We start from the raw sequence: 230686 nt of genomic DNA, 5'->3' as shown, positions 1-230686 counted from the left end.
GGAGGGCGCCGCGGAGAACCCGGAGGAGGCCCGTCGCAAGGCCGAGGAGAAGGAAGCCCGCAGCCGGCTCCAGCTGCTCTACGGCCGGGTGCTGCGCTTCGCGACCCGGCGCCGTATCACCAGCATCGTCATCGCCGTCGCCGTGCTCCTCGGCACCTTCGGCATGGCCCCGCTGCTGAAGACCAACTTCTTCGACCAGGGCGAGCAGGAAGTCCTCTCCATCAAGCAGGAGCTGGCCCCCGGCACCAGCCTGGCGGCCGCCGACGAGGCGTCCAAGAAGGTCGAGAAGGTCCTCGCCGACGACAAGGGCGTCAAGGACTACCAGGTCACCGTCGGCTCGTCCGGCTTCATGGCGGCCTTCGGCGGCGGCACCGGCTCCAACCAGGCCTCGTACCAGGTCACCCTGAAGGACTCGGGCGACTTCGACGCCACGCAGAAGCGCATCGACGCGGCGCTCGGCAAGCTCGACGGCATCGGTGACACCACCATCTCCGCGGGCGACGGCTTCGGCAGCCAGGACCTCAGCGTCGTGGTCAAGGCCGCCGACGCGGACGTGCTGAGGAAGGCGTCCGAAGAGGTACGGGCCGAGGTCGCCAAGCTCAAGGACGTCACCGACGTCCAGAGCGACCTCGCGCAGAGCATCCCGCGGATCTCGGTCACGGCCAACGCCAAGGCCGCGGAGGCCGGCTACAACCAGACCACGCTCGGCGCGGCCGTCGCCGGAGCGGTGCGCGGCACCCCGTCCGGCAAGGCGATCATGGACGACACCGAGCGGGACGTCGTCATCAGGTCCGCCCACCCGGCCACCACGATGGCCGAGCTGAAGAACCTCCCCCTCGGCCCGGTGAAGCTCGGACAGATCGCCGACGTCGAACTGGTCCCCGGACCGGTCTCGATGACCCGGATCGACGGCCAGCGCGCCGCGACCATCACCGCCAAGCCCACCGGTGACAACACCGGTGCGGTCAGCACCGCGCTGCAGACGAAGATCAACGAACTGAAGCTCCCGGACGGCGCCACCGCCACCATCGGCGGTGTCTCCCAGGACCAGGACGACGCGTTCGTGAAGCTGGGCCTGGCCATGCTCGCGGCCATCGCGATCGTCTTCATGCTGCTGGTCGCGACCTTCCGGTCGCTCATCCAGCCGCTGATCCTGCTGGTCTCCATCCCGTTCGCGGCAACCGGCGCGATCGGCCTGCTCGTCATCACCGGCACCCCGATGGGTGTCCCGGCGATGATCGGCATGCTGATGCTGATCGGCATCGTGGTCACCAACGCGATCGTGCTGATCGACCTGATCAACCAGTACCGGACCCAGGGCATGGGCGTCGTCGAAGCGGTCATCGAGGGCGGCCGCCACCGGCTCCGCCCGATCCTGATGACCGCACTCGCGACGATCTTCGCCCTGCTCCCGATGGCACTCGGCGTCACCGGCGAGGGCGGCTTCATCTCGCAGCCGCTCGCGGTGGTCGTGATCGGCGGCCTGGTCACCTCGACGCTGCTGACGCTGCTCCTGGTGCCGACGCTCTACGCGATGGTGGAGCTCCGCAAGGAGCGCCGCGCGAAGAAGAAGGCCGTCAAGCGCGCCAAGAAGGCCGGCCTGCCGGCCCCGGCCGAGCCGGAGGAGACCTCCTCCGAGGAGCCGGAGCCCGCGAAGGCCTGATCCGCCCGGCATGACGAGGGGCCTGTCCCACACGAGCGTGTGGGACAGGCCCCTTCGGGTATCCGCTTGCTGCTTGAGCGCTGCTACTTGAGGGAGGAGACGAACGCGCCCCAGGCCGCGGCCCGGACGACGAGCGCCGGACCGGCGGGGTTCTTGCTGTCGCGTACGGGGACGACGCCGGGGAAGTCGTCGCTGATCTCGACGCATTCGCCCCCATTGGAATTGCTGTAGCTGCTGCTGCGCCAGTGGGCGGTGCTCAGCTCGGGGGAGTGGGTCATGGTCGGTAGCCCTCCATCGCGGTCCGGATCAGTTCCGCCGACTCGGCCAGGGGGAGGGAGTTGGCGCGCAGTACCTCGTACTGCCGCCGCCACTTCTTCACCGCGGCCGGATCCTCGTAGAGATGACCGGCCTGAATGCCCTCCTCGTACGCCACCGAAGTGCCGTCGGGCAGGGCCAGCAGAGTCAGCGCGCCACCCAGGAGCGAGTGGAGTCCCGCACCGAACGGCATCACCTGAACTTTACTGTTCGGAGTATCCACCTGCTCCAGCAGCGAAGCCAGTTGCTCACGCATGCAGGCCGGACTGCCCATCTGCCGTCGCAGCACGGCCTCGTCGACGATCGCCCACCGGAACGGCGGATTCTCCGAACGCTGCCGCTCCTGCCTCGACATGCGCGCGGTGACGCGTTCCTCGACCTGTTCGGCGCTCAGGTCCTCCTGGCAACGGAGAAACGTGCGCGCGTACTCCTCGGTCTGCAACAGCCCCGGCAGCGCTTGCGCGCCGTACTGCTCTATCACCTCGGACCGGAACTCGAAGTCCATGTACCGCTGGTACTGGTCGGGGTGGATCTCGCGCCGGGCGAGCTCGTAGAGCCCGTGGAAGTGGTCATCCGTCCCGAAGGCCATGTCCAGTCGGCTGGGAATGTCCGGCGGCGGCATCAGGTCGGCCGTCTCGATCCGGGCCAGCGTGCTCTTGCTGGAGTTCACGATGCCCGCGAGCTGCACGAGCGACAGGCCCGCCCGCTCGCGGTGGCGGCGCTGCTCGGAGCCGAAGTAGTGGCGGGCGGACAGATAAGGGGTGAGCGGCTGGGGCTTGAACGTCACGGTGCGTGCCTTTCGTGTGTCCCGTTCCCAAGGCCGGGACAGCGGCGCCCTGTTGGGGCGACGTTCCCCAGGGCGACGATTGCGGCACACACCGTAACCACCCTCTCGTGCGGTGCGCCAGAGGGCCTGCTCCGGAGGTAGCGACCGACATGATGTTCGACGGGCAGGGCCGGGCCCTGCGACTGCTCCCGTGGACCAACGAGCGCGGCGGCCCGTGCTGGCTGAGCGCGGCGGACCCGGACAGCCGCCTCTCCCGGATGGCCGACGAACTGGAGGCCGACATGATCGCCTCGGCCGAGTACGTACTGGAGCAGGCCCGGGAGTTGTTGGCGGAGACCGTGGTGGGAGAGCGGGAGCTACGGTTCGCGGGCACCCGGCTCGCCGAGTCGCTGGGGGACACCCTGCGGATCGCGGAGAGCCGGGGCAGGCGGCTGGAGAGCGGCGGGACCGCCGGCTGACGGCGGGGCGGTGAGCCTCAGGCGGCCCCGCTGAGAGCCTGGACGATCCGGAGCCACGCCTCGCCGTGCGGGTGGGCGTGCCACGGAGAGGGCTGTTCGAGTGCCATATGGAGGAAAACGGCCCTTGGGGGCGTTTCGTGCCCGTACGCGAGCGGAAGGCCCCGGCACCGAGGTAACCGGGGCCTTCCTGTACGCCGGGGTCCCTACGGCAGCGCCAGCATCCGCTCCAGCGCGAGCTTGGCGTACTTCTCCGTCTCCGGGTCGACCTCGATCCGGTTGACCAGGTTGCCCTCGGCCAGCGACTCCAGCGCCCACACCAGATGCGGCAGGTCGATGCGGTTCATCGTCGAGCAGAAGCAGACCGTCTTGTCGAGGAAGACGATCTCCTTGTCCTCGGCCGCGAACCGGTTCGCCAGGCGGCGCACCAGGTTCAGCTCGGTGCCGATCGCCCACTTCGAGCCGGCCGGGGCCGCCTCCAGGGCCTTGATGATGTACTCCGTCGAGCCGACGTAGTCCGCCGCCGCCACGACCTCGTGCTTGCACTCGGGGTGCACCAGGACGTTGACGCCCGGTATCCGCTCGCGGACGTCATTGACGGACTCGACCGAGAAACGGCCGTGCACCGAGCAGTGCCCGCGCCACAGGATCATCTTCGCGTCGCGCAGCTCCTCGGCGGTCAGGCCGCCGCCCGGCTTGTGCGGGTTGTAGAGGACGCAGTCCTCCAGCGACATCCCCATGTCCCGGACCGCGGTGTTCCGGCCCAGGTGCTGGTCGGGCAGGAAGAGGACCTTCTCGCCCTGCTCGAAGGCCCACTCCAGCGCCCGCTTCGCATTGGACGAGGTACAGATCGTGCCGCCGTGCCGCCCGGTGAAGGCCTTGATGTCGGCGGAGGAGTTCATGTACGAGACGGGTACGACCTGCTCGGCGACCCCGGCCTCGGTCAGCACGTCCCAGCACTCGGCGACCTGCTCGGCGGTGGCCATGTCGGCCATGGAGCAGCCCGCCGCCAGGTCCGGCAGCACGACCTTCTGGTCCTCGGTGGTCAGGATGTCCGCGGACTCGGCCATGAAGTGCACGCCGCAGAAGACGATGTACTCGGCCTCCGGCCGCGCGGCCGCGTCCCGGGCGAGCTTGAACGAGTCGCCGGTGACATCGGCGAACTGGATGACCTCGTCGCGCTGGTAGTGGTGGCCGAGGACGAACACCTTGTCCCCGAGCTTCGCCTTGGCCGCACGGGCACGCTCCACCAGGTCCGGGTCGGACGGGGATGGCAGGTCGCCGGGGCATTCGACGCCGCGCTCGCTCCTCGGGTCGGCCTCACGGCCGAGCAGGAGCAGGGCGAGGGGCGTCGGCTGGACGTCGAGATCCTGGACGGGGTGGGCCGTGGTCACGTCACGCACCCTTTCTTCTCTGCTGAAAGCTTCTGCGAAAGCCTTTTCGTCTAATTGACGCTATCTATCATATCCGGTTCACGTCACTTTGACGATGGCCATAGTGTCGATGTGACGCATCCCCCCGGCCGACCGGTGTGCGAGCATGATTGGAACAGGCAAGCGCTCGGCCCGGAATGAATCCGCGGTCCCGACGGTTGCAACGTCGGCAAGCAGTCTCCGTACAACCCGGGAGAGAAGCAGATGTCCGTATCGGACGAGACCACCACCGTGAGCGACGGCATCCTCCTGTCCGACGCCGCCGCAGCCAAGGTCAAGGGCCTGCTGGAGCAGGAAGGCCGTGACGACCTGGCGCTGCGCGTCGCCGTCCAGCCCGGCGGCTGCTCGGGCCTGCGCTACCAGCTCTTCTTCGACGAGCGTTCGCTCGACGGTGACGTCGTGAAGGACTTCGACGGCGTCAAGGTCGTCACCGACCGGATGAGCGCTCCGTACCTGGGCGGCGCCTCCATCGACTTCGTCGACACCATCGAGAAGCAGGGCTTCACGATCGACAACCCCAACGCCACGGGCTCCTGCGCCTGCGGCGACTCCTTCAGCTGAGTCCTGAAGGCGGCGCGCACGCCCGAGGGCGGCGCGCGGAACGACACAACGGCGGCGGCCCCGGATTCCGGGACCGCCGTCGTCGTATCCGAGGGTCCGGCTCTCAGCCGCGGGGTACGTCGGCGCCCGACGCCGCGTCGACCACCCTCCGGTCGCCGAGCGGCGCGTCGAGCGTCACCTTCCGGGTCAGCTCCTTGGCGATCATGATGCAGACCTTCTTCCCGGGCTGCTTCGACTCCGTCACCCTCACGGTCACCCGGTCCGCGCCCTCGGTCGCGCTCGCGGTGTACGCACTGCACACCCCGCCCCAGAACGTCACCGACAGGGTCCGCCCGTCGGCGCTGTACGACAGCGACTGGCGGGACTTCTCCGCGTTCCCCGGGGAAGGCGTCGGGGCCGGTACGGGGGCGGTCGTCGAGGGTGCGTTCTTCGCCAGGTACGACGGGGCCACGGCGACCTGCGACACCGTGGTGCCCAGGCCGCCGGCGGCCGGCCGCACCGAGAAGAGCCAGGACGGTACGAGCGTCTGCTTGCCCGCCACGTACTGCACCGCCAGTCCGAACACCGCCTTCTCGACCGTCACGGTCGTCGTCGGCCGCTCCGCCCCGGTCCGCGCCCCGCAGTGGGCCTTCGGCGTCTTTCGGCCTTCGTCCAGTGGTACGGGGGCGGCGCATCCGCCGATGTCCGCGCGCGTACCCGTGCCGGGCGCCGAACCGTTCAGCTGCTCCAGTGCCCCGGCCGCGCCGATCACCGGATAGCTGTCGCCCTTCGCCAGGCCCTTCAACTGCCCGCTGCCGCCGACCACTTCACCGTCCGGGCCCACCTGGATCCCGGTCGACCAGCCGTACGTGGGAAGGCCGTCCACCTTCGGGTCGGCGTTCACCACCCGTACCGAACCCATGAGTTGGCGGGTGTCCAGCGCGGCGTCGTCCTGGCCCGCCGCCTTCAGCACCGGTGTCGCGGCAGCCCTGGCGGCGCTCTCGCTCACCGGGGAGCCGCCGCCCGGAGCCGGCTGCTCGCCCGAACAGACCGTCGCTTTTTGGCAGTTGTCCGTACCGCCGGAGCCGTACCGGGTGAAGCTCCAGGTGCCCGGAGCCTGCTTCTCCACCCGCAGGACCGGGCCCGAACCGTCCCCGTCGGACCCCACCTTCCAGTACGTCTCCTCCGCCTGCGGCGTGCCCGCCAGCCCCAGCGCCTTCGCCAGCCGGGCCACCTCGGCCGCGGAGACGGTCCCCTCCGCGCGCTGCACGGCAGCCGTGCGCGGCCCCTCGGGCAGCTTGCCGGACGCGCGGTAGACCACCCGGCCGCCGTTCGGATCGGGCTCGCCCGGCGCGATGCCCCGTGGGGGGCCTCCGGGACTCTCGGGCGCCGTCGGAGTGCCCGCGTGCCCGCCCAGGGCCAGCGGGGGCGGGGTACGCCGCCCGTCGGCGTCCGCGCTGCCGCCGGACCTGCCGTCGCCGTCGGCCGCGGTCGCCGCCCAGTACGCGCCACCGCCACCGGCCAGCAGTACGGCTGCCGCCACCGAGGCCACGGCGAGCGGCGAACGCCGCCGGGGGCCGGTCACGTCGTTGTCGGGTCGCTCGGTGCTCACCGGATCGCTCCTTCGCCTGCATTGCCGTCACATGCCGTCGCCCGGCCTGTCGTCCGCCCCCGGATCGGGGACAACGATGGGACGGGGCAGCGGCGCGCACGGTTCCCGCAGGTTTCCCGCGCGGGGCGTCAGGCGCGATCGGTACCGGTCTTCGGCGCCTCTCAGTCGCCGTAGTCGGACATGGCGTCGATCAGCCGGGCGGAGGCGGCGGGCACGGTGACCCCGTGAATCCGGGACGGCGCGACCGGAACGGGGGCAGACTTCGGGTGGGCCACCCAGTGCGGAGCCATCCGCGCGCAGTCACCGCGCAGCTCGGCCAGGCTGATCTCGGACTCGCGCGTGGCGATGTGGTTCGACATAACCGCACCGTAGGCACCGCAGGCCACAGGAAGAAAGCCCTACTATCGGGTAGTTTTTCCCCCTTCAGGGCGGGTCCGGGGAACCGGTAGCGTGAACTGTCACGCCGCCCCGGGAACACAGTCACCCGTTCCCCCCGATCTCCGCAGGAGCAGTCTCCCCGTGCGAATCGCAGTCACCGGCTCCATCGCCACCGATCACCTCATGACCTTCCCCGGCCGTTTCGCCGACCAGCTGGTCGCGGATCAGCTGCACACGGTCTCGCTCTCCTTCCTGGTCGACAACCTCGACGTGCGCCGGGGCGGTGTCGCCGCCAACATCTGCTTCGGCATGGGCCTGCTGGGCACGGAGCCGATCCTGGTCGGCGCAGCCGGCTCCGACTTCGACGAGTACCGCGCCTGGCTCGACCGCCACGGCGTCGACACCGGGTCGGTCCGGATCTCCGAGGTCCTGCACACCGCCCGCTTCGTCTGCACGACGGATGCCGACCACAACCAGATCGGTTCCTTCTACACCGGTGCGATGAGCGAGGCCCGGCTCATCGAGCTGAAGGCCGTCGCCGACCGGGTCGGCGGCCTCGACCTGGTCTCGATCGGCGCCGACGACCCCGAGGGGATGCTCCGCCACACCGAGGAGTGCCGCTCCCGCGGCATCCCGTTCGCCGCGGACTTCTCGCAGCAGATCGCGCGGATGGACGGCGACGAGATCCGGATCCTCCTGGACGGCGCCACGTACCTCTTCTCCAACGAGTACGAGAAGGGGCTCATCGAGTCCAAGACCGGCTGGACCGACGAGGAGATCCTGGCCAAGGTCGGCCACCGGGTCACCACCCTCGGCGCCCGTGGCGTGCGCATCGAGTGCGCCGGCCAGGAGCCGATCGAGGTCGGCTGCCCGGAGGAGGAGATCAAGGCCGACCCGACCGGCGTCGGCGACGCCTTCCGGGCCGGTTTCCTCTCCGGTCTCGCCTGGGGCGTCGGCCTGGAGCGCGCCGCCCAGGTCGGCTGCATGCTGGCCACCCTGGTCATCGAGACGGTCGGCACCCAGGAGTACACCCTGCGCCGCACCCACTTCATGGACCGCTTCACCAAGGCGTACGGCGACGAGGCCGCCGCCGAGGTCCGCACGCACCTGGGCTGATCCGGCGGACGGGCTCAGACGAGCCGGCGGACCACATAGGCCGAGCCGCGGTCCGCCGGCTCCTCGCCCACGTACTCCTGCTCGCGCATGGCGCACCAGGCCGGGATGTCCAGGCGTGCCGCCTCGTCGTCGGAGAGCACGGTCACCGTCCCGCCCGGCGGCACCTCCCCGATCACCTTTGCGAGCTCGATCACCGGGATCGGGCACCGCTTCCCGAGCGCGTCGACCACCAGGGACGCGGCCGGGGCGGGGGAGGGGGGCACCGCAGCGGGCGCGCCCAGCCTCTGCCGTACCTCCGCCACCACCCGGGGCAGCACGTCCAGGAAGCGGTCGACGTCCTCCTCGGCGGTGCCGTTCGGCAGCGACACCCGTACGTTCCCCTCCGACAGCACTCCCATGGCCCTGAGCACATGGCTCGGCGTCAGCGTGCTGCTGGTGCAGGACGAGCCGGACGACACGGAGAACCCGGCCCGGTCCAGCTCGTGCAGCAGTGTCTCCCCGTCGACATAGAGACAGGAGAAGGTCACCAGGTGCGGCAGTCGCCGCACCGGGTCGCCGACCACCTCCACATCGGGCACCGTCTCCGCCACCGTGGCCCTGATGCGGTCCACCAGGGCCCGCAGCCGTACGGACTCGGCCGCGGCCTCGGCCCGCACGGCGCGCAGCGACGCCGCCGCGGCGACGATCGCCGGAATGTTCTCGAAACCCGCCGCCCGTCCCGACTCCCGCTCGTCGGCCGGTCCTTGAGCGGCGAACCGCACCCCCTTGCGCACCGCCAGCAGCCCGACGCCGGAGGGCCCGCCCCATTTGTGCGCGCTGCCCACCAGCAGCGACCAGCCGTCCGGCACCGGCTCCCGGCCCAGCGACTGCGCGGCGTCCACCAGCAGCGGCACCCCCGCCGCCCGGCAGACCTCCGCGACCCCGGCCACCGGCTGCTCGGTGCCGACCTCGTGATTGGCGGACTGCAGACAGGCCAGCGCGGTGTCCTCGCGCAGCGCGTCCGCGAACGCCGCCGTGCTCACCGCCCCCGACCGGTCCACCGGGACCTCGGAGACCGATCCGCCCTGGGCCTCATGGGCGGCCGCCGAATGGAGCACCGACGAGTGTTCGACCGAGGAGACGACCAGATGGCGGCCGACACGCCGACGTCCCGCGAGAGCCCCGGACATCCCCGAGTGCACCGCCCGGGTCCCCGAAGGGGTGAATGTGAGCTCGTCCGGACGGCATCCGACGGCCTCGGCGGCGGCCTCCCGGGCGGCGTCCAGCAGCAGCCGGGCCCGCCGTCCCTCGCGGTAGAGCCTGGCCGGGTCGGCCCAGCCCTCGTCCAGCGCGGCAAGCAGCGCCTGACGTGCGACGGGGTGCAGGGGAGCGGAGGATGCGGTGTCGAAGTAGGGCACGCGGCCACGCTAGCCCGAGCCGGGCCCGGACCCGGGGACGGGCCGCCCACGAGGGGGCGTCAGATGGTGCTCGGAGGCCCGTATTCCACCCCTTCGGGGAGTCGGACGGCGCGTTGGGCACCCTCCCCGCGCGACCCCAAATAGCGTCCAGTAGGGTTTGGTCCGCATAAACATCCAAACCCCTGCCCGCGTCAGGGCGGCGACCGACCAGAAAGACGGCCGCGCCGACCGCGCGGGCGAGACTCTCGGGAAGGCGCTACGTGAGTCCCAACGGCTCCGACCGCTCGTCGCGGCGCCCGATGCGGCGGAAGCTGCCGCAGGTGCTGACTGCGGGCCTGATCCTGGCGACCGCCACCGGTTGCACATACAAGGACTTCCCCCGCCTTGGTATGCCCACGCCGGTAACAGAAGAGGCACCACGGATCCTTTCCCTCTGGCAGGGCTCGTGGGCGGCAGCGCTCGCCACGGGCGTGCTGGTCTGGGGCCTGATCCTGTGGAGCGTCATCTTCCACCGGCGCAGCCGCACCAAGGTCGAGGTTCCTCCGCAGACCAGGTACAACATGCCCATCGAGGCGCTGTACACCGTGGTCCCTCTGATCATCGTCTCGGTGTTGTTCTACTTCACCGCGCGCGATGAATCGAAGATCCTTTCGCTCTCTCCGAAGCCGGCCCACACCATCAACGTGGTCGGCTATCAGTGGAGCTGGGGCTTCAACTACATCGAGAACGTGGACGGCTCGACCGCCACGGGCAACGTGATCCCCAAGGAGCTCGATGCCATCCCCAACCGGTTCCAGAAGGACTTCCCCAAGGGTGCGGAAGGCGTCTACGACTTCGGCATCCCGGGAACGCGGAACCCGCAGAACGGCAACCCGGGTCCGACCCTGTGGCTGCCGAAGGGCGAGAAGGTCCGCTTCGTTCTGACTTCGCGGGACGTCATCCACTCCTTCTGGGTGGTGCCGTTCCTCATGAAGCAGGACGTCTTTCCGGGCCACACCAACGCCTTCGAGGTGACTCCCAACCAGGAGGGCACCTTCATGGGCAAGTGCGCCGAGCTCTGCGGCGCCGACCACTCCCGGATGCTCTTCAACGTCAAGGTCGTCTCCCCGGAGCGCTACCAGGCGCACCTCAAGGAGCTGGCGAAGAAGGGCCAGACGGGCTACGTGCCGGCCGGCATCGAGCAGACTGACCCGGCCAGGAATGCGGAGACGAACAAACTGTGAGCATCCTCAACGAACCTCAGGGTGCCGCGGCAGCAGACGACTCGTACGAGGACGAGCTGCCGGTCCGGCGGAAGCAGCCGGGAAACGTCGTCATCAAGTGGCTGACCACCACTGACCACAAGACGATCGGCACGATGTACCTGGTCACATCGTTCGCGTTCTTCTGCATCGGCGGTCTGATGGCGCTCTTCATGCGCGCCGAACTGGCCCGTCCCGGCACGCAGATCATGTCGAACGAGCAGTTCAACCAGGCGTTCACGATGCACGGCACGATCATGCTGCTGATGTTCGCGACGCCGCTGTTCGCCGGATTCGCGAACTGGATCATGCCGCTGCAGATCGGCGCGCCCGACGTGGCGTTCCCGCGGCTGAACATGTTCGCGTACTGGCTGTACCTCTTCGGTTCGATCATCGCGGTGGCCGGCTTCCTCACCCCGCAGGGTGCGGCGGACTTCGGCTGGTTCGCCTACTCCCCGCTCTCGGACGCGGTCCGGTCGCCGGGTGTCGGCGCCGACATGTGGATCATGGGTCTGGCCTTCTCCGGCTTCGGCACGATCCTCGGTTCGGTCAACTTCATCACCACGATCATCTGCATGCGCGCTCCCGGCATGACGATGTTCCGCATGCCGATCTTCGTCTGGAACGTCCTGCTGACCGGTGTGCTGGTCCTGCTGGCCTTCCCGGTCCTCGCCGCCGCGCTCTTCGCGCTGGAGGCGGACCGTAAATTCGGGGCGCATGTCTTCGACGCGGCCAATGGCGGCGCATTGCTCTGGCAACACCTCTTCTGGTTCTTCGGCCATCCAGAGGTGTACATCATCGCCTTGCCATTCTTCGGAATCATTTCCGAAGTGATTCCGGTGTTCAGCCGGAAGCCGATGTTCGGCTACATCGGCCTGATCAGCGCGACGATCGCCATCGCGGGCCTCTCCGTGACCGTGTGGGCGCACCACATGTACGTCACGGGCGGTGTGCTGCTGCCGTTCTTCTCGTTCATGACCTTCCTCATCGCGGTACCGACCGGTGTGAAGTTCTTCAACTGGATCGGCACGATGTGGAAGGGGTCGTTGTCCTTCGAGACACCGATGCTCTGGGCCGTCGGCTTCCTGATCACCTTCACCTTCGGTGGTCTGACCGGCGTGATCCTGGCATCGCCCCCGATGGACTTCCACGTGTCGGACTCGTACTTCGTCGTCGCGCACTTCCACTACGTCATCTTCGGCACCGTGGTCTTCGCGATGTTCTCCGGATTCCACTTCTGGTGGCCGAAGTTCACCGGCAAGATGCTGGACGAGCGGCTCGGCAAGATCACGTTCTGGACGCTGTTCGTGGGCTTCCACGGCACGTTCCTGGTGCAGCACTGGCTCGGTGCCGAGGGAATGCCGCGTCGTTACGCGGACTACCTCGCCGCGGACGGCTTCACCGCGCTGAACACGATCTCGACGATCTCCTCGTTCCTGCTCGGCCTGTCGATGCTGCCGTTCTTCTACAACGTGTGGAAGACCGCCAAGTACGGCAAGAAGATCGAGGTCGACGACCCGTGGGGCTACGGCCGTTCGCTGGAGTGGGCGACCTCCTGCCCGCCGCCGCGGCACAACTTCCTCACCCTGCCGCGGATCCGTTCCGAATCCCCGGCGTTCGACCTGCATCACCCGGAGATCGCGGCGCTCGAGCAGCTGGAGCACCACTCCGAGGATGACAAGGCCCTCGCTGGTGGCAAGGAGGCCGGCAAGTGAAGATCCAGGGCAAGATGTTCATCTGGCTGAGCGTCTTCATCCTCGCCATGGCCGTCACGTACGGCGTGTGGTCGAAGGAGCCGGCCGGTACCACCGCACTCGTCCTGGCCTTCGGGCTGAGCGTCATGATCGGCTTCTACCTGGCCTTCACGGCCCGGCGGGTCGACGCCCTGGCGCAGGACAACAAGGAAGCCGACGTCGCGGACGAGGCCGGCGAGGTGGGGTTCTTCTCCCCGCACAGCTGGCAGCCGCTCTCGCTGGCGGTCGGCGGTGCCCTCGCCTTCATGGGAATCATCTTCGGCTGGTGGCTGCTCTACTTCTCGGCCCCGGTCATCCTGATCGGTCTCTTCGGCTGGGTCTTCGAGTACTACCGCGGTGAGAACCGCACCCAGTGACCTCGCGTCACCGCTCCACCTGACGGGGGGCCCGCACTTCTCCACCGAGAGGAGTGCGGGTCCCCCGTTTGCAGTCACACCGCGCGCTGATACGGATGAACTTTCATAGCGTGGGTCCATGAACCACACGCCGCGCATCCGCCCCGCAGTGGGCTGCACCTTGCTGGTCGTGACCCTGGCCGCAGGCATGACCGCCTGTGGCGGGTCCGGCGGCCATCCGCTCGCGGAGAAGCCGTACGACGCTGTGGACGAGATCTCCTCCAACGCGTCGGACGGCGACGGGAAGGTCGACCCCGGCAAGCCGCTGGAGGTCACGGTCAACGGCGACGACGGCCGGATCACGGACGTGTCGGCCGTCGACACGACGGGCCGCCACCTCGCGGGCGAACTCGACGCCGACGGGAAGCGGTGGCACTCCACCCTCCCGCTCGCCGCCGGCGCCCGGTACACCGTGCGGGTCAGCACGGAGGACGACGACGGCGCTCCGGGCGGCCGTACGCTCTCTTTCGGAACCACCTCCGCCAAGAAGTTCCTGAAGGTCGCCTTCGGCCCCCAGGCGGGCACCTACGGCGTCGGACAGCCCATCACGGCGGAACTCAGCGCTCCGATCAAGGACAAGGCGTCCAGGGCCAACGTCGAGCGCGCCCTCAGGGTCCGCTCGACACCCGCCGTGACCGGTTCCTGGTACTGGGTCGACGACAAGACCCTGCACTACCGCCCCAAGGACTACTGGCCCGCCAGGGCCACCATCGACGTCACCAGCGGCCTGGCCGGGGTCAAGGTCACCGACGCCCTCTACGGCGCCCCCACGAAGGCGCTGAGGCTCACCACGGGCGACCGCATCGAGGCCGTGACGGACGCCGCGGCGCACTCGATGACGGTCAAGCGCAACGGGAAAGTGATCAACACCATTCCGGTCACGACCGGCAAGCCCGGCTTCTCCACCCGAAACGGCGTCAAGGTCGTGCTGGGCAAGGAGTACAACGTACGTATGCGCGGGGAGACGATCGGTATCGCGGAGGGCTCCTCCGACTCGTACGACCTGCTGGTCTACTACGCGACGCGCGTCACCTGGAGCGGCGAGTACGTGCACGCGGCCCCCTGGTCCACCGGCTCGCAGGGGTACGCGAACGTCAGCCACGGCTGTACGGGCATGAGCACCAGCCAGGCCGAGTGGTTCTACAACACCGTGCGCCAGGGCGACATCGTCACGGTCGTGGGCAGCCAGGGCGAGACGATGACGCCGTTCGACAACGGCTACGGGGACTGGAACCTGTCCTGGGCCAAATGGCTGAAGGGCAGCGCCCTGCAGAAGAACACCACGCCGGACCGTACGGACACGATCCAGGCGGCGCGACTGCGCCCCGAGGTCTGACCGGACCGGGGAGTGCGCTGCCCCTCCATGGGGCCACGGACGAAACCGCGGCGGGACTCAGGCGTTCACGCAGTCCCTGCTGCGCAGCAGGGCGGCCAGGGCGTCCGCGAACTCGACCGGTTCGACCGGCAGGGTCACCGCGGCGTCCGCACGGCTCCAGGTGGCCAGCCAGGCGTCCTGGGGGCGCCCGATCAGCAGCAGTACCGGCGGGCAGTGGAAGATCTCGTCCTTGATCTGCCGGCAGACGCCCATGCCGCCCGCGGGCGCCGTCTCGCCGTCCAGCACGCAGACGTCGATGCCGCCGCGGTCCAGCGCCTCCAGCACGGCGGGCAGCGTGGCGCATTCCAGGAATTCCACCGGTGGCACATCGGCCGCGGGCCTGTGCCCGGCTGCCAGCCTCACCTGCTCACGGGTGTTGGCGTCGTCGCTGTAGACCAGGACCGTGGCGGTCGGCTGCATTGTTCCTCCGTGACATCTGTGTCTTCGGGGCTTTCCGGGCATGAACCGATGCGCGGATCGTACTCCGCCCGACGTCCTGTCAGCACCGCCCGGGACAGCGGATCCATGGGCCGTTCGGGGAGGACACACCCGCCTGACACACCGAACGGCACCCCCCGGGGTGAGGGCGGGATAAGCGACCGACATAATGTCGGTCGTGGCGACAGCAACGACAGTAGAAACCGGGCACGCGCACCCGTCGGTCAATCGACCGAACCTCACCAGCGTCGGAACCATCATCTGGTTGAGTTCCGAGCTGATGTTCTTCGCGGCCCTCTTCGCGATGTACTTCACCCTGCGATCGGTGATGGGACCGGACCACTGGAAGGAAATGGCTTCGGCCCTGAACTTCCCGTTCTCGGCGACGAACACCACGATCCTGGTGCTCTCCTCACTCACCTGCCAGCTCGGCGTCTTCGCCGCGGAGCGGGGCGATGTGAAGAAGCTCCGTGCCTGGTTCGTGATCACTTTCGTGATGGGTGCGATCTTCATCGGAGGCCAGGTCTTCGAGTACACCGAGCTGGTGAAGAAGGACGGCCTCTCGCTGTCCTCCGACCCGTACGGCTCGGTGTTCTACCTGACCACCGGCTTCCACGGTCTGCATGTGACAGGCGGTCTCATCGCCTTCCTGCTCGTTCTGGGCAGGACATACGCAGCCAAGAGGTTCACCCACGAACAGGCGACCGCCGCCATCGTCGTGTCCTATTACTGGCACTTCGTCGATGTCGTATGGATCGGCCTCTTCGCCACGATCTACATGATCAAGTAACCGGGCTCGAACCCGAACCACATCCAGCATCGACGCAGAAGATCCTGACACCGGGGTAATCCGTGAAAAAGCTCTCCGCACGACGACGCCATCCGTTGGCGGCGGTCGTCGTACTACTCCTCGCGCTGGCGGCCACTGGGGGGCTGTACGCCGCGTTTGCGCCCGCGAGTAAGGCGCAGGCCGACGAAACCGCCCAGTCCCTCGCCATCGACGAGGGCAAGAAGCTGTACTCCGTCGGTTGCGCCAGCTGCCACGGAACCGGCGGTCAGGGCACCACCGACGGGCCGAGCCTGGTCGGCGTGGGCTCCGCCGCCGTTGACTTCCAGGTCGGTACGGGCCGTATGCCGGCGCAGCAGCCCGGCGCCCAGGTGCCGAAGAAGAAGGTCATCTACAACCAGGCGCAGATCGATCAGCTCGCGGCGTACGTCGCGTCGCTCGGCGCCGGTCCGATCATTCCGACCAAGGACATGGTCAGCCCTGAAGGTGCGGACATCGCCAAGGGTGGCGACCTGTTCCGTACCAACTGCGCGCAGTGCCACAACTTCACCGGTGAGGGCGGCGCGCTGACGAACGGCAAGTACGCGCCCAGCCTTGAAGGCGTGGACCCGAAGCACATCTACGAGGCCATGCAGACCGGCCCGCAGAGCATGCCGTCCTTCCCGGACACGACGATGCCCGAGCAGCAGAAGCGGGACATCATCGCGTACATCCAGACCGTCAACAGCGCCCAGTCGGAGAACCCGGGTGGTCTGAAGCTGGGCGGCCTGGGGCCGGTCAGCGAGGGGCTGTTCGCCTGGATCTTCGGGCTCGGCGCACTGATCGCAGTTGCCATTTGGGTCGCGGCCCACACCGCTAAGGCCAAGAAGTCATGAGTAGCCAAGAGATTCCAGACGAGAACCTGCCCGCTGAGCAGGACACCGCGCACGGCGCGGTAGAGGTCGCGGACGACCCGTTCGCCGACCCGGGGCTGCCGGCCCACAAGCCGCGCATCCAGGACATCGACGAACGGGCCGCGAAGCGCTCCGAGCGCGCCGTCGCGTTCATGTTCACGCTGTCCATGCTGGCGACGATCGGCTTCATCGCCTCGTACGTCATCTTCCCGGTCGACAAGATCGTGTACATCTGGCCCTTCGGCCATGTGAGCGCGCTCAACTTCTCCCTGGGTCTGACCCTGGGCGTGGCCCTCTTCGCGATCGGCGCCGGCGCCGTCCACTGGGCGCGCACGCTGATGTCCGACGTGGAGGTCGCCGACGACCGGCACGCCATCGAGGCCGAGCCCGAGGTCAAGGCGAAGGTCCTGGCGGACTTCGCGGCAGGTGCCGAGGAGTCCGCGTTCGGTCGGCGCAAGCTGATCCGCAACACCATGTTCGGCGCGCTGGCCCTGGTGCCGCTCTCCGGTGTGGTGCTGCTGCGCGACCTCGGTCCGCTGCCGGAGAAGAAGCTCCGCAACACCCTGTGGGCCAAGGGCAAGCAGCTCATCAACATGAACACGATGGAGCCGCTGCGTCCCGAGGACGTCGCCGTCGGTTCGCTGACCTTCGCCATGCCCGAGGGCCTGAAGGAGGACGCGGAGGACTTCCAGAACCAGATCGCCAAGGCCGCGCTGATGATCATCCGTATCCAGCCGGAGAACATCAAGGACAAGCGCGAGCGCGAGTGGGCCCACGAGGGAATCGTGGCCTTCTCCAAGATCTGCACGCACGTCGGCTGCCCGATCAGCCTGTACGAGCAGCAGACGCACCACGTGCTCTGCCCGTGCCACCAGTCCACCTTCGACCTCTCCGACGGCGCCCGCGTCATCTTCGGTCCGGCCGGTCACGCCCTTCCGCAGCTGCGGATCGGTGTGAACAGTGAGGGCAACCTCGAGGCGCTCGGTGACTTCGAAGAGCCCGTCGGTCCTGCATTCTGGGAGCGCGGATGAGTACTGCGACCGACACACAGCGCAAGGCGCCCGCCGGTGAGCGGGTGGCCGACTGGGCGGACGGCCGGCTCGGGATCTACTCCCTGGCCAAGGCCAACATGCGCAAGATCTTCCCGGACCACTGGTCCTTCATGCTCGGTGAGATCGCCCTCTACAGCTTCATCATCATCATCCTCACGGGTGTGTACCTGACGCTGTTCTTCCACCCGAGCATGAACGAGGTCGTGTACCACGGCTCGTACGAGCCGATGCAGGGCATCCGGATGTCCGAGGCCTACGCCTCGACGCTGGACATCAGCTTCGACGTCCGCGGTGGTCTGCTGGTCCGGCAGATCCACCACTGGGCCGCGCTGATCTTCCTGGCCGGCATGTTCGTGCACATGATGCGCGTCTTCTTCACGGGTGCGTTCCGCAAGCCGCGTGAGATCAACTGGCTGTTCGGCTTCCTGCTGTTCGTGCTGGGCATGTTCACCGGCTTCACCGGCTACTCGCTCCCGGACGACCTGCTGTCCGGTACGGGTGTCCGCTTCACCCAGGGCGCGATCCTGTCGATGCCGATCGTCGGCACGTACATCTCGATGTTCCTGTTCGGCGGAGAGTTCCCCGGTCACGACTTCGTCGCCCGGTTCTACTCGATCCACATCCTGCTGCTGCCGGGCATCATGCTCGGTCTGCTGGTGGCGCACCTGATCCTGGTCTTCTACCACAAGCACACGCAGTTCGCGGGTCCCGGCCGCACCAACAAGAACGTCGTCGGCATGCCGCTGCTGCCGGTGTACATGGCGAAGGCCGGCGGTTTCTTCTTCCTGGTCTTCGGCATCATCGCCGTCATCGCGGCCATCGCCTCGATCAACCCGATCTGGGCCATCGGCCCGTACCGCCCGGACCAGGTGTCCACCGGCGCCCAGCCCGACTGGTACATGGGCTTCGCCGAGGGTCTGATCCGAGTGATGCCGGGCTGGGAGATCAACCTCTGGGGTCACACGCTCGTACTGGGTGTGTTCATCCCGCTGATGGCCTTCGGACTGGTGCTCGCGATCATCGCGGTCTACCCGTTCGTCGAGTCCTGGGTCACCGGCGACAAGCGCGAGCACCACATCCTGGACCGCCCGCGCAACGCCCCGACCCGGACGGCCTTCGGCGTCGCCTGGATCACCGAGTACGTCATCGTCTTCATCGGCGGTGGCAACGACCTGTGGGCCACGCACTTCCACCTGTCGCTGAACGCCATCTCCTGGTTCGTCCGGATCTTCATCTTCGTCGGCCCGGTCCTCGCGTTCATCGCCACCCGGCGGATCTGCCTCGGCCTCCAGCGCCGCGACAAGGAGAAGGTGCTGCACGGGCGCGAGTCCGGCATCATCAAGCGCCTGCCGCACGGTGAGTTCGTCGAGATCCACGAGCCGCTCAGCCCCGGGCAGCTGCACACGCTCACCGCGCACGAGCAGTACAAGCCGGTCGAGATCGGCCCGACGGTCGACGAGAACGGTGTCGAGCGCAAGGTGTCGGCCCTGCAGAAGCTGCGGGCCCGGCTCAGCAAGGGCTACTTCGGCGAGGACAACCAGATCGCCAAGCCCACCGCCGAGGAGTACAAGGAGATCACCAGCGGCCACGGTCACCACTGATCGCTTGAACTGATCGCCACAGCAGGAGCCCCGTCCATTCGATGGACGGGGCTCTTTGCCGTCCCCGGCGCTCGATAGGGTGGAGGCATCCCTTTTACCGGCTGTGGACCCAGGAGCGGACCATGAACGTTGTGACCCCGATCGGCGGCGACAGCGTGGCGGACCGTTCCTGGCCCGGCATGCTGAACCCCCTGCTGCGCGGTGAGAACCTCACCGCCGACGACACCGCGTGGGCGATGGACCGCATCATGAGCGGCGAGGCGACCGATGTGCAGATCGCCGGGTTCGCGGTGGCGCTGCGGGCCAAGGGCGAGACGATCGACGAGGTGTCCGGCCTGGTACGGGCGATGTACGAGCACGCCAAGACCATCCACGTACCCGGTCGTACGGTCGACATCGTCGGCACCGGCGGCGACCTCGCCAAGACGGTCAACATCTCCACCATGTCGGCGATCGTCATCGCCGGCACCGGCGCCAAGGTCGTCAAGCACGGCAACCGCGCCTCCTCGTCGGCGAGCGGTTCCTCCGATGTGCTGGAGAAGCTCGGCGTCAACCTGGACCTCTCCGCGCAGCGGGTCGTCGAGGTCGCCGAGGAGGCGGGCATCACCTTCTGCTTCGCGGTGAAGTTCCACCCCGCCCTGCGCCACGTCTCCAGGGCCCGCAAGGAGCTCGGCGCGCCGACGACGTTCAACATCCTCGGGCCGCTCACCAACCCGGCCCGGGTGCGTGCGCAGGCCGTCGGCGTGGCCGACCTGAAGATGGCGCCCATCGTCGCCGGGGTGCTGGCCGGGCGGGGCAATTCGGCGCTGGTCTTCCGCGGCGACGACGGTCTGGACGAGCTGACGACGACCGCGACCTCGCGGGTCTGGGTGGTCCGGGACGGAGCGGTGCGCGAGGAGGCGTTCGACCCGCGCGACGTCGGTCTGGAACTGGTGCCCGTGCAGGCCCTGCGCGGTGCGGACGCCTCGTACAACGCCGATGTGGCCCGCCGGGTGCTGGGCGGCGAGCGGGGACCGGCGCGCGATGCCGTGCTGCTCAACTCGGCGGCGGCGCTGGTGGCGCTGGACGCGGCGGACGGCACGCTGAACGAGCAGCTCGCGGCCGGGATGGCGAAGGCCGCCGAGTCCATCGACTCCGGGGCGGCGGCACGGGTGCTGGAGCGCTGGGTGGCGGCCAGCAACGCCTGAAACAGGCGGAAATGTGGCGCAGGGCGCAGTCCGGATCCTGGACTGCGCCTTGCGCGTCTTTGTGCGTATGGCAAGATGCTGGTCAGGTCATGAGTGACAGCGACTACGGCCCCGGCCCGCTGTCCGGCAACCCTCCGTCCGTGGCGGGGTGCCCCGGGTGAAGACCAGGCCGTAGGCAGCGAGGTCTGCGGCAAGCGCGGGCCCCTCGGCATCTGTGAATGCCAACCCCCGGGGTCCTGGTCCCTAGGGAGTCTCTTGTGAGCACGCGAATGCGATAGGGCCGTCGGCCCTCCTCCGCACACCCCTTTTCTCTCCGCTGCGCTGCCGCGTATCCGCCGGCGCATGCAATTCGCCTGCCTCTTACGGGAGTTCGCCATGTCTGTCTTCACCGCTGCCGCCGACCAGTCGCTTTGTGCCCCTCTGCCGGTTCTGGGTAAGGATGTGACGGTTCCGCTGGTCACGGGTGGTGAGGTCACCTACGCCGCTCTCGACTACGCCGCCAGCGCCCCCGCCCTCCAGCGCGTCTGGGACGATGTCGCCGCGTACGCCCCGTACTACGGCAGCGTCCACCGAGGGGCCGGTTACCTCTCGCAGCTCTCCACGGACCTCTTCGAGAACAGCCGCGCGACGGTCGCGGAGTTCCTCGGCTGCCGCGCCGACGACCAGGTGATCTTCACCCGCTCGACCACCGACTCGCTGAACCTGCTGGCCGCGGTCGTCCCGGCCGACTGCCAGGTCTTCGTGTACGAGACCGAGCACCACGCCTCGCTGCTGCCGTGGCGCGACGCCCGGGTGACCTACCTGAACGCCCCGCGCACCCCCGCCCAGGCCGTCGAGACGCTGGAGCGGGCCCTCGCCGACCGCGACCCCTACGGCCCCGCGCTGGTCTGCGTCACCGGTGCCTCCAACGTCACCGGCGAGCTGTGGCCGGTGAAGGAGCTGGCCGCCGCCGCGCACGCGCACGGTGCCCGGATCGTGCTGGACGCCGCGCAGCTCGCCCCGCACCACCCCGTCGACATCGCCGAGCTGGACGTCGACTGGGTCGCCTTCTCCGGACACAAGCTGTACGCGCCCTTCGGCTCGGGCGTCCTCGCCGGCCGGTCCGACTGGCTGCAGCAGGCCGAGCCCTACCTCGCGGGCGGCGGCGCCTCGCGCAAGGTCGCCCGTCGCACCGACGGCGGCGTGGACGTCGAATGGCACTCCACCGCCGCCCGCCACGAGGCCGGTTCCCCCAACGTCATCGGGGTGTACTCCATCGCCTCCGCCTGCAAGGCGCTCACCGAGGCGGGCTTCGACAACCTGGTCGCCCGGGAGCAGCACCTCGTGGGCGCGGTCCGGACCGGCCTGGCCGAGGTCCCCGAGGTCAAGGTGCTCTCGCTGTTCGGCGACGAGGCCCCGCGGGTCGGCGTCATCTCCTTCGTGGTGGAGGGCTGGAACAGCTCGCACTTCGCCGCCGCCCTTTCCGCCGAGTACGGCATCGGGGTCCGCGACGGACTCTTCTGCGCCCACCCGCTGGTCCGCACCCTGCTGGGCAGCGACCCGCAGGAGGTCGGGGAGTGCGGCGCGCCGGAGGCCGGGCCGGGCGAGCTCTCGCTCAACGCGATCCGGGTGAGCTTCGGCGCCGGTACGCCGGACGAGCACATCGAGCGTTTCGTCCGCGCGGTCAAGGAACTGGTGAGCAAGGGCGCCCAGTGGAAGTACCGCACCGAGGACGGCCGCTGCGTCCCGGACCGGGGTGCGGCGCAGCTCTGACGGGCACACAGCACTTCGGCGGGGGACGGGCAGCCGAGCCCGTCCCCCGCCGAAGTGTCACGCCGTGGGGGTGTGCCTACGCGTCGAGGCCGATGGCGAAGGCGGCCTCCAGGTCGTGCTGCGAGTAGGTACGGAACGCCACATGCGTGTCGGTGGCCTCGACGCCGGGGATCTTGCTGATCCGGCCGGGGATGACGTCGGCCAGATCGTCGTGCTTGGCCACCCGGACCATGGCGATCAGGTCGTACGTACCGGTGACCGAGAAGACCTCGCTGACGCTGTCCAGCGCGGCGATGGCCTCGGCGATCTCGGGAATCCGGTCCACGCTGGTTTTGATGAGCACGATCGCGGTGATCACGGCTGGCTTTCTCCCTCGGTGGCCGTGGCTGGTGCCTTCACTCTATCCGTACGCCGGTAACGCCCCCAGGCGTAGAGAAAGCCCAGGGCGAAGCCCACCACATGGGCCAGATAGGCCACGCCCGGCCCCCCGCTGCCCGCGCCCCGGAACGCCAGCCACTGCAGGACGAACCAGAAGACCAGCACGATCCAGGCGGGGAAGCGCAGCGGCAGGAAGAAGAGGAACGGGAACAGGCTGGTGACCCGGGCCCTGGGGAAGAGGTACAGGAACGCCCCGAGCACCGCCGAGATCGCCCCCGAGGCGCCCACCAGCGTCTGGTCGGACGTGGCGTGGGCGGCCGCGTAGGCGACCAGGGCGAGATAGCCGCTGATGACGTAGAAGAAGGTGAACCCGATCCGGCCCATGCGCTCCTCGGTCATCGCCCCGAACACGTACAGGAAGAGCACGTTGCCGAGCAGGTGCAGCCAGCTGCCGTGCACGAAGAGGGCGGTGAGCGGGGCGAGCAGGGCGTGTGCCGAGCCGTCCCACAGCTCGCTCGGGATCACGCCCCACCGTTCGAAGTACCCCGCCTGGGCGGCCAGCAGGGCGTCGGCGGTTCCGGGGACCGGGTTGAAGCCGGACAGCGGGCTGATCACGAAGACCAGGGCGCAGACCGCGATCAGGGCATGGGTCACCAGTGGTCCACCGGTGACCGTCCGTAGCAGTCCGCCGGACAGTCTGCCGGCCACAGCTCGCCGATCGATCATGAACAGAGCATGACGCAACCGGAGGGAACGGGACAGACCGCCTCGCCGTGTCGGGGGGACGCGGTGAGGCCGTAGGGTTACGGCAGGACATCCGCAGTTCGACGGCGCACCGCGAGATCCTTGAAGCAAGGCAGCAAGAGGCTCGACGAAAGAGGACGCAACGATGACGACGGTTCCCCAGCCGACCGACGGGACTCGCTGGCGCTGCACGCTCTGCGGAAATCTCACGCGCTTCGACGTGACGCGCTCCTCGAAGGTCGTCGAATATGTCCATCTCGACCTGGCCGGTGAGTCCAGCGTCGAGGAACGCGAGGTGGTCAGTGAGACCATCGAGTCGGTGCGCTGTCGTTGGTGCAATGCGGTGGACCAGATCGAACTGGTGGACAGGCCGGGTGCCGACTCCTGACGGAGCCGCGCCCACAGACATTTGGGGTGACGGATGGTGGAGCAGCCCGATAGCGGCGCCGAGTCGGCCGAGGCGGCCGACGACGCCGTCGAGGCGCTCGACCGCCCGCTGCCCGAAGGCGTACGGCGGCGGGTCGTCGCACTGGTCTCGGACGCGTTCGGCGGCCTGACGGTCACCGAACTCCCGGCCCAGCTGCGGCAGTACGCCCGTTTCACCCCGACCCGGCGGGCCAAGTTCGCCGGGAACGCGATGGCGGCCGCCCTGGAGAACGACGCGCTGTTCCGGCAGCGCATCGGCGAGCGGCTCAAGGAGGGGCAGCCCGAGCTGACCGCTGCCCTGGAGGCCGGTGCGCCGCCTGCCGCCGCCGACCCCGTCGATGTGGCCGCGGCGGCCTATGTGCTGCGTCCGTCGGGCTGGGTGAAGCTGGTCGCCGCCGCCGGCGAGGAGGCCCAGCGCGCGGACGCCGAGCGCGCCGACGAGGAGAGCCGCCGCGAACTGGAGCGGCTGCGCGAGGAGCTCGTCCGGGCCCGCTCGCAGACGAAGAGCGAGACGGAGCGGCTGCGCGCCGAGCTGGACGCGGCCCGCAAGGAGGCCGAATCCCTCCAGCGCAAGCTGCGCAGCGCCGTCAACGAGGTCAGGCGCGGCGAGGCCGCGCTGCGCCGCAGCCGTGCCGAGACCGACGCCGTACGGTCCGAGACGGCCGCCCAGGTCTCCGCGGCCGAGAGCGAGAGCCGTCGGCTCAAGGCGCGGCTCGGTGAGGCCGAGGCGTCCGTGGAGGCGGGCCGCCGGGCCGCCAGGGAGGGCCGCTCGGTCGAGGACATGCGGCTGCGGCTGCTGCTGGACACGGTGCTCGACGCGGCGAGCGGGCTCCGGCGCGAACTGGCCCTGCCGCCCTCCTCGATCCGTCCCGCCGACAGTGTCGACGCCGTCGAGCCGGGCCGGATGTCGCCCAAGGACATTGCCGCCAGGGCCCTTTCGGAGACCGACCCGGCCCTGCTCGACCAGCTGCTCGCGCTGCCTCAGGCGCATCTGATCGTCGACGGCTACAACGTCACCAAGACCGGCTATCCGCAGCTGCCGCTGGAGAAGCAGCGGCTGCGGCTGCTGGGCGGCCTCGCGGTGCTCGCGGCGCAGACCGGCGCCGAGATGACCTGTGTCTTCGACGGGGCCGAGCTGGCGGCCCCGGTGCTGCTCGCACCGCCGCGCGGGGTCCGGGTGCTGTTCAGCAAGCCCGGCGTGACCGCCGATGAACTCATCCGTCAGCTGGCGCGCGCCGAACCTCCGGGCAGGCCCGTCGTGGTGGTCTCCACCGACCGCGAAGTCGCCGACGGAGTGGCGAAGGCGGGCGCCAGGCCCGTTGCGTCCGTCTTGCTCCTCAAGCGCCTTTCGCGCGTCTAGCGGCACTTGCCGGGTCTCGGTGGAATTGAGGGAACGGACCGTCAGGTCGCCGCTACACCCCGTGCGTCAAGGGTAAAGAAGTGCGGTCTGTGACGAGATTTTTCTGGTGAGGATTTGAACTGATCACAAGTTGGTCACTAGGGTCGGGCCTCGAACCTTCGCACGGTTGATCACCCATCCGGGGTGACGGCGAAGACACCGCCGAGTCCGTGACGTGCACGGAGCCGGGGATTCGAATCCCCCACAGCCCGGTAGGCGGCTCGAGGAAGAAGGAGCTCGCCTTCGTGGCGTCCCACCGTCGTCCCAAGCAGCCGAGCCGCGCCCGTGTGACCGTGCTCACCGCGACCGCCGCCGCGGCCGTGGCCCTGACCTCCCAGGCGGCCCACGCCGACCCGAAGCCCTCCAAGGGCGAGGTCAAGGCGAAGGTCGAGAAGCTCAACCACGAGGCCGGCGCCGCCAATGAGCAGTACTACGGCGCCAAGGAGAAGCAGCAGAAGCTGGAGAAGGAAGTCGGCGCGCTGCAGGACAAGGTGGCCCGCGGTCAGCAGGAGATCAACAACCTGCGCAACGGCCTCGGTTCGCTCGCCGCCGCGCAGTACCGCTCCGGTGGCATCGACCCGTCGGTGCAGCTCTTCCTCTCCTCCAACCCGGACAGCTTCCTCGACGAGGCCTCGGCCCTCGACCAGTTGACGGCCAAGCAGACCGAGGCCCTGGGGAAGATCCAGGAGAAGCAGCGGGTCCTCGCGCAGGAGCGCAAGGAGGCCCAGGACAAGCTCGGCGACCTCGCGGACGTGCGCAAGACACTCGGCGCGAAGAAGAAGAAGCTCCAGGACAAGCTGGCCGAGGCGCAGCGCCTGCTCAACACGATGACCCAGGCCGAGCGCACGAAGATGCGCAACGACGAACAGCGCGCCAGCCGCGCCGCGAGCGACCGGGTCGACCTGGGCAAGGAGGTCCCCGCCTCCGCCTGGGGTGCCGCCGCCCTGAACGCCGCCGCCACCCAGGTGGGCAAGCCGTACGGCCGCGGCGGCACCGGCCCCGGGTCCTTCGACTGCTCCGGGCTGACCCAGTGGGCCTACGCCCAGGCCAACGTCCAGATCTCCCGGGTCACGTACACCCAGGTCAACGACGGCGTCCACATCGGGCGCAGCGCGCTGAAGCCGGGCGACCTGGTCTTCTTCAACAACACCGAGCACGTGGGCCTCTACGCGGGCAACAACACCGTCCTGCACGCCCCGTACCCGGGCACGTTCGTCCGCTACGAGTCGATGAACACCATCGGCAGCTTCCAGTTCGGCGTGCGCGTCGGCTGACGACGCCCGAACGGGCGAATTCCCGCGCCCGCGCAGACAGCCCGCCCCGCCGGAGACCACAGGTCACCGGCGGGGCGTCGCCTTTTCCGCCGCCCTTCCGTACGGCGCGGTCGTTGGTCGCTCCGTGATCGTCCGACTACTGTCTGCCTGCCGTGCAGCTCCCGGTCGTCGGTCCGCCCGCCCCGGGCGGCAGGGGCTGCGCGCGTCTGCGTACCGCGGAAGGGAGTGCGGCGTCCTGTGGTGTCCCATCGCCGTTCCACACAGCCCGGCCTCAACCTCGGGGTCCGGGCCACCGTTCTGTCGGCCGCGGCGGCGACCGCGGCCGCCACTCTCGGGGCGGCCACCGCGAACGCCGATCCGCAGGACACCCCCCGGGCCGCCAAGGCCCGCGTCGGCCGGCTGTACACCGAGGCCGAGCGGGCCACCGAGCAGTACAACAAGGCCGGTGAGAACGCCGGCCGGCTGCGCGGCGAGGTCGGCCGGGCCCAGGACCGGGCGGCCCGCGGCCAGGAACGGCTCAACCGGATGCGTACGGCGCTCGGTTCGGCGGCGAGCGCGCAGTACCGTTCCGGCGGCATCGACCCCTCGCTCGCCCTGCTGCTCTCCTCCGACCCGGACAGCTACCTCGACCGGGCGGCCGTACTGGAGCGGCTGACCGACCTTCAGGCCGCCGAGCTGCGGGAACTCCAGCAGATCCAGCGCGGGCTCGTGCAGACCCGCGCGGAGGCGGCCCGCGCGCTGGCCGAGCTGGAGCGCAACCGGGCGGACGCCACCCGTCACAAACGCACCGTCGAGCGCAAGCTCGCCGAGGCCAGGAAGCTGCTGAACGCGCTGCCCGGCGCCGACCGGGCGGAGTTCCAGCGGGCCTCGCGCTCCGGCCGCGACGGCGCGTACCCGGCGATGGCCGATCTGCCGGCCGGCTCCGCGCGCGCGGCGGTCGCCGTCATGGCGGTCCGGCAGGCACTGGGCCGCCCGTACATCTGGGGGGCCAACGGGCCGGCCGGATTCGACTGCTCCGGGCTGATGCAGTGGGCGTACGCCCAGGCCGGGGTCAGCCTGCCGCGGACCTCGCAGGCCCAGCGGTACGCGGGACACATGGTGCCGCTCTCCGAGGCCCGCCCCGGCGACCTGGTCGCCTACCGCGCGGACGCCGGCCACATCGCGATGTACGTCGGCAACGGCCAGGTGATCCACGCCCCGTACCCCGGGGCCCCGGTGCGCTACGACCCCGTCGGCATGATGCCCGTCTCGTCGGTCACCCGCGTCTGACCGTACCCTCGATCGGGTGAACGAGCGACGGGGACGGAACGGCGGGCGGCGCGCGGCGGGAACGCTGCTCGCCGGACTGCTGCTCGCCTCCGGCTGCGCGGCCCCCGACGACGGCGCCGCCCCGGACGAGACCGCCCGCGCCGTCCGCGCCACGCTGGACCGCCGGGCGGCCGCCGTGCTGGACCACGACACGGATGCCTACCTGGCCACGACGGACCCCGAAGCCACCGGGCTGCGCACGGCCCAGCGCCGGGAGCTCGCCAACCTCGCGGACATACCGCTGAGCTCGTGGACGTACCGGCTGCGCGACGTGACCGCGCGGGGCACCGACCGGGCCACCGCGGACGTCGAGCTGCGCTACCGGATCAAGGACTACGACGCCGCCCCGGTCGCCGCGGACCGGGTGTTCGACCTGAGACGGGACCGGGCGGACGGCCGCTGGTACGTCGTCGGGGACCGGGCGGACGGGGACGGCGTCCGGCAGCTCTGGCAGCAGGGCGATGTCCGGGTGGTGCCCGGGAAGCACAGCCTCGTGCTCGGCGTCGGCCGCACGGAGCAGGAGCTGCGTGCCATCGCCCGGACCGCGGACCGCGCGGTGCCCGCCGTGTCCGACGCCTGGCCGGAACGCTGGGCGGGCCGCGTGGTGGTGCTCGTACCGCGCACGGTTCAGGACATGGCGGGGCTGCTGGGGTCGGCGGCGGCGGACTACCGGGGCATCGCCGCCGTCACCACCGGGCAGACCGGCGGCGCGGGCCGGACCCCCGCGGACCGGGTGATCGTCAACCCGCAGGCGTACGGCACCCTCGGCACCTTCGGGCAGCGGATCGTTCTCACCCACGAGACCACCCACGTCGCCACCCGCACCCGCACCTCCGCCGCGACCCCGACCTGGCTCTCCGAGGGCTTCGCGGACTGGGCGGCCTACCGCTCCGAGGACCGCACCGCCGGACAGATCGCGCCCGAACTCGCGGACGCCGTCCGGCGCGGCGACCCGCCCGCCGAGCTCCCCACGGACGAGGACTTCGGCTTCGCGGGCGACCCGGCGCGCCTGGCGAGGGCGTACGAGGGCGGCTGGGCGGCCTGCGAGCTGATCGCCGACCACTGGGGCGAGAAGAAGCTGTTCGCCTTCTACCGGGCCGTCGGAGGGCACCGGGGACGGGACGGAGCGGTGGAGCAGGCCATGCACGAGGTGCTCGACACGACCCCGCAGGACTTCACCGCGCTCTGGCGGGGAGAACTGCGCACCCGGCTCGGCTGAGCGCGGCGCACGGCTCAGGAGCCGACCGGCTCCGCCTCCCGGCCGAGGCCGGACCGGTCGGCCGAGCCGTCGCCGTCGCGCGCCGCCTTGGGCACCGTCCGCCGCCACAGCCGGCGGCAGGCGATCAGCGTCGCCGCGACCAGCAGGCCGTTGCGCAGGAACATCAGCGTGACGCCGGTCGCGTCGCTGGTCACCACATGCGTGAACCCGAACGGGAACTCCCACTGGGTGAAGCCCGTCGCCAGCAGCACCAGGCCGGCCGGCAGCACCATCCGGCTGTCGCGGAACACCAGGCAGACCGCCGCCAGGCCGACCAGCCACAGCATGTACTGCGGGCTGATCACCCGGCTCGTCGTCGTGAACAGCAGCACCGCCGCGAACGCCGCGTCCGCCGGGGTGCTCACGCCGAACTCACGGGCCCGCAGCCGCCACACCACCAGCCAGCCGAACGCGAGGACGGACAGACCGAGGGCCAGCGTGCTCACCAGCGGCACGTACGGACCCAGAAACTCCATCGAGCCGTAGTGGAACTCCACCCGGCCCTGCCAGCCGAACTGCCGCGCCACGTGGAAGACCAGCGCGCCCAGCGACTCGACCTCCGTGCCCCGGTCGCGCTGGGAGCCGATGAAGGCCAGCGCACCGGGCATCGCCACGGCGCACCCCACCAGCAGCCCGGCCGCCGTCACCGCCGCGGCCGTCCACGCCGACCGCGTCCGCCGGCCGCGCGCCGTACCGGCCAGGATCAGCGCCGGCCACACCTTCAGCAGCGCACCGACGGCGGCCAGCACCCCCAGCACCCGCGGATGCCGCAGCCCCGCCAGGAGCGCCGCCACCGCCACCGCCGTGACCATCACGTCGTAACGGGCGTACGCGGTCGTGCCGAGCAGCGGCACCCCCGCCACCCACACCCAGGCGCCCGCCACCGACCGGCCGCCGCCCCGGCCCGCGTAGAGCAGCAGCCCCAGCACCAGCAGGTCGCACACGAACGCGAGGACGAAGAAGGCCGAGGCGTAGTCCAGGAACGGCAGCAGCGCGGGGGAGAGGATGGCGAGCGCGGCCAGCGGCGGGTACTGCCAGGTGACGTCGGACTGCGGATACGTACCGGTCTTCAGGACCTCGGACCAGCCGTGGTAGATCACCGAGACATCACTGGTCACGTCCGGTCCGGACAGTGTGATCACCTTGGTGACGCAGAGCAGCAGCGCGACCCTGGTCAGGGCCCACACCGCGACAGCGAGCCGCGCGCCGGTCGATCCCCTCATGACCGCCTCATCCGTTCTCATCAGTGGGCACCCGGTGGGTACTCGGTGGGTACGAGGAGACATGATGCCCGCGCGGCCGGTGCCGGAGCCATTGGGCCCGGACCGCCCGGTACTGTCGGCCGGGATGGACAAGACCCTGATCGTGACCAACGACTTCCCGCCCCGCCCCGGCGGCATCCAGGCGTTTCTGCACAACATGGCACTGCGCCTGGACCCCGGACAGATCGTCGTGTACGCCTCGACCTGGAAGCGGACCTCCGAAGGCGTCGCGGCCACCGCCGCCTTCGACGCCGAGCAGCCGTTCACCGTCGTGCGCGACCCGACGACGATGCTGCTGCCGACCCCGCGGGTCACCCGGCGCGCGGTACGGCTGCTGCGCGAACACGGCTGCAGCTCCGTCTGGTTCGGCGCCGCGGCCCCGCTCGGGCTGATGGCACCGGCGCTGCGCAGGGCCGGCGCCCGCCGCCTGATCGCCACCACACACGGGCACGAGGCGGGCTGGGCCCAGCTGCCCGCGGCCCGGCAGCTGCTGCGACGGATCGGCGAGGGCACGGACACGATCACCTACCTGGGGGAGTACACCCGCTCCCGGATCGCCCCCGCGCTCACGCCCGGGGCCGCGGCGCGCATGGCCCGACTGCCGCCAGGCGTCGACGAGAAGACCTTCCACCCGGGGTCGGGCGGGGACCGGGTCAGGGCCGGGCTCGGCCTCGCGGACCGGCCCGTCGTCGTCTGCGTGTCACGGCTCGTGCCGCGCAAGGGCCAGGACACGCTGATCCTCGCGATGCCCGCGATCCTGGCGCAGGTGCCGGACGCGGTGCTCCTGATCGTCGGCGGCGGACCGTACGCCGAGGAGCTGAAGCGGCTGGCCGGGGAGACCGGGGTCGAGGAGTCCGTGCGGTTCACCGGACCGGTGCCGTGGGAGGAGCTGCCCGCCCACTACGGCGCGGGCGACGTCTTCGCCATGCCGTGCCGCACCCGTCGCGGCGGCCTGGACGTGGAGGGCCTCGGCATCGTCTTCCTGGAGGCGTCCGCGACCGGTCTGCCGGTGGTGGCGGGCGACTCGGGCGGCGCACCCGACGCGGTGCTCGACGGCGAGACCGGGTGGGTGGTGCGCGGCGGCAGCGTGGAGGAGTCGGCCGACCGGATCGTCACGCTGCTGCGTGACCCGGAGCTGCGGCAGCGGATGGGGGAGCGGGGGCGGGCCTGGGTCGAGGAGAAGTGGCGCTGGGACCTGCTGGCCGAGCGGCTCCGGGCGCTGCTCTGACGACCGGGACGTACGCATGAGAGGGGCCCGCACATGCCGTGCGGGCCCCTCTCTCGCGTGTACGTCCCGGTCGTCAGCCCCGGTAGATCGCCTCGATCTCGTCCGCGTAGTCCTTCGCCACCACGTTCCGCTTCAGCTTCAGCGACGGCGTGATGTGGCCCGCCTCCTCGGTGAACTGCGAGTCCAGGATGCGGAACTTGCGTACCGACTCCGCCTTGGACACGGCCGCGTTCCCGTCGTCCACCGCCCGCTGCACCTCGGCCAGCAGCTCCGGGTCCTCGCGCAGCGAGCGGGCCGTCGAGCCGGCCGGCTTGCCGTGCTCCTCGGCCCAGCGGCCCAGGAACTCCTCGTCCAGGGTGACCAGCGCGCCCACGAACGGCCGTCCGTCGCCGACCACCATGCACTCGGCGACCAGGGCGTGCCCGCGGATCCGGTCCTCGATCACCGCGGGAGCCACGTTCTTGCCGCCCGCCGTGACGATGATCTCCTTCTTGCGGCCGGTGATCGCGAGATAGCCGTCCTCGTCGAGGGTGCCGATGTCGCCCGTGTGGAACCAGCCGTCGGCCAGCGCGTCGGCCGTCGCCGCCTCGTTGTTCCAGTAGCCGGTGAACAGGTGCTCGCCGTGCAGCAGCACCTCGCCGTCGTCCGCGATCCGCACGACCGAACCGGGCAGCGGCTGGCCGACCGTACCGATCTTCTGCCGGTCCCACGGGTTGAAGGCGGTGGCCGCGCAGGTCTCGGTCAGGCCGTAGCCCTCCAGGACCGTGAAGCCGATCCCGCGGTAGAAGTGGCCGAGCCGTTCGCCCAGCGGCGCGCCGCCGGAGATCGCGTACTCGCCGCGCCCGCCGAGCACCGCCCGCAGCTTGCCGTAGACCAGCCGGTCGAAGACCTTGTGCTTCAACTTCAGGCCCAGGGGCGGGCCCTGGGGGGTGCCCAGCGCGCGGCTGTAGGAGATCGCCGTGTCGGCGGCCTTGTCGAAGATCTTTCCCTTGCCGTCGGCCTGCGCCTTGGCGCGCGCCGCGTTGTACACCTTCTCGAAGACCCGCGGCACGCCGAGGATCAACGTCGGCCGGAACGAGGCCAGTTCGTCGGTGAGGTGCTTGATGTCCGGTACGCAGCCGAGCTTGATCGGGGCCATCACCGAGGCCACCTCGACCAGCCGTCCGAAGACATGCGCGGCGGGCAGGAAGAGCAGCACGGAGCACTCGCCGGTACGGAAGAGCGGCTTCAGCCGTTCCACCACGTTGCCGCACTCGGCGAAGAAGCTGCGGTGCGTGAGCACACAGCCCTTGGGGCGGCCGGTGGTGCCCGAGGTGTAGACGATGGTGGCCGGGTCGTCCGCCTTGGCGCTCACCATCCGCAGGTCCAGCGTCTCGTCCGAGACGTCCTCCCCGAGCGCCGTCAGCCGGCGGATCGCGTCGTCCTCGATCTGCCAGATGCCCTTCAGGGCCGGCAGGTCCGCCTGGACGGAGACCACGGAGGCCCGGTGCGCGCCGGATTCCACGAGGCACAGGGCGGCGCCGGAGTCCCCGAGGATCCACTGGATCTGCTCGGGCGAACTGGTCTCGTACACCGGGACGGTGACCGCGCCCGCGCTCCAGATCGCGAAGTCGAGCAGTACCCACTCGTAGCGGGTGCGCGAGAGCAGGGCCACCCGGTCACCGGCGTCGACGCCCGCGGCGATCAGGCCCTTGGCGACGCCTCTGACCTCGGCCAGGAACTGCGTGGCGTCGACGTCGGTCCACGTACCCCCCACCTTGCGGCTCATCACCGCGGCATCGGGATGCTGAGCGGCATTGCGGCGGATGAGATCCGTCAGGTTGCCGTCCGAGGGGACCTCGTACAGGGCCGGAAGGCTGAACTCGCGCAAGACTGCTGCTCCTCATCGGGCTCCGGTGCCACGGCTCTGTGTGACGCACCGGCTGCGGTCCAAGATTGGCAGGTGCTCAGTGGGGTGAGCACGACTGGACTGCCCGGACGTTACCCACGAGTACTCGGTTCCCGATAGGGGGTTCCGGCCAGATGTCTTATGCGTCACACACCACGCTGATCCTTGGGCGCACAGTAGTCCACCCGTGTGACCGGGCGGCGATATTCGCAGGTCCGACGGCCTCTACCGAGGTGACCGGCAGAGTTCTAAGGTGATCGTCATGCGAGCCGGACCGGACAGCCCAGGCACATCGACCCGACAGCGCACCCGCATCCACGTCGTCAGCGACGTGCACGGCAACACCGAGGCGCTGGCCCGTGCCGGGAACGGCGCCGACGCACTGGTCTGCCTCGGTGACCTGGTGCTCTTCCTCGACTACGCCGACCACTCGCGCGGCATCTTCCCCGACCTCTTCGGGGTGGAGAACGCAGACCGGATCGTCGCACTGCGCACCGCGCGCCGCTTCGAGGAGGCCCGCGAGTTCGGCCGCGGCCTGTGGGCGGGCATGGACCGCAACGCCGCGATCGTCTCGGCGGTGCGCAAGCAGTACGCCGCACTCTTCGCGGCCTTCCCCACACCGACGTACGCCACCTACGGCAACGTCGACATCCCCGGCCTGTGGTCCGAGTACGCACACCCCGGCACCACCGTCCTGGACGGCGAACGGGTCGAGATCGGCGGCCGCGTCTTCGGCTTCGTCGGCGGCGGCCTGAAGACCCCGATGAACACCCCGTACGAGATCGGCGACGAGGAGTACGCGGCGAAGATCGAGGCGATCGGCCCGGTCGACGTGCTCTGTACCCACATCCCGCCCGAGGTCCCGGAGCTGACGTACGACACGGTGGCGCGCCGCTTCGAGCGCGGCAGCCGGGCCCTGCTGGACGCCATCCGCCGCACCCGCCCGCGGTACGCGCTGTTCGGCCACGTCCACCAGCCGCTGGTCCGCCGGATGCGGATCGGCGCCACCGAATGCGTGAACGTCGGCCACTTCGCGTCCACCGGCAGGCCCTGGGCCCTGGAGTGGTGACAACACCGGCACGGACCCTGGAACGAGGCGCCGCGCGCACGCGATAGCCTTCTGACGGCAGGCCTCTGCCGACGCACCGGTACACCGCACTGGAGGAGCCACGGCGATGGCTGAACACACCAGCTCGAGCATCACGATCGAGGCGGCACCGGCCGACGTCATGGGAGTGATCGCCGACTTCGCCCGCTACCCGGAGTGGACCGGCGAGGTCAAGGAGGCCGAGGTCCTCTCCACCGACGACCACGGCCGCGCCGAGAAGGTCCGCCTCGTCCTCGACGCCGGAGCGATCAAGGACGACCACACGCTCGCCTACACCTGGATCGGCGACTACGAGGTCAGCTGGACCCTCGTCAAGTCCCAGATGCTGCGCGCCATCGACGGCTCCTACGCGCTGGCCCCGCTCGGCGACGGCGACCGCACCGAGGTCACCTACCGGCTGACCGTCGACGTCAAGATCCCGATGCTCGGCATGATCAAGCGCAAGGCGGAGAAGGTCATCATCGACCGGGCACTGGCCGGTCTGAAGAAGCGCGTCGAGTCCGTCCCGAAGGCCTGACCGGATGCGTACGGTCCTCGTCACCGGCCCCGGCGGCGCCGGCCGTACCACCGTCGCGGCGGCGACCGCGCTGGCCGCCGCCCGCCGCGGCAGGCGCACCCTGCTGCTGACGGCCGACGGCATACCCGGCTTTCCCGACAGCACCGAACCCACCGAGGTCACCGACGGGCTGTGGTCCGCCCGCATCGACTCCGGCGAGCACTTCCGCGGCGAACTCCTCGCCCTCCAGGACCAGGCCTCCGCCGTACTCGACCTGCTCGGCGGGAACCGGCTGGACGGCGAGGAACTGACCGAGCTGCCCGGCAGCTCCGAGCTCGCCCTCCTGCACACCCTGCGCCGAGCCGCCGAGGGCGACTGGTCGCGCCGCGGCCACGACCTCCTCGTCGTCGACCTGCCACCACTGCGCGAAGCCCTCGCCCTGCTCGCCCTCCCCGAGCAGCTGCGCCGCTATCTGCGCCGGCTGCTTCCCCCGGAACGCCAGGCCGCCCGCGCCCTGCGCCCGATGCTCGCCCAGCTCGCCGGCGTGCCCATGCCCGCCCAGTGGCTGTACGAGGCAGCCGCCCGCAGGGACGCCGAGCTGGCCGCCGTCCAGGCCCTGATCGAGGACCGCAACACCACGCTCCGGCTGGTCGCGGAGCCCGGCCCCGCCGCCGAGGAAGCCCTGCGCACCGCCCGCACCGGCCTCGCCCTGCACGGACTGCGGGTCGACACCCTGGCGGTGAACCGGGTGCTGCCCAGGCACTCGGCCGACCCCTGGTTCGCGGAGCTCGCCGCGCAGCAGGAGAAGACCGTCGACCGCTGGTACGAGGAATGGGTGCCCGGGGCCGCGCTGTGCGAGGTGCCCCACCTCGGCCGCGACCCGCGGGGCCTCGACGACCTCGCCCGCCTCGACACCACGGCCGCCTGCACCGTCTTCGAGACGGCCGGTACCGGTGGCGGCCTCTTCGAGGGCGACGGACTGGCCTCGGAACTGGACGGGCGGAGCCCCGGCCGGGCCGACGACCCCTGGTGGATCGAGAGCCCCGACGTCCCGGACGGCCTCGACGGACTGCTGCCCGGCGGCCGGATCGTGACCGCCCCGCCGTCCGGCGACGGCGACCCGGTCCTCGTCTGGTGCCTGCCGCTGCCCGGCGCCGTCAAGAAGGACCTCCAGCTGGTCCGCCGCGGCGACGAGCTGCTGCTCACGGTCGGCCCGTTCCACCGGATCGTCCCGCTGGAATCAGGACTGCGCCGCTGCACCGTCTCCGGCGCCGCCCTCACCGACGGGGTGCTCCGGGTCCGGTTCACCCCGGACCCCGGACTGTGGCCGAGGACGGGCTGAACGGCGCCCCACGGTTCGGGTAACGTCGGTAGTACGTGCCCCGTATGCCGGGCCGCCGGCACACCACGTCGCAGGAGTCCGCCATGAGCGATGCCACCGATCGTCCCGTCGACGACGACGCGTGGGCGAAGGCCTGCGCCGAGGACCTCGAAGCGGAGAAGGCCCGCCGCCGAGCCCAGTACGGCCCGCCGCCCGGCTCCGCCGCCGAGGAACTGCGCAAGCTGGTCGACGCCGTGGCCGACAAGGTCTCGTCCCTCCAGTCGCCGCTGTTCGGCGCGGCGGCCCAGGGCACCGTGCAGCAGATCATCAAGCAGGCGAAGTCCGCGGTCGAGCCCGTCATCGAGCGCAATCCGGACGTCTTCGAGCACATCGCCGCGGCCGGCAGTGAACTCCTCGCCGCCTACCGCTCCGCCGTCGAAGGCCAGGAACGCCGCTGGACCCAGGGCGCCGGGGACCCAGCAGGCAACGAAAAGAAGGCGGACGACCCCTCCGACCCCCGTGACGAGGGCCCCGCCGCGGGCGAACACATCGACCTGGACTGAACGGCCCCGAAGGACCGGTCCCCCGGCTCGGGTACGGTTGGCCCCAGCGGGGCTCGACCGGAACTGAGGGATTCATGGGACTCACCATCGGCGTCGATATCGGCGGCACGAAGATCGCGGCGGGAGTGGTCGACGAAGAGGGCCGGATCCTCTCGACGTTCAAGGTGCCGACCCCGCCGACGGCTGAAGGCATCGTGGACGCCATCGCGTCGGCCGTGTCCGGCGCGAGCGAGGGCCACCAGATCGATGCCGTCGGCATCGGTGCGGCCGGATACGTCGACGACAAGCGCGCCACGGTGCTGTTCGCGCCGAACATCAACTGGCGGCACGAGCCGCTGAAGGACAAGGTCGAACAGCGCGTCGGCCTTCCAGTCGTCGTCGAGAACGACGCCAACGCCGCCGCCTGGGGCGAATACCGCTTCGGCGCCGGACAGGGCCACGACGACGTCATCTGCATCACGCTCGGCACCGGCCTCGGTGGCGGGATCATCATCGGCAACAAGCTGCGCCGCGGACGCTTCGGCGTGGCCGCCGAGTTCGGCCACATCCGGGTCGTCCCGGACGGTCTGCTCTGCGGCTGCGGCAGTCAGGGCTGCTGGGAGCAGTACGCGTCCGGGCGCGCGCTCGTCCGGTACGCCAAGCAGCGCGCCAACGCCACCCCGGAGAACGCCACGATCCTGCTGTCGCTCGGCGACGGCACGGTGGACGGCATCGAGGGCAAGCACATCAGCCAGGCCGCCCGGCAGGGCGACCCGGTGGCGGTCGACTCGTTCCGCGAGCTGGCCCGCTGGGCCGGCGCCGGACTCGCCGACCTCGCCTCGCTCTTCGACCCGTCCGCGTTCATCGTCGGCGGCGGCGTGTCGGACGAGGGCGAGCTGGTGCTCGACCCGATCCGCAAGTCGTTCCGGCGCTGGCTGATCGGCGGCGAATGGCGCCCGCACGCCCAGGTGCTCGCGGCCCAACTGGGCGGCAAGGCCGGGCTGGTGGGCGCGGCGGACCTGGCCCGCCAGGGCTAGGGTCGTTCGTTTGGGCCGAGCCGGATCAGCGCGCGTGCCAGACCTCGCGAGCCCGGCATGATCCGAACGAGAGGCCTTGGGGCCGGTCCGGGCCGACCATGATCGGACCGAGCCGGACGCCCGTCGCGCCCCTGTGGGAGCGGCGGGCGTCCGTCGTATCGTGAGACACATGGTCCTGACGCCACTGCCCGACTCCCGTACCGAGCCGGATGGTTCGGCCGTCATCCGAGTGCTCAGCTACAACATCCGGTCGATGCGCGACGACCGCGAGGCACTGGCCCGCGTCATCAGCGCCTGCGCCCCCGACCTGGTCTTCGTCCAGGAAGCCCCGCGCTTCTTCCGCTGGCGCAAGCGCGCGGCCTGGCTCGCGGCCCGTACCGACCTGGTCCTCCTCAGCGGCGGTGCCACGGCGGCCGGGCCGCTGCTGCTCTGCTCGCTGCGGGCCACCGTGGAGCGGACGGAGGACGTACTGCTGCCGCTCACCCCCGGACTGCACCGCAGGGGCTTCGCCACGTCGGTGGTGCGGATCGCGGGCACCCGGATCGGTCTGCTGAGCTTCCATCTGAGCCTGCAGCGCGACGAACGTCTGGCCCAGTCGGAGCTGATGCTGGAGCGGCTGGAAGCGATGGGCGTCGAGCACGCCATCGCGGCCGGTGACCTCAACGACGTGCCGACCGGGAGTGCCTTCCGGCGGCTGGCCGAGCGGCTCCAGGACTGCTGGGCGGTCCGGCCGTGGGGCGAGGAGAACACCTACGCGCCGGACCACCCGCGACGGCGCATCGACGCGGTCTTCGCGACGGACGGGATCGAGGTGCTCGGCTGCGGTGTCCCCGCCGGGCTGCCCGGTGTCACCGACGCGGACCTGCGGGCGGCCACCGACCATCTGCCGGTGCTGGCGGCGCTGCGGGTGCCCGCGATCAGGCCCTGAGCGGGCGGCGGCCCGCCCGCCGCGGCGCCCCGGCCTCAGAGGCTGTCAGGTGACCTCCGACCGGGCGGCCACGCGCTGGTGCGCACGCACCGGACCGGGTCCGCGCCCCGGTCCGAGGTCACCCGACAGCCTCTCAGACCACCGCCCCGCTCCCGGGGTCGTCGCCGTCCTCGTCGTCGTCGTTCATCCGCGCCACCAGGGTGACGAAACCGCCCAGGAAGCCGCCGATGCAGATCGTCGTGAGCCACCAGGTCATGTCCCACCGCAGCAGCACCGCGAGCAGCATCAGCACCGGACCGCCGACGACCGCGAGCCAGGCGAACTTCGCCGTGACATCGGCCTCCGGCAGCGGCGGCGGCTCCGGGGGGACGAAATGCCCCTCGTCGCTCCCGTCGAGATCGTCGTCCTTCGGCTCCGCGACCTCGTAGTCGCGCGGGCCCCCGACGCCGGGGGCGAACACGATCGAGCTGCCGAGCGGCTTCTCCGGCGGCTTCGCGGACTTCTTCCCGAGCCCCTTGTCCGGATCCAGGACGTCGGGCTGGTCGTCCTCCGGCAGCGCGAGATCCTCGATCGACCTGAACGGCTTGGCGCCCGGCGGGTCCGGCGGCTCCTCGCCGTACCCCGCGATGATCGCCTGCCACGCGGCGTCCTCGTCGACCGACGGCTCGGACCGGCTGCCGTCGGCGCCCGCCGCCTCCCGGGCAGCGGCGTCCTGCGGACCCGTGCCGTCGTCGGGCACGGCCGCTCCCTCCGCGGGAAGGGGCTCGCGCTCCTCCTCGCTGCCCGCGCGCTCCGCGTCGTGCTCAGCCACCTGACGTGCTCCCCTTCTTTCCGACGCTCGGGGCGAGGCGGCCGATGAACCGGTAGCTCTCGTCGAAGATCCGCTCCGCATCGTGGTCCAACGTCGCGACGTGGTAGCTCTGTTCCAGCAGGATCTCCTCGACGTCCGTCGAGGACACCCGGCTGAGGATGCGGGCCGAGTCGGCGGGCGGCACCACATGGTCCTGCGGGCTGTGCAGCAGCACGATCGGCTGGGTGACCTGGGGCAGCTCGGCGTCGACCAGGCGGAAGAACTTCCGCAGCGAATGCGCCGCGTGCAACGGCACCCGGTCGTACCCCACCTCGTCGGAGCCCGGCAGGGCGATGTCGCTCGCCAGCCCCTTCGTCGTCCGCACCAGATGGCGGGCGACCGGCAGCGCGTACGCCGACAGGCCGTGCACCTTGTTCGCCGGGTTGACCAGCACCAGACCGCTGATCGCGTCCCCGTGCTTCGCCGCCAGCCGCAGCGTCAGCGCGCCTCCCATGGACAGTCCGAAGACGAAGACCTGGCCGCACCGCTCCAGAAGGGCGCGCAGCTCCCGGTCCACCTCCGCGTACCAGTCCTGCCAGCCCGTGAGCTGCATGTCCTCCCAGCGGGTGCCGTGCCCCGGCAGCAGGGGCAGCGAGACGGTGAGCCCGCGCTCCGCCAGGTATTCCGCCCAGGGGCGCAGCGACTGGGGGGAACCGGTGAATCCGTGGCAGAGGAGGACGCCGACCTCTCCGCCCTCGTGGCGGAACGGCTCGGCTCCAGGAAGGACCGGCACCGGGGTCTCCTGTTCGTGAGGCTCGAAGGGGAGCGAAAGGGGGGAGTGCAGAAGGATTACTTCACCGTACGCGACCGGGCTGACACCGACCAGGGCCGTCACCTCCTCCGGCCGCCGCATCGGCTCCCTGCCGGGCGGGAGCGGGGGGCGGCCCACGGGTTAAGGTCTGTCGGACAGCACACAGGAGGCACCCGAGTTGATCTACGGCGCAATGAAGTTCTCCATCGGCGGCTCGCTGAAGCTTGCCTTCCGGCCCTGGGTGGAGGGCCTGGAGAACATTCCCGCGCAGGGACCGGCGATCCTCGCGAGCAATCACCTGTCGTTCTCGGACTCCTTCTTCCTGCCGGCCGTCCTGGACCGCAAGGTCACCTTCATCGCCAAGTCGGAGTACTTCACCGCACCCGGCGTGAAGGGCAAGCTGACCGCGGCCTTCTTCAAGGGCGTCGGCCAGCTCCCGGTGGACCGCTCGGGCGCCCGCGGCGCCGGTGAGGCGGCCATCAAGGCGGGCATCGAGGTCATCGAGAGCGGCGGCCTCTTCGGCATCTACCCGGAGGGCACCCGTTCGCCCGACGGCCGTCTCTACCGGGGCAAGCCCGGCGGGCTCGCCAGGGTGGCGCTGGCCACCGGAGCGCCCGTCATCCCCGTCGCGATGATCGACACGGAGAAGATCCAGCCGCCCGGCCAGGTGATGCCCAAGCTGATGCGCCCGGGGATCAGGATCGGCAAGCCGCTCGACTTCAGCCGCTACCACGGCATGGACGGGGACCGCTTCATCCTGCGCTCGGTCACCGACGAGGTGATGTACGAGATCATGAAGCTCTCCGGCCAGGAGTACGTCGACATCTACGCGACGGCGGCCAAGCGGCAGATCGCGGACGAGGCGAAGCGCCGCGCCGAGGCGGAGAAGCACAAGGGCGACGAGTCCGGAACGCAAGGCTGAAGGAACGGTACGGCGCGCGCGAGCGTGCCGGTGCCGTCCGGGGGGTGGGGGACATGGCCAGGCGCGAGCGCGTCGTACGGATGTCGGTCGAGGAGCCGCTGTGGAGTGCGCTGACGGCGTACCGCATCCTGACGATGCTGTACGCGGTCCTGCTCTCCGTCTTCGGCCGGGAGAAGTACGACCGGCCGTGGGTGGCCATCGCCTTCCTGGCGGTGATGGTGGTCTGGACGCTCGCCACCCTTCCGAAGGTCTCGGGCGCCGCCGCCTGCACCAAGCGTTTCCTCGGCGCCGATCTGACCATCGCCCTGGCCGGGATACTCCTCACCCCGCTCGCCGACTTCGAGGCCCAGCAGGTCGACGGCCCGACGCTGCCGTCGATCTGGACCGCGGGTTCCGTGCTGGCCTTCGCGATCAAGGGCGGCTGGCGCTGGGCGGCCTTCGCCTCCACCTTCGTCGCCGTCGTCAACATCATCGAGCGCGGCAACCCCAGCCGGGACACCTTCCACAACGTGCTGCTGGTCTGGGTCGCCTCCATGGCGATCGGGTACGTCGTCGAGGTCGCCAGGGCCAGTGAGCGGACCCTCGCCCGCGCCCTGGAGATCGAGGCCGCCACCCGGGAGCGGGAACGGCTGGCCCGGGACATCCACGACAGCGTGCTCCAGGTCCTCGCGATGGTGCAGCGCCGCGGCACCGCGCTCGGCGGGGAGGCGGCCGAGCTGGGCCGGATGGCCGGGGAACAGGAGGTCGCCCTGCGCACCCTGGTCTCCAGCGGCCTCGTTCCCACCACCCGGGTCTCCGAGGACGCCGCCGAGGGCGCCGTGGTCCGCAGCGTGGAGGTCGACGACGAACCGTCCGGCCGGGCCGACTGCGATCTGCGCTCCCTGCTCGCCCCGCACGTCGGCTCCCGGGTCAGCTTCGCGGAGCCGGGCGCCCCGGTGCTGCTCGCTCCCGCGGCCGCGATGGAGCTGGCGGCCGCCGTCAGTGCCGCCCTGGACAATGTCAGGGTCCACGCGGGGGAGAATGCCCAGGCCTGGATCCTCGTCGAGGACTGGCCGGACGAGGTGATCGTGACGGTCCGGGACGACGGCCCGGGAATCCCGGAGGGGCGGCTCGCCCAGGCCGAGGGGGAGGGACGGATGGGGGTGGCCCTGTCCATCCGGGGGAGGCTGCGCGACCTGGGCGGTACGGCGGAGTTGATCTCCGTGCCCGGCCAGGGCACCGAGGTCGAGTTGAAGGTTCCGAAGGTTTCACGGGGGAAGGCAGGATCAGCGAGATGAGCACGGAGAACACCCAGGGCGCCGAGGAGCGGGCCATCAGGGTGATGGTGGTGGACGACCATCCGATGTGGCGCGACGCCGTCGCCCGTGACCTTTCCGAGTCGGGCTTCGACGTGGTGGCGACCGCCGGTGACGGACCGCAGGCGGTCCGCAGGGCGAAGGCCGTCACCCCCGACGTCCTCGTGCTCGACCTCAACCTGCCCGGTATGCCCGGCGTCCAGGTCTGCAAGGAGCTCGTCGGCTCCCACCCCGGGCTGCGGGTGCTGGTGCTCTCCGCGAGCGGTGAGCACGCCGACGTACTGGAAGCGGTCAAGTCCGGCGCCACCGGCTATCTGCTCAAGTCGGCCAGTACGCAGGAGCTGACCGAGGCCGTGCGGTCCACCGCCGTCGGCGACCCCGTCTTCACACCGGGCCTGGCCGGACTGGTCCTCGGCGAATACCGCAGGCTCGCCTCCGACCCCACGCCGGCCGCCTCCGACGAACCCAAGGCCCCGCAGCTCACCGAGCGCGAGACCGAGGTGCTGCGGCTGGTCGCCAAGGGGCTCTCGTACAAGCAGATCGCCGAGCGGCTGGTCATCTCGCACCGCACCGTGCAGAACCACGTGCAGAACACCCTGGGCAAGCTCCAGCTGCACAACCGGGTGGAGCTCGTGCGGTACGCGATCGAGCGCGGCCTCGACGACGCCTGAGCACCGCGGCCCCGGTCGCCGGCCGGCCCGTTCGGCCGAGCGGCGCGGCAGGGGCAGGGGCCGTATATTCGCGAGGACCGGCCCCTGCCCCTGATCCGCTGATCCGTGCGACGAACGGGAGAAGTCGTGGAAATCCTGGCATTCGGCGTGCAGTCCGACGAGAAGCCGCTGATCGAGAAGGCCTTCGCCGGGCAGCACGAGGTCCGTTGCCTGGACGTCTTCCTGAACAAGGACACCGCCCCCATCGCGGCGGGCTACGAGATCATCTCCACCAGCGTCAACGCCGACCTGGGCACCGGCGTCCTGCAGACCCTGGCGGCGGGCGGCACGCAGATGATCGCCCAGCGCTCCACCGGCTTCAACAACATCGACCTCGACGTCGCCGAACGCCTCGCCCTGCGGGTCGCCCGGGTCTCGTACTACTCGCCGTACTCGGTCGCCGAATTCGCCTGGACCCTCGCGATGGCCGTCAACCGCCGGATCATCCGGGCCGCGAGCCGCACCCGCGACTTCGACTTCCGGCTCGACGGACTGCTCGGCCGGGACATGCGCGGCCGTACGGCGGGCGTGATCGGCACCGGCAAGATCGGCGAGGCCTTCACCCGTATCGCCCACGGCTTCGGCATGGAACTGCTCGGCTGGGACGTCGCCGAGAACCCCGCCTGCCTCGCGCTCGGCATGAAGTACGTGGAGAAGGAGCGACTGCTCGCCGAGTCCGACCTGATCAGCCTGCACGTCCCGCTGCTGCCCGCGACCCACCACATCATCGGCGAGGACGCCCTGGCCCGGATGAAGGACGACGCGATCCTGATCAACTCCAGCCGCGGCGGACTCATCGACACCACGGCGCTGGTCACCGAACTGCGCGCGGGCCGCTTCCTGGGCGTCGGACTCGATGTGTACGAGGCGGAGGCCGGGCTCTTCTTCCTCGACAAGTCGCTGGAGGGCGTCGACGACGACACCCTGGCCCGGCTCGTCACCTTCCCGAACGTCATCGTCACCTCGCACCAGGCGTACTACACCGAGGACGCCGTGGGGCAGATCATCGACGCCACCGTGCAGAACGTCGCCGACTACCTGGCCGGCCGGCGCAGCGACAACGTCCTGGTCCCGGCGCTCCCGGCGAGCTGAGACCCCGGATCGCCCCGGGGTCCCGTCCGCCCCTTCAGCCGGCCACCGGCAGCCCCGCCAGCAGCTCCGCGACGATCGTCGCGCCGCGCAGCGTCAGCACCGACTCCGGGTGGAACTGCACCGAGGCGAAGCCCGGCCCGCGCAGCGCGTGCAGCTCACCGGTGGCCGCGTCCACGCTCGCCCCGACACCGTGCGCCGCGAGCTCGGTGACCACCGCCTCGTCGCAGCGCGCGGTGAAGCTGTTGTAGAAGCCGACCGTCTCCGGCCGCCCGAACAGCTCGATCCGGGTCTGCGCGCCCTGGTGCGGCACGGTCTTGCGGACGATCTCCAGACCCAGCTCCGCCGCGATCAGCTCATGGCCGAGGCAGACCCCCAGCAGGCCGTGCCGGTGATCACGGACCAGCTCCGCGGCGAGCCCGCGCAGCAGCCGCATCTTCGGATCGGCGGTGTCGCCCGGATTCCCCGGCCCGGGACCCAGCACGACCGGCCCCTCGTGCGCCCGCACCCGTTCGCGCAGCCCCGGCTCGTCGTAGCGGTGCACCGACACATCGAGGCCCGAGGAACGGAGCAGATGCGCCAGCATCGCGGTGAAGGTGTCCTCCCCGTCGATCACCAGCGCCCGCCCGGACAGCTCGTGCGTACGCTCCTGCATCCGCAGCCAGAACGGCGCGAGACCGTCCCGCCGGGCGTCCAGCGCGGCCTGCACGCGCGGGTCGCCCGCCAGCCGCGGCCGGGCCGCCTCGTCCCGCGGACGGCCGGGCCGCACCCCCAGTGCGGCGAGCACGCCGGCCGCCTTCGCATGGGTCTCGGCGACCTCGCCGTCCGGATCGGAGTGCCGTACGAGCGTCGCCCCGACCGGCACCCGCAGCTGCCCGCCGGCCGAGATGTCGGCGGTACGGATCAGGATCGGCGAGTCCAGGGTCTGCGCCCCGCCCGGCTCCTGCCGCAACAGCGCCAGGGCCCCCGCGTAGTAGCCGCGCCCGCCGGGCTCGTACCGCTCGATGACCCGGCAGGCGTTCTGCACCGGGGAGCCGGTGACCGTCGCCGCGAACATGGTCTCCTTCAGCACCTCCCGCACATCCAGCGAGGAGCGCCCGCGCAGCTCGTACTCCGTATGGGCGAGATGGGCCATCTCCTTGAGCCGCGGCCCGATCACCACCCCGCCCATGTCGCCGACGGTGCACATCATCTTGAGCTCCTCGTCGACCACCATGGAGAGCTCCTCGGTCTCCTTGCGGTCGGCGAGGAAGGCCAGCAGACCCTCCGCGGTCGGGCCCTCGGCGGGGTAGCGGTACGTCCCGCTGATCGGGTTCATCACGACCGTCCCGCCGGACATCCGCACATGCACCTCGGGACTGGCGCCGACCAGCGTCCGCCCGCCCGTCGCCCGCCGTCCCGACGGGGATGGCCCTTCGGGTCCGCTGTCACCCGTGTGCACGACGAAGGTCCAGTACGCGCCGCGCTCACCGGCCAGCAGCCGCCGGAAGAGGGCCAGCGCGTCGGCCCGGCCGAAGCCGGGGATCTCCCCCCGGAAGGTCCGCCGGATGACGAAGTTCGCGCCCTCGCCCTGCCCGATCTCGTCCTCGACGACCCGCCGGACGATCCCCGCGTACTCCTCGTCCCCGACGTCGAACGCACCGCCCTCGACCCGCACGTCCCGGACCGGCAGACGGTCCAGCACCTCGGCGAGCGGCAGCTCGTACGTCTCGTCCGCGACCAGCACGGACAGCGGTGTCCCGTCGTCGCGCACATCGAAACCGCGCTCGGCGATCTGCCGGAACGGCACCAGGGCGAGCGAGGGCAGTTCACCTACCGGGAGATCGGCGAGCCGGTCCACTTCCCGCACCCGGCCGATCAGCACCTCGACGGTGTCCTGGTCGCGGCCGGGGGTGCGCCTGCGCAGCAGCGCGAACGGCGGGCAGTCGTCACTCAGGAGCCTGTGGACGACGGCGTCGGTGCGGTGAGGCATGGGGGTGTTCCTTCCGGATGGAGGAACGGCTCCCGAAAACGCGGAAAAGGCCGCCCCTCGGGCGGCCTTCGCGTGGTCTGTCGCGCGCGATTGTCAGTGGGCCGCCGGATGAGCGGTCCACCACCAGTTCTGGTTTGTCTGCGCGAACATGCCCTGAACCCTAGCGGACGCCGATGACGTCCGAGCGCGCGTCTCATCTATTGAGCTCGCGGATGGACGCACCGCCGGAACCCGTAGTGTTGAGGTTGTGACCGTGAACGCCAATACCTCCGTCGCCGGTGGCAACACCTGGCGAGACCTTCCCGCGGCGCAGCAGCCCGAGTACCCCGATGCCGAGGCTCTGCGCGATGTACTCGCGGACCTCGCGTCGTATCCGCCCCTCGTCTTCGCGGGCGAGTGCGACCAGCTGCGCGCCCGCATGGGAGCCGTCGCCAAGGGCGAGGCGTTCCTGCTGCAGGGCGGTGACTGCGCCGAGGCCTTCGACGCCGTGTCGGCCGACCACATCCGGGCCAAGCTGAAGACGCTGCTCCAGATGAGCGCCGTCCTGACGTACGCGGCCTCCGTGCCCGTCGTCAAGGTGGGCCGGATCGCCGGGCAGTACTCCAAGCCGCGCTCCAAGCCGACCGAGACCCGCGACGGCGTCACCCTGCCGACCTACCGCGGCGACTCCGTCAACGGCTTCGCCTTCACCGAGAAGGACCGCGTCCCGGACCCGGACCGGCTGAAGCAGATGTACCACGCATCCGCTTCCACGCTGAACCTGGTCCGCGCCTTCACCACCGGCGGTTACGCCGACCTGCGCCAGGTGCACGCCTGGAACCAGGACTTCGTGAAGTCGTCCCCGTCCGGCCAGCGCTACGAGGCGCTCGCCCGCGAGATCGACAACGCGCTGAACTTCATGAAGGCGTGCGGCACGGACCCGGCCGAGTTCAAGGCGGTCGAGTTCTACTCCTCGCACGAGGGCCTGCTGCTGGACTACGAGTCGGCGCTGACCCGCACCGACTCGCGCACCGGCGAGCTGTACGACACCTCCGGCCACATGGTCTGGATCGGTGAGCGCACCCGCCAGATGGACGGCGCGCACATCGAGTTCGCCTCGAAGATCCGCAACCCCATCGGGATCAAGCTCGGCCCGACGACCACGGTCGACGAGGCGCTCGGCTACATCGATCGCCTCGACCCCGAGCGCGAGCCCGGCCGGCTGACCTTCATCGTCCGGATGGGCGCCGACAAGGTCCGCGACAAGCTCCCGGCCCTGGTCGAGAAGGTCACCGCATCCGGCGCCACCGTGGCGTGGGTGACCGACCCGATGCACGGCAACACCTTCGAGGCCGCCTCCGGCCACAAGACCCGCCGCTTCGACGACGTCCTGGACGAGGTCAAGGGCTTCTTCGAGGTGCACAAGGGCCTCGGCACGCACCCGGGCGGCATCCATGTCGAGCTCACCGGTGACGACGTCACCGAGTGCGTCGGTGGCGGACACGAGATCTTCGTGGACGATCTGCACCAGCGCTACGAGACGGCCTGCGACCCGCGGCTCAACCGCAGCCAGTCCCTCGACCTGGCGTTCCTGGTCGCCGAGATGTACCGGGACCAGTAGGCGTCACCGCAGGTGGCGCGCGTACGACTGTGGGGCACGGATCGATGTGATCCGTGCCCCACAGGGCGTTCGGGGGCTTTCAACGCCTTCCGGCGCCGGGTAAGGTTAGGTTAGCCTCACCGATAGACGGGGTGGCAGCCAACGACGACCGATCCCGCCGGGAGGTGAACCGCGTGTACGTCTGCTCGTGCTTCGGCATCACGGAGAAGCAGGTCAAGGAGCATGCGGACGCCGGGGCGTGTACACCCCGGCAGATAGCCTCGGCCTGCAAGGCGGGTACCGACTGCGGCGGCTGTGTCCGGGCCATCCAGGCCGTGCTCGGCCGTGGCGCCTGCCCGCGCCGCGAACTGCTCGACCGGAAGCGGACCCCCGGCACCGCCGACGAGACCACCACGGGCGCCGGATCCGGGACGGAGCCGGGCATCGCTCCCGGCATCGCCCCGGGCGTGGCGCCGGGAATCCCGCTCCCCGACGCGGCCTGATCCAAACGAGAAATCCTAGCTGTCCGGCTGCTCGATCAGCTGGGCGATGTACAGCGGCTCGCCGAGCTTCTCGACCAGTTCCAGCTGGGTGTCGAGGTAGTCGATGTGGTGCTCCTCGTCCGCCAGGATCGACTCGAAGATGTTCGCGGACGTGATGTCGCCCTTGCCGCGCATCAGCTCGATCCCGCGCTTGAGGCGGTCGATCGCCTCCACCTCGACCTGGCGGTCGGCCTGGAACATCTCGGTGACGGTCTGGCCCACCCGTACATGGAACAGCCGCTGGTAGTTGGGCAGTCCGTCGAGGAAGAGGATGCGGTCCGTGAGGATCTCGGCGTGCTTCATCTCGTCGAACGACTCGGAGCGGGTGTACTTCGCGAGCTTCGTCCAGCCGAAGTTGTCCTGCATCTTCGCGTGCAGGAAGTACTGATTGATGGCAGTCAATTCTGCGGTCAGCTGCTCGTTCAGGAACTCAAGGACCTCGGGGTCGCCCTGCATCGCAGAGGCTCCTTCCAACCGGTGAACTGGGCAAGTTGGCCGCATCCTGTCATCGCACCCGATGGCCGTCCAGTAAGTACAGACTTACTGCGAGTTGTCCGGATTGCCCCCTGCCCTGGTCAGGACCACCCCTGCCTGTCTGTCACCATGGAGTCATGGGTCAGCCGGAAAGCCGGGAACAGCGCGCGTCAGAGCAGTCCGAGCTTCCGCCGGGACAGCGACTCCAGCGTGGTTGGCCGGTTACCCACTACGGGCCCGTGCCCAAGTTCAAGCCGGACCGCTGGGAGTTCCGGGTCTTCGGGGCCACCGCCGACGGCGAGAAGCACTGCTGGAACCACCAGGAGTTCTCGGTGCTGCCGTTCGCCTCGGTCGTCGCCGACCTGCACTGCGTCACGAAATTCAGCATGATCGGTGCCGAATGGGGCGGAGTCCTGGCCCGCACGGTGCTGGAACTCGCGCCGCCCGCGCCGAACGTCACCCATGTGATGGTCTGGGCCGAGTACGGATTCAGCTCCAACCTGAGGCTCTCCGACTTCGCCTCGGACCGAACACTTTTCGCCACTCACAAGGGCGGTGAACTGCTCACCGCCGAGCACGGATTTCCGCTCCGCCTCGTCGTGCCGCATCTCTACGCCTGGAAGGGGCCCAAGTGGGTCCGGGGCGTCGAGTACATGACGGCCGACCGCCGCGGCTTCTGGGAGGAGCGCGGCTATCACAACATCGGTGACCCGTGGAGCGAGCAGCGGTACTCCTACCAGGAGGAGCCCGGGGACGGCCCCGAGCTCTGACCTGATGGCTCCGGGCCGGCCCGGCCCGTTCCTCAGTGGTGGTACTGGTGCACCACCGCGTGCCCCTTGCCCCGGCCGATCATCCACTTGTTGACCGGTGTGGTGACGACGAAGGCGACGGCGAGCGAGAGCGCGAGCGCGCCCCAGAACAGCGCGTCGGAGAGGGTGGCGTCCATGGCGCCCGGCCACAGCGCGATCACGCCGTTGTCGATCAGCTCCATCACCGCGATGGACAGGGTGTCGGCGGCGAAGGCGACCCGCAGGGCGGTGCGGAAGTCGACGCCCGCCTTCAGGATCGAGCGCAGGGTGAGCGTGTAGCCGAAGAGGAACGCCAGGACGATGGCGAGCACCATCGTCGCCATGTTGCCCCAGCCGAGCGCCGTGCCGATCACCATGCCGAGGATCTCGCCGACGGCGCAGCCGGTGAGGCAGTGCAGCGTGGCCCGAGCGGCCATGGCCCAGTCCACCTTGCCGGGGTGATGGCCGGCGTGCCCGGCGTGGTCGCCGTGGCCTGAGTGACCGGCATGATCCGAGTGACCCGCGTGATCTGCATGGCCCGAGTGGGCCGTGTGGTCCGCGTGGCCTGAATGGGTTGCATGGTCCGCGTGGTGGCTGTGCTGCCCCTGGTGTGTGTCGTGCTGCATGGCGATCCCCCGATGCCGAGTAGCGGTTCCTGCCGACAGCAAGAACCGTATACCCCCATGGGGTATTCCTCAATGGGGAATCAGGTGTCGCGCAGCCCCTTCAGCCGGGCCACGTCCGCCGCGTGGCCTTCCTTGCCGCCCGGCGTCTCGATGATCAGCGGCACGCCCGCGGTCGCCGGATGCGAGAACAGCTCACGGAACGGTTCCTCGCCGATGTGCCCGGCGCCGATGTTCTCGTGCCGGTCCTTGTGGGCTCCCACCACGTCCTTGGAGTCATTGGCGTGGATCAGTTTCAGCCGGCCCTCGCCGACCGTCGCCACCAGCAGATCCAGCGTCTGCCGCATGCCCGCCGGGCCGGTCAGATCGTGGCCCGCCGCGTAGATGTGGCAGGTGTCGAGGCAGATGCCGAGCTTGGGGTGGGCGTCGAGGGCGTCGAAGTACGGGCCGAAGTCCCACGTGCGCGAGCAGAGCGAGAACCCCTGCCCGGCGGTCGACTCCAGCAACAGATACGGGTCGTCGTCATGCGTCAGCTCGTCCAGGAGCGGCCGCATGTGCGTGCGTACCTGCGCGAGGGCCTGCTCGCGCGGCCGGCCGCCGGTCGCCGATCCGGTGTGCACCACGACGCCCAGGGCGCCGATCTCGCGGGCGCGGCGCAGCGAGTGGCGCAGCGAATCCACGGACTTCTCGACGGTCGCCTCGGTGTGCGATCCGAAGTTGATCAGGTACGGGGCGTGGACGTACGCCGGTATGGATTCGGCGGCGCACTCGGCACGGAACCGCTCGTCCTGGGCCGGGTTGCCGGCGGGGGTCGCCCAGCCGCGCGGGTTGGCGACGAAGACCTGGACGGCCTCCGCCCCCATCCCGCGGGCGTAGGGGAGGCCGACCTTGGCGAGGCCGCCGGCCACCGGAACATGGCCGCCGACTGGGTTGCGCATGTGGATCTAGAGTCCCTTGGTCTTGATGGTGATGGTGCTGCCTTCGGGGGCCTGCTTGCCGCCGTCGACGGACTGACTCGCGACGGTGTCGCTGAAGGACAGGAACGGGCGGTCGACCTTGACCTCGAAGCCCGCGTCCTTCAGTGCGCTCGTGGCTTCGTCGACATCCTTGCCGGTGACGTCGGGGACGTCGATCATGCGCGGCCCGTCGGAGACCGTGAGCTCGACGGTGTCGCCCTCGGCGGCCTCGGTGCCCTCGCCCGGCGACTGCCGGGCGACGTCGCCCGCGTCCTCGGCGGAATCGACCCGGTCGGGCAGCACCTTTGCCTTCAGCCCCTCGTCCTCCAGCGCGGCGGTGGCGTCCTCGACGGACAGCCCGGTGACATCGGGGACGTCCACCGGAGCGCCCTTGCTGACGAAGAGGGCGACCGCCGAGTCCGGGTGGCGCTCGGTGTCCACCACGGGGTCCGTACGGATCACGTCGCCCTGTGCCGTCTCCTCGCTGAACTCCTTGGTGACCATGCCGGGCACCAGACCGGCCTTCTTCAGCTCACGCCTGGCGTCGGCGAGCGAGAGGTCCTGGACATCGGGCACCTTCACGATCTCGGGACCGCGCGAGACGACGAGCGTCACCGCGTCATTGCCCCTGACACGGGCGCCGGAATCCGGGTCGCTGCTGATGACCTTGCCGCGCTGCACCGTGTCGCTGTAGGCCCGCTTGACGCCCTTGAGGTCCAGACCGGCGTCCGAGAGCCGCTGCTCGGCGTTCTTCTCGGTCTGGCCGAGCAGCGGGGGCACCCGGGTGAACTGCCCGGAGTTGATGTACCAGACACCGGTACCGATCCCCAGCGCCAGCAGTACGGCGACGACCGCGGCTATGACGGAGCGCCGCGGTGCGGGGCGGCGCCGGCCCTGCGACGCGGTCCGCGGCGGCTCCGGCGGGGGCATTTCCAGCCGGCTGGTGTGGTGCGAGACGCCCTGGTCGGCCGGGAGCAGTCGCGGGATCACGCTGGTGCGGTCCTCGGCGGCGTCGTGCACCTCGGCGGTGGCCTGCGGCGGTACGGCGTCCAGCTGGGCGTCGGTGAGGCCGGAGCGGGCCTCACGGGTCTCGGCGAGCAGCGCCACCGCGTCGAACGGGCGGACCTCGGGGTCGCGGGCGGTGGCGCTCGCCACCAGGCCGTCGAGCTCCGCCGGAAGCCCCGGGACGGCGGCCGACGGCGGTGGGACGGCCTCGTTGAGGTGCTGGTAGATGACCTGGGCGGGGGTGTCGCCGCCGTGCGGCTTGGACCCGGTCAGCATTTCGTACAGGACGACGCCGCAGGCGTACACATCGGTGCGGGTGTCCGCCGTGCCGTTCTCTATCTGCTCGGGGGCGAGGTAGGAGACCGTGCCCAGGACGGACCCGGTGGTGTTGGTGACGGTGCCCACCGCCCGTACGAGTCCGAAGTCGGCGACCTTGACCCGGCCGTCGTCCCCTATCAGGACGTTCTCCGGCTTCATGTCGCGGTGCACGAAGCCCGCCCGGTGCGCCGCGCCGAGGGCGGCGAGGACCGGCTCCAGGATGTCCAGTGCGGCCCTCGGCTGAAGCGCGCCGCGATCACGCAGCACGTCGCGCAGGGTGCAGCCCGCGACGTACTCCATGGCCAGGTAGACGTACTGCCCCTGGGCGCCCTGGTCGAAGACCGCGACCACGTTGGGGTGCGCGAGCCGGGCCACGGACTTGGCCTCGCGGATGAAGCGCTCGACGAACGAGACGTCGGTCGCCAGCGCCGGGTGCATCACCTTGAGGGCGAGCACCCGGTCGAGCCGGGTGTCCACGGCCCGGTAGACCGTGGCCATGCCGCCCACGGCGATGCGGGCATCGACGCGGTAGCGGCCGTCGAGCAGCTGCCCGACAAGAGGGTCCTGGAGGGTCGTATCCACGCAGGTGAGTCTACGAGCCGCCACGGACACGGCCCACGGGCCGGGGCACTCCCGGGGCCGTACTGCAGCCGAGCCGTGACAGGAACATGCGCTGTCCGCCGTACCGGCGGCTCAGAAGGCCGGGCGCTCCGGGTCCAGCACCGCGCGCCCCTCCACCGGCGACGAGGCCTCGGCGAAGTGGCGGCGCGGAATCCGGCCGGCCCGGTACGCCAGCCGCCCGCCCGCCACCGCGTGCCGCATCGCCGTGGCCATCAGCTCGGGTTCCTGGGCCCGGGTCACCGCGGACGCCAGCATCACCGCCGCGCACCCCAGCTCCATCGCGAGCGCCGCGTCGGAGGCCGTCCCGGCGCCCGCGTCGAGGATCACCGGCACCCGGGCCTGCTCGACGATCAGCTGGAAGTTGTGCGGATTGCGGATGCCGAGCCCGGAGCCGATGGGGGAGCCGAGCGGCATGACCGCCGCGCACCCCACGTCCTGGAGCCTGCGGGCCAGCACCGGGTCGTCATTGGTGTACGGCAGCACGGTGAAGCCGTCGTCCACCAGGATCTCCGCGGCGTCCAGCAGCTCGATCGGGTCGGGCAGCAGGGTCCGCTCGTCGGCCACCACCTCCAGCTTGATCCAGTCGGTGCCGAGCGCCTCGCGGGCCAGCCGGGCGGTCAGCACGGCCTCGCCCGCGGTGAAGCAGCCCGCCGTGTTGGGCAGGACGCGGATGGAGAGCCGTCGCAGGACGGAGAGCACCGAGCCCTGCACGGTCGGGTCGAGGCGGCGCATCGCGACGGTGGTCAGCTCGGTGCCGGACGCGGTCAGGGAGCGCTCCAGCACATCGAGGCTCGGCGCCCCGCCCGTGCCCATGATCAGCCGGGAGCCGAACGTGGTGTCGCCGAGGGTGAAGAGGTCGTCCGGCATGGTCAGCCTCCCTGGACCGCGGTCAGGACCTCGACGCGGTCCCCGTCGCGGAGTGCGGCGGCGGACCACTGGCCGCGCGGTACGACGGTCTCGTTGACGGCGGCCGCGACGCCGGAGCGCGCGGCGGTCAGGGTGGCGACCAGGGTGTCCAGGGTGGTGCCCGCGGCGAGGAGCCGCACCTCGCCGTTCACGGACACGGACACGGCGGGGGGTACGGGCTCGGCGGTCATGCGGGCTGCTCCTGACGTACGGGGGCGGCGGCGGACGGGAAACGGCGCGGGGTGAAGGGGCGGGCCGGCTCGGGCGGCTCGCCGCCGGTGAGGAGCTCCGCCATGACGTCACCGGTGATGGGGGTGAGCAGCACCCCGTTGCGGTGGTGGCCGGTGGCGAGGTGGAGGCCGGGCAGGGCGGTGGGGCCGAGCAGCGGGGCGTTGTCGGGGGAGGCGGGGCGCAGGCCGGCCAGGGTCTCGGTGAGCGGCAGCTCGGTGATGCCGGGTACCAGCTCGTGGGCGTCCCGCAGCAGCTCATAGACGCCGCCCGCGGTGACGGTGGTGTCCCAGCCCAGCTCCTCGCTGGTGGCGCCGACGACCAGTTCGCCGTTCTCGCGCGGCACCAGATAGACATGGCTGCCCCGGACCACGGCCCGTACCGTCCGGCTCAGGAACGGTGCGTACGGGGCCGGCACGGTCAGCCGCAGCACCTGGCCCTTCACCGGCCGGACCGGCGGCACGACCTCGTCCGGCAGCCCCGGCAGCCGGCCGCTGAGGCTGCCCGCGGCGAGCACGACCTGGTCGGCCGCGAGCTCCGTGCCCGCGGCGAGCACCGCTCCGGCGGCCCGGTCGCCCACCACGCTCAGGCGCTCCACCCAGCCGCGGTGGAAGACCACCCCGGCCCGCTCGCAGGCGGTCAGCAGGGCGGCGGCCAGCCGGCGGGGATCGATCTGGTGGTCGCCGTCGACCCGCAGACCGCCGCGGACGCCCGGCGCGAGCATAGGCTCCAGCCGGCGGCACTCACGGCCGGTGAGCCACTCCGACTCCAGGCCCGAACGCCGCTGCAGGGCGTGCAGGTCCCGCAGATGGGCGCGGTCGTCGGAGTCCAGCGCGACGGCCAGGGTGCCGCAGGCGCGGAAGCCGGTTTCCTGCCCGCTCGCCGCCTCCAGCTCGGCCGCGAAGGCCGGATAGCGGGCGGCGGAGGCGACGTTGAGGCCCAGCAGGAGCTGTTCGCCGTAGTGGAGTTCGGTGACGGCGGCCAGCATGCCGGCCGCCACCCGGGCGGCCCCGCCACCCGGTTCGGGGTCGGCGACCGCGGTGCGCAGTCCGCGTTGCGCGGCCCGCCAGGCGATCACCAGGCCGATGATCCCGCCCCCGATGACCAGGACATCGGATCCGTTTCCGTTCCGAGAAGAACGCATGGGCTTCCAGCCCCTCCCTTCGCCGGCATGACCCGGATCAGGTTCGTACGGTCGGAGGCCGCCCAGCCTCCCTCTCAGCCCGGTGCGTCCGGGCTCCCGCGAGTGCTTTACGTCGGCCACCCTAAACCCCGTCCCCCCCCGGCCCGGTAAGGGAGCGGCCGCCGTGGCCCGTTCGCCCGGCGGATTCGCCCTGTCACCGGTGGCCGGCCGGGTCGGCACCCGGACCGGCGGCACCCCCGACCTCCTCCCCGTGGGAGTCGCAGGAGGGCGGTGGGACGAGCGCGGTCGGAGAACGCACCCTTTCCTGACGATCTATCAGGTGCTTAAGGTGTACAGGTGAGCGAGCAGCAGCAGTCGGAGCAGCCGGAACGGCGGGCGGGACGCCGCGTCGTCATCGTCGGTGCGGGCATGGCCGGGGTGCAGACCGCGGTGGCCCTACGGGAGCAGGGCTTCACCGGCCCCGTCACCCTGATCGGCGCCGAACCGCATCAGCCCTACGACCGGCCTCCGCTGTCCAAGGCGGTGCTCCTCGGCAAGGCCGAGGACTCCGCCTTCGACATCGACTTCGAGGCGCTGGAGATCGATCTGCGACTGGGCCGCGACGTCACCGGTGTGCGGCCCGCGGCGCATGAGCTGGACACCCTGTCGGGACCCGTTCCCTACGACGTCCTGGTGATCGCGACCGGTGCCGAACCGGTCGTCCTGCCCGGGTCCGAGGGCGTCCCCGGCGTCCATCTGCTGCGCACCCTCGACGACGCGGCACGCCTGCGGCCGGTCCTCGACGAGCAGCACGGCGTCGTGGTCGTCGGCGCGGGCTGGATCGGTGCCGAGTTCGCCACCGCGGCCCGTGCCGCGGGCTGCGCGGTCACCGTCGTCGAGGCCGCCGACCGCCCCCTCGCGGGCGCGCTGCCCGCGGAGGTCGCGGCCCCGATGGCCGCCTGGTACGCGGAGAGCGGCGCCGAACTCCTCACCGGAGCCCGGGTCGCCCGCATCGAGCCGGGCCGGGTGGTCCTCGCGGACGGCCGTACGGTCCCGGCCGGAGCGGTCGTCGTCGGAATCGGCGCCCGGCCCGCCACCGGCTGGCTGGCCGGCTCCGGCATCGCGCTCGGCCCCGACGGATCGGTGACCGCCGACGGGGCGCTGCGCACCTCGCTGCCCGATGTGTACGCGGTCGGCGACTGCGCCTCGTTCCCCTCCGCCCGGTACGGCGAACGCCTGCTCGTCCACCACTGGGACAACGCGCTCCAGGGCCCGCGCACCGCCGCCGCCAACATCATCGGGGCAGCCGCCGCCGACGGCCCGGCGCCGATGACCTACGACCCCGTGCCGTACTTCTGGTCCGAGCAGTTCGACCGGTTCGTGCAGTACGCGGGCCACCACGGGAGCGCCGACACCCTGCTGTGGCGCGGCGATCCGGCCGAAGCCGCCTGGTCGGTGTGCTGGCTGCGCGAGGGCGTGCTGGTCGCGGTTCTCGCCGTCGGCCGGCCGCGCGATCTGGCGCAGGGGCGCAAGCTCATCGAGGCGGGGGCGCGGCTCGATCCGGCGCGGGCCGCCGACCCCTCCGTACCGCTGAAGTCGACGATCCGTCAGTAGCGGGGCCCGCGGGGCGTGCGGAGTGTCCGGTATGCGGGCGGCCCCTTGGACGGCGGCCGAAATTGGTGCACTGTACATCTTTTGGATCACCGATTCCGGATCACTGAATCGGGATCACCGACTCGTTTCCCGAAGGAAGTACATGTCCCGACACAGATGGGTCCGCGTCCTGCGCAGGATCTCCGTGGCCTCGGCCTCGATCGCCCTGGCCGGCGGCGCGCTCGTCGCCCCGGCGAACGCGGGCACCGCCCCGAAGCCAGGATCCAATCCGGCCGTCGACTACCAGGACCCGGTCGACGCGCTGCCGCCGGTCTCCCGTCCCGACACCGGGCACTGCGCGGTGACGGCCGTCGAGCACGACTTCGGCAACACCCTCGGCGGGCCGCCGTACACCACCACGCTCACCCCGCCCGACAAGTGCAAGGGCCCCTGGAACAAGGTCGTCCTCGACTGGTCGGCCAGCGTGAAGGGGCGTCAGTACGACCGTCTCGCCGCGGTGTTCGTCGGCGGCGCGGAGATCTTCCGCACCAGCACCGCCGAGCCCGACGAGGACGGCATCGCCTGGCACGTCGCCAAGGACATCACCGACTTCGCGCCGCTCCTCAAGGACCCGCAGAAGCTCCAGCTGGACCTCGGTAACGTGGTCAACGACACGTACACCGGTGTGTACAAGGTCAAGCTGACGATCACGTACTACCGGGCCGACAAGCGCCACCCGGCCGCACCGACGGCCGACCGGATCGTCCCCCTCGGCGACACCGGGTCCACCGGCGCCCCCTGGATGAGCGTCGGCAAGGGCGGTTCCACCAGCACCGACGTCACCTTCCCGCGCAATCTGACCGCCGCGCGCCTTCAGGTGTACGCCCGCGGCGGCGGCTGCGACGAGCAGTGGTTCGACGCGGTCCCCAGCGACCTCGCCGCCACCGCCCCGGACTACCTCTGCGGCGGCGGCCCCTACCGCGAGGTGCAGATCACCGTGGACGGGCGGCCCGCGGGTCTCGCCCAGCCGTACCCGGTGGTCTACTCCGGCGGCATCGTGCCGACCCTGTGGCGGCCCGTCCCGGCCATCGACCAGTTCAGGACCGAGGCGTACGACATCGACCTCACCCCCTTCGCCGGTGAACTGGCCGACGGCGAACCGCACGCCATCGGCATCACCCCGTACGGCGCGGCCGACAGCTGGATCGTCGACGGTTCGCTCTTCCTCCGCACGGACGCGCACGCGGCCCGTACGAGCGGCAGGGTCACCGTCGACACGCTCACCGACGAGCCCGTGGTGAAGACCGTCCAGACCCCGCGCGGCGACGGCTCCACCCATGTCGCCGTGTCGACCGGGCGCTCCTGGAAGATCTCGGGCTACGTCCGGACCTCGAAGGGCCGGGTCACCACCACCGTCGAGCAGAACTTCTCGTACACCAACGAGGACACGGTCTCCAGGACCGGCCAGCAGCAGACGATGCACCAGCGCGACCACGGCGCGACCACGGTGACGACCAGGACCGGCGGGCACACCGAGGCCCGGCGGCACGCCTGGTCCTACCCCATCGACGTCGACATGGACACCCCGCTCTACGGCGACTACAACAACTACGAGCTGAACGCCGCCGTCACCCAGCGCCGCGTGCTCCTCGACACGTCCAGGACGGGCTCCGCGCACCACTGGCGCACGGACGCGGTCACGGACGACACCGTGGACTCGACCGGAAGCCTCGCCCGCGAGAACGGCGCCGTCCGGGCCGCCGACGGCGCGTCGTCCGAGACGTACCGGGGCACCACCGACACCGGGGCCTGCTACGCGCGCTCCCTGACGACCGCGCACGGCTGGGTCACCGGTGACCGGCAGAGCCGCTGCCGGGTCGCCGACGTGGTCCGCGAGGCCCTGAAGGGCTGACTCCGGGTATCGGCTGTCGGTCCGGGATGGCAGGCTTGTCCCTGTGACCGAGATTGACGCAAAGATCGATGCTCTCGTCCCCGCCTGGCTCCACCTGCCCGACATCGCCGAAATGCTCGATGTCGAGGTGACGCGCGTGCGGCAGCTGGTCAAGGAGAGCCAGCTGATCGCCGTACGACGTGGTGAGAACCGGACACTTCAGGTGCCTGCTGCCTTCATCGACGGCAACAAGGTGGTCAAGGGCCTCTCCGGCACCCTGACGCTCCTGAGGGACGACGGCTACAACGACGAAGAGATGCTGGAGTGGCTCTTCACCCCCGACCCGAGCCTGCCGGGCACCCCCGCCCAGGCACTGAGCGAGAATCGTGGCACGGAGGTGAAGCGCCGCGCCCAGGCGCTCGCCGTCTGACCGCCGGCCGTATGTGAGGGGCGGGCCGCGCGACACCGCGCGGCCCGCGCCCCCGCACCGCCCGGCGACAACCGCTCCACGTTGCTCTCCCAGGGGGGAACCGCACCATGCCCACGCCTCGCGCGCTGCTGTCCGATGCCCGGCTCTATCTGTGCACGGACGCCCGCAGGCGCCAGGGCGACCTCCCCGAGTTCCTCGACGCCGTCCTCGCCTCCGGGGTGGACATCGTCCAGCTCCGCGACAAGGGCATGGAGGCGGCCGAGGAGCTCGACCACCTGGCCGTCCTCGCCGAGGCCTGCCGGCGCCACGGCAAGCTCCTCGCGGTGAACGACCGGGCCGATGTCGCCCATGCCATCGGCTCCCACGTGCTGCACCTCGGCCAGGGCGACCTGCCGGTGCCCGCAGCCCGAGCCGTACTCGGCGAGGACGTGCTGATCGGCCGCTCCACGCACGCCGGGTCCGAGGTCGACGCGGCCGTCGCCGAGCCCGGCGTGGACTACTTCTGCACCGGCCCCTGCTGGCCCACCCCGACCAAGCCCGGCCGGCACGCCCCGGGCCTGGACCTGGTGCGGTACGCCGCCTCGCTCGACCAGCCGCGCCCCTGGTTCGCCATCGGCGGGATCGACGCCGGCAATCTCGACGAGGTGCTGGACGCCGGAGCCCGCCGGGTCGTCGTCGTAAGGGCGATCACCGAGGCCACCGACCCGGCCGCCGCCACCGCCGAGCTGGCCGGGAGGATCCGGGCGCGCGCCACGGCGTGATCAGGCCAAGTGTCCGAAGGATGGACAAACAACCAGTCAATTCGGGCAATTCGCGCTGGTCCGGTCCTTCGGTCGTCGTGCTCTGGTTAACCTGCCCATATGGCCCTTGGCACACCATCCACCAGGACAGATCACGCACGCACGGTGCGTGAGCTCCTCGCGACCGGCAAGACCTCGTACTCGTTCGAGTTCTGGGCGCCCAAGACCGAGAAGGGCGAGCGGAACCTCTGGAACGCGCTGCGCCGGGTCGAGGCGGTGCGGCCGAGTTTCGTCTCCGTGACCTACGGGGCCGGTGGCTCCACCCGGACCGGGACGGTGAAGGCCACCGAGCAGATCGCGGCCGATTCCACCCTCACTCCGGTCGCCCACCTCACGGCGGTCAACCACTCCGTCGCCGAGCTGCGCAACATGATCGGGCAGTACGCGGACGCCGGGATCCGGAACATCCTCGCCGTGCGCGGAGACCCGCCGGGCGACCCGATGGGCGAGTGGATCGAGCATCCGCAGGGCGTGCGGTACGCGGCCGATCTCGTCCGGCTCATCAAGGAATCCGGCGATTTCTGCGTCGGCGTCGCGGCATTTCCCCAGATGCACCCGCGCTCGACCGACTGGGACACCGACATCCGGCATTTCGTGGACAAGTGCCGCGCCGGTGCCGACTATGCGATCACCCAGATGTTCTTCAATCCGGAGGACTATTTGCGTATGCGTGACCGTGTGGTCGCTGCGGGTTGCGAAACCCCGATCATTCCCGAGGTCATGCCGCTGACCAGCGTCAAACAGCTGGACAGGTTTGCGCAGCTCAGCAACGCGTCTTTCCCCTCGTCCCTGAAAGAACGCATCCTCGCCGCCAAGGACGATCCCGCCGCTGTACGCTCCATTGGCATCGACTTCGCAACGCAGTTCTGCGCGAGGCTGCGATCCGAGGGTGTGCCCGGATTGCACTTCATTACGCTCAACAACTCGACGGCGACGCTCGAAATCTACGAGAATCTCGGACTGCACAAGCAGTCGTGACCGGCCGTACCCGCCGCGATCCGGGGCGGTGGCCGTAGAAGGGGGCGGGCATGGGCTGGACGGTCCTCTACATCGCGTTCGGAATCGTCGCGCTGTGGCTGCTCGGCGAGGTGCTCCTGCAGTACAAGGCGCGCCTTCGCTGGAGACTGCTCGCCTTCGGGGGCTTCGGCTGCGTGGTCGTCGGCGTGCTGATCCCGTCGGTGTTCGTCATCGTCCTCGGCACGATCGCCTTCGCGACCGGCCAGACATACGTCACGCTCTCCTTCCGGCGCGGCTTCTCCACAGGCTGGGCCATAGGTGGCAGGCCCGGCGCGAGCCGTCGTCGCCGGGGCGGCGGCGACCGGGAGGGCCGCGGGCCCACGCTCCAGGTGTCGGACGTGGAGACGGCGTACGACGGGCAGGCCCCGCAGCGCGCGGACGCCGAGGCTCCGGCGACCGCGGTCTACGAACCCGAGCCGCTGCCGGACGACACCGGGCAGTACGGCGTCTACTCCGACCACCACCGGTCGCAGCAGGGGCCGGGCCAGGAGGGGCAGCCCCAGCCGCAGTACGCCGCGTACGACCCGTACACCACCCCCGCCCCTGCCTCCGCCGCGTACGGGGCGGAGGGCCAGGACCCGTACGCCGGTCAGGACCCGCTCGCCGGGCAGTACGACTACGGCACCGAGCGGCAGCAGTACGCCGCGTACTCCGACCCGTACATCGGGACCGGCACCAACGGCGGTCCCGCGCAGTACGAGGCGTACGACAGCTACGGCAACGGCTACGACAGCTTCGGTGGCCGGCAGCAGTACGACCCCGACCCGTACGCCCAGCAGCACGCTCCCGAGACCCCGCCCGGCGGCGTCTGGGTGCCTCAGCAGCGCGAGGGAGAGCAGTACCCGGTCACACCGCCGGAACAGCCCGCGCAGCCCGCCCCGTTCCCGAACGGCTACAACAACGGCAACGGCTACGACGAGCAGCAGTACCGCTACTGACGACGGGGCGGGCGGCCCGATCGCCGACGGGCCCGGCAGACGGCTCTCCCGGTCACTGGGAGCCGCGGAAGCCGTCACCCTCCACGATCAGCCCGGCGACCAGCGCTCCCGACATGCCCGCGTGGGCGAGCCCGCCGCCCGGGTGCGCCCAGCCGCCCGCGGCGTAGAGCCCCGGCAGCCGGGTGCGATTGCCCGGGTGAAGATACGCGCCGCCCGCCCCGGCCAGCGCGGGCGCGGGCACCGAACCGCCCTCGGCGCCGGTGTCGGCAGCGGTCTCGGCCGGCGTCCGCACCTCGGCATGGAGCAGCCGCTCCCGTATCCCGGGCACGGCCGCGGCCGCCGCCTCGATCAGCGCATCGGCGCACCGCTCGCGCGCCGCAGGGTCCGTCCAGTCCACCGCGCCGTGCGGGGCGACCGTCGCCATCAGCGTCACCGCCTCGTGCGCGTCGTCGGGGCGGGTCGACGGGTCGTCCGGGCGCAGCACCGTCACCGTGGGGCGCTCGGCGAGCCTTCCGCCGAACACCGCCGCGCGCTCCGCCGCGCCGTCCTCGGGATGCACCAGCGTCCGGTGCACGGCATCCGCGGGCCGGGCGCCGCGCAACGAGAGCAGAACCAGGAACCGGCCCGGCACCACCCCTTCTCCGGGCCGGGGCCGCACCGCCACGTCGCCGTCCTGCCACAGCTCCTGACCGGGCACCAGCCCCGGCCACGGCCGGGCCCCCAGCACCACATGGCCGGCCTCGGCGACCGTACCGTCCATCAGCTCGACGCCCGCCGCCCGGCCGTCCTTCTCGACGACCCGGGCCACCTCGGCGCCGAAGACGAACTCCACCTTCCGGGCCAGGCACCGCTCGTACACCGCCTGCGCCAGGGCCCGCATCCCACCGGCGACGTACCAGCTGCCGAACGTCTCCTCCATGTACGGCAGCAGGGCGGCTGCCGCCGGGGCGCGCAGCGGATCGAGCCCGTACGACAGGGCGTACCCGTCGAGGAGCGCGGCCAGCCGGGGGTCCGCCAGCTCCCACGCGCCGACCTCCGCGACCGTGCCCGCCTGTCGGTCGGAGCGCAGCAGGCGGCGCCGGCGGAGCGCCGGATACGGATCACGGCCGAGCACCTGCCGGTCGGGACGCAACGGCTCCTCCAGGAGCGGACGCCGGGACCGGTCCCAGGCGTCGCGCGCCCGGTCCAGGAACTCGCCCCAGGCCGCGCCGGCGCCGCCACCGAGTGCACCGTCCAGCGCGGAGACGACCCCGGCCCGTGAGGCGTTCGGCAGCGAGACCGCCGTGCCGTCGGCGAACAGATGACGGCTCGCCGGATCGACCTGGGTCATGGTGACGCACCGCTCCAGCGGCTCCTTGCCGGTCTTCACGAACAAGTCGCGGTAGACGGCGGGCAGATGCAGCAGCGTCGGGCCGGTGTCGAAGGCGAAGCCCTCATGGGCATGCCGGCCGACCGAACCGCCGAAGGTCTCCGACCGCTCGTACACCGTCACCCGGTGGCCTGCCACGGCAAGCCGGGCGGCCGCCGCCATCGCGCCCATCCCGGCGCCGATCACCGCAATACGTGCCATGTCAGTGACCTTAACGGCCGCCACCGACAGTCAGTCCGGCGGCCAGTGCGAACCCTTCCCGGCCAGGCGTTTCTCCTCCCGCCGCTGAGCCCTGCGGCGCAGATACCGACGGATTCTGGAGGCCAGGAAGGCCAGTATCACGATGCCCAGCAGCAGCAGCGTCCCCGCGATGACCGCGGCCACCACCGGATGGAATATCGCGAAGGTGACGATCCCGGCGACGCCCAGGTCCTCCGCGATGCTCACGGCGACATTGCTGAACGGCTCGGGGGAGGAGTTGACGGCCATTCTGGTGCCCGCCTTCACCAGATGGCTCATCAGCGCGGTGGAACCGCCCACCGCCGCGGCGGCGAGCTGCGGCAGCGAACCGCTCTCGCCGGCCAGCAGCGCGGCCACGACGGCACCGGCGACCGGTCTGATGACGGTGTGCACCGAGTCCCAGACCGAGTCCATGTACGGGATCTTGTCGGCCACCACCTCGCACAGGAAGAGAACGCCGGCCACCACGAGGACGTCGGTGCGTTGCAGCGACGCTGGCACCTCGTCGGTCAGACCGGTCGCGCCGAAGACACCGAGCAGCAGGACCACCGCGTAGGCGTTGATCCCGCTCGCCCAGCCGCTCGTGAACACCAGGGGAAGTACGGACACGGACGAGATCGTAGGCCAGATGGCGCAACGCCCGGGGTGGGTTCGGCACGCAGCTCTGAGTATCCGTACCTAGGCGACGAGATGAGTAGATGCGCGGATGGGCTCCCACCTGTGCGGACGGGAGAGTGGAACGCACGGAGAGGGCGCGGCTCCGGCACCGCCGACACGGGGCGGCGGAACGGTCGCGGCGTTCCTTCCAAAACGGGGGAGCACGAAGGAGAGCCCGGGGACCACGGGGGAACGAAGGTCACGGGGGAAGGCTCTCCGGCAGTACGGAAGACGCCGGTCCGGCGCAGGCTCGGGGGGATCGAGCCTCACCGGACCGGCGTCTTTTCCGTGCGGCCACGCACCCGGCCGGGCGGATCAGCGCCCGCTGACCCGCCCGTGCAGGAGCAGCGACAGCGCCGAGTGCACATCGTCGATCGAACGCTCCGGCTGGAACGCCTGCCAGTCCAGGGCCGCCACCAGCACCATGCCGACCAGCGCGGCGGCCGTCAGCGGGATGTCGATCTCCTCGCTCAGCTCACCGTTGCCCACACCCCCGCGCAGCACCTCCTCCACCACCGCGACGGCTTCCTGACGTACCACCAGGAGGGTCCCCTGCCAGGCACGGTTGGTGCGCCACAGCTCCGCGACGTACAGCTGGGTGAAGGCCGGATAGCGGTCGATGAAGACCAGACCGGCCCGGATCATCGCGTCCAGGGCCTCGACCCGGGTGCCGCCGCGCTCCTCGGTCTCCTCGGCCGCGGAGCGCAGCGAGGCCGTGAGCAGTCCGACGCCGTGGCGCAGCAGCTCCTCGAAGAGCTCGGTCTTGCTCTTGAAGTTGTAGTAGACCGTGCCCTTGGCGACCCCGGCGCGCTCGGCGATCTCGTCCACCGTGGTCGCCGAGAAGCCCTTCTCGGCGATGAGGGTCACGGCCGCTTCGTAGAGCTTCTGCCGGGTGGCCCGGCGACGCGTGGTGCTACTGCTTTCCATGCCCCCGATTCTCACAGGTTCCGGCGTGCTCACAGGCTCAGCTCCGGGTGGAGCCGGTCCAGGGTCCACACCTGCTTGCGGCGTGCGGCGACCGCGGTCAGGGCGAGTGCCCCCGCCGTGAAGGCCAGCAGCACCGCGCTGCCCTGCCAGACCGGGCCCAGGCCGCCGCCCGTGATCAGCCGGCGCAGCCCCTCGACGATGTAGCTCATCGGCAGGTAGGGGTGGATCGCGTTGAAGAATCCGGGGCTGGTCTGGACGGGATAGGTTCCCCCGGCCGAGGTCAGCTGGAGCATCAGCACAGCCAGTACAAGGATCCGTCCCGCGGCTCCGAACCGGGCGTTCAGCCACTGCACGATCGCCGCGAAGCAGCAGGTAACCAGCGCCAGGAAGCCGACCGTTCCGGCGGCGCGGGCCATCTGCAGACCGAGCCCCCAGTGCAGTACGGACATCAGGGCGGCCACCTGGAGCAGACCGATCGCGGCCACCGGCAGCCAGCCCGCGAAGGCGATCCGCCAGGCGGAGGCCCCGGCGGCGAGCGCGCGCCGGTTGAGCGGCTGGATCAGCATGTAGGCCACCATCGCGCCGACCCAGAGGGAGAGCGGGATGAAGTAGGGCGCGAAACCGGTGCCGTAGTTGGGGGCCGCGTGCAGCGACTGGGAGGCCAGCTGCACCGGGTCGGCCATGACTCCCGTGCGGGCGTCGCGGTCCTTCTTGTCGTAGTCGGGGATCTGGCCGACGCCTTCGTTGAGCCCCTGGGCGAGGGTGGTCGAGCCGTCGCCGAGCCGGATCAGCCCGCTGTCCAGGTTGGTCGCGCCCTTCTTGAGATCGCTCACGCCGGTGTCCAGGTCGGCGGAGCCGGTCCTGGCGGTGGCCAGGCCGGTGTGCAGATCGTCGGCTCCCTTCGCGACCTTGTGGGCACCGGTGTTGAGCGCGTTGACCTTCTTGACGGCGGACTCCAGGTCCTCGTCCAGATGCGGCGCGTGCTCGGCCAGGTCATCGGCCTGCCGCTGAAGCGTGGTCAGCTGGGTGCGCAGCTTCTTCAGATCACCGTTCTGGTTCGTGACCAGCACGTTCACATCGTCGGCGACAGCGGCGACGTCGGCCGCCGCGGTCTTGGCGCGCTTCAGCGGCGGGCAGACGGTGGAGTCGGGCACCGGCTCGTCCGTGCAACTGGTGCGGTAGATCTCGGCCAGGTCGTCGGAGGCCGTGTGGGCGGCGGTGGCCGCGGTGGGCGCCGCCTTCACCAGCAGGTCGAGGTTGTCCCGCACGGTCTTCGAGGAGTCGGAGACCAGCCGGGCGGTGTCGCCGATCGACTTGCCGTTGTCCTTCAGGAACGGACGGACATCGGCTGCCACCCCGTTCACCTTGTCGGCGAGCTGCTGAGTGCCGTCGGCCACCTGCCGGGAACCGGTTTCGAGGTCGCCCGCGCCCTTGTCCAGCTTGACGATCCCGCCGGCCAGCCTGCCGCTGCCGTCCTTGGCGTTCTTCAGGCCGTCCGCGAGATCCTGCGACCCCTTCTTGGCCTTGCCGATGCCGCCCTTGAGATCGTCGGCCCCCTTGGCGGCCTTCGCCGTCGCGTCGTGGAGGTCGGAGAAGTTGATGAAGATCCGGTCGTAGAAGCCGCGCGAGGCGTTGGTCGACGCGGCGGTGCGCACCTCGGAGAACACCGTCCGGGAGATCTGCCCGACGATGTAGTTGTTGGCGTCGTTGGTCCGCACCTGGAGGGCGCCGGTCTCGGGGGAGTCGCCCGAACTGGACGCGATCCGCTTGCTGAAGTCCGACGGCATGGTGAGCGAGAGGTAGTACGTCCCGTCCTCGACACCCTTGTCGGCCTCGGCGGAACTCACCTCGTGCCAGTCGAAGACCTTGGAGTCGAGGAGCTTGCCGGTGATCTCGTCGCCGGCCGCGATGCGCTTGCCCGACGCGGTGGCGCCCTTGTCGTTGTTGACCAGCGCGACGGGGATCTTGTCGAGGCGGCCGTACGGGTCCCAGAAGGACCACAGGTACAGGGCGCCGTACAGCAGCGGCAGGAGCAGCAGCGCGACCAGTGCGGCGCGCGGCAGCTTTCCCCTGCCGAAACGCTTGAGCTCAAGCGCGGCCAGTCTCGGCGAACGCATCGGCCGTTCCTTCCTCGGTCGTGGATTCCCCGGTCGTGGTCTCTGCGGTCTCCGCGGTCTCCGCGGTCTCCGCGGTCTCCGCGGTCTCTGCGGTCTCTGCGGTCGCGCCGTCCGTGCCGTCCGTGTCGTCCGTGCTGTCCGTACGCAGGGTGATCGCCTCCTCGGGCGCCTGACTGCAGACGGCCAGCACGGTCGTGCCGTTGTCCGCGATGGACCGCAACAGCTCCCAGGCCTCGGCACGTTCGGCGTCGGAGAGCTTGAGATCGGTGTCGTCCACCGCGAGCAGTCGGGGGCTGCCGATCAGCGCGAGGGCGATGGAGAGCCGCAGTGCCTCCAGCCGCTCCAGATCCCGTACGGAGGTCCGCCCGGCCTTGGGCAGGGTGTCCGGGTCGAGTCCGGCGGCGTCCAGCGCCGCGTCGATCCGTTCCTGGGCGGTGGCGACCCGCTCGGCGCGCGGGCGCAGCAGGGCGCGCAGCGAACCGTCGAAGCGGCGCTGCAGCAGGGCCCGCTCGCGCAGGTGCTCGGCGACGGTGAAGGCCGGGTCGAGCTCGCTGACCCCGGGGACCGGGCCCAGTGCGGCGATGCGGCGTACGGCGGCCATCTTGCGCGGCAGACGCAGCCCGCCGACCTTCGCGTGGCCCTCGGTGGGGCGCATCCGGCCGGTGAGAGCGAGCAGCAGGCAGGTGCGGCCCGAGCCGGACGGGCCCTCGATCGCCACCAGCGAACCGGGTCCGGCATCGACGCCCAGGCCTCGGAAGGCCCAGCCGCGCGGCCCCTTGAGGCCGAAATTCTCGGCGGTGACGGATGCCCCGTGCGGGCTGTCCACAGGCCCTCCCCCTTGTTTTGAACTGACCGGTCAGTTCAAAAAGGTAGCCCGAACTTGCGAACGAAGCAAAAGCGCAGGTCGGAGAGGGGTTCGGGTCGATTGTCAGTGGTGCCCCTCACGATGGATACATACGGCCACGGAGCCGTTACACGAGACAGGAGGTTTCGTCATGGCCCACTCGTCCGCAGCAGCCGCACCCCGGCGCCGCGCAGACGGCCCTGCCCCCTCACTGACCGGCCCGGCAAGCGATGTCCACCCCGTTCTGCGCCGCACCACGGCGCCGCCCGCCGCCCTCGATCTGCTCGCCCAGGCCCGCACCGGCCTCGACGAGGCCGCCGTTCTCGATGTGCCGAACGAGCGGTATGCCACCGCCCACCTCGCAGCGCTGCGCACCGCGGCCGCGGTGCTCGCCGCACGGGGCCGCCCGGAGACGTCCAGGCGGCGCCGGGAGCGCATCCGCAGCGCCTGGGAGGTCCTGCCCGAAATAGCCCCCGAGCTGACCGAATGGAGCGCGCTGTTCGCCTCCGGCGCCCGCCGCAGGGCCCGCGCGGAAGCCGGGATACCAGGTGCGGCCAGTCGGCGGGACGCCGACGACCTGCTGCGTGACGCGGCGATGTTCCTGCGCCTGGTCGAGCGGCTGCTGGTCCTCCAGCCGGTGCTCCCGCAGGCCAGGAGGGAGCGGCCCGACGCGGGATGAGGGCGGCGGCGGCGCGAGGCAATAGGGTGGGCATCGCTCGTACCACCTGCACCGTTCACGCTCCGCCGTCAGAGGCGGCACCGTGCCGAGGAGTCATCTGCCGTGTCGGACCAGCTGCGCCCCCGCGCCTCCCTCCGTACCGCCGTGGTCTGGGAGGTCCTCAAGGACGCCCTCGACCGCCGGGTGAAGGCGACCGGCAGGGACGCCCTGGACGTCCTGGACACCGGCGGCGGCACCGGCAACTTCGCGGTGCCGGTCGCCCGTCTCGGCCACCGCGTCACCGTCGTCGACCCCAGCCCCAACGCGCTCTTCGCGCTGGAGCGCCGCGCGGCCGAGGCCGGGGTCGCCGACCGGGTCCGCGGTGTCCAGGGCGACATCCACGGCCTGTTCGAGGTGGTCGAGCGCGGGGGGTACGACGCGGTGCTGTGCCACGGCGTCCTGGAGTACGTCGACGACCCCGCCGAGGGCGTGCGCAACGCAGTGGAGGCGCTCCGGCCGTCCGGTGCGCTCAGCCTGCTCGCCGCCGGGCTCGGCGGTGCCGTCCTGGCGCGGGCGCTCGCCGGTCACTTCACCGAGGCCCGGCAGGCGCTCAGCGACCCGGCGGGCCGCTGGGGAGAGGGCGACCCGGTGCCCCGGCGCTACACCGCGGAGCAGCTCACCGAGCTGGTCTCCGGGGCCGACGTCGAGGTCGGGGCGGTCCACGGTGTACGGGTCTTCGCCGACCTCGTGCCGGGCGTCCTGGTGGACACGGAGCCCGGTGCCATGGAGGCCCTGCTCAAGCTGGAGTCCGCCGCGGCCGAACTGCCCGCCTTCCACTCGGTCGCGACGCAGCTGCACGTTCTGGGCACGAAGCGCGCCTGAGCGCGGTCCGGTCCTGCGGTTGCTCGGCCGTAGCGCGGCTGATCAGCGACGCAGCGGCAGACGGAGTACGCACCGGGCCCCCCGATCGGGGGCTCCGCCCCGTATGATCGGGGGACACCATCCGGCATGACGGATCGGAGGTTGGGGAATCAACGCCTCAGCAGCTGAGCCGTTGTGGCGGCCCGGACTGGCTGATGGGCAAGAAGGCGGGTTTCACGGGGGCGATTCCCTGCCTATCCTGGAAGGGCCGCATACCGGCCGCCCCCCGCGGCCGACGACGAGGAGGACTCCGTGCCGCTCTCGGAGCACGAGCAGCGAATGCTCGAGCAAATGGAGCGAGCGCTGTACGCCGAAGATCCCAAGTTCGCGACAGCGCTCGAGGGAAGCGGGCTGCGTACGTACACCCGGCGACGGGTCTACCAGGCGGTCGCAGGCTTCCTGGTGGGTATCGCGCTCCTCATGGCCGGAATGGTCGCCCAGCAGATCTGGATCAGCGTGGTGGGTTTTCTCGTCATGCTGGGCTGCGCGGTCCTTGCGGTCACTGGTTGGCGCAAGGCGCCCAAACCGGGCGAGCATCCGGCAGCCGGAGGCGGCGGCGAGCGCAGCCGGCCCAGGCAACGCCGGACCGTGATGAACCGCATCGAGCAGCGGTGGCAGCGCCGCCGCGACGAGCAGGGTCAGTAGACCCTCGGACACACTTGGGTGAGGGGCGGCCGCGTCTTCGCGGCCGCCCCTCACGTGTGCCGGGGACGGGCCACCGCAGGTGGCCGTCGGCCTGACTTCTTCAGGGCGGGCCTTCCGCGAGGGCGTTCATGCGGGTCTTCGCGCGGGCCTTCGCGTGGGCCTTCGCGCGGACAGACCCGAGGGAGCCCCGGGTCCGCCCGCATGAACGCCCGCTGCGGGGCGAAGGCGGCCGGTCGGCCGGGCCGGCACAGCTACCGGAGCCGTCCCGCGCCCGCGACCGGTAGCGGGACGCAGACCGCACCCACGCCCACGACTGCGACCGGTGGCGGGAGGCAGACCATGCCCGCGACCGCGCCCGGTGGCGGGCCGTGGCGGACCACGGCCCCGGTCACCCCTGCTGGCGCGACGGCCGTCGTGGCCATCCCGCCCACCGGTCCCGGCTCCACAGCGCCGTCCACCGGCCGGTGATCGCCGCCCAGCGGTCCGAGGCCGCCCAGATCACCCGAACGGCCGAGCGCGGAGCCACGACCGCTCTGATCCGGGTGAGCCGGTCGGCAGACGCCCGCAGACCGGCTCGTACCGCCTCCACGTCCTCGGCCAGCCCGGTGCTCGCCCGGGGCTCCGGGGCGTAGAGGACCTGCTCCACCGCCCCGGCCACCCGGTGCACCGCGGCCGCCGCATCGGGGTCGAGCCGACCCAGCCGCACCACCCGGGCCGCCGCCTTGCGCGGGGTCCGGGAGTCGTCCGGCTCGATGCCGTGGTCCCAGGCCGTGTCGGTGATCTCCTGCCAGGCCGCGAGCGTTCCGGTCGTCGCGTACACCGGTGTGCGGCCCGATGCGATGCCGTGGTCCAGGTCGGTGGCGGTGGCGCCCTGCCCCGTGGGTGGCGTGCGCCCGGTGGAGAGACTCAGCCTGCGCCGGCGTGCCCGGAGTCGCCAGAGCAGCGGCAGGAGAGGCAGCGCAAGGATCACCACGGCGAGCAGGACCAGACCGGCGACGGTGCTCGTCGGTGTCCCGGAATCCGTCGGCGCCGCCGCCCCCGGTGCCGCCGTGCTGCCGCACTCGCCCTGCTTGCGCATCTGCGCCGGGCAGCTGTCCGGGACGGACGGCGCGACCGAGGGAGCCGCCGAGGAGCCCTTCTCCGGCTGGGCCGGGACGTTCGTGTCACCCGCGGGGATGTCCTGCTGGGTGTACGCCGGAGTGCTGCCCCGCGTCGGGGTCGGCTCGAAACGGGTCCACCCGACGCCCTGGAAATAGAGCTCGGGCCAGGCATGCGCATCGCGCAGCCCCACCGAGACCGAACCGTCCGACTGCTCGGTGCCGGGAGTGAAGCCCACCGCGACCCGGGCCGGAATGCCCAGCGTCCGTGCCATCGCGGCCATCGCGAAGGAGAAGTGGACGCAGAAGCCCTGCCTGTCCTTCAGGAACCGGGTGATCGCCGCGCTTCCGGTGCCCGAGTTCACCGAGGTGTTGTAGCTGAAGCCGCCGTCCGAGGCGAAGTAGTCCTGCAGCTTCACCGCCCGCTCGTAGTCGTTGGCGGCGCCCTTGGTCACCCTGTTCGCGGTCTCCTCGACCACCTTCGGCAGGGTGCCGGGGACGCGGGTGTATTCGCGCCGCAGAGCGGCCGGAGCCGGGCCCGCCGCGGCGAGCTGTTCGGCGGTCGGCTCGACCACCAGACTGGTGACCTGGTACTGCGCACCGCGGGTCGTCTCCCCGCGGTCACCGACGAGCGTCCGTCCCACCGGTTCGTACCGCCAGCGCCCGTCGATCCTGACCTCGGTCGCCGGGTAGGGGAGCGGTAGATAGGTCTGCTGGTAGGAGCGGGACGCGGAGATGTTCGACCTGATCTCCGTGACCGCCACGTCCGGGCCGAGGCCCGCCGGATCCGGGAGCCGCTTCGGCACGTCCTTCAGACGGCGCGTGGAGGGCCGCCACTCGCTCCCGTTGAACTGGTCCAGGGCCAGAATGCGCAGATAGAAGCCCTGTGGGGCGCCGGCATTGGTGCGGTAGGACATCACCTGCCGGTTCTCCGGCTGGTTCAGGTTGTCCTGCAGCGAGACCAGCGGGTTCACCGCGGAGATGGTGCCGCCGCCACCCTTGCCGCTCCCGCTGCCGCCCGTACCGATCAGCATTCCGCCGTCGAGCGCCGGCAGGGCCGCCGGGACGAGCAGCGAGACACCCAGCGCCAGCGCGCCGATGCGGCGCCCGGTACGGACCGGGGCCGTCGGCCGGCTGCTCGAAAACACCGCACCGACCGCCGGACCTCCCGGGGACCTGGCGGCCCCGCCGCTGAAGACCCGCCCCCACTGGGAGAGCCGGTCCCGGCCCTCGGCCAGCAGAAGCAGCAGATAGCCACCGGCCGCCAGCAGGAACCAGAGCCAGTCCGCCCCGCCCTCGGACAGCCCCGCGGCCACCGAGTAGAGCGCGAGGAGCGGCAGCCCGGCCGGGGCCGCGCTGCGGAACGTCACAGCGAGTGCGTCCACGGCCAGCCCGACCAGCAGCACACCGCCGATCAGCATCAGCCGGATGCCGTCCGTCACGGGAGCCGGAGCGGCATACCTGCCGACGTCCTCGGCGCCCGACGTCAGCAGGTGCGCGAGCCGCTGGACGGCCTCCGGGCCGGGCAGCAGACCGGCCAGCGCCTGCTCCCTGGCGAACACCACCGTCAGCAGGACCAGCGTGACCAGCGCCTGCGCAGCGACGACCAGCGCACGGGGTACGGGCGCCCGGCGGACGAGCGCACCCGTCCCGCTCTGGACCGCCAGCACGAACGCGGCCTGCAGGATCCACCCGGCCGGCTCGACCAGCGGCAGCATCGAGGCCGCCGCCATCAGCGTCGCCGCAAAGGCGCACAGCGTCAGCCGACCACGACTGCTCATGACCATCCCCCGGAGAAACCTGTCGTGCCGGCCGCGCCACCGACGGCGGACTGCGCCGCCACGTCCTGGTGCCCCGCCTGCTGCCAGTAGCGGGCGAGACCGGTCCCGGGCGCCACCGCCACAGCCGTCCAGCCCGATTCCCGCAGCAGCCGCAGCCGCCGCTCGGCCGCCGCCTTTGCCCCCGCGGGCAGGACATCGCCCTGTGCCCAGGCCGTGCTGTCCAGGACGAACGCTACGGCGCCACCGCTGCGCTGCCGCATCCGCGCCGCCACCGCAGCCTGCTCATCGTCCAGATCACCGAAGAACGCGATCAGCAGACCCTCGTTGCCGCCGCGCAGCACCTCGTACGCGCGCGACAGACCGCTGCCGTCGGAGTGGTCGACCACCGCCAGGGTGTCCAGCATCAGACCCGCCGAATCGGCGGACTCCTGCGTCGACCCGGTGAAACCGCCCGCGCCCTCGCCCGGAACCGCGTTCCCGTCGTCGGTCAGCAGCCGGACGGCGAAGCCGCGCTCCAGCATGTGCATCAGCGCGGACGCGGCCCCGGACACCGCCCACTCGAAGGCGGAATCGGGCCCCGTCCCCTGGTAGGCGATCAGCCGGGTGTCCAGCAGCACCGTGCACCTGGCCCGCTGCGGCTGCTCCTCGCGGCGCACCATCAGCTCGCCGTAGCGCGCGGTCGAGCGCCAGTGGACCCGGCGCAGGTCGTCGCCGTGCCGGTAGCCGCGCGGAATCACGTCGTCGTCACCGGCCAGTGCCAGTGAACGCTGCCGTCCCTCGCCGTACCCCGAGGCCTCGCCGGCCAGCCGCACCGGCGGCAACGGCTCGGTCCGCGGAATGACGACGAGGGTGTCGTACGCGCTGAACGAACGGGTCAGCTCGCACATCCCGAACGGATCGCTCAGCCGCAGCTGCAACGGCCCGAGCGGATAGCGCCCGCGCAGATCCGACCGCACCCGGTAGGACACCTCGCGACGGCCGTCGGCCTCCACCCGGTCCAGTACGAACCGGGGCCGCGGCCCGAGCACATAGGGCACCCGGTCCTGGAGCATCAGCAGCCCGGTGGGCATCCGCGACACGTTCTCCATCCGCAGATGGACCCGCGCCTCCGTGCCCGCAGGGACCCGGGACGGCGCGAGCCGCCGGGTGCCCGCGACGCGGTAGCGGGTGCGGACGAGCACCACCACACAGACCAGCGGCAGTGCGGCGAGCAACAGCCCGACCCGCAGCAGATCCGCCTGTCCGAGCACATAGGCGCAGATCGCCGCGGCGATACCGGCAGCCAGAAAGGACCGCCCACGGGTGGTCAGCCCGCTCAGAGCGGTCCGCAGACCGCCCTTCTCGTCGCCGTCGTCCATCGCGGCCGGCCCCCCGGCGGCCATCACACCCGCCGTGCGCCGGGCTGCTGCCGGCCGTACGCCGCACGGCCCGGCTGGTGCTGGGGACGGACCTGGGTGACGCCACCGCTCGCGGTCGGAACCGGTGTCTGCTGGAGGATCTCCAGCACGACCTGCTCGGCGGTACGGCGGTTCAGCTGGGCCTGTGCCGTCGGCAGCAGCCGGTGCGCGAGCACCGCGACCGCCAGTGCCTGCACATCGTCCGGCAGGCAGTAGTCCCGGCCGCTCAGCGCCGCGGAGGCCTTCGCCGCGCGCAGCAGATGCAGGGTGGCCCGGGGCGAGGCGCCGAGCCGGAGATCGGGATGGCTGCGGGTGGCCCCGACGAGCTCCACCGCGTACCGCCGTACGGCGTCGGCCACATGGACCGTCCGCACCGCGTCGATCAGCTTGACGATGTCGTGCGCGTGCGCCACCGGCTGGAGGTCGTCGAGCGGTGGGAGACCGCCGTGCACGTCGAGCATCCGCAGCTCGGCGTCGGCACTCGGATAGCCGATCGACACCCGCGCCATGAACCGGTCGCGCTGGGCCTCGGGCAGCGGATAGGTGCCCTCCATCTCCACCGGGTTCTGGGTGGCCACCACCATGAACGGGTCGGGCAGCTCGTAGCTGTGCCCGTCGATGGTGACCTGGCGCTCCTCCATGGACTCCAGCAGCGCCGACTGGGTCTTCGGCGAGGCGCGGTTGATCTCGTCGCCGATCACGATCTGGGCGAAGATCGCGCCCGGTTTGAATTCGAAGTCACGCCGCTGCTGATCGAATATGGACACGCCGGTGATGTCCGAAGGCAGCAGGTCCGGCGTGAACTGAATGCGCCGTACCGAGCAGTCGATGGACCGCGCCAGCGCCTTGGCCAGCATCGTCTTGCCGACTCCGGGGACGTCCTCGATGAGCAGATGCCCCTCGGCCAGCAGTACGGTCAGCGAAAGCCGTACGACCTCAGGCTTGCCCTCGATCACACTCTCCACCGACCTGCGCACCCGCTCCGCAGTCGTGGTCAGATCTGTGAGGCTCGCTCGATCGTCATAGGTCGTCACCCGGCCCTCCTCGGCCCTGCCCCACGCTCACGAGGAGCAGGGGATACCCCATTCACGGGCCGACTCGCGCGCAGCGGTCCGGCCCACCCCGAAACACGGACACCCCATCCGGAAACGTCCGGCGGGATGTCACATGCGCATTCTTGTTGCCGTTACCGCTTCGTGTCACTCGCCTGTGGACAAGTGGGGGCGATATGCCGGTTTCGGTGGGGTTTTCGGTTCCGGAAGGGCGGCGTCCGGCCGGTCAGGCGGCGGGAAGGATCTCCCGCAGCAGGCCGGTGGTCACGTCGAAGACGAAGCCGCGGACGTCGTCGGTGTGCAGCAGGAACGGCGAGGTGCGCACGCGCTGCATCGACTGGCGTACGTCCTGGTCGGCGTCCTTGTACGCCTCGACCGCCCAGACCGGACGCTGGCCGACCTCCACCTCCAGCTCCTGGCGGAACTCCTCGGTGATCGACTCCAGGCCGCAATTGGTGTGATGAATGAGTATGACGCTGCGCGTGCCGAGGGCCCGCTGGCTGATGGTCAGTGAACGGATCACGTCGTCGGTGACCACGCCGCCCGCGTTGCGGATGGTGTGGCAGTCGCCGAGCGCCAGGCCGAGCGCGTCGTGCAGGTCGAGCCGGGCGTCCATGCAGGCGACCACGGCGACGCGCAGCACCGGCTTGGCGTCCATGCCCGGGTCTTCGAATTCGGCGGCGTACCGGACGTTCGCCTCGACGAGACGATCGGTGACCGTGTCTCCGGTGCGGGCCCGGTCGGCTGTGGGCGCGGAAGGCCCGGCGGTGGAGTGCGCGGAAGTCGACATGGATATGACGTTAGCTCCCGCACCTGCTCCCGTCGTGCTGTGGGAAGGGACAAAGAACGTCAACGAGACTTGTTGTGAGGTAACCCACAAGCCTCACGATCGTTCGTCCGGGCGGGTGAACGGAGGGCGGGGCGACGCGCAACCGGGTTGATTGATCGGGAATCGATCGACTGGCAGGGTGGACTAAAGTGACGGGAAGTTACCGACACCCTGCACATTCCGTAGATTTCCCCTGTGTGTGCGGCGTACGTACGGGCCCGGCCCTCTCCCGCTCGCCGGTCGGCCGGTGCCCCTTCCCCGGCGCCGCCGACCTCCCCTTCTGAGCGGGTGGGGACCAGGCCGTACGTGCGGCCACACGGGACCTGAGCCTGAGAGGGCGCATGAGCCAGACCCGACACGTCCCGGTGATGCTCCAGCGGTGCCTGGACCTGTTGGCCCCGGCTCTGGAGGCGCCGGGCCCGCAGGCGCCCGTGGTCGTCGACTGCACCCTCGGCCTCGGCGGGCACAGCGAGGCGCTGCTCTCCGCCTTCCCGTCCGCACGGCTGATCGGGCTGGACCGGGACAAGGAGGCGCTGCGGCTCTCCGGCGAGCGGCTCGCCCCGTACGGCGACCGCGCCACCCTGGTGCACGCCGTCTACGACGAACTGCCCGAGGTGCTCGACCGGCTCGGCATCCCGAAGGTCCAGGGCGTCCTGTTCGACCTCGGCGTCTCCTCCATGCAACTGGACGAGGCCGACCGCGGATTCGCGTACGCCCAGGACGCCCCGCTCGACATGCGCATGGACCAGACGACCGGCATCGGCGCGGCCGAGGTGCTCAACACCTATCCGCCTGGCGAACTGGTCCGGATCCTGCGGGCGTACGGCGAGGAGAAGCAGGCCAAGCGGATCGTCTCCGCGATCGTGCGCGAGCGCGAGAAGGAGCCGTTCAGCAACAGCGCCCGGCTCGTCGAGCTGATCCGTGACTCGCTGCCCCAGGCCGCCAAGCGCACCGGCGGCAACCCCGCCAAGCGGACCTTCCAGGCGCTGCGCATCGAGGTCAACGGCGAACTCACCGTCCTGGAGCGGGCCATTCCGGCTGCCGTGCAGAGCCTCGCGGTCGGCGGCCGTATCGCCGTCCTCTCGTACCACTCGCTGGAGGACCGGCTGGTCAAGCAGGTGTTCGCGGCGGGCGCCGCCACCACGGCGCCGCCCGGACTGCCGGTCGTCCCCGAGCGCTACCAGCCCCGGCTGAAGCTGCTGACCCGCGGCGCGGAGCTGCCCACGGAGGAGGAGGTCGCCGAGAACCGGCGCGCCGCCCCCGCCCGGCTGCGCGGCGCCCAGCGGATCCGCGAGGAGGAGCGGTGAGCGCCCGGCATCCGGGAACCCGGAAACCGGTGAGGCGCGGGGCGGCGCGGTGAGCAGACCGGCCGGGCAGTTGAAAGGGCGCGCCGCGCGGCTCGCCCGGCTGATGCCGTCCGGGCCGGGCAACGCGGCCCGCACCCCCTTCGTCCTGCTGGTCGTGGTGCTTCTCGGCGGCGGCCTGATCACGCTCCTGGTGCTCAACTCGGCCCTCAACGAAGGATCGTTCAGGCTGAGCGAGCTCAAGAAACGGACCACGGAGCTCACCGACGAGCAGCAGGCCCTCCAGCACGACGTCGACAACTACTCCAAGCCGGACGCCCTCGAACGGCGCGCCCGCGAGCTGGGCATGGTGCCCGGCGGCAGCCCCGCCTTCCTGAACCCGGACGGCACGGTCCGCGGCGTTCCCGCCGAGACCACCGCCGAGCCCGGCCCCGTACCGGCGCAGCCGAGGAGCAGTCCGCCGGCGCCCCCCGCGACCACGCCCGCCACCGGCGCCCCGCCCCGGACCACCGCCCCGGCCTCGCCCGCTCCGCCGGTATCGGCCGGCCCTCCGGGCGCCGCCGCGCCGCCCAGCACCTCCGCGACCCAGCCCGCCGGGCCGCGTACCCCGGCAGACCAGCCCTCGACGAGCCTCGGCAGGTGACGCAGTGCCGCCCAAGGAACCACCGCGCCGGCGGGTCCCCGGTCCCGCACGCCCGCGCAGCGCCGCAGGCGGCCAGGGGCGCCCCCGGCCCGCGGCCCGCCGCCCGTCCGCCCCGGCACGACGCCCCCACCCGCCCCGCGGACGGACCGCGCGCCCCCTGCGGCTCGGCAACCCGCGCCCCCGGCTCCGTCTGGTCAGCCTCGCCCTGACGCTCGTCATGCTGGCGTTCGTCGTCCGGCTGCTCCAGGTCCAGGCCGTCGATGCCAACGCGTACGCGGCCAAGGCCAAGGAGAACCGCTACCTCAGCTACACGATCTCCGCCGAGCGCGGCGAGATCACCGACCGCAGCGGGATCGCCCTGGCCACCAGCGTCGACGCGTACAACATCACCGCCGACCCCTCGATGTTCACGCCCGAGTTCAGCAAGGCCCCCGACGCGCCCCAGCAGGCGGCGGCGCTCCTCGCCCCGATCCTCGGCACCGACGCCACCGAGCTGACCCGGAAGCTGTCCGGGAAGGGCCGCTACGTCGTCCTGGCCCGCCGCCAGACCCCGCAGGTCTGGAACCAGATCAAGGACCTCAAGTCCGTCTTCGCCGAGAAGGCGGGCAAGGACAGGGCGAGCGGCGGCGCGGGAGCCAATGTGCTGACCGGGGTCTTCCAGGAGACGACCACCAGACGGGTCTACCCCAACGGGGGGCTCGCCGCCGGGATACTGGGATACGTCAACGCCGACGGCAAGGGCGCGGGCGGCCTCGAATCTCAGCTGGACAAGGAGCTCACGGGCGAGGACGGCAAGATCAGGTACGCCCAGGCCGGCGGCCGGCGGGTGCCCACCGCGGGCACCCAGGAGGTCCCGGCCGTCCCCGGGGCCGACATCGAGCTGACCATCGACCGCGACATCCAGTGGGCCGCCCAGCAGGCCATCACCGACCAGGTGAAGAAGTCCAAGGCCGACCGCGGCTACGTGGTCGTCCAGAACACCAGGACCGGCGAGGTCCTCGCCATGGCCAACGCGCCCGGCTTCGACCCCAACGACCTCTCGCAGGCCGACGCGGCCTCGCTGGGCAACGCCGCCCTCCAGGACGTCTACGAGCCCGGTTCCACCAGCAAGCTCATGTCCATGGCCGCCGTGCTGGAGGAGGGCGCCGCCACCCCGGGCACCCATGTCACCGTCCCCAACCGGCTGCACCGCGGCGACCGGCTCTTCAAGGACGACATCGACCACCCCACCTGGTACCTGACGCTCAACGGCGTACTCGCCAAGTCCAGCAACATCGGCACCATCCTGGCCACCGGCGAACTGGGCAAGACACAGGCCCAGGCCAACAAGGTCCTCTACTCCTACCTGCGCAAGTTCGGGATCGGCTCACCGACCGGTCTCGACTACCCGGGCGAGACCCCCGGCATCCTCGCCAAGCCCAAGGACTGGTCGACCTCGCAGCAGTACACGATCCCGTTCGGCCAGGGCCTCTCGCTCAACGCCATGCAGGCCGCCTCCATCTACTCGACGATCGCCAACGACGGGGTCCGCGTCGCGCCCACGCTGGTACGCGGCACCAAGGGCGCCGACGGCCACTTCGAGGCCGCCGCTCCACCCGAGCGGACCAGGGTGGTCAGCGCGAAGACCGCCAAGTCGCTCGCCACCATGCTGGAGTCGGTGGTCGGCGACGAGGAGGGCACCGGATCGAAGGCCAAGATCCCGGGGTACCGGGTGGCGGGCAAGACCGGTACGGCCAACCGGGTCGATCCGGTACGCGGCGGCTACCACGGCTACACCGCCTCCTTCGCGGGCTTCGCGCCCGCCGACAACCCGCAGGTCACCGTCTACTGCGCGATCCAGAACCCGACCAAGGGCAGCTATTTCGGCGGCCAGATCTGCGGACCGATCTACAAGCAGGTCATGGAGTTCGCACTCAAGACCCTCCAGACCCCACCGTCCGGCAGCGAGCCAGCCCGGCTGCCGGTGTCCTTCCAGCCCGGCGAGTGAACTCGGGGAAACCATCCAGTGACAACCATCACGCCCGATCCCGGGAACCGGAACGGGAACCACCGGAACCCCGGCCCCTCGCTTCGCGAGAGGCCGGGTGCGCCGGGTACGCTCACCGCCGTGCCCCACGCTGATCAGTCCCAAACCACCCAGAAGGCCGCCCCTGTGAACTACCCGGGAGCGCCCCGCCCGGACCGGATCGGGCCGACCGCGCTCGGCGAACTGGCAGCCCGGCTGGGAGTCGAGCCGCCGGGAACCGGCGAGGTCACCGGCATCACCCACGACTCCAGGGCGGTACGCCCCGGCGACCTCTACGCGGCCCTGCCGGGCGCCCGTCTGCACGGCGCCGACTTCGCGGCCCAGGCGGCCGACCTCGGCGCGGCGGCGATCCTCACCGACCCGGCGGGCGCCGAGCGCGCCGCCGCCACCGGACTTCCGGTGCTGGTCACCGAGGACCCGCGCGGCCGGATGGGCGAGCTCGCCGCCGAGATCTACGGACGGCCCGGCGCCGACCTCCTCCAGATCGGCATCACCGGAACGTCCGGCAAGACCACCACCGCCTATCTGATCGAGGGCGGCTTCCGCGGCGCCGGGCGCGCCACCGGGCTCATCGGCACCGTGGAGACGCGGATCGGCGACGAGCGCATCAAGTCCGAGCGCACCACCCCCGAAGCCACCGATCTGCAGGCCCTGTTCGCCGTCATGCGCGAGCGCGGCGTCGACTCGGTGACCATGGAGGTCTCCAGCCACGCCCTGGTGCTCGGCCGGGTCGACGGCTGCGTCTTCGACGTCGCGGTCTTCAACAACCTCAGCCCGGAACACATGGAGTTCCACTCCGGGATGGAGGACTACTTCCAGGCCAAGGCACAGCTCTTCACCCCGCGGCGCAGCCGGCAGGGCGTCGTCAACTTCGACGACGCGTACGGCCGCAGGCTGATCACCGAGGCGTCCGTCCCGGTCGTCACCTTCTCCGCCGAGGGCCACCCGGACGCCGACTGGCGCGCCGAGGACGTCGAAGTCGGGCCGCTCGGCTCCGCGTTCACCGTCGTCGGCCCCAAGGGCGAGCGGATCGCCGCCAGGGCCCCGCTGCCCGGCCCGTTCAACGTCGCCAACACCCTCGCCGCGATCGTCACGCTCGCCGTCGCGGGCATCGACCCGCAGACCGGGGCCGACGGGGTCGCGGCCGTCCCGGGCGTGCCCGGCCGGCTGGAGCGGGTCGACGCCGGACAGCCGTATCTCGCGGTCGTCGACTACGCGCACAAGACCGACGCCGTCGAATCCGTGCTGCGTGCCCTGCGGAAGGTCACCAAGGGCAGGCTGCACATCGTCCTCGGCTGCGGCGGCGACCGCGACACGACCAAACGCGGCCCGATGGGCGCCGCCGCGGCCCGCCTCGCCGACACCGCCGTACTGACCTCCGACAACCCCCGTTCCGAGGACCCCCTCGGAATCCTCGCCGCAATGCTCGCGGGCGCCGCCGAGGTGCCCGTCCACGAGCGGGGCGACGTCCTGGTCGACGCCGACCGGGCCGCCGCCATCGCCTCCGCGGTCGCCCGCGCCGAGCCCGGTGACACGGTGCTGATCGCCGGCAAGGGCCACGAGCAGGGCCAGGACATCCACGGCGTGGTACGCCCCTTCGACGACCGCGTGGTCCTGCGCGCGGCCATCGAGCAGTCCCTGGGGCACCGGCGCGCCGAGAGCGCCGACCACCGCGCCCACACCCACGAGAACAACAGTCAGGGATGACCAAGTGATCACCCTTTCCCTCGCCGAGATCGCCGAAATCGTCGGCGGGCAGTCGCACGACATACCCGATCCGGCAGTAACCGTCAGCGGGCCGGTCGTCATCGACTCCCGGGAGGTGAAGCACGGCAGCCTGTTCGTCGCCTTCGCCGGCGAGCGGGTCGACGGCCACGACTATGCGCAGCGCGCCGTCGAGGCGGGCGCGGCAGCCGTGCTGGCCGCCCGCCCCGTCGGCGTTCCGGCGATCGTCGTCGACGACGTCGTGGCCGCTCTCGGGGCGCTCGCCCGCGCCGTCGTGGGCCGCCTCGGCACCACCGTCGTCGCGCTCACCGGCTCCGCGGGCAAGACCTCCACCAAGGACCTCATCGCCCAGCTCCTCGAACGCAAGGGGCCCACCGTCTACCCGGCGGGCAACCTCAACAACGAGATCGGCCTGCCGCTCACCGCGCTGCGCGCCACCGAGGACACCCGCCACCTCGTCCTCGAAATGGGTGCACGCTACATCGGCGACATCCGCTACCTCACCGGTCTCGTCCCGCCCCGCGTCGGCCTGGTCCTCAACGTCGGCACCGCCCACATCGGCGAGTTCGGCGGTCGCGAGCAGATCGCACAGGCCAAGGGCGAGATGGTCGAGTCGCTGCCCGAGGACGGCGTCGCCGTACTCAACGCCGACGACCCGCTCGTACGCGCCATGTCCTCCCGCACCAAGGCCCGCGTGCTGCTCTTCGGTGAAGCCGCGGAAGCGGACGTACGGGGCGAGAAGGTCCGTCTCACCGACGACGGACGCCCCGCTTTCCAGCTCCACACACCCACCGGGTGCAGCGACGTGACCATGCGCCTGTACGGTGAGCACCACGTGTCGAACGCGCTCGCCGCGGCCGCCGTCGCCCATGAGTTGGGCCTGTCCGCAGACGAGATCGCCGAAGGGCTCTCCGAGGCGGGCACCCTCTCCCGCTGGCGCATGGAGGTCACCGAGCGTCCGGACGGCGTGACGTTCGTCAATGACGCCTACAACGCGAACCCCGAATCCATGAAAGCCGCGCTGCGCGCGCTGGCCGCCATGGGGAAGGGCCGGCGTACGTGGGCGGTGCTCGGCCAGATGGCCGAGCTCGGCGACGCCTCGCTCGCCGAGCACGACGCGGTCGGACGGCTCGCCGTCCGGCTCAACGTCAGCAAGCTCGTCGCGGTCGGGGGCAGAGAGGCCTCCTGGCTGCAACTGGGCGCATACAACGAGGGTTCGTGGGGTGAGGAGTCGGTGCATGTGTCCGACGCACAGGCCGCGGTCGACCTGTTGCGCAGTGAACTGCGCCCGGGAGACGTCGTGCTGGTGAAGGCGTCCCGGTCGGTCGGCCTGGAGCAGGTCGCCATGGCACTGCTGGGGAACGCGTCCGAGGGCGAGGTCTCCGGCCGATGAGGCAGATCCTCTTCGCGGGGGCCATCGGGCTCTTTCTGACCCTGGTCGGAACTCCGCTGCTGATCAAGCTGCTGGCCCGCAAGGGATACGGGCAGTTCATCCGGGACGACGGCCCGCGTACCCACGGGTCCAAGAAGGGCACGCCCACCATGGGCGGTATTGCCTTCATCCTGGCGACGATCATCGCGTACATCGCGGCGAAGCTGATCACCGGCGAGGAGATGCGATTCTCCGGCGTGCTGGTGCTCTTCCTGATGGCGGGCATGGGCCTGGTCGGCTTCCTCGACGACTACATCAAGATCGTCAAGCAGCGTTCGCTGGGTCTGCGGGCCAAGGCGAAGATGGCCGGCCAGCTGATCGTGGGTATCGCCTTCGCGGTGCTCTCGCTCCAGTTCGCCGACGCCCGCGGCAACACCCCGGCCTCCGACAAGCTGTCGTTCGTCGCGGACTTCGGCTGGTCGATCGGCCCGGTGCTGTTCGTCGTCTGGGCGCTGTTCATGATCCTCGCCATGTCCAACGGCGTGAACCTGACGGACGGTCTGGACGGCCTGGCCACCGGTGCCTCGGTGATGGTCTTCGGCGCGTACACCTTCATCGGGCTGTGGCAGTTCCAGGAGTCCTGCGCCAACGCGGACACCCTGACCAACCCCAACGCCTGTTTCGAGGTGCGCGATCCGCTCGACCTCGCGGTCGTCGCCTCCGCGTTGATGGGCGCCTGCTTCGGCTTCCTGTGGTGGAACACCTCGCCCGCCAAGATCTTCATGGGCGACACCGGCTCGCTCGCCCTCGGCGGCGCGCTCGCCGGTCTGGCGATCTGCTCCCGCACCGAGTTCCTGATGGCGGTCCTCGGCGGCCTGTTCGTGATGATCACCATGTCCGTGGTCATCCAGGTCGGTTCCTTCAAGATGACCGGCAAGCGAGTCTTCCGCATGGCGCCGCTCCAGCACCACTTCGAACTCAAGGGGTGGTCCGAAGTCCTTGTCGTGGTCCGCTTCTGGATCATCCAGGGCATGTGCGTGATCGTCGGACTCGGACTCTTCTACGCGGGATGGGCAGCCGAGAAGTGAGCAACCAGGACTGGCAGGGCAAGCGCGTCACCGTCGCGGGACTCGGGGTCTCCGGAATCCCGGCGGCCAAGGTGCTGCACGGCCTCGGGGCCGTCGTCACGGTGGTCAACGACGGGGACGACGAGCGTTCCCGTGCGCAGGCCGCGGAGCTGGAGGCGCAGGGCATCACCGTGCGCCTCGGCGACGGGGCGACCCTGCCCGAGTCCACCGGGCTCATCGTCACCACCCCGGGCTGGAAGCCCGACAAGCCGCTCTTCACCGCAGCCGCCGAGGCGGGCGTCCCCATCTGGGGCGACGTCGAACTCGCCTGGCGGCTGCGGGGCCCCGGCGCGGCCCCCTGGCTCGCGGTCACCGGCACCAACGGCAAGACCACGACCGTACGGATGCTCGCCTCGATCCTTCAGGCGGCCGGGCTGCGCACCGCGGCCGTCGGCAACATCGGCGTCTCCCTCCTGGACGCCGTCCTCGGCGACGAGGAGTACGACGTACTCGCCGTCGAGCTGTCCAGCTACCAGCTGCACTGGGCGCCCTCGCTGCGCGCCCACTCCGCCGCCGTCCTCAACCTGGCCCCGGACCACCTCGACTGGCACGGTTCCATGGCGGCGTACGTGGCGGACAAGGGCCGGATCTACGAGGGGAACCGGGTCGCCTGCGTCTACAACGCGGCCGACCCGGCGACCGAGGACCTGGTCCGCGAGGCCGACGTCGAGGAGGGCTGCCGGGCCATCGGCTTCACCCTGAACACCCCGGGCCCGTCCCAACTGGGCGTCGTCGACGGCATCCTCGTCGACCGCGCCTTCGTGGCGAACCGGCAGAAGCAGGCCCAGGAGCTCGCCGAGGTCGAGGACGTCGACCCGCCCGCCCCGCACAACATCGCCAACGCCCTCGCGGCGGCGGCCCTGGCCCGCGCCTTCGGCGTCGAGCCCGCGGCCGTACGCGACGGACTGCGGGCCTTCCGCCCCGACCCGCACCGCATCGAGCACATCGCGGACGTCGCCGGGGTCGCGTACGTCGACGACTCCAAGGCCACCAACACCCATGCCGCCGAGGCCTCCTTGGCGGCCTACGACCCGATCGTCTGGATCGCCGGCGGCCTCGCGAAGGGCGCCACCTTCGACGAGCTGGTGACCGGGGCCAAGGGAAGGCTGCGGGGCGTCGTACTGATCGGCCGGGACCGGGAGCTGATCCGCGAAGCCCTCACGCGACACGCCCCCGAGGTCCCGGTGGTCGACCTCGACCGGACCGACACTGGGGCGATGTCCGAGGCGGTCCGCGAGGCGGCACGGCTCGCCCGGCCGGGAGACACCGTACTGATGGCCCCGGCCTGCGCCTCGATGGACATGTTCGTCAATTACAACAAGCGGGGCGAGGCGTTCGCGGACGCGGTCCGCGCACTCGCCGCCGAGAGCGCCTGACGGGCCCGGCCCCCGCGCCGTACCGTCACGGCCGTCGGCCCTCGGCGGCGGCGCCGGGCACGAGCAGTGGAGGGGACAGCGACAATGCCGGCCGAAGAGAGCTCAGCCGGGCCCCGTGGGGGCCGCTCACGGGCCACCGCGGCGATCAGCCGGGCACTCACCCCGCCACTGCTCGCGGGAGCGGCTGCGGGCGTCCCGGCGCCGCTCGGCCCCGCCCTCAGGGTCCGGTCGGCCACCGGCTCCCGGCGCCCCTCGGTGCCGCGCTCCAAGGGACGCTCCACCGGCAGCCCCCGCGCCCCCCGCACTCCCCGAGGCGGTGTGCGGGGGATGTACGAGCAGGCGCGCCGGGCCTGGGACCGCCCTCTGACCGCGTACTACCTGATCCTGGGCGCCGGCCTGCTGATCACCGTGCTCGGCCTGGTGATGGTCTACTCCGCCTCGATGATCAAGGCCCTGGAACTGGACAAGCCGGGCACCTACTTCTTCCGTAAACAGTTCCTCGCCGCCGTCATCGGCGCCGGACTGATGGCGCTCGCCGCCCGGATGCCCGCCAAACTCCACCGGGCGCTCGCCTACCCGCTGCTCATGGGAACCGTCTTCCTGATGGTGCTGGTCCAGGTGCCGGGGATAGGGATGTCGGTCAACGGCAACCGGAACTGGCTCTACCTGGGTGGCCCCTTCCAGCTCCAGCCCAGCGAATTCGGCAAGCTCGCCCTGGTCCTGTGGGGCGCGGACCTGCTCGCCCGCAAACAGGACAAGCGGCTGCTGACGCAGTGGAAGCACCTGCTCGTCCCGCTCGTCCCGGTGGCCTTCATGCTCCTCGGGCTGATCATGCTCGGCGGCGACATGGGAACTGCGATCATTCTCACCGCGATCCTGTTCGGACTGCTCTGGCTGGCCGGGGCACCCACCCGGCTCTTCGGCGGAGTGCTCGGCTTCGCCGCGCTGATCGCCTTCGTGCTGATCAAGACCAGCCCGAACCGGATGTCCAGGCTCGCCTGCATCGGCGCCAGCGAGCCCGGACCGGGGGACTCCTGCTGGCAGGCGGTGCACGGCATCTATGCTCTGGCGTCCGGCGGATGGTTCGGTTCCGGGCTCGGTGCGAGTGTGGAAAAATGGGGCCAACTACCTGAACCGCACACCGACTTCATCTTCGCCATCACCGGGGAGGAACTGGGGTTGGCGGGGACGCTGTCGGTACTCGCCCTCTTCGCGGCTCTAGGCTATGCGGGTATCCGCGTGGCCGGACGCACGGAGGACCCCTTCGTGAGGTACGCCGCGGGAGGTGTGACCACCTGGATCACGGTGCAGGCCGTGATCAACATCGGTGCGGTGCTCGGCCTGCTGCCGATCGCCGGTGTCCCGCTCCCGCTGTTCTCCTACGGAGGATCGGCCCTGCTGCCGACCATGTTCGCCGTCGGGCTGCTGATCGCGTTCGCGCGAGAGGATCCCGCAGCGAAGGCGGCCCTGGCCATGCGGAGGCCCGGGGTGAGATGGAAGACGATGAGACGGCGCGTCAAGAAGCGTCCGTCCGGAGAGCGGTGAATTTCGGTGCATGTCGTACTCGCCGGTGGGGGGACCGCCGGCCACATCGAGCCCGCGCTTGCCCTCGCGGACGCCCTGCGCAGGCAGGACCCGACCGTGGGAATCACTGCCCTCGGCACGGAGCGCGGACTCGAGACCAGGCTCGTACCCGAGCGGGGGTACGAACTCGCCCTGATCCCGGCCGTGCCGCTGCCGCGCAAACCCACCCCGGAACTGATCACCGTCCCGGGACGGCTGCGCGGCACCATCAAGGCCGCCGAGCAGATCCTGGAGCGCACCAAGGCGGACTGCGTCGTCGGCTTCGGCGGCTACGTCGCCCTGCCCGGCTACCTCGCCGCCAAGCGGGCCGGGGTGCCGATCGTCGTCCATGAGGCCAACGCCCGTCCCGGCCTGGCCAACAAGATCGGTTCGCGGTACGCCCACGGCGTCGCCGTCTCCACCCCCGACAGCAAGCTGCGCGGTGCCCGCTACATCGGCATCCCGCTGCGCCGCACCATCGCCACCCTGGACCGGGCCCGGGTCCGCCCCGAGGCACGTGCCGCCTTCGGCCTCGACCCCAACCTGCCGACGCTGCTGGTCTCCGGCGGCTCGCAGGGCGCCCGCCACCTCAACGAGGTGGTCCAGCGGGTCGCCCCGCTGCTGCAGCGCTCCGGGATCCAGATCCTGCACGTGGTCGGACCGAAGAACGAATTGCCGCGCGTCGACAACATGCCCGGGATGCCGCCCTACATCCCGGTACCGTACGTGGACCGGATGGATCTCGCGTACGCCGCGGCCGACATGATGCTCTGCCGTGCCGGTGCGATGACCGTCGCCGAACTCTCCGCCGTCGGGCTCCCCGCCGCCTACGTCCCGCTGCCCATCGGCAACGGCGAACAGCGGCTCAACGCCCAGCCGGTGGTCAACGCCGGCGGCGGACTGCTGGTGGACGACGCGGCGCTCACCCCCGAGTGGGTGCAGGGCAACGTCCTCCCGGTGCTCGCGGATCCGCACCGGCTGTACGAGATGTCCCGCGCCGCCGCCGAGTTCGGCCGCCGGGACGCCGACGACCTGCTCGTCGGCATGGTGTACGAGGCGATTGCCGCACGCCGAGGCGCGTGAGGCGGACGGGTCCGGGGGCGCCGCCCCCGGACCCGGCATAAGGAGCGAGCGTGGCCGGACCGACGACCGCCCAGCGCGGAGCACGGCAGCGGGAGGACTCCCCGGCCCGCCCGCCGCGCCCCGAAGGGCGCAGACTGCCCGGCCGCGTGAGGCTGGTCCTGATCGGCGTGCTCGTTCTGCTGCTCGCCGCCGGCGCCGTCTGGGTGCTCTACGGCTCCTCCTGGCTCCGGGCCGAAGAGGTCAGGACCACCGGTGTCGACGTACTGACACCGTCCGAGGTGGAGGCCGTCGCGGCGGTACCGATCGGGGCCCCGCTGATCTCCGTGGACACCGATGCCATCGCCGACCGGTTGCGCCAGAAGTTGCCTCGTATCGATTCCGTGGATGTCGTACGGTCATGGCCGCACGGAATCGGACTTAAGGTGACGGAACGACAGCCGGTCCTGCTGGTCAAAAAGGGTGCAAAGTTCATTGAAGTGGACGCGAAAGGCGTGCGTTTCGCAACGGTGGACAAATCGCCTGGGCGTGTACCTCTGCTGGAACTGACACCTGATCAGTCCGCGAGTCTGCGCCGCTTCGGCAGTGCCCGGCTGGTGCGGGAAGCGGTCCGGGTCGCGGGCGAACTCCCGGGCGACGTCGCCAAGGACACCAAGGTCGTACGGGTCACCTCGTACGACTCGATCTCCCTGGAACTCACCCGGGGGCGCAGGGTGATCTGGGGCAGCGGTGAAGGAGGTCCGGTGAAGGCGAGAGTTCTCACCGCTCTCATGAAATCCGCCCCCAAAGCGGGACACTTCGACGTGAGTGCACCCACCGCCCCTGCCGCGTCGGGCAGTTGACGCACATTTGGCCTGGCCAGCACCCTGGTTGGTCAGCGCTACGGGTGATCACATAGGGTGAAAAGAAAAACGGGAGGTTCGGCGTGTTCGTTGAACGTGCGCCACTTGTCGACTTAGTGTCCTGTTCGGAAGAGTCCATGAAGCAGACACACTGGTAACCCTAAACTTCAACGTTAGGGTTTGGGTCGGCGTTTCGGACCGCCCCAATCGGCATCCGTCGTCGCGGCGGGACTACCGCGAAGCGACGACACGTAACTCGAGGCGAGAGGCCTTCGACGTGGCAGCACCGCAGAACTACCTCGCAGTCATCAAGGTCATCGGTGTCGGCGGCGGTGGTGTCAATGCCATCAACCGAATGATCGAGGTCGGTCTCAAGGGCGTCGAGTTCATCGCGATCAACACTGATGCGCAAGCCCTGTTGATGAGCGACGCCGACGTCAAGCTCGACGTCGGCCGCGAACTCACCCGCGGCCTTGGCGCCGGCGCCAACCCGGCAGTCGGTCGCAAGGCGGCAGAGGACCACCGTGAGGAGATCGAGGAGGTCCTCAAGGGGGCCGACATGGTCTTCGTCACCGCCGGAGAAGGCGGCGGCACCGGCACCGGCGGCGCACCCGTCGTCGCCAACATCGCGCGCTCGCTCGGCGCCCTGACGATCGGCGTGGTCACCCGCCCGTTCACCTTCGAGGGCCGGCGACGCGCGAACCAGGCGGAGGACGGCATCGCCGAACTCCGCGAAGAGGTCGACACCCTCATCGTCATTCCCAACGACCGGCTGCTGTCCATCTCGGACCGCCAGGTCAGCGTGCTCGACGCGTTCAAGTCGGCCGACCAGGTACTGCTCTCGGGTGTCCAGGGCATCACCGACCTCATCACGACCCCGGGTCTGATCAACCTCGACTTCGCCGACGTCAAGTCGGTCATGTCCGAGGCCGGATCGGCACTCATGGGCATCGGTTCGGCCCGCGGCGACGACCGCGCGGTGGCCGCCGCGGAGATGGCGATCTCCTCGCCGCTCCTGGAGGCGTCCATCGACGGCGCCCGCGGTGTCCTGCTCTCCATCTCCGGCGGCAGCGACCTCGGTCTCTTCGAGATCAACGAGGCCGCCCAGCTGGTGAGCGAGGCGGCGCACCCCGAGGCGAACATCATCTTCGGTGCGGTCATCGACGACGCGCTGGGCGACGAGGTACGCGTCACCGTGATCGCCGCGGGCTTCGACGGCGGACAGCCGCCAGCCCGTCGCGAGAACGTCCTGGGCGCGAACTCCGCCAAGCGCGACGAGCCCGCCGCGCCGGTCCGGACCCCCGAGCCCGTGCGTCAGAGCAGCGGGCTGGGTTCCGTGCCCACCCGCGAGGAGCCGCCGGTCCAGGCGGAGCCCGTACCGGTGGTGAGCGAGAGCCACCTGCCGCCGGTCGCTTCGCCGCACGTCCCGCCGGCCCGTCCTTCCTACCAGGACTCCCAGGCCGAAGAGCTGGATGTTCCGGACTTCTTGAAGTGATAGCTCAGCTCCACGCACGGTCCTCGGCGGGCGGCGCCCACTTCTCCTTCACCGACAGGTGGGGCGGAGTGAGCGCCGCTCCGTACGAGGAGCTCAACCTCGGCGGCGCGGTCGGAGACGACCCCGCCGCCGTTCTGGCCAATCGCGAACGCGCCGCCCGGGACCTCGGTCTGGACCCCGCGCGGGTCGTCTGGATGAACCAGGTGCACGGGCGGGACGTCGCGGTCGTCGACGGGCCGTGGGGAGACGCTTCGGAGATCCCCGCGGTGGACGCGGTGGTGACCGCGCGGCGCGGGCTCCCGCTCGCCGTGCTCACCGCCGACTGCACCCCCGTACTGCTCGCCGACCCGGTCGCCGGGATCGCGGCCGCGGCGCACGCGGGCCGTCCGGGTCTGCTCGCCGGGGTCGTCCCCGCGGTGGTCGAGGCCATGGTCGGGCTCGGCGCCGACACCTCCCGGATCGTCGCCCGCACCGGACCGGCGGTCTGCGGACGGTGCTACGAGGTCCCGGCCGACATGCGCGCCGAAGTCGCCCGGAGCGTCCCGGCCGCCTGGTCCGAGACCAGCTGGGGCACTCCGGCCGTGGACGTCACCGCCGGGGTCCATGCCCAGCTCGAAGCGCTCGGCGTCGAGGACCGGCAGGCCTCGTCGGTCTGCACCCTCGAATCGAGTGACCACTTCTCCTACCGCCGCGACCGCACCACCGGGCGGCTCGCCGGATATGTCTGGTTGGACTGATAGGGCATGACGGACCGTAAGGCTCAACTCGCCGCAAATCTGGCGCGGGTGGAGGAACGCATTGTTTCCGCCTGTGTCGCCGCCGGTCGCGAGCGGGAAGAAGTGACCCTCATCGTGGTCACCAAGACCTACCCCGCGAGCGATGTGCGGATTCTGCATGAACTGGGTGTGCGTCATGTCGCGGAGAATCGTGACCAGGACGCGGCTCCCAAGGCAGCCGAATGTGCGGATCTGTCGCTCACATGGCATTTCGTCGGTCAGTTGCAGACGAATAAGGTTCGTTCTGTGGCGAGTTATGCCGATGTCGTGCAGTCGGTGGATCGGACCAGGCTGGTCACCTCCCTCTCGGCGGCCGCCGTGCGCGAGGGGCGCGAACTCGGCTGTCTCATCCAGGTCGCACTCGACGCCGAGAGCGGCGAGCGGGGCGACCGGGGCGGCGTCGCGCCGGACGGGGTCGAGGAGTTGGCCGCCGCGGTGGATTCCGCGCCGGGGCTGCGGCTCGGCGGTCTGATGACCGTCGCACCGCTCGCCGGACCGTACGCGGGACGGCAACGGGCCGCCTTCGACCGGCTGATGGAATTCTCATCCCGCCTGCGCGGGAACCATCCGGCTGCGAACATGGTCTCTGCGGGGATGAGCGCGGACCTCGAAGACGCCGTCGCGGCCGGAGCGACACATGTGCGCGTCGGTACGGCGGTACTCGGAGTCCGACCCGGGCTCGGGTAACGTCGCCAAGCAGGTCGGACCACAGCAGAAAATATGGTCATTCCCGCCTATGGCGGGCAGGCCTCAGTGGATCGCGGGGCACTTGGTGACAGATGCCGATCCACCACAGAGCGGAGGACTCAGAGCATGGCCGGCGCGATGCGCAAGATGGCGGTCTACCTCGGCCTCGTGGAGGACGATGGGTACGACGGTCCGGGGTTCGACCCCGACGACGAATTCGAACCCGAGCCGGAGCCCGAGCGCGACCGGCGGCGGCACCAGCCCGCGCATCAGGTGGAGCGGGACCGGGAGCGGGACGAACCGGTACGAGTGGTGCAGCCTCCCGCGCAGCGGGAGCCGGTTCAGATCCCGGCGGAAAGAGAGCGACCCGCCCGAATCGCCCCCGTGGCATCCATCACACCTGAACGTCCGAACATGGAGAAGAACGCACCGGTGATCATGCCCAAGGTCGTGTCCGAGCGGGAGCCCTACCGCATCACCACACTGCACCCCAGGACCTACAACGAGGCCCGTACCATCGGGGAACACTTCCGTGAGGGCACTCCGGTGATCATGAATCTCACGGAGATGGACGATACGGACGCAAAGCGACTTGTCGACTTTGCTGCAGGACTCGTCTTCGGTCTCCATGGCAGCATTGAGCGCGTGACGCAGAAGGTGTTCCTGTTGTCGCCTGCTAACGTCGATGTCACGGCGGAGGACAAGGCCCGTATCGCTGAGGGCGGATTCTTCAACCAGAGCTGAGAACACGACACCAGGAACAACCCGGCCGCGAGGCCGGAGCTACGAGAGCCAGGGGAGAGGGAAGCGCGAAATGGGCGTCGCACTGCAGGTTGTCTATATCGCGCTGATGTGTTTCCTCATCGTGCTGATCTTCCGGCTGGTCATGGACTACGTCTTCCAGTTCGCGCGTTCATGGCAGCCCGGCAAGCCGATGGTGGTCATACTTGAGGCCACCTACACTGTCACCGATCCACCGCTCAAGCTTCTGCGGCGATTCATCCCGCCGCTGCGTCTCGGGGGCGTGGCACTCGACCTGTCCTTCTTCGTTCTGATGATCATCGTCTACATCCTGATCTACATCGTGATCAGGCTGTGAGCGATACGGTCTTGCCGACTGCCGACGACTACGTAGAGGTGAAGAAGAGATGCCGCTGACTCCTGAGGACGTGCGGAACAAGCAGTTCACGACCGTCCGCCTCCGAGAAGGCTATGACGAGGACGAGGTCGATGCCTTCCTCGACGAGGTCGAGTCCGAGCTGACCCGCCTGCTCCGTGAGAACGAGGACCTGCGCGCGAAGCTGGCCGCTGCCACGCGTGCCGCCGCGCAGAACCAGCAGCAGGGCATGCGCAAGCCGGAGCCGCAGGACCGGCCCGGGGCACCTGTGCCCGCCGCCATATCGGGTCCGCCGGTCCAGCAGCAGCCCCCGCAGATGGGTCCGCCCCAGCTGCCCGGTGGTGCTCCGCAGCTGCCCGCCGGTCCCAGCGGTCACGGTCCTGGTCCCCAGGGCCCGCACGGCCCCGGCCCGCAGGGCCCGCACGGCCCCGGTCCGATGCAGGGCGGTCCCATGGGCGGCCCGATGGGCGGCCCCATGGGTGGTCACGCCCCGCAGCAGCAGATGCAGCAGATGCAGCCGCCGCCGCAGATGCAGCAGCCCGGTCAGGGTCCCGGTGGCGACAGCGCCGCCCGTGTCCTCTCGCTCGCGCAGCAGACCGCCGACCAGGCGATCGCGGAGGCCCGTTCCGAGGCCAACAAGATCGTCGGCGAGGCGCGCAGCCGCGCCGAGGGCCTGGAGCGGGACGCACGCGCCAAGGCGGACGCCCTGGAGCGGGACGCGCAGGAGAAGCACCGCGTGGCGATGGGCTCGCTGGAGTCGGCCCGCGCGACGCTGGAGCGCAAGGTCGAGGACCTGCGTGGCTTCGAGCGCGAGTACCGGACCCGCCTGAAGTCCTACCTGGAGAGCCAGCTGCGTCAGCTGGAGACCCAGGCGGACGACTCGCTGGCCCCGCCGCGGACTCCCGCGACCGCTTCGCTGCCGCCGTCGCCCTCGCTGGCCCCGGCCGGTGCGGGTGCCATGGGTCACGCCATGGGCGGCAACCACGGCAACCAGCAGATGGGCGGCAACCCGTCCATGGGCGGTGGTCCCTCGTACGGCGGCCAGCAGCAGATGTCGCCGGCGATGACCCAGCCGATGGCGCCGGTGCGGCCGCAGGCGCCGCAGCCGATGCAGCAGGCTCCTTCGCCGATGCGTGGGTTCCTGATCGACGAGGACGACAACTGAGCCGGGTGCGCGCGTTGAGCGCGTAGCCGTCGGCAGGCTGAGGGCCGGGCCCCGGGGATTCCCCGGGGCCCGGCCCTTTTGTCGTGCGTGCTGGGCGGGGCCGGTGCGGGGGCCGCTGGGCGGGGCCGTTCCCCTACCCGCCCCTTCCCGAACCTGGGGCTCTGCCCCAGACCCCGCTCCTCAATCGCCGGAGGGGCTGAAAGGCGGGGGCGGGAGGCTGGGGAGCAGCGAGAAGGGCCCGGTCGGACTGGTGTCCGGCCGGGCCCCTCTTCTTGTTGTGGGTTACTGCTCCGTCTTGCGGAGGCGGAACGTCAGGGACAGGCCCTCGTCCTCGAACGGGGTGCCGTACGCCGGGTCCGCCTCGCCCTGGGCGTAGTCCAGTGCCAGGACCTCGTCCGCGATCAGGGCCGCGTGCTCGGTCAGGGCTTCCACCGTGGCGGGGGAGGCCGACGTCCAGCGGACGGCGATGCGGTCGGCGACGTCCAGGCCGCTGTTCTTGCGGGCCTCCTGGATGAGGCGGATCGCGTCACGGGCGAGGCCCGCGCGCCGGAGCTCCGGGGTGATCTCCAGGTCCAGGGCGACCGTCGCGCCCGAGTCGGACGCGACGGACCAGCCCTCGCGCGGGGTCTCGGTGATGATCACCTCGTCGGGGGAGAGGGTGACCGTCTCGCCGTCCACCTCGACCGACGCCGTGCCCTCGCGCAGGGCCAGCGAGAGGGCCGCCGCGTCGGCGTTCGCGACCGCCTTGGCCACCGCCTGGACGCCCTTGCCGAACCGCTTGCCGAGCGCCCGGAAGTTCGCCTTCGCGGTCGTGTCGACCAGCGAGCCGCCGACCTCGGACAGTGAGGCCAGCGAGGAGACGTTCAGCTCCTCCGTGATCTGGGCGTGCAGTTCGGGGGAGAGCGCCTCGAAGCCCGCCGCCGCGACCAGTGCCCGGGAGAGCGGCTGGCGGGTCTTCACACCGGACTCGGCGCGGGTGGCCCGGCCCAGCTCGACCAGGCGGCGCACCAGCGCCATCCGGGTGGAGAGCGCCGGGTCGATCGCCGCCGGGTCCGCCTTCGGCCAGGTGGAGAGGTGGACCGACTCGGGGGCGTCCGGCGTGACGGGGACGACCAGGTCCTGCCAGACCCGCTCGGTGATGAACGGGGTGAGCGGCGCCATCAGCCGGGTCACCGTCTCGACGACCTCGTGCAGGGTGCGCAGCGCCGCCTTGTCGCCCTGCCAGAAGCGGCGGCGCGAGCGGCGTACGTACCAGTTGGACAGGTCGTCGACGAAGGCGGACAGCAGCTTGCCGGCGCGCTGGGTGTCGTAACCCTCCAGGGCCTGCGTGACCTGGTCCACCAGCGCGTTCAGCTCGCTCAGCAGCCAGCGGTCCAGGACCGTGCGGTCCGCCGGTGCCGGGTCGGCCTCGGAAGGGGCCCAGCTGGACGTACGGGCGTACAGGGCCTGGAAGGCGACCGTGTTCCAGTACGTCAGGAGGGTCTTGCGGACGACTTCCTGGATCGTGTTGTGGCCGACGCGGCGCGCCGCCCACGGGGAGCCGCCCGCCGCCATGAACCAGCGCACCGCGTCCGCGCCGTGCTGGTCCATGAGGGGGATGGGCTGAAGGATGTTGCCCAGGTGCTTGGACATCTTGCGGCCGTCCTCGGCGAGGATGTGGCCCAGGCAGACCACGTTCTCGTAGGACGACTTGTCGAAGACCAGGGTGCCGACCGCCATCAGCGTGTAGAACCAGCCGCGGGTCTGGTCGATGGCCTCCGAGATGAACTGCGCCGGGTAACGGCTCTCGAAGAGCTCCTTGTTCTTGTACGGGTAGCCCCACTGCGCGAACGGCATCGAACCCGAGTCGTACCAGGCGTCGATGACCTCGGGGACGCGGTACGCCTCCAGCTGGCAGTTCTCGTGCGAGCAGGTGAACGTGATCTCGTCGATGAACGGGCGGTGCGGGTCGAGGCCCGAGAGGTCGGTGCCGGTGAGCTCGCTCAGCTCTGCGCGCGAGCCGACGCAGGTGAGGTGGCTGTCCTCGCAGCGCCAGATCGGCAGCGGGGTGCCCCAGTAGCGGTTGCGGGACAGCGCCCAGTCGACGTTGTTGTTCAGCCAGTCACCGAAGCGGCCGTTCTTGACCGAGTCCGGGAACCAGTTGGTCTTCTCGTTCTCCTGGAGGAGCCGGTCCTTGATGGCGGTCGTGCGGATGTACCAGGACGGCTGCGCGTAGTAGAGCAGCGCGGTGTGGCAGCGCCAGCAGTGCGGGTAGCTGTGCTCGTACGGGACGTGCCGGAAGAGCCTGCCGCGGGCGGCCAGGTCCTCGGTGAGTGCCTCGTCGGCCTTCTTGAAGAAGACACCGCCGACCAGCGGCAGGTTCTCCTCGAAGGTGCCGTCGGGGCGGACCGGGTTCACGACCGGCAGGCCGTACGCCTTGCAGACCAGGAGGTCGTCGGCGCCGAAGGCAGGGGACTGGTGGACCAGACCCGTACCGTCCTCGGTCGTCACGTACTCGGCGTTGACCACGTAGTGCGCCTCGGCGGGGAAGTCCACCAGGGCGAAGGGACGCTCGTAGGTCCAGCGCTCCATCTCGCGGCCGGTGAAGGTCTCGCCGGTGGTCTCCCAGCCCTCGCCCAGCGCCTTCTCGACGAGCGGCTGCGCGACGACGAGCTTCTCCTCGCCATCGGTCGCGACGACGTAGGTGACGTCGGGGTGCGCGGCCACGGCGGTGTTGGAGACCAGGGTCCAGGGGGTGGTCGTCCAGATGAGGAGGGACGCCTCGCCGGCCAGCGGGCCGGACGTGAGGGGGAAGCGGACGAAGACCGACGGGTCGACGACCGTCTCGTAACCCTGTGCCAGCTCGTGGTCGGAGAGCCCCGTGCCGCAGCGGGGGCACCAGGGGGCGACGCGGTGGTCCTGGACCAGGAGGTCCTTGTTGAAGATCTCCTTCAGCGACCACCACACCGACTCGACGTACTCGGGGTCCATCGTGCGGTACGCGTCGTCGAGGTCGACCCAGTAGCCCATGCGGGTCGTGAGCTCGGTGAACGCGTCCGTGTGGCGGGTCACGGACTCACGGCACTTGGCGTTGAACTCGGCGATGCCGTACGCCTCGATGTCCTTCTTGCCGTTGAAGCCCAGCTCCTTCTCGACCGCGAGCTCGACCGGCAGTCCGTGGCAGTCCCAGCCGGCCTTGCGGCCGACGTGGTAGCCCTGCATGGTCCGGAAGCGGGGGAAGACGTCCTTGAAGACGCGGGCTTCGATGTGGTGGGCGCCGGGCATGCCGTTGGCGGTGGGCGGGCCCTCGTAGAAGACCCACTCGGGGCGGCCCTCGGACTGTTCGAGGCTCTTGGCGAAGACCTTGCTGTCGCGCCAGAAATCGAGCACGGCGTGCTCCAGCGCGGGCAGGTCGACCTGGGCGGGTACCTGGCGGTACTGCGGCGATGTCATGGGCGGACTTCCTCCGGCGGACGTTTTCCACTTCCGTCGGAGGGACGAGGGCCTCATCGGCTCCCGCGGTACCACCCTCCTTGGCCCCGGGCGTGCGCCCGTGGCCCCCTCATTGGGGTCGCGATGCCGGTTCTACTTGCCTTGCGGCGTTCTTCCGACGGCTCCGGGTGATCTTCACGACGCGCTCGCCCCCGGGCTTCCACCGTCCCCGGGTCGCTCCTGGCTGCGTACGACGCTACTCGTCCCATCCACGCCTCTCGCTGGGCCCAGTGTACGGGCCCGTACGGGCGACGGCCGACCGGTTTAACCCGAGGGGCGGGGCGTGACCCGAATGGGCAGACGGAGGAGTACGGAGTCCGGGCGGGGTGCCGGGAGGCGGATTACCCGGCGGTGAGCTGGGCACAACGGATGCAGGCAGGTCGGTGTCCGGGCGCGGGGAGGGGCGATTCGGCGGCGTGCCCCGTTGCCGCGGCGCTGGGGTCGATTTATCGTCCCAGCACGATTCGCGTGCAAGATCACAATATGTGAAGGGGCCGCGGCCATGGTGGCGAAGAAGACCACCGCGAAGAAGACGGCGTCGGCCGGATCCACGGGCGCGGCGGCCGGGGAGACGGGCGGCGACGCAGGCATGGAGACTGTCCCGGAGGCCGAGGCCGGTGCGACGGAGACCGCCGTGAAGAAGGTCGCCGTGAAGAGGACGGCGGCGAAGAGATCCGCGGCCGGGAAGACAGCGGCCGGAACGAAGGTGGCGTCCGCCGGGTACGAGGATGCCGGGCACGAGGACGCCGGGCTCGCGGCGCCGCCCAAGAGAGCGCCTGCGAAGAAGAGCGCGGCCAAGAAGGCTTCGAAGAGGGCCGCGTCCGCGGCCAAGGGGGCGGCCGAGGCCGCCGGGAAGACGGGAGCCCACACGGTGGTAGCCAAGAAGAGCGCGGCCCGGACCCGCACGGCCGGCACGGGCGCGGTGCCCGTGCCCCCGGCGGGTGGGGTCGTCACGACAGCCCCCGGCGAGCTGGCGGTCCGGCCGGGCGAGGACCCCTGGACCCCGGAGGAGGTCGCCGAGGCACGGGCCGTGCTGAGCAGCGAGACCATGCGGCTGCGCAGTGAGCTGGAGGCCGCGAGTGCCGCGCTCGCCGGACTGATGCGTGACTCCGGTGACGGCGCGGGTGACGACGAGGCGGACACCGGCACCAAGAACATCACCCGCGAGCACGAGATGTCGCTCGCCGCCAACGCCCAGGAGATGCTGGAGCAGACCGAGCGGGCCCTGGCCCGGCTCGACGCCGGGACGTACGGGCTGTGCGAGGTCTGCGGCAATCCGATCGGCAAGGCGCGGATGCAGGCGTTCCCGCGCGCCACGCTCTGTGTCGAGGACAAACAGAAGCAGGAGCGGCGCGGTTGATCCCCGGCGGTGTGTCGTACCCTCGTCCTCAGTCAGGAACCTAGGTTGAGGGATTCACGTGGCAGAGGCGGAGCGCATCATCGGTACGCCGGACATCCCCGATGCTGAGGGGACCGAAGGGGGCGAGGCCGCGGACCGGGCCGATGACCGGGGCGGGGAGACCGTCCCGGGCAGGGGCAAGCGGAGGATCGTGGTGCTCTTCGCCGTGGCCGTGTTCGCCTACCTCATCGACCTGATCAGCAAGATGCTCGTGGTCGCGAAGCTGGAGCACCACGAGCCGGTCGAGCTGATCGGTGACTGGCTGCAGCTCAGCGCCATCCGCAACGCCGGTGCCGCGTTCGGTATCGGTGAGGCGTACACCGTCATCTTCACGTTCATCGCGGCGACCGTCATCGTCGTGATCGCCCGGCTCGCGCGCAAGCTCTACAGCCTGCCGTGGGCCATCGCGCTCGGCCTGCTGCTCGGCGGTGCGCTCGGCAATCTCACCGACCGCATCTTCCGCGCCCCGGGCACCTTCCAGGGCGCGGTGGTGGACTTCATCGCCCCGGCGCACTTCGCCGTCTTCAACCTCGCCGACTCCGCGATCGTCTGCGGCGGCATCCTGATCGTGATCCTTTCCTTCAAGGGCCTGGACCCCGACGGCACCGTGCACAAGGACTAGTGGCCGCAAGGCATACTCGACAGGTGAGTACGTATCCCGAGGTCCGCACCCTGCCCGTACCCGACGGTCTGGAAGGCGAGCGTGTCGACGCCGCCATTTCCCGGATGTTCGGTTTCTCCCGCACCAAGGCCGCCGAGCTGGCAGCCGCCGGGAAGGTGCAGGTGGACGGCTCGGCGGTCGGGAAGTCCGAGCGGGTCCGGGGCGGTGCCTGGCTGGAAGTGGAGATGCCGCAGGCGCCCGCTCCGGTGCAGATCGTCGCCGAGCCCGTCGAGGGCATGGAGATCGTGCACGACGACGACGACATCGTCGTGATCGCGAAGCCGGTCGGGGTCGCCGCCCACCCGAGCCCCGGCTGGACCGGCACGACCGTCATCGGGGGTCTCGCCGCCGCCGGGTACCGGATCTCGACGTCCGGTGCCGCCGAGCGCCAGGGCATCGTCCACCGTCTCGATGTCGGCACCTCCGGCCTGATGGTCGTCGCCAAGTCCGAGCGGGCCTACACCCTGCTGAAGGCGCAGTTCCGCGACCGGGTCGTCGAGAAGAAGTACAACGCGCTGGTGCAGGGCCACCCGGACCCGATGAGCGGCACCATCGACGCCCCCATCGGGCGCCACCCCAACCACGACTACAAGTGGGCCGTCACGGCCGAGGGAAAGCCCTCCGTGACGCATTACGACCTCATCGAGGCCTACCGCTCCGCCAGCCTCCTGGACATCAAGCTGGAGACGGGCCGTACGCACCAGATCCGGGTGCACATGTCCGCCCACCGCCACCCCTGCGTCGGTGACCTCACCTACGGCGCCGACCCGACGATGGCCAAGCGCCTCGGCCTGACCCGGCAGTGGCTGCACGCCGTCCGGCTCGGCTTCGAGCACCCGTCCGACGGCAGCTGGGTGGAGTTCACCAGCAGCTACCCGGACGATCTCCAGCAGGCCCTGGACAAGATCGCGGCGGAGAGCGAATGACCGGGACGCCCGCCCCGTACACCACGCGCACGGTCGTCGACGAGCAGGACCTCGCGGCCTGCTTCCTGGTCCGCAAGGACGTCTTCGTCGGTGAACAGGGCGTGTCCGAGGAGATCGAGTACGACGCGTACGACGCGGTCGCGCTGCATGTCGTCGCCGTCGCGGCGGACGGCTCGGCGCTGGGCACCGGGCGGCTGCTGCACGGCCCGGCCGCCGCCGCGAAGACGGGCGGCGACCCGGCCGTCGGCTCGCTCGGCAGGCTCGCGGTGACCAGGGAGGCACGCGGCCTCGGCGTCGGCGCCGCGCTGGTGCGGGCCATCGAGGACGCGGCCCGTGAGCTCGGTCTGGCCGCCGTCGACCTGCACGCCCAGACCCATGCGACGGGCTTCTACGAGCGCCTCGGCTATGTGGCGTACGGCCCCGAGTTCCCGGACGCGGGCATCCCCCACCGGGCGATGCGCCGCACCCTGCGGGACTGAGGGCCTCCGGCCCGGCGGGTTCAGCCGGGCAGGCCCCAGCGGGTCCACGTACCGTTCGACGGCACATCGCGCGGGGCCGTCCGCGGGCGGTGCGAACCCCGCGGGGTGACCACCGCCGTGGCGCCGCGCGCCAGGGCGACCGTGATCCGGCCCGGTGAGGTCTCCCGCCAGTGCAGCGGGCGCCCGTGCGCGTCCCGTACCTCGATCCGGCCCTTGATCGAGTGGTCCAGGGTCAGCGGGGCGCCCGCCTCGCTGTGCACCCGTACCCAGCGCGTCGCGCCGCCCGAACGGTCCGCGTCCACCAGGAAGGCGCCCTGGGTGCGCAGTGACGCGATCGACGCGTCCGCCCAGCGGTCCGAGACGGACGGGAAGACCTTCACCACCCCCTCGTGGCCCTGCACCACCATGTCGAGCATCGACTGGGCGGCGGACAGCGGGCTCTCCAGGGCGAGGTTCTTGCCCTCCCGGTACATCGTGTTGACCGTCATCCGGCAGTCCGCGACCACGTTGAGGTCGGTGAAGAAGGTCAGGAAGTCGAGGGCCTTCTCCGGCTCGCCCATCACCGCGTACATGGACGAGGCGGTGGCGTAGCTGTAGCCGTGCCACAGCTGCTGCATGGAGACCCAGTGGTCCATGGAGCGCCGCATCACCTCGCGGTCCCCGGGCCGGTCCCAGTTCCGTTCGCGCAGCGGGTACAGCCACAGCAGGTGCGAGTGGTGCCGGTGCGAGTCGGCGAGCGGGACGTCCTTGCCGATCATGACGCCGGCCGCCGGGTCCTCGGCGTACGGGGTGAGGCGCCGTTCGATGTCCTGCCAGCGCTTCAGCCGCGGATCGTCGTTCCGCAGCAGCTTCGCCGACGCGATCAGGGTGCGCACGGCCCAGCGGATCAGCGAGAGGTCGTAGGTGCAGTCGACGGCGTTGGCGTACTCGGGGGAGCGGGTCTCCGGCAGGTGCAGACGGCCGTCCGGGCCCTCGTGCAGGAAGTGCGCGTAGAAGTTGACGGCCTTCGCGAGGATCGGGTACACCACGTCGCGCAGGACCGACAGGTCCATCGAGTGCCGGTAGGACTGCCAGACGTTGTGCAGCGCCCAGGTGAGATTGCCGAAGTTGTCGGAGACATGGGCCGAGCCGGGGGCGCCGACGTCGTAGGTGTCGCCCGCCCGCAGCTGCCAGTCGGAGGGGTGGCCCAGCGCGTAGCTCTCGCCGTCGCGGTAGTCGGCCGGGACCGAGGCCGGGAGGTTGTGCTCGAAGCGGCGGAAGGCGCCGGTCACCGAGTCGAGTTCGGGGTGGTTGGAGCCGTGGACGGGGGCCATGCCGATCTGGACGTTGAGGTTCCACCAGACCGCGGTCCAGTTGTTGCCGACCTCGGGGAACCACGGGCCCCATTCGGAGATCGTCGGGCCGTCGGCCCTGGTCGACGCGGCGAGTTTGTAGAGCTGGATGAGATAGAAGCTCTGCAGCCGCTTGTCCGGTACGGAGAGGAAGCTGCGCCGGTAGTACGCGTGCCACCAGTGGCGGTGCCGGTCCACCAGCCGGTCGGGGTCGGCCGCCAGGGTGCGGTCCACGGCCCGCAGCGCGTCGGCCGTCGCCCCGGACACCTGGCCGGGGAAGCGGTACACGAGGTGCGCGGCGAGCAGGCGGCCGGTGCCCTCGCGCCGCTCGCGCCAGGCGGTGGTCCAGCCGCCGCCCGCGAGCAGCGGCTGCTCGACGAAGCCGTCGCCGGTCCGGGGGTCCGGGTTGGGCGTGTAGTCCTCGGGTCTGCCGCTGGTGCGGGTGGTGGCGGCCCGCAGCCACTGGAAGGACCAGGCCGCGGACTCCTCGCCGGGGCTGGGGCGGGTGGCGACCAGCAGGGCGCCGGTGTCGTTCTGGACGAGGGCGGAGAAGGCCAGGGAGCCACGGGTCGTGGTGACGGTGCCGCGCAGTTCGGCGTCGTACAGGTCCAGGGTCCAGTCGACGGCGGTGATCTCCCCGGCGAGGGTCAGGGTGAAGTACCCGATGGGGAGGCGGGAGAAGCCGATGCCGCCGCGCCACTGGCCGCGCTGGTCCTGCACCTGGCTGTGACTGATCATCAGCTTCAGCGTGTCGGCGGTCCTTCCGGCGTACAGCTGGGCGCCGAGACGGCCGTTGGCGAGGAACGGGGCCTGCTGCCAGTCGGCGGGGAGCGTGCGCCAGGTCATGGCGGCGTCGCGGACGGTCTTCTCGTGGATGTCGATGTCCGGGTGCTCCGTCGGTACGGGGCCGACCGCCGCCCATGAGGTACGGGAGCCGGCCAGCCAGAGTGCGGATGTGCCGGCGGCGGCGGTGGAGACGAAATGCCTTCGGGAGAACGCGGTCACGTGGTCTCTCCTGACAGTCATGTATGTGGTGGCAGTTCCTGTCCCTGAATCACGCACGCCGCATACTGCCCGCCCCGAGGAAGCAGCGGAAGGGGCCGACGGTATAGACATCGGAGGAATGTCGGTCTAGGAGGTGGGAATGAGGGGGTGTTGTCTGGATTGCGGGCCTCGCGTGGCAGGCTTTGACCCCAGATCCGCCGATCACGGAGATCGGCGCCCCGCGTTCCGGAAGGCACCTCGTGGACCAAATGGCACTGCTCCTCCTGCTGTTGCTCGGGGCTGTGGTCACGGTCCCGCTGGGAGAGCGTCTCGGGCTGCCCGCGCCGGTGCTGATGACGCTCGCCGGGGTCGGCATGGCGTTCCTCAGCTTCGTACCGAATGTGGACATCCCGCCCGAGATCATCCTTCCGGCGCTGCTGCCGCCGCTGCTCTACGCCTCCGTGCAGCGGACTTCCTGGCGGCAGTTCGCCGCCAATAAACGACCGATCTTTCTGCTGGCCGTGGCGCTGGTCTTCGTCACGACGGCCGCCGTCGCCGCGGTCGCCAATGCGATCGTCCCCGGGCTGCCCATCGCCGCGGCCGTGGCGCTCGGCGCGCTCGTCGCCCCGCCCGACCCGGTCGCGGCGACGGCCGTCGCCGGCTCGGTCGGGCTGCCGCGCAGGCTCGTCTCCATCCTGGAGGGCGAGGGGCTGTTCAACGACGTGACCGCGATCGTGCTGTACCACGTGGCGATCGCCGCCGCGGTGAGCGGGAGCTTCTCGCTGCCGGAGGCGTTCGGGCTGCTGATCCTCTCGGCGGTGGTGGCCGTGGTCGTGGGTCTGGTGCTGGGCTGGCTCACCATCAAGCTCATGGGTCTGCTCGGCGACGCCACGCTCCAGGTCGGCCTCACCCTGCTGGTGCCGTTCGTGAGTTACGTGCTCGCGGAGGAGCTGATGGGGTCGGGTGTTCTCGCCGTCCTCACCACCGCGCTCTTCCTCGCCGAGCACACCGCCGACGCCGACGACGTCCTCGGGCGGCTCACCGGCCGTACCTTCTGGGAGATCGTCGACACGCTCGTCACCGGGGTCGCCTTCGGGCTGATCGGTCTCGAACTGCACAACGTCTTCGGGACGGCGGACGGGCGCGAACTCCGGATGCTGGGCTGGGGACTCGCCGTGGTCGTGGTCGTCGTCGGCGTGCGGCTGCTCTATCTGCTGCCCGCCACCTGGCTCGCCAAGCGGCTGCACACCCGGCGCGACGTCAGCGAGGAGATCCCCACCAGCTGGCGGGAGACCGTCGTCATGTGGTGGGCGGGGATGCGCGGAGTGGCCTCGGTCGCGCTGGCGCTCGCGATCCCGCTGAAGACGGACGACGGAAAGCCGTTCCCGGGCCGCGACGAGATCGTCTTCATCGCCTTCGCCGTGATCATGGCCACGCTCGTCGTCCAGGGGCTCACCCTGCCGTGGCTGGTCCGCAAGCTCCGGGTCAAGGCGGACACGGACGCCGAGGAGGCACTGGAGAAGGACCTCGCGATCCGCGCCGCGAAGGCCGCGAAGGAGCGCCTCAAGGAGATCCAGGAGGTCGAGGAGTTCCCGGACGAGGTCGCCGAGCGGCTGCACCGGCTGGCGTACGACGTGGGGGCGCGGATCAGTCCCGACATGGTCGACGACGAGCGCCGCGAGGCGTACGCGAAGCGGGCCGAGCGCTTCAAGGCGGTCAGCCGCGTCCAGCGCGAGATGATGTCGGCCGCACGCCACGCGGTGCTGTCGGCCCGCAACGAGGCGGGGGCGGACCCGGAGATCGTCGACCGGGTGCTGCGCCAGCTGGACGTTCGCAGCCTGCGGTGAGGCGGGAGGGCCGAGCGGCCCGGGGCCCGGCCGGGCCGCTGTCCGCCGTCCCGGTCAGCCGCGTCCCGTGCGGGGGGACCTGACCCGGTCCGCGGGCTTCTCGTCCGTCGGGCGGGGCGGATGCGGCCACTCGTCGGCCACAAGCGCCGCGGGCGCCGTCGCGATCCTCGGCAGCGCGTACGGATGGTGGTCGCGCAGCCAGCCGATGAGCTGCTCCCGTACGGCACACCGCACTGTCCAGATGTCGCCCGGGTCCTTCGCCGTGACCACCGCGCGGACCAGGATCGTCGACGGCGTGGTGTCGGTGACGGCGAGGGACCAGTCACGGCCGTCCCAGGCGGCGCACTCGCCCAGGACGTCCCGCAGCCGCTCGCGCATCGCGGCGACCGGGGCGGAGTGGTCGAGGTGGAAGAAGACCGAGCCGGTCATCTGCGCGCTGCCGCGCGACCAGTTCTCGAACGGCTTGCCGGTGAAGTACGAGACGGGCATCGTGATCCGCCGTTCGTCCCAGGTCCGTACCGTGAGGAAGGTCAGCGTGATCTCCTCGATCGTGCCCCACTCGCCGTCCACCACCACCGTGTCACCGATGCGCACCATGTCGCCGAACGCGATCTGCAGCCCCGCGAAGAGATTGCCGAGCGTCGACTGGGCGGCCACACCCGCGACGATGCCGAGCACACCGGCCGAGGCCAGCATCGAGGTGCCGAAGGTCCGCATCGCCGGGAAGGTCAGGAGCATCGCGCCGACGGCGACCGTCGCCACGATCGCGGTGACCACCCGCTGGATCAGCGTCACCTGGGTACGGACCCGCCGCACCCGCGCCGGATCGGTGGTGTTCGCGGCGTACCTCGCGTAGAGGGAATCGACGACGGCCGTCGCGATCCGCACCACCAGCCAGGCCGAGGCCCCGATCAGCACCAGCGTCAGGACCTGGCCGATCCCCGTTTGGTGATCCTTGATCACTTCGAGCCGGGTGTGGGTGTACGAGCCGCGCAGCAGCGCCGTGCACAGCGTCAGCTGGAGCGGAATCCGGCAGCGGCGCAGCAGCCCCCACAGCGGGGTGTCGTGGTGCCGGCCGTCGGCCCGTCTGAGCAGCAGATCCACCAGCCCGCCGACCAGCAGCGTGATCACGACCGAGCCGCCGACGACGATCAGCGGGCGCAGTATGTTCTCCATCCCGTCGCTCTCCATGCTCCTGACCGTAGCTGGCACCATGGGATTCATGAACATCATGCTTTTCCACTCGACGTACGGTCTGCGCCCCGCGGTGCACGCGGCGGCCGACCGGCTTCGTGCCGCCGGGCACGAGGTACAGGTGCCCGATCTCTTTGAGGGGCACACGTTCGAAACCGTCGAGGAAGGCATGGCCTTCAAGGAAGAGGTGGGCAAGGACGAACTGCTCCGGCGGGCCGTGCTGGCCGCCGCCCCCTACTCGGACCGGGGCCTCGTGTACGCGGGTTTCTCGTTCGGCGCCGCCACCGCGCAGACCCTGGCGCTCGGCGACGAGAAGGCCCGCGGTCTGCTGCTGTTCCACGGCACCTCGGACATCGCCGAGAACGCGTCCGTGGACGAGCTGCCGGTACAGCTGCACGTCGCCGACCCGGACCCGTTCGAGACGCACGACTGGCTGAACTCCTGGTATCTGCAGATGCAGCGGACCGGCGCCGATGTCGAGGTCTACCGCTACCCGGGCGCGGGCCATCTCTTCACCGACGCCGGACTGCCCGACTTCGACCAGGCGTCGGCCGAGCTGGCCTGGAAGGTCGCGCTCGGCTTCCTCGCCACGCTGTGACGGAGCGAGGGGCCCCGCATCGCGAGGGGCCCCTCGGACGGGTCAGCCCCGGTAGGCGGTCCAGCTGTCGCTCATCCGCTGCACCTGGCCCGCGGTGAACTGGGTCATGCACGAGTCGTACGTGTAGTCCATGAAGTTGTGGATCGGGTCGACCCCGGTCTTGTTGGTGCAGGTGTCACGTCCGGTCGGGCACTCGTACGCGGCGCTCTTCTCGGCCGGGGTGTCGGCCACGTAGTCGCCGTTGCCGTTGCAGCCGCCCTGGAAGGTGTGGTAGAGCCCCATCCAGTGGCCGACCTCGTGGGTGGCGGTGTCGCCCTCGTTGTAGTTGGTGGCGGAGCCACCGGGCAGCGAGGCGTCGAGAATGACGACGCCGTCGTCCGAGGGGTTGGACTTGTACGAGCTGGGGAAGGTGGCCCAGCCCAGCAGGCCGCCGCCGAGGTTGGCGGTGTAGATGTTGAGGGCGTTCGCGCCGCCCTTGCGCAGCGAGGACTTCATGGCCGTCTCGGCGGCGGAGCCGGGGGAGACGCCGTTGTACCAGGAGCTGTTGTCCGTGTAGTCCGTGCCGGCCAGCGTGTACTGGAAGCCGGAGTTCGTGTTGCCCGAGCCCTGTCCGCTGTAGGCGGCGTTCAGGACACTCATCTGGCTGCTGATCGCGGACGCGCTGAGCTTGCCGGTCGTCCCGGAGTGCACGACGTGGAAGTACACCGGGATCGTCGCGCCCGCGGTGAGCGAGGAGCCGCTGAGCCGGCGGTCCGCGAGTCTCTGCTTCAACTGCGCGTCCATGGCCTTGGCCTGGGTCGCGGTCAGCTCGTTGGGGTCGTCGGTGTGGGCGGCGCCCGAGGGGCGGGCCTCGCGCGCCGTGGCGCCTGCGCCGGATCCGTCCCCGCACTTCTGGGCGGACGACGCGGAGACCTTGGAGGCGGCGGAGGCGGCGGAGCCGGAGGGGGCGGAGAGCGGTGCCAGGGCCAGAGTTCCGGCCAGAACGGCGGTGCCGATCGCACGGTTACGCATACGCGGCGATATACGGGCAAGAGTGCGCACGGGGACTCCTCGCGGATGTGTGGGAGAGGTGTTTCCTCACCCGCCGCCGGGAGATTACGTGGGCATGTCAGCTCCCGAGGAGGAATGATCAGGCCCAATCAGGCATGCGCCAAAGGGTGGAAACCGGAATAAATCTTTCTTCGTGTTCCAGAGTTTGAGACGGCGACGTAACCGTGGGCGTTACCCCGGCGGGTGGTGTGTCCCCATTCGGGCCTTGGGGCACGCCACCCGCCGTAGCGATGCAATGCACCGTCAACATATGAGGGAGTGGCCGAAAATGAACCCTCAGCGCACCGGGTGGTCCACCCGCTCGACCTTCTGCGTCCCGCTGAGCGTCCGGTACGAACGCGTCCAGGCGGAGGTCGCGTCCCGCTTCGTCCGGTCGGAGACCGCGTAGTAGTCCATCTGCGAGCGCTCGGCGGTCACATCGAGGACGCCGTAGCCGTGCGAGTCCATGTCCACCCACTTCACATGGCGGTTGGCGGCCTTGACCGCGGCGGCCGCGACCACCGAGACCGTCTGCGGCGCCACATGCAGGATGTCGTCGATGTTGTCCGAGGTCACCGATGTCACCACGAACTCGGTGGCGGCCGAGGCGGAGAGCGGATACGTCGCCGCCTTCACCGGTACGTCGTTGGCCCACGCCATGTGGATGTCGCCGGTCAGGAAGACCGTGTTGGTGATCGACCGGTCCCGCAGGTGCGAGATCAGCTCCTTGCGGTCGTCCGTGTAGCCGTCCCACTGGTCGACGTTGACGGCGAGGCCCTCCTTGGGCAGCCCCAGCAACTCGGCCAGCGGCTCCAGCAGATGGGCGGGCACGGAGCCGAACGCGACCGGCGAGATCATCACCGACGTGCCGACCAGCTTCCAGGTGGCGTCCGAGTCGGCCAGCCCCGACTTCAGCCAGTCCAGCTGCGCCCGGCCGGTGATGGTGCGCTCCGGGTCGTCGACCGCGCCGCTGCCGATGGACGCCTGCTGGGAGCGGAAGGTGCGCAGGTCGAGGAGATGGAGATCGGCCAGGTTGCCGAAGCGCAGCCGCCGGTAGACGGTGCCCTCGGTGGAGGCGCGGACCGGCATCCACTCGAAGTACGCCTGCTTGGCGCCCGCCGCCCGGTCCGCCCAGGAACCCTCCGTGCCCGGCGTGTGGTTCTCGGCCCCGCCCGACCAGGCGTCGTTGGCGAACTCGTGGTCGTCCCAGATCGCGATCACCGGGTGGGTGGCGTGCAGGGTCTGGAGGTCGGCGTCCGTCTTGTACGTGGCGTGCCGGGTGCGGTAGTCGGCGAGGCTGAGGATCTCGTGCTTCGGCTCGTGCGGCCGTACGACGTACTTCGCGTCCGGGTAACTGCCCGACGCGTACTCGTAGATGTAGTCGCCGAGATGAAGGACCGCGTCGAGGTCGGCGCGGGCGGCGAGGTGGCGGTACGGGGAGAAGTACCCGGCCTCCCAGTTGGCGCACGACACCACCCCGAACCGCACGCCGGGTATGGCGGCCCCGGCCGCAGGGGCTGTCCGGGTGCGGCCGGCCGGTGAGACGGTCTGTGCACCGTCGCCCGCCGAGAAGCGGAACCAGTACGCGGTGGCGGGGGACAGGCCCCGCACATCGGCCTTGACGGTGTGGTCGGACGCGGCCTTCGCGACGGTCGTGCCCCGGGCGACGACCCGGGCGAAGTCCTTGTCCTCGGCGACCTCCCAGTGCACCGCCGTATCGGCGCCGCGGCCCGAACCGGGCACCGCGTCGGGGGTCGGGGTGACACGGGTCCAGAGCAGGATGCCGTCGGGGAGGGGGTCGCCGGAGGCGACGCCGTGCAGGAAGGCGGGGCCGTCCGCGGCGCGGGCGGCGGTGGCGGAGCCCAGCACCGGGGCCGCGACGGCGGTGGCGGCAGCGGCCTTGACGACCGTGCGGCGGCTGGGGGCGGAGAGCGGCGAGGAAAGGTGTCGACTGGTCACGGGGCAGCACCCTACTGACCGGTAAGCCGAACGGGCAGGCGAACGAAGGAAGTTCGCCTGCCCGTCGGGGAGCCGCTGCCGGGATGTCGTCGGCCGGTCAGCCCTTCAGCGCGGCCGTGATCGCGGTGTTGAAGGCCTCCACCGTCATCGGAGCGTTCTCGCTCTGGCCGTCGGTGAGCTTCTTGCCGTCCATCTTCAGCGTCGGGGTGCCCTTCACGCCGCTGTCCTCGAACGCCGCCGACATCTTCATCGCCCAGCTGTCGAACGTGCCGTCCTTGACGTTCTTCTGGAAGGCGGCGTTGCCCTTCAGCGCGTCCACCGAGTCGGCGACCTTGATCAGGTAGGAGTCGTCCTTGAACTTGTCGTCGGTCTCCTCCGGGTGGTACTTCGCGGAGTAGAGCGCGTACTTGTAGTCGAGGAAGGCCTCCGGGCTGACGTCCAGTGCGGCGCCGAGCGCGCTCAGCGCGTTCTTCGAGCCCTCGCCGCCGCTCATGTCGTCGATGAACGTGGCACCGATGTACTTGATCTTGTACTTTCCGGCGTCGACGTCCTTGTGCACCGTCTCGCCGACGGACTGCTCGAACGTTCCGCAGATCGGGCAGCGCGAGTCCTCGTACAGCTCCAGGGTCTTCTTGGCGCTCGACTTGCCTATGACGACCGTGGTGCCGTTGTCGCCCGAGGTGTTCTTGGGCGCGGTCACGTTCTTCGCGTCCTTGGCCGCCTCCCAGTGGGACGGCTTGTTCAGCTGCATGATGCCCCAGGCGCCGGCCCCCACGACGGCCAGGACGCCGACGATCGAGACGCCGACGATGATCTGCCGGCGGGCCTTGTCCTTCTTGGCCTGGCGCTCGCGCTCGGCACGCAGCCGCTCGCGGGCCGCCGACTTGTTGGCCTGGCTGTTGCGCTTGCTCATGTCTGTGTCTCCATGGTGTGAGTGGTACGTCGTCGGGGATGTGCGGGCTCAGGCGATGGCGCAGGCCGAGCGCGGCGGTCCCCTCCGTCCCACGGAGTGCACGAGCAGACGGGCATGTACGAGCAGGTGCGGGCCGTGTCCGGCGGGCCGCACCCGGCGGCGTACCGGGCGGCGGGCCGTACCGACCACGGCGACCGCGACCAGCAGCGGCCGGAACGCCAGGACGGCGACCGCCTCCAGCAGACCGGCCAGCGCGGACTCGCCCCGCCGGAGCCAGGCCGCGGCGAGCAGGCCGACGGTCACATGGGCGGCGAGCAGCAGCCACGGCACCGCGGGGCCGGGCGAGGCCAGCAGCGCGGCCGTCGTGTGTCCGGCACCGGTCACCGGGGCGAGCGGGGTGACCTCGGCGCCGGCCCGTGCCGCACCGGCGCCGAACTGGCCGCCGCAGAGCACGTCGACGCCGACCGAACGCAGCGGCCCCGCGATCGGGCCGCCGGCCGCGCCGTAACAGACGTGCTGACCGGTGGTGAAGACGGTGTCGGCGGCCAGCTCCAGCGGGACCAGCAGCCCGGCAATCGCTCCGAAGCCGCGCTCCCGGCCGGCCAGCGCGTACGCCACGGCGAAGACCGCGCCGGCCAGCAGGGCGACGGCGGTCAGCGGCAGCGGGACCCGGGAGAGCAGCACATGGGACGCAGCGGAGAGCGTCACGACGAGCGCCGTGAAAAGCGCCGCGCGAACGACTCTGAGCTGCGTCCCGGATATGTCCATCGCCGAGGAGTGTCGCATGCGAACCTGTAAGTGACCCCTAAAGGGACGGGCCGCGGGGAATCACAGCCCCGGAATGCGGCCGTTGCGGAAGAGATCCACGAAGATCTGGTGGTCGGCGCGGGCGCGGGCGCCGTAGCTGTGGGCGAAGTCCACCAGCAGACCGGCGAAGCCCTCCTCGTCGGCCGCGATGGCCGCGTCGATCGCCCGCTCGGTGGAGAACGGCACCAGCGAGTGGCCGCTCTCGTCGTCCGCCGCGGAGTGCATCGTCGCCGTCGCCCGGCCCAGATCGGCGACGACCGCCGCGATCTCCTCCGGCTCGTCGATGTCGGACCAGTCCAGATCGACCGCGTACGGCGAGACCTCGGCGACCAGCTGCCCGGAGCCGTCCAGCTCGGTCCAGCCGAGCCACGGGTCGGCGTGGGCCTGCAGGGCGCGCTGCGAGATGACCGTGCGGTGCCCCTCGTGCTGGAAGTAGTCGCGCACGGCCGCGTCGGTGATGTGCCGGGAGACCGCCGGGGTCTGCGCCTGCTTGATGTAGATCACCACATCGTTCTCCAGGGCGTCGCTGTTGCCCTCCAGAAGGATGTTGTACGAGGGCAGGCCGGCCGAGCCGATGCCGATGCCGCGACGCCCGACGACGTCCTTCACCCGGTACGAGTCGGGGCGGGTCAGGCTCGACTCGGGCAGCGTCTCCAGATAGCCATCGAAGGCGGCCAGCACCTTGTAGCGCGTCGCCGCGTCCAGATCGATCGCGCCGCCGCCCGCCGCGAACCGGCGCTCGAAGTCCCGGATCTCCGTCATCGAGTCGAGCAGCGAGAACCGGGTCAGCGACCGGGCGTCGCGCAGCGCTCCCAGCAGCGGGCCCTCGGCGGTGTCCAGCGTGAACGGGGGCACCTCGTCGTTCTTCGCGCCGGTCGCCAGCGCGTGGATCCGCTCGCGGTAGGCCGCCGCGTAGATCCGGACCAGTTCGGTGATCTGGTCGTCGCCGAGCGCCTTCGCGTAACCGATCAGGGCGACTGAGGCGGCGAACCGCTTGAGGTCCCAGGTGAACGGGCCGACGTACGCCTCGTCGAAGTCGTTCACGTTGAAGATCAGCCGGCCGTTGGCGTCCATGTACGTGCCGAAATTCTCCGCGTGCAGATCGCCGTGGATCCACACCCGGCCGGTCCGCTCGTCCAGGTACGGGCCGCCGTGCCGCTCCCGCTCCAGGTCGTTGTAGAACAGGCACGCCGTGCCCCGGTAGAAGGCGAACGCCGAGCCCGCCATCTTGCGGAACTTGACCCGGAAGGCAGCCGGATCGGCGGCCAGCAGCTCCCCGAACGCGGTGTCGAAGACCTCAAGAATCTGCTCCCCGCGCTGCGCCGCGCCGGTCTGCGCTTCCGACATCTCTGGGTGCCTCCTGGTACCTGACGTGCGTGACGACGTGCATGACAAAAGGGACGGGTGTCCTCGCCCTTCCAACGCGCGACCGTATCCCGGAGTGCCCGTCGTCCGTCACCTCGAAGACGTAGACTTCCACGCTGTCCCCCCAGCCCGTCATCGTCCGTTTCCCGGAGGCACAGCGCCGTGACCAAGCCGCCTTTCACGCACCTTCACGTCCACACCCAGTACTCGCTGCTGGACGGTGCCGCGCGGCTCAAGGACATGTTCGATGCCTGCAACGAGATGGGCATGTCGCACATCGCGATGACGGACCACGGCAACCTGCACGGGGCCTACGACTTCTTCCACTCGGCGCAGAAGGCGAACGTCACGCCGATCATCGGCATCGAGGCGTACGTCGCGCCGGAGTCGCGCAAGCACAAGCGGAAGATCCAGTGGGGTCAGCCGCACCAGAAGCGCGACGACGTGTCGGGTTCGGGTGGTTACACCCACAAGACGATCTGGGCGTCGAACGCGAAGGGCCTGCACAACCTCTTCAAGCTGTCCTCGGACGCGTACGCCGAGGGCTGGCTGCAGAAGTGGCCGCGCATGGACAAGGAGACCATCGCCCAGTGGTCCGAGGGCCTGATCGCGTCCACCGGCTGCCCCTCGGGCGAGGTGCAGACCCGGCTGCGGCTCGGCCAGTTCGACGAGGCCGTCCAGGCCGCCTCCGACTACAAGGACATCTTCGGCGCGGACAAGTACTTCCTGGAGCTGATGGACCACGGCATCGAGATCGAGCGCCGGGTCCGTGACGGGCTCCTCGAAATCGGCAAGAAGCTGAACATCCCGCCGCTGGTGACCAACGACTCGCACTACACCTACGCGCACGAGGCCACCGCCCACGACGCCCTGCTCTGCATCCAGACCGGCAAGAACCTCTCCGACCCGGACCGCTTCCGCTTCGACGGCACCGGCTACTACCTCAAGACGACCGACGAGATGTACGCCGTCGACTCCTCCGACGCCTGGCAGGAGGGCTGCGCCAACACCCTGCTGGTCGCGCAGCAGATCGACACCACCGGCATGTTCGAGAAGCGCGACCTGATGCCGAAGTTCGACATCCCGGACGGCTACACGGAGATCACCTGGTTCCAGGAAGAGGTCCGCGTCGGCATGAACCGGCGCTTCCCGGGCGGCGTCCCCGAGGACCGGCAGAAGCAGGTCGAGTACGAGATGGACATCATCATCCAGATGGGGTTCCCGGGGTACTTCCTGGTCGTCGCCGACTTCATCATGTGGGCGAAGAACAACGGCATCGCGGTCGGCCCCGGCCGAGGCTCCGCCGCCGGTTCGATCGTGGCGTACGCGATGGGCATCACCGACCTCGACCCGATCGAGCACGGACTGATCTTCGAGCGGTTCCTCAACCCCGAGCGCGTCTCCATGCCCGATGTCGACATCGACTTCGACGAGCGTCGGCGCGTCGAAGTGATCAGGTACGTGACGGAGAAGTACGGCGCCGACAAGGTCGCCATGATCGGCACGTACGGAAAGATCAAGGCGAAGAACGCCATCAAGGACTCCGCCCGGGTCCTCGGCTACCCGTACGCGATGGGCGACCGGCTCACCAAGGCCATGCCCGCCGACGTCCTCGGCAAGGGCATCGACCTCAACGGCATCACCGACCCCAAGCACCCGCGCTACAGCGAGGCGGGCGAGATCCGGGGGATGTACGAGAACGAGCCGGACGTCAAGAAGGTCATCGACACCGCGAAGGGCGTCGAGGGCCTGGTCCGGCAGATGGGCGTGCACGCCGCAGGCGTCATCATGTCCAGCGAGCCGATCGTCGACCACGCCCCGATCTGGGTGCGGCACACCGACGGCGTCACCATCACGCAGTGGGACTACCCGCAGTGCGAGTCGCTCGGCCTGCTGAAGATGGACTTCCTGGGCCTGCGCAACCTCACCATCATGGACGACGCCGTGAAGATGGTGGAGTCCAACAAGGGCGTCAAGCTGGACCTGCTCGGCCTCCCGCTGGACGACCCCAAGACGTACGAGATGCTCTGCCGCGGTGACACGCTCGGCGTGTTCCAGTTCGACGGCGGCCCGATGCGCTCCCTGCTGCGCCAGATGCAGCCCGACAACTTCGAGGACATTTCCGCCGTCTCGGCCCTGTACCGGCCGGGCCCGATGGGCATGAACTCGCACACGAACTACGCCGAGCGCAAGAACGGCCGCCAGGAGATCACCCCGATCCACCCGGAGCTGGAGGAGCCCCTCAAGGAGGTCCTCGGCCTCACCTACGGCCTGATCGTGTACCAGGAGCAGGTGCAGAAGGCCGCCCAGATCGTCGCCGGCTACTCGCTCGGCGAGGCCGACATCCTGCGCCGCGTGATGGGCAAGAAGAAGCCCGAGGAGCTGGCGAAGAACTTCGTCCTCTTCGAGGCGGGGGCCAAGGAGAAGGACTTCTCCGACGCCGCGATCAAGGCCCTGTGGGACGTGCTGGTCCCGTTCGCCGGATACGCGTTCAACAAGGCGCACTCCTCCGCGTACGGCCTGGTCACCTACTGGACCGCGTACCTCAAGGCGAACTACCCCGCCGAGTACATGGCGGCGCTGCTGACCTCGGTCAAGGACGACAAGGACAAGTCGGCCGTCTACCTCAACGAGTGCCGTCGCATGGGCATCAAGGTGCTGCCGCCCAATGTGAACGAGTCCCTGTCGAACTTCGCCGCCCAGGGCGACGACGTGATCCTCTTCGGCCTCACCGCCGTGCGCAACGTCGGCCAGAACGTCGTCGACTCGATCATCCGGTGCCGCAAGGCGAAGGGGAAGTACAGCACCTTCCCCGACTTCCTCGACAAGGTCGAAGCGGTCGTCTGCAACAAGCGCACCGTCGAATCGCTGATCAAGGCCGGCGCCTTCGACGAGATGGGCCACACCCGCAAGGGCCTGGTGGCCCACCACGAACCGATGATCGACAACGTGGTGCAGGTCAAGCGCAAGGAGGCCGAGGGCCAGTTCGACCTCTTCGGCGGCATGGGCGAGGAGGAGAGCGACGAGCCGGGCTTCGGGCTCGACGTGGAGTTCTCCGACATCGAGTGGGAGAAGTCCTACCTGCTGGCCCAGGAGCGCGAGATGCTCGGCCTGTACGTCTCCGACCACCCGCTCTTCGGTCTGGAACACGTGCTGTCCGACAAGGCCGACTCCTCGATCTCCCAGCTGACCGGCGGCGAGCACGCCGACGGCGCCATCGTCACCGTCGGCGGCATCATCTCCGGCCTCCAGCGCAAGATGACCAAGCAGGGCAACGCCTGGGCCATCGCCACCGTCGAGGACCTGGCCGGTTCCATCGAGTGCATGTTCTTCCCGGCCACCTATCAGCTGGTCTCCACCCAGCTCGTCGAGGACACCGTCGTCTTCGTCAAGGGACGCCTCGACAAGCGGGAGGACGTGCCCCGGCTGGTCGCCATGGAGATGCAGGTCCCCGACATCTCGTCGGCCGGCACCAACGCCCCCGTGGTCCTGACCATCCCCACCGTCAAGATCACCCCGCCGATGGTCAGCCGCCTCGGCGAGGTCCTCAGCAGCCACCGGGGCGACACCGAGGTACGGATCAGGCTCCAGGGCCCCCGCAAGACCACGGTGCTCCGGCTCGACCGGCACCGGGTCAAGCCCGACCCGGCGCTCTTCGGTGACCTGAAGGTGCTGCTCGGCCCGTCCTGCCTGGCCGGCTGAGCCGGGCTTCTCCGCAGACGTACGAGAGGGGCGCCCCGCGAAAGCGGGAGCGCCCCTCTCGGCTACCCGGCCTGCGGCCGGACCGGATACATCTCCGGTCAGTTGTGGCCGAAGCGCCGCTGGTGCTTACGGGCAACATCAGCAGGACTGCCCTGGGCCTGCGACTGAGGCTGTATCTGCGACTCGTACGCGGTCGTCTTGGCCTCTTCCGCGCCGCGCTCCGGAGTGGACGCGCGGTTCTGCTGGCTGCCCTGCTTGCGGTTCTTGTTCTTGGCCATGGTGTTCCTCCTATGGGGACTCTCGGGGCCAGGACCGCGTTCAGATTCACATAGCGGTGTAAACCGTGCATGTTGGATCATTACCGTGCGTAGCGGGGGTGGGGGATGCGTCGTTTTCCCGATCCGCCACGCCGATGATCGAGTTCCGGACGTCAACCCCTGCGCGGTCGGGCAGACTCGAAGGAAACCCTTGGCAAAGACCGCACCCGAACTTCTGGAAGAGGGTGGATCGCGTGGACCGTTGCGTCGTCCTGGTGGACGCCGGCTACTTGCTGGGCGCAGCCGCGAGCCTGCTGGCCGGGGAGCCCGCCCGTTCCCGCATCACGGTCGACCACGCGGCCCTCATCCGGGGCCTGCGCGAGCGGGCCGAGGGCGATACGCAGCAGCCGCTGCTGCGGATCTACTGGTTCGACGGCGCCCCCGACCGCGTGCCGCAGCCCGAACACCGCAGACTGCGTGTGATGCCCCGGGTGACCGTACGGCTCGGTGCCCTCACCCGCAGTGACGGGCGCTGGGCGCAGAAGGGCGTCGACGCCGCGATGCACGCCGAGCTCACCGAACTCGCCAGGAACCGGGCCTGTTCCGACGTGGTGCTGGTGACCGGCGACGGCGATCTGCTGCCCGGTCTGATGTCCGCCAAGGAACACGGCGTCGCCGTCCATCTGTGGGCCGTCCAGGCCGCCGACGGCGACTACAACCAGTCCGAGGACCTGGTGGCCGAGGCCGACGAACGCAGGGTGCTCGACCGGGCCTGGATCACCCAGGCCGTACGGCCCAAGGAGACCGGCGGCGTCTGCGCCCCACCGCCCGTGCCCGGTCCGGAGATCGCCGCGATCCTCTCCGCGCCGCTGCCCGAGGCCGCCCTCGCCGCCTCCGCCGAGCGGGCCTCGGAGGCCCAGGCGGCAGCCGCCGCCAACGGTGCCGCGGCACCGCCCGAGGAGGGCGCCGCCACCGACCGGCCCGTGCACGGCGGCAAGGGCGTCCCCACCCCCAAGGACCTGGCGGGCAGCCTGCGCGGCCACGGCGCCCAGCCCGACCGGCACCTCCCCCAGCCCTCGCCCGCCAGCGCGACTCTGCGCTGGTCCTCCGACAAGAGCTGGACGGAGCGCGGCGGACCGCTGGGCGAGCCCGCCGAAACCGCCTCCCTGCCCACGCTGGCCCAGCTCACCAGTGCCGAGCAGCGCTGGGCGGACCGCGAGGAGGACATCACCACCGTCGGCGGCGACCCCTTCGAGGTGGGCCAGGTCTTCGCCCGTCGCTGGATGGAGCGACTGCCGGAGACCGTCCATCTGCAGAAACTCTCGACCATGTATCCGCGCATTCCGCACCGCATCGACGGCGAGCTGCTGCGCTACGCGGCACGGTTCGGCCTGCTCGCCCACAAGGACGACCAGATCGACGAGCACGACCGCTACGCGATCCGGGCGGGATTCTGGCGGGAGATCGATGTACGGGCCGCGGCCGAGCACACCCCCGCGGCGGAGCGGACGACCCCGCCCGCCGGCTGACGGCCGAGCGGGACCACGGGCGGGCGACCCGGTCGCCGATCACCGCGTCGACGCCCGGCCGGTGTGGCCCCGGACGCAATACGGGGCATCCGACCCCGTACTCTCGTACCTCGTGAGTACGGGCACAGCACAGGCGCAGCCGGCGACCGGGACCGTGTGCGCGGTGTGTGATCTGGTCAAGACCTATCCCGCCGTCCGCGGCCGTCGCGGTACCCCCGCCACACCCGAGGTGCGCGCCACCGACGGGATCGGCCTGGACGTGCGGCGCGGCGAGATCTTCGGACTCCTCGGCCCCAACGGCGCCGGCAAGTCCACGCTGGTACGGCAGCTCACCGGGCTGATGCGCCCCGACTCCGGCAGCGTCACCGTGCTGGGCCACGATCTCGTACGCCATCCGGAGCGGGCCTCCCGGCTGATCGGCTACCTCGGGCAGGAGTCCACCGCCCTCGACGAGCTGACCGTGTCGCTCGCCGCCGAGACCACCGGACGGCTGCGCGGCCTCGCGGCGGCGGACGCCCGCGCCGAGCGCGACGCCGTACTCGACGAACTGGGCCTCACCGAGATCGCGGGACGCCCCCTGAAGAAGCTCTCCGGGGGACAGCGGCGGCTCGCCTGTTTCGCGGCCGCGCTGGTCGGCGAGCGGCCGGTGCTGGTGCTGGACGAGCCGACGACCGGCATGGACCCCGTCGCGCGGCGCGCCGTCTGGGCCGCCGTGGACCGGCGCCGGGCCGAGCGCGGCACGACGGTGCTGCTCGTCACCCACAACGTCATCGAGGCCGAGACGGTCCTCGACCGGGTCGCCGTGATCGAACGCGGCAGGGTCATCGCCTGCGACACGCCGACCGGGCTCAAGGAACGCGTCGCGGGCGAGGTCCGGGTCGAGCTGGTGTGGCGCGAACGGGCGCCTCTGGACGTCCCCGAAGTGGCCGCGCTGCGTGCCTCGGCCCAGGAGTCCGGGCGGCGCTGGGTGCTGCGGCTCGGTCCCGACGAGGCACGGGCGGCAGTCGCCGCGGTGACCGGCGGCGCGGCCTTCGCCGCACTCGACGACTTCACGCTGGCGACGCCCAGCCTGGAGGACGTCTATCTCGCGCTCGGCGGGGACGTGACCAAGGGGCTGGTGAAGTCATGACCGGGGTGGGCGGGACGACCGGGGCGGGCGGGACGGCCGGGTTGCGGGTGCGCGGCCGGGCAGGGAGCGAACAGGAGCAGCGCCAGGTGACGAGCATCGTTCCCGCGCACGCGGTGACCGGACCCGTCCGGGCCGCGGAGGACGGCCGGCCCGGTCCCCCCGGCGACGGCTTCGCCGAGGTGGGGGCACCGCCCGCGCCGCTCGCACCGCGGGCCCGGTTGTTCCCCTCGCTCGCGGCCGTCTACCGCGCCCAGCTGTCCAGGGCCAGGGTCGCCCGTATCCCGCTGCTCTTCGTCGCCACGTTCCAGTCCGTCGGGATCATGGTGCTGATGCGCGGGGTCGTCGACGGCGGCTCCGAGGCGCGGGCCGTCGTCGCCGGCTCCAGCGTCCTGGTCGTGGCCTTCGTGGCGCTCAATCTCCTCGCCCAGTACTTCGGGCAGCTGCGGGCCGGCGGCGGACTCGACCACTACGCCACCCTGCCGGTGCCGCCCGCCGCGGTGGTGCTCGGCGCGGCGGGGGCGTACGCCTCCTTCACCGTGCCCGGCACGATCGTCACGGCCGTGGCCGGCAGCATGCTGTTCGGGCTGCCGCTGACGCATCTGTGGGTGCTCGTCGCCGTCATCCCGCTCTCCGGGGCGGCGCTCTCCGGGCTGGGCGCGGCGCTGGGGCTGCTCGCGCCCCGGCAGGAGCTGGCCACGCTGCTCGGCCAGCTGGGCATGTCGGCGGCGCTGCTGCTCGGTGTGCTCCCGGCCGACCGGCTGCCCGCGCCGGTCGGCTGGGCACGTGATCTGCTGCCCTCGACCTACGGTGTCGAGGCGCTCTCGCGGTCCTTCGACGCCCACCCGGACTGGACGGTCGTCGCGCTGGACCTCGCCGTCTGTGCCGTTGTCGGCGTCCTCTCGCTGGCCGTGGCGACCTGGGCGTACCGCAGGGCAGCGGTCCGGTGAGGCGCGGCGCGGGGGCGCCTGGCACGATGGCACGGTGACCGCACCTCTGACGCCGCCTCACCAGCCCTCGTCCAACGATCCCTGGCAGACCCCGCCCCACTGGGGCGGTCCGGGAGGATCCGGTGGACCCGGGGGTTCCCGCGGGACCGGTGGGTACTACCCGGGCACCCCGCTGGAGTCGAAGGAGGACAAGGACCTCCGGTCGGATCTGCGGCGGGCCGCGGTCGTCACCGTTCTCGTGACCGTCTCGGGCATCGCCCTCGGGCTCCTCTGGCTGTGGCTGGCGCCGAGGGTTCCGCTGATCTCCGACAGCACGGCCGTCTTCCTGAACGACAGCGAGGGCGAGGAGGCGATCGGCGCCGACGGCACGTTCGTGCTGCTGGGCCTGGCCTTCGGGGCGGTCTCCGCGGCGCTGGCCTTCTGGTTCCAGCGGCGCGGCGGGATCGCGCTGGTGGTGGGGCTCGCGCTGGGCGGGCTGCTCGGTTCGCTGCTGGCGTGGCGGCTGGGGGTGTGGCTCGGGCCTACCCAGGACGTGGTCGCGCACGCGCGGGCGGTCGGCAAGGGCGTGGTCTTCGACGCGCCGCTCCAGCTGCGGGCGAAGGGGGCGCTGCTGGCGTGGCCGCTGGGGGCGATGGCGGTCCATCTCGGGCTGACCGCGCTGTTCGGGCCGCGGGATCCGGAACCGGAGTGGGGGGTGTTTCCGGGTGGGCCCGTGCCGGGGGCGCCTGCGGCGCCCGGGTCCGGGGCGCCTGCGGGTGGGGGTGTGCCGCCGGTGCCGCCGGCGCAGTCGTAGGTCTGCGGGTGCGGGTGCGGGTGCGGGTGCCGGTGCGGTGCGGGGGCTGGTGGGCTTGGGCGGGTGGGCCGCTGCGCGGGGCTTGTCCCCTACCCGCCCCTTCCCGAAACCGGGGCTCTGCCCCGGACCCCGGTCCTCAATCGCCGGACGGGCTGAAAGGGTGCCCGGACGGGCTGAGAGGTGCCCCGGACGGGCTGAAAGGCGCCCGGACGGGCAGGGAGGCGCCCCGGGCAGGCTGAGAGGGGCCCCGAACAGGCTGAAAGGCGCCCGGACGGGCCGGAAGGCGCCCTGAAAAGGTGCCCGGGGACAGCCGGGAGCGATGCCCGGCTATCCCCGGCCGATCTCCGCGAACACCGCTCCCGTCAGTGACGCCAGGTCCGTGGGTGAGAGTTCGACCTCCAGGCCGCGGCGGCCCGCCGAGACGCAGATCGTGTCGTGGGCACGTGCCGAGGCGTCCAGCACCGTACGCAGACGCTTCCGCTGGCCCAGTGGGGAGATGCCGCCGCGTACGTAGCCGGTGGTGCGTTCCGCGGCTGCCGGGTCGGCCATGGTGGCCCGTTTGCCGCCCACCGCGGAGGCCAGGGCCTTGAGGTCCAGGGTGCCGGCCACCGGGACGACCGCCACCGTCAGGGTGCCGTCGACGTCCGCCACCAGGGTCTTGAAGACCCGGTCGGGGGAGACGCCCAGCGCCTGGGCCGCCTCCTCGCCGTAGGAGGCCGACGCCGGGTCGTGGTCGTAGGAGTGGACGGTGAACGCCGTGCCGGACGCGGTCAGGGCGACCGTTGCCGGAGTGCCGCCGGACTGTTGCTGCTTCTTCGGCTTCTTCGCCACGGGGAGACGGTCCTCGGTCGATCGGTCGGTCGGATCAGGTCCGGATCAGTTGGGGTGGGTCGGGGCGCGGGTCAGGTCCACCGCGGGCAGGGACGGCAGATGGCGGATGACGGCGGTCTCGGAGCGCAGCAGCGTCAGTTCCTCGCGCAGCCGGGTCGCGGTGTCGGGGGCCTGGAGCAGCCGTTGTCTGGTCGGTGCGTCGAGTACGGCCGCCGCCGCGACCAGGTAGGAGACGACGGCGGGGTCGTCGGGCAGGTCCGCGCCGGTCGTGAGGGACCGTTCGCTCGCCCCGGCCAGCCGCTTCTGGTAGCTGCGGAAGGCCCGCAGTACGCCTTCGGCGAGCGCCCCCGCCTCCTCGCCGGTCTCCTCGTCCAGCTCTTCGAGTTCGGCCGTCAGGAAGGGGCCGCTCGCGTCGACGGAGAGCAGTTTGACCCGGGTGGTGCCGGTCGCCAGGACCTCGAAGCTGCCGTCCGGCCGTTCCCGGATCTTCGCCGCGTCGGCGATGCAGCCGACCCGGTGGAAGGTCTGGACCGGGTCGGGGCCGAAGCCGTCCGCGGGGCCGCGTTCGGCGGGGACGTTCACCGCGTCCGGCATTCCGGAGCCCGTCGGGGCGGTCTCGCGGCCGTCGCGGATGGCGACCACGGCGAAGCGGCGGGGTTCGTCCTCGTCGGTCTTCAGGAGCTCGCGCATCATGGCGCGATATCGCTCCTCGAAGACGTTCAGCGGCAGCACGAGGCCGGGGAACAGCACCGCGTTCAGCGGGAACAGAGGCAGGCGAGCGGTGGTCACAACGGTCAAGCGTAATGGCCGCCGGGCCGGGCCCGGTCGGCCCGTCCCGGGAACGACGTCGCGCGGGCCGCCCGGAGCCGCGTGTCGTCCCGCGCCTCCAGGAACCGGCCGAGCGGATCCTCGGAGACCGAGGACCACGGGAACGACGCCGCGTGGGGTCCGATCTGCCGGAACTGTTCCAGTGCCTCGTCCCAGCGGCCCCGGGTGACCAGCACGAACGCCAGCAGGTTGCGGACCTCGGCGGGCCAGGGGTCGCCCGGCGTGAACGCGGCGGACAGCGCGATGGCCAGATCCGCCGCCGCGTCGATCCGTTCCAACTGCACCGAGGTGGTCCGTGCGCCGGCTCCCTCTATCAGCAGGGCGAAGGCGGCCCGCAGCGGCAGCGCCTGGACCAGCGAGCTGGGCAGCGAGTCCTCGGCCGCCCGCTCGGCGAAGTCGAAGCACTCGCGGTGCGAGCCGTACCAGGCGGCGGAGAGGTACCGCAGCGCCGCGACATGGCAGCCGTAGTGGTGCGAGGAACGCCGTATCGCCTGCTCCCACAACGCCTCGAACATGGTGTGCGTGGCGTGGGTGCCGCGCGCGTGGTCGAGCGCGAGGCGCCAGGGCACCGGGTCGCGCGGATCGCTCTCGGCCGCCGCCGTGATCAGCGGTCCCACCTCGCGCAGCTGCTCGGCCCGAGCGGGCGACTCCCAGGCCCGGCGGACCGCCAGCTCGGCCTTGACGAGCAGCGCGTCCGGGTCGTGCGGGGCGGCGGCGAGCCAGTCGGTCAGCCAGCCGTCGCGGTTGCGGGCGAAGGCGACGAGCCGGCCGAGGTAGCGGTCGCGGTTCTCCCACTCGGCGCCGTCCCGGGTGGTGGCGAGGAGTTTCGCGGCCGGTCCGTACTCCCCGAGCGCGGCGGCGACGAGAGCCGGGGAGAGCCGCTCGTCGGGGGCGTCGAGCAGCACCTCGTCGTCCGCCGGCAGTCCGGCAGGGCCCTGCGAGGGGCGCCGGACCGTGCACGCGGCACGGAGCAGAGCACGAAGGATTGGCATGGTGCAGACCATTGAAAAGCGCTGGTCGGGACGGCGCCAGAGGCACGCTGTGAAGCTTTGGTGCCGAGTGAATGGGTTGTATTGGACCGGGTCAAGAAGAAGTAAAGGAAAATGTGGAATCTGGCTTGTTCTTGCTGTTCCGGCCGATGACTTGCGGTAGTTCGACCGCAGCTCGGGCAGCCGTTCGACCACGGGCCACGGGCACCGTGCGGACCGTTCGGCAGAGGCGATTGCGAACGGTCCGACGGCCCGTGGTCGGGTCGGCCGTGGCCGGATTCCGGTCAGCCCCGGCGCAGCAGCCGTGAGGCGCCCGCCGCGACGGTCGTGGCGAGTATCCAGCCCAGCAGGACGAGCACCGCCGCCGCCCACTGCCAGCCGCCCTCCATCCGCCAGTAGCCGTCCTGGCCCAGATTGATCACCGGGATCAGCAGATCCAGCGCGTACAGCGCCGGGTTCCACTGCGGATGCTCGTCCTGTTTGATCGCCGCCGGGACGTGCTGGGCGAAGGCCATCGCCCCCGCCGCCCACAGCAAGGCCATCCACACCGCGGCCCGCCCGGGTCGGTAGCCGTACGCCACCGTCCAGTCCTGGAGGAAGCCCCAGAGCTTCGCGGCGAGCGGCAGCGTCTCGCGCCGCCGCCGCTGCTTGGCCAGCAGCACCTCCCGGGCGTCCGCGTCCTCCCCGCAGTTGCGCAGCACCGTCGCGAGCCGTTCGTACGGCTCCGGTACGTACTCCGGGGTCGCCGCCGCCACCCACTCCAGGCGCCGGGAGAGCGGGAAGTGCCCGTACGGGACGAGGTTCTCGTACACGAAACCGCCCATCGCCAGCCCGCCGGGCCCCGGCCAGCTGGTCGACACGTCGATCAGCGTGACGACCTTCGCGCCGTTCAGCACGACCCGGCCCTCCTCCGGCCGTTCCGCGTTGAACCGCAGCTCCGGGGTGACGATCCGGCGCAGCGACAGCTCCTCGTGCCGGCCCAGCACGAACCGCGCCTTGTGCAGATCGACCGCGTCGCCGAACCGCCCGTCGTCCAGGCGCACCCCGCCGCGGCACTCGAAGATCTGCGAACGCGTGCCGTTCGCGGGGGTCGACGCCAGGACGATGCCGTACGGGGGAGTGGTGCCCTGGATCCCGGTGTCGACGCTCACCCAGGCCTCGCTCATGTACAGCGTCCGCTCCACGGTCAGCTGCGGGGCGTTCAGCGCACGCCGTCCCTCCCTGCCCCGCAGCCGGCTGCCGCGCAGGCTCAGCGAACCGCCGACCTTCGCCCCGCGCAGACTCAGCTCGCCGCGCGCCTCGATCAGCTCCGCCTGCAGATCCTGGGCGACCGCCAGACCGTCACCGGCCAGCGCCCGCCCGCCCCGGTCCGGGCCGATCTCGATCTGGTTGATCAGCAGATCGGTGCCGATCTGGGCGTCGGTGAGCCGGATCCCGCGCGGGATCCGACAGCGCGGCAGATGCAGATCGCCCTCGGTGCGCAGCCGGGCCGCCTCCAGCCGGGGCATTGCGCAGCCGACGATCCGTAACGTCGTGAAATGGCATTCCGGCAGCACCACCTCGCTCTCGAAGCGGCAGCCGGTCATCTCGACGTACGGCGCGACGCGCCCGCCCGCGAGATCGAGTGTTCCGGTGATCCGCACACCCCGGAGCTTCAGCGCCGCGACCCGGCCGGGCCGCGGCGGCGGACCCGAGAGCAGCAGGCGGGCGACGACGCGCCCGTCCACACTGCGCTCCGGCCCCCAGACGCGCGGCGCGAACGGATCGTCCTGCGCCGGGTCGCGGGCGCGCAGATCGTAGGTGCTGCCGTTTCGGAAGGCCTGCCACATGCCCAGCTCGGCTGCGCTCAGTCCGTCCGGAAAATCACCGTCGTGCGGCTCGGTCACGGGTGCCCCTTCCGCTCGGAGCTGTTCTTCCCGCTGAGTGACGACGTGAAAGCTATTGGTCAGCAGTGACGTCCGGGACATGTATCAGCCAGTGATACGGGCGACCGGACGCCGGAGGCGGTCTGCGAGAATTGCGGTGTGATCTCTCGAATCGATCTGCGCGGCAATGCCCTCCCCGAGGGTGGAGCCCTGCGCGACCTGCTGCCCCGTGCCGAGTTCGACGTGGAAGCCGCCCTGGAGACGGTGCGGCCCATCTGCGAGGACGTACGCCATCGTGGCTCCGCGGCAGTGATCGAGTGGGGGGAGAAATTCGACGGCGTACGGATCGACTCGATCCGGGTCCCCGCCGCGGCGATCACCGAGGCCGTCGAACAGCTGGATCCGGCCGTGCGGGCCGCCCTGGAGGAGTCGATCCGGCGCGCCCGCCTCGTCCACCGCGAGCAGCGCCGCACCACGCACACCACCCAGGTCGTCCCCGGCGGCACCGTCACCGAGAAGTGGGTGCCGGTCGAGCGCGTCGGGCTCTACGTCCCCGGCGGGCGCTCCGTCTACCCGTCGTCCGTGGTCATGAACGTCGTGCCGGCCCAGGAGGCGGGCGTCGAGGGCATCGCCGTCGCCTCCCCGCCGCAGAAGGACTTCGGCGGTCTGCCGCACCCCACCATCCTCGCCGCCTGCGCCCTGCTCGGCGTCGACGAGGTGTACGCGGCCGGCGGCGCCCAGGCCGTCGCGATGTTCGCGTACGGAACGGCCGAATGTCTTCCGGTGAACCTCGTCACCGGCCCCGGCAACATCTTCGTCGCCGCCGCCAAGCGCCTCCTCAAGGGCCGCATCGGCATCGACGCGGAGGCGGGCCCCACCGAGATCGCGATCCTCGCGGACTCCACCGCCGACCCGGTGCACGTCGCCGCCGACCTGATCAGCCAGGCCGAGCACGACCCGATGGCCGCGGCGGTCCTCGTCACCGACTCCGCGGAACTGGCCGCGGCCACCGAGGCCGAGCTGAAGCCGCAGATCGCCGCGACCAAGCACGTCACCGACCGGATCGAGCCCGCGCTGGCCGGCCGCCAGTCCGCGATCGTCCTGGTCAACGACCTGGAGGACGGCCTCAAGGTCGTCGACGCGTACGCCGCCGAGCACCTGGAGATCCAGACCGCCGACGCCGCCGCCGTCGCCGACCGGGTCCGCAACGCCGGCGCGATCTTCGTCGGCCCCTGGGCCCCGGTCTCGCTCGGCGACTACTGCGCCGGCTCCAACCACGTGCTGCCCACCGGCGGCTGCGCCTGCCACTCCTCGGGCCTCTCCGTGCAGTCCTTCCTGCGCGGCATCCACATCGTCGACTACACGCGCGACGCGCTCGCCGAGGTCACCCACCACGTCGTGACCCTCGCCGAGGCGGAGGACCTCCCCGCCCACGGCGCCGCGCTCAAGGCCAGGTTCGGCTGGAAGGTCCCGCAGCAGTGACGAACAGCGACACCCCTCGCAAGACCACCCGCATCGACGATCTCCCGATCCGCGACGAACTGCGCGGCAAGTCCCCCTACGGTGCGCCGCAGCTCGACGTACCCGTGCGGCTGAACACCAACGAGAACCCCTACCCGCTGCCCGAGGCGCTCGTCGACCGGATCGCCGAGCGGGTCCGCGAGGCCGCCCGCGACCTCAACCGCTACCCCGACCGGGACGCCGTCGAGCTCCGCACCGAACTGGCCCGCTACCTCACCCGCACCGCCGGGCACGAGGTCGCCCTCGCCAACGTCTGGGCGGCCAACGGCTCCAACGAGGTGCTCCAGCAGCTGCTCCAGACCTTCGGCGGCCCCGGCCGCACCGCGATCGGCTTCGAGCCCTCGTACTCCATGCACGCCCTCATCGCCCGCGGCACCGGAACCGCCTGGATCTCCGGACCGCGCAACGAGGACTTCACCATCGACGTCGAGGCCGCCCGCGAGGCCATCGCCGAGCACCGGCCCGACGTCGTCTTCATCACCTCCCCCAACAACCCCACCGGCACGGCCGTCGACGCCGAGACCGTGCTCGCGCTCTACGACGCGGCCCAGGCGGCCGGCCCGTCGATGGTCGTCGTCGACGAGGCGTACGGCGAGTTCAGTCACCACGCCTCGCTGCTCCCGCTGATCGAGGGCCGGCCGAACATGGTGCTCTCGCGCACCATGTCGAAGGCGTTCGGCGCGGCCGGACTGCGCCTGGGCTACCTCGCCGCCGACCCGGCCGTGGTGGACGCGGTCCAGCTGGTGCGGCTGCCGTACCACCTGTCCTCCGTCACCCAGGCCACCGCGCTCGCCGCCCTGGAGCACACCGATACGCTGCTCGGGTACGTCGCGCAGCTCAAGAGCGAGCGCGACCGGATCGTCACCGAGCTGCGCGCTCTCGGCTACGACGTCACCGACTCGGACGCCAACTTCGTCCAGTTCGGCCGCTTCGCCGACAGCCACACCGCCTGGCAGCGGATCCTCGACCGGGGCGTCCTGGTCCGGGACAACGGCGTACCGGGATGGCTGCGGGTCTCCGCGGGCACCCCGGCAGAGAACGACGCGTTCCTCGACGCGGTGCGCGAACTGAAGAAGGAGCACGACGCATGAGCCCCCGCGCAGGCCGCGTACTGCATCTCCCGGGGGACGACCCCCGGACCCCCAGCCGGCACGGGGCCGATCGCGATCCGGCCCGGCGAGGCGAGCACAACCAAGGAGCAAGCGCATGAGCCCCCGCGTAGGCCACGTACTGCATCTCCCGGGGGACGACCCCCGGACCTCCAGCCGGCACGGGGCCGATCGCGATCCGGCCCGGCGAGGCGAGCACAACCAAGGAGCAAGCGCATGAGCCCCCGCGTAGGCCACGTGGAACGCACCACCAAGGAAACCTCGGTGCTCGTCGAGATAAATCTCGACGGCACCGGCAAGGTCGATGTGTCGACCGGAGTCGGCTTCTACGACCACATGCTCGACCAGCTCGGCCGGCACGGGCTCTTCGACCTCACGGTCAAGACCGACGGCGATCTGCACATCGACTCGCACCACACCATCGAGGACACCGCCCTCGCCCTCGGCGCCGCGTTCAAGCAGGCCCTCGGCGACAAGGTCGGCATCTACCGCTTCGGCAACTGCACCGTCCCGCTGGACGAGTCGCTCGCCCAGGTCACCGTCGACCTGTCCGGCCGCCCCTACCTGGTGCACACCGAGCCGGAGAACATGGCGCCGATGATCGGCGCGTACGACACGACGATGACCCGGCACATCCTGGAGTCCTTCGTCGCGCAGGCGCAGATCGCCCTGCACGTCCACGTGCCGTACGGGCGCAACGCCCACCACATCGTGGAGTGCCAGTTCAAGGCGCTCGCCCGCGCCCTGCGCTACGCCAGCGAGCACGACCCGCGCGCCGCCGGGATCCTTCCCTCCACGAAGGGCGCGCTGTGACCGGCCTCAACACCATCCTGATCGTCCTCGGCCTCTTCCTGGCCGGCGGCGTCTACTCCTTCTCGAAGCAGGGCATGCCCAAGGGCGTCATCGTCCTGCTCTCGATCGCCTCCGTGATGTGCCTGGTGGCAGGCATTCTGCGGATCCAGGGACTCTGGGACTGAGGAACGAGCTGTGAGCGACAACAAGAAGGTCGTCGTCTTCGACTACGGCTTCGGCAACGTCCGCTCCGCCGAACGGGCCCTCGCCCACGTCGGCGCGGACGTCGAGATCACCCGCGACTTCGAGAAGGCGATGAACGCCGACGGGCTGCTGGTGCCCGGCGTCGGCGCGTTCTCCGCGTGCATGGACGGGCTGAAGAAGGCCCGCGGCGAATGGATCATCGGCCGCAGGCTCTCCGGCGGCCGCCCCGTCATGGGCATCTGCGTCGGTATGCAGATCCTCTTCGAGCGCGGCATCGAGCACGGTGTGGAGACGGAGGGCCTGGACGAATGGCCCGGCACCGTCGCCCCGCTGAAGGCCCCGGTCGTCCCGCACATGGGCTGGAACACCGTGCGGGCCCCCGAGGACTCCCAGCTCTTCGCCGGTCTCGACCCCGAGGCCCGGTTCTACTTCGTGCACTCCTACGCGGTGCACGACTGGAGCCTGGAAGTCACCAACCCCAAGATCCGTGCCCCCCGGGTCACCTGGGCCACCCACGGCGAGCCGTTCGTCGCCGCCGTGGAGAACGGCGCCCTGTGGGCCACCCAGTTCCACCCCGAGAAGTCCGGCGATGCCGGCGCCCAGCTGCTGACCAACTGGATCGAGACGCTGTAATGCCGAAGCTTGAACTGCTCCCCGCCGTCGACGTCCGCGACGGCCAGGCCGTCCGCCTCGTCCACGGCGAGTCCGGCTCCGAGACCTCCTACGGTTCCCCGCTGGAGGCCGCCCTCGCCTGGCAGCGTGCCGGGGCCGAGTGGCTGCACCTCGTCGACCTGGACGCCGCCTTCGGCACCGGGGACAACCGCGCGCTGATCGCCGAGGTGGCCGGCGCCATGGACATCAAGGTCGAGCTCTCCGGCGGCATCCGCGACGACGCCTCGCTCGCCGCCGCCCTCGCCACCGGCTGCCGCCGGGTCAACCTCGGCACCGCCGCCCTGGAGACCCCTCAGTGGGTCGCCAAGGTCATCGCCGAGCACGGCGACCAGATCGCCGTCGGCCTGGACGTCCGCGGCACGACGCTGCGCGGCCGCGGCTGGACCCGCGACGGCGGCGACCTCTACGAGACGCTCGCCCGCCTCGACTCCGAGGGCTGCGCCCGCTACGTCGTCACCGACATCGCTAAGGACGGCACGCTCCAGGGCCCCAACCTGGAGCTCCTGAAGAACGTCTGCGCCGCCACCGACAAGCCCGTCGTCGCCTCCGGCGGCGTCTCCTCGCTGGACGACCTGCGGGCCATCGCCTCGCTCGTCCCGGACGGCGTCGAGGGCGCGATCGTCGGAAAGGCGCTCTACGCGAAGGCGTTCACCCTCGAAGAAGCACTTCAGGCGGTCTCCGGATGAGCGACTCCGTCAACCGTGTCTCCTCCGGTGCCCCGTGGGAGGAGAAGTTCGGCTACTCCCGCGCGGTGGAGCTGCCGAACGGCCTCGTCCTGGTGGCCGGCTGCACCTCGGTGGAGAACGGACAGATCTCCGCCGGCGGCCCGTACGAGCAGACCGTCACCTCCTTCAAGGTCGCCTTCGACGCGCTGAAGCAGCTCGGTATGGGCCGCGAGGACGTCGTCCGTACCCGGATGTACCTCACGCACGCCCGGGACGTGGACGAGGTCGGCCGCGCCCACAAGGAGCTCTTCGACGACGTCCGCCCCGCCGCCTCGATGATCATCGTGTCCGGTTTCGTGGACCCGAGCCTGGTCGTCGAGGTCGAGGTCGAGGCCTACCGGGCAGGTGCGCGATGAGCCTCGCGGTACGCGTCATCCCGTGCCTGGACGTCGACAACGGCCGGGTCGTCAAGGGCGTCAACTTCCAGAACCTGCGCGACGCGGGCGACCCCGTCGAGATGGCGAAGCTGTACGACGCCGAGGGCGCCGACGAGCTGACCTTCCTGGACATCACCGCGTCCAGCGGTGACCGGGAGACCACCTACGACGTGGTGCGCCGCACCGCCGAGCAGGTCTTCATCCCGCTCACGGTCGGCGGCGGCGTCCGTACCGCCGACGACGTCGACAAGCTGCTGCGGGCCGGTGCGGACAAGGTCGGCGTCAACACCGCCGCCATCGCCCGCCCCGACCTCATCCGGGAGATCGCCGAGCGCTTCGGCCGCCAGGTCCTGGTGCTCTCCGTGGACGCCCGGCGCACCCCCGCCGGCACCTTCGAGGTCACCACGCATGGCGGCCGCAAGGGCACCGGCATCGACGCCGTCGAATGGGCGCACCGGGCCGCCGAGCTGGGCGCGGGCGAGATCCTGCTCAACTCGATGGACGCGGACGGCACCAAGGACGGCTACGACACCGAGATGATCACGGCGGTACGGAAGCACGTGACCGTCCCCGTCATCGCCTCCGGCGGCGCCGGCCGGCTCGCGCACTTCGCACCCGCCATCGCGGCGGGCGCCGACGCGGTGCTCGCCGCGTCCGTCTTCCACTTCGGCGATCTGCGGATCTCCGAGGTCAAGAACGCGCTCAGGGAGGCCGGACACCCGGTCCGCTGACCCGCGGTACCCATCGAGCCCATCGCCGGGCGGAGCCGATTCGTCGGCCCCGCCCGGCGATGGGCTTTTCCGCCGTCCAGGAACCCACAGCTTTTATTGCGCAATAAAAATTGCGCAAGTTTCCTTTCCTGTTTACGGTGGGGGGCATGGCAAGCAAGGAATCGCGCCGGGTCTCGGACCTGGAGACCCTGAAAGCGTTCGGACACCCCCTGCGGATGAAGCTCTACCGGGCGCTCTACATCGCCCGTGAGGCCACCGCGTCCCAGCTGGCCGAACAGGTCGACGAGGCGGTCTCACTGGTCAGTTACCACCTGCGCAAGCTCGCCGACCACGGCCTGATCGAGGAGGCCGAGCAGCAGGGCAGGGACGGCCGCGAGCGCTGGTGGCAGCTCGCCTCGAAGGGGCTGAACTTCCACGACGAGGACTTCAGCGACGCGCCCGAGAAGGCCGCCACGCACGCCGCCGTCGGCCGGCTCTCCTTCGACCAGCACATCGAGCTGTACCGCCGCTACCTCGACTCCACCCAGTCCTGGGCCCCCGAGTGGCGCAGCGCCTCCTTCGCCTCCGAGTACCTGCCCCGGCTCACCGCCGGGGAGCTCGCCGCGCTCGCCCGCGAGATGCACGAGCTGATCGACCGCTACCAGGACACCGCCCGCGCCCGCGAGGAGGCCGGTGACCCGGACGGCCGTGAGCAAGTCGCGCTGCACGTGTACGGATTCCCGTTCCGGACCTGAGCCGGCCACCCGAAAAGGACGATCCATGACCGTCACCGTCACGCCCGCGCAAGCCGCCGAACGCCCCGCCCACCGCGACGCCAACGTCCTGCGCTGGCTCGGTGCCCACACCGCCTCGATGATCGGCGACAGCGTCTACTACATGGCGCTCGCCTGGGCCGCCGCCCGCACCGGCAGCGACGCCCAGACCGGAATGGTCCTCGCCGTCGGCTCCATACCCCGGGCCGTGCTGATGCTCGGCGGAGGAGTGCTCGCCGACCGGATCGGACCGCGCCGCGTCGTCATCGGCAGCGACGCCGCCCGCTGCCTGGTCGCCCTCGGCCTGGCCGGCGCCCTGCTGCTCACCTCGCCCGCCCTGTGGATGCTGATCGCCGTCGCGCTGGTCTTCGGTGTGGTCGACGCCCTCTTCCTGCCCGCTGTCGGCGCCCTGTCGCCCCGGATCACCACCGCCGGGCAGCTGGCCCGCGTCCAGGGCCTGCGCGGGCTCGCCACCCGTATCGCCAATGTCGTGGGTGCGCCGCTCGGCGGTCTCGCGGTGGCCCTCGGCGGACCGACGCTCGCCTTCGCCGCGGCCGGGGTGCTCTTCGCCGTGTCGCTGCCGCTGCTCCTGTCCCTGCGGATCCGTCCGCTGCCCGATCAGGACAGTGCCGAACCGTCCGGCACCGCCTGGCGCGAACTGGCCGACGGGCTGCGTCACATCCGCCGCCACCCGCTGCTCGGGCCGCTGGTGCTCGTCGTCGCCGTCAGCGAGCTGGGCTTCGTCGGACCGCTCAACCTCGGACTGGTCCTGCTGGTCCGCGAGCGCGGCTGGGGGGCGTCCGGCATGGGCTGGATCGTCGCCGCGTTCGGCGTCGGCGCCGGTGCGACGGCGCTGCTGCTCGCCGTGCGCGGCCGGTTGCCGCGCGCGGGGCTGGTGATGTGTCTGACGGTGCTGACCGGCGCGGTCGCCATCGGCGCCCTGGCGTACGCGCCCTCGGTGGCCCTCGCCGCCGCCACGGCGGTCTGCGTCGGGCTCTTCGCGGGCCTCGGCGGCTCCCTGTGCGGCGCCCTGATCCAGACCGTCACCGAACCCGCCTACCTCGGCCGGGTCACCTCGGTCTCGACGCTCTTCACCCACGCCGTCGCCCCGCTCAGCTACCCGGTCACGGGAGCGGCCGTCGCGGTCTGGGGGACCGGCCCGGTCTTCGTGACCAGTGCCGCGGTGTGCGCCGCGGGGGCGGCGGCGGGTCTGGCCTTCACCCGGCTGCGCCGCGCGGAGCTCCCGGGCTGAGGCCCTACATCCCCAGCTCCGCCGTGTGCAGCCGGTCCACCGCCTCCTTGTCGCCCTCCAGGCCCACCGTCGCCGCGTCCTGCCGCCCGAACGCGAAGAGCAGCAGCTCGCCCGGCTCGCCGGTGACCGTCACCACCGGGGTGCCCTTGTGCGCCACCGCCGTCTGGCCGTCCGGGCGGCGCAGCACCAGACCCACCGGGGACCGGCGGCCCAGCAGCCGGGCCGTCCTCTCGGCGCGCGACCACAGCAGATCGGCGAACACCGGGTCCAGCTCGCGCCGCGACCAGTCCGGCTGGGCCCGGCGGACATCCTCCGTGTGGATGTAGAACTCCACGGTGTTGGCGGCCTCGTCCAGCTGCTTCACGGCGTACGGGGAGAACCTCGGCGGTCCCGTACGGATCAGCTGGATCAGCTCCTCGTACGGCTTCGCGGCGAATTCGGCCTGCACCCGTTCGAGCCGGTTCCGCAGCGCGCCCAGCAGAATCCCGCCCGCCGCGTCCGGCCGCCGTTCCCGGACCACCACATGGGCGGCCAGGTCCCGGGTCGTCCAGCCGTGGCACAGGGTCGGGGCCTCCGGTCCCGCCGCCTCCAACAGGTCGGCGAGCAGAAGTCGTTCGCGCTTCGCATGGGTCGACATGCTCGCCAGCGTACGACCGCCGCACGCGGTCCGCCCAGTGGACGCCGCACGGAGACGCCCCCACGGCCACGGCACAATGGGCGCATGACCAGCGCGCCCACGCCCAGCACTCCGCCGCCGTCCGGCAACCTCGACCCGGCCATCGCGGCCCGCCTCAAGCGCGGTGCCGACGGACTCGTCCCGGCCATCGCCCAGCAGTACGACACCGGCGAGGTACTGATGCTCGGCTGGATGGACGACGAGGCCCTGCACCGCACCCTCACCACCGGCCGCTGCACCTACTGGTCCCGCAGCCGCCAGGAGTACTGGGTCAAGGGAGACACCTCGGGCCACATCCAGCAGGTCAAGTCCGTCGCCCTCGACTGTGACGCCGACACCGTCCTCGTCAGGGTCGACCAGACGGGTGCCGCCTGCCACACTGGCGACCGCACCTGCTTCGACGCCGACGTCCTCCCGCTCGCGCAGTAAAGGGCCAGCCGCCATGGATCTCGACACCTTCCGCGAACTCGCCGTCGACCGGCGCGTCATCCCCGTCAGCCGCAGGCTCCTCGCGGACGGCGACACCCCGGTGGGGCTCTACCGCAAACTCGCGGGCGAGCGCAGCGGCACCTTCCTCCTGGAGTCCGCGGAGAACGGCCGCACCTGGTCCCGCTACTCCTTCATCGGGGTACGCAGCGCCGCCACCCTCACCGCACGCGACGGACAGGCCCACTGGCTGGGCGTGCCGCCCGTCGGCGTCCCCGTCGACGGCGACCCGCTGGAGGCCCTGCGCGCCACCATCGAGACCCTGCACACCCCGCGCGACCTGGTCGTCGACGACGGGCTGCCCCCGTTCACCGGCGGCATGGTCGGCTACCTCGGCTACGACATCGTGCGCCGCCTGGAGCGGATCGGCGACAGCGGCGAGGACGACCTGCACGTCCCCGAGCTGACGATGCTGCTCACCTCGGACCTGGCCGTGCTCGACCACTGGGACGGCAGCGTCCTGCTGATCGCCAACGCGATCAACCACAACGACCTCTCGACCGGCGTCGACGAGGCGTACGCGGACGCCGTCGCCCGCCTCGACGCCATGGAACGGGACCTCTCCCGCCCCGTCCAGAACGCCCCCGCCGCCCTCCCGCCGTCCGGGCTGCCCCCGTACGCCGCGCTGTGGGGCGGCACGGCGTACCAGGACGCCGTCGAGGACGTGAAGGAACGCATCAGGGCCGGCGAGGCCTTCCAGGTCGTCCCCTCCCAGCGCTTCGAGACCCCGTGCACGGCAAGCGCGTTGGACGTCTACCGGGTGCTGCGGGCCACCAATCCGTCGCCGTACATGTACCTCTTCCGGTTCGACGGCTTCGATGTCGCGGGCTCCAGCCCGGAGGCCCTCGTCAAGGTCGAGGACGGACACGCCATGGTCCACCCGATCGCCGGGACCCGGCACCGCGGCGCCACCCCGCAGGAGGACCAGGCGCTCGCCGACGAGCTCATCGCCGACCCGAAGGAACGCGCCGAGCACCTGATGCTGGTCGACCTCGGCCGCAACGACCTGGGACGGGTCTGCGCACCCGGCACCGTCGAGGTCGTCGACTTCATGTCGATCGAGCGGTACTCGCACGTGATGCACATCGTCTCCACCGTCACCGGCCGCGTCGCCGAGGGCCGCACCGCCTTCGACGTCCTCACCGCCTGCTTCCCCGCGGGCACCCTCTCCGGCGCCCCCAAGCCCCGCGCGATGCAGATCATCGAGGAACTCGAACCGACCCGCCGCGGACTGTACGGAGGCTGCGTCGGCTATCTCGACTTCGCCGGGGACTCCGACACCGCCATCGCCATCCGCACCGCCCTGCTCCGCGACGGCACGGCATACGTCCAGGCCGGAGCGGGCGTCGTCGCCGACTCCGACCCGGTCGCCGAGGACACCGAATGCCGCAACAAGGCCGCGGCGGTCCTCCGCGCGGTGCATACGGCCAACCGGCTCCACGGCGCGTGAGACCGGCCGGCAATCGCGGTGCCGCCCCCCGATTGCCGGTCGGTCCGAAGCGGTAGGGGATAGTGGAGTACGTGAGTGCTGTCCCCGTACCCCAGCCCCGTGCCCGAGCCGCCACCGCGCCCGACACCTCGGGAAGCCGCCGCAGCCTGGCCGCCGGTCTGCTCCTCGGGGCGGCCGGCGCCACCGTCGTCCTGCTCGCCTCCGGCCAGACCTGGGCCGAGGGCGAGGCGTCCGTCGGCGGCGGCTCACTGCCCCTGACCGCCGACGGCCAGGACGTCACCGGTCTCCCGGCGGCCCTCGCCATAGTCGGCCTGGCCGCCCTCGTCGCCGTCTTCGCGGTCCGCGGGGCCTCCCGGCTGCTCGTCGCCGGGCTCCTCGCCCTCAGCGGCCTCGGTGCCGGACTGAGCGCCTGCCTCGGCGCCTCCGACAGCGCGGCGCTCGACGAGAAGGCCGCCCAGTCCACCGGCGACGCCTCGGCGACCATCGACGCGCTCGCCCACACCGCGTGGCCCTACGTCACCGCGGCCGGCGGCCTGCTGATCCTGCTCGCCGGGCTGCTCGCCCTGCGGTACGGGAAGCTCTGGCCCACCATGTCGGGACGGTACGAACGGGACGGCACCCCCCGCCCCCGCAAGGCCGCCCGCACCGCCCCGGACCCGGACCGGCCCGAGGACCTCTGGAAGGCCCTGGACCGCGGCGAGGACCCGACGGGCTAGAAGACCCCCAGCTCACGTCCTACCCGTACGTACGGGACAATGAAGCTGAGCTCTCAGCACAGCAGCACCAGCTTTGCGTACAGCGATACCCACAGCGCAACACCAACAAGGAGCAACTCATGGCGGGCAGCAGCCACGGACACACCCCGGCCGCCTGGACCGGTGTCATCATCTCCTTCATCGGCTTCTGCGTCGCAGGCGTCTTCATGGTCGCGGCCAACCCCGTCGGCTTCTGGGCCGGAATCGCCGTCGTCCTCCTCGGCGGGGTCGTCGGCCTCGCGATGAAGGCCGCGGGCCTCGGCATGCCGAAGGAGTCCGCGGAGATGGCCCAGGCACGGGCCCGCGCCGCACAGGCCCAGGTCTCCTGACGCCACGCGGCACCCGTACGCATACGAGGCGCAGCCCGCTCCGGGCTGCGCCTTTCCGCGTCAGCGGGGACAATCACCGGGTGGACGCATCGCCTACCCCCGCCGCAGCACCGGCCCCGGTCCCCGGGCCCGGCCTGCCGATGACCGGACAGCCGCCCATGTCCGGCCGTCCGTCCCCGCCGGTCTTCCCCCCGGCCCCCGTACCCGTCTCGCGCGTCCGGCGGCTGGCCACGCCGGTGGGCGTCATGGCCGTCGTCGTCGGTGCGTTCGGCTACGTCGGTGCCGTCGACCCCAACCAGCCCGGCCACTACCCGCTCTGCCCACTGCTCCGGTTCACCGGGCTCTACTGTCCGGGCTGCGGGGGCCTGCGCAGCGCCCACGCCGTCGCGCACGGCGACATCGCCGCCGCCCTCGGCTCCAACGCGCTCGCCGTCGTCGGCTACGCGGTCTTCGCCGTCCTGTGGGCGGTCTGGACGGTCCGCGCCGCCCGGGGCAGACCCATGAGCCTCGCGGCGAAACCCGTGGTCTGGTGGGGGATCGGGGCCGTACTGCTGATCTTCTCGGTCGTCCGGAATCTGCCGATCGGCTCCGTTCTGGCCCCTTGAATGCCCAGGTAGTGGGACATTCGCCCACCGGATTCGGGCCCTTCGCCCTCCTGCGGATAGCATTGACATGGCTGATCCTGTTCCCTCATCACCGTCCCGGAAGGGGGCCGCTCGCGTGAGTGTGCTCGACGAGATCATCGACGGCGTACGCGCCGACCTCGCAGAGCGGCAGGCGCGTGTCAGCCTCGACGAGCTGAAGGAACGCGCCGCGCGCGCTCCCGGAGCCAAGGACGGAGTCGCCGCCCTGCGGGGCGAGGGCGTGACCGTCATCTGCGAGGTCAAGCGTTCCAGCCCCTCCAAGGGGGCCCTGGCCGCCATCGCCGACCCGGCCGCGCTCGCCGCGGACTACGAGGCGGGCGGCGCGTCCGTCATCTCGGTCCTCACCGAGGAGCGCCGCTTCGGCGGTTCGCTCGCCGACCTGGAGGCCGTCCGCGCCAAGGTCGACATCCCGGTCCTGCGCAAGGACTTCATCGTCACCTCGTACCAGCTCTGGGAGGCCCGCGCCTACGGCGCCGACCTCGCCCTGCTGATCGTCGCCGCCCTCGACCAGGAGGCCCTGGTCTCCCTGATCGAGCGCGCCGAGTCCATCGGCCTGACGCCGCTGGTCGAGGTGCACGACGAGGAGGAGGCGGAGCGTGCCGTGGACGCCGGGGCGAAGGTCATCGGTGTCAACGCGCGCAACCTGAAGGACCTCAAGGTCGACCGCTCCGTCTTCGAGCGCGTCGCCCCCGAGATCCCGGCCCACATCGTCAGGGTCGCCGAGTCCGGTGTCCGCGGCCCGCACGACCTGATCGCGTACGCCAACGCGGGCGCCGACGCGGTGCTCGTGGGCGAGTCGCTGGTCACCGGCCGCGACCCGCGGGCCGCCGTCGCCGATCTGGTCGCCGCCGGCGCCCACCCGGCGCTCCGGCACGGACGGGGCTGACCCGACCCGTGTCCGCCGAACGCCCCGTGTTCCGTCCCCGGCGGGGCCTGCGCCCCACCGGAGCGACGGCCCGGGTGCCGCACGCCCCGCTGGCACGCGGCTGCCGCCCCCGCGGCTGCCGCGCCCCGGCGCGCCGTGTGCACGGCCGGCGGGTGCGGTACGTGATCGGCGACGAGCCCGGCCAGGTCAACGGCATGCGATGGCGCACGGGGTCCGCGCTGTAGCGAGCCCCGGCCGACGTACCCGCACCACTCCCGTCGTACGTACGACCGCACCGCCCGACTGATCGCCGGTCGCGGTGGCGCTCCGCTCACGGCGCATACGGTGAACCCACCCATTGCGATGTCGAGGAGCACGTCGGATGTCATCTGACTTCTTCATTCCGGACCCGGAGGGTCTGATCCCCAGCGCCGAGGGGTACTTCGGTGCGTTCGGCGGCAAGTTCATCCCGGAGGCGCTCGTCGCCGCCGTGGACGAGGTCGCCGTCGAGTACGACAAGGCCAAGGCCGACCCGGCCTTCGCCGCCGAGCTCAACGAGCTCATGGTCAACTACACCGGCCGGCCCAGCGCGCTGACCGAGGTCCCGCGCTTCGCGGAGCACGCGGGCGGCGCCCGGATCTTCCTCAAGCGCGAGGACCTCAACCACACCGGCTCACACAAGATCAACAACGTGCTGGGCCAGGCACTGCTCACCAAGCGCATGGGCAAGACCCGGGTCATCGCCGAGACCGGCGCCGGCCAGCACGGCGTCGCCACCGCGACCGCCTGCGCGCTCTTCGGCCTCGAATGCACCATCTACATGGGTGAGATCGACACCGAGCGGCAGGCGCTGAACGTGGCGCGGATGCGGATGCTCGGCGCCGAGGTCATCGCCGTGAAGTCCGGCTCCAGGACCCTGAAGGACGCCATCAACGAGGCGTTCCGCGACTGGGTCGCCAATGTGGACCGCACGCACTACCTCTTCGGCACCGTCGCGGGACCGCACCCCTTCCCGGCCATGGTCCGTGACTTCCACCGGGTCATCGGCGTCGAGGCCCGCCGCCAGATCCTGGAGCGGACCGGCCGGCTGCCGGACGCCGCCATCGCCTGCGTCGGCGGCGGCTCCAACGCCATCGGGCTCTTCCACGCCTTCATCCCGGACGCCCGCGTCCGGCTGATCGGCTGCGAGCCCGCTGGACACGGCGTGGAGACCGGCGAGCACGCGGCGACCCTGACCGCGGGCGAGCCGGGCATCCTGCACGGCTCGCGCAGTTACGTCCTTCAGGACGACGAGGGCCAGATCACCGAGCCGTACTCCATCTCGGCCGGTCTCGACTACCCGGGCATCGGCCCGGAGCACTCGTACCTCAAGGACATCGGCCGCGGCGAGTACCGCGCGGTCACGGACGACGCCGCCATGCAGTCGCTGCTCCTCCTCTCCCGCACCGAAGGGATCATTCCGGCCATCGAGAGCGCCCATGCGCTGGCCGGGGCCCTGGAGGTCGGCAAGGAGCTCGGCAAGGACGGGCTGATCGTGGTCAATCTGTCCGGCCGCGGCGACAAGGACATGGACACCGCAGCCCGCTACTTCGGGCTGTACGACGGGACCGACGGGGTCGTCGAGGCCGATGTGGCCGACGGGGAAGAGGAGGTCACCAAGTGAGCGGCAATGTGGAGCTGTTGAGTGCCTCCCTCGCGAAGGCGAAGGCGGAGGACCGGGCCGCGCTCATCGCGTACCTCCCGGCCGGGTTCCCGACCGTCGACGGCGGGATCGAGGCCGTGAAGGCGGTCGTGGCGGGCGGCGCGGACATCGTCGAGGTGGGGCTGCCGCACAGCGACCCGGTGCTCGATGGACCGGTCATCCAGACCGCCGACGACATCGCCCTGCGCGGCGGTGTACGGATCGCCGACGTGATGCGCACGGTCCGTGAGGCGTACGCGGCGACCGGTGTCCCGATCCTCGTCATGACGTACTGGAACCCGATCGACCGGTACGGCGTCGAGCGCTTCACCGCCGAGCTCGCCGAGGCGGGCGGCGCCGGGTGCATCCTGCCCGACCTGCCGGTCCAGGAGTCCGCGCTGTGGCGCGAGCACGCCGACAAACACGGTCTCGCGACCGTCTTCGTCGTCGCGCCGAGCAGCAAGGACGAGCGCCTCGCCACCATCACCGCGGCCGGCTCCGGCTTCGTCTACGCGGCCTCGCTGATGGGCGTCACCGGCACCCGCGAGTCGGTCGGTGACCAGGCCCAGGACCTGGTCCGGCGCACCCGCGCGACGACGGCCCTGCCGGTCTGCGTCGGCCTGGGCGTCTCCAACGCCCGGCAGGCCGCCGAGGTGGCGGGCTTCGCCGACGGGGTGATCGTCGGCTCCGCCTTCGTCAAGGCGATGCTGGACGCCCCCGACGAGGCGGCCGGCCTGGCCGCCGTCCGCTCCCTGGCGGGCGAACTCGCCGAAGGCGTTCGAAAGCGCTGAATCGGGTGTAACCCAAACGGGTGGACCTGGACCGGGGAGGCACGCACGTGCCTCCCCGGTTCGTTGCTGCGGGTGTGAGCGAGAAGAACGAACAGGGAAAAAGGGCCGCGCGAGACCGGCTCGTCCAGCAGCGCGAGCGCCAGAAGGCGGGCGAGCGCCGCAGGCGCACGCTGATCGTCACCAGTGCGGTGGTGGGTGTGCTGGCACTGGCCGCCGTCGTCGGCGTGATCGCCGCGAATTCGGGCGGCAAGGGCGACAAGAGCGAGGCGGGCCCGGCCGTCGCACCGTCCGGCGCGATCGGGAAGGACAGCCTGGCCATCGGGGTCGGCGCGGACAACGCCCCGTCCACGCTCACCATCTGGGAGGACTTCCGCTGCCCGGTCTGCGCCCAGTTCGAGAACGCGTTCCGCGACACGATCCACCAGCTGGAGAACACCGGACAGGTCAAGGTCGAGTACCACCTCGCCACGATCATCGACGGCAATCTCGGCGGCAGCGGCTCGCTGCGGGCGGCCAACGCGGCGGCCTGCGCCCAGGACGCCGGCAAGTTCCCCGCGTACCACGACGTGCTCTACAGCAACCAGCCGCAGGAGACCGACGACGCCTTCGGCGACAACGCCAAGCTGATCGAGCTCTCGGGGAAGGTCCCGGGACTCGACACTCCCGGTTTCCGCAGCTGTGTGGACGACGGCAAGCACGACAGCTGGGTCAAGAAGTCCAACACGGCGTTCCAGAACGGCGGATTCCAGGGCACGCCGACCGCGCTGCTCAACGGGGAATCGATCTTCCCGAAGAAGGGGAACGAGCCGATCACCGCGGCGAATCTGAAGAAGTGGGTGGCCGAGGCCAACAAGGGCAAGAAGCCGGGCACGGTCACCCCGGCCCCGTCGGGCTCCTGACCGCTCCCCGGGCGGAGTCCGGCAAGGGGAATCGATGACCTGCCCGTTACCCATACGTTGTCGGGTGGGTTGCCGTACGCCCCACCCGGCAGGGTAGCGTCGACCTTGCCATGGACCTTGCCTTCATTCCCAGCCCGTCGACCGGCGTGATCGATCTCGGCCCGATCCCGCTCCGCGGCTACGCGTTCTGCATCATCATCGGTGTCTTCGTCGCCGTCTGGTTCGGCAACAAGCGCTGGGTCGCCCGGGGAGGCAGATCCGGCACGGTTGCCGACATCGCCGTCTGGGCCGTGCCCTTCGGCCTCGTCGGTGGCCGGCTCTACCACGTCATCACCGACTACCAGCTGTACTTCAGCGACGGTCAGAACTGGGTCGACGCCTTCAAGATCTGGCAGGGCGGCCTCGGCATCTGGGGCGCCATCGCGCTCGGTGCCGTCGGCGCCTGGATCGGCTGCCGCCGCCGCGGGATCCCGCTGCCCGCCTGGGCCGACGCGCTCGCCCCCGGCATCGCCCTGGCCCAGGCCTGCGGCCGCTGGGGCAACTGGTTCAACCAGGAGCTGTACGGCAAGCCGACCGATCTGCCGTGGGCGTTGAAGATCAGTGAGGGCCCCAACCGGGTCGCCGGCACCTACCACCCGACGTTCCTCTACGAGTCGCTGTGGTGCATCGGCGTCGCCCTCCTGGTGATCTGGGCGGACCGCCGCTTCAAGCTCGGGCACGGCCGGGCGTTCGCCCTGTACGTCGCCGCGTACTGCGCGGGACGGGGCTGGATCGAGTACATGCGGGTCGACGAGGCCCACCACATCCTGGGTCTGCGCCTGAACGTGTGGACCGCGCTGATCGTGTTCGTGCTGGCCGTCGTGTACATCGTGATCTCGGCGAAGGTGCGGCCGGGGCGCGAGGAGGTCGTGGAGCCGGGGGCCGCCGAGGACGCGGCGGACGCCGCCGATGCCGAGGGCGTCGAGGCCGCCAAGGACACCGAGGACACCAAGGCCGACGTGGACAAGGGTCCGAAGGCCGACGGTGATGCCGAGCGCGCGGATGCCGCCAGGACACCGGAGAAGGACGGCACCGCGGAGGCGGCCAAGAACGGCTGAGCCGTGTGAACCCATGCGAAGGGGCCCCGGACCGACTGGTCCGGGGCCCCTTCGCATGGGTCCTCAACCCCCGGACGGGCTCGATTCACCGGCCAGCGCCAGCGTCCTGCGGGCCGAGGCCACCACCGCCGCGTCGACGAACCGGCCGTCCGGCAGGGCCAGCGCACCCTCGTCCGCCACGGCCGCCGCCACGATCTCCGCCGCCACCTCGACCTCCTGCGGCGTCGGCCGGAACGCCCGCTCGATGACCGGGAGCTGGCGGGGGTGGATCGCCGCCCGGCCCAGGAAGCCCAGCGCACGGCCGTGCGCGCAGGACGTCCACAGACCGTCCAGGTCCCGGACGTCCGGGAACACCGACTGGGTGGGCGGGGCGAGTCCGGCCGCGCGGGCGGCGACCACCACCCGGCTGCGCGACCAGTCGAGCCCGGCGTCGTCCCGTACCCCCAGATCGGCCCGGAGGTCCGCCTCGCCGAGGGCGATGGAGCGCACCTGGGGATGGGAGGCGGCGACCGAGTACGCGTGCTCGATGGCGAGAGCCGACTCCAGCAGCGGACAGAGCGCGACCCCCGGCGCCACGGCCGCGATGTGATGGACGGACGCCGCATGCGTGATCTTGGGCAGCCGCAGCTCGGTGAGTCCCGGCAGCCCGGCCAGGGCGAGGATGTCCGCCTCGGTGTGGACCCGGACATGGATCGGCACGGCGGCGTCCCCGGGCGCCTCGGACAGCAGCTCGGCGGTGGCCGAGCGCGCGTACCCCTTGCGGTCCGGCGCCACGGCGTCCTCCAGATCCACGATCACCACGTCCGCGCCCGAGTCCCGCGCCTTGCGCACCACCTCCGGCCGGTCCCCGGGGACGTACAGCCAGGTGAGCGGGACCGTCGTCGTCACAGGACCCGCTCCGCCCGCAGCGCGGCGATCTCCGGGGCCGACAGACCCAGTCCGGTGAGGATCTCCTCGGTGTCCGCGCCGTGCGGCCGGCCCGCCCAGCGGATCGCGCCCGGCGTCGCCGAGAGCCGGAACAGCACGTTCTGCATCCTCAGCGGACCCAGCTCCGGGTCGTCGACCTCGGTGACCGAGTCCAGCGCCCGGTACTGCGGGTCCTCCATCACGTCCTGGATGTCGTGGATGGGCGCGATGGCCGCCTCCGCCTTCTCGAAGGCCGAGACCGCCTCCTCCCGGGTGTGCCGGGCGATCCAGTTGCCGACCGCCTCGTCGAGCTCGTCGGCGTGCTCGGCGCGGGTGGTGCCGGAGGCGAACCAGGGTTCCTCGATCAGCTCGGCCCGGCCGACCAGGTGCATCACCCGCTCGGCGATCGACTGCGCGGAGGTGGAGACCGCGACCCAGTGCCCGTCCGAGGTGCGGTACGTGTTGCGCGGGGCGTTGTTCCGGGAGCGGTTGCCGGTGCGCGGCTGTACGTAGCCGAGCTGGTCGTACCAGATGGGCTGCGGGCCGAGCACGGTCAGGATCGGCTCGATGATCGCCATGTCGACGACCTGCCCCTCCCCGGTGCGCTCGCGCCCGGCCAGCGCGGCCATCACGGCGTACGCGGTGGCCAGCGCCGCGATCGAGTCGGCGAGCCCGAACGGCGGCAGCGTGGGCGGCCCGTCCGGCTCCCCGGTGATCGCGGCGAACCCGCTCATCGCCTCGGCCAGGGTGCCGAAGCCGGGGCGGTGCGCGTACGGGCCGAACTGCCCGAAACCGGTGACCCGGACCAGGACCAGCCGCGGGTTGACCGCGTGCAGCTCCGCCCAGCCGAGACCCCAGCGCTCCAGCGTCCCGGGCCGGAAGTTCTCGATGATCACATCGGTCCCGGCGGCCAGCCGGAGCAGGATGTCACGGCCGCCGGGACTGGACAGATCGAGGGTCAGATTGCGCTTGTTGCGGCCGAGCAGCTTCCACCACAGGCCGACGCCGTCCTTCGTGGGGCCGTGCCCGCGCGAGGGGTCGGGCCTGCGCGGATGCTCGACCTTGATCACCTCGGCGCCGAAGTCGCCGAGCAGGGTGGCGGAGAGCGGACCGGCGAAGAGCGTGGCGAGGTCGACGACCCGCAGCCCGGTCAGGGGGGCCTGCGCGGGCGCGTTCACGCGGCGTCGATCTCGGTGCGGTACGGCATGGAGGTCGAGGCGCCCGGCCGCTGCACGCAGAGCGCGGCGGCCGACGACGCCCAGGCCAGCGACTCCGGTACGGACCGTCGCTCGCCGAGCGCGACGGCGAGCGTGCCGACGAAGGTGTCGCCCGCCGCCGTGGTGTCGACGGCGGTGACCTCGGGGGCGGGGAAGAGGACGGGCTCGCCGCCCCGGGCCGCGTACAGACAGCCCTTCGCACCGAGCGTGATGACGACCGCCGGGACCTGACTGAGCAGGTGCTGCGCCGCCGCATGGGGGTCGGTGAAGCCGGAGAGCGCCGCCGCCTCGTGCTCGTTGGGGATCAACAGATCGACGCAGTCGATGAGTTCGGACGGCAGGGGCTGTACGGGGGACGGGGCGAGGATGGTCCGTACGCCCTGGGCGTGGGCCACCCGCGCGCCTTCGATCACCGCGGACAGCGGCAGCTCCAGCTGGAGGAGCAGCAGATCGGCGCCCGCGATGGCGGCCATCTCACCGGGGCCGAGGGCGGTGATGGTGCCGTTGGCGCCGGGGACCACCACGATGGAGTTGGCACCCGTGTCGTCGACGACGATGTGCGCGGTACCGCTGGGACCCTCGGCGGTGTGCAGCAGATCGGTGTCGACGCCCGCGTGCTCCAGGTTCGACCGCAGCCGGGTGCCGTACTCGTCGTCGCCCACCGCGCCGATCATCAGCACGTCGCCGCCCGCGCGGGCCGCGGCGACGGCCTGGTTGGCGCCCTTGCCGCCCGGGACGGTGCGGAACTCCCGTCCGGTGACGGTCTCTCCGCGCTCCGGAGCCCGTGCGACGTAGGCGACGAGGTCCATATTGGTGCTGCCGAGCACCGCGATGCCGGTCATGGGCACAGTGCCTCCTTCTGGGTGAGCCGGTGGGTCTGTTCGGCGAGTGCGTCGAAGCCGATGGAGTCGAAACCGGGTACGGACGAGGCGAGGCGGTTCTTCAGCGGGGTGGTCCAGTGGTCGGGCAGCCGCTCCGGGGCCCCGGCCAGCAGCCCGGCGAGCGAACCGGCGGTCGCACCGTTGGAGTCGGTGTCCCAGCCGCCCGACACCGCGCGGCAGATGGAGCGCGAGAAGTCGCCGCCGGCATGGGTGAGGGCGGCGGCGAGCAGTGCGGCGTTGGGCAGTACGTGGACCCAGTGGTACCCGCCGTACTCGGCGTGCAGCCGGTCCGCCACCGCGTCGAAATCGGCGCTGCCGCGGGCTGCCGCGACACCGAAGAGCACGGCCTGCGCGAACCGCGAACGCGGCGGTACGACCCGCAGCCCGGCGGCCAGGCACCTGTGCACATCGCTCTCGCCCCCGGCCGCCTCGGCGAGTGCCGCGGCGGTGAACATCGCCCCGTACACCCCGTTGGCGGTGTGGCTGAGCACGGCGTCCCGGTGCGCCTGCTCCGCCGCGGCCGACGGGTCGCCCGGGTGGGTCCAGCCATGCACATCGGCCCGGATCTGCGCGCCGATCCACTCCCGGAACGGATTGCGGTACCGGCCGGTGTGCGGGGGCTCGATGCCGTCCAGCAGATTGCGGTACGCGACCCGCTCGGCGGTGAACGTCCGGCCGGCCGGGAGCTCGTCGAGCCAGAGCCTCGCGAGATCGCCGGTGGTGAAGGACGGACCGTACCGCTGGAGCAACAGCACGGTCAGCAAGGGGTAGTTGAGGTCGTCGTCCTCGGGCATGCCGTCGATGTTCTCGGCCAGCGAGTTGGGTGCGGAGCGGCGGTTCCAGGGGTAGGTGGCGGCCATTGGGGCGGGCAGTCCCTCGGCGGTGAACCAGGTGGTGAGCGGCCAGTTGCCGGTGGCGCGGGCCAGGGCGCGGATGCCGTCCAGCGGCAGCTTCTCGACGGGCTTGCCGAGCAGACAGCCGGCCGCCCGGCCCAGCCAGGCGGCGTGCAGCCGGTCCCGGCTCACCGGCATCGGGGCGGGGCGGGGCGCCGGCCAGTCCGGGCACGCGGCCCGGATCGCGGCCAGCTCCGTCGGTTCGTCGATCTCCAACGGCGATTCCAGCAGGGCGAGTTCATCGAGCAGCCGTTCGGCGAGCGCGCGCAGCTCCGGTGCCGGAGGGGTGGAGGCGCCCGCGCGCTCCGGGGCGGGGGTGCCGCCCGCCTCGTACCACCGGCGCGCGACGGCCTGTGCGTCCCGCCCGTCCTCGGCCGCCTGGCGCAGCTCGTGCCCGACGAGGTCCTCCGGCTGCACCCATGTCACCCGTACGGTCATGGCGTACCCGCCAGCGCGGCGAACGCCGACTCGTGTGCGCGGCGCCGGGCCGTGTCCCGTACGAACATCTCGCGGGCGACGTCCGCCAGGGTCCGCGCGGGTGCGTGCAGATCGAGGCGGCTGGCCTCGGCGACCGTTCTCACCCAGGTGGCGGGGATCGTCCGCTCGCCGTGGAGCGCCCCCGCGACGGCGCCGCCCATGGTGGCGATGGAGTCGCAGTCCCGGCCGTAGTTGACCGAGCCGAGGACCGTGTGCCGGTAGTCGCCGTCCGCGACGAGCAGCATGCCGAGCGCGATCGGGAGCTCCTCGATGGCATGCAGCCGGGAGGGTCTGCGGGCGCCGAGGGACGGGGCGCGGTAGTCGGGGCCGACCGTGTCGAAGGGGGCGACGGCGGTGCGCAGCGGGGTCAGCGCCGACTCGAAGTCGCTGTGCCGGGCGGCCACTTCGCACACCGCTTCGATCGCCGACCGGGTGCCGTCCTTGGCGAGCGACAGGCAGGTGTCGACGACGCGGGCGGGTGTCGCGTCCGGGGCACAGGCGGCGGCGACGGCCGCCGCGAAGACCCCGGCCGCCTCCCTTCCGTAACTCGACTGGTGGGCACCGGCGACATCCAGTGCCTCGGCGTACGCGGCCTCCGGGTGGGCGGCGTTGACCAGGCCGACCGGGGCCATGTACATCGCCGCACCGCAGTTGACGATGTTTCCGTTGCCCGCCTCGCGCGGATCGACATGGCCGTAGTGCAGCCGGGCGACGATCCACTTCTCGGCGAGGAAGATCCGCTGGAGCGGCAGCGCCTCGGCCTCCAGCTCCGGGATCCAGCGGGGGCCCGAGATCAGCTCGGGCACCAGATGCCCGGCGACCGCGTAGGCGTCGAGATGGTCGCGCACGGCGCCGTACACCCGCACCAGCGCATGGGTCATCAAGGTGTCGTCGGTGACGTGCCCGTCGCCCTTGTGGTACGGGGCGATGGGGCGCGCGGTACGCCAGTTCTCGCCGTCCCACGGGCCCACGATGCCGTTGATCCGCCCGCCGTGACGGGCCACGATCTGCTCGGGGGACCGGCCCTCCACCGGGCCGCCGAGCGCGTCGCCGACGGCGGCGCCGACGAGTGCGCCGGTGATCCGTTCATCGAGTGTGAGTGTTCTGGGTCCGGCCTCGTACCGCGTGGGCATCGTGGATGTCATGTCCGAATTGTCCACCTGGGGGCTTCGGTTCCGTGTCTGCCAGCAGCCCGGCGAGTTCGATGAGATCGGTCCCCGCCAGACGGGGCAGCGCACAGCCCGCGAGGGTGCGACAGGCCTCGCGCCAGCCGTCCGGGACGGCGCCGATACCGCCGAGCGCACCGGTCAGCGCGCCTGCCAGGGCGGGCGCCGAGTCGGCCACCCGCGACAGGCACGCCGCCGCGGGAACGGCCTGGGCGATCTGACCGCGGGCCGCGGTGGCCAGGGCGAGGGCGACCGGGACGGTCTCGGCGGCGGCGATCCCGTAGCTGTAGACGTGGTCGACGATCTGATGCTCCAGCACCGGTACGAGGGCGAAGGCGCCCGCCGCCTCCCCGACGAAGTCACGGGCGATCCGGACGGCGTGGGCGGCGTTGCGGGCGATCTCCGTGCCGTCGGGCAGCTGGGCGAGCGCGGCGTTCACCGCGGCGTCCACGTCCGCACCGCCCAGCGCCACGGCGATTGCCGCCGCCATAGCGCGGGCCCCGTGCACCCCGTCGCCGTCCTGGGTGTAGCGCGCGTCGAACTCGGCGAGGTCGGCGGCGGCGGCGGGGTCCGCGGGGTGGGCGACGGCGAGCACGGCGGCCCGTACGCAGGCCGCGTCGTCGAAGTAGTGCGGGTTGTCGTGGCCGGTGGCGGGCGGTCGCAGCCCGGCGGCGAGATTGCCGAGCCCGGCCCGGACCGAGATCCGGGCACGCAGCGGGAGCACCGCGGATTCGACTTCGGGGGCACGGGCGGCAGCCGCGGCGACCTCGGCCGCCAGGGCGTTCCAGGCGACATCGACGGCGGCCCGCATCCGGCGTCCGGGGGAGAGCCCGTGCAGCGGACCGGCTGCCGAAGTGAGCAGGGTTCCGGCGGCGAAGGCCGCCCATTCGGCGTCGTCGGAGGGCCCGAGCCGCAGCGGTTCGGGCGGCTGGTTGAGCGCGATGGGGACGGGCAGCGTGGTCGTGGCGTTCTGTTCGGCGAAGGTGTCGAGCTCGCGGGTGAGCCGCCGGGTCCACTCGGGCATCCGGGCCGCCCGGTGCCGTGCGGCGGGCCATCCTGCCGCGTCCCCGGAGGCGAGCCCGAGCAGCAGCCCCTCGATCCGGGCCCGGTGCCCGGCGTCGGGACGGGTACGGGGACGGGCGGCCGGGGAGGCGGGGGTGCGGGGGGCGTCGTGCGGGGGTGTGCCGGTGCTCGTGGGCGGGCGGTGCCGGGTCCCGGGCGCGTCGGCGTCCGCGGGCCGCGGGTGCGGTGATCCCGCGTCCGTACGCGCACGGTGCCGGGCCGGGCCCTCGTCGTCGGTGCCGTCGCCCGCGCGCGGCGTGGCGTTCTCGCTCGCCCCGCCCGGAGCGCCCGCGCCGTCCGTCTCGTCCGGGGTGAGCAGCTCCGCGATGTCCAGGACGTGGTGCCCCCGCATGGCCGGCAGACAGCTGCCCCGGACCGGGCCGATCGCGTCCCCCCAGTGCCGCGGAATCGCGGACGCCCCGTGCAGGGCGCCGGCCAGGGCCCCCGCCACCGCCGCCGTGGTGTCCGCGTCGCGGCCCATGTTGACCGCCGTCAGCACCGCCGTACGGAAGTCGCCGCGGGCCGCCGCGAACGCCCCGAAGGCCAGGCCCACCGCCTCGGGCGCCAGGTCCGTCCACGGGTAGCCGCCGACCACCACCGCGGAGCGCACCGCGCGTTCCATGGTGAGCCGGTCGGGGTAGCTGCGCTGCGCGGCGGCCACCGCGCGCCGCAGCGAACGCGCCGTCCAGGAGTCCATGGGGACGACCGACAGAGCGGCGGCGATCACCGACGTGACCCCGGCACCCACCATCGCGGCGGCCACCCCGGCCGCCACCGCCTGGCCGCCGTAGATGCCCTCCCCGTCATGGCTGACCCGACCGTCCACCGCGACCAGCCGCGCCGCCTCGTCCGGCCGGCCGGCCGCGAAGACCCCGAACGGCGCCGCCCGCATCGCCAGGCCATCGCTCCAGGCGTGCCGGTGCTGGGCGGAGATCGGGGCGGCGAGCCCCCGGCGCAGATTCTCCAGCGTTCCCCGCTCGCTGAACCCGGCACCGCGGAACTGCCCCTCGTCGAGATCGGCGATCCACAGATGCCAGGCCCGCTCCACGTGGGTGACGGTCAGCGCGGAACCGTGCCGGGCGAGCAGCAGCCCCGAGAAGATCGCGTACTCCGTGTCGTCCGTGCCCGCGGGGTCGTCGCTCACGAAGCCCTCGATCCGGCCCCAGCGGCGACGGATCTCCGACGGCCGCAGATTCTCCGCCGGCGCGCCCAGCGCGTCCCCGACCGCGAGACCGAGCAGGGAGCCGCGGGCCCGGTCGCCGAGGTTCCCCCGGAGCGCCTCACCCCGGCCCGCGCCGTCCGTCCGCGGATCCGCCGGACTTCCTGTGATCAACTCCATCGCGTCGACCCTTCGCTCGCACCGAGCCAGTTCTCGTACTTCCTTCTCGATCTGTCCCACGCGGAGCCCCGGCAGAGGCCGACAATCACAACAAAAGGGCCAGTCGGATGACGGTTCGGAAGCAGCAAGGCAGGCCGTACTTACCTGCTCACGGAGGGTGGTAAGTACGGCCTGCCTTGCTGGCGGGGGCCGATTTTCGTGCGTACTTTCGATGGTGTCGAGCGGGGGCGGGGCGAGTGGATTCCGCCGCCGGAGAAGGGGAGAGCTGTGTCCATCATCGAGACCGACGCCGTACTGCACGAGGCACACCGCGACAACCACACCCACCGTGACGTGAACGGCGGCTGGCTGCGTCCGGCGGTGTTCGGTGCCATGGACGGGCTGGTCTCCAACCTCGCACTGATGACCGGCGTCGCGGGAGGTTCCGTCTCCCAGCAGACGATCGTGATCACCGGTCTGGCGGGCCTGGCCGCCGGTGCGTTCTCCATGGCGGCCGGCGAATACACCTCCGTGGCCTCGCAGCGCGAGCTCGTCGAGGCCGAACTCGACGTCGAGCGGCGGGAGTTGCGCAAGCACCCCAAGGACGAGGAGCGGGAGCTCGCCGAGCTCTACGAGTCCCGCGGCGTCGAGCCCGGCCTGGCCCGTGAGGTCGCGCGGCAGCTGTCGCGCGACCCGGAGCAGGCCCTGGAGATACACGCCCGCGAGGAGCTGGGCATCGATCCGGGTGATCTGCCCTCGCCGCTCGTCGCCGCGGTGTCGTCGTTCGGCGCGTTCGCGCTGGGGGCCCTGCTGCCCGTGCTGCCGTATCTGCTCGGTGCGAGCGCGCTGTGGCCGGCCGTGCTGCTCGCGCTGGTCGGACTGTTTGCCTGCGGCGCGGTGGTGGCCAGGGTGACGGCCCGCAGCTGGCTGTACAGCGGGCTGCGTCAGCTGGTGCTGGGCGGGGCCGCGGCGGCCATCACCTACGGTCTGGGCACGCTGTTCGGTGTGGCCGTCGGCAGCTGACCCCTCGAAGATCCGGGCAGGCACACCCGCGCGGCGGGTGTGCCTGCCCGTGACGTGTCCGCCATCCGTGTGATGTACGTCTTGGTGGTCGCCACTGGGCGGAAGGCTCCTGCCAGCGTAAAATGAGTCCTTATGCGGCGCTACACATAAGTAGCCGTTACCTGGCGGTTTCATTTCCTTCGCCGCCGGGCATGAGCCGTAGACACCGTGGGCAACGACGCCTGCTCTCTGCGGCCCCCCGGGCGCCGATCCTCCGACTGCGACTCACCCCCACTGCCTCAGGCGGTGTCCGTATGTTGGAACGAACTATCCGCTTCTTGAGAAGCGCCCCATTATGTAATCTGCACGAAATTTCGCAGAGGGCCAACGTCGTCCCTCGGCACTGCATATGCCACGACGACGACGGGAGAGCCGATGCGTTCCGACGCCTGGTCGCCCATGGACGGTCGCCCCGCCCAGCAGGGGATGTACGACCCCCGCAACGAGCACGACGCCTGTGGTGTCGGGTTCGTGGCCACTCTGACCGGTGTGGCCAGCCATGAGCTGGTCGAGCAGGCGCTGACCGTACTGCGCAATCTCGAACACCGCGGCGCCACCGGGTCCGAGCCCGACTCCGGCGACGGCGCCGGGATCCTCCTCCAGGTCCCGGACGCCTTCCTGCGCGAGGAGGTCGCCTTCGACCTCCCCGAGGCCGGTGCCTACGCCGTCGGAATCGCCTTCCTGCCCGCCGACGACTCCACCGAGGCCGTCCGCAAGCTGGAGAAGATCTCCGCCGAGGAGGGCCTCAAGGTCCTCGGCTGGCGCCAGGTCCCCGTCACCCCCGACATCCTCGGCAGCGGCGCCCGCGCCACCATGCCCGAGTTCCGTCAGCTCTTCGTCGCCGACGGCGAGAACACCGGCATCGCCCTCGACCGCAAGGCCTTCGTGCTGCGCAAGCGCGCCGAGCGGGAGACCGGGGTGTACTTCCCCTCGCTCTCCGCCCGCACGATCGTCTACAAGGGCATGCTCACCACCGGGCAGCTGGAGCCGTTCTTCCCGGACCTCTCCGACCGCCGCTTCGCCACCGCGGTCGCCCTGGTCCACTCACGGTTCTCCACCAACACCTTCCCGAGCTGGCCGCTCGCCCACCCGTACCGCTTCGTCGCGCACAACGGCGAGATCAACACGGTCAAGGGCAACCGCAACTGGATGAAGGCCCGCGAGTCCCAGCTCGCCTCCGGCCTGTTCGGCTCCGCCGACAACGGACACAGCGGTGAGGCCCAGCTCGACCGGATCTTCCCCGTCTGCACCCCCGACGCCTCCGACTCCGCCTCCTTCGACGAGGTCCTGGAGCTGCTCCACCTCGGCGGCCGCTCGCTGCCGCACTCGGTGCTGATGATGGTTCCCGAGGCGTGGGAGAACCATGACTCGATGGACCCGACCCGCCGCGCCTTCTACCAGTACCACTCCACGATGATGGAGCCCTGGGACGGCCCGGCCTGCGTCACCTTCACCGACGGCACCCAGGTCGGCGCGGTCCTGGACCGCAACGGTCTGCGCCCCGGCCGCTACTGGGTCACCGACGACGGCCTCGTCGTGCTCTCCTCCGAGGTCGGCGTCCTGGACATCGACCCCGCGAAGGTCGTCCGCAAGGGCCGCCTCCAGCCCGGGAAGATGTTCCTCGTCGACACGGCCGAGGGCCGCATCATCGAGGACGACGAGATCAAGGCCGCCCTCGCCGCCGAGCAGCCGTACGAGGAGTGGCTGGAGACCGGCGAGATCGAGCTGGAGGACCTCCCCGAGCGGGAGCACATCGTGCACACGCACGCCTCCGTCACCCGCCGCCAGCAGACCTTCGGCTACACCGAGGAAGAGCTCCGCGTCATCCTCGCGCCGATGGCCCGCACCGCCGGCGAGCCGCTCGGCTCCATGGGCACGGACTCGCCGATCGCCGCGCTGTCCGAGCGCCCCCGGCTGCTCTTCGACTACTTCACCCAGCTGTTCGCGCAGGTCACCAACCCGCCGCTGGACGCCATCCGCGAGGAGCTCGTCACCTCGCTGCGCTCCACGCTCGGCCCGCAGGGCAACCTGCTGGAGCCGACCGCCGCGTCGTGCCGCAGCGTCACGCTGCCGTTCCCGGTGATCGACAACGACGAGCTGGCCAAGCTGATACACATCAACGCCGACGGCGACATGCCGGGCATGAAGGCCGCCACGCTCTCCGGCCTCTACCGGGTCGGCGGCGGCGGCGAAGCCCTCGCCGCGCGGATCGAGCAGATCTGCGCCGAGGTCGACGCCGCCATAGAGGACGGCGCCCGCCTGGTCGTCCTCTCCGACCGGCACTCCGACGCCGAGCACGCCCCGATCCCGTCGCTGCTGCTCACCTCGTCCGTCCACCACCACCTCATCCGCACCAAGCAGCGCACCCAGGTGGGTCTGCTGGTCGAGGCCGGGGACGTCCGCGAGGTCCACCACGTCGCGCTGCTGATCGGCTACGGCGCCGCCGCGGTCAACCCGTACCTCGCGATGGAGTCCGTCGAGGACCTGGTGCGCGCCGGTACGTTCATCGAGGGCATCGAGCCCGAGAAGGCCATCCGGAACCTGATCTACGCGCTCGGCAAGGGCGTTCTGAAGGTCATGTCCAAGATGGGCATCTCGACGGTCGCCTCCTACCGGGGCGCCCAGGTCTTCGAGGCCGTCGGCCTGGACGAGGAATTCGTCGCGAAGTACTTCAACGGCACCGCCACCAAGATCGGCGGCGCCGGCCTCGACGTCATCGCCAAGGAGGTCGCCGCCCGGCACGCCAAGGGCTACCCCGCCTCCGGCATCTCCGCCTCGCACCGCGCGCTGGAGATCGGCGGCGAGTACCAGTGGCGCCGCGAGGGCGAGCCGCACCTGTTCGACCCGGAGACGGTCTTCCGCCTCCAGCACGCCACGCGCAACAAGCGCTACGACATCTTCAAGAAGTACACGGACCGGGTGAACGAGCAGTCCGAGCGCCTGATGACGCTCCGTGGTCTGTTCGGCTTCAGGCCGGACCGCGAGGCCATCGACATCGACGAGGTCGAGTCCGTCTCCGACATCGTCAAGCGCTTCTCCACCGGCGCCATGTCGTACGGCTCGATCTCCCGCGAGGCGCACGAGACCCTCGCCATCGCCATGAACCAGCTGGGCGGCAAGTCCAACACCGGTGAGGGCGGCGAGGACGCCGACCGGCTCTACGACCCGGCGCGCCGCTCGGCCATCAAGCAGGTCGCCTCCGGCCGCTTCGGTGTGACCAGCGAGTACCTGGTCAACGCGGACGACATCCAGATCAAGATGGCGCAGGGCGCCAAGCCCGGCGAGGGCGGTCAACTGCCCGGCCACAAGGTCTACCCGTGGGTCGCCAGGACCCGGCACTCCACCCCGGGCGTCGGTCTGATCTCGCCGCCGCCGCACCACGACATCTACTCCATCGAGGATCTGGCCCAGCTGATCCACGACCTCAAGAACGCCAACCCGGCGGCCCGCATCCACGTGAAGCTGGTCTCCGAGGTCGGTGTCGGCACGGTCGCCGCCGGTGTCTCCAAGGCGCACGCGGACGTCGTCCTGATCTCGGGCCACGACGGCGGCACCGGTGCTTCTCCTCTGACGAGCCTGAAGCACGCGGGCGGCCCCTGGGAGCTCGGCCTCGCCGAGACCCAGCAGACGCTGCTGCTCAACGGCCTGCGCGACCGCATCGTCGTACAGACCGACGGCCAGCTGAAGACCGGCCGGGACGTGGTCGTCGCCGCGCTGCTGGGCGCCGAGGAGTTCGGTTTCGCGACCGCGCCGCTCGTCGTCTCCGGCTGCGTCATGATGCGCGTCTGCCACCTGGACACCTGCCCGGTCGGCATCGCCACGCAGAACCCGGTCCTGCGGGACCGCTTCTCCGGCAAGGCCGAGTACGTCGTCAACTTCTTCGAGTTCATCGCCCAGGAGGTCCGCGAGATCCTCGCCGAGCTGGGCTTCCGTACGATCGAAGAGGCCGTCGGCCACGCCGAGCTGCTCGACACCGACCGTGCGATCACGCACTGGAAGGCACAGGGCCTCGACCTGAAGCCGCTGTTCCACGTCCCCGAGCTGCCCGAGGGCGCGGTCCGCCACGCGCGGATCGAGCAGGATCACGGTCTGGCCAAGGCCCTCGACAACGAGCTGATCAGGCTCGCCGCCGACGCCCTGAACGCGGACAGCGCCGAGACCGCCCAGCCGGTCCGGGCCCAGATCGCGATCCGCAACATCAACCGCACCGTCGGCACCATGCTCGGCCACGAGGTGACGAAGAAGTTCGGCGGCGCCGGTCTGCCGCAGGACACCATCGACATCACCTTCACCGGCTCCGCAGGCCAGTCCTTCGGCGCGTTCGTGCCGAGCGGTGTGACGCTGCGACTGGAGGGCGACGCCAACGACTACGTCGGCAAGGGCCTCTCCGGCGGCCGGGTCGTCGTCCGCCCGGACCGCGGCGCCGACCACCTCGCCGAGTACTCCACCATCGCGGGCAACACCATCGCCTACGGCGCCACCGGCGGCGAGCTGTTCCTGCGCGGCCGCACCGGTGAGCGGTTCTGCGTCCGCAACTCCGGCGCGACGGTCGTCTCGGAAGGCGTGGGCGACCACGGCTGCGAGTACATGACCGGCGGTCACGCCGTCGTGCTCGGCGAGACCGGACGCAACTTCGCGGCCGGCATGTCGGGCGGTGTCGCGTACGTCATCGACCTCAACCGCGACAACGTCAACGCCGGGAACCTCGGCGCGGTCGAGGAGCTCTCCGACTCCGACAAGCAGTGGCTGCACGACGTGGTGCGCCGCCACCAGGAGGAGACCGGTTCCACGGTCGCCGAGAAGCTGCTTGCCGGGTGGGACACCGCGGTGGCCCGCTTCAGCAAGATCATCCCGTCCACCTACAAGGCAGTGCTCGCCGCCAAGGACGCCGCTGAGCTCGCCGGTCTCTCCGAGCAGGAGACCACCGAGAAGATGATGGAGGCGGCGACCAATGGCTGACCCCAAGGGCTTCCTGACCACCGGGCGCGAGGTCGCCGAGACCCGCCCCGTGGGCGAGCGCGTCAAGGACTGGAACGAGGTCTACGTTCCGGGCTCGCTGCTCCCGATCATCAGCAAGCAGGCCGGCCGCTGCATGGACTGCGGCATCCCGTTCTGCCACAACGGCTGCCCGCTCGGAAACCTCATCCCCGAGTGGAACGACTACGCCTACCGCGAGGACTGGTCGGCCGCGTCCGAGCGCCTGCACGCCACGAACAACTTCCCGGAGTTCACCGGGCGGCTCTGCCCGGCCCCGTGCGAGTCGGCGTGCGTGCTCGGCATCAACCAGCCGGCCGTCACCATCAAGAACGTCGAAGTCTCCATCATCGACAAGGCGTGGGACAGCGGCGACGTCACCCCGCAGCCGCCCGAGCGGCTCTCCGGCAAGACCGTCGCCGTGATCGGCTCGGGCCCGGCCGGTCTCGCCGCGGCCCAGCAGCTGACCCGGGCCGGCCACACGGTCGCCGTCTACGAGCGCGCGGACCGCATCGGAGGCCTTCTCCGGTACGGCATCCCCGAGTTCAAGATGGAGAAGGCGCACATCAACCGCCGCATCGAGCAGATGCGCGCGGAAGGCACCAAGTTCCGCACCGAGACGGAGATCGGCAAGGACATCGACGCCGCCAAGCTCCGCCGCCGGTACGACGCGGTCGTCATCGCCGCGGGTGCCACCGTCTCGCGCGATCTGCCCGTCCCGGGCCGTGAGCTGAACGGCGTGCACTTCGCCATGGAGTACCTGCCGCTGGCCAACAAGGTGCAGGAGGGCGACCTGACGGTCTCCCCGATCACCGCCGAGGGCAAGCACGTCGTCGTGATCGGCGGCGGCGACACCGGAGCCGACTGCGTCGGCACCGCCCACCGCCAGGGCGCGCTCTCCGTCACCCAGCTGGAGATCATGCCGAGGCCCGGCGAGGACCGGAACGCCAACCAGCCCTGGCCGACGTTCCCGATGCTCTACAAGGTCACCTCCGCGCACGAGGAGGGCGGCGAGAGGGTCTACTCCGTCTCCACCACCCACTTCGAGGGCTCCGCCCCCGAAGAGGGACAGACTGTCGGCAACGTCCAGGCGCTGCACCTGGTCGAGGTGGAGTTCAAGGACGGCAAGCTGGAGCAGAAGCCCGGCACCGAGCGGAGCATCCCCGCACAGCTGGTCACCCTCGCCATGGGCTTCACCGGCACCGACCAGGCCAACGGACTGGTCCAGCAGTTCGGCCTGGAGCTCGACGAGCGCGGCAATGTCGCGCGCGACGCGGACTACGCCACCAACGTCGGCGGCGTCTTCGTGGCCGGTGATGCCGGCCGCGGCCAGTCACTCATCGTGTGGGCCATCGCCGAGGGCCGCTCCGCGGCACGCGGGGTGGACCGCTACCTGACCGGAGCCAGCGCCCTGCCGGCCCCGATCCGCCCGACGGACCGTTCACTGGCGGTCTGATCACGGCACACAAGGACGTCCCGTACAACGGCGTGCGGAACTGAACGCGGCGCCTGCCCGTCCCCGACCGGACGATTCGGCAGGCGCCGTGGCGCGTCCGGAGCCGGTCCGGCCTGCCCCGGTCCGGCCTGCCCGGCTCAGCCCGTCAGTGCGGACGTCTTGAGCACCACCAGCAGCACCAGCACGGCGAGCACCACCACAGTCGCGGCGGCCTGAACCGTCGTACGGCGCTTCGCCGGGGCGTAGGCGTACGCGACGGTGACGATGCCGCCCGTCAGGAGCCCGCCCAAGTGGCCCTGCCACGAGGCGAATCCGGCCGAGATCAGCATCCAGATCAGAAAGCCGGCCATGAACCGGTTCACGGCCCGCATGTCGCGGCCCAGCCGCCGGTTGATGACGTAGAACGCCGCCCCGAGACCGAAGATCGCACCCGAGGCGCCCACCGTGCCGTCGGACGGCGCGATGAGATAGACCAGGACCGAACCGCCCAGCGCGGACAGCAGGTACAGCGCGAGGTAGCGGGCCCGGCCCAGCTGGTCCTCCACGACCCGGCCCAGGTTCCACAGCGCGTACATGTTGAAGAGGATGTGCAGCACCCCGAACGGCAGCGGACCCAGGGACGATCCGCCCGGTGGGAGATGCAGGAAGGCCCCGGTCAGCAGCCGGTACCACTCGCCGCCCACCACGCCGATCACATCGAAGCCGGGGAAGTCCCCGGCCTCGTAGACGTAGTGTCCGCCGTCCGGGCCGTTCAGCCCCGCACCGAGCATCGCGAACCGGTCGACGATCCCCGGTCGGACCAACTCGCCCAGATACGCCGCGATGTTGAGGCCCATCAGCACATACGTGACGAGCGGCACCGCGGACCGCGGGACCGCACCGCCGAACACCGTGCGCGCCTGCCGGACCGAACGCTGCCCCTCCTTCACGCACTCCACGCAGTGGTGGCCGACCGCGGCCTCACGCATGCAGTCGGGGCAGATGAAGCGTTCGCAGCGGGTGCAGCTCACATACGTCTCGTACGACGGATGGCGGTAACAGGTGGTGACCGCGGCGTCCACGGCAGGCTCCTTCACGGGTGGGCGGACACGAGCGGCCGGTGGGGCGGCGGCAGATCAAGATAGCGAACGCCGCCCGACAGGGGCATACCTGAGTGGCTTAGGCTCAGGGTTCTGACATGCCCGACACGTCGAGGATCGGAGAATCCGCATGGCCGGCTCGTCCGTCGCCGCACCAGGTCCGGCCATCAGCCTCCGCAAGCTGGAGGAGAGCGCGCCCGCGCTGGTCAGCCTCTACAAGAGCGCCGCCGTCTCGCTGACCAAGCACCGCATGAGCGGCGAGCGCGCCGCGGTCTATCTGGTGCTCGACTACTCCGGTTCCATGCGGGAGTACTACCAGGACGGCAGCGTCCAGGCCCTGGCGGACCGGGTGCTGGGGCTCTCCGCCCATCTGGACGACGACGGCCGCGTCCCCCTCGTCCTCTTCTCCACGGATGTCGACGCCGTCACCGACATAGCCCTGGACAACCACCGCGGCCGGATCGACGCCGTCGTGGCGGGCCTCGGGCACATGGGGAAGACCAGCTACCACCTGGCCATGGACGCCGTCATCGACCACTACATCGACAGCGGCTCCACCGCGCCCGCGCTCGTCGTCTTCCAGACGGACGGCGGCCCGATCAGCAAGCACGCGGCGGAACGCTATCTCTGCAAGGCGGCGAAACTGCCCCTGTTCTGGCAGTTCATCGGCTTCGGCAACAAGCGGAGCAACCAGTTCGACTTCCTGCGCAAGCTCGACGAGCTGGCCGTACCCGCCAAGCGCGCCGTCGACAACGCCGGCTTCTTCCACGCCGGACCCGACCCGAGACAGGTCCCGGACGCCGAGCTGTACGACCGGCTCGTCGCCGAATTCCCGCAGTGGCTGGCCGCGGCCAGGGCCCAGGGGATCGTCAAGTGAGGGCGCGGGTGCTCCGGGCGGCCGACCGCACGGCCACGCCCTGGAAGAACGGCGGGGGAGTCACCCGGGAGATCGCGGCACACCCCGAGGGCGCGCCGATGGACACCTTCGACTGGCGGGTCAGCCTCGCCGATGTGGCCGAGGACGGGCCGTTCTCCTCGTTCCCGGGCGTCGACCGGACCCTGACCGTGGTCGAGGGCGCCGGGATGGACCTCTTGGTGGGCGGCGAGCACCACATCGTCGACGAGCCGTACTGGCCGCACGACTTCCCCGGTGACCTGGAGACCGACGGCAGGCTCCTCGGCGGCCCGGTCGTGAACGTCAACGTCATGTGCCGCAGGGGGCGGACGAGCGCGGCGGTCGCGGTGGTGCGCGGCACCGTCCGGCTCGCGGCGCCCCCGGGCGGGGCGGCCCTGGCCATCGCGCTGGAGGACGGTGCGGTGCTCGACGGCTCGGGCATCGAACTCGACCGCTACGACGCGCTGTTGACGCGGGAGGAGGCGCCGGGCGTGCTGCGGACCCACGGCTGGGCCCTGCTGATCACCCTGTCGGCCGGATGACGGCGGGCACCCGGCGGCCGCGCCGCCGATCGGGTGCGGCCCGGAAAAGCAGACAGAAGATGTCGGGATTCCAGGGTTCCATGGACGCATGACATCGAGTTCCTGGGAAGAGTTCCGCTCGGCGGAGCCGGCCTTCGCCGACACCGTCCGGACCCGCTTCGAGCAGTACAAGCACCACGTCCTGGCGACCCTGCGCAAGGACGGATCCCCGCGCGTGACCGGCCTCGAAGTGGATTTCCGGCTGGGTGAGGCCTTTCTCGGCATGATGCCGAACTCGCGCAAGGCGCTGGACCTGCTGCGCGATCCACGGTTCGCGGTGCACGCCAACCCCGGACCGGACGCCGAGATGACCGACGGGGACGTCCGGATCTCCGGCCGCGCGGTGGAGGTGACCGACCCCGCCGTGCTGGCCCGCTTCATCGAGGAGGTGAAGCCACCGGAACCCTTTCACCTCTTCCGCATGGAGCTGACCGAGGTGGTGCGCATCGGACTCGAAGGCGGCGACACCCTGGCCATCCAGGCATGGCGCCCCGGCCGCCCGCTGCGCACCTTCCGGAGGGGCAACGACGACGGCTCAATGGGCGAGGTCTCCTGACGCGGCCGGCCCGTCGGCCAGCACCCGCGCCCGGCACGCCCCCGGCGTCCCCCACGCATCGCGCAGGGGGCGCGCCTTGAGCAGCCACAGCGACAGGTCCAGCTCCCTCGTGTACCCCACCGCCCCGTGCAACTGCAGCGCGGTCCGCGCCGCCGCGTACCCCGCCTCGCCCGCCGTCACCTTGGCCGCCGCCACCGCCGCCCCGGCGTCCGGTGCGCCCCCGGCGAGCGCGAGTGCCGCCCCGTACAGCAGCGGGCGGGCGAACTCCAGCCCGATCAGGGTGTCCGCCAGCCGGTGCTTGACCGCCTGGAAGGAACCGATGGCCGTTCCGAACTGGGTGCGCTGTCCGACGTACGCGACCGTGGTCCGCAGCAGCGCCTCGCCCGTGCCGAGCGCCTGGGCGGCCGTCGCGAACGCCGCCCACCGGGCGGCCCGCACCGCCGCCTTTGCCACCCCGGCCCCCGACGCGAGCAGCTCCCCGCCCGGCTCGGGGCGCAGCAACCGACGGGCCGGGTCGGACGACAGGCTCAGCTCCCCGGGACCCGGCGCGAGCCGCAACTCGTCGCCGGTCACCGTGAACACGGCGTCCACCGCGTCCGCGTCCAGCGCGTACGGCCCGTACCCCGGCACCCGCAGCGTCGCCGATGCCGCGCCGGACGCCAGCCGGGGCAGCCACTCCTCGGCCGCCGGGCCGCCCACGTCCGCCAGCAGCACCGCGGCCGCGACCGTCTCCACCACCGGACCGGGCACCACATGCCGCCCCAACTCGGTGAAGGCGACCGCGAGTTCCACCGGCAGCGGGCCGACGCCCTCGTGCGCCTCCGGCACCGCGAGCGCGAACACCCCCGCTTTTGCCAGCCGCGCCCACAGGGCCGTGCCGGGGCCGTGGTCCCCGGCGGCCCAGGCACGTACCACCGAAGGAGTGTCCGAGGCGGTCAGCATCGCGTCCAGCGAGCGGGCGAACTCCCGCTGCTCGTCGTCGAGCAGGAAACGCATCAGCGCCGTCCCTTCGGCAGGCCGAGCAGCCGCTCGGCGATGATGTCGCGCTGGATCTCGTTCGTGCCGGCGTAGATGGGGCCCGCGAGGGAGAAGACATGGCCCTCGGCCCACTCGGATGCGGCGAGTTCCGCCTCCGGGCCGAGCAGATCGAGTGCGGTCTCGTGCAGCGCGATGTCGTACTCGGACCAGAACACCTTGTTCAGGCTGGACTCCGCGCCGATGGACGCCCCGGCGGCGAAGCGGGACGCGTTGGCGCCGGTGAAGAGCTGATACGCCCGCGCCCCGATCACCGCGTCCGCCACCCGGTCCCGCATCGCCGTGTCCGACGGATCGCCCTGGGCGCGCCACAGCGCGGCCAGCCGGTCGGCGGCGGCCAGGAAGCGGCCGGGGGAGCGGAGCGTCAGCCCACGCTCGTTGCCCGTTGTCGACATGGCGATACGCCAGCCCTGTCCGGGCTCCCCGATGACGTCCTCGTCCGGTACGAACACCTCGTCCAGGAACAGCTCGGCGAAGGCCGGCTTGCCGTCGAGCCGCCCGATGGGCCGGACCGAAACGCCCGGCGCCGACAGGTCGAACATCAGATACGTCAGCCCGTGGTGCGGCTCGGGGCCTCTCGTTCGGACCATGCCGGGCTCGCGGGGTCCGGGCTGATCCTGACGAGAGACCCCGGCCGCCCCGGGGCCCGTACGGAAGATGCCGAACGCCCGGTCCGCGAACGCGGCCCGGGAGGACCAGGTCTTCTGCCCCGAGAGCAGCCAGCCGCCGTCCGTGCGCACCGCCCGTGAACGCAGCGACGCCAGGTCCGATCCCGCCTCCGGCTCGGACCAGGCCTGCGCCCAGATCACCTCACCGCTCGCCATCGACGGCAGGACCCGGGCTCGCTGCTCCTTGGTGGCGTGGTCGAAGAGCGTCGGGGCGAGGAGGTTGATGCCGTTCTGCGACACCCGCCCGGGGCCGCCCGCCGCGTAGTACTCCTCCTCGAAGATCAGCCACCGGAAGATGTCGACGCCCCGGCCGCCGTACTCGGCCGGCCAGGAGACGACCGACCAGCGGTCCGCGTACAGCCTCGCCTCCCACTCCCGGTGCGCGGCGAAGCCCTCGGCGGTCTCCAGCGACGGCAGCGGCCCGGCGGGCACATTGGCCCGCAGCCATCGGCGCGCCTCGGCCCGGAAGGCCGCCTCCTGCTCCGTGCAGGACAGATCCATCAGCCGTCCGCCTTCTTCTTCATCGAGGCGATGTCCATGCCGCCGAGCGGGTCCGCCGCCGTCTCCGCGTTGTGCGCATGGGCGAGGTGGTGCAGCCCGAAGACGGAGTCCATCCCGGTGTGCATTCCCTGGAGGTCCTCGGCCTGATTGACGGCGCGCTTGGCCAGCGCCAGTCCGAGGCGCGGCATCCCGGCGATCCGCAGTGCCAACTCATGTGTGGTATCGGCTAGTTCCGCCCGCTCCACCACCTTGTTCACCATGCCGACCTCGTACGCCCGGCGGGCGCCCATCCGGTCGCCGGTGTACAGGAACTCCTTCGCGATCCGGGGCGGCATCACCCACGGGTGCGCGAAGTACTCGACACCGGGGATGCCCATCCGCACCACCGGATCGGCGAAGAAGGCGTCCTCGCTCGCCACGATCAGGTCGCAGACCCAGGCGAGCATCAGCCCGCCGGCCACGCACGCGCCCTGGACGGAGGCGATGACCGGCTTCGGCAGCTCGCGCCAACGCCGGCACATGCCCAGATAGACCTCCGACTCGCGGGCGAAGCGGCTCTCCGCCCCGGTCTTGTCGGAGTGGTCCCACCACAGGCCCGCCCTGCGCTCGAAGGGCAGATGCGCGTCGCGCTCGGGCGTGCCGATGTCATGGCCCGCCGAGAAGTGCTCCCCGGCGCCCGCCAGCACGGCCACCTTGACCTCCGAGTCCTCGGCGGCCCGGTAGAAGGCGTCGTCCAGGGCGTAGGTCATGGCCGAGTTCTGGGCGTTGCGGTAGCGCGGGCGGTTCAGCGTGATGTACGCGACCGGGCCGCGGCGCTCGTACAGCACCGGGCCGGGCCGGTGGCCGTCGGCGGAGGCGTCGTGGCCGGAGGTGTCATGGGCAGAGGGCATCGGCTCATCCTTCCCTAACAAGTGTTTGGTAGGTTAACGTACGGGCACGAGCACCGTCGAGGATCCGCGGGCCGGACCGAGGAGGCACAGGCGTGAGCGCACCGCAGTACGTATCCGGACACGGGCTGCTGGCCGGCCGCACCGCCGTCATCACCGCCGCCGCGGGCGCCGGCATCGGCGGCGCCACCGCCCGCAGATTCCTGGAGGAGGGCGCCCGCATCGTCATCGGCGACGCGCACGCCCGCCGGCTCAAGGAGACCGAGCAGGTGTTCGCCGAGGAGTTCGGCGCGGACCGCGTCGCCGCACTGCCCTGCGACGTCACCGACGAGAGCCAGGTCCAGGCGCTGTTCGCGCTCGCCGAACAGGTCCACGACGGCCTCGACATCGTCGTCAACAACGCCGGGCTCGGCGGCACCGCCGAACTCACCGAGATGACCGACGAACAGTGGACCAAGGTCCTCGATGTCACCCTGAACGGCACCTTCCGCTGCACCCGGGCCGCCCTGCGCTCCCTGCGGGCGGCGGGCCGCGGCGGCATCGTCGTCAACAACGCCTCCGTCGTCGGCTGGCGCGCCCAGAGCGGCCAGGCCCACTACGCCGCCGCGAAGGCGGGCGTCATGGCCCTCACCCGGTGCGCCGCGATCGAGGCCGCCGAGTACGGCGTACGCGTCAACGCCGTCGCACCCAGCCTCGCCATGCACCCGCACCTGGTGAAGGTCACCTCCGCCGAACTCCTCGACGAACTGACCGCGAAGGAGGCCTTCGGCCGGTACGCCGAGCCGTGGGAGGTCGCCAACGTCATCGTCTTCCTCGCCAGCGACTACTCCTCGTACCTGACCGGCGAGGTCGTCTCCGTCAGCAGTCAGCGTGCCTGACCGTGCGACGGCCGGGACGCCCTCGACGGCGGCCGCCGGGCGGAGAATGGTCGGGTGCCTACCAAGAAGAAGCCCCAGGTGACCCCCTCGCCCGAGCGGCGCCGCGAACTGCTCGCCACCGCGGCCGAGGTCTTCGCCGCCCAGGGATACAACGCCACCACCGTCCGCAAGATCGCGGACGCGGCCGGGATGCTCGCGGGCAGCCTCTACTACCACTTCGATTCCAAGGAATCGATGATCGACGAGATCCTCTCGACCTTCCTCACCGAACTCTGGGAGGGGTACGACACGGTGCTCGCCGCCGGACTGGCCCCCAGGGAGACCATCGAGGCACTCGTCACCGAGTCCTTCCGGGAGATCGACCGCCACCGCGCCGCGGTCGCCATCTACCAGAAGGAGTCCAGGCATCTGGCCGCCCAGCCGCGGTTCCAGTACCTCGTCGACTCCCAGCAGAAGTTCGAGAAGGCCTGGCTCGGCACCCTGGAACGCGGCGTCGCCGACCACAGCTTCCGCGCCGACCTCGACATCCGCCTCACCTACCGCTTCGTCCGCGACACCGTCTGGGTCGCAGCGTCCTGGTACCGGCCGGGCGGACTGCACAGCCCCGAGGAGATCGCCCGCCAGTACCTCTCGATGGTCCTGGACGGCATCGCCCTCGACACCTGACCCCACCCGCGCTCACGGAGGAGCAGCAGACATGGCCGAGGCATACGTGGTCGAAGCGGTACGCACCCCGGTCGGCCGGCGCGGCGGAGGGCTCGGCGCCGTCCACCCCGCCGACCTCGGCGCCCATGTCATCAAGGCCCTCGTCGAACGGACCGGGATCGATCCGGCGGCCGTCGAGGACGTGGTGTTCGGCTGCGTCGACACCGTCGGACCGCAGGCCGGGGACATCGCCCGCACCTGCTGGCTGGCGGCCGGGCTGCCCGAGGAGGTCCCCGGCGTGACCGTCGACCGCCAGTGCGGCTCCTCCCAGCAGGCCGTGCACTTCGCCGCCCAGGGCGTCCTCTCCGGCACCCAGGACCTGGTCGTCGCGGGCGGCACCCAGAGCATGACGCAGATCCCCATCGCCTTCGCCTCCCGCCAGGCCGCCGAACCCCTCGGGCTGACGGGCGGCCCGTACGCGGGCAGCGCGGGCTGGCGCGCCCGGTACGGCGACGCACCGGTCAACCAGTTCCACGGCGCCCAGCTGATCGCCGAGAAGTGGGGCATCAGCCGCCAGGACATGGAGGAGTTCGCGCTCCGCTCCCACCGGCACGCGATCCGTGCCATCGACGAGGGCCGCTTCGCGCGCGAGACCGTCGCCCTCGGCGACGTCACCACCGACGAGGGGCCGCGCCGCGACACCACCCCGGAGAAGATGGCGGCGCTGAAGCCGGTCCTGGACGGCGGCACGATCACCGCCGCGTGCTCCTCGCAGATCTCCGACGGCGCCGCCGCCCTGCTCATCGCCTCCGAGCGCGCGGTGGCCGAGCACGGCCTCACCCCGCGCGCCCGCGTCCACCACCTCTCGGTACGCGGCGAGGACCCGATCCGCATGCTGTCGGCACCGATCCCGGCCACCGCATACGCGCTCAAGAAAGCCGGAATGACCATCGACGAAATGGACCTCGTCGAGATCAACGAGGCATTCGCGCCCGTCGTGCTGGCCTGGCTGAAGGAGACCGGGGCCGACCCCGACCGGGTCAACGTCAACGGCGGCGGGATCGCCCTCGGTCACCCGCTCGGCGCAACCGGAGCAAAATTGATGACGACTCTGCTGCACGAACTGGAGCGCACCGGCGGCCGCTACGGACTCCAGGTCATGTGCGAGGGAGGCGGTCAGGCGAACGTGACGATCATCGAACGGCTCTGACCCCGGACCCGGCCGGGCGCGGTCGCCGAACCCCGCCGACACGGCCGCCGAACCGCTCGGACACCGGTCCCGGCAACGATTCCGGTGGCGTTCGGGGACCGCTCCCGGCCAGTTACCGCAAGGGCCGGGACAAGAATCCGCCGGTCGGCGGCGCGGCGTGTCCCCACCGCGGACCGGCGGAACGTGCTACGGTTGCCGAGTTGCAGTTTTGGTACCCATGAACATTATGTGCGCCTGACGGGAATGCTTCCTCAGGCGCATTATTGTTTTCCGGCTTTCTCCGGATGGGGCTCAATGCGGCGACTTGAAATTCGTAAAGTGCGGATTTCCGGCACTGCACCTCTTTTAGGAGAATGACATGGCTACTGGAACCGTGAAGTGGTTCAACTCGGAAAAGGGCTTCGGCTTCATCGAGCAGGACGGCGGCGGCGCCGACGTCTTCGCCCACTACTCCAACATCGCCACCTCGGGCTTCCGTGAGCTCCAGGAGGGCCAGAAGGTCTCCTTCGACGTCACGCAGGGCCAGAAGGGCCCGCAGGCGGAGAACATCGTCCCGGCCTAATTGCCGGACGCGTACCTCGCAGCCGGGGCCCGCACCGTGAAGGTGCGGGTCCCGGCTTGTGCTGTCCCCAGGACATGGCGAACACGCACGCCTGCCCACAGCGCTTCCCAGCAGTCCCACGCAGTTCTCAGGAATCCCCAGGACTCCTCAGGAATCCCCCAGGAGGGCAATTCCGTATGACCCGCTCCGAACGCCAGGACCGACCCGCCCGCAACCGCCCGTCGAGGGGGCGCGGCACGGCCCCGGCAAAGGCAACCGCTAAGGGTTCCGGCAAGGGATCCGGCAAGGCGTCGCCCCGTCGCAGGGCCACGCCGCCGCAGGGCGAATTCGCCCTGCCCGAAACCATGACCCCCGCACTGCCCGCCGTAGAGGCGTTCGCCGAGCTGGACATGCCCGCAGCCCTGCTGAAGACCCTTGCCGCGCAGGGCGTCACCGACCCGTTCCCGATCCAGGGCGCCACCCTGCCGAACTCGCTCGCCGGCCGGGACATCCTCGGCCGCGGCCGCACCGGCTCCGGCAAGACCCTCGCCTTCGGCCTCGCCCTGCTGGCCCGCACCGCCGGACGGCGCGCCGAGCCGAAGGCGCCGCTGGCGCTCGTCCTCGTCCCGACCCGCGAACTCGCCCAGCAGGTCACCGACGCGCTGACGCCGTACGCGACGTCCGTGAACCTCCGCCTGGCCACCGTCGTCGGCGGCATGTCGATCACCAAGCAGTCCGGCACGCTGCGCCGCGGCGCCGAGGTGCTCGTCGCCACGCCCGGACGGCTGAAGGACCTCATCGAGCGCGGCGACTGCCGCCTCGACCAGGTCGCCATCACCGTCCTCGACGAGGCAGACCAGATGGCCGACATGGGCTTCATGCCGCAGGTCGTCGCCCTGCTCAAGCAGGTCGAGCCGGACGGCCAGCGGATGCTGTTCTCCGCGACGCTCGACAAGAACATCGACCGGCTGGTCAAGATGTTCCTGACCGACCCCGTCGTGCACTCCGTCGACCCGTCCGCCGGTGCCGTCACCACGATGGAGCACCATGTGCTGCACGTGGCCGACGAGACCGACAAGAAGGCCGTCGCCACCAGGATCGCCGCCCGCGACGGCCGGGTGATCATGTTCGTGGACACCAAGCGCGCCGCCGACCGGTTCGCCAAGCGGCTGCTCGCCAGTGGTGTACGGGCCGCCGCCCTGCACGGCGGGCGCTCGCAGCCGCAGCGCAACCGGACCCTGGACCAGTTCAAGAACGGTCAGGTCACCGCGCTCGTGGCGACCAACGTGGCGGCCCGCGGCATCCACGTCGACGACCTCGACCTGGTCGTGAACGTGGACCCGCCGACCGACCACAAGGACTACCTCCACCGCGGCGGGCGCACCGCGCGCGCCGGGGAGTCCGGCAGCGTCGTCACCCTGGTGCTGCCCGAGGAGAAGCGGGAGATGACCCGGCTGATGGCCGACGCGGGCATCGCCCCGCGGACCACCCGGATCAAGTCCAGCGACGAGGAGCTCACCCGGATCACCGGGGCCCGTGAGCCGTCCGGTGTCGCGATCGTCATCGAGGTCCCGCAGCCGACCCCGCCGAAGCAGCGCACGCGCTCGGGCGGGGCCGCGGCGGGCGGCACCGGCTTCCGCTCGGGCAGCCGCGGCCGGGGCCGGCGCGGCGCCGGACAGGGCGGCGGCGAGGCCCGCGGCACGGGCGGCGTCTCCCGCACTGCCGGTGCGGGCAGTGCTTCCCGCAGCGCTGGTACGGGCGGCGGCCGTGGCAACGGCGAGTCGCGCGGCGCGGGTGCCGGGCGCTCCGGGGCCGGACGCGGCGGCGCGGCGGCGGGACGTGGCCGCAGGGCCGCGTAGCCGTACGGATACGTAGCGGACAGGGGCGGCGCCCGGTGAGATCCGGGCGCCGCCTACGCGTCCGCGCCCTCCGCCCGCTCCGCGCGGGTCACCGCACCCAGCGCCTCGTGGGCCTCGGCCATCACCCGGTCCACCAGCTCCGCGCAGCTGGGCAGATCCTCGATCAGGCCCGCCACCTGGCCCGATGCCATCACCCCCAGATCCGCCCGGCCGTCGACCATGGACGCCTTCAGGAGCATCGGTGTGTTGGCCGCCAGCAGGACCTGGCTCCACGACAGGTCCTTGCCGTGCCTCATCGCGAGACCGTCGCGCACCATCCGGGACCAGCTCGTCCCGGAGATCCGCCGGAAGCCCGCCGCCCGGCGCACCGCCTGGGCCAGCGCCCGGACCCGGCCCGCGTGCTCCAGCGCGGCGACCATCTCCGTACGCAGCATCCGGTGCGGGAGCCCGTCCACCGCCGTGGTGACCGTGATGTCCTTGACGCCCGCCGCCAGGTACCGGGCCTTCACCGCGTCCGGCACGGTCGAGTCCGACGTCAGCAGGAACCGCGTACCCATCGCGATGCCCGCCGCCCCGTACGCCAGCGCCGCGACCAGGCCCCGGCCGTCACGGAAACCGCCTGCCGCGATCACCGGGATGTCCACCGCGTCGACGACCTGGGGCAGCAGCACGGTCGTCGCCACCTCACCGGTGTGCCCGCCGCCCTCGCCGCCCTGCACGATCACCGCGTCCGCGCCCCACGCCGCGACCTTCTCGGCATGACGTCTGGCGCCGATGGACGGGATCACGATCACTCCCGCGTCCTTCAGCTCGGCGATGAGCTCCTTCGAGGGGGCCAGCGCGAAGGACGCCACCTTCACGCCCTCGTCGATGATGATCCGTACCCGCTCGCGCGCGTCGCCCGCGTCGGCGCGCAGATTGACGCCGAACGGCTCGTCCGTACGGGACCCGACCTCCCGCACCGCCGCCCGCAGCTGCTCCGTGGTCATCGTCGCGGAGGCCAGGATGCCGAGGGCGCCGGCGCGGGCCGTGGCGGAGACCAGGCGGGGGCCCGCGACCCAGCCCATGCCGGTCTGGACGATGGGGCGGCGGATGCCGACGAGGTCTGTGAGCGCCGTCCGCATCAGACCCTGACCTCGCGGTTCCGGGTGCCCTGCGGGTCGATGACCTCGCGGATCAGGGACAGCTCCTCGGCGGTCGGCTCCCGGGTGCACGGGACGTCGTCCGCGACGGTGAGCGCGAAACCGGTGGCCTCGCGGACCTGGTCGACGGTGACGCCGGGGTGCAGCGAGGCCAGGCGCATCGAGCGGTCCGGGGTCGCGAAGTCGAGGACGCCGAGATCGGTCACGACGCGCGGGATGCGGTGGTAGCGGGTCGCCGAGGGACCGGCCGCGGCGGCACTGTCGTAGCCGACCCCGCAGATCATGTCGACGCGCTCGACGAAGACCCGGGTGGAGTGTTTGGGCACCCAGTAACTGACCGGGTTGTTCAGGGTGTTGACCGGGGCGCCGCGCACGCCGAGCAGCTGGCGGGCGGGCTGTTCCCAGTCACCGATGCAGGAGATGTTCTGGTTGCCGAACCGGTCGATCTGGCTCGCCCCCATCATCACGTGGCGCCTGCCGCCGGTGACCATGGTGAGGTGATGGCGGTAGGGCAGCCAGCCCTCCGTCGTGCCGTCCGGGCCGACGAGCAGTGCCTCGCCGTCGGTGAGCAGCAGATCGGGCGAGAAGGTGCGCCGGGCGAGCCGGGCGCCGACGGACGGGACGAGGCCCATCGGGCTGGCGAGCACCTCACCGTTGTCGCGCCAGGCATCGGCGCAGGCGATCACGCAGTACTCGGCCCGGGTGGCCGCGGTCGTGGTCGCGTTCACGGGCGCGTTCGCGTTCTCCGTGGTCATTTCTGCTCCTCGTGCCAGGTCCGGACGGCCGACTGGTAGCTCTTCTCGTCGCCCTCGGCGGGCAGGAATCGGTCGCTGAAGGCCGCCCAGGCGACGGGGTCGGCGGCGGCGGTCGCGTACGCCTGCTGGAACGCCTCGTCGCGCGGGTGGTCGGGCACGCAGGAGGTGAAGTGCGCGCCGTTCGGGGTCTCGACGACACCGGTGACGGAGTGCCGCTTGACGAGGAGGGTCTGCGGGGCGGCGTTCCCGGTCAGCTCGGCGGTGTCGACGAGACGTTCGCAGGAGACGTACGCGGTGTCCGCGGCCTCGCAGAAGAGGTCGTCGAAGTACGGGTCCGGGCCGAGGTACTGGCCGTTGCCGAACCGGTCGGCGCGGTTCATGTGGACCAGCGCGGCGTCCATCCGCAGCGCGGGCATCGCGACGAACTCCTCGCCGTCCGCGTACGGCGAAGCGACCGTGCGCAGGCCCGGGTTGACCCGCATCACGTCGGAACCGATGCCGGCACGCACGGGGAGGAACGGCAGCCGGTTCGCGGCGGCGTGCAGCCCCCACATGAACATGGCCTCGTCGATCTCCATCAGCTCGAACGCGCCGCGCTGGCGGGCGGCCCGGAAATGGGGTTCGAGCGGGATCGAGTCGAGCGTGGCGAAGGCCGCGACCAGTTTCCGGATCCTGCCGGCCGCGGCGAGCAGACCCACGTCGGGGCCGCCGTACGAGACCACGGTGAGATCGGTGATCCGGGAGCGGAGCAGCGCCCGCACCAGCGCCATGGGTTTGCGGCGCGAGCCCCAGCCGCCGATGCCGATCGTCATCCCGCTGCTGAGCCGGGAGACGACGTCGTCGGCGGTCATGGTCTTGTCGGTCATGGTCATGCCTCCTTGCCGAACGATTCGCGTACGCGGTCGGCGACGCCACTGAGGTTGGCCTCGAAGGTGAAGCCCTGCTCGAAGCGGTAGCTGCGGCGTACGTCCACCGGGTCGATGCCGTTGATGGCGGCCTTGGCCAGCCGGATCAGATACCCGTCCTTGCGGGCTATCTCGCCCGCCAGCTCCAGCGCCGCACCGAGGAGTTCGTCGCGCGGTACGACCTTCCAGACCGAGCCGTGGGCGTGCAGTTCGGCGGCGGTGGCGGTGCGCGAGGTGTAGTAGAGCGCGCGCATCAGATGCTGGGGCACGAGCCGGGCCAGATGGGTCGCCGCGCCGAGCGCGCCCCGGTCCAGCTCGGGCAGGCCGAACGTCGCGTCGTCGCTCGCCACGATCGCGTCCGCGTTGCCGACGAGGCCGATGCCGCCGCCGAGGCAGAAGCCGTTCACCGCGGCGACGACCGGGACCTCGCACTCGTACACGGCGGCGAACGCCTCGTAGCAGCCGCGATTGGCGCCGATCAGGGTGGCGTGCCCGGTGTCGCGCTGCATCTCCTTGATGTCGACGCCCGCGTTGAACCCGCGTCCGGCGGCGGCCAGCACGACGCAGCGGACCTCGGGGTCGCGGCCTGCCGCGCGGAGTGTGTCGGCGAGGTCGTACCAGCCCCGCACGGGCAGCGCGTTGACGGGCGGATGGTCGACCGTGACGAGTCGGATGCCCTTGCCGGGACTTGTGGTGGAGACACCCATGAGCGAATCAGCTACCTTTCCACCAAACATTTGTTAGGTGTGGAAGGTAGCAGCCTGCCCCCGCATCGCCAACAAGGAGACAAGTGGGGAGACGAGTGATGACTGGTCTGTGCGACGGCCGCGTGGTGATCGTGACGGGTGCGGGGCGCGGGCTCGGCCGGGCCCATGCGCTCGCCTTCGCCGCCGAGGGCGCGAAGGTGGTCGTCAACGATCTGGGCGTCGGCCCCGGCGGCGACGGCGGCTCCACCGGCCCGGCCCGGCAGGTGGTGGAGGAGATCGTGGCGGCGGGCGGCGAGGCGGTCGTCCACGGGGGCGACATCGCCACGACCGAAGGCGCCGCGTCACTGGTCACCGCCGCGCTGGAGACCTTCGGACGGCTGGACACCCTGGTCAACAACGCGGGATTCCTGCGCGACCGGATGCTGGTGAACCTGGACGAGGACGACTGGGACGCCGTGATGCGGGTCCATCTCAAGGGCCACTTCCTGCCGTTGAGGCATGCGGCCGCGCACTGGCGGTCCGAGGCGAAGGCGGGCCGCGCACCGGCCGCCCGGGTGATCAACACCAGCTCCGGCGCGGGGCTGCTCGGCAGCGTCGGCCAGGGCAACTACTCCGCCGCGAAGGCCGGGATCGTCGGTCTGACGCTGGTCGCCGCCGCGGAGATGGGCCGGTACGGGGTCCAGGTCAACGCGATCGCCCCGGCGGCCCGGACCCGGATGACCGAGCAGACGTTCGCGCAGGCGATGGCGGCGCCGGGGGAGGGCGGGTTCGACGCGATGGCCCCGGGGAACGTCTCCCCGCTGGTGGTGTGGCTCGGCTCGGCCGCGAGCGACGGGGTGACCGGGCGGGTCTTCGAGGTGGAGGCCGGGCGGATCACGGTCATGGAGGGCTGGCGGCCCGGCCCCACCACGGACCGGGGCGCGCGGTGGGCGCCGGCGGAGGCGGGGGAGGCGGCACGGAAGCTGCTGGCGGAGGCGGCGCCGGCGCAGCCGGTGTACGGGGCGGGGTAGGACCTCTCCGGCCCCGACCCGCCGGACGGGCTCGGGTGGTACGCCGAGCGGGCTGTCCGATCCTGATCCGCCGGACGGGCTCCGGTGGTACTGGGGAGACCTCGTGGCGGGGCCGCCCCGCGGGCGTCGGCTCGGCCGGTGTCACTCCGCGCGCGGGCCCGGGAGATGGCGCCGCACCTTGTTGCTGGGGTCGGCGGCCAGCCGGTCGGCTCTCCGGCTCACTTCCCGCGGGTCCAGGATGCTCAGGGCCCGCCAGGCCTCGGCGCGTACGCGGGCCCTGGGGTGGGCCGTGAAGTCCAGTATCCGGGGCACGTCGCACGCGCCGCCCAGGTCGGACAGCCCACCGAGCGCGCCGATGGCGGTCGCGTCCGGCACGGAAGCCGGTGCCAGGGCGTCGCGGTACACCTGCGGCGCGAGATCCGTGTGTCCGCGGGCGTACAGCGTGGCGCGGGCGTGGTAGCGGATCCTGGCGTCCGGGTCGAGCACGGCCCGCCGCACATGTGCCTCGCCGTGCGGCCCGCGGGCCCTGGCCCGCAGGGCCCGCAGGCGTATGCGGGGGCTGCTGCTGCCTTCGAGGAAGGGCAGCAGCGCGTCCTGTTCGGCCGGTGTCAGCCGTGAGGACGTGGCGGTGCGGGCGGCCCACTGCCACAGGGCGGGGTCCCGGGCCGTGAAGGCGGTCCCGACGGCCGCGACCGGATCGGTCCGGGCGAGCCACCGCAGACAACTCCCGCGCACCAGGGGGTCGTTCGACCGGGCGCCCTGCCACAGCGCGTCCGTCCCGGCGCGGTGGAGAAGGTCCTCCACCGCGGCCAGTACCCGGCCGGCCCTGCGGCGTCCACGCAGTCCGTCGATGAGGGGGAGAAGCCGGACGAGGAGTTCCACGTGTTCGGGACCCAGTCGTGCGGCCACCGCGCCCTGCGCGAGAACCCGCACCTCCTCGACCGGATCGTTCAGCCGCAGCAGGAGGAAGGGAATCGCGAAGGGGTCCTCGGTGCCGGTGAGCCGTGCGACGCCGGCCTCCCGCAGATATCCCGACCGGTCGAACGACATCAGGGCCGCCACGGCCGTGCCGTGCCGCTCGGCCGTCGCGTCGTCCGGCGCCTGATCACCGGCCAGGGCACCGAGACCGAGTGCGCCGAGACCGTAGCGCCGGCTCCGGTAGCCCGATTCGAGCCGTATCAGCTCGTGCGGGGTCACCCTTCGCAGCACGTCGTCGAGACGACGCGCCGCCTGGGCGGGTTCCTCGTCCCACGAGAGGATCACGCGGGAGACGTCGTCCAGAAGCCACGACCAACCGACCCCGGGGACTGTCATCCGGTCCTCCCCCACCCGCCCGCACCTGCTTCCGGTCCGCTCCGAAGGTTACGTGGCCGTCGGCACCGCCGGACGAGTCGTACGGGGGAGGAGCCGGGGCCGCGGGGCTGCCGCGGCGGCACGGCTCAGGTGCTGCAGTCCAGGACCGTCCGGCACAGCCCGCACCGTGCCCGCACCCGGCCGCGCACCGGAACGCGGATGCGCTGGTGGCAGGTGGGGCAGGCGAAGGAGACCCGCAGTCCGTCCGGGCCGCCCTCCAAGGTGTACGGAGCACCGGGGGCCGCGGGGGCGCCCGGATGGTCCCGGGCCTGTCGCCGGTCCTTCGCGTAACGGCGGCGGCCCGCCCAGCCCGCCGCCGCGAGCGGCGGCTGCCGGGTGTCGTGGAGGGCCTGTGCGCGCCCCTTCGTATAGGCCTCGTAGGCCTGCGGGCTGGTGAACCAGGGGGACGGGTCCTCGTCGAAGGCCAACGCCCGCTTGGCGAGGACGTATCCGAACTCCTCCGGGGTGAGATAGCCGAGCTTCTGGCTGGAGACCTGGTCCTCGCGGAAGGCGTCGAGCAGCAGCCAGCCCGCGCCCAGGTACGTGGTCACGGTGTCGGTGAGGATCTCGTTGTCGCGCGTACCGGGGAACTCCAGGCCGAGGCGGTGCAGCAGCACATGGGTGACCTCGTGCGAGAGCGCGGCGCCGATGTCCCTGCGGTGGGTGCGGAAGCGGTCGTTGAGTTCGACGAAGTACTCCGGCCCCGCGGCCAGTTCGACACCGGCGGCGTGTTCCATCGCCCGGAAGCCGACGATCACGCGGGCGTCCGGCAGATGCAGATGCTGGACCACCGCCCGCGCCACCCGCTGGGCGCCGAGATGCAGATCGTCCTGGTCGGAGAAGGCGGCGTCGACGGGGGCGAGGCTCGTGGCGTAGCCGCGGACACCGTCGTACGAGAGCCGCCGGTACAGCGCGGTGATCGCGGACCGGACCGTTTCGAGATGCGGGAAGCCGTGGACCACCGGACTGCTGGTGCTCCGGCCGTGGTTCCGGTTGTCGTCCGCCATGTCCCACCCCCGTCCGCGAGGATCGACCGGCTTTCACTGTAGCCGCAACGCCGTGGGTGATCTTGGCCGGAAAGTGATCCTTGTGGGGGTCGTGATCGTTTCCCGATAATCCGAACCATGCCTTTGTCGGGGGCATGACCATCGGTGCGGTGCTGTGCCGTCCGTGGTCAGAACCCGGCTCGGGCACAGGTACTCCCCACAAGCGCACACGTACCCCCCACAAGCACCCCCCACGAAAGAAGGCAGTCCCTTGAAGCAGCTTCTGCGCGCCGTGAAGAGATGTTCCGTCATAGCCGCCGTCGTCCTCGCGGCCGTCAGCCTCCAGCCCGCCGGAGCGTCCGCGGCCCCCCAGCCGGTGGTCGGCGGGACCCGCGCCGCCCAGGGCGAATTCCCGTTCATGGTCCGGCTGTCGATGGGCTGCGGCGGCGCTCTCTACACCAAGGACATCGTCCTCACCGCAGCGCACTGCGTGGACGGCTCGGGCAACAACACCTCCATCACCGCCACCGCGGGCGTCGTCGACCTGCAGTCCTCCAGCGCGATCAAGGTCAAGTCCACCAAGGTCCTCCAGGCTCCCGGCTACACCGGCGCCGGCAAGGACTGGGCGCTCATCAAGCTCGCCAAGCCGATCGACCTGCCGACCCTGAAGATCGCCACCAACACCACCTACAACAACGGCGACTTCACCATCGCCGGCTGGGGCGCGGCCAGCGAGGGCGGCGCCCAGCAGCGCTACCTGCTCAAGGCCTCCGTACCGTTCGTCTCCGACGCCGACTGCCAGGCCGCGTACGGCAGCGACCTCGTCCCCGGCGACGAGATCTGCGCCGGGCTGATCGACACCGGCGGCGTGGACACCTGCCAGGGCGACTCCGGCGGCCCCATGTTCCGCAAGGACAACGCCGGAGCCTGGATCCAGGTCGGCATCGTCAGCTGGGGCCAGGGCTGCGCCGAGCCCGGCTACCCCGGTGTGTACAGCGAGGTCTCGACGTTCGCCGCGAACATCGCGTCCGCGGCAGCCACGCTCTGACCCCGGCCCCGGCCGGGGCAGCCGCCCCGGCCGGTACCTGAGTCACACCTGAACATCCCCGGGGGTGCCCGTCCGGACGGGCACCCCCGCACCCAGCTCCGCGTACGGCGCGCCCGCACCCTCCAGCTCCAGCACCCACACCTCGTTGACACCCTCCCGCAGCACCGGCCCCGGCACGTACAGCGTCCGCTGCGCACCCACCGACCAGTAGCGTCCCAGGCAGAAGCCGTTCACCCACACGAACCCACGCGTCCAGCCCGGAAGTTCGAGCCCCGCGTGCCCGGTGCCGCCCACCCCGGCGACCTCGAACGTCCCCCGGAACAGACCGGTGGGCCCGGCCTCCCCGGCACTGCCGAACGCCACCTTCGCCACCGCGTCCGCCTCCTCGAACGCGTCGAGACGCAGCGCCCGCGCCCGCACCCCGTGCAGATACTGCCGCTCGTGCCGCACCCCGCCCGTGATCCCCTTGGGCTCACCGAGCCGCGGCCCGTAATTGACCCGGCCCAGCGACTCCACCCACAGCTCGACCTCCGCGGGCCCGGCCACCGGCTCGTCCAGGGCGCTGTCCTCCTCGGTCAGCACACCCTCCCGGACCCCGTTCACATACACCACGGCCCGGTCCCGGAGCCCCGTCACACTCAGCTCGTACGGCCGGCGCGGACCGGGCACACCCACCCGGTAGCGCACCAGACCCCGGTCGACACCCAGCTCCTCGAAGGTCGGCGGAACACCGGACGGCGCCGCCTCCTCGTCACCCAGCGCCTCCAGCACGGCATCCAGCGGCGCCCACTCCGTCAGCTCGGCCCGCACCGGAACCGCAAGCCCGGCAGGCTCGGGCGGCAGCTCCGGAAGCGGCCCGTCCGCGTACTCGGCGAGCACCTCGCGAAACAGCCGGAACTTCTCCGTGGGACGGCCGTACTCGTCGATCGGCGCGTCGTAGTCGTACGAGGTCACCGTCGGCAGGAAGTCCTGGTCCTGGATCGGACCGGACCGGTTCGCCCCCGCCCACCCGGCGAAATTCGTCCCCCCGTGCGCCATGTAGATGTTCACCGACGCCCCGCACTCCAGGATCTCCCGCAGCGCCCCGGCGGCCTGCGCCGGCTTCCGCACGATCGGCTCGGCACCCCAGTGCTCGAACCAGCCGCACCAGAACTCCATGCACATCAGCGGCCCCTTCGGCTGATGGCGGCGCAGCACCTCGAACGCCTCCCGCGCACCCGACCCGAAGTTCGCCGTGGCCAGCAGCCCCGGCACGGAACCGCCCGTGAGCATGTGGTCCTCCGGCCCGTCGGAGGTGAACAGCGGCACGGTCACCCCGCGCTCCCGCAACATCCCGGCCACCCGCTGGAGGTAGACCTGATCGGAGCCGAAACTCCCGTACTCGTTCTCCGCCTGGACCATGATCACCGGCCCGCCGCGCCCGATCTGCCGCTGCACCACCTGCGGCAGCAACGCCGTGAACCACCGCTCCACCGCACCCAGGTACTCCGCGTCACGGGACCGCACCCGCCGGCCGAACCGCCCCGTCACCCAGGCCGGCAGACCACCGTTCTCCCACTCGGCACAGATGTACGGTCCCGGGCGGACGATCGCCCACAGCCCGGCCCGCTGCGCCGCGTCCAGGAACCGGCCGAGCGCCGCCACGTCCCGGAACCGGCCGGGCTGCGGCTCATGCAGATTCCACGGCACATACGTCTCGACACAGTTCAGCCCCATGGCGCGCAGCATCGACAGCCGGTGATCCCACTGGGCCTCGTGCACCCGGAAGTAGTGCAGGGCCCCGGACAGCAGCCGTACGGGCTTCCCGTCGAGCCGGAAGTGGTCGTCCCCCACGGTGAAGTCAGCCATCGTGCTCGTACTCTCCTGTGCGTGCGGTCCCCCGGAGCCGCACGGCCCCGGGCCCGTACGACGGCACGCACCACGGAGCGGGCGAACCCGGGAGGAATGTTGCGTCCCACCTTCGCCCCCTGGCGTCCTGCCGGTCCATGGACAAAGATCACTGCTGTTTGGACACAATTGTTCGGTCGAACTGTCCGGACCCACGCAAGAGGGGTCCGGACCCACGCAAGAAAGGGGAGGAAGGAAGCCCGATGTACCACACCTGGATGCGTTTCTTCACCCCCAGCCCGCTCCACCACCGGCTGGGCCTCGTCTGCCTGGGCGTGGGACTCCAGCACGGCGCACTGCCGACGGTCGGCCCCCGCACCCTGGACCACCACGTGGCCGTCGTCATCAGCTCCGGCAGCGGCTGGTTCACCGGCCCCGACGGCCGCCGGGTCCCCGTCACCGCGCCCAGCCTGATCTGGCTCACCCCCGGCACCCCGCACCACTACGGCGCCGACCCCGGCACCGGCTGGGACGAGAGCTTCGTCGACTTCACCGGCCCCGCCACCACCACCTACACCGAACTCGGCTACATCGAGCCCGACCGCCCACTCGTCCCGCTCGCCGACACGGCGGGCCCACGCGCCGCGATCGGGCGCATGGTGCGCGCGGCACGGCGCGGCAACCCGCTGCTGGAGGTCGAGACCGGCGCCGCCGTCCATGAACTCCTCGTCGCCCTGCGCCGGGCCCGTGCCGACGTCAGCCCCGACGGCGACCCCGTCCTGCAGGCCCTCGCCCGGGACGCCTTCCAGCCCCTGTCGGTCGCGGAGCACGCCGCCCGGCACGGCATGACACCCGCCGAACTGCGCACGGCGGTGCGGCGGGGCGCCGGGTGCAGCCCCAAGGACTACCTCCTCGGCATCCGGCTCGGCCGCGCCAAGGAACTCCTCGCCGCCACGGACCTGCCGGTCGCCGCCGTCGCCCGACGCGTCGGCTACGACGACCCGGCGTACTTCTCCCGCCTCTTCGCCCGCCGGGTCGGCACCGCCCCGGTCCGCTTCCGCGAACAGCAGGGCCGCAACGTACCGGGCGGCTGGAGCGACCGGGTCCCCGACCCGGAACACCCACCGACGATCACCCCGCTGGGCCCGGCCGTCCAGGGACCGACTGGCGGACCGGGACCGGACAGGCCCTGAGGGCCTGTCCGGCGGATCATGGCCCTAAGCTCGCTGACCATGACGACGAGGGACATCGACGAGTCCGTGAACGCGGAACTGAACCGGCTGCGCGAGAGCATCGACAACATTGACGCCGCTGTTGTCCACATGCTCGCCGAGCGTTTCAAGTGCACCCAGCAGGTCGGCCACCTCAAGGCCGCCCACCACCTCCCCCCGGCCGACCCGGCCCGCGAGAGCAGGCAGATCGCCCGCCTGAGACAGCTCGCGGAGAGCGCGCACCTGGATCCGGCCTTCGCCGAGAAGCTGCTGAACTTCATCGTGGCGGAGGTCATCCGCCACCACGAACGGATCGCGGAGGAATCGGCTACGAACGCGGAGGCGTGAGCGCCGGAGACCGGAGCTCCCCCGACCGGCGCGGCCTGCGCCACGACCACACCACCCAGGCACTCACCAGCAGCCCGAGCCCCGTGGCCAGTACGACGAGCCCGGCCGCCGCCGACTCGTCGACATGATCGCCATTGCCCCGGGGCTCGGGCAGCCCGGCCGCCGCATAGTGGGGGAGGACCAGCAGGCCCACCCCCACCAGGGCCGGCACCGCCCAGCCGAACCGCTCACGGCGCGAGGACCGGACGGACACCAGAGCACCCGCGGCCAGCAGCACCGCACAACCGAGCGCCGGCAGCACCGTGCAGGTCAGCCACTCCGACAGCAACGGCCGCCAGTACCACTCCGATTCCGGCCTCGGCCCGTCGAAGTAGTACAGGGTCCGCGGCTGCGGCTCACCCATGAAGTCCCGCACGGTCCCCGGCACCAGGCCACCCAGCAGCCCACCCGCGAAGACGAGCCCCGACAACCGCGCCGCCGCCCCACCGCCCTCCCTCCACCAGGCCACCGGGGCGACCCGAACCACCACCACGGCACACCAACCCGCCAGCAGCCCCAGGAACACCCCCTTGACCGCTCCGTAACCGACCGGAGTCCAGACGTTCCAGGGATAGTTCTCCAGGTGCGCGGCCCGCCAACTCCCCACCAGACACCAGGCGACCGCACCCCCGACCACACCCCACGGCGCGACCCCCACGACCCACCGCCGCTCACCGCCCGCACCCCGCAGACCCGTCACCGCTCCGACACCCCCACCCGTCACCGGCCCACACCACCCGTCGCAACGCGGGACGCGACAACCGCACGTACGGTTGCACGGACCGGCCGGGTTGTCGGTGGCCCCGCGTACTGTCCAGCCATGCCGGTCACAGAAATGGACGAGCCCGCACCCGCGACCCGTTCCGCCGTTCACCCATGGCGCGATCTGCTCCAGCGCTGGAGCGACGAATGGCTCGACCCGGTCCTGCACGAGCAGGAGAGACACGAACCCTTTCCGGACGAGGTACGGGCGGCCCGCTGGCTGGGCGGGCCGGGCGCGACGCCGCAGGAGCTGGCGCGACTGGAAGAGCGCCTGGGCGTCGAACTTCCGCCCAGCTACCGGGAGGTCCTGCGGACCAGTGACGGGTGGCTCGACACGACGACCGGGATCGCGCGGCTCCTGCCCGCCCGGGAGGCCGGCTGGGCCAGGGATCTCGATCCTGAGGTGATCGAGGGCCGGGCCGGTGACGGGGAGCCGGACGATGTTCCCGACGAGGAGTACTTCGTCTACGGCGACGAGCAGAAGAGCTGGGCCATCCGGACCGGGTATCTGAGCGGCATGCTCAAGATCAGCCACACCCCCGGGGCAGGGGACGCCTACCTGCTCAACCCGCAGGTCGTCACACCCGACGGCGAGTGGGAGGCCTGGTACCTCGCCCACTGGCTGCCCGGAGCCGTCCGGTACCGGTCCTTCTGGGACCTCATGAACGACGAGTACCGGAGCTTCCGCGGCGACCAGGAGTAAGCGCCCCCGCGAAGAGCCCCCGCGCACAACCCCCACGGAGAGAACGCCCCGCCGCCGCCCGGTCGTGGGAGAACCCGCCTGCGGCCCGCCCACCGCGTACGGCAGCATGGACGCATGTCCGTACTGACGCGCGACGAAGCGCAGACCCGAGCCCGGTTCCTCGACGTACACCGGTACACGATCGACCTCGACCTGACCGCGGGGGAGGAGACCTTCGACTCCCGCACCGTCATCCAGTTCACCGCAGCCGCGGCCGGAGACACCTTCGTCGAACTCAAGCCGGCCACCCTGCGCTCGATCAGCCTCGACGGACACCCCCTCGACCCCGCCGACCTCGTCGAGAACCGCTTCCCGCTCACCGCACTCACCCCCGGCACCCACGAACTGCGCATCGACGCGGCCATGAGCTACTCCCGCACCGGCGAAGGCATGCACCGCTTCACCGACCCGACCGACGGCGAGACATACGCCTACACCCAGATCTCCATGGAGGACGTCCAGCGCGTCTTCGCCGCCTTCGACCAGCCCGACCTCAAGTCCGTCTTCGAACTCACCGTCACCGCCCCCGAGGGCTGGACCGTCCTCGGCAACGGCATCGCCGAACACCACGGCGACGGACACTGGACCCTGGCCGCCACCCCGCTGATCTCCACCTACCTCGTCGCCGTCGCCGCCGGCCCCTGGCACTCCGTGACCACCGAACACGCCGGACTGCCCTTCGGCATCCACTGCCGCCGCTCACTGGCCCCCCACCTCGACACGGACGCCGACGAGATCCTCGACATCACCCGGGCCTGCTTCGACCGCTTCCACGAGAAATTCGACGAGCCCTACCCCTTCGACTCCTACGACCAGGCCTTCGTCCCCGAGTTCAACGTCGGCGCCATGGAGAACCCCGGCCTCGTCACCTTCCGCGACGAATTCATCTACCGCTCCGCCGTCACCGACACCGAACGCCAGACCCGCGGCATGGTCATCGCCCACGAAATGGCCCACATGTGGTTCGGCGACCTCGTCACCCTCGCCTGGTGGGACGACATCTGGCTCAACGAGTCCTTCGCCGAGTACATGGGCTACCAGACCCTCGCCGAAGCCACCCGCTTCACCGACACCTGGGTCGACTTCGGCGTCGCCCGCAAGGGCTGGGGCTACGACGCCGACCAGCGCCCCTCCACCCACCCCGTCGCCCCCGACCCGGCCGCCGTCCCCGACACCGCGTCCGCGATGCTCAACTTCGACGGCATCTCCTACGCCAAGGGCGCATCCGCCGTGCGCCAACTCGTCGCCTGGCTCGGCGAGAAGGACTTCCTGGCCGGCATCAACACCCACTTCGCCCGCCACAAATTCGCCAACGCCACCCTCGCCGACTTCATCGACAACCTCGCATCGGCCACCGACCGCGACGTCCACGCCTGGGCCGACGCCTGGCTGCGCACCACCGGAGTCGACACCCTCACCTCCCGCGTCGAGGAATCCGACAGCACCTGGACCCTCCACGTCGACCACGACGGCAGCCGCCCCCACCGCATCGCCGTCGGCGCCTACGACCTCGCCCCGCACACCCGCACCGGCACCGACCGGCTCGTCCTGCGCGACCGGTTCGAGATCGACGTCCCCCTGGGCGGCACACCCGAAGCACGCCCCGGCCACCGCCCCGCACTCCTCGTCCTCAACGACGGCGACCTCGGCTACGCCAAGATCCGCCTCGACGCCCGGTCCTGGGAAACCGTCGTCACCGGACTCTCCGGCATCCCCGACGCCCTGACCCGCGCCGTCGTCTGGAACACCGCCCGCGACATGGTCCGCGACGGCGAACTCGCCCCCGCCACCTACCTCGAAGCGGCCCGCACCCACCTCCCGCACGAAACCGACCTCGCCCTCGCCCAGGGCGTACTCGCCTTCGCCGACACCCACATCACCCGCCGCTACCTCACCCCCGAGAACCGCCCCGCCGCCCTCGCCACCCTCACCGCCCTCTGCCGCGACCTCATCCGCCGCACCGAGGACGGCCACAACCCCGGCCTCCGCCTCGTCGCCGTACGCCACCTCATCGACGCCGCCACCCAGCCCGACACCATCCAGGACTGGCTCAGCAACGGCACCGTCCCCGGCGGACCCGAACTCGACCCCGAACTGCGCTGGCGCATCCTCACCCGCCTCGCCGTCCTCGGCGCCATCGACGAAGCCACCATCACCGCCGAACTCGAACAGGACCCCAGCGCCACCGGACAGGAAGGCGTCGCCCGCTGCCGAGCCGCCCTCCCCACCCCCGAGGCCAAGGCCACCGCCTGGAACGCCCTGTTCAACGACGACAGCCTGTCCAACTACCTCTTCACCGCCACCGCCCAAGGCTTCTGGCAACCCGAACAAGCCGACCTCGTACGCGACTACGTACCCCGCTACTACCCCGAGGCCACCGCGCTCGCCGCCCGCCGAGGCCCCGCCATCGCGGCCGCCGCAGGAAGCCACGCCTTCCCCGCGTACGCCATCGACACCGACAACCTCCACCTCGGCGAACAGGCCCTGAACGACACGGCCCTCACCCCCGCCCTCCACCGCAAACTCACCGACCAGATCGACGACCTGCGCCGCACCCTCACCGTACGCAACACCCACTGACCCACAACCCCGCACCCGCACCACCCGTGCCCGGCGCCACCCCCACCACACAGGGGGACGCCGGGCACAGCCATACCCAGCGCCACGCCCATACCACCGGAACCCCCAACAACGCCCCCCACTCCACCACCCATCCCCCTTTCGAGTTCACCTCACCCCGCTCCACGGCCGCGCCCCCGGAAACCCGGACAAGCTGGCATGTCCACCCATGCCCCGCCACGCGCATCCGAAGGGCCCCACACCATGCCCACCCCACCCCCACCCCTCGCCGGAACCACCACCGGCCCCACCGCCCTGCGCCCCCTCATCGAGACCGTCCTCACCGCACTCCACGACGGAGCCCACCGACGCGACGGCCCCCTCCCCGCCGGCGGCCCCGACGCCGTCACCCCACGGACACGCACCGCCACCCACCCCCTCATCCCCGACCACGGCACCGGCCCCCACCACGCCCTGCGCACCCTCGTCACCGCCCTCACCGAAGGCGCCGCAGACCCCGCGGACCCCCTCTGCACAGCCCACCTCCACACCCCACCCCTCGCCCTCGCCACCGCCGCGGACCTCGCCGCCTCCGCCCTCAACCCCTCCATGGACTCCTGGGACCAGGCCCCCGCCGCCTCCGCCCTCGAAGCCGACACCACCGCCGCCCTCGCCGCCGAGATCTACCCCCACCGACCCACCCCCGACGCACTCATCACCACCGGCGGCACCGAAGCCAACCAACTCGCCCTCCTCCTCGCCCGCGAACGCAACGGCCCCGTACAGACCATCTGCGCCGCCAACGCCCACCACAGCATCACCCGCGCCGCCTGGCTCCTCGGCCTCCCCGCACCCATCGTCATCCCCGCCCCCACCGGCGTCATGGACCTCGCCGCACTCGACGAAGCCCTCACCCGACACCAGCGCCCCCTCCTCGTCACCGCCACCGCCGGCACCACCGACACCGGCCAGATCGACCCACTCGCCGACATCGCCGACCTCTGCACCACCCACGGCGCCGAACTCCACATCGACGCCGCCTACGGCGGACCCCTCCTCTTCAGCCCCACCCACCGAGGCAAGGTCCACGGCCTCGACCGCGCCCACAGCGTCACCCTCGACCTGCACAAACTCGGCTGGCAACCCGCACCCGCAAGCATCCTCGCCGTCCCCCACCGCAACCACCTCGACCCACTCCACCACCAAGCCCCCTACCTCAACGCCGACGACGACACCGAAGCCGGCCTCCCCGACCTCCTCGGCCGCTCCCTGCGCACCACCCGACGCCCCGACACCCTCAAGATCGCCGTCACCCTCCAGGCACTCGGCCGCACCGGACTCGCCGACCTCATCGACCGCACCCTCACCACCGCCCACCACCTCGCCGACCTCATCACCGAAACCCCCACCCTCGACCTCTACGACCGCCCCACCATCAGCACCGTCCTCTTCCGCCCCACCGGCGCCGACGACAAGACCGTCGCCACCATCCGCCGCACCCTCCTCACCCGAGGCCAAGCCGTACTCGGCCGCGCCCACACCGGCGACCGCCTCTGGCTCAAAGCCACCCTCCTCAACCCCCACACCACCCCCGACCACCTCCGCACACTCCTCGACCTCGTCAACCGACTCACCAACGACCTCGCGGAAGGCAACACCCCCCGATGACCGACCTGCCCACCCCCGACACCGACCAGCCACACGACCTCATCGGCATCGGCATCGGCCCCTTCAACCTCTCCCTCGCCGCCCTCGCCCACGGCGTCCCCGCCAACCCCCGCCCCCTCACCGCCACCTTCTACGAACAACGCCCCGCCTTCCACTGGCACCCCGGCCTCCTCATCGACGGAGCCAGCCTCCAAGTCCCCTTCCTCGCCGACCTCGTCACCCTCGCCGACCCCGCCAGCCCCTGGACCTTCCTCAACTACCTACGCAGCCGCGACCGGCTCTTCCCCTTCTACTTCGCCGAACGCTTCCACATCCAACGCGCCGAATACGACGCCTACTGCCGCTGGGTCACCGACCAGCTCCCCGGCCTCCACTTCAGCCACCAGGTCGACGCCGTCCGCTGGAACAACCAACGCGGCCTCTTCGAAATCGACTTCACCCAACTCGACAACGAAGGCGAAGCCGAAGCACTCGGCCGCGCCCACACCCGCCACATCGCCCTCGGCATCGGTACCGAGCCCTACATCCCCGAACCCCTCAAACCCCTCATCGAAGCCGAGAACGTCCCCGTCATCCACTCCGCCGACTACCTCCACCACCGACAAGAACTCCTCGACGCACCCCACATCACCGTCATCGGCTCCGGACAATCCGGCGCCGAAATCTTCCTCGACCTCCTGCGCACCCGCCCCCCCGGCCACGAAAACCTCCACTGGCTCGCCCGCACCCAGGCCTTCGCACCCATGGAGTACTCAAAACTCGGCCTCGAACACTTCACCCCCGACTACAGCCGCTACTTCCACGCCCTCCCCGAATCCGTACGCGACGAACTCGTCCCCCACCAATGGCAACTCCACAAAGGCATCGACGCCGACACCATCGCCGCCATCCACGACGAGCTCTACCGCCGCACCCTCCACGGCGGCTGGCCCGACACCACCCTCACCCCCGGCGTCTCCGTACGCACCGCAGGACGCATCGCCAACACCCGCATCGAACTCCACCTCGAACACACCCAGCAGAACACCCGCACCCGACTCACCACCGACGCCGTCATCCTCGCCACCGGCTACCGCGAACGCTCCCTCGACCGCATCCTCACCGGCCTCGACCCCTACATGCGCCGCGACGCCTCCGAACGCCCCCGCATCGACGACCGATTCCGCCTCGTCCTCGACCCCACCGTCACCGGCAACGTCTACGTACAGAACGCCGAACGCCACACCCACGGCGTCGGCGCCCCCGACCTCGGACTCGCCGCCTGGCGCAGCGCCACCATCCTCAACGACCTCACCGGCACCAACCCCTACCCCCTCCCCGAACGCACCGCCTTCACCACCTTCGGCCTCACCCCCCACAACCCCCGCGTCCCCACCCAAGGCCCCGACCTCATCCCCCTCGCCCAGAACAACTGACCACCACCACACACAGAAAAGGCGGCCGACCCTCCATGAGGAGAGAACGGCCGCCCACCAACAACACCGCCTAGAACACCGGCGTGCCCTCACGCGTCAGACGCCAATCCACCGACGCGAACTGCGAACCGTCCACCGAACCCTTCGCCTGCACCCAAGCGATGATCGTGTTACGGATCTCCTCCGAATTCGCCCACAACTGCTTGGCACCCGCCACATGCGGGAAGTTCCCCCCACCACTGGCCCGATAATTGTTCACCGCCAACACGAACTGCGCCGCCGGATCGATCGGCTTCCCCTCGAACGCAAGATTCACGATCCGCGAACCATTCGGCTTCGCGATATCGATCTCATACGTCAGACCCGACACCGCGTCATAGTTGTAATCCGGAGTGTTGTCCGCATTCGTCAACTTCGCCGTGTCCACCGGCGCACCCGCCGCCGTCTGCACGTAATACCGCGCCGAGAACTCCAGATAATCCTTCAGCTGCGCACCCGTCAGCAGACGCGCCTCAAGCGTGTTCTCGAACGGATACAGACCCGCCGCATCCTTGATCGTCACATCGCCGGCCGGAATCTGCGCCGTACGCGAGAAGCACGACGCCTGCGAAAGCACCGGAAGCGCCGCATACGCACCACCCGCCAGAGCCGCCTTCACCGTCTCCGCCTGAACGACATTGATCAGATCGATGATCGGCTCGTCCTTCCACGCCGCCTCCGCCGTCGTCATCGCCGCCGTCGACGTACCGATCACCTGATTGACGTACGCCACAACCTTCTTGTGCTCGTCCGCCAACATCCTCGTGATCTTCGGGTCCTCCGCCACGGTGTTCGAGTTCAGCACCTGCGAACCCGCCTTCTCCACCACCCAGCGACCCTTCTCCCACACCAGATCGAAGTCGAACAGCGTCAGCCGCTGCCCCCACTTCAACGGCTCCGAGAGCACCACCTTCTTACCGGTCTGCTTGTTCTCCACGAAATACTCGGGAATCTCCAGATGCGCATGCCCGACCAGAATCGCATCGATACCCGGCACCTGCTCGGCCACCAGACCCGCCGCATTCTCCACATACGGGATCTGATCACCGTACGACGACGTACCACTGTTCCCCGAGTGCGCCGAAACGATCACCACATCCGCACCCATCGAACGAAGCCGCGGCACAAACTTCGCCGCCTGCTCCTCCAGACCCGGGAACACCATCTTCCCACCGACATTCGCCTTGTCCCAGATCGCGATACCCGGATTCGTCAGCCCCAGAATCGCCACCTTCACATCCCGGCCATGCGGAGTACGCAACCGCTTGATGACATACGGAGCGAACGCCGGCCGCAACGTCTTCGCATCCAGCGCATTCGCACCCAGCAGCGGGAAGTCGCACTGCTCCTCGAACTTCCGCAGCACCGGAATGCCGTAATTGAACTCATGGTTGCCCAGCGCCGCCGCGTCGTACCCGATCGCATTCATCGCCTGCGCCATCGGATGCACCGGGCCGCGCTTCGCCGTGATCGGATCGATCTTCGCGTAGTAGTACGACAACTGAGTGCCCTGGATCGTGTCACCCGCATCGATCATCAGCGTGTTACGACGACCCTTCTCCCGGCGCACCTGGTCCACCAGAGTCGAGATCTTCGCCAGACCGACATCGTTGTGCGCCTTGTCGTCGAACTCCTTGTCGGTGAAGTAGTCCCAGTTGAAGACATTCCCATGCAGGTCCGTCGTCCCCATCACGGTGAACGAGTACCGCTTCGGCGGACGCCCGTGGCCATGCCCATGGCCATGACCATGGGCCGCGGCAGGCGCCGCGGAACCCCCCGCGATGGCCACACCCGCACCGGCGGCCGCCGATGTGCCCAGGAACGTCCTACGGTTCAGCGGCATTTCGTCTCCCACATCTCAGTTCTCACGCAGCTCGGTTCTCGTACGACACAGCACCCGCACAACAGGGCCCGCCGCACACAACGCGCGTAGATAATGACCCAGGAGCCGCACCCCGCAACACCCCCTGCGGGTTTCGATCTGATGACCACCCGCTGTCGGACCCGGATGCGACAGTGAACCCATGACCCACACCCCACCGTCCTACGGCACCCCCGAACACCCCCGCGTCGCAGTCCGCGGCGAAGCCCGCCTCGAAGTCGACCCCGAGACCGCCCGCATCACCGTCACCGTCACCGCCCGCGGCAAGGACCGCCGCAACACCCTCGAAGACCTCACCCGCCGCAACAACCACGTACTCGAACTCGCACGCTCCTACGGACAAGCCATGGAAAAACTCGAAACCGGCGCCATCTCCATCACGCCCGAACTGACCCAGAAAGGCCGCAACGAACAAATCCACGCCTACCACGGCCGCGTCCACATCACCGCCGTCCTCAACGACTTCACCGCGCTGGGCGAATTCACCACCCGAATCGCCGACCTCGACATGACCCGGGTCAACGGCCCCTGGTGGGGCCTGCGCCCCGACTCACCCGCCCACGGAACCGCCCGCCGCCAAGCCGTCCACGAAGCCGTCCAACGCGCCCGCGAATACGCCGACGCCCTCGGCGCCCAGCTCACCGCCCTCGTCGAACTCGCCGACCTCGGCGCCGAGAACACCGCCCCGCCCGCCCCCGGCGCCATGCGCGGCCGCGCCGCCTTCGGCGGAGCAGCACCCGAACCCGCCCCCGCCCTCGACCTCGAACCACAACGCCAGACCGTCTACGCCCAGGTCAACGCCCGCTTCATCATGTCACCGCCAAAACTGTAGAAAACAATGCTCATCCGAGCGCCCCGCCGCACAATTCAACACTTGTCAATAACCCTTCATCCAAAGGTCGTTGAGCAGTCACGGCACGCCAAATAACTACCCGTAGGTAAGGTCTAGGCTCGAACCATGCGCCGAGCAAAAATCGTTTGTACCCTGGGCCCCGCCGTCGACACATACGACCAGATCAAGGCATTGGTCGAAGCGGGAATGGACATCGCCCGCCTCAATCTCAGCCACGGCACCTACGCCGAACACGAAGAGCGGTACCACCACGTACGCAAGGCCTCCGACGAGAACGGACACAGCGTCGGCATCCTCGCCGACCTTCAAGGCCCGAAGATCCGCCTCGGACGCTTCCGCGAAGGCCCCGTACTCCTCGAACGCGGCGACAGCTTCACCATCACCGTCGAACCCGTCGAAGGCGACCGCCACACCTGCGGCACCACCTACGACGGCCTCGCCGCCGACGTCACCACCGGCGAACGCATCCTCGTCGACGACGGCCGCGTCACCCTCGAAGTCACCGAAGTCGACGGCCCCCGCGTCCGCACCACCGTCATCGAAGGCGGCATGGTCTCCGACCACAAGGGCCTCAACCTCCCCGGCGTCGCCGTCTCCGTCCCCGCACTCTCCGAGAAGGACATCGAAGACCTCCGCTGGGCCCTGCGCACCGGCGCCGACATCATCGCCCTCTCCTTCGTACGCAGCGGACGCGACATCGAGGACGTCCACCGCATCATGGACGAGGAAGGCCGCCGCCTCCCCGTCATCGCCAAGGTGGAGAAACCCCAGGCCGTCGAGAACATCGACGGCATCGTCGCCGCCTTCGACGGAATCATGGTCGCCCGCGGCGATCTCGGCGTCGAAATGCCCCTGGAACAGGTGCCGATCGTCCAGAAGCGCGCGATCAAACTCGCCAGGCGCAACGCCAAACCGGTCATCGTCGCCACCCAGATGCTCGACTCGATGATCGACAACTCCCGCCCCACCCGCGCCGAGGCCTCCGATGTCGCCAACGCGGTCATCGACGGCACGGACGCGGTGATGCTCTCCGGCGAGACCAGCGTGGGCAAGCACCCGATCGAGACGGTCCGCACGATGTCCCGCATCGTCGAGGCGGCCGAGGAGGACATCCTCACCAAGGGCCTCCCGCCTCTGACCGACCGCAACAAGCCCCGCACCCAGGGCGGCGCGGTGGCCCGCGCGGCAGCCGAGATGGGCGACTTCCTCGGCGCGAAGTTCCTGGTCGCCTTCACCCAGAGCGGCGACACGGTCAGGCGCCTCTCCCGCTACCGCTCACCCATCCCGCTCCTCGCCTTCACCCCGGACCCGGCCACCCGCTCCCAGCTGAACCTGACCTGGGGCGTCGAGACCTTCCTCGGCCCGCACGTGGACTCGACGGACGCGATGGTCGCGCAGGTCGACGAGGAACTGCTGAAGATCGGCCGCTGCCAGAAGGGCGACGTCGTGGTCATCACGGCCGGCTCCCCGCCGGGAGTCCCGGGCTCGACGAACCTGGTGCGGGTGCACCACATCGGCGAGGACGACAGCCCGAAGTAGGCCGGTCGTCAGTACTTCGGCCCGACGTGGGCGTCCATCAGCGCGACGGACGCCCGTCGGGCGACGGAGATATTCCGCTTGTTGGCGTGCTTCCAGTGAACGCCGACGAGGTCCAGGGCATCGGTGAAGAGGCCCAGGATGTCGGCTGACAAGTTGGTGAAGAAGTACCGGGGGTACTCGTAGCGCTTTCGCTCGCCGCCGATGAGCTTTGTGGTCCAGTTGGTGACTCGGCATCCGTCGGAGTGGATCAGACCGCGGATGAACTCCCAGGGGTGGGTGCGCACGATCTGCTGTTGCCAGGGTTCGAGAGAGATCGTGCGCTCGTGCTTCTTGCCGGGGCCGTGCTGGGGGAAGAGGCCCGGCCAGTGCTTGCTGTAGCAGGTCACGTTCTGGCAGCCCTGACGCTGAACTCGGAACACCTTGTTGCCGGGACGCACAAGCTGCATGGCTTCGGCGCAAGTATCGATGAGGCCTGGCCAGCTGTCGGCGCAGGCGATGCGGAGGAAGTACACGCCCCTTTTGCTGGAGCTGATACAGCCGTCGCCGAGATAGAGGCCCAGTAGGTATGCGTACGCGGCGGGGTCTTCGGGCTCGCCCGGCAGACCGTCGCACCTCGGGCAGGCTGCGACGCGGTTCCGGCCGAGGGGTTCCAGTCGTGTCTGCCACGAACGGACGGCGGCCCGCGAGATGCCGGTCTGCTTGCTTACAGAGTTCTGGCTGAAGCCTTGGGCCAGGAGGTCCAGAGCACGCTTGCGCGTATCGAGGTCGTACACCTGGTCGATCCTGACCGAGTCGCGGTGCCCGGGGGGTGGAATCGGTAAGGCAATCACACGATCAAGTGAAGCCTTGTCGTTCTCCTGCGACCTTGCAATCCAAGGAAAAGTGCCCCAGGTGGGATTCGAACCCACACTGTCCGCTGTTTGAGAGCGGCCTCTCTAACCAATTGGAGTACTGGGGCCTTAGAAAGGAAGGGCTAGTGGCGCCCTGCGAGTCACTACCTTACAGGAGGTGGGTAGGCTCATGGGGAGCTGTATCTGCCTTTGAACAAGGAGCCCCGTGACCACCCCCGAGTCGCCCCAGCCCGCCGACGACGACAAGTCGCACGTTCCGCCGCTGACGACCCGCGTCGTCATCGCCGAGGACGAGGCGCTCATCCGTCTCGACCTCAAAGAGATGCTGGAGGAAGAGGGCTACGCGGTCGTCGGCGAGGCAGGGGACGGGCAGCGGGCCGTCGAGCTGGCTCGGGAGCACCGGCCGGACCTGGTCATCCTCGATGTGAAGATGCCGGTCCTGGACGGGATCTCCGCGGCGGAGAAGATCGCCGAGGAGTCCATCGCGCCGGTCCTGATGCTGACCGCGTTCTCGCAGCGCGATCTCGTCGAGCGGGCCAGGGACGCCGGGGCGATGGCGTATCTGGTGAAGCCGTTCAGCAAGAGCGACGTGGTGCCGGCCATCGAGATGGCGGTGTCGCGGTTCGCGGAGCTGAAGGCGCTGGAGTCCGAGGTCGCGGATCTCGCGCAGCGGCTGGAGACGCGGAAGCTGGTGGACCGGGCGAAGAGCATTCTGCAGACGGATTACGGGCTCTCCGAGCCGGCCGCGTTCCGGTGGATCCAGAAGACGTCGATGGACCGCCGGTTGTCGATGCAGCAGCTTGCCGAGGCGTTGATCGAGGACGCCGAGGAGAAGAAGAGGGCGGCCGAGTAGGCCGTACGCGAGTACGAGGAAGGCCCGCGTCCCGGACATCCGGGACGCGGGCCTTCCTCGTGTGTGTCAGTCCTCGCCGAGGTAGGCCTTGCGGACGGACTCGTCGTGGAGGAGGTCCGCGCCGGTGCCGGAGAGGACGATCTTTCCGACCTCCATGACGTGGCCGTGGTCCGCGAGCGAGAGCGCGGCCTGGGCGTTCTGCTCGACGAGCAGGATGGTGGTGCCCTGGGCCTTGAGTTCGACGATGGTCTCCATGATCTTCTGCATCATGATCGGGGAGAGGCCCATGGAGGGTTCGTCGAGCATCAGGAGTTTGGGCTGGCACATGAGGGCCCTGCCCATGGCGAGCATCTGCTGTTCGCCGCCGGAGAGGGTTCCGGCGGCCTGCTTCCGGCGTTCCCCGAGGATGGGGAAGAGGTCGTAGGCGCGCTGGATGTCCTTTTCGATGCCTGCCTTGTCGTTGCGGAGGTAGGCGCCGAGCTGGAGGTTCTCGGTGATGGTCAGCCGGGGGAAGATGTGGCGTCCCTCGGGGGAGTGGGCGAGGCCCAGGGAGACGACCTTGTGCGCGGGGATGTCGGCGAGCGGTTTGCCGTCGAAGACGATGCGGCCGCCGGCCGGCTTGAGGAGGCCGGAGAGGGTGCGCAGGGTGGTGGTCTTGCCGGCGCCGTTGGTGCCGATGAGGGTGACGACCTGGCCGGCTTCGACGGTGAAGGAGATGCCCTTGACGGCTTCGATCTTGCCGTAGGCGACGCGGAGGTCCTCGACCTCTAGCAGTGCGGTCATCGGGTGTCCTCCTCCTCGGTGCTGGTGCTGGTGCTGGTGTCGGTGGTGGCCGCGGTCCTGGCGGTGCTCGCTGCGGCGGCTCCGGCTTCCGCGGCTTCGACCTCGGCGGCTTCTTCGGCGCCGGGGGCGCCTTCGAAGGGGGTGCCGAGGTAGGCCGCGACGACGCGTTCGTCGCTCTGGACGATGTCGGGGGTTCCTTCGACGAGCTTTTCGCCCTGGACGAGGACGGCGACGCGGTCGCAGAGGTTGAAGATGAACCGCATGTCGTGCTCGATGACGAGGACGGCGATGCCCTGGTCACGGATGGCGAAGATGAGTTCTTCGGTGACGCGGGTCTCTTGCGGGTTCATGCCGGCCGTGGGCTCGTCGAGGAGGAGGAGTCCGGGGTCGCTGGCGAGGGCGCGGGCGATTTCCAGCTTGCGCTGGTCTCCGTAGGGGAGGTTGCGCGCGAGGTGGTCGGCCTTGTCCGCCAGGCCGATGAAGTCCAGGAGTTCCATGGCGCGTTCGCGGCTGGCGTTCTCGGCCCTGGTGAAGCCGGGGAGGCGCAGGAGGGCGGACCAGAGGCCTTCCTTGGTCCTGGTGTGGCGTCCGACGAGGACGTTCTCCAGGACGGTCATGTTGGCGAAGAGCCGGATGTTCTGGAAGGTGCGGGCGATGCCTGCCTGGGTGACGAGGTGGGGCTTGGGCGGCAGGACGGTGTCCTTGTAGCTGACCTTGCCCTCGGTGGGGACGTAGAGGCCGGTGAGGCAGTTGAAGAAGGTGGTCTTGCCGGCGCCGTTGGGTCCGATGAGGCCGACGATCTCGCCCGCGTTGACGGTGAGGTCGACGTCGCGTACGGCGGTGAGGCCGCCGAAGCGCATGGTGACGCCGCTGGCGTCGAGGACGGTGGTGGCGGTCTTCGTGGTGGTGGTCATGGTGGTCACGCCCCCGCCTTGGCGATGCCGGCGCCGGTCTCTTCGGACTGCCGTGGTTCCGGTACGTCGGGCTCGTCGTTCTCGTGGAATTCGAGCTGCTTCCTGCGGTCGGCGACCAGTCCTTCGGGGCGCAGGCGCATCAGGAGGATGAGTGCGATGCCGAAGAGGAAGAGCTGGTAGTCCTGCATGAACTGGAGTTTGGCCGGGATGAGGTAGAGCAGTGCGGCGCCGACGAGGGGTCCGCTGAGGGTTCCCATGCCGCCGAGGATGACGGCGGCGAGGAGGAAGGCGGAGTTGGGGGGTACGGAGCCGGCGAACTGGTACTGCTCGGGTGTCACGGTGTAGTTGACGTGTGCCTGGACGGTTCCGGCGAGTCCGGCGAGGGTGGCGCCGAGGGCGAAGGCGAGCAGTTTGAGCCGGAAGGCGTTGATGCCCATGGCGGTGGCTGCGGTTTCGTCTTCGCGGATGGCGACCCAGGCGCGGCCGATGCGGGATTCTCCGGAGCGGCGGAAGACGAGGACGACGACGGCGGTGAAGACGAGCATCAGCAGGTAGTAGTTGGCGGACCTGCCGAGGTCGAAGCCGAGGATGTTGTGCTTGAGGCCGAAGTCGAATCCGAAGAAGTTGAGGTCGGGGATGCTGGGGATGCCTTGGGAGCCGTTGGTGAGGTCGGGTCCGCTGTTGCCGTTGAGGTTGTTCACGGTGAGGCGGAAGATTTCACCGAAGCCGAGGGTGACGATGGCGAGGTAGTCGCCGCGCAGTCGCAGGGTGGGTGCGCCGATGAGTACGCCGAAGACGAGTGATGCTCCGGCGCCGGTGAGGACGGCGGCCCAGAAGGGGAATTCGACGCCGATGGCCGACATGGTGGAGCCGGAGACCAGGGCGGCGGCGTAGGCGCCGACGCCGAGGAAGGCGACGTATCCGAGGTCGAGGAGGCCGGCGAGGCCGACGACGACGTTGAGGCCGAGTGCGACGGTGCCGAAGATGAGGATGTTGGCGCCGATGAGCGCGTATTCCTCTTTCTGCTGGGTGAAGGGGAAGCAGACGGCTGCGACGAGGGCTGCGGCGAGGGTGATGTTGCGGTGTTTCGCGGTCAGCGCGGTGAGGCGGGAGATGAGTCCGGCTCGGTGGAGTGCGGTGAAGGCGAAGCCGACGGTGATGAGGAAGCCGATGAAGAGTTCGGTGTAGTCGGTGTCGATGCCGTAGGCGAAGGCATAGAGGCCGATGCCGAACGCGGCGACGATGATGAGGATTTCGGCCCAGGAGGGGAGGGCTTTGGCGCGGGGGGCCTGGGGGGCGCCGAGGCTGTTGCGGAAGCGCTGCCAGGCGGTGGTCCCGGTGTCGGCGAGTGGGTGGTCGCCGGGGAGTCCGAGTGCGGTGATGGTGGCGATGAGTGCGCCGATGCCGCTGACCCAGGCGCCGGGTTCCAGGTTGACGACGCCGCCGAGGTCGTAGGCGATGGCGCCGATGGTGTAGCCGGTGGTGCCGAGGGTGCCGAGGGCGAGGAGGCGGACGGGGCTGTTGGTGCCGCCGGGGGTGAGCCAGCGCAGGCCTCGGATGCCGTATCCCGACAGTGCGAGGAGCAGGGTGAGTGCGGCGCTGATGAGGGTGAGGACCTGGAGGCCGCCGGGGTAGCCGGTGACGGTGAGGTCGCCGGGGAACTGGTCGGTCCAGGTCCAGGCGAGGAAGGTGCCGGCGAGTGCGACGGCGGCGCCTGCGACGGTGCCGATGCGGGCGGCTGCCGCGGGGATCGGCAGGAAGGGGGCGGGTGCGGGTGTGGTGGTGGGGTTGGTGGTCATCCGTATCACGCCCGATCCGCGACGCGTTCGCCGAGCAGGCCCTGGGGGCGGAGCAGCAGGACGATGATGAGGAGGACGAAGGCCCATACGTCCTTCCAGGCGCCGCCGCCGAAGAGTTCCATGCCGGGGACGTTGCTCATGTAGCCGGTGGCGAGGGATTCGGCGATGCCGAGTACGACGCCGCCGAGCATGGCGCCGTAGATGTTGCCGATGCCGCCGAGTACGGCTGCGGTGAAGGCCTTGAGGCCCATGATGAAGCCCATTTTGAAGCCGATCTGGCCGTTCTTGAGCCCGTAGGCGACGGCGGCGACGGCGGCGAACGCGGCACCGATGGCGAAGGCCATGACGATGATGCGGTCGGTGTTGATGCCCATGAGCTTGGCGGTGTCGGGGTCCTGGCTGGTGGCTTGCATGCCGCGGCCGGAGCGGGTCTTGGAGACGAAGAGCCCGAGGGCGAGCATGCAGATGGGTGCCGTGATGAGGACGAAGAGGTCACCGCGTTGGATGTGGGCGCCGAAGATGTCGATCGCTTCGCCCTTGAACTGGGGGAAGGAACGGTCCTTCTTGGCGTCGGGGTACCACTTCCAGATGGCCTGCTGGAGTGCGAGGGAGAGTCCGATCGCGGTGATCAGCGGGGCCAGTCTGGGGGCGTTGCGCAGGGGCCGGTAGGCGAAGCGTTCGGCGGCTGCGCTGACGGCGACGGAGCATATGACGCCGCCGATGATCATGAGTGGGATGATTGCGAGGAGGGAGACACCGGCCGGCATCCAGAGGTACACGGTGAGAGCTCCGAAGCCTCCGATCATGAAGATCTCGCCGTGGGCGAAGTTGATGAGCTGGATGATTCCGTAGACCATCGTGTAGCCGATCGCGATGAGTCCGTACATCGCGCCGAGGATGAGTCCATTGGCCAGCTGTTGCGGCAGTTCGTTCACCGCAGGGCCTCCGTGGAGTGGTTCGGATATGGCACCGCGCGGGAGGGCTGGTAGCGCTCCCGCGCGGTCTGGTGTGGGTCAGGCGTGGGCCGCGGAGCTTGTTACGGCTTGTAGGCCTCGCTGAGCTTGGAGGTCCACTTGCCGCCGTCGACCTGGTAGGCGGTCATCATGGTGTTGGTGGTGTCGCCGTACTCGTCGAAGGAGACGGGGCCGGTGACGCCGTCGAACTTGACCTTGGCCATGGCTGCGAGGACCTTGGCGCGGGCGTCGTCGCCGCTGGGGAGCTTGCCGCCGTTGTCGGCGACGGCGATCTTGACGGCTTCGATGATCGACCAGGTGGCGTCGTAGGTGCCGCCGCCGTAGGCCTCGTAGGCGTCCTTGTATCCGGCGGTCTTGTAGTCCGCGATGAACTTCTTGGCCGAGTCGAGTTCCTCGACGGGCTTGCCGACGGAGGTGGCGATGTCGCCCTGGGCCTTCTTGTTGAGCTTGATGAAGTCGGCGCTGTACATGCCGTCGCCGCCCATGAGGGGGATCTGGACGCTGTCCTTGAGCTGCTGGCTCAGGGGTGCGCCGGCGGGGTATTCGCCGCCGTAGTAGACGGCTTTGGCGCCGGACTTCTTGACCTTGGTGACGACGGCGTTGAAGTCGCGGTCGTCGGGGTTGACGTGGTCGGAGCCGACGATCTTGCCGCCGAGGGTGGTGAAGGTGTTCTTGAAGGAGGCGGCGAGACCGGCGCCGTAGGGCTTCTGGTCGTCGATGAGGTAGACCTGCTTGACCTTCGCGTTGTTGAAGAGGTACTTCGCTGCGAAGGCGCCCTGGATCTGGTCCGTGGTGGCGGTGCGGAAGTAGGTCTTGAAGGGGCGCTTCTTGTCGCCGGTCTTCCAGTTCTCGCCCTGGGTGAGTTCGGTGCCCGTGTTGGCGGGGGAGACCTGGGTGAGGGAGGCGTCGTTGAGCGGCTTCTGCATCGACTGGGAGACGCCGGAGTTCAGCGGGCCGACGACGCCGACGACGGTGTCGTCGTCGATGAACTTCTGGGCGTTCTGCTGGCCGACGGAGGGCTGTGCCTGGTCGTCGAGCGGCTTGACCTCGAACTTGATGCCCGGGACGGTCTTTTCCTTGTTCGCCGTCCTGGCGGCGAGGTCCGCGGAGTTCTTGATGCCGAGGCCGAGGGCGGACAGGTCGCCGGTGATGGGCGCGTCGACGCCGATGACGACGGTCTGGGTGCCGCCGCTGTCGCTGCTCTTCTTGTTGTCGTCGCGCGACCCGCAGGCGGTGAGGGTCAGTGCTCCGGTCGTGAGCACGGTGGTGAGTATGAGCAAAGAACGGTGTCGCACGAAAGGTCCTTTCCCTGGCGCGGCCTCCTCTGCTTGAGGTGCCGTGTCGTTCGCCGGGCCGTACTGGTTGGTACAGGGCCGTGCTGCAGACGCGCCCGGCGGCGCGGTGACTGGCGGTGACTCTAGGCGCAGGTGTGGGGGTCGGGGATGGGTCCGCCGCAGGATGTGACTCTCTTGTTATGCCCTTGAGGAAGGCTTGAGGTGGCTGTGCGGACATGTACGGCTTTTTTACCGGACGGCGAAGTGACCGCATTCTGAGAACGCGCAGCTCTGCTAAGGGGCTTGAGCCGATCATGGTGCTGTCGCGCGAGGTGGGGCGGGGTGGGGTGCGCGAGGGCATGGTGAGGTGCCCGGCGGCTGTGGGGGCCGGGTCGGTGGGGCCGCGTGCGGGCGTCCGCGTATCGGATAGCGGTTACGCAGTGTCACATCGGGGCTGGTGTGGTCGACGCGGTGTTGTGTGCGGGGGGTGCGGGGTCGGTGTGTGCGGGGTGCCGAGTGGGCCACACAACAAGGTTGCCGGTCAAGGGAGTTGGCGTGTCCGGCTGTCAATCGTGAGTGGTGCGTGGGTGGTTGTGGGCGGGCATGGCGATGCCCGGCTGGATTGTGTTCCGGCCGGGCATCGGTGTCGGGCGGTGGTGCCGCGTGGTGTGTGCGGTGTGTTTCCGGCCCGTCAGGCGGCGTCGGGCCGGGGGGCGTCGCGGAGCATGCAGGTGAGGCGTGCGGTGCAGACCCGCTTGTCCTGTTCGTCGGTGATGGTGATCTCGTACGTGGCGGTGGAACGGCCGCGGTGTACGGGGGTGGCGACGCCGGTGACGAGTCCGCTGCGTACGCCGCGGTGGTGGGTGCAGTTCAGGTCGACGCCGACGGCGAGTTTGGTGGCGCCGCCGTGGAGCATGGAGCCGATGGAGCCGAGGGTTTCGGCGAGGACGGCGGAGGCGCCGCCGTGGAGCAGTCCGTAGGGCTGGGTGTTGCCCTCGACGGGCATGGTGCCGACGACGCGGTCCGCGGAGGCTTCGACGACGGTGACGCCCATGCGCTCGCCGAGGTGGCCGGCGGAGAAGAGGGCGGGCAGGTCGACGCCGAGTGCGGCGTACTCGTCGATGATCTCCTGGGGGAACTTGGGTGCGGTGTGCTCGCCCATGGGCCGGCTCCGATCGTCTGCGGTGGTTCACGGCTTCGTTGCTGTGTGCATCGTTCTTATCAGACGACTGAGCGGACGCTTAGGGCCTGTCCGTCGTGATCAGGCGACGGTGTTCTCGAAGCGGACGACGACGGACTTGCTGGCCGGGGTGTTGCTGGTGTCGGCGGTGGAGTCGAGGGGGACCAGCACATTGGTCTCCGGGTAGTAGGCGGCGGCGCAGCCCCGGGCGGTCGGGTAGTGCACGATGCGGAAGCCGGGGGCGCGGCGCTCCACGCCGTCCTTCCATTCGCCGACGAGGTCGGTGTACGCGCCGTCGGGCAGGCCGAGGGCGTGGGCGTCGTCGGGGTTGACCAGGACGACGCGGCGGCCGCCCTTGATGCCGCGGTAGCGGTCGTCGAGGCCGTAGACGGTGGTGTTGTACTGGTCGTGGGAGCGCAGGGTCTGCAACAGCAGCCTGCCTTCGGGGAGTTCGGGGTACTCGACGGGCGCGGCGGTGAAGTTGGCCTTGCCGGTCGCGGTGGGGAAGCGGCGTTCGTCGCGGGGGGCGTGCGGGAGGGTGAAGCCGCCGGGGTGCGCGACGCGGGCGTTGAAGTCCTCGAAGCCGGGGACGACGCGGGAGATGCGGTCGCGGATCGTCGCGTAGTCCTTCTCGAACTCCTCCCAGGGGGTGGCCGATCCGGGGCCGAGGACGGCGCGGGCGAGGCGGGCGACGATGGCGGGTTCGGAGAGCAGGTGGGGGCTCGCGGGGGTGAGGTTGCCGCGTGAGGAGTGGACCATGCTCATGGAGTCCTCGACGGTGACGAACTGCTTGCCGCTCGCCTGGACGTCCTTGTCGGTGCGTCCCAGCGTCGGCAGGATCAGTGCGCGGGTGCCGGTCACGGCGTGCGAGCGGTTGAGTTTGGTGGAGACGTGGACGGTGAGGCGGGCGCGGCGCATCGCGGCCTCGGTGACGTCCGTGTCGGGGGTGGCCGCGACGAAGTTGCCGCCCATGGCGAAGAAGACCTTGGCGTCGCCGTCGCGCAGGGCCTGGATGGAGCGGACGACGTCGTAGCCGTGGTGGCGCGGTGAGGTGATCCCGAATTCTTGGTCGAGGGCGTCGAGGAAGGCGGGGGCGGGGCGCTCGAAGATGCCCATGGTGCGGTCGCCCTGCACGTTGGAGTGGCCTCGGACGGGGCACACTCCGGCGCCGGGGCGGCCGATGTTGCCGCGCAGCAGCAGGAAGTTGACGACTTCGCGGATGGTCGGCACGGAGTGCTTGTGCTGGGTGAGGCCCATGGCCCAGCAGACGATGGTGCGCTTCGAGGCGAGGACCATGGCGAGCGCCTTCTCGATGGCGCCGCGGTCGAGGCCGGTGGCGGCGAGGGTCTGGTCCCAGTCCGCCTCGCGGGCCGCTCGGGCGAACTCCTCGTAACCGTGGGTGTGCTCCCGTACGAAGGCTTCGTCGACGGCGCCCTCGGTCTCCAGGATCATTTTGTTGAGGAGGCGGAAGAGGGCCTGGTCGCCGCCGATCCGGATCTGGAGGAAGAGGTCGTTGAGCGCGGCGCCCTTGATCATGCCGAGCGGGGTCTGCGGGTTCTTGAACCGTCCCAGGCCCGCCTCGGGGAGCGGGTTCACCGAAATGATCTTCGCGCCCGCCGATTTGGCCTTCTCCAGGGCGGAGAGCATCCGGGGATGGTTCGTGCCGGGGTTCTGTCCGGCGACGATGATCAGGCCCGCCCGGTGGAGGTCCTCCAGGGAGACGCTGCCCTTGCCGATGCCGATGGTCTCCGTCAGTGCCGAGCCGGAGGACTCGTGGCACATGTTGGAGCAGTCGGGGAGGTTGTTGGTGCCGAATTCGCGGGCGAACAGCTGGAGCAGGAACGCGGCCTCGTTGCTGGTGCGGCCCGAGGTGTAGAAGAGGGCCTCGTCGGGGGAGCCGAGCGCGCCCAGCTCCTCGGCGATGACGGCGAAGGCGCGCTCCCAGGTGACCGCCTCGTACCGGTCGGCGCCCTCGGGGAGGTACATCGGCTGGGTGATCCGGCCCTGCTGGCCCAGCCAGTACCCGCTGCGCGAGGCGAGGTCGGCGACCGGGTGCGCGGCGAAGAAGTCGGGGGTGACCCGGCGCAGCGTCGCTTCCTCGGCCACGGCCTTGGCGCCGTTCTCGCAGAATTCCGCCGTGTGCCGCTTGTCGCCCTCGGGCCAGGCGCAGCCGGGGCAGTCGAAGCCGTTCTTCTGGTTGACCTTGAGGAGGGTCTGCGCGGTGCGCCGCACACCCATCTGCTGCTGGGCGATGAGCAGGCTGTGGGCGACGGCCGGCAGCCCGGCGGCGGCGTGCTGCGCCGGCTCGATTCGCGGCGCGTCCTGGACCGGATCTCCGGTGGGCGGCTTGGTGGCCATTTCGTGCTCCCCTTTGAGCCGACTGCGAGGCTGCGCGGTGCGCGGTGCGCATCGATGCTGTCCGTTTTCTTCTTCCGATCCTGTCACGTGGCACCGGCACGCGGCACCGGCGCGGAGGACGGCGAGCGGGGCCGGTCGGGAATGTCAGTGGTCCGTGGCAGGATCGGGGGCGTGGCTGAGACGGCATCGAAGAAGACGGCAGACAACCGACCGCGCCTGCTCCTGATGGACGGGCACTCCCTGGCGTACCGGGCGTTCTTTGCGCTGCCTGCGGAGAATTTCACGACAGGGTCGGGGCAGCCGACGAACGCGGTGTACGGCTTCGCGTCGATGCTCGCGAACACGTTGCGTGACGAGGCGCCGACGCATTTCGCGGTGGCGTTCGACGTCTCCCGCAAGACCTGGCGCTCGCAGGAGTTCCCGGAGTACAAGGCGAACCGTTCGAAGACCCCGGACGAGTTCAAGGGGCAGGTCGAGCTGATCGGCGAGCTGCTGGACGCGATGCACGCGGACCGTTTCGCGGTCGACGGCTTCGAGGCGGACGATGTCATCGCCACGCTGGCCACGCAGGCCGAGGCGGCCGGTTTCGAGGTGCTGATCGTCACCGGTGACCGGGATTCGTTCCAGCTGATCACGGACAACGTCACCGTGCTGTACCCGACCAAGGGCGTCTCGGAGCTGACGCGCTTCACCCCGGCGAAGGTCGAGGAGAAGTACGGGCTCACACCGCAGCAGTACCCGGACTTCGCGGCGCTGCGCGGTGACCCGTCGGACAACCTTCCGGGCATCCCCGGCGTCGGTGAGAAGACCGCCGCGAAGTGGATCAATCAGTTCGGTTCGTTCGACGAGCTGGTCGAGCGCGCCGAGGAGGTCAAGGGCAAGGCCGGTCAGAATTTCCGGGATCACCTGGACGCGGTGCGGCTGAACCGCAGGCTGACCGAGATGGTCCGTGACGTGGAGCTGCCGAAGACCCCGCAGGACCTGGAGCGCGCTCCGTACGACCGCACCGCGGTGACGGGTGTGCTGGATGTCCTGGAGATCCGTAACCCGAGCCTGCGCGAGCGGCTGCTGGCCGTCGATCCGGGCGCGGCCGAGGACGAGGCCCCGGCGCCCGCCGCGGGCGTCGAGCTGGACGGCGCGGTGCTGGGCGCGGGCGAGCTCGCGCCCTGGCTCGCCGAGCACGGCGGGCAGCCGCTCGGGGTGGCCACGGTCGACGCCTGGCTGGTGGGCAGCGGCACGGTCACCGAGATCGCGCTGGCCGCGGCGGACGGCGCGGCGGCCTGGTTCGACCCGGCCCTGCTCGACGCGGGCGACGAGCAGGCGTTCGCCGCCTGGATCGCCGACGCGGACCGGCCCAAGGTCATGCACAACGCGAAGAGCGCCATGCGGGTCTTCCCCGAGCACGGCTGGCAGGTCGACGGCGTCACGATGGACACCGCGCTGGCCGCCTACCTGGTCAAGCCCGGCCGTCGTTCCTTCGCGCTGGACGCGTTGGCGGTGGAGTACCTGGGCCGTGAGCTGGCCCCGGCGGCGGCGTCCGACGGCCAGCTGGCCTTCGGGGCGGACGACCAGGCCGAGGCCGAGTCCCTGATGGCGCAGGCCCGCGCGGTCCTGGATCTGGGCGATGCGTTCACCGCCCGGCTGGCAGAGGTCGGCGCGACCGATCTGCTGCACGGCATGGAGCTGCCGACGTCCGCGCTGCTGGCCCGTCTGGAGCGGCACGGCATCGCCGCCGACCGGGCCCATCTGGAAGGCATGGAGCAGCAGTTCGCCGGTGCGGTGCAGCAGGCGGTGAAGGAGGCGCACGCCGCGGTCGGCCGCGAGTTCAACCTCGGTTCGCCCAAGCAGCTCCAGGAAGTCCTCTTCGGCGAGCTGGGCCTGCCCAGGACGAAGAAGACGAAGACCGGGTACACGACGGACGCCGACGCGCTGGCCTGGCTCGCCGCGCAGACCGAGCACGAGCTGCCGGTGATCATGCTGCGCCACCGCGAGCAGGCCAAGCTGCGGGTCACGGTCGAGGGCCTGATCAAGACGATCGCGGCGGACGGCCGTATCCACACCACGTTCAACCAGACGGTGGCGGCGACGGGCCGGCTCTCCTCCACCGACCCCAACCTGCAGAACATCCCGGTCCGTACGGACGAGGGCCGGGCCATCCGCCGCGGCTTCGTCGTCGGCGAGGGCTTCGAGACGCTGATGACGGCCGACTACAGCCAGATCGAGCTGCGGGTGATGGCGCACCTCTCCGAGGACGCGGGCCTGATCGAGGCGTTCACCTCCGGCGAGGACCTGCACACCACGGTCGCCTCGCAGGTCTTCGGCGTCGACAAGTCGGCCGTCGACCCGGAGATGCGCCGCAAGATCAAGGCCATGAGCTACGGACTCGCGTACGGGCTCTCCGCGTTCGGTCTCTCCCAGCAGCTGAACATCGAGGCGGGCGAGGCGCGCGGCCTGATGGACACCTACTTCGAGCGGTTCGGCGGGGTGCGCGACTATCTGCACCGGGTGGTGGAGGAGGCCAGGGCCACGGGATACACGGAGACGGTCTTCGGCCGCCGCCGTTATCTCCCCGACCTCAACAGCGACAACCGCCAGCGCCGCGAGATGGCCGAGCGAATGGCGCTCAACGCACCGATCCAGGGCACGGCGGCGGACATCGTCAAGGTCGCCATGCTCCAGGTCGACCGGGCACTGACCGGGGCGAAGCTGAAGTCCCGGATGCTGCTCCAGGTCCATGACGAAATCGTGCTGGAGGTCGCCGAGGGCGAGCGGGCACAGGTGGAGGAGATCCTCCGCCACGAGATGTCCACGGCCGTGCAGTTGCGCGCCCCGCTGGATGTCTCGGTGGGCGTCGGTACGGACTGGGAGTCCGCGGCGCACTGACCCGCCGACGGCGCCGGACGGGCCCGGGACGCGATGTCTTCTGGCCCGTCCGGATCCCCGGGCCCTAGGCCCGTCCGGCGACCGCGGGTGCGGTCGTGCGCGGTCGGCGCAGCCGCATCCACGCCCCGTACAGCACCAGGCCCATCGCCAGCCCCGCCCCGGCGCCGAAGCAGGCGGTCGGGATGATGTCCAGCGGGGTGTCGATGTGCCCGAAGTACGCGTACCAGCGAGCGCACCGGTGGGCGACGCCGAGCAGTACGCAGACGCTCAGCAGCACCCCCGCCGACCACCGTCCCCGGCGGTCCAGCACCGGCAGGGACGGCGGGACCGGGTGCGCCCCGGTCCGCCGCAGCCCCGACGCCGTGAACCACGCGAGCACGGCCAGGGCCACCGCCGAACTGCCGTACTGCACCAGTTGGAACACCGGAAATCCGCCGACGCTCCCGTCGAGCAGCGGCACCAGGCGCACACCCCACCGGTCGTGGTGGGTGAAGGCGTCCCAGACGACATGGGTGGCGGCCCCGATCACCGCCGACAGCACGAACCCGGCGGCCTCCCGCACGCCGCGGGCGGCCCCGCGCCGTCCCCGTACGAACGCGTGCACCCGCCCCTGCCAGGCTTCCGGCAGCAGCGCCACCAGCGGTTCGCGCAGCAGCAGCCACAACGCCACCACGGCGGCGGTGATCAGCACATCGACCGTGAACACACCCCACACCGAGTGGGTGACCCGGCCGAACTCCATGGCGCCGGGAACCGCGGTGTCCGCGTAGTACGTCATGTCGGGGGCGAACGAACCCGCGACGAGGGCCGAGGCGAACAGCGGTCCACGTGCCGTTCCGTCCCGCCGCATCCCCGGGAGAACGGCGGCGGCATGACTGAGTGTGAACGGCATGGCGGCAAGTATGCGCGAGCCACCGTCGCCCGCCCGACCACTGCCGTACAACTTGCTGTCCGGAACGTGAAAAACAGGTGAGAACCGGTCAGTGCACGGTGTCTTGGCGGCACAAGTTGCCGTAGGGTCGCCTGAGTCCTGCTGCTGGGGAGCGTGGACAGTCGTCGAAGGGGAGGGGCCAGAGGTTATGGCAGCGCAATTCGGTCGTCGGCTTCGCAAGGGGGCGACCACCACTGCTGTGGCCGCCGTCGCCGTGGCGGCGCTCTCCGCCTCGGGGGCCCCGGGCACATCGCTGGTCACCGAGAGCGGCGACCAGCAGTCCACCGGGTCGACGCCTCCGCCCGACGACAGCGCGGCCACCGGCAACTCGCCGTACTACACGGACCTGCCCCCGCTGAACACCCCCGACAAGCCGGGCACGTCCACGAATCTGCCCGTCACCGGCAGTGCGGAATCCGGTATCCCGGCTTCGATCCTGGCCGCGTACAAGAAGGCCGAGCAGACCCTCGACGACACCGACGCCGCCTGTCGGCTGCCCTGGCAGCTGCTCGCCGCGATCGGCAAGGTCGAGTCCGGCCAGGCCCGCGGCGGCAGGGTCGACGCGAACGGCACCACGTTCTCGCCGATCCTCGGCCCGGTCCTCGACGGCCGGGGCTTCGCCATGATCAAGGACACCGACAACGGGGCGTACGACGGGGACTCGACCCACGACCGCGCCGTCGGCCCGATGCAGTTCATCCCGTCCACCTGGGCGACCTGGGGCCAGGACGGCAACGGCGACGGCCGCAAGGACCCCAACAACATCTACGACGCGGCGCTCGCCGCCGGACGCTACCTCTGCGCCGGCTCCCGCGATCTGTCCCTCGCCGCGGATCTCGACCGGGCGGTCCTGAGCTACAACCACTCGGACGCCTATCTGCGCACCGTCCGCTCGTGGTTCGACTACTACAACCGCGGCACCCACGAGATCCCCGACGGAACCGGCACCGTCCCGCCCGGCCTCGGCGGAGGCAGGGACCACAGCCCCGGCAGCCCGAGCCCGTCCCCCTCGCCGCCCGGGACGACCAGGCCGAAGCCGGGCACGGACCCGACCAAGCCGGGTGGCGGATCCACCGGCCCGACCCCGCCCACGACCCCGCCGACGACCCCGCCCACGACCCCGCCGGCCCAGACCCTCGCAGGCGTGGAGAACGCCGGTACCGGCACGCTGACCGCCACCGCGGGCGACGCCTTCGCCGAGCGGATCAAGGTGCGGGCCAGGAACAGCCTCGGCGGCCCGCTCGCCAAGGTGTCCGTGACCTTCACCATCGCCGGTGACACCGACGCCGCCTTCGCCGGCGGGAAGAACGCGGTCACTCTTCTCACCGGAACCGACGGCACGGTCACCGCCCCGGTGCTGAAGGCGGGCGAGAAGGCCGGGAAGTTCACGGTGCGGGCCACCGCCACCGGCCGTTCGCTGCCCCCCGTCGCCTACACCGCGACCGTCACCGCCCGTCAGGCCGACGAGATCGCGAGGACCGACGAGAAGGCACTGACCGCGGCACCCGGCACCGAGTTCGCCGACACCGTCGAGGTCAAGGCCACGTACAAGGACGCGGTCGCGGCCGGTGTCGCCGTCACCGCCACCATGATCACCGACGCCGAGAAGCCGGCCGAGAACGACAAGGGCCCCTACTTCAAGGACGCCGACGGCAAGACGGTCCGTACCCTCATGGAGCTGAAGACCGGCGCCGACGGCACCCTGAAGCTGCCCAGGATCTACGCCGACGACACCGCGGGCACCTACAAGCTGCGCCTCACCACCGAGGGCGGCGCCACGATCGTCATCGAGCTGAAGGTCGAGGCCCCCGAGGCATCCCCGGCCCCCGAGACGTCCGAGACCCCCGAGGCGCCCGTCGGCTGACCCCGCCCGTCCGCACGTCGGAGCAGCCCCTTTGCCACCACCCGGCAGAGGGGCTGTTCTACGTGTTCTCATCTCGCGCCCGCATTGCTACGGTGCCCAACCCTGACGACCCATCAGATCCATGCTCTCCGGGAGGACCGGCATGCGTGCTCTCGTCGCCGCCGCCATCGGGCTGGCCGCAGCCCTCGCGCTCGTCCTCACCATCAGCGCGATCGGCGCCCCGCCGGGAGAGACCTCGCCCAAACCCCTGCTGACCACCGTCCCGGGCCCCAAGAACTAGTTCCGGAAAGCAGAAGCCGAGGGAGGGCACCACATGCGCCGCCGAGCCAGCCTCGTACTCCTGGCATTCGCCGTCTTCTTCGCCGCCATGTCGCCACTGCTGCGCTGGTACGCCTTCCCGAGGCTGGCGAAGATCCCGCCCAGTCAGTACCAGGAGACGGTGCTGGAGGCGAAGCCCGCCACCCTCCTCGACTACAACGACAACATGAAGGTGAAGAAGGTCCCCAAGGTCACCATCGTGCAGACCCTCAAGGGCAACGTCGAGGAGTCCGAGAAGATCGAACGCAGCGCCGGCCGCGACGTCGTCGTCTGGGACGCCCTCAGCTACGTGGCCGGCCCGGACGGCAAGATGGTCTCCGAGATCCCCGAGCGCTACATCTTCGACGCCCACAGCCAGGCCCCCGTCCACGCCACCGGGGAATCCGTCGACGGCGACCCGGTCAGGCGCGAGGGCATCGAGTTCAAGTGGCCCTTCCTCACCCAGAAACGCGACTACGAGTACTTCGACGCCCAGGCCCGCACCAGCTCGCCCATCCACTACAGGGGCACCCGCACCTTCCACGGCATGGACGTCTACTACTTCGAGCAGACCATCCCGTGGACCAAGGTCCCGATGCCGAAGAAGATGCCGATCAAGGGCGTCACCCCGGAACAGATCGCGAAGACGGGCATGACCCGCTGGTACACCACCAAGCGGATGTTCTGGGTGGACCCGGTCACCGGAGCGCCGGTCAACGGCGAGGAGATCCACAAGGAAGAGCTGCGCAACGCCAGGAAGATGGGGATGCCCCAGGACACCATGACCGTGTTCGCCGGTCATGTGAAGATGCGCCCGGACTACGTCGAATCGATCGTCGACCTGGTCAAGTCCCAGCGCCTGCTGGTCCTGCTGCTCACCTCGTACCTGCCCTGGGGCTTCCTGGTCCTCGGCGTCGGACTGCTCGCGCTCGCCCTGTGGCTGGAGGCCCGCTCCCGCCGCCCGCACGGGCCACCGGCATCCACGCCGGAACCCGCCCCTACTCCCGCTTGAGCCGGGCCTTCGTGAACCGGGTCGCCTCCACCGTCGTGGGGTCCTCCGGCCACGGATGCTTCGGGTAACGCCCGCGCAGCTCCGCCCGCACGGCCCGGTAGCCGTCCCGCCAGAACGACGCCAGATCCGCGGTGACGGCCGCGGGCCGGCCGGCCGGGGAGAGGAGATGGACCAGGACCGGCACCCCGGCCACTCTCGGGGTCTCCCGCAGACCGAACAACTCCTGGAGCTTCACCGCGAGTACGGGCTGCGCCCCGCCGTACTCCACCCGGATACGGGAACCGCTCGGCACCTCGATCCGCTCCGGCGCCAGTTCGTCCAGCCGCACCGCCTCGCCCGTCGCCCACGGCAGCAGCCGCCGCAGCGCCTGCCCCGCGTCGATCCGCGCCAGATCGGAGCGCCGCCGGGCCCGTGACAGCTCGGGCTCCAGCCACTGCTCGGTACGCTCCAGCAGCGCGCCCTCCGACACCTCCGGCCAGGGCGCCCCCAGCTCGCGGTGGAGAAAGGCGAGCCGCTCCCGCAACTGCTCGCTCTCCCGCGTCCAGCGCAGCAGCCCGAGCCCTTCGCGCCGCAGACCCTCGACCAGCGCCTCGCGCACCGGCCCGGGTGCCGGCTGCTTCAGCGGGCGCACCGACAGTTCGACGGCACCCAGCCGCTCCACCCGGCGGGCCACCACGTCGCCGCCGGCCCAGTGGACCTCCTCGCCGCCGCGGAGCAGATGTCCGGCGGCCGCCCGTGCCGTGTCCTCGTCGATGACGGCAGCGAGCCGCACCCGTGCGGACGCCGCGTGCGCGGGCCGGTCGGCGACCGCGACCGCCAGCCAGGGCGCACTGCGCAGCCCCGAGCCGTCCCGCAGCTCCGCGCCCGTCCCCGACGCCATCAGGAACGCTCCCTCGCCGCGGGCCCGTGCCACCCGCTCCGGAAACGCCAGCGCGGCCACCAGACCGACGGCCGAGTCGTCCGGGCCGGAACCGCCGGCCGCCTCCTTCACCGACGAGGACAGCCGCCGGACCTCCTGCCGCCAGCGCGCCGCGTAGCCGTCCCCGCCCCGCCGCGCGGTCCGCAGAGCGGCCGCCAGATCGTCCCCGTACTCCCGCGGCGGCTCCTCGCTCAGCAGCGCCACCACCTCGGCCGCCCGCCGTCCGCCCACCTCGGCGGCGCCGTCCAGCAGCGCCCGCGCCAGCCGCGGATGCAGGCCGAGACGGGACATCCGTACGCCCCGGTCGGTCACCCGCCCGTCCGCGTCCACCGCGCCGACCGCCGTCAGCACCTCGCGCGCCGCACTCATCGCACCCGCGGGCGGCGGGTCGAGCAGCGCCAGTCCCGACGCGTCCGGATCGCCCCAGCACGCCGCCTGCAACGCGAACGCCGCCAGATCCGCGACCTTGATTTCCGGGGACGGGAACCGGGCGAGCCGCCCGTCCTCCGCCTGCGCCCAGCACCGGTACACCGCCCCGGGCGCCTCCCGACCGGCCCGGCCCGCCCGCTGCCTCCCCGCCGCCTGCGAGGCCCGCACCGTCGTCAGCGCGCTCAGCCCCCGCGCGTGATCGGTGCGTGGCTCCCTGGCCAGCCCCGAGTCGACCACGACCCGCACCCCGGGCACCGTGAGGGACGACTCCGCCACCGAGGTCGCCAGCACCACCCGCCGGCCGTCCGACGACCCGGCCAGCACCGCGTCCTGCACCGCCGCCGGAGCCCGTCCGTGCACCTGGAGCACCTCGGCGGCCACCCCGGCCAGCTGCCCCGCCACCCGGCCGATCTCGCCGACCCCGGGCAGGAAGCACAGCACGTCGCCGTCCCGCTCGGCGAGCGCCCGGCGCACCGTCGCGGCGACATGCGTCAGCAGCGCCGGATCGACGCGCATCCCGTGCGGCGGCCGCACCGGAGCGGCGGGCGGCGCCCAGACCACCTCCACCGGATGCGAGACGCCCTGCGCCTCGACCACCGGGGCATCGCCCAGCAGCCGCGCCCAGCCCTGCGCGTCCGTCGTCGCGGACGCGGCGACCAGCCGCAGATCGGGCCGGATGGCCTCGCGCACATCGAGCAGGAACGCGGCGACCGTGTCCGCGTCCAGGTGCCGCTCGTGGCACTCGTCGATGATCACCGCGTCGACCCCGGCCAGCTCCTGGTCGCGCTGGAGCCGCTGGAGCAGCACACCGGTGGTCACCACCTCCACCACCGTGTCGCGCCCCACCACCCGCTCCCCGCGGACCGTGAACCCCACCCGGCCGCCGGCCTGCTCGCCGACGAGCCACGCCATCCGCCGCGCCGCGGCCCGCGCGGCGATCCGCCGCGGCTCGGCGACCAGCACCCTGCGTACCGGACCGTCCCCGGCCAGACCGGCCAGGACCAGCGGTACGAGAGTCGTCTTGCCGGTGCCGGGCGGCGCGCACAGCACCGCGACACCGCGGTCGTCGAGCGCCCGCTCCAGGGCGGGCACGGCGGTGCGTACGGGCAACTGGTCCAGGGCGTCGGTACGGATCACGCCCCCAGTCTCGTACGACGCGCCCCCGCCGGGTCCGGGGCCCCCGTGTCCGGGACCGTCAGTCCCGTTCGCAGACGAAGATCGCCGTGCCCGGGATCAGATTCCCGCGCAGCGGGGACCAGCCGCCCCACTCCTGGTGGTTCCAGGCGGGCCACTCCGGCTCGACGAGGTCGACCAGCCGGAAGCCGCCGGCCACCACGTCCCGCACCCGGTCGCCCAGCGTCCGGTGGTGCTCGACGTACACGGCGTCGCCCCGCTCGTCCTGCTCGACATAGGGAGTGCGGTCGAAGTAGGAGGCCGCGACCGAGAGGCCCTCCGGCCCCGGCTCGTCCGGGAACGCCCAGCGGACCGGATGCGTCACCGAGAAGACCCAGCGGCCCCCGGGACGCAGCACCCGGTGGACCTCGCGGAACACCTGCACGGGGTCGGCGACGAAGGGCACCGCGCCGTAGGCGGAGCACGCCAGGTCGAAGGAGCCGTCCCGGAACGGCAGCACCCCGGCGTCCGCCTCCACCAGGGGGACCTCGTCGCCGATCCGCAGCGCGTGCTGCAACTGCCGGTGCGAGAGGTCCAGGGCCACCGGGCGGGCACCCCGCGCGGCGAGCCAGCGCGAGCACTGCGCGGCGCCCGCACCGATCTCCAGGACGTCCAGGCCCCGCAGTGACGCGGCGGGGCCCAGCAGGCCGGCGTCCGCCTCGTCGAGCCCCTCCGGCCCCCAGACGAAACGGTCGTCGCCGAGGAAGGCGCCGTGGTCGCTCTGGTACTCGTCGGCGTTCCGGTCCCACCAGCCGCGACTGGCCCGGCTGCTCTCGGTCTCGGACGCGTCGCGGCGGGTCGCTTCGGGTTCGGCCGCGTAGATCTCTTGGCTCATCGTGTCCGTCGTTGTAGTTTGCCTTCACCCCGCCGCACGCGGTACGTACCGGGGGGTACCTGTGAGTACGGCTCCCGTACCCATGGATTGTCTCCTGGGGCCGACCTGGCCTCGGGGAACACGAGTTGTGCCGGATATGAGCCGTTGCGCCCCCGGTGTGCGCCTTCGCGCATTGACCGTGCCCGGCTGCCCCCGTATGCTACAAGTTGCGCTGCGAGCCTGCGCGCCTCAGACCTAGCAGGCCGCGCTCGCATCTGTTGTATGTCCCCTCGGTTCACGAGGCGCCTCCCGGTCCAGCGGGTTCGGTGTTTCCCGAGCTGTCCGGCTTCTGCAGAGGTGATACGGGCTCCCGGCGTAGCAGTACCTACGACTCACTGTCCGTACCGGAGCCCTTTCCCACATGACGAGCAGCACCGAGACCACCGCCACCACTCCGCAGGTTGCGGTCAACGACATCGGCGACGCGGACGCGTTCCTCGCGGCGATCGACGAGACGATCAAGTACTTCAACGACGGCGATATCGTTGACGGTGTCATCGTCAAGGTTGACCGGGACGAGGTTCTCCTCGACATCGGTTACAAGACCGAAGGCGTCATCCCGAGCCGCGAGCTCTCGATCAAGCACGACGTCGACCCCAACGAGGTCGTCAAGGTCGGTGACGAGATCGAGGCCCTGGTTCTCCAGAAGGAGGACAAGGAAGGCCGCCTGATCCTCTCGAAGAAGCGCGCTCAGTACGAGCGTGCCTGGGGCACCATCGAGAAGATCAAGGAAGAGGACGGGATCGTCACCGGTACCGTCATCGAGGTCGTCAAGGGTGGTCTCATCCTCGACATCGGCCTCCGTGGCTTCCTGCCGGCGTCGCTCGTCGAGATGCGTCGTGTCCGCGACCTCCAGCCCTACGTGGGCAAGGAGCTCGAGGCGAAGATCATCGAGCTGGACAAGAACCGCAACAACGTGGTCCTGTCCCGCCGTGCCTGGCTGGAGCAGACCCAGAGCGAGGTCCGCCAGACGTTCCTCACGACCCTGCAGAAGGGCCAGGTCCGCTCCGGCGTCGTTTCCTCGATCGTCAACTTCGGTGCGTTCGTGGACCTCGGCGGCGTCGATGGTCTCGTGCACGTCTCCGAGCTCTCCTGGAAGCACATCGACCACCCCTCCGAGGTTGTCGAGGTCGGCCAGGAAGTCACCGTCGAGGTTCTCGACGTCGACATGGACCGCGAGCGCGTCTCCCTGTCGCTCAAGGCGACGCAGGAAGACCCGTGGCAGCAGTTCGCCCGTACGCACCAGATCGGGCAGGTCGTTCCCGGTAAGGTCACCAAGCTCGTTCCGTTCGGTGCGTTCGTGCGCGTCGACGAGGGCATCGAGGGTCTGGTCCACATCTCCGAGCTGGCCGAGCGCCACGTGGAGATCCCGGAGCAGGTCGTCCAGGTCAACGACGAGATCTTCGTCAAGGTCATCGACATCGACCTCGAGCGCCGTCGCATCAGCCTCTCGCTGAAGCAGGCCAACGAGTCCTTCGGTGCCGACCCGGCCTCGGTCGAGTTCGACCCGACCCTGTACGGCATGGCCGCGTCCTACGACGACCAGGGCAACTACATCTACCCCGAGGGCTTCGACCCCGAGACCAACGACTGGCTCGAGGGCTACGAGACCCAGCGCGAGGCGTGGGAGACGCAGTACGCCGAGGCGCAGCAGCGCTTCGAGCAGCACCAGGCCCAGGTCATCAAGTCCCGCGAGGCCGACGAGGCCGCTGCTGCCGAGGGCGCTGCCGCCCCGGCCGGTGGCGCCCCGGCTGCCTCCGGCGGCAGCGGTGGCGGCTCGTACTCCTCGGAGTCCGCGGACAACTCCGGCGCCCTGGCGTCGGACGAGGCCCTGGCTGCCCTGCGCGAGAAGCTGGCGGGCGGCCAGAGCTGACGCTCTGCACCCCCTCCGGTCGATGATCGACCGCAGTAGCTGAAAAGTGAGGCCCGCTCCCTCCGGGGAGCGGGCCTCACTCGTTTTCGCGGCGCGGCTACGGCGTGACGGTGATGTTGGTCAGGCCCTTCCCGCCGGTCACCGTGTTGCTGCTGTGGACGGCGGCCGGGCAGCTCGCGCCGTAGTTGGTGACGTTGATCGCGATCTGCTTGTCGCCCTTGGAACCGGTCAGGTCCGAGGTGTTGCCGCGGAAGACGGTGCCGCAGCCCCAGCCGCTCTGCTGGGTGTGGGTCTCATAGCCGTTGTTGGTCGTACGGGAGCCCTTGTTGCCCTCGACCAGGACGTCATTGCCCTTCACGTCGACCCAGGAGTCGTCGTAGTTGGCGCCGGTCAGCCCGCTGCCGTCGAAGGTGTTGCCGACGATCTTCGCCCCGGTGGTGCCCTCCTTGATGTCGACGTTCTCGCCGCCGACCCCCGGACCGATCGTGTTGTCAAGGATCTGGACCCGGTCGCTCCGGTCGGAGAGATCGCCGGCCGTGCCGACATAGACGCCCTCGCCCATGCCGCGGCCGTCGTGCCCGGTGTCGTAGATCCGTGAGTTCTTGATGACGCCGTCCTTGCTGGACTTGCGGAAGTGGACGCCCTCCATGTCCAGATCGTGCACGGTCACCGAATCGATGACGACGCCGGTGGCGGTGTCGGCCATGATGCCCTTCTGGCCGCCGGTGACGGTGATGCCCTTGACGGTCCAGTAGGAGGCGCCGTCGAGGTGCAGTCCGTAACCCCCGCCCGCCGTGAGGATCGCCTTGGCGGAGCCCGTGAGCGTGATCCGGGCCGAAGCGGTGCCGGGGACGGTCGCCTTGAAGTTGCCGGTGTAGGTGCCGTCGGCGAGCCGGATCGTGTCGCCGGGGGCCGCGGCGGTGAGGGCGGACTTGAGCTGGGCGGCGGTGCCCACGTCGATGACCGTCGCCGCACCCGCCGTGGTGGCGGAGGCGAGGGCGAGGCCGCCGGTGGCGAGCGCGGTGGCCAGCAGGGCCGGGAGCAGCGTGCGGGTGCGCATGGGGGTGCCTTCCCGTCGAAGGAGTTCGAGGTTCTCGTACATGAATGTGGGGCGAGTCTCTGAACTTGCTGCCCAGTGACGGTAGGGACGCGGTGCGGCCGTGTCAATGTCTGGACCATTGCCCGTGGGGCAGGGGTGACGGGCCGGGTGAACGGGGGAACATCTGTGGGGTGCGCGGGAAACTGACGGCCCGTGACGCGCCCCGGCGACGATCCCGAGGACCTCGGGCCCGTCGTGAACTCGGCTTCCCCGCCGAGGTGTTCACCGACATGAACGTCAACGCCCTTGCTCTCGGCCCGGATGCCGGTGCCTTCGAGGGGAGGGCGGGCGCCCGCCGCTGTGGTCGCACCCCCGGGTTCTCGCGTGGCTTCCGGCATGAACCGGTGGCTGAAAGGGCACAGTCCGGGAATGCATGTCCCCTGCCGGACGTTCTTCTCGACGAACACGAGGAGGAGCGGTAACCGTGCCTGATCCGCAGAGTTTGTACGAATGGGAGCCGAAGGGCCTGGCCGTCGTCGACATGGCGCTCGCCCAGGAGTCGGCCGGCCTGGTCATGCTCTACCACTTCGACGGATACATCGACGCGGGCGAGACCGGCGAGCAGATCGTGGACGGCCTGCTCGAAACGCTGCCGCACCAGGTCGTGGCCAGCTTCGACCACGACCGTCTCGTCGACTACCGCGCCCGGCGTCCGCTGCTGACCTTCCGGCGCGACCGGTGGGCCGCCTACGAGACCCCGACGCTCGACGTCAGGGTCGTGCAGGACGCCACCGGAGCGCCCTTTCTGCTGCTGTCCGGGCCCGAGCCCGATGTGGAGTGGGAGCGCTTCGCCGCCGCCGTCGAGCAGATCGTCGAGCGCCTCGGCGTCCGCCTCGCCGTGAATTTCCACGGGATCCCGATGGGTGTCCCGCACACCCGCCCCGTCGGCATCACCCCGCACGGCAACCGCACGGACCTCATGCCCGGCCACCGCAGCCCCTTCGATGAGGCGCAGGTGCCCGGCTCCGCGGAGGCCCTGGTGGAGTACCGGCTGATGGAGGCGGGACACGACGTCCTCGGTGTCGCCGCCCATGTGCCGCACTACGTCGCCCGCTCCGCCTACCCGGACGCGGCGCTCACCGCACTGGAGTCGATCACGGCCGCGACCGGCCTGGTCCTGCCGACCGTCGCCCACGCGCTGCGCACGGAGGCGCACCGCACCCAGACCGAGATCGACCGGCAGATCGGCCAGGGCGACGAGGAGCTCGTCTCGCTCGTCGAGGGCCTTGAGCACCAGTACGACGCGGTCGCCGGATCCGAGACCCGGGGCAACCTGGTCGCCGAGCCGGTGGACCTGCCGTCCGCCGACGAGATCGGCCTCGAATTCGAGCGGTTCCTCGCGGAGCGCGAGGGGGACGCCTGACCGGCTCCCGCCGCTCACCCGCGTACTAGGCTGCCAGGCATGCTGAAAGTGGGCCTGACCGGTGGGATCGGCGCCGGCAAGAGTGAAGTGTCACGGCTGTTCGTCGGATACGGAGCCGTGCTGATCGACGCGGACCGGATCGCCCGCGAGGTCGTCGAGCCGGGGACACCCGGGCTCGCGGCCGTCGTCGACGAGTTCGGCGCCGACGTCCTCACCGCGGACGGCACCCTGGACCGGCCGAAGCTCGGCTCGATCGTCTTCTCCGACACCGACCGGCTCGCCGCACTCAACGCGATCGTCCACCCGCTGGTCGGCGCCCGTTCCGCCGAGCTGGAGCGGGCCGCGGGGCCGGACTCGGTCGTCGTCCACGACGTCCCCCTCCTCACCGAGAACGGCCTGGCGCCGTTCTACGACCTGGTCGTCGTCGTGGACGCGAGCCCCGAGACCCGGCTCGACCGGCTGGTACGGCTGCGCGGCATGACCGAGTCCGAGGCCCGCGCCCGGATGGCCGCCCAGGCCACCCGGGAGCAGCGGCGGGCCGTGGCCGACCTGATCATCGACAACGACGGACCGCTGGAGGACCTGGAACCGCAGGTCCGCAAGGCCTGGTCGGAGCTGACCGAGCGGGCCGCGGCCGGCTGAACCCGGCACCGTGGGAGGGTCCGGGCGCCGCGCTCCGGGACACCGGTCCCGGTGCGGAATACCGGACCCCGGCCGGACGTTGGGGACCCGGTGAAGAAGGGAAGGATGAGACCGTGCCCGAGAGGACCCCGGAGACCGACGTCATCGACTTCCGCGCTGCCGAACACCTGCTGGCGGCGCGCGACCCCCGTGGCGCGGTGAAACTGCTGGATGCGGTGATCGCGGCCCATCCGGAGAACACCGCGGCCCGGCTGCTGCGTGCCCGCGCCTTCTTCGCCGCCGCCCAGCTGCGCCCCGCCGAGCTCGAATTCGAACTCGTCCTGGAACGCGAACCGGACAACGCCTTCGCACACTTCGCCCTGGCCCGCACCTTCGAGCGCTCCGGCCGTACGGACCGGGCCGCCCGCCACTTCCGGCTGGCCGCCGCGCTCGACCCGAACCCGGAGTATCTGAGGGCGGCCCGCTTCCCGGCCCAGGACTGACGTCCGGCGCCGGGCGGGCACCCCGGCCCGGTTCAGTGCCCGTACCTGCCGCGCCCGCCGTGGTCGGGTTCGTACGGCGGGACATCCCGGCCGGGCTGGTAGTGCGGTCCCTGGTGGATGTGGTGGACGATCACTGTCAGGTCCACGAGGACCAGCACGAGCAGCAGGCCGCAGGCGGCGGCCCAGCCCGGCCGGTCGGTCATCGTGAAGGCGGCCAGGCCGAAGACGGCCCAGGCCAGCCCCCATAGACTCAGCCAGAGCCGCAGCCGCAGTGGACTGCGGGCAGTCGTCGGTTCATTGCCGGTACGCATGGCGATCGCCTCTCCTACCAGGATGGACCCGCGACGGCGTTTTGGGACATGTCGACGTCGGATTGAGGGGATCGTGCGTGAACGGCACATCGTGGGAGGACCGCACAGGCCGCAGGGCGAGGGTCCGGGGCTGTCTGCTGGGCGGGGCGATCGGGGACGCGCTGGGGAATCCGGTGGAGTTCCTGTCCCTGGCCGGTATCCGCCGCGCGCACGGTGAGTACGGGGTACAGGGACTTCTCCCGGACGAGGAGGGGGTCGTCGGACGGGTCACGGACGATACGCAGATGACCCTGTTCACGGCCGAAGGGCTGATCAGGGCCCATTCCCGCGCGATAGCGAAGGGCGGCACCGAGGACGGCGGCGCCGAGGCCCGGATCGTGCGGAACGCCTATCTGCGCTGGCTGGACACCCAGAACCACCCCGCACCGCCGACCCGCGGCGGCGACAACCCGGTGCGTACCGGTTGGCTCAGGCAGCAGCCCTGGCTCTACGCGCGCCGGGCCCCCGGCAACGCCTGCCTGACCGGGCTCGCGACCGGCCACGTTCCCGAGCCGACGGGCCGGCTCGGTGAGCCCGGACCCGTCAACACCGGGTCCAAGGGGTGCGGCACGGTGATGCGGTCCGCTCCCTTCGGACTGGTCGGGGCGGACGCCGAGGCGGGCTTCCGGCTCGCCTACTGGTGCGCGCAGATCACCCACGGCCACCCGACCGGTGCGTACGCGGCAGGCGCCCTCGCCGCGATCGTCGCGCACCTCCTGGAGGGCGACTCGACGGCGGGCGCCGTGCTGAGGGCCATGGAGCTGCTGCGCCGCCACCCGGGGCACGAGGAGACGACCGCGGCGCTGCGAGCCGCCGTCGACCTGGCCGCCGAGGGGGCGCCGACCGGCGAGAAGGTGGAGACGCTGGGGGCGGGCTGGGTCGCCGAGGAGGCCCTTGCCATCGCCGTGTACTGCGCCCTCGTGCTGCCCGGCGCCGATCAGGTGGCCCGGTCGCTGCTGCTCTCGGTCAACCACTCGGGCGACAGCGACTCCACCGGCGCGATCTGTGGCAACCTGCTCGGTGCACGCCACGGGGACGTGCACCTTCCGCCGTCCTGGCTGGTGTCGATCGAGGGCCGGGCCGTGATCACCGAGGTGGCCGACGATCTGTGCGTGGAGTTCGAGCACGCGGTCGACTGGCCGGCCGACCGCTACCCGGCGTACTGACGGCGGGCCGTCCGCCGGTGAGCGACGGGCTCACCATCGGTCAGTACGCCGGACGTTGACGGCACGTCAGTCCGTCAGCAGCTTGTTGCGCAGTGCGGCCACCGTCGCGTCGTCGAGCTTGAGGCCCTCGCGTACGTAGGTGTCGAAGTCGCCGTACAGGTGGTCCACCTCGTCGAACGCCGCGCGCAGCCAGCTCAGTTCGACGGCCTTCGGGTTGCCCAGGTAGTCGTTGCTGGCGAGGAAGTCCGCCTCGACGGTCTCGCGCGGGACGCCGAGCAGGGTGAGCAGGACGGCCGTGCTCCAGCCGGTGCGGTCCTTGCCGGAGCTGCAGTGGAAGACCGTCGCGCCGGAGTCGTTCGTCGCGACGGCCGTGAGCAGGTCGCGGAAGGCGTAGTCGGCACCCACGAAGTTGACCATGAACGGGTAGCCGATGGACTGGCCGAGGTCGGACGAGCCGGAGAACAGCCCGGCCGCGATGGCCTCGGCCAGTGTCATCAGGGCCGAGTCGTGGAAGCGGACGCCGTGGCTGAGCGACACCACGTCGGCGACCTGGTACTTCACACCGGCGGGCACCCGGTCCGGGTCGTCGTGCCGCTCCACCGCGTTGCGCAGGTCCACGTCGAGGGTGAGGCGCTGGGAGAGCAGGCGCTGCTGCTCGGCGTCGGTGAGGCTGTTGATCTTGTTGGAGCGGTAGACCAGACCCGGGCGCACCCAGCGCCCGTCGGTGGTGCGGTAGCCGCCGATGTCCCGGAAGTTGCGGGCGGACTCGATCCTGAGCGAGCGTTCGGCGACGACGAGCGGGGAGCCGCTGTCCGGCACCAGCCGGAAGTACCAGCGTCCCGTGTCGGCGAGGGTTCCGGCGGGGACGGTCAGCGAACCGGTGCCGGGGGCGGTGCCCACCGGGGTGCCGGTGGTGGCGTCGGGGGAGGTGACGGCGGTGACGGTCACCGAACCGGCGGCGGAGGACCAGGAGAGCGCGTAACCGCCGTCGGCGGCGCGCCGGGCGATGGCCGCGGTGAACGGTACGGCGGCGGCCCGCGCGGTGGTCCCGGCGCTCGCCGCGGGTGCGCCGGCGGGGGTGGCGGCGAGGGCGGGCGGGACCAGGACCGTACCGGCGAGCAGGATGGCCGCGACGGCTGCCTGGGTGATGCGGTGCGTGCGCATGGTGCTCCTTGTCTGCATCCCTGTCGGGGAGTGGGGGGTGTCAGGAGGTGGGGGCGGCGGTGCACGGCATGGTGCCGCAGACATTGATGACACGGCCGGTGGTCAGGAAGGTGGCCTTCTGCTGACGGGCGGCCGACGAATTGCGGGGGTCCGAGTGCGGGTCGTGGCCGTACTGCGGCCCGGCGGGCGGGGTGTTGGTCAGCGGCGGGGTGGGCGTGCCGCTGTCCCACACCGTCATCGCGGAGCCCCGGTACGGCAGTCGGTCGGGTGCGAGGGTCCCGATACCCCAGTACGGGACGGTGTCCGGGCTGCGGCCCGGGGCGAGCGCGGGGGTGATCAGCCGGGCGCCGATGGTGCGTGCCTCCACGTCGGCCGCCGCGTTGGCGACCTGGTGGTCCCCGTACGCGATGTGCATCAGTACCTGATGGCGGTCGGTGAGGTGGTTCGCGTACGCGTCGGTCTCGCCGCGGTCCCACACCATCTGGAACAGCTGGAGGACGATCTGCTGGCGCAGCTTGTCCGGGTAGGAGACGTCCAGGACCTGCTGGAACGGAGCGAAGTCGACGCTGCGGTCGAGGAGCAGGCCGTAGTTCATGCCGGTGACGCCGAGGACCCCGCGCCGGATGTCGGGGGAGGCGGCGACCAGGGCGCCGCCGAGGATTCCGCCCTGGCTGTTCCCGTCGTACCCGATGCCGTGCCGGATGTCGACGAGCGGGCGGCCGTTCGCGTCGCGGAAGGCCGCGTCGGTGGTCAGCCCGTCGGTGTGGATCAGGGCGCGGGCGAGGAAGAGGGCGTTCAGCATGCCCTGTTCGCTGCGTTCGGGAACGGCGGGGAAGAGGTTCGGGTCGGCGAGCGCCCCGAGCACCACGGGGATGTCCTCCTCTGCCATCCCGATCCAGTCCGTCGCGCAGAACGTGAAGTCGTGCTCGGCCGCCATCGCCTTGACGTTGCCCGCGCCGACCTCGGAGCGGCGGCCTAGGAGGCCGTGCCCGTAGAGGGCGGGGTGCGAGGGGGCGCGGAAGGCAGCGTGCGGTATCTCGCAGCGGAACGTGGCGATCCGGGTGCTTCCCGGGAGCCGCCGGGGCAGGCCGTCGGGGCCGCGGTGCAGTACGGAGCCGGGCGGGCCGCCGGGCAGGTCCAGATAGCCGGGCACGCTGATCTCGCCGGTGACTTCACGCGCGATCCGGGGGTCCTGATCGGCCGTGAAGTCGGTGACACCGGTGACGGCGAACGCGGGCGAACGGCCGCCGAGGCGGCGGAACGCGTCGTCGCGGACGGTGAAGAGGTCGCCGGTGAGACTGCGGGTGCTCGCGACGGTGAAGTCCCAGGCGAGGTACAGCCCTTCGGTCCGTACTCCGGCCCTGTGCAACGCCTTCAGGGCCGGGCGCAGCCGTTGCTGGCGGGTGCGCAGCGGATGCCCGGCGGGCAGCGGCTTCCCGGCGACGGCGGCGAACGGTGCGGCGGCCGGGATCGGGCGCCCCGACCCGTCCTTGAGGTGTCTCAGCGCGACGGCGTAGTGATGGCCGTCGCGGAAGTTGCGCGCGGGATGGATCAGCAGGGCCCGGCGCGCGGGGTCGGTGGCGTTGGCGTCCGCTTCGGCCCAGTACGGCCACCGCTCCCCGGTCCGGGTGTCCAGCAGTACGACGGGGGCGTCCGGGGCGAGGGAGCGGCCGATGTCGGTGAGCGGGGCGGTGCCGGTCGCCGCCGGGTCGAGGCCGGGGACGTGCGCGATCAGCGTCGAGCCGGGGGAGAAGCCGTCGGACCGGTTCCAGGCCGTCGGGTCGACGGGCCGGCCGGCCGTGGCGCGCGGCAGCGTGGTGGCGCCGAAGGACACCCGGCGGCCGGTGTCGGTGGCCGGGTCGGGCCGGGTGTACCAGTCGTTCGGGAACGGCAGCAGGCACTCGACGGGTGCCAGCGGGTCGCAGCCGGTCCCGGACTGCCCGGCGGCCCGTGCCGCGGGGGCGTCCGGGACGAGCACGGCGGCGGCGCAGAGCGCCGCCGCCAGCAGCCCGCGCAGCAGGCGGTGGCGCAACGGGGTCAGCTCCCCTGGAGGTGCGCGCCGATGATGGCGGCGTAGTTCGCCTCGCCGTTCCGGTTGGGGTGCAGCGGGGCGGCGGCCGCGGTCGGCACGTAGCCCTCGACCCACTTGTCCGACGGGGCCTGGCAGGAGTCGTGCCCCTTGCTGGGCGTGGCGAGATCGATGTACTCGGCGCCGTGCGCCGCGCTCTGCTCGGCGATCACCGCGTTCATCCGGTCGACGCTGCCCTGGAGGAAGTCGGCGTCCACCGGGAGGACCGGCTGCAGCGGCCAGCAGCCGCCGGGCTTGATGTAGAGGCCGTAACCCGTGACGATCACCCGGGCGTGCGGCGAGCGCTGGTGGATCGAATCCAGCACGACCCCCAGCTTCGGCGCGAACTCCGCGATGCGCCGACCCACCTGGTCCACGCCGCCCTCGTTGTACTTCTCCTTGCACGGGGTGGCGTTCGGGTCGAGGGTGGTGCACTTCTGCGCGATGCCGACCAGACCGGCGTCGTTGCCGCCGATGGTCAGCGTCACCAGGTCGGTGTCCGGGCGCAGCGCGTCGAACTGGGGCGGGGCCGAACCCATCGGGATGTCGAGCAGGGACAGCGACTGCTTCTCGGTCATGTGCTTGGACGCGGCACCGCTGCAGGTGACGTCGCGCAGCGACGCGCCGAGGCGCTCGGCGAGCTCGTGCGGGTAGTTGTGCGTCGAGCGACCGCAGGCCACCGGCCCCGTGATGTCCGGAATGAGCGGCCCGGAGGCCATCGAGTCGCCGAGCGCGACATAGGACGTGGTGCCGTCCTCGGCGGCGGCGGATGCCGGAACCGCGCCGGTTCCCACGGCCAGACCGGCCAGGGCGAGCGCGCCCACAGCAGTCCTGACGGATCGACAGAAGTCTTTGTTCTGCGGCAAGTTCACGAAATCCTCCGACGGTGGGGGCGTACGTGGATGGCGTGTGACGCCGGTCATCATGCAGACTCAAGTGCCGTCGTTTAACTGGTGGGTAACGCAGACTTCTGCGGGGGAACTTGTGACGCGTGACAATCGGCCGCTCGTCATCACGGGGGAGCACGGTGTCCCGGGACGGCCGCAGGACCGGCCGCTGTCCATCGCCGGGCGCCCGGTGGCCGCCCATCTGCGCGCCCGCGTCCCGGCCCTGACCGGCCGTGTCGTCGCCCGGCTCCTGGCCGATCTGCCGGTCTACGCCGAACTGCCGCACGAGGAGATCTCCGGCGACATCGCCGACATCGTCCAGCACAATCTGCGGCTCTTCGCCGATGTCGTCGAGCACCGCCGCCCCGCCACCGACGCCGAACTCGACCAGCAGCGCGACTCCGCCGCCCAGCGCGCCGAGGAGGGCGTGCCGCTGGACGCGATCCTCACCGCCTACCAGGTCGGCACGGCCATGTGCTGGCAGGAGACCGCGAAGGGGGCGCTGCCCGGCGATCTCCCCACCGTCCTGGAGATCGTGGAGCGCATCATGGTCCTGCAACAGCAGCTGACCTCCGCCGTCAGCAGCGCGTACCTGGAGGCCCGGCAGATTCTCGACAGCCAGGAACACGGCGGCCGGCACGCCCTGATGGCCGCCCTGCTGACCGGTGAACCCCTGGACCGCTTCACCCACCGCACCGGACTGCGCCCGGCCGCCCGGTACCTCACGATGACGCTCGCGCTGGCCCCGCACCCCGACGAGCTGGGCCAGTCACCGGGGCCGGGCGCCGGTGTGGCGGCCCGGCGCAAGATCCGGCGCGTCCGCACGGCCCTCGACCACTTCGCCGGTACGCCGGTGCTCACCGCCCTCGACGCCTCCGGCGGCACGGTGCTGCTGCCCGCCGCCGAGCCCCCGCCGCCGTGGCGCGGACCGGGGGGTCTGTGCGCACTGATCGAGGAGGCGGCCCGCGCGGCCGGTGTGCCCATCACCGCCGCCGCGGAGACCGCCGAACCGGAGGCGGTGCCGGCGGCCGTGGCCCGTAACGCCGAGATCGTCGATCTGGTCGTCCGCACGGGCCGGCCTCCCGGCCTGTACCGGCTGGCCGATGTCCTGCTGGAGTATCAGCTCAGCCGGCCCAGCGAGGCCCTGCACGGGCTCGCGCAACTGCTGGGGCCGCTGGAGGTGAAGCCGGAGCTGCTGCGCACCCTGGAGACCTATCTCGAACTGGGCCTGGACCGGCGGGCCACCGCCGCCGCCCTGCACATCCACCCCAACACCGTCGACTACCGCATACGCCGCATCGACCGGCTGACCGGCCTCTCCCCGGCCCGTCCGGCCGACCTCCAGCACATCAGCGCGGCGCTGGTCGCCCGTCGTTCGGTGTGAACGGGAAGCGGAGTCCGGTGCCGGTCCGGGCTTCGCGGCCGGAACCACCGTCAACGGCTCTTCGTTCGTCCGTACATGAGCGGACAACTGGTGCGTGAGGGTTATTCAGGAACGGGCCCCGGCGCGATCACGCCGGACGGCTGCGCGGTCGAGCTGTACCGACGGCTGCCCGTCGGCGACGAACCTGAGGTGATCGCGGCCGCGGTGCCCGCCGGGGCGAGCATTCTGGAGCTGGGCTGCGGCGCGGGCCGGGTGACCCATCCGCTGATCGAGCGCGGCTTCGAGGTCACCGCCGTGGACGAGTCGGCGCAGATGCTGGAGCACATCCGGGGCGCCCGCACCGTGCAGAGCCCCATCGAGTCGCTGGACCTCGGCGAGGAGAGGTTCGACGTGGTGATGCTGGCGTCGTTCCTGGTGCACGCGAGCGAGGACCGGGTGCGTGACGGGTTGCTGCGGGCCTGCCGGAAGCACGTCAAGGACGGCGGCGTCGTACTCATCCAGCGCGAGGGCGCCGACTACCACACGAACCTGCCGCGGGAGAGGTCGTGTCCGAGCGGACACACCGTGCGGATCGTCTCGGCGGAGCCCGTGGGGAACGGGGTGGACTCGATACATGTCGAGTACGTCTTCGACGACGCGCGATGGACCCAGGCGTTCCTGTCGCGGGAGCTGTCGAAGGAACAGTTCGAGGGGCATCTGGAGGCGGCGGGCCTGACCGTCGACCGGTATCTCACGGACGACGGGATCTGGGTGCGCGCCGTGCCCGCGCAGCCCCGGAACGAAGCGCCGTCGCGGGCCGGTGGGCCGTGCTGATCGCGGCGGCCGGTCAGTGGACCGTGGTGTAGCTGCGCCACGGCAGGGCGGAGGTCCCGTTGACATCGCTGAACGACCTCGCGAGGTAGGTCGTGCCCGGACCGGTGCAGTCGCGCGTGCGGTACAGGATGATGTCGACCAGGGTGCCGTTGTTCACCGCCTTGGCGCCCGCCGGGGCGAGCCGGTGGCAGCCCTTCACGGACGGGCTGTTGACCATGATCACGGCGTCCCGCTCCGTCGTGTAGGTGATCGGCCCGACCGCGGTCCGGCCGAGACCGGAACAGCCTGCGACGGTGAGGGTCAGGAGCGCGGTCCCGGCTGCGATGCCGAGACGGCGGCGTCGATGGGCGATCACGGGCATGGGCGGTTCCTCGTCTGTCTCGTCCGGCTCCTCGCACCGGCACCGGTGCTGCGTATGCCACGGAGTACGTGCGGCGTACGTGCTGACGCTGGTCACCCTGCCCCCTCCCGGGCGCCCCGGCATCCGGTGCGCCGCCGGGCGGGGGACAGTCATGACGGCACGGGGCCGATCCGTGTTCATATCGATCGATACTGGGCATACCGTGGTAATAGCGTCTGATTCATTCGATTCAGGCGGCATTGGGTATTTCCGGCTTTCAGGGGGCCGTCATGGTCCAGGAGCTCGTGATCGCGATAGTGGCGGCGGCCTCGGCGGGCGCGCTGTACACGGCGGCGGCGGCCAAGGTCGTCAAGCAGTACGAGCGGGGCGTCGTGCTGAGGCTCGGCAGGCTCCGCGACGACGTACGGGGGCCCGGCTTCACCATGGTGCTCCCCGGCGTCGAGCGGCTGCGCAAGGTCAACATGCAGATCGTGACGATGCCGGTGCCGGCGCAGGACGGGATCACCCGGGACAACGTCACGGTGCGGGTGGACGCGGTCATCTACTTCAAGGTCGTCGACGCGGCGAGCGCCGTGATCCAGGTCGAGGACTACCGGTTCGCGGTGTCGCAGATGGCCCAGACCTCACTGCGGTCGATCATCGGCAAGAGCGATCTGGACGATCTGCTGTCCAATCGCGAGAAGCTGAACCAGGGCCTTGAGCTGATGATCGACAGTCCCGCGGTCGGATGGGGTGTGCAGATCGACCGGGTGGAGATCAAGGACGTGTCGCTGCCGGAGACGATGAAGCGCTCCATGGCCCGCCAGGCCGAGGCCGACCGTGAGCGGCGTGCCCGGGTCATCAACGCGGACGCCGAGCTGCAGGCATCGAAGAAGCTCGCCGAGGCGGCGAAGGAGATGTCCGCCCAGCCGGCCGCGCTCCAGCTGCGCCTGTTGCAGACGGTGGTGGCGGTCGCGGCGGAGAAGAACTCCACGCTGGTGCTGCCGTTCCCGGTGGAGCTGCTCCGCTTCCTGGAGCGGGCGCAGCAGCCCGTGCAGCAGCAGATGACGCCGCCACCGCAGGCGGTCCAGCCGCAGCAGCCGACGCAGCCGCCGCGCCATGCCCAGGCACCTCGCCCCGCACAGCCGCAGCGTCCCGCACAGGCCCAGCGCCCCGCGTCGGCCCAGCCGCGGCCGCAACGGCCGCCGACCGTGGCACCCCCGCCCATGCCCGCGCCCCCGACCGCCGTTCCCGCACGGCCCTCCCCTTCGAAGCCGCTGGCCAAGCACTGAGGCGCACCGCCCGTTCATCGTTTCCCACCTCGGTCCGGCAGGCACGGACCGAGGTGTTCCATATCGTGCCTGACCTGCTGAAATACGGCCGGACGACCGGCTGATGCTCCTATTGGCAGTCAAGCGGTGTGGGGTGCCTGGTCGCCGGTCATGTGTAGGGGGCTCGCGGTTTCGGGCGTCGGCGGTCCGCAATACT

At 70.9% G+C, this 230686-nt stretch carries 205 protein-coding genes, 1 tRNA gene, 1 pseudogene and 2 riboswitches (1 of these 209 cut by a window edge); of the genes and pseudogenes, 124 read left to right on the top strand and 83 right to left on the bottom strand.

Going from position 1 to position 230686, the window contains the following annotated elements:
• Positions 1-1663, top strand: partial view of an efflux RND transporter permease subunit gene (locus tag ACFV8T_RS13340; RefSeq protein WP_385327099.1) — the 3' portion only. 1493 nt of this gene lie to the left of the window's left edge; 1663 of the gene's 3156 nt are visible here — the last part of the coding sequence; its start codon lies off the left edge, out of view; it ends in the stop codon at positions 1661-1663.
• Between the two features lie 83 nt (positions 1664-1746).
• Here ACFV8T_RS13340 and ACFV8T_RS13335 read toward each other — a convergent pair whose 3' ends face one another.
• Together ACFV8T_RS13335 and ACFV8T_RS13330 are read right to left on the bottom strand one after the other, a co-directional pair.
• Positions 1747-1941, bottom strand: a complete 195-nt coding sequence (locus tag ACFV8T_RS13335) for a DUF397 domain-containing protein (RefSeq protein WP_385327097.1) — start codon at positions 1939-1941, stop codon at positions 1747-1749.
• Positions 1938-2765, bottom strand: coding sequence for a Scr1 family TA system antitoxin-like transcriptional regulator (locus tag ACFV8T_RS13330; RefSeq protein ID WP_385327095.1), 828 nt, complete (start codon positions 2763-2765; stop codon positions 1938-1940). Before ACFV8T_RS13330 ends, ACFV8T_RS13335 begins: the two co-directional genes overlap by 4 nt.
• A 149-nt stretch (positions 2766-2914) precedes the next feature.
• Between ACFV8T_RS13330 and ACFV8T_RS13325 the strand changes: the two genes are divergently transcribed.
• On the top strand, positions 2915-3223 hold the full coding sequence (locus ACFV8T_RS13325; protein ID WP_385327094.1) for a hypothetical protein: 309 nt from the start codon (positions 2915-2917) through the stop codon (positions 3221-3223).
• A gap of 203 nt (positions 3224-3426) precedes the next feature.
• On the opposite strand, the gene nadA is transcribed toward ACFV8T_RS13325, so the two are convergent.
• Positions 3427-4623, bottom strand: coding sequence for a quinolinate synthase NadA (nadA, locus tag ACFV8T_RS13320; protein WP_385327092.1), 1197 nt, complete (start codon positions 4621-4623; stop codon positions 3427-3429).
• 234 nt (positions 4624-4857) lie between these two features.
• On the opposite strand from nadA, the gene ACFV8T_RS13315 reads away from it, so the two are divergent.
• Entirely contained in the window at positions 4858-5214 is a 357-nt protein-coding gene (locus ACFV8T_RS13315) for an iron-sulfur cluster assembly accessory protein (protein WP_030933606.1), read from the top strand.
• Between the two features lie 103 nt (positions 5215-5317).
• On the opposite strand, the gene ACFV8T_RS13310 is transcribed toward ACFV8T_RS13315, so the two are convergent.
• Both ACFV8T_RS13310 and ACFV8T_RS13305 read right to left on the bottom strand, forming a co-directional pair.
• Entirely contained in the window at positions 5318-6805 is a 1488-nt protein-coding gene (locus ACFV8T_RS13310; protein ID WP_385327090.1) for a hypothetical protein, read from the bottom strand.
• A 161-nt stretch (positions 6806-6966) separates the two neighbouring features.
• Positions 6967-7164, bottom strand: coding sequence for a hypothetical protein (locus ACFV8T_RS13305; protein WP_266420286.1), 198 nt, complete (start codon positions 7162-7164; stop codon positions 6967-6969).
• Positions 7165-7324: 160 nt separating this feature from the next.
• Between ACFV8T_RS13305 and ACFV8T_RS13300 the strand changes: the two genes are divergently transcribed.
• Complete coding sequence (locus ACFV8T_RS13300; RefSeq protein WP_385327089.1) at positions 7325-8299, top strand: carbohydrate kinase family protein; 975 nt, start codon at positions 7325-7327, stop codon at positions 8297-8299.
• A 14-nt stretch (positions 8300-8313) separates the two neighbouring features.
• On the opposite strand, the gene ACFV8T_RS13295 is transcribed toward ACFV8T_RS13300, so the two are convergent.
• Complete coding sequence (locus ACFV8T_RS13295) at positions 8314-9696, bottom strand: cysteine desulfurase/sulfurtransferase TusA family protein (RefSeq protein WP_385327088.1); 1383 nt, start codon at positions 9694-9696, stop codon at positions 8314-8316.
• Between the two features lie 260 nt (positions 9697-9956).
• On the opposite strand from ACFV8T_RS13295, the gene coxB reads away from it, so the two are divergent.
• The 4 genes from coxB (at position 9957) to ACFV8T_RS13275 (ending at position 14422) form a co-directional block, all read left to right on the top strand.
• Complete coding sequence (gene coxB / locus ACFV8T_RS13290) at positions 9957-10919, top strand: cytochrome c oxidase subunit II (protein WP_385327086.1); 963 nt, start codon at positions 9957-9959, stop codon at positions 10917-10919.
• A complete protein-coding gene (gene ctaD, locus ACFV8T_RS13285) occupies positions 10916-12652 on the top strand; it encodes a cytochrome c oxidase subunit I (RefSeq protein WP_385327085.1) in 1737 nt (578 codons plus the stop codon). The genes coxB and ctaD overlap by 4 nt, the downstream gene beginning before the upstream one ends.
• Positions 12649-13047, top strand: a complete 399-nt coding sequence (locus ACFV8T_RS13280) for a cytochrome c oxidase subunit 4 (protein WP_385327083.1) — start codon at positions 12649-12651, stop codon at positions 13045-13047. The genes ctaD and ACFV8T_RS13280 overlap by 4 nt, the downstream gene beginning before the upstream one ends.
• A 118-nt stretch (positions 13048-13165) precedes the next feature.
• Positions 13166-14422: an Ig-like domain-containing protein gene (locus tag ACFV8T_RS13275; RefSeq protein WP_385327081.1), complete on the top strand. Its 1257-nt coding sequence runs from the start codon at positions 13166-13168 to the stop codon at positions 14420-14422.
• A gap of 57 nt (positions 14423-14479) precedes the next feature.
• On the opposite strand, the gene ACFV8T_RS13270 is transcribed toward ACFV8T_RS13275, so the two are convergent.
• On the bottom strand, positions 14480-14881 hold the full coding sequence (locus tag ACFV8T_RS13270; RefSeq protein WP_266420305.1) for a hypothetical protein: 402 nt from the start codon (positions 14879-14881) through the stop codon (positions 14480-14482).
• 187 nt (positions 14882-15068) lie between these two features.
• On the opposite strand from ACFV8T_RS13270, the gene ACFV8T_RS13265 reads away from it, so the two are divergent.
• From ACFV8T_RS13265 to ACFV8T_RS13240, 6 genes are all read left to right on the top strand, one after another.
• A complete protein-coding gene (locus tag ACFV8T_RS13265) occupies positions 15069-15689 on the top strand; it encodes a heme-copper oxidase subunit III (protein ID WP_030933584.1) in 621 nt (206 codons plus the stop codon).
• Between the two features lie 62 nt (positions 15690-15751).
• The gene (locus ACFV8T_RS13260) at positions 15752-16561 is read left to right on the top strand and encodes a c-type cytochrome (RefSeq protein ID WP_385327080.1); all 810 of its coding nucleotides are present in this window, start codon (positions 15752-15754) and stop codon (positions 16559-16561) included.
• Complete coding sequence (locus ACFV8T_RS13255) at positions 16558-17610, top strand: Rieske 2Fe-2S domain-containing protein (RefSeq protein ID WP_385327079.1); 1053 nt, start codon at positions 16558-16560, stop codon at positions 17608-17610. Before ACFV8T_RS13260 ends, ACFV8T_RS13255 begins: the two co-directional genes overlap by 4 nt.
• Positions 17607-19232 carry a cytochrome bc complex cytochrome b subunit gene (locus tag ACFV8T_RS13250; RefSeq protein WP_385327077.1) on the top strand — a complete coding sequence of 542 codons (1626 nt, stop codon included), beginning with the start codon at positions 17607-17609 and terminating at the stop codon, positions 19230-19232. Before ACFV8T_RS13255 ends, ACFV8T_RS13250 begins: the two co-directional genes overlap by 4 nt.
• Positions 19233-19354: 122 nt before the next feature.
• Entirely contained in the window at positions 19355-20419 is a 1065-nt protein-coding gene (trpD, locus tag ACFV8T_RS13245) for an anthranilate phosphoribosyltransferase (RefSeq protein WP_385327076.1), read from the top strand.
• Positions 20420-20504: 85 nt separating this feature from the next.
• Positions 20505-20622: riboswitch (SAM riboswitch) on the top strand.
• Positions 20623-20794: 172 nt separating this feature from the next.
• Complete coding sequence (locus ACFV8T_RS13240; protein ID WP_385327075.1) at positions 20795-22171, top strand: aminotransferase class V-fold PLP-dependent enzyme; 1377 nt, start codon at positions 20795-20797, stop codon at positions 22169-22171.
• A gap of 76 nt (positions 22172-22247) precedes the next feature.
• On the opposite strand, the gene ACFV8T_RS13235 is transcribed toward ACFV8T_RS13240, so the two are convergent.
• Together ACFV8T_RS13235 and ACFV8T_RS13230 are read right to left on the bottom strand one after the other, a co-directional pair.
• Positions 22248-22529, bottom strand: a complete 282-nt coding sequence (locus tag ACFV8T_RS13235) for an Lrp/AsnC family transcriptional regulator (protein ID WP_093543818.1) — start codon at positions 22527-22529, stop codon at positions 22248-22250.
• Positions 22526-23275 (bottom strand): rhomboid family intramembrane serine protease, encoded by a 750-nt coding sequence (locus ACFV8T_RS13230; RefSeq protein WP_385327073.1) that lies wholly within the window; start codon positions 23273-23275, stop codon positions 22526-22528. The genes ACFV8T_RS13235 and ACFV8T_RS13230 overlap by 4 nt, the downstream gene beginning before the upstream one ends.
• Before the next feature lie 163 nt (positions 23276-23438).
• Between ACFV8T_RS13230 and ACFV8T_RS13225 the strand changes: the two genes are divergently transcribed.
• The 5 genes from ACFV8T_RS13225 to ACFV8T_RS13205 all read left to right on the top strand — a co-directional run bounded on the left by ACFV8T_RS13225 (position 23439) and on the right by ACFV8T_RS13205 (position 28919).
• Complete coding sequence (locus ACFV8T_RS13225; RefSeq protein WP_014156692.1) at positions 23439-23681, top strand: hypothetical protein; 243 nt, start codon at positions 23439-23441, stop codon at positions 23679-23681.
• Between the two features lie 36 nt (positions 23682-23717).
• Positions 23718-25079, top strand: a complete 1362-nt coding sequence (locus tag ACFV8T_RS13220) for an NYN domain-containing protein (protein WP_385327369.1) — start codon at positions 23718-23720, stop codon at positions 25077-25079.
• Positions 25080-25363: 284 nt separating this feature from the next.
• Complete coding sequence (locus tag ACFV8T_RS13215; protein WP_385327071.1) at positions 25364-26392, top strand: NlpC/P60 family protein; 1029 nt, start codon at positions 25364-25366, stop codon at positions 26390-26392.
• 237 nt (positions 26393-26629) lie between these two features.
• The gene (locus ACFV8T_RS13210; RefSeq protein WP_385327070.1) at positions 26630-27661 is read left to right on the top strand and encodes an NlpC/P60 family protein; all 1032 of its coding nucleotides are present in this window, start codon (positions 26630-26632) and stop codon (positions 27659-27661) included.
• A 16-nt stretch (positions 27662-27677) separates the two neighbouring features.
• Positions 27678-28919, top strand: a complete 1242-nt coding sequence (locus ACFV8T_RS13205; protein WP_385327068.1) for a hypothetical protein — start codon at positions 27678-27680, stop codon at positions 28917-28919.
• A gap of 14 nt (positions 28920-28933) precedes the next feature.
• Here the strand turns inward: ACFV8T_RS13205 and ACFV8T_RS13200 are convergent, their stop codons facing one another.
• Positions 28934-30181, bottom strand: a complete 1248-nt coding sequence (locus ACFV8T_RS13200; RefSeq protein ID WP_385327066.1) for a glycosyltransferase 87 family protein — start codon at positions 30179-30181, stop codon at positions 28934-28936.
• A 124-nt stretch (positions 30182-30305) separates the two neighbouring features.
• Between ACFV8T_RS13200 and ACFV8T_RS13195 the strand changes: the two genes are divergently transcribed.
• Positions 30306-31448, top strand: a complete 1143-nt coding sequence (locus ACFV8T_RS13195; RefSeq protein ID WP_385327065.1) for a glycosyltransferase family 4 protein — start codon at positions 30306-30308, stop codon at positions 31446-31448.
• Positions 31449-31521: 73 nt separating this feature from the next.
• Here the strand turns inward: ACFV8T_RS13195 and ACFV8T_RS13190 are convergent, their stop codons facing one another.
• Positions 31522-33318 (bottom strand): AMP-dependent synthetase/ligase, encoded by a 1797-nt coding sequence (locus ACFV8T_RS13190; protein WP_385327064.1) that lies wholly within the window; start codon positions 33316-33318, stop codon positions 31522-31524.
• A 280-nt stretch (positions 33319-33598) separates the two neighbouring features.
• On the opposite strand from ACFV8T_RS13190, the gene ACFV8T_RS13185 reads away from it, so the two are divergent.
• The 6 genes from ACFV8T_RS13185 (at position 33599) to ACFV8T_RS13160 (ending at position 38768) form a co-directional block, all read left to right on the top strand.
• Positions 33599-34405 carry a metallophosphoesterase gene (locus tag ACFV8T_RS13185; RefSeq protein ID WP_385327062.1) on the top strand — a complete coding sequence of 269 codons (807 nt, stop codon included), beginning with the start codon at positions 33599-33601 and terminating at the stop codon, positions 34403-34405.
• Positions 34406-34511: 106 nt separating this feature from the next.
• On the top strand, positions 34512-34961 hold the full coding sequence (locus tag ACFV8T_RS13180) for an SRPBCC family protein (protein ID WP_072483258.1): 450 nt from the start codon (positions 34512-34514) through the stop codon (positions 34959-34961).
• Between the two features lie 4 nt (positions 34962-34965).
• Positions 34966-36282, top strand: a complete 1317-nt coding sequence (locus ACFV8T_RS13175) for an ArsA family ATPase (protein WP_385327060.1) — start codon at positions 34966-34968, stop codon at positions 36280-36282.
• Between the two features lie 83 nt (positions 36283-36365).
• Complete coding sequence (locus ACFV8T_RS13170; RefSeq protein ID WP_385327058.1) at positions 36366-36824, top strand: DUF5304 domain-containing protein; 459 nt, start codon at positions 36366-36368, stop codon at positions 36822-36824.
• Positions 36825-36898: 74 nt separating this feature from the next.
• Positions 36899-37840, top strand: coding sequence for an ROK family glucokinase (locus ACFV8T_RS13165; RefSeq protein WP_385327057.1), 942 nt, complete (start codon positions 36899-36901; stop codon positions 37838-37840).
• 169 nt (positions 37841-38009) lie between these two features.
• Positions 38010-38768: an endonuclease/exonuclease/phosphatase family protein gene (locus ACFV8T_RS13160; RefSeq protein ID WP_385327055.1), complete on the top strand. Its 759-nt coding sequence runs from the start codon at positions 38010-38012 to the stop codon at positions 38766-38768.
• 133 nt (positions 38769-38901) lie between these two features.
• On the opposite strand, the gene ACFV8T_RS13155 is transcribed toward ACFV8T_RS13160, so the two are convergent.
• Together ACFV8T_RS13155 and ACFV8T_RS13150 are read right to left on the bottom strand one after the other, a co-directional pair.
• Positions 38902-39579, bottom strand: coding sequence for a hypothetical protein (locus ACFV8T_RS13155; protein ID WP_385327053.1), 678 nt, complete (start codon positions 39577-39579; stop codon positions 38902-38904).
• Entirely contained in the window at positions 39572-40351 is a 780-nt protein-coding gene (locus tag ACFV8T_RS13150; RefSeq protein ID WP_266425934.1) for a carboxylesterase, read from the bottom strand. Before ACFV8T_RS13150 ends, ACFV8T_RS13155 begins: the two co-directional genes overlap by 8 nt.
• A gap of 196 nt (positions 40352-40547) precedes the next feature.
• Here ACFV8T_RS13150 and ACFV8T_RS13145 point away from each other — a divergent pair, with 196 nt between their 5' ends.
• The 4 genes from ACFV8T_RS13145 (at position 40548) to ACFV8T_RS13130 (ending at position 44388) form a co-directional block, all read left to right on the top strand.
• A complete protein-coding gene (locus ACFV8T_RS13145) occupies positions 40548-41291 on the top strand; it encodes a lysophospholipid acyltransferase family protein (protein ID WP_385327051.1) in 744 nt (247 codons plus the stop codon).
• Positions 41292-41344: 53 nt separating this feature from the next.
• A complete protein-coding gene (gene macS, locus ACFV8T_RS13140; protein WP_385327050.1) occupies positions 41345-42568 on the top strand; it encodes a MacS family sensor histidine kinase in 1224 nt (407 codons plus the stop codon).
• Positions 42565-43257, top strand: a complete 693-nt coding sequence (locus ACFV8T_RS13135) for a response regulator (protein WP_385327049.1) — start codon at positions 42565-42567, stop codon at positions 43255-43257. Before macS ends, ACFV8T_RS13135 begins: the two co-directional genes overlap by 4 nt.
• A 126-nt stretch (positions 43258-43383) precedes the next feature.
• On the top strand, positions 43384-44388 hold the full coding sequence (locus tag ACFV8T_RS13130) for a 2-hydroxyacid dehydrogenase (protein ID WP_385327048.1): 1005 nt from the start codon (positions 43384-43386) through the stop codon (positions 44386-44388).
• Between the two features lie 34 nt (positions 44389-44422).
• Here the strand turns inward: ACFV8T_RS13130 and ACFV8T_RS13125 are convergent, their stop codons facing one another.
• Entirely contained in the window at positions 44423-46357 is a 1935-nt protein-coding gene (locus ACFV8T_RS13125) for an anthranilate synthase family protein (protein ID WP_385327046.1), read from the bottom strand.
• Positions 46358-46450: 93 nt separating this feature from the next.
• Complete coding sequence (locus ACFV8T_RS13120; RefSeq protein ID WP_107408160.1) at positions 46451-46507, bottom strand: trp operon leader peptide; 57 nt, start codon at positions 46505-46507, stop codon at positions 46451-46453.
• A gap of 103 nt (positions 46508-46610) precedes the next feature.
• On the opposite strand from ACFV8T_RS13120, the gene ACFV8T_RS13115 reads away from it, so the two are divergent.
• The gene (locus ACFV8T_RS13115) at positions 46611-47957 is read left to right on the top strand and encodes a class II 3-deoxy-7-phosphoheptulonate synthase (protein WP_266420370.1); all 1347 of its coding nucleotides are present in this window, start codon (positions 46611-46613) and stop codon (positions 47955-47957) included.
• Positions 47958-48130: 173 nt separating this feature from the next.
• Positions 48131-48439, top strand: coding sequence for a bacterioferritin-associated ferredoxin (locus tag ACFV8T_RS13110; protein ID WP_385327045.1), 309 nt, complete (start codon positions 48131-48133; stop codon positions 48437-48439).
• A gap of 15 nt (positions 48440-48454) precedes the next feature.
• Here ACFV8T_RS13110 and bfr read toward each other — a convergent pair whose 3' ends face one another.
• Positions 48455-48934 carry a bacterioferritin gene (gene bfr, locus ACFV8T_RS13105; RefSeq protein ID WP_124718145.1) on the bottom strand — a complete coding sequence of 160 codons (480 nt, stop codon included), beginning with the start codon at positions 48932-48934 and terminating at the stop codon, positions 48455-48457.
• 155 nt (positions 48935-49089) lie between these two features.
• On the opposite strand from bfr, the gene ACFV8T_RS13100 reads away from it, so the two are divergent.
• A complete protein-coding gene (locus tag ACFV8T_RS13100; RefSeq protein WP_384761022.1) occupies positions 49090-49722 on the top strand; it encodes a sulfite oxidase-like oxidoreductase in 633 nt (210 codons plus the stop codon).
• 32 nt (positions 49723-49754) lie between these two features.
• Here the strand turns inward: ACFV8T_RS13100 and ACFV8T_RS13095 are convergent, their stop codons facing one another.
• The 6 genes from ACFV8T_RS13095 to thiO all read right to left on the bottom strand — a co-directional run bounded on the left by ACFV8T_RS13095 (position 49755) and on the right by thiO (position 55541).
• Positions 49755-50366, bottom strand: a complete 612-nt coding sequence (locus ACFV8T_RS13095; protein ID WP_385327043.1) for a DUF4396 domain-containing protein — start codon at positions 50364-50366, stop codon at positions 49755-49757.
• Positions 50367-50446: 80 nt separating this feature from the next.
• Positions 50447-51301: a deoxyribonuclease IV gene (locus tag ACFV8T_RS13090; protein WP_385327041.1), complete on the bottom strand. Its 855-nt coding sequence runs from the start codon at positions 51299-51301 to the stop codon at positions 50447-50449.
• 6 nt (positions 51302-51307) lie between these two features.
• Complete coding sequence (gene pknB / locus ACFV8T_RS13085) at positions 51308-53224, bottom strand: Stk1 family PASTA domain-containing Ser/Thr kinase (RefSeq protein WP_385327040.1); 1917 nt, start codon at positions 53222-53224, stop codon at positions 51308-51310.
• A 111-nt stretch (positions 53225-53335) separates the two neighbouring features.
• On the bottom strand, positions 53336-54130 hold the full coding sequence (locus ACFV8T_RS13080) for a thiazole synthase (protein WP_385327038.1): 795 nt from the start codon (positions 54128-54130) through the stop codon (positions 53336-53338).
• A gap of 2 nt (positions 54131-54132) precedes the next feature.
• Complete coding sequence (thiS, locus tag ACFV8T_RS13075) at positions 54133-54360, bottom strand: sulfur carrier protein ThiS (RefSeq protein ID WP_385327037.1); 228 nt, start codon at positions 54358-54360, stop codon at positions 54133-54135.
• Complete coding sequence (gene thiO, locus ACFV8T_RS13070) at positions 54357-55541, bottom strand: glycine oxidase ThiO (RefSeq protein ID WP_385327036.1); 1185 nt, start codon at positions 55539-55541, stop codon at positions 54357-54359. Before thiO ends, thiS begins: the two co-directional genes overlap by 4 nt.
• Positions 55539-55651, bottom strand: a riboswitch (TPP riboswitch). It overlaps the preceding gene by 3 nt.
• A gap of 226 nt (positions 55652-55877) precedes the next feature.
• Between thiO and ACFV8T_RS13065 the strand changes: the two genes are divergently transcribed.
• The 6 genes from ACFV8T_RS13065 (at position 55878) to ACFV8T_RS13040 (ending at position 62189) form a co-directional block, all read left to right on the top strand.
• Positions 55878-57134 carry an NAD(P)/FAD-dependent oxidoreductase gene (locus ACFV8T_RS13065; RefSeq protein WP_385327034.1) on the top strand — a complete coding sequence of 419 codons (1257 nt, stop codon included), beginning with the start codon at positions 55878-55880 and terminating at the stop codon, positions 57132-57134.
• 142 nt (positions 57135-57276) lie between these two features.
• On the top strand, positions 57277-59025 hold the full coding sequence (locus tag ACFV8T_RS13060; protein WP_385327032.1) for a peptide-N4-asparagine amidase: 1749 nt from the start codon (positions 57277-57279) through the stop codon (positions 59023-59025).
• Positions 59026-59068: 43 nt separating this feature from the next.
• Positions 59069-59434, top strand: coding sequence for an Rv2175c family DNA-binding protein (locus ACFV8T_RS13055; protein WP_385327030.1), 366 nt, complete (start codon positions 59069-59071; stop codon positions 59432-59434).
• A 107-nt stretch (positions 59435-59541) separates the two neighbouring features.
• The gene (gene thiE, locus ACFV8T_RS13050; protein ID WP_385327028.1) at positions 59542-60195 is read left to right on the top strand and encodes a thiamine phosphate synthase; all 654 of its coding nucleotides are present in this window, start codon (positions 59542-59544) and stop codon (positions 60193-60195) included.
• Between the two features lie 99 nt (positions 60196-60294).
• Positions 60295-61212, top strand: a complete 918-nt coding sequence (gene metF, locus ACFV8T_RS13045; RefSeq protein ID WP_385327027.1) for a methylenetetrahydrofolate reductase [NAD(P)H] — start codon at positions 60295-60297, stop codon at positions 61210-61212.
• A gap of 50 nt (positions 61213-61262) precedes the next feature.
• Complete coding sequence (locus tag ACFV8T_RS13040; RefSeq protein WP_385327025.1) at positions 61263-62189, top strand: hypothetical protein; 927 nt, start codon at positions 61263-61265, stop codon at positions 62187-62189.
• Between the two features lie 52 nt (positions 62190-62241).
• Here the strand turns inward: ACFV8T_RS13040 and ACFV8T_RS13035 are convergent, their stop codons facing one another.
• From ACFV8T_RS13035 to ACFV8T_RS13015, 5 genes are all read right to left on the bottom strand, one after another.
• The gene (locus tag ACFV8T_RS13035; RefSeq protein WP_385327023.1) at positions 62242-63759 is read right to left on the bottom strand and encodes a phytoene desaturase family protein; all 1518 of its coding nucleotides are present in this window, start codon (positions 63757-63759) and stop codon (positions 62242-62244) included.
• A gap of 30 nt (positions 63760-63789) precedes the next feature.
• Positions 63790-64407 carry a DUF4126 domain-containing protein gene (locus tag ACFV8T_RS13030; protein WP_385327021.1) on the bottom strand — a complete coding sequence of 206 codons (618 nt, stop codon included), beginning with the start codon at positions 64405-64407 and terminating at the stop codon, positions 63790-63792.
• A gap of 363 nt (positions 64408-64770) precedes the next feature.
• Complete coding sequence (locus ACFV8T_RS13025; RefSeq protein WP_385327020.1) at positions 64771-65382, bottom strand: TetR/AcrR family transcriptional regulator; 612 nt, start codon at positions 65380-65382, stop codon at positions 64771-64773.
• A 29-nt stretch (positions 65383-65411) separates the two neighbouring features.
• Positions 65412-67499: a YhgE/Pip family protein gene (locus tag ACFV8T_RS13020; protein WP_385327019.1), complete on the bottom strand. Its 2088-nt coding sequence runs from the start codon at positions 67497-67499 to the stop codon at positions 65412-65414.
• Positions 67471-68325, bottom strand: a complete 855-nt coding sequence (locus ACFV8T_RS13015; protein ID WP_385327017.1) for an ATP-binding cassette domain-containing protein — start codon at positions 68323-68325, stop codon at positions 67471-67473. Before ACFV8T_RS13015 ends, ACFV8T_RS13020 begins: the two co-directional genes overlap by 29 nt.
• A 169-nt stretch (positions 68326-68494) precedes the next feature.
• Between ACFV8T_RS13015 and ACFV8T_RS13010 the strand changes: the two genes are divergently transcribed.
• The 3 genes from ACFV8T_RS13010 (at position 68495) to ACFV8T_RS13000 (ending at position 70567) form a co-directional block, all read left to right on the top strand.
• The gene (locus tag ACFV8T_RS13010) at positions 68495-69022 is read left to right on the top strand and encodes an SAV_6107 family HEPN domain-containing protein (protein WP_385327015.1); all 528 of its coding nucleotides are present in this window, start codon (positions 68495-68497) and stop codon (positions 69020-69022) included.
• A 102-nt stretch (positions 69023-69124) separates the two neighbouring features.
• Positions 69125-69883: a bifunctional 2-polyprenyl-6-hydroxyphenol methylase/3-demethylubiquinol 3-O-methyltransferase UbiG gene (locus tag ACFV8T_RS13005; protein ID WP_266420428.1), complete on the top strand. Its 759-nt coding sequence runs from the start codon at positions 69125-69127 to the stop codon at positions 69881-69883.
• A gap of 291 nt (positions 69884-70174) precedes the next feature.
• Positions 70175-70567: a DUF3040 domain-containing protein gene (locus ACFV8T_RS13000; RefSeq protein ID WP_266420430.1), complete on the top strand. Its 393-nt coding sequence runs from the start codon at positions 70175-70177 to the stop codon at positions 70565-70567.
• Between the two features lie 388 nt (positions 70568-70955).
• Here the strand turns inward: ACFV8T_RS13000 and ACFV8T_RS12995 are convergent, their stop codons facing one another.
• The 4 genes from ACFV8T_RS12995 to ACFV8T_RS12980 all read right to left on the bottom strand — a co-directional run bounded on the left by ACFV8T_RS12995 (position 70956) and on the right by ACFV8T_RS12980 (position 76684).
• Positions 70956-73445, bottom strand: coding sequence for a DUF3488 and DUF4129 domain-containing transglutaminase family protein (locus tag ACFV8T_RS12995; RefSeq protein ID WP_385327011.1), 2490 nt, complete (start codon positions 73443-73445; stop codon positions 70956-70958).
• Positions 73442-74827: a DUF58 domain-containing protein gene (locus tag ACFV8T_RS12990; protein WP_385327009.1), complete on the bottom strand. Its 1386-nt coding sequence runs from the start codon at positions 74825-74827 to the stop codon at positions 73442-73444. The genes ACFV8T_RS12995 and ACFV8T_RS12990 overlap by 4 nt, the downstream gene beginning before the upstream one ends.
• Positions 74827-75876 carry an AAA family ATPase gene (locus tag ACFV8T_RS12985; protein WP_385327007.1) on the bottom strand — a complete coding sequence of 350 codons (1050 nt, stop codon included), beginning with the start codon at positions 75874-75876 and terminating at the stop codon, positions 74827-74829. The genes ACFV8T_RS12990 and ACFV8T_RS12985 overlap by 1 nt, the downstream gene beginning before the upstream one ends.
• A gap of 244 nt (positions 75877-76120) precedes the next feature.
• Positions 76121-76684, bottom strand: a complete 564-nt coding sequence (locus ACFV8T_RS12980) for a beta-class carbonic anhydrase (RefSeq protein ID WP_385327005.1) — start codon at positions 76682-76684, stop codon at positions 76121-76123.
• Positions 76685-77064: 380 nt separating this feature from the next.
• On the opposite strand from ACFV8T_RS12980, the gene rsmH reads away from it, so the two are divergent.
• The 16 genes from rsmH (at position 77065) to ACFV8T_RS12900 (ending at position 95021) form a co-directional block, all read left to right on the top strand.
• The gene (gene rsmH, locus ACFV8T_RS12975; protein ID WP_385327003.1) at positions 77065-78030 is read left to right on the top strand and encodes a 16S rRNA (cytosine(1402)-N(4))-methyltransferase RsmH; all 966 of its coding nucleotides are present in this window, start codon (positions 77065-77067) and stop codon (positions 78028-78030) included.
• A 49-nt stretch (positions 78031-78079) separates the two neighbouring features.
• Entirely contained in the window at positions 78080-78670 is a 591-nt protein-coding gene (locus ACFV8T_RS12970) for a septum formation initiator family protein (RefSeq protein ID WP_385327001.1), read from the top strand.
• 4 nt (positions 78671-78674) lie between these two features.
• On the top strand, positions 78675-80657 hold the full coding sequence (locus ACFV8T_RS12965) for a penicillin-binding transpeptidase domain-containing protein (RefSeq protein ID WP_385327000.1): 1983 nt from the start codon (positions 78675-78677) through the stop codon (positions 80655-80657).
• Between the two features lie 18 nt (positions 80658-80675).
• Positions 80676-82403: a UDP-N-acetylmuramoyl-L-alanyl-D-glutamate--2,6-diaminopimelate ligase gene (locus ACFV8T_RS12960; RefSeq protein WP_385326999.1), complete on the top strand. Its 1728-nt coding sequence runs from the start codon at positions 80676-80678 to the stop codon at positions 82401-82403.
• Between the two features lie 4 nt (positions 82404-82407).
• Positions 82408-83814: a UDP-N-acetylmuramoyl-tripeptide--D-alanyl-D-alanine ligase gene (gene murF / locus ACFV8T_RS12955; protein WP_385326997.1), complete on the top strand. Its 1407-nt coding sequence runs from the start codon at positions 82408-82410 to the stop codon at positions 83812-83814.
• Positions 83811-84881, top strand: coding sequence for a phospho-N-acetylmuramoyl-pentapeptide-transferase (gene mraY, locus ACFV8T_RS12950; protein ID WP_385326995.1), 1071 nt, complete (start codon positions 83811-83813; stop codon positions 84879-84881). The genes murF and mraY overlap by 4 nt, the downstream gene beginning before the upstream one ends.
• Positions 84863-86296, top strand: coding sequence for a UDP-N-acetylmuramoyl-L-alanine--D-glutamate ligase (gene murD / locus ACFV8T_RS12945; RefSeq protein ID WP_385326993.1), 1434 nt, complete (start codon positions 84863-84865; stop codon positions 86294-86296). Before mraY ends, murD begins: the two co-directional genes overlap by 19 nt.
• Positions 86297-86380: 84 nt before the next feature.
• On the top strand, positions 86381-87841 hold the full coding sequence (gene ftsW / locus ACFV8T_RS12940) for a putative lipid II flippase FtsW (protein ID WP_385326992.1): 1461 nt from the start codon (positions 86381-86383) through the stop codon (positions 87839-87841).
• 6 nt (positions 87842-87847) lie between these two features.
• A complete protein-coding gene (murG, locus tag ACFV8T_RS12935) occupies positions 87848-88942 on the top strand; it encodes an undecaprenyldiphospho-muramoylpentapeptide beta-N-acetylglucosaminyltransferase (RefSeq protein WP_124718176.1) in 1095 nt (364 codons plus the stop codon).
• Positions 88943-88992: 50 nt separating this feature from the next.
• Positions 88993-89781 (top strand): cell division protein FtsQ/DivIB, encoded by a 789-nt coding sequence (locus ACFV8T_RS12930; RefSeq protein WP_385326990.1) that lies wholly within the window; start codon positions 88993-88995, stop codon positions 89779-89781.
• Between the two features lie 277 nt (positions 89782-90058).
• Positions 90059-91276 (top strand): cell division protein FtsZ, encoded by a 1218-nt coding sequence (gene ftsZ / locus ACFV8T_RS12925; protein ID WP_385326989.1) that lies wholly within the window; start codon positions 90059-90061, stop codon positions 91274-91276.
• Entirely contained in the window at positions 91273-92013 is a 741-nt protein-coding gene (gene pgeF, locus ACFV8T_RS12920) for a peptidoglycan editing factor PgeF (RefSeq protein WP_385326988.1), read from the top strand. Before ftsZ ends, pgeF begins: the two co-directional genes overlap by 4 nt.
• 6 nt (positions 92014-92019) lie before the next feature.
• Positions 92020-92739: a YggS family pyridoxal phosphate-dependent enzyme gene (locus tag ACFV8T_RS12915; protein WP_385326987.1), complete on the top strand. Its 720-nt coding sequence runs from the start codon at positions 92020-92022 to the stop codon at positions 92737-92739.
• A 126-nt stretch (positions 92740-92865) separates the two neighbouring features.
• Positions 92866-93483 (top strand): cell division protein SepF, encoded by a 618-nt coding sequence (locus ACFV8T_RS12910; RefSeq protein WP_114244064.1) that lies wholly within the window; start codon positions 92866-92868, stop codon positions 93481-93483.
• A gap of 70 nt (positions 93484-93553) precedes the next feature.
• The gene (locus ACFV8T_RS12905; protein WP_385326986.1) at positions 93554-93838 is read left to right on the top strand and encodes a YggT family protein; all 285 of its coding nucleotides are present in this window, start codon (positions 93554-93556) and stop codon (positions 93836-93838) included.
• Positions 93839-93887: 49 nt separating this feature from the next.
• Entirely contained in the window at positions 93888-95021 is a 1134-nt protein-coding gene (locus tag ACFV8T_RS12900; RefSeq protein ID WP_385326984.1) for a DivIVA domain-containing protein, read from the top strand.
• Positions 95022-95303: 282 nt separating this feature from the next.
• Here ACFV8T_RS12900 and ileS read toward each other — a convergent pair whose 3' ends face one another.
• Positions 95304-98453 carry an isoleucine--tRNA ligase gene (ileS, locus tag ACFV8T_RS12895; RefSeq protein ID WP_385326982.1) on the bottom strand — a complete coding sequence of 1050 codons (3150 nt, stop codon included), beginning with the start codon at positions 98451-98453 and terminating at the stop codon, positions 95304-95306.
• 541 nt (positions 98454-98994) lie between these two features.
• Between ileS and ACFV8T_RS12890 the strand changes: the two genes are divergently transcribed.
• Genes ACFV8T_RS12890 through ACFV8T_RS12875 form a run of 4 tightly spaced genes read left to right on the top strand, consistent with a single transcriptional unit; the run spans position 98995 to position 101957 of the window.
• On the top strand, positions 98995-99852 hold the full coding sequence (locus ACFV8T_RS12890; RefSeq protein WP_385326980.1) for a TraR/DksA family transcriptional regulator: 858 nt from the start codon (positions 98995-98997) through the stop codon (positions 99850-99852).
• 58 nt (positions 99853-99910) lie between these two features.
• Positions 99911-100513, top strand: coding sequence for a signal peptidase II (lspA, locus tag ACFV8T_RS12885; protein ID WP_385326978.1), 603 nt, complete (start codon positions 99911-99913; stop codon positions 100511-100513).
• Positions 100514-100536: 23 nt separating this feature from the next.
• Positions 100537-101478 carry an RluA family pseudouridine synthase gene (locus ACFV8T_RS12880; RefSeq protein ID WP_385326977.1) on the top strand — a complete coding sequence of 314 codons (942 nt, stop codon included), beginning with the start codon at positions 100537-100539 and terminating at the stop codon, positions 101476-101478.
• Positions 101475-101957 carry a GNAT family N-acetyltransferase gene (locus ACFV8T_RS12875; protein WP_385326975.1) on the top strand — a complete coding sequence of 161 codons (483 nt, stop codon included), beginning with the start codon at positions 101475-101477 and terminating at the stop codon, positions 101955-101957. Before ACFV8T_RS12880 ends, ACFV8T_RS12875 begins: the two co-directional genes overlap by 4 nt.
• A gap of 20 nt (positions 101958-101977) precedes the next feature.
• Here ACFV8T_RS12875 and ACFV8T_RS12870 read toward each other — a convergent pair whose 3' ends face one another.
• The gene (locus tag ACFV8T_RS12870; protein ID WP_385326974.1) at positions 101978-104293 is read right to left on the bottom strand and encodes a hypothetical protein; all 2316 of its coding nucleotides are present in this window, start codon (positions 104291-104293) and stop codon (positions 101978-101980) included.
• A gap of 239 nt (positions 104294-104532) precedes the next feature.
• On the opposite strand from ACFV8T_RS12870, the gene ACFV8T_RS12865 reads away from it, so the two are divergent.
• Positions 104533-106119 carry a Na+/H+ antiporter gene (locus ACFV8T_RS12865; protein ID WP_385326973.1) on the top strand — a complete coding sequence of 529 codons (1587 nt, stop codon included), beginning with the start codon at positions 104533-104535 and terminating at the stop codon, positions 106117-106119.
• A gap of 54 nt (positions 106120-106173) precedes the next feature.
• Here ACFV8T_RS12865 and ACFV8T_RS12860 read toward each other — a convergent pair whose 3' ends face one another.
• The gene (locus ACFV8T_RS12860) at positions 106174-107295 is read right to left on the bottom strand and encodes a mechanosensitive ion channel family protein (protein ID WP_385327367.1); all 1122 of its coding nucleotides are present in this window, start codon (positions 107293-107295) and stop codon (positions 106174-106176) included.
• A 37-nt stretch (positions 107296-107332) separates the two neighbouring features.
• Here ACFV8T_RS12860 and ACFV8T_RS12855 point away from each other — a divergent pair, with 37 nt between their 5' ends.
• Complete coding sequence (locus tag ACFV8T_RS12855; protein WP_385326972.1) at positions 107333-107911, top strand: dienelactone hydrolase family protein; 579 nt, start codon at positions 107333-107335, stop codon at positions 107909-107911.
• Positions 107912-107953: 42 nt separating this feature from the next.
• On the opposite strand, the gene ACFV8T_RS12850 is transcribed toward ACFV8T_RS12855, so the two are convergent.
• The 5 genes from ACFV8T_RS12850 to ACFV8T_RS12830 form a co-directional block, all read right to left on the bottom strand.
• Positions 107954-108922, bottom strand: coding sequence for a zinc metalloprotease (locus ACFV8T_RS12850; RefSeq protein ID WP_385326970.1), 969 nt, complete (start codon positions 108920-108922; stop codon positions 107954-107956).
• Positions 108923-109237: 315 nt separating this feature from the next.
• Positions 109238-110899 (bottom strand): alkaline phosphatase D family protein, encoded by a 1662-nt coding sequence (locus ACFV8T_RS12845; RefSeq protein ID WP_385326968.1) that lies wholly within the window; start codon positions 110897-110899, stop codon positions 109238-109240.
• Between the two features lie 97 nt (positions 110900-110996).
• Positions 110997-111812, bottom strand: coding sequence for a DsbA family protein (locus tag ACFV8T_RS12840; RefSeq protein ID WP_385326967.1), 816 nt, complete (start codon positions 111810-111812; stop codon positions 110997-110999).
• Between the two features lie 48 nt (positions 111813-111860).
• Positions 111861-112580, bottom strand: coding sequence for a hypothetical protein (locus ACFV8T_RS12835; RefSeq protein ID WP_385326966.1), 720 nt, complete (start codon positions 112578-112580; stop codon positions 111861-111863).
• Positions 112581-112640: 60 nt separating this feature from the next.
• Positions 112641-113966, bottom strand: coding sequence for a DUF2252 domain-containing protein (locus ACFV8T_RS12830; protein WP_385326965.1), 1326 nt, complete (start codon positions 113964-113966; stop codon positions 112641-112643).
• A 180-nt stretch (positions 113967-114146) separates the two neighbouring features.
• Between ACFV8T_RS12830 and dnaE the strand changes: the two genes are divergently transcribed.
• A complete protein-coding gene (gene dnaE / locus ACFV8T_RS12825; RefSeq protein ID WP_385326963.1) occupies positions 114147-117686 on the top strand; it encodes a DNA polymerase III subunit alpha in 3540 nt (1179 codons plus the stop codon).
• A 98-nt stretch (positions 117687-117784) separates the two neighbouring features.
• Here the strand turns inward: dnaE and ACFV8T_RS12820 are convergent, their stop codons facing one another.
• Positions 117785-117964, bottom strand: a complete 180-nt coding sequence (locus tag ACFV8T_RS12820; protein WP_385326962.1) for a hypothetical protein — start codon at positions 117962-117964, stop codon at positions 117785-117787.
• Between the two features lie 224 nt (positions 117965-118188).
• Here ACFV8T_RS12820 and ACFV8T_RS12815 point away from each other — a divergent pair, with 224 nt between their 5' ends.
• The 4 genes from ACFV8T_RS12815 (at position 118189) to ACFV8T_RS12800 (ending at position 122341) form a co-directional block, all read left to right on the top strand.
• Entirely contained in the window at positions 118189-119472 is a 1284-nt protein-coding gene (locus ACFV8T_RS12815) for an NYN domain-containing protein (RefSeq protein ID WP_385326960.1), read from the top strand.
• 154 nt (positions 119473-119626) lie between these two features.
• A complete protein-coding gene (locus ACFV8T_RS12810) occupies positions 119627-120601 on the top strand; it encodes an ABC transporter ATP-binding protein (protein ID WP_385327365.1) in 975 nt (324 codons plus the stop codon).
• Positions 120602-120687: 86 nt separating this feature from the next.
• The gene (locus tag ACFV8T_RS12805; protein WP_385327364.1) at positions 120688-121548 is read left to right on the top strand and encodes an ABC transporter permease; all 861 of its coding nucleotides are present in this window, start codon (positions 120688-120690) and stop codon (positions 121546-121548) included.
• A 34-nt stretch (positions 121549-121582) separates the two neighbouring features.
• Positions 121583-122341 carry an ABC transporter permease gene (locus tag ACFV8T_RS12800; protein ID WP_385326958.1) on the top strand — a complete coding sequence of 253 codons (759 nt, stop codon included), beginning with the start codon at positions 121583-121585 and terminating at the stop codon, positions 122339-122341.
• A gap of 327 nt (positions 122342-122668) precedes the next feature.
• Here the strand turns inward: ACFV8T_RS12800 and ybaK are convergent, their stop codons facing one another.
• The 4 genes from ybaK to ACFV8T_RS12780 all read right to left on the bottom strand — a co-directional run bounded on the left by ybaK (position 122669) and on the right by ACFV8T_RS12780 (position 126875).
• Positions 122669-123172, bottom strand: a complete 504-nt coding sequence (gene ybaK / locus ACFV8T_RS12795) for a Cys-tRNA(Pro) deacylase (protein ID WP_385326957.1) — start codon at positions 123170-123172, stop codon at positions 122669-122671.
• Between the two features lie 45 nt (positions 123173-123217).
• Entirely contained in the window at positions 123218-123961 is a 744-nt protein-coding gene (locus ACFV8T_RS12790; RefSeq protein WP_385326956.1) for an LON peptidase substrate-binding domain-containing protein, read from the bottom strand.
• A gap of 5 nt (positions 123962-123966) precedes the next feature.
• On the bottom strand, positions 123967-125004 hold the full coding sequence (locus ACFV8T_RS12785) for a hypothetical protein (RefSeq protein ID WP_385326954.1): 1038 nt from the start codon (positions 125002-125004) through the stop codon (positions 123967-123969).
• A gap of 269 nt (positions 125005-125273) precedes the next feature.
• Positions 125274-126875 (bottom strand): oxidoreductase, encoded by a 1602-nt coding sequence (locus ACFV8T_RS12780; RefSeq protein WP_385326953.1) that lies wholly within the window; start codon positions 126873-126875, stop codon positions 125274-125276.
• A gap of 138 nt (positions 126876-127013) precedes the next feature.
• Between ACFV8T_RS12780 and hisD the strand changes: the two genes are divergently transcribed.
• From hisD to ACFV8T_RS12730, 10 genes are all read left to right on the top strand, one after another.
• Complete coding sequence (hisD, locus tag ACFV8T_RS12775; protein WP_385326951.1) at positions 127014-128336, top strand: histidinol dehydrogenase; 1323 nt, start codon at positions 127014-127016, stop codon at positions 128334-128336.
• Positions 128333-129466: a histidinol-phosphate transaminase gene (locus tag ACFV8T_RS12770; protein ID WP_385326950.1), complete on the top strand. Its 1134-nt coding sequence runs from the start codon at positions 128333-128335 to the stop codon at positions 129464-129466. The genes hisD and ACFV8T_RS12770 overlap by 4 nt, the downstream gene beginning before the upstream one ends.
• 234 nt (positions 129467-129700) lie before the next feature.
• Positions 129701-130297: an imidazoleglycerol-phosphate dehydratase HisB gene (hisB, locus tag ACFV8T_RS12765; RefSeq protein WP_385326948.1), complete on the top strand. Its 597-nt coding sequence runs from the start codon at positions 129701-129703 to the stop codon at positions 130295-130297.
• Positions 130294-130461 (top strand): hypothetical protein, encoded by a 168-nt coding sequence (locus ACFV8T_RS12760; RefSeq protein ID WP_353788990.1) that lies wholly within the window; start codon positions 130294-130296, stop codon positions 130459-130461. Before hisB ends, ACFV8T_RS12760 begins: the two co-directional genes overlap by 4 nt.
• A 10-nt stretch (positions 130462-130471) precedes the next feature.
• The gene (gene hisH / locus ACFV8T_RS12755) at positions 130472-131113 is read left to right on the top strand and encodes an imidazole glycerol phosphate synthase subunit HisH (protein ID WP_385326946.1); all 642 of its coding nucleotides are present in this window, start codon (positions 130472-130474) and stop codon (positions 131111-131113) included.
• Positions 131113-131838 carry a bifunctional 1-(5-phosphoribosyl)-5-((5-phosphoribosylamino)methylideneamino)imidazole-4-carboxamide isomerase/phosphoribosylanthranilate isomerase PriA gene (priA, locus tag ACFV8T_RS12750; RefSeq protein ID WP_385326945.1) on the top strand — a complete coding sequence of 242 codons (726 nt, stop codon included), beginning with the start codon at positions 131113-131115 and terminating at the stop codon, positions 131836-131838. The genes hisH and priA overlap by 1 nt, the downstream gene beginning before the upstream one ends.
• Positions 131835-132233: a RidA family protein gene (locus ACFV8T_RS12745; RefSeq protein ID WP_385326943.1), complete on the top strand. Its 399-nt coding sequence runs from the start codon at positions 131835-131837 to the stop codon at positions 132231-132233. The genes priA and ACFV8T_RS12745 overlap by 4 nt, the downstream gene beginning before the upstream one ends.
• The gene (gene hisF, locus ACFV8T_RS12740) at positions 132230-132985 is read left to right on the top strand and encodes an imidazole glycerol phosphate synthase subunit HisF (RefSeq protein WP_266420558.1); all 756 of its coding nucleotides are present in this window, start codon (positions 132230-132232) and stop codon (positions 132983-132985) included. Before ACFV8T_RS12745 ends, hisF begins: the two co-directional genes overlap by 4 nt.
• A gap of 146 nt (positions 132986-133131) precedes the next feature.
• The gene (locus ACFV8T_RS12735) at positions 133132-133719 is read left to right on the top strand and encodes an ArsR/SmtB family transcription factor (protein ID WP_385326941.1); all 588 of its coding nucleotides are present in this window, start codon (positions 133132-133134) and stop codon (positions 133717-133719) included.
• Positions 133720-133744: 25 nt separating this feature from the next.
• Entirely contained in the window at positions 133745-134989 is a 1245-nt protein-coding gene (locus ACFV8T_RS12730; protein WP_385326940.1) for an MFS transporter, read from the top strand.
• 4 nt (positions 134990-134993) lie between these two features.
• On the opposite strand, the gene ACFV8T_RS12725 is transcribed toward ACFV8T_RS12730, so the two are convergent.
• Positions 134994-135626, bottom strand: coding sequence for a TIGR03085 family metal-binding protein (locus ACFV8T_RS12725; protein WP_385326938.1), 633 nt, complete (start codon positions 135624-135626; stop codon positions 134994-134996).
• Positions 135627-135710: 84 nt separating this feature from the next.
• On the opposite strand from ACFV8T_RS12725, the gene hisI reads away from it, so the two are divergent.
• The 11 genes from hisI (at position 135711) to lgt (ending at position 144662) form a co-directional block, all read left to right on the top strand.
• On the top strand, positions 135711-136094 hold the full coding sequence (hisI, locus tag ACFV8T_RS12720) for a phosphoribosyl-AMP cyclohydrolase (protein ID WP_093543499.1): 384 nt from the start codon (positions 135711-135713) through the stop codon (positions 136092-136094).
• Positions 135991-137601 carry an anthranilate synthase component I gene (locus ACFV8T_RS12715; RefSeq protein ID WP_385326937.1) on the top strand — a complete coding sequence of 537 codons (1611 nt, stop codon included), beginning with the start codon at positions 135991-135993 and terminating at the stop codon, positions 137599-137601. The genes hisI and ACFV8T_RS12715 overlap by 104 nt, the downstream gene beginning before the upstream one ends.
• A 62-nt stretch (positions 137602-137663) precedes the next feature.
• Positions 137664-138317, top strand: a complete 654-nt coding sequence (locus ACFV8T_RS12710) for a TIGR02234 family membrane protein (RefSeq protein ID WP_385326935.1) — start codon at positions 137664-137666, stop codon at positions 138315-138317.
• Positions 138318-138436: 119 nt separating this feature from the next.
• Complete coding sequence (locus tag ACFV8T_RS12705; RefSeq protein WP_266420573.1) at positions 138437-138685, top strand: HGxxPAAW family protein; 249 nt, start codon at positions 138437-138439, stop codon at positions 138683-138685.
• A gap of 80 nt (positions 138686-138765) precedes the next feature.
• On the top strand, positions 138766-139290 hold the full coding sequence (locus ACFV8T_RS12700) for a DUF2752 domain-containing protein (protein ID WP_385326933.1): 525 nt from the start codon (positions 138766-138768) through the stop codon (positions 139288-139290).
• Positions 139291-139405: 115 nt separating this feature from the next.
• Positions 139406-140215: an indole-3-glycerol phosphate synthase TrpC gene (gene trpC / locus ACFV8T_RS12695; RefSeq protein WP_385326932.1), complete on the top strand. Its 810-nt coding sequence runs from the start codon at positions 139406-139408 to the stop codon at positions 140213-140215.
• 26 nt (positions 140216-140241) lie between these two features.
• Complete coding sequence (trpM, locus tag ACFV8T_RS12690) at positions 140242-140439, top strand: tryptophan biosynthesis modulator TrpM (RefSeq protein ID WP_385327362.1); 198 nt, start codon at positions 140242-140244, stop codon at positions 140437-140439.
• A gap of 137 nt (positions 140440-140576) precedes the next feature.
• A complete protein-coding gene (gene trpB / locus ACFV8T_RS12685) occupies positions 140577-141857 on the top strand; it encodes a tryptophan synthase subunit beta (protein ID WP_385326930.1) in 1281 nt (426 codons plus the stop codon).
• Positions 141854-142666 (top strand): tryptophan synthase subunit alpha, encoded by an 813-nt coding sequence (trpA, locus tag ACFV8T_RS12680; RefSeq protein WP_385326928.1) that lies wholly within the window; start codon positions 141854-141856, stop codon positions 142664-142666. The genes trpB and trpA overlap by 4 nt, the downstream gene beginning before the upstream one ends.
• Positions 142667-142740: 74 nt before the next feature.
• The gene (locus tag ACFV8T_RS12675; RefSeq protein WP_385326927.1) at positions 142741-143565 is read left to right on the top strand and encodes a thioredoxin domain-containing protein; all 825 of its coding nucleotides are present in this window, start codon (positions 142741-142743) and stop codon (positions 143563-143565) included.
• A gap of 110 nt (positions 143566-143675) precedes the next feature.
• Positions 143676-144662, top strand: coding sequence for a prolipoprotein diacylglyceryl transferase (gene lgt / locus ACFV8T_RS12670; protein ID WP_385326926.1), 987 nt, complete (start codon positions 143676-143678; stop codon positions 144660-144662).
• Between the two features lie 63 nt (positions 144663-144725).
• Here the strand turns inward: lgt and ACFV8T_RS12665 are convergent, their stop codons facing one another.
• The 7 genes and pseudogenes from ACFV8T_RS12665 to ACFV8T_RS12635 all read right to left on the bottom strand — a co-directional run.
• A complete protein-coding gene (locus ACFV8T_RS12665; protein ID WP_385326924.1) occupies positions 144726-145550 on the bottom strand; it encodes an HpcH/HpaI aldolase/citrate lyase family protein in 825 nt (274 codons plus the stop codon).
• The gene (locus ACFV8T_RS12660; RefSeq protein WP_385326923.1) at positions 145547-146746 is read right to left on the bottom strand and encodes a CaiB/BaiF CoA transferase family protein; all 1200 of its coding nucleotides are present in this window, start codon (positions 146744-146746) and stop codon (positions 145547-145549) included. Before ACFV8T_RS12660 ends, ACFV8T_RS12665 begins: the two co-directional genes overlap by 4 nt.
• Positions 146743-147627, bottom strand: a complete 885-nt coding sequence (rbsK, locus tag ACFV8T_RS12655) for a ribokinase (protein WP_385326921.1) — start codon at positions 147625-147627, stop codon at positions 146743-146745. The genes ACFV8T_RS12660 and rbsK overlap by 4 nt, the downstream gene beginning before the upstream one ends.
• Positions 147624-148997 (bottom strand): ADP-ribosylglycohydrolase family protein, encoded by a 1374-nt coding sequence (locus ACFV8T_RS12650; RefSeq protein WP_385326919.1) that lies wholly within the window; start codon positions 148995-148997, stop codon positions 147624-147626. Before ACFV8T_RS12650 ends, rbsK begins: the two co-directional genes overlap by 4 nt.
• The gene (locus tag ACFV8T_RS12645; protein WP_385326918.1) at positions 148994-150181 is read right to left on the bottom strand and encodes an ADP-ribosylglycohydrolase family protein; all 1188 of its coding nucleotides are present in this window, start codon (positions 150179-150181) and stop codon (positions 148994-148996) included. Before ACFV8T_RS12645 ends, ACFV8T_RS12650 begins: the two co-directional genes overlap by 4 nt.
• Complete coding sequence (locus tag ACFV8T_RS12640) at positions 150123-151616, bottom strand: ADP-ribosylglycohydrolase family protein (RefSeq protein WP_385327360.1); 1494 nt, start codon at positions 151614-151616, stop codon at positions 150123-150125. The genes ACFV8T_RS12645 and ACFV8T_RS12640 overlap by 59 nt, the downstream gene beginning before the upstream one ends.
• Positions 151617-151721: 105 nt before the next feature.
• Positions 151722-152603: pseudogene (locus ACFV8T_RS12635) on the bottom strand (ADP-ribosylglycohydrolase family protein); the annotation flags it as partial.
• 267 nt (positions 152604-152870) lie between these two features.
• Between ACFV8T_RS12635 and ACFV8T_RS12630 the strand changes: the two are divergent.
• The 3 genes from ACFV8T_RS12630 (at position 152871) to ACFV8T_RS12620 (ending at position 160074) form a co-directional block, all read left to right on the top strand.
• On the top strand, positions 152871-153605 hold the full coding sequence (locus ACFV8T_RS12630; RefSeq protein ID WP_266420601.1) for a VIT1/CCC1 transporter family protein: 735 nt from the start codon (positions 152871-152873) through the stop codon (positions 153603-153605).
• A 414-nt stretch (positions 153606-154019) separates the two neighbouring features.
• Positions 154020-158603 carry a glutamate synthase large subunit gene (gltB, locus tag ACFV8T_RS12625; RefSeq protein WP_385326916.1) on the top strand — a complete coding sequence of 1528 codons (4584 nt, stop codon included), beginning with the start codon at positions 154020-154022 and terminating at the stop codon, positions 158601-158603.
• A complete protein-coding gene (locus ACFV8T_RS12620) occupies positions 158596-160074 on the top strand; it encodes a glutamate synthase subunit beta (RefSeq protein WP_385326915.1) in 1479 nt (492 codons plus the stop codon). Before gltB ends, ACFV8T_RS12620 begins: the two co-directional genes overlap by 8 nt.
• A 137-nt stretch (positions 160075-160211) precedes the next feature.
• Here the strand turns inward: ACFV8T_RS12620 and ACFV8T_RS12615 are convergent, their stop codons facing one another.
• Positions 160212-161135, bottom strand: coding sequence for a rhomboid family intramembrane serine protease (locus ACFV8T_RS12615; protein ID WP_385326913.1), 924 nt, complete (start codon positions 161133-161135; stop codon positions 160212-160214).
• 148 nt (positions 161136-161283) lie between these two features.
• Between ACFV8T_RS12615 and ACFV8T_RS12610 the strand changes: the two genes are divergently transcribed.
• The 3 genes from ACFV8T_RS12610 (at position 161284) to ACFV8T_RS12600 (ending at position 163185) form a co-directional block, all read left to right on the top strand.
• On the top strand, positions 161284-162030 hold the full coding sequence (locus ACFV8T_RS12610) for a vWA domain-containing protein (protein ID WP_385326912.1): 747 nt from the start codon (positions 161284-161286) through the stop codon (positions 162028-162030).
• A complete protein-coding gene (locus tag ACFV8T_RS12605) occupies positions 162027-162590 on the top strand; it encodes a HutD family protein (RefSeq protein WP_385326911.1) in 564 nt (187 codons plus the stop codon). Before ACFV8T_RS12610 ends, ACFV8T_RS12605 begins: the two co-directional genes overlap by 4 nt.
• A gap of 88 nt (positions 162591-162678) precedes the next feature.
• Positions 162679-163185: a pyridoxamine 5'-phosphate oxidase family protein gene (locus tag ACFV8T_RS12600; RefSeq protein ID WP_385326909.1), complete on the top strand. Its 507-nt coding sequence runs from the start codon at positions 162679-162681 to the stop codon at positions 163183-163185.
• Here the strand turns inward: ACFV8T_RS12600 and ACFV8T_RS12595 are convergent.
• Genes ACFV8T_RS12595 through ACFV8T_RS12585 form a run of 3 tightly spaced genes read right to left on the bottom strand, consistent with a single transcriptional unit; the run spans position 163165 to position 166279 of the window.
• Positions 163165-164181 (bottom strand): acyl-CoA dehydrogenase family protein, encoded by a 1017-nt coding sequence (locus tag ACFV8T_RS12595; RefSeq protein WP_385326908.1) that lies wholly within the window; start codon positions 164179-164181, stop codon positions 163165-163167. The genes ACFV8T_RS12600 and ACFV8T_RS12595 overlap by 21 nt on opposite strands.
• On the bottom strand, positions 164181-165389 hold the full coding sequence (locus ACFV8T_RS12590) for an acyl-CoA dehydrogenase family protein (RefSeq protein WP_385326906.1): 1209 nt from the start codon (positions 165387-165389) through the stop codon (positions 164181-164183). The genes ACFV8T_RS12595 and ACFV8T_RS12590 overlap by 1 nt, the downstream gene beginning before the upstream one ends.
• Complete coding sequence (locus tag ACFV8T_RS12585; protein WP_385326905.1) at positions 165389-166279, bottom strand: enoyl-CoA hydratase; 891 nt, start codon at positions 166277-166279, stop codon at positions 165389-165391. The genes ACFV8T_RS12590 and ACFV8T_RS12585 overlap by 1 nt, the downstream gene beginning before the upstream one ends.
• 92 nt (positions 166280-166371) lie before the next feature.
• Here ACFV8T_RS12585 and ACFV8T_RS12580 point away from each other — a divergent pair, with 92 nt between their 5' ends.
• The 5 genes from ACFV8T_RS12580 (at position 166372) to ACFV8T_RS12560 (ending at position 171409) form a co-directional block, all read left to right on the top strand.
• Positions 166372-167154 (top strand): SDR family oxidoreductase, encoded by a 783-nt coding sequence (locus tag ACFV8T_RS12580; RefSeq protein WP_385326903.1) that lies wholly within the window; start codon positions 166372-166374, stop codon positions 167152-167154.
• Positions 167155-167208: 54 nt separating this feature from the next.
• A complete protein-coding gene (locus ACFV8T_RS12575) occupies positions 167209-167820 on the top strand; it encodes a TetR/AcrR family transcriptional regulator (protein ID WP_385326901.1) in 612 nt (203 codons plus the stop codon).
• Positions 167821-167851: 31 nt separating this feature from the next.
• Positions 167852-169009, top strand: coding sequence for an acetyl-CoA C-acetyltransferase (locus tag ACFV8T_RS12570; RefSeq protein ID WP_385326900.1), 1158 nt, complete (start codon positions 167852-167854; stop codon positions 169007-169009).
• Between the two features lie 358 nt (positions 169010-169367).
• Entirely contained in the window at positions 169368-169571 is a 204-nt protein-coding gene (locus ACFV8T_RS12565) for a cold-shock protein (RefSeq protein WP_003969786.1), read from the top strand.
• A 176-nt stretch (positions 169572-169747) separates the two neighbouring features.
• Positions 169748-171409 carry a DEAD/DEAH box helicase gene (locus ACFV8T_RS12560; RefSeq protein WP_385326899.1) on the top strand — a complete coding sequence of 554 codons (1662 nt, stop codon included), beginning with the start codon at positions 169748-169750 and terminating at the stop codon, positions 171407-171409.
• Between the two features lie 53 nt (positions 171410-171462).
• Here ACFV8T_RS12560 and ACFV8T_RS12555 read toward each other — a convergent pair whose 3' ends face one another.
• The 4 genes from ACFV8T_RS12555 to ACFV8T_RS12540 are packed head-to-tail and all read right to left on the bottom strand — an operon-like array spanning position 171463 to position 174918.
• Complete coding sequence (locus ACFV8T_RS12555) at positions 171463-172533, bottom strand: NAD(P)H-dependent flavin oxidoreductase (RefSeq protein WP_385326897.1); 1071 nt, start codon at positions 172531-172533, stop codon at positions 171463-171465.
• Positions 172533-173306 carry a CoA-transferase subunit beta gene (locus ACFV8T_RS12550; RefSeq protein WP_385326895.1) on the bottom strand — a complete coding sequence of 258 codons (774 nt, stop codon included), beginning with the start codon at positions 173304-173306 and terminating at the stop codon, positions 172533-172535. Before ACFV8T_RS12550 ends, ACFV8T_RS12555 begins: the two co-directional genes overlap by 1 nt.
• Positions 173303-174172: a CoA transferase subunit A gene (locus tag ACFV8T_RS12545; RefSeq protein ID WP_385326893.1), complete on the bottom strand. Its 870-nt coding sequence runs from the start codon at positions 174170-174172 to the stop codon at positions 173303-173305. Before ACFV8T_RS12545 ends, ACFV8T_RS12550 begins: the two co-directional genes overlap by 4 nt.
• A 2-nt stretch (positions 174173-174174) precedes the next feature.
• Positions 174175-174918: an enoyl-CoA hydratase family protein gene (locus ACFV8T_RS12540; RefSeq protein ID WP_385326892.1), complete on the bottom strand. Its 744-nt coding sequence runs from the start codon at positions 174916-174918 to the stop codon at positions 174175-174177.
• A gap of 98 nt (positions 174919-175016) precedes the next feature.
• Here ACFV8T_RS12540 and ACFV8T_RS12535 point away from each other — a divergent pair, with 98 nt between their 5' ends.
• On the top strand, positions 175017-175928 hold the full coding sequence (locus ACFV8T_RS12535) for an SDR family oxidoreductase (RefSeq protein ID WP_385326890.1): 912 nt from the start codon (positions 175017-175019) through the stop codon (positions 175926-175928).
• Between the two features lie 141 nt (positions 175929-176069).
• Here the strand turns inward: ACFV8T_RS12535 and ACFV8T_RS12530 are convergent, their stop codons facing one another.
• The gene (locus tag ACFV8T_RS12530) at positions 176070-177242 is read right to left on the bottom strand and encodes a hypothetical protein (RefSeq protein ID WP_385326888.1); all 1173 of its coding nucleotides are present in this window, start codon (positions 177240-177242) and stop codon (positions 176070-176072) included.
• A 125-nt stretch (positions 177243-177367) separates the two neighbouring features.
• Complete coding sequence (locus ACFV8T_RS12525) at positions 177368-178288, bottom strand: hypothetical protein (RefSeq protein ID WP_385326887.1); 921 nt, start codon at positions 178286-178288, stop codon at positions 177368-177370.
• A 250-nt stretch (positions 178289-178538) separates the two neighbouring features.
• Between ACFV8T_RS12525 and ACFV8T_RS12520 the strand changes: the two genes are divergently transcribed.
• Complete coding sequence (locus ACFV8T_RS12520) at positions 178539-179315, top strand: S1 family peptidase (protein ID WP_385326886.1); 777 nt, start codon at positions 178539-178541, stop codon at positions 179313-179315.
• A gap of 42 nt (positions 179316-179357) precedes the next feature.
• Here the strand turns inward: ACFV8T_RS12520 and ACFV8T_RS12515 are convergent, their stop codons facing one another.
• Positions 179358-181163: a beta-galactosidase family protein gene (locus ACFV8T_RS12515; protein WP_385326885.1), complete on the bottom strand. Its 1806-nt coding sequence runs from the start codon at positions 181161-181163 to the stop codon at positions 179358-179360.
• A 242-nt stretch (positions 181164-181405) separates the two neighbouring features.
• Between ACFV8T_RS12515 and ACFV8T_RS12510 the strand changes: the two genes are divergently transcribed.
• Together ACFV8T_RS12510 and ACFV8T_RS12505 are read left to right on the top strand one after the other, a co-directional pair.
• Positions 181406-182335, top strand: coding sequence for a helix-turn-helix domain-containing protein (locus ACFV8T_RS12510; RefSeq protein WP_385326883.1), 930 nt, complete (start codon positions 181406-181408; stop codon positions 182333-182335).
• A gap of 39 nt (positions 182336-182374) precedes the next feature.
• Positions 182375-182701: a chorismate mutase gene (locus ACFV8T_RS12505; protein ID WP_385326881.1), complete on the top strand. Its 327-nt coding sequence runs from the start codon at positions 182375-182377 to the stop codon at positions 182699-182701.
• Here ACFV8T_RS12505 and ACFV8T_RS12500 read toward each other — a convergent pair.
• Complete coding sequence (locus ACFV8T_RS12500) at positions 182682-183440, bottom strand: hypothetical protein (protein WP_385326880.1); 759 nt, start codon at positions 183438-183440, stop codon at positions 182682-182684. The genes ACFV8T_RS12505 and ACFV8T_RS12500 overlap by 20 nt on opposite strands.
• Positions 183441-183560: 120 nt before the next feature.
• Here ACFV8T_RS12500 and ACFV8T_RS12495 point away from each other — a divergent pair, with 120 nt between their 5' ends.
• The 4 genes from ACFV8T_RS12495 (at position 183561) to ACFV8T_RS12480 (ending at position 189886) form a co-directional block, all read left to right on the top strand.
• On the top strand, positions 183561-184205 hold the full coding sequence (locus ACFV8T_RS12495; protein WP_385326878.1) for an SMI1/KNR4 family protein: 645 nt from the start codon (positions 183561-183563) through the stop codon (positions 184203-184205).
• A 114-nt stretch (positions 184206-184319) separates the two neighbouring features.
• Positions 184320-186824 (top strand): aminopeptidase N, encoded by a 2505-nt coding sequence (pepN, locus tag ACFV8T_RS12490; RefSeq protein ID WP_385326877.1) that lies wholly within the window; start codon positions 184320-184322, stop codon positions 186822-186824.
• Positions 186825-187067: 243 nt separating this feature from the next.
• Complete coding sequence (locus ACFV8T_RS12485; RefSeq protein WP_385326875.1) at positions 187068-188471, top strand: pyridoxal phosphate-dependent decarboxylase family protein; 1404 nt, start codon at positions 187068-187070, stop codon at positions 188469-188471.
• Positions 188468-189886, top strand: a complete 1419-nt coding sequence (locus ACFV8T_RS12480) for a lysine N(6)-hydroxylase/L-ornithine N(5)-oxygenase family protein (RefSeq protein WP_385326873.1) — start codon at positions 188468-188470, stop codon at positions 189884-189886. Before ACFV8T_RS12485 ends, ACFV8T_RS12480 begins: the two co-directional genes overlap by 4 nt.
• Before the next feature lie 70 nt (positions 189887-189956).
• Here the strand turns inward: ACFV8T_RS12480 and ACFV8T_RS12475 are convergent, their stop codons facing one another.
• Entirely contained in the window at positions 189957-191768 is a 1812-nt protein-coding gene (locus ACFV8T_RS12475; protein WP_385326871.1) for a bifunctional metallophosphatase/5'-nucleotidase, read from the bottom strand.
• A 181-nt stretch (positions 191769-191949) separates the two neighbouring features.
• Here ACFV8T_RS12475 and ACFV8T_RS12470 point away from each other — a divergent pair, with 181 nt between their 5' ends.
• Together ACFV8T_RS12470 and pyk are read left to right on the top strand one after the other, a co-directional pair.
• The gene (locus tag ACFV8T_RS12470) at positions 191950-192639 is read left to right on the top strand and encodes an SIMPL domain-containing protein (RefSeq protein ID WP_385326869.1); all 690 of its coding nucleotides are present in this window, start codon (positions 191950-191952) and stop codon (positions 192637-192639) included.
• A gap of 126 nt (positions 192640-192765) precedes the next feature.
• Positions 192766-194199: a pyruvate kinase gene (gene pyk, locus ACFV8T_RS12465; RefSeq protein WP_385326867.1), complete on the top strand. Its 1434-nt coding sequence runs from the start codon at positions 192766-192768 to the stop codon at positions 194197-194199.
• Positions 194200-194207: 8 nt separating this feature from the next.
• Here pyk and ACFV8T_RS12460 read toward each other — a convergent pair whose 3' ends face one another.
• Both ACFV8T_RS12460 and ACFV8T_RS12455 read right to left on the bottom strand, forming a co-directional pair.
• Entirely contained in the window at positions 194208-194972 is a 765-nt protein-coding gene (locus tag ACFV8T_RS12460; protein ID WP_385327359.1) for a transcriptional regulator, read from the bottom strand.
• Positions 194973-195082: 110 nt separating this feature from the next.
• Positions 195083-195157 (bottom strand) — tRNA-Leu (locus ACFV8T_RS12455).
• Positions 195158-195255: 98 nt separating this feature from the next.
• On the opposite strand from ACFV8T_RS12455, the gene ACFV8T_RS12450 reads away from it, so the two are divergent.
• Positions 195256-195903 (top strand): ANTAR domain-containing response regulator, encoded by a 648-nt coding sequence (locus tag ACFV8T_RS12450; RefSeq protein ID WP_385326865.1) that lies wholly within the window; start codon positions 195256-195258, stop codon positions 195901-195903.
• Positions 195904-195969: 66 nt separating this feature from the next.
• Here ACFV8T_RS12450 and ACFV8T_RS12445 read toward each other — a convergent pair whose 3' ends face one another.
• The 7 genes from ACFV8T_RS12445 to ACFV8T_RS12415 form a co-directional block, all read right to left on the bottom strand.
• On the bottom strand, positions 195970-196686 hold the full coding sequence (locus tag ACFV8T_RS12445) for an ABC transporter ATP-binding protein (RefSeq protein WP_385326863.1): 717 nt from the start codon (positions 196684-196686) through the stop codon (positions 195970-195972).
• On the bottom strand, positions 196683-197600 hold the full coding sequence (locus ACFV8T_RS12440) for an ABC transporter ATP-binding protein (protein ID WP_385327358.1): 918 nt from the start codon (positions 197598-197600) through the stop codon (positions 196683-196685). The genes ACFV8T_RS12445 and ACFV8T_RS12440 overlap by 4 nt, the downstream gene beginning before the upstream one ends.
• Before the next feature lie 5 nt (positions 197601-197605).
• Complete coding sequence (locus tag ACFV8T_RS12435; protein WP_385326862.1) at positions 197606-199399, bottom strand: branched-chain amino acid ABC transporter permease; 1794 nt, start codon at positions 199397-199399, stop codon at positions 197606-197608.
• Between the two features lie 5 nt (positions 199400-199404).
• The gene (locus tag ACFV8T_RS12430) at positions 199405-200334 is read right to left on the bottom strand and encodes a branched-chain amino acid ABC transporter permease (protein WP_266420688.1); all 930 of its coding nucleotides are present in this window, start codon (positions 200332-200334) and stop codon (positions 199405-199407) included.
• Positions 200335-200435: 101 nt separating this feature from the next.
• Complete coding sequence (locus tag ACFV8T_RS12425; RefSeq protein WP_385327356.1) at positions 200436-201653, bottom strand: branched-chain amino acid ABC transporter substrate-binding protein; 1218 nt, start codon at positions 201651-201653, stop codon at positions 200436-200438.
• A 685-nt stretch (positions 201654-202338) separates the two neighbouring features.
• Entirely contained in the window at positions 202339-202809 is a 471-nt protein-coding gene (locus ACFV8T_RS12420) for a PaaI family thioesterase (protein ID WP_385326860.1), read from the bottom strand.
• 99 nt (positions 202810-202908) lie between these two features.
• Positions 202909-205185: an FdhF/YdeP family oxidoreductase gene (locus ACFV8T_RS12415; RefSeq protein ID WP_385326859.1), complete on the bottom strand. Its 2277-nt coding sequence runs from the start codon at positions 205183-205185 to the stop codon at positions 202909-202911.
• Between the two features lie 171 nt (positions 205186-205356).
• On the opposite strand from ACFV8T_RS12415, the gene polA reads away from it, so the two are divergent.
• Positions 205357-208068: a DNA polymerase I gene (gene polA / locus ACFV8T_RS12410; protein WP_385326858.1), complete on the top strand. Its 2712-nt coding sequence runs from the start codon at positions 205357-205359 to the stop codon at positions 208066-208068.
• A 64-nt stretch (positions 208069-208132) separates the two neighbouring features.
• Here the strand turns inward: polA and ACFV8T_RS12405 are convergent, their stop codons facing one another.
• Positions 208133-208960: a DUF4184 family protein gene (locus ACFV8T_RS12405; RefSeq protein ID WP_385326857.1), complete on the bottom strand. Its 828-nt coding sequence runs from the start codon at positions 208958-208960 to the stop codon at positions 208133-208135.
• A gap of 187 nt (positions 208961-209147) precedes the next feature.
• Here ACFV8T_RS12405 and ACFV8T_RS12400 point away from each other — a divergent pair, with 187 nt between their 5' ends.
• From ACFV8T_RS12400 to ACFV8T_RS12390, 3 genes are all read left to right on the top strand, one after another.
• Positions 209148-210863 (top strand): lytic transglycosylase domain-containing protein, encoded by a 1716-nt coding sequence (locus ACFV8T_RS12400; RefSeq protein WP_385326855.1) that lies wholly within the window; start codon positions 209148-209150, stop codon positions 210861-210863.
• A gap of 142 nt (positions 210864-211005) precedes the next feature.
• Positions 211006-211143: an SPW_0924 family protein gene (locus ACFV8T_RS12395; RefSeq protein ID WP_136330601.1), complete on the top strand. Its 138-nt coding sequence runs from the start codon at positions 211006-211008 to the stop codon at positions 211141-211143.
• Between the two features lie 33 nt (positions 211144-211176).
• Positions 211177-212172 (top strand): DUF3068 domain-containing protein, encoded by a 996-nt coding sequence (locus tag ACFV8T_RS12390; RefSeq protein WP_385326854.1) that lies wholly within the window; start codon positions 211177-211179, stop codon positions 212170-212172.
• On the opposite strand, the gene hrpB is transcribed toward ACFV8T_RS12390, so the two are convergent.
• Positions 212159-214657: an ATP-dependent helicase HrpB gene (gene hrpB / locus ACFV8T_RS12385; RefSeq protein WP_385326852.1), complete on the bottom strand. Its 2499-nt coding sequence runs from the start codon at positions 214655-214657 to the stop codon at positions 212159-212161. The two genes, ACFV8T_RS12390 and hrpB, sit on opposite strands and share 14 nt — an antisense overlap.
• 58 nt (positions 214658-214715) lie before the next feature.
• The gene (locus tag ACFV8T_RS12380; RefSeq protein WP_385326851.1) at positions 214716-215528 is read right to left on the bottom strand and encodes a class I SAM-dependent methyltransferase; all 813 of its coding nucleotides are present in this window, start codon (positions 215526-215528) and stop codon (positions 214716-214718) included.
• Between the two features lie 400 nt (positions 215529-215928).
• Here ACFV8T_RS12380 and rpsA point away from each other — a divergent pair, with 400 nt between their 5' ends.
• Entirely contained in the window at positions 215929-217440 is a 1512-nt protein-coding gene (gene rpsA / locus ACFV8T_RS12375; RefSeq protein WP_266362176.1) for a 30S ribosomal protein S1, read from the top strand.
• A gap of 97 nt (positions 217441-217537) precedes the next feature.
• Here the strand turns inward: rpsA and ACFV8T_RS12370 are convergent, their stop codons facing one another.
• Positions 217538-218500 (bottom strand): right-handed parallel beta-helix repeat-containing protein, encoded by a 963-nt coding sequence (locus ACFV8T_RS12370; protein WP_385326849.1) that lies wholly within the window; start codon positions 218498-218500, stop codon positions 217538-217540.
• Between the two features lie 463 nt (positions 218501-218963).
• Between ACFV8T_RS12370 and ACFV8T_RS12365 the strand changes: the two genes are divergently transcribed.
• The 3 genes from ACFV8T_RS12365 to ACFV8T_RS12355 all read left to right on the top strand — a co-directional run bounded on the left by ACFV8T_RS12365 (position 218964) and on the right by ACFV8T_RS12355 (position 221026).
• Complete coding sequence (locus ACFV8T_RS12365; protein ID WP_266420793.1) at positions 218964-219902, top strand: PAC2 family protein; 939 nt, start codon at positions 218964-218966, stop codon at positions 219900-219902.
• A 39-nt stretch (positions 219903-219941) separates the two neighbouring features.
• Positions 219942-220544, top strand: a complete 603-nt coding sequence (coaE, locus tag ACFV8T_RS12360) for a dephospho-CoA kinase (protein ID WP_385326848.1) — start codon at positions 219942-219944, stop codon at positions 220542-220544.
• A gap of 113 nt (positions 220545-220657) precedes the next feature.
• Positions 220658-221026: a tetratricopeptide repeat protein gene (locus tag ACFV8T_RS12355; protein ID WP_385326846.1), complete on the top strand. Its 369-nt coding sequence runs from the start codon at positions 220658-220660 to the stop codon at positions 221024-221026.
• A gap of 32 nt (positions 221027-221058) precedes the next feature.
• Here ACFV8T_RS12355 and ACFV8T_RS12350 read toward each other — a convergent pair whose 3' ends face one another.
• Positions 221059-221337 (bottom strand): DUF6343 family protein, encoded by a 279-nt coding sequence (locus tag ACFV8T_RS12350; protein WP_266420800.1) that lies wholly within the window; start codon positions 221335-221337, stop codon positions 221059-221061.
• A gap of 77 nt (positions 221338-221414) precedes the next feature.
• Between ACFV8T_RS12350 and ACFV8T_RS12345 the strand changes: the two genes are divergently transcribed.
• Positions 221415-222542: an ADP-ribosylglycohydrolase family protein gene (locus ACFV8T_RS12345; protein ID WP_385326844.1), complete on the top strand. Its 1128-nt coding sequence runs from the start codon at positions 221415-221417 to the stop codon at positions 222540-222542.
• A 66-nt stretch (positions 222543-222608) separates the two neighbouring features.
• On the opposite strand, the gene ACFV8T_RS12340 is transcribed toward ACFV8T_RS12345, so the two are convergent.
• The 3 genes from ACFV8T_RS12340 to ACFV8T_RS12330 are packed head-to-tail and all read right to left on the bottom strand — an operon-like array spanning position 222609 to position 226646.
• Complete coding sequence (locus ACFV8T_RS12340) at positions 222609-223706, bottom strand: tyrosine-protein phosphatase (protein ID WP_385326842.1); 1098 nt, start codon at positions 223704-223706, stop codon at positions 222609-222611.
• Positions 223707-223746: 40 nt separating this feature from the next.
• A complete protein-coding gene (locus ACFV8T_RS12335) occupies positions 223747-225738 on the bottom strand; it encodes a hypothetical protein (RefSeq protein WP_385326840.1) in 1992 nt (663 codons plus the stop codon).
• 5 nt (positions 225739-225743) lie between these two features.
• Positions 225744-226646 carry an SGNH/GDSL hydrolase family protein gene (locus ACFV8T_RS12330; RefSeq protein ID WP_385326838.1) on the bottom strand — a complete coding sequence of 301 codons (903 nt, stop codon included), beginning with the start codon at positions 226644-226646 and terminating at the stop codon, positions 225744-225746.
• 184 nt (positions 226647-226830) lie between these two features.
• Between ACFV8T_RS12330 and ACFV8T_RS12325 the strand changes: the two genes are divergently transcribed.
• Both ACFV8T_RS12325 and ACFV8T_RS12320 read left to right on the top strand, forming a co-directional pair.
• Positions 226831-228045: a PucR family transcriptional regulator gene (locus ACFV8T_RS12325; protein ID WP_385327355.1), complete on the top strand. Its 1215-nt coding sequence runs from the start codon at positions 226831-226833 to the stop codon at positions 228043-228045.
• A 75-nt stretch (positions 228046-228120) separates the two neighbouring features.
• Complete coding sequence (locus ACFV8T_RS12320; RefSeq protein ID WP_385326837.1) at positions 228121-228858, top strand: class I SAM-dependent methyltransferase; 738 nt, start codon at positions 228121-228123, stop codon at positions 228856-228858.
• A gap of 13 nt (positions 228859-228871) precedes the next feature.
• On the opposite strand, the gene ACFV8T_RS12315 is transcribed toward ACFV8T_RS12320, so the two are convergent.
• Positions 228872-229219 (bottom strand): hypothetical protein, encoded by a 348-nt coding sequence (locus tag ACFV8T_RS12315; RefSeq protein WP_385326836.1) that lies wholly within the window; start codon positions 229217-229219, stop codon positions 228872-228874.
• A gap of 269 nt (positions 229220-229488) precedes the next feature.
• Between ACFV8T_RS12315 and ACFV8T_RS12310 the strand changes: the two genes are divergently transcribed.
• Entirely contained in the window at positions 229489-230490 is a 1002-nt protein-coding gene (locus ACFV8T_RS12310; RefSeq protein ID WP_385326834.1) for a slipin family protein, read from the top strand.
• The last annotated feature ends 196 nt before the right edge of the window (positions 230491-230686 follow it).

The organism is Streptomyces sp. NPDC059832, from assembly GCF_042731715.1.
Classification (GTDB): domain Bacteria; phylum Actinomycetota; class Actinomycetes; order Streptomycetales; family Streptomycetaceae; genus Streptomyces.
This window is presented reverse-complemented; position numbering and strand designations above follow the sequence as displayed.

Bases quoted from the DNA above. Each gene is read 5' to 3' on its own strand.
- ACFV8T_RS13335 (WP_385327097.1), bottom strand. From the start codon at position 1,941: ATGACCCACTCCCCCGAGCTGAGCACCGCCCACTGGCGCAGCAGCAGC.
- ACFV8T_RS13325 (WP_385327094.1), top strand. From the start codon at position 2,915: ATGATGTTCGACGGGCAGGGCCGGGCCCTGCGACTGCTCCCGTGGACC.
- ACFV8T_RS13315 (WP_030933606.1), top strand. From the start codon at position 4,858: ATGTCCGTATCGGACGAGACCACCACCGTGAGCGACGGCATCCTCCTG.
- ACFV8T_RS13305 (WP_266420286.1), bottom strand. From the start codon at position 7,164: ATGTCGAACCACATCGCCACGCGCGAGTCCGAGATCAGCCTGGCCGAG.
- ACFV8T_RS13275 (WP_385327081.1), top strand. From the start codon at position 13,166: ATGAACCACACGCCGCGCATCCGCCCCGCAGTGGGCTGCACCTTGCTG.
- ACFV8T_RS13270 (WP_266420305.1), bottom strand. From the start codon at position 14,881: ATGCAGCCGACCGCCACGGTCCTGGTCTACAGCGACGACGCCAACACC.
- ACFV8T_RS13265 (WP_030933584.1), top strand. From the start codon at position 15,069: ATGTCGGTCGTGGCGACAGCAACGACAGTAGAAACCGGGCACGCGCAC.
- ACFV8T_RS13255 (WP_385327079.1), top strand. From the start codon at position 16,558: ATGAGTAGCCAAGAGATTCCAGACGAGAACCTGCCCGCTGAGCAGGAC.
- ACFV8T_RS13250 (WP_385327077.1), top strand. From the start codon at position 17,607: ATGAGTACTGCGACCGACACACAGCGCAAGGCGCCCGCCGGTGAGCGG.
- trpD (WP_385327076.1), top strand. From the start codon at position 19,355: ATGAACGTTGTGACCCCGATCGGCGGCGACAGCGTGGCGGACCGTTCC.
- ACFV8T_RS13240 (WP_385327075.1), top strand. From the start codon at position 20,795: ATGTCTGTCTTCACCGCTGCCGCCGACCAGTCGCTTTGTGCCCCTCTG.
- ACFV8T_RS13230 (WP_385327073.1), bottom strand. From the start codon at position 23,275: ATGATCGATCGGCGAGCTGTGGCCGGCAGACTGTCCGGCGGACTGCTA.
- ACFV8T_RS13225 (WP_014156692.1), top strand. From the start codon at position 23,439: ATGACGACGGTTCCCCAGCCGACCGACGGGACTCGCTGGCGCTGCACG.
- ACFV8T_RS13200 (WP_385327066.1), bottom strand. From the start codon at position 30,181: ATGAGGGGATCGACCGGCGCGCGGCTCGCTGTCGCGGTGTGGGCCCTG.
- ACFV8T_RS13195 (WP_385327065.1), top strand. From the start codon at position 30,306: ATGGACAAGACCCTGATCGTGACCAACGACTTCCCGCCCCGCCCCGGC.
- ACFV8T_RS13185 (WP_385327062.1), top strand. From the start codon at position 33,599: ATGCGAGCCGGACCGGACAGCCCAGGCACATCGACCCGACAGCGCACC.
- ACFV8T_RS13180 (WP_072483258.1), top strand. From the start codon at position 34,512: ATGGCTGAACACACCAGCTCGAGCATCACGATCGAGGCGGCACCGGCC.
- ACFV8T_RS13175 (WP_385327060.1), top strand. From the start codon at position 34,966: ATGCGTACGGTCCTCGTCACCGGCCCCGGCGGCGCCGGCCGTACCACC.
- ACFV8T_RS13170 (WP_385327058.1), top strand. From the start codon at position 36,366: ATGAGCGATGCCACCGATCGTCCCGTCGACGACGACGCGTGGGCGAAG.
- ACFV8T_RS13165 (WP_385327057.1), top strand. From the start codon at position 36,899: ATGGGACTCACCATCGGCGTCGATATCGGCGGCACGAAGATCGCGGCG.
- ACFV8T_RS13160 (WP_385327055.1), top strand. From the start codon at position 38,010: ATGGTCCTGACGCCACTGCCCGACTCCCGTACCGAGCCGGATGGTTCG.
- macS (WP_385327050.1), top strand. From the start codon at position 41,345: ATGGCCAGGCGCGAGCGCGTCGTACGGATGTCGGTCGAGGAGCCGCTG.
- ACFV8T_RS13135 (WP_385327049.1), top strand. From the start codon at position 42,565: ATGAGCACGGAGAACACCCAGGGCGCCGAGGAGCGGGCCATCAGGGTG.
- ACFV8T_RS13125 (WP_385327046.1), bottom strand. From the start codon at position 46,357: ATGCCTCACCGCACCGACGCCGTCGTCCACAGGCTCCTGAGTGACGAC.
- bfr (WP_124718145.1), bottom strand. From the start codon at position 48,934: ATGCAGGGCGACCCCGAGGTCCTTGAGTTCCTGAACGAGCAGCTGACC.
- ACFV8T_RS13100 (WP_384761022.1), top strand. From the start codon at position 49,090: ATGGGTCAGCCGGAAAGCCGGGAACAGCGCGCGTCAGAGCAGTCCGAG.
- ACFV8T_RS13095 (WP_385327043.1), bottom strand. From the start codon at position 50,366: ATGCAGCACGACACACACCAGGGGCAGCACAGCCACCACGCGGACCAT.
- ACFV8T_RS13090 (WP_385327041.1), bottom strand. From the start codon at position 51,301: ATGCGCAACCCAGTCGGCGGCCATGTTCCGGTGGCCGGCGGCCTCGCC.
- ACFV8T_RS13080 (WP_385327038.1), bottom strand. From the start codon at position 54,130: ATGCCGGACGACCTCTTCACCCTCGGCGACACCACGTTCGGCTCCCGG.
- thiS (WP_385327037.1), bottom strand. From the start codon at position 54,360: ATGACCGCCGAGCCCGTACCCCCCGCCGTGTCCGTGTCCGTGAACGGC.
- thiO (WP_385327036.1), bottom strand. From the start codon at position 55,541: ATGCGTTCTTCTCGGAACGGAAACGGATCCGATGTCCTGGTCATCGGG.
- ACFV8T_RS13060 (WP_385327032.1), top strand. From the start codon at position 57,277: ATGTCCCGACACAGATGGGTCCGCGTCCTGCGCAGGATCTCCGTGGCC.
- thiE (WP_385327028.1), top strand. From the start codon at position 59,542: ATGCCCACGCCTCGCGCGCTGCTGTCCGATGCCCGGCTCTATCTGTGC.
- metF (WP_385327027.1), top strand. From the start codon at position 60,295: ATGGCCCTTGGCACACCATCCACCAGGACAGATCACGCACGCACGGTG.
- ACFV8T_RS13040 (WP_385327025.1), top strand. From the start codon at position 61,263: ATGGGCTGGACGGTCCTCTACATCGCGTTCGGAATCGTCGCGCTGTGG.
- ACFV8T_RS13035 (WP_385327023.1), bottom strand. From the start codon at position 63,759: ATGGCACGTATTGCGGTGATCGGCGCCGGGATGGGCGCGATGGCGGCG.
- ACFV8T_RS13025 (WP_385327020.1), bottom strand. From the start codon at position 65,382: ATGGAAAGCAGTAGCACCACGCGTCGCCGGGCCACCCGGCAGAAGCTC.
- ACFV8T_RS13020 (WP_385327019.1), bottom strand. From the start codon at position 67,499: ATGCGTTCGCCGAGACTGGCCGCGCTTGAGCTCAAGCGTTTCGGCAGG.
- ACFV8T_RS13010 (WP_385327015.1), top strand. From the start codon at position 68,495: ATGGCCCACTCGTCCGCAGCAGCCGCACCCCGGCGCCGCGCAGACGGC.
- ACFV8T_RS12995 (WP_385327011.1), bottom strand. From the start codon at position 73,445: ATGAGCAGTCGTGGTCGGCTGACGCTGTGCGCCTTTGCGGCGACGCTG.
- ACFV8T_RS12990 (WP_385327009.1), bottom strand. From the start codon at position 74,827: ATGGCCGCCGGGGGGCCGGCCGCGATGGACGACGGCGACGAGAAGGGC.
- ACFV8T_RS12980 (WP_385327005.1), bottom strand. From the start codon at position 76,684: ATGTCGACTTCCGCGCACTCCACCGCCGGGCCTTCCGCGCCCACAGCC.
- rsmH (WP_385327003.1), top strand. From the start codon at position 77,065: ATGAGCCAGACCCGACACGTCCCGGTGATGCTCCAGCGGTGCCTGGAC.
- mraY (WP_385326995.1), top strand. From the start codon at position 83,811: ATGAGGCAGATCCTCTTCGCGGGGGCCATCGGGCTCTTTCTGACCCTG.
- murD (WP_385326993.1), top strand. From the start codon at position 84,863: ATGGGCAGCCGAGAAGTGAGCAACCAGGACTGGCAGGGCAAGCGCGTC.
- ftsW (WP_385326992.1), top strand. From the start codon at position 86,381: ATGCCGGCCGAAGAGAGCTCAGCCGGGCCCCGTGGGGGCCGCTCACGG.
- ACFV8T_RS12915 (WP_385326987.1), top strand. From the start codon at position 92,020: ATGACGGACCGTAAGGCTCAACTCGCCGCAAATCTGGCGCGGGTGGAG.
- ACFV8T_RS12910 (WP_114244064.1), top strand. From the start codon at position 92,866: ATGGCCGGCGCGATGCGCAAGATGGCGGTCTACCTCGGCCTCGTGGAG.
- ACFV8T_RS12905 (WP_385326986.1), top strand. From the start codon at position 93,554: ATGGGCGTCGCACTGCAGGTTGTCTATATCGCGCTGATGTGTTTCCTC.
- ACFV8T_RS12900 (WP_385326984.1), top strand. From the start codon at position 93,888: ATGCCGCTGACTCCTGAGGACGTGCGGAACAAGCAGTTCACGACCGTC.
- ileS (WP_385326982.1), bottom strand. From the start codon at position 98,453: ATGACATCGCCGCAGTACCGCCAGGTACCCGCCCAGGTCGACCTGCCC.
- ACFV8T_RS12890 (WP_385326980.1), top strand. From the start codon at position 98,995: ATGGTGGCGAAGAAGACCACCGCGAAGAAGACGGCGTCGGCCGGATCC.
- ACFV8T_RS12875 (WP_385326975.1), top strand. From the start codon at position 101,475: ATGACCGGGACGCCCGCCCCGTACACCACGCGCACGGTCGTCGACGAG.
- ACFV8T_RS12860 (WP_385327367.1), bottom strand. From the start codon at position 107,295: ATGGAGAACATACTGCGCCCGCTGATCGTCGTCGGCGGCTCGGTCGTG.
- ACFV8T_RS12855 (WP_385326972.1), top strand. From the start codon at position 107,333: ATGGGATTCATGAACATCATGCTTTTCCACTCGACGTACGGTCTGCGC.
- ACFV8T_RS12850 (WP_385326970.1), bottom strand. From the start codon at position 108,922: ATGCGTAACCGTGCGATCGGCACCGCCGTTCTGGCCGGAACTCTGGCC.
- ACFV8T_RS12840 (WP_385326967.1), bottom strand. From the start codon at position 111,812: ATGAGCAAGCGCAACAGCCAGGCCAACAAGTCGGCGGCCCGCGAGCGG.
- ACFV8T_RS12835 (WP_385326966.1), bottom strand. From the start codon at position 112,580: ATGGACATATCCGGGACGCAGCTCAGAGTCGTTCGCGCGGCGCTTTTC.
- ACFV8T_RS12830 (WP_385326965.1), bottom strand. From the start codon at position 113,966: ATGTCGGAAGCGCAGACCGGCGCGGCGCAGCGCGGGGAGCAGATTCTT.
- ACFV8T_RS12820 (WP_385326962.1), bottom strand. From the start codon at position 117,964: ATGGCCAAGAACAAGAACCGCAAGCAGGGCAGCCAGCAGAACCGCGCG.
- ACFV8T_RS12785 (WP_385326954.1), bottom strand. From the start codon at position 125,004: ATGGTCTGCACCATGCCAATCCTTCGTGCTCTGCTCCGTGCCGCGTGC.
- hisB (WP_385326948.1), top strand. From the start codon at position 129,701: ATGAGCCCCCGCGTAGGCCACGTGGAACGCACCACCAAGGAAACCTCG.
- priA (WP_385326945.1), top strand. From the start codon at position 131,113: ATGCCGAAGCTTGAACTGCTCCCCGCCGTCGACGTCCGCGACGGCCAG.
- ACFV8T_RS12745 (WP_385326943.1), top strand. From the start codon at position 131,835: ATGAGCGACTCCGTCAACCGTGTCTCCTCCGGTGCCCCGTGGGAGGAG.
- hisF (WP_266420558.1), top strand. From the start codon at position 132,230: ATGAGCCTCGCGGTACGCGTCATCCCGTGCCTGGACGTCGACAACGGC.
- ACFV8T_RS12735 (WP_385326941.1), top strand. From the start codon at position 133,132: ATGGCAAGCAAGGAATCGCGCCGGGTCTCGGACCTGGAGACCCTGAAA.
- ACFV8T_RS12730 (WP_385326940.1), top strand. From the start codon at position 133,745: ATGACCGTCACCGTCACGCCCGCGCAAGCCGCCGAACGCCCCGCCCAC.
- ACFV8T_RS12725 (WP_385326938.1), bottom strand. From the start codon at position 135,626: ATGTCGACCCATGCGAAGCGCGAACGACTTCTGCTCGCCGACCTGTTG.
- hisI (WP_093543499.1), top strand. From the start codon at position 135,711: ATGACCAGCGCGCCCACGCCCAGCACTCCGCCGCCGTCCGGCAACCTC.
- ACFV8T_RS12705 (WP_266420573.1), top strand. From the start codon at position 138,437: ATGGCGGGCAGCAGCCACGGACACACCCCGGCCGCCTGGACCGGTGTC.
- trpB (WP_385326930.1), top strand. From the start codon at position 140,577: ATGTCATCTGACTTCTTCATTCCGGACCCGGAGGGTCTGATCCCCAGC.
- lgt (WP_385326926.1), top strand. From the start codon at position 143,676: ATGGACCTTGCCTTCATTCCCAGCCCGTCGACCGGCGTGATCGATCTC.
- rbsK (WP_385326921.1), bottom strand. From the start codon at position 147,627: ATGACCGGCATCGCGGTGCTCGGCAGCACCAATATGGACCTCGTCGCC.
- ACFV8T_RS12650 (WP_385326919.1), bottom strand. From the start codon at position 148,997: ATGACCGTACGGGTGACATGGGTGCAGCCGGAGGACCTCGTCGGGCAC.
- ACFV8T_RS12645 (WP_385326918.1), bottom strand. From the start codon at position 150,181: ATGACATCCACGATGCCCACGCGGTACGAGGCCGGACCCAGAACACTC.
- ACFV8T_RS12640 (WP_385327360.1), bottom strand. From the start codon at position 151,616: ATGCGGGGGCACCACGTCCTGGACATCGCGGAGCTGCTCACCCCGGAC.
- gltB (WP_385326916.1), top strand. From the start codon at position 154,020: ATGCGTTCCGACGCCTGGTCGCCCATGGACGGTCGCCCCGCCCAGCAG.
- ACFV8T_RS12620 (WP_385326915.1), top strand. From the start codon at position 158,596: ATGGCTGACCCCAAGGGCTTCCTGACCACCGGGCGCGAGGTCGCCGAG.
- ACFV8T_RS12610 (WP_385326912.1), top strand. From the start codon at position 161,284: ATGGCCGGCTCGTCCGTCGCCGCACCAGGTCCGGCCATCAGCCTCCGC.
- ACFV8T_RS12600 (WP_385326909.1), top strand. From the start codon at position 162,679: ATGACATCGAGTTCCTGGGAAGAGTTCCGCTCGGCGGAGCCGGCCTTC.
- ACFV8T_RS12595 (WP_385326908.1), bottom strand. From the start codon at position 164,181: ATGCGTTTCCTGCTCGACGACGAGCAGCGGGAGTTCGCCCGCTCGCTG.
- ACFV8T_RS12590 (WP_385326906.1), bottom strand. From the start codon at position 165,389: ATGGATCTGTCCTGCACGGAGCAGGAGGCGGCCTTCCGGGCCGAGGCG.
- ACFV8T_RS12585 (WP_385326905.1), bottom strand. From the start codon at position 166,279: ATGCCCTCTGCCCATGACACCTCCGGCCACGACGCCTCCGCCGACGGC.
- ACFV8T_RS12570 (WP_385326900.1), top strand. From the start codon at position 167,852: ATGGCCGAGGCATACGTGGTCGAAGCGGTACGCACCCCGGTCGGCCGG.
- ACFV8T_RS12565 (WP_003969786.1), top strand. From the start codon at position 169,368: ATGGCTACTGGAACCGTGAAGTGGTTCAACTCGGAAAAGGGCTTCGGC.
- ACFV8T_RS12560 (WP_385326899.1), top strand. From the start codon at position 169,748: ATGACCCGCTCCGAACGCCAGGACCGACCCGCCCGCAACCGCCCGTCG.
- ACFV8T_RS12555 (WP_385326897.1), bottom strand. From the start codon at position 172,533: ATGCGGACGGCGCTCACAGACCTCGTCGGCATCCGCCGCCCCATCGTC.
- ACFV8T_RS12550 (WP_385326895.1), bottom strand. From the start codon at position 173,306: ATGACCACGGAGAACGCGAACGCGCCCGTGAACGCGACCACGACCGCG.
- ACFV8T_RS12545 (WP_385326893.1), bottom strand. From the start codon at position 174,172: ATGACCGACAAGACCATGACCGCCGACGACGTCGTCTCCCGGCTCAGC.
- ACFV8T_RS12540 (WP_385326892.1), bottom strand. From the start codon at position 174,918: ATGGGTGTCTCCACCACAAGTCCCGGCAAGGGCATCCGACTCGTCACG.
- ACFV8T_RS12535 (WP_385326890.1), top strand. From the start codon at position 175,017: ATGACTGGTCTGTGCGACGGCCGCGTGGTGATCGTGACGGGTGCGGGG.
- ACFV8T_RS12530 (WP_385326888.1), bottom strand. From the start codon at position 177,242: ATGACAGTCCCCGGGGTCGGTTGGTCGTGGCTTCTGGACGACGTCTCC.
- ACFV8T_RS12525 (WP_385326887.1), bottom strand. From the start codon at position 178,288: ATGGCGGACGACAACCGGAACCACGGCCGGAGCACCAGCAGTCCGGTG.
- ACFV8T_RS12515 (WP_385326885.1), bottom strand. From the start codon at position 181,163: ATGGCTGACTTCACCGTGGGGGACGACCACTTCCGGCTCGACGGGAAG.
- ACFV8T_RS12510 (WP_385326883.1), top strand. From the start codon at position 181,406: ATGTACCACACCTGGATGCGTTTCTTCACCCCCAGCCCGCTCCACCAC.
- ACFV8T_RS12505 (WP_385326881.1), top strand. From the start codon at position 182,375: ATGACGACGAGGGACATCGACGAGTCCGTGAACGCGGAACTGAACCGG.
- ACFV8T_RS12495 (WP_385326878.1), top strand. From the start codon at position 183,561: ATGCCGGTCACAGAAATGGACGAGCCCGCACCCGCGACCCGTTCCGCC.
- pepN (WP_385326877.1), top strand. From the start codon at position 184,320: ATGTCCGTACTGACGCGCGACGAAGCGCAGACCCGAGCCCGGTTCCTC.
- ACFV8T_RS12485 (WP_385326875.1), top strand. From the start codon at position 187,068: ATGCCCACCCCACCCCCACCCCTCGCCGGAACCACCACCGGCCCCACC.
- ACFV8T_RS12480 (WP_385326873.1), top strand. From the start codon at position 188,468: ATGACCGACCTGCCCACCCCCGACACCGACCAGCCACACGACCTCATC.
- ACFV8T_RS12475 (WP_385326871.1), bottom strand. From the start codon at position 191,768: ATGCCGCTGAACCGTAGGACGTTCCTGGGCACATCGGCGGCCGCCGGT.
- ACFV8T_RS12470 (WP_385326869.1), top strand. From the start codon at position 191,950: ATGACCCACACCCCACCGTCCTACGGCACCCCCGAACACCCCCGCGTC.
- pyk (WP_385326867.1), top strand. From the start codon at position 192,766: ATGCGCCGAGCAAAAATCGTTTGTACCCTGGGCCCCGCCGTCGACACA.
- ACFV8T_RS12445 (WP_385326863.1), bottom strand. From the start codon at position 196,686: ATGACCGCACTGCTAGAGGTCGAGGACCTCCGCGTCGCCTACGGCAAG.
- ACFV8T_RS12440 (WP_385327358.1), bottom strand. From the start codon at position 197,600: ATGACCACCACCACGAAGACCGCCACCACCGTCCTCGACGCCAGCGGC.
- ACFV8T_RS12435 (WP_385326862.1), bottom strand. From the start codon at position 199,399: ATGACCACCAACCCCACCACCACACCCGCACCCGCCCCCTTCCTGCCG.
- ACFV8T_RS12420 (WP_385326860.1), bottom strand. From the start codon at position 202,809: ATGGGCGAGCACACCGCACCCAAGTTCCCCCAGGAGATCATCGACGAG.
- ACFV8T_RS12415 (WP_385326859.1), bottom strand. From the start codon at position 205,185: ATGGCCACCAAGCCGCCCACCGGAGATCCGGTCCAGGACGCGCCGCGA.
- ACFV8T_RS12405 (WP_385326857.1), bottom strand. From the start codon at position 208,960: ATGCCGTTCACACTCAGTCATGCCGCCGCCGTTCTCCCGGGGATGCGG.
- ACFV8T_RS12400 (WP_385326855.1), top strand. From the start codon at position 209,148: ATGGCAGCGCAATTCGGTCGTCGGCTTCGCAAGGGGGCGACCACCACT.
- ACFV8T_RS12395 (WP_136330601.1), top strand. From the start codon at position 211,006: ATGCGTGCTCTCGTCGCCGCCGCCATCGGGCTGGCCGCAGCCCTCGCG.
- ACFV8T_RS12390 (WP_385326854.1), top strand. From the start codon at position 211,177: ATGCGCCGCCGAGCCAGCCTCGTACTCCTGGCATTCGCCGTCTTCTTC.
- ACFV8T_RS12380 (WP_385326851.1), bottom strand. From the start codon at position 215,528: ATGAGCCAAGAGATCTACGCGGCCGAACCCGAAGCGACCCGCCGCGAC.
- rpsA (WP_266362176.1), top strand. From the start codon at position 215,929: ATGACGAGCAGCACCGAGACCACCGCCACCACTCCGCAGGTTGCGGTC.
- ACFV8T_RS12370 (WP_385326849.1), bottom strand. From the start codon at position 218,500: ATGCGCACCCGCACGCTGCTCCCGGCCCTGCTGGCCACCGCGCTCGCC.
- coaE (WP_385326848.1), top strand. From the start codon at position 219,942: ATGCTGAAAGTGGGCCTGACCGGTGGGATCGGCGCCGGCAAGAGTGAA.
- ACFV8T_RS12350 (WP_266420800.1), bottom strand. From the start codon at position 221,337: ATGCGTACCGGCAATGAACCGACGACTGCCCGCAGTCCACTGCGGCTG.
- ACFV8T_RS12340 (WP_385326842.1), bottom strand. From the start codon at position 223,706: ATGCGCACGCACCGCATCACCCAGGCAGCCGTCGCGGCCATCCTGCTC.
- ACFV8T_RS12320 (WP_385326837.1), top strand. From the start codon at position 228,121: ATGAGCGGACAACTGGTGCGTGAGGGTTATTCAGGAACGGGCCCCGGC.
- ACFV8T_RS12315 (WP_385326836.1), bottom strand. From the start codon at position 229,219: ATGCCCGTGATCGCCCATCGACGCCGCCGTCTCGGCATCGCAGCCGGG.
- ACFV8T_RS12310 (WP_385326834.1), top strand. From the start codon at position 229,489: ATGGTCCAGGAGCTCGTGATCGCGATAGTGGCGGCGGCCTCGGCGGGC.